Origin of the sequence: Parasphingomonas halimpatiens, from assembly GCF_036663795.1 — a bacterium.
Classification (GTDB): Bacteria; Pseudomonadota; Alphaproteobacteria; order Sphingomonadales; family Sphingomonadaceae; genus Sphingomonas.
On sequence record NZ_JAXOJP010000003.1, the window covers coordinates 56809 to 282428 of the forward strand.

Annotated in this window: 225 protein-coding genes, 2 tRNA genes and 1 pseudogene (2 of these 228 only partly in view); 118 read left to right on the forward strand and 110 right to left on the reverse strand. The window is 65.9% G+C overall.

The window, feature by feature from the left end; all coding sequences use genetic code 11:
• Positions 1-10, reverse strand: the 5' portion of a protein-coding gene (locus U1839_RS04150; RefSeq protein WP_332802410.1) for an NAD kinase. 767 nt of this gene lie to the left of the window's left edge; 10 of the gene's 777 nt are visible here — the first part of the coding sequence; the start codon lies at positions 8-10; the stop codon falls past the left edge of the window.
• On the reverse strand, positions 7-1017 hold the full coding sequence (moaA, locus tag U1839_RS04155; protein ID WP_332802411.1) for a GTP 3',8-cyclase MoaA: 1011 nt from the start codon (positions 1015-1017) through the stop codon (positions 7-9). The genes U1839_RS04150 and moaA overlap by 4 nt, the downstream gene beginning before the upstream one ends.
• Before the next feature lie 94 nt (positions 1018-1111).
• Between moaA and U1839_RS04160 the strand changes: the two genes are divergently transcribed.
• Positions 1112-3097 carry a putative bifunctional diguanylate cyclase/phosphodiesterase gene (locus U1839_RS04160; protein ID WP_332802412.1) on the forward strand — a complete coding sequence of 662 codons (1986 nt, stop codon included), beginning with the start codon at positions 1112-1114 and terminating at the stop codon, positions 3095-3097.
• Between the two features lie 88 nt (positions 3098-3185).
• Here the strand turns inward: U1839_RS04160 and U1839_RS04165 are convergent, their stop codons facing one another.
• Positions 3186-4196, reverse strand: coding sequence for an acyltransferase family protein (locus U1839_RS04165; protein WP_332802413.1), 1011 nt, complete (start codon positions 4194-4196; stop codon positions 3186-3188).
• 149 nt (positions 4197-4345) lie between these two features.
• Here U1839_RS04165 and U1839_RS04170 point away from each other — a divergent pair, with 149 nt between their 5' ends.
• On the forward strand, positions 4346-4720 hold the full coding sequence (locus U1839_RS04170) for a YybH family protein (protein WP_332802414.1): 375 nt from the start codon (positions 4346-4348) through the stop codon (positions 4718-4720).
• A gap of 3 nt (positions 4721-4723) precedes the next feature.
• Here the strand turns inward: U1839_RS04170 and mfd are convergent, their stop codons facing one another.
• Positions 4724-8179 carry a transcription-repair coupling factor gene (mfd, locus tag U1839_RS04175; protein WP_332802415.1) on the reverse strand — a complete coding sequence of 1152 codons (3456 nt, stop codon included), beginning with the start codon at positions 8177-8179 and terminating at the stop codon, positions 4724-4726.
• Between the two features lie 83 nt (positions 8180-8262).
• Positions 8263-8529, reverse strand: coding sequence for an FAD assembly factor SdhE (locus U1839_RS04180; RefSeq protein WP_332802416.1), 267 nt, complete (start codon positions 8527-8529; stop codon positions 8263-8265).
• Positions 8530-8599: 70 nt separating this feature from the next.
• On the opposite strand from U1839_RS04180, the gene recG reads away from it, so the two are divergent.
• Entirely contained in the window at positions 8600-10660 is a 2061-nt protein-coding gene (gene recG, locus U1839_RS04185) for an ATP-dependent DNA helicase RecG (protein WP_332802417.1), read from the forward strand.
• 23 nt (positions 10661-10683) lie between these two features.
• Positions 10684-11070, forward strand: coding sequence for a hypothetical protein (locus U1839_RS04190; RefSeq protein ID WP_332802418.1), 387 nt, complete (start codon positions 10684-10686; stop codon positions 11068-11070).
• Between the two features lie 53 nt (positions 11071-11123).
• Here the strand turns inward: U1839_RS04190 and U1839_RS04195 are convergent, their stop codons facing one another.
• The 5 genes from U1839_RS04195 to serS all read right to left on the reverse strand — a co-directional run bounded on the left by U1839_RS04195 (position 11124) and on the right by serS (position 15971).
• Positions 11124-11441, reverse strand: coding sequence for a PilZ domain-containing protein (locus U1839_RS04195; protein ID WP_332802419.1), 318 nt, complete (start codon positions 11439-11441; stop codon positions 11124-11126).
• Between the two features lie 115 nt (positions 11442-11556).
• Complete coding sequence (gene tyrS, locus U1839_RS04200) at positions 11557-12783, reverse strand: tyrosine--tRNA ligase (protein WP_332802420.1); 1227 nt, start codon at positions 12781-12783, stop codon at positions 11557-11559.
• Between the two features lie 42 nt (positions 12784-12825).
• Positions 12826-13914 (reverse strand): peptidoglycan DD-metalloendopeptidase family protein, encoded by a 1089-nt coding sequence (locus U1839_RS04205; protein WP_332802421.1) that lies wholly within the window; start codon positions 13912-13914, stop codon positions 12826-12828.
• 12 nt (positions 13915-13926) lie between these two features.
• Entirely contained in the window at positions 13927-14691 is a 765-nt protein-coding gene (gene surE, locus U1839_RS04210) for a 5'/3'-nucleotidase SurE (RefSeq protein WP_332802422.1), read from the reverse strand.
• A complete protein-coding gene (serS, locus tag U1839_RS04215; protein WP_332802423.1) occupies positions 14691-15971 on the reverse strand; it encodes a serine--tRNA ligase in 1281 nt (426 codons plus the stop codon). The genes surE and serS overlap by 1 nt, the downstream gene beginning before the upstream one ends.
• 88 nt (positions 15972-16059) lie before the next feature.
• Between serS and U1839_RS04220 the strand changes: the two genes are divergently transcribed.
• From U1839_RS04220 to U1839_RS04230, 3 genes are read left to right on the forward strand one after another with little or no spacing between them, the layout of a single operon-like run.
• Positions 16060-16500, forward strand: coding sequence for a host attachment family protein (locus U1839_RS04220; RefSeq protein WP_332802424.1), 441 nt, complete (start codon positions 16060-16062; stop codon positions 16498-16500).
• A 26-nt stretch (positions 16501-16526) separates the two neighbouring features.
• Positions 16527-16718 (forward strand): hypothetical protein, encoded by a 192-nt coding sequence (locus U1839_RS04225; RefSeq protein WP_332802425.1) that lies wholly within the window; start codon positions 16527-16529, stop codon positions 16716-16718.
• A gap of 12 nt (positions 16719-16730) precedes the next feature.
• Positions 16731-17396, forward strand: coding sequence for a hypothetical protein (locus tag U1839_RS04230; RefSeq protein WP_332802426.1), 666 nt, complete (start codon positions 16731-16733; stop codon positions 17394-17396).
• 237 nt (positions 17397-17633) lie between these two features.
• Here the strand turns inward: U1839_RS04230 and U1839_RS04235 are convergent, their stop codons facing one another.
• A complete protein-coding gene (locus tag U1839_RS04235; protein ID WP_332802427.1) occupies positions 17634-17882 on the reverse strand; it encodes a hypothetical protein in 249 nt (82 codons plus the stop codon).
• Positions 17883-18074: 192 nt separating this feature from the next.
• Between U1839_RS04235 and dksA the strand changes: the two genes are divergently transcribed.
• Positions 18075-18536: an RNA polymerase-binding protein DksA gene (dksA, locus tag U1839_RS04240; RefSeq protein WP_281124550.1), complete on the forward strand. Its 462-nt coding sequence runs from the start codon at positions 18075-18077 to the stop codon at positions 18534-18536.
• Positions 18537-18636: 100 nt separating this feature from the next.
• The gene (locus U1839_RS04245) at positions 18637-19014 is read left to right on the forward strand and encodes a PilZ domain-containing protein (protein ID WP_332802428.1); all 378 of its coding nucleotides are present in this window, start codon (positions 18637-18639) and stop codon (positions 19012-19014) included.
• Positions 19015-19058: 44 nt separating this feature from the next.
• Here the strand turns inward: U1839_RS04245 and U1839_RS04250 are convergent, their stop codons facing one another.
• Positions 19059-19214, reverse strand: a complete 156-nt coding sequence (locus U1839_RS04250) for a YdcH family protein (RefSeq protein WP_281124530.1) — start codon at positions 19212-19214, stop codon at positions 19059-19061.
• A gap of 176 nt (positions 19215-19390) precedes the next feature.
• On the opposite strand from U1839_RS04250, the gene U1839_RS04255 reads away from it, so the two are divergent.
• Complete coding sequence (locus U1839_RS04255) at positions 19391-19588, forward strand: YdcH family protein (RefSeq protein ID WP_281124529.1); 198 nt, start codon at positions 19391-19393, stop codon at positions 19586-19588.
• Between the two features lie 82 nt (positions 19589-19670).
• Positions 19671-20132, forward strand: coding sequence for a DUF1465 family protein (locus tag U1839_RS04260; RefSeq protein ID WP_443030572.1), 462 nt, complete (start codon positions 19671-19673; stop codon positions 20130-20132).
• Positions 20133-20217: 85 nt separating this feature from the next.
• Here the strand turns inward: U1839_RS04260 and U1839_RS04265 are convergent, their stop codons facing one another.
• Positions 20218-21177 (reverse strand): NAD(P)H-dependent flavin oxidoreductase, encoded by a 960-nt coding sequence (locus U1839_RS04265; RefSeq protein WP_332802429.1) that lies wholly within the window; start codon positions 21175-21177, stop codon positions 20218-20220.
• A gap of 115 nt (positions 21178-21292) precedes the next feature.
• Between U1839_RS04265 and U1839_RS04270 the strand changes: the two genes are divergently transcribed.
• Complete coding sequence (locus tag U1839_RS04270; RefSeq protein ID WP_332802430.1) at positions 21293-23890, forward strand: M1 family metallopeptidase; 2598 nt, start codon at positions 21293-21295, stop codon at positions 23888-23890.
• Between the two features lie 305 nt (positions 23891-24195).
• Here the strand turns inward: U1839_RS04270 and U1839_RS04275 are convergent, their stop codons facing one another.
• Both U1839_RS04275 and U1839_RS04280 read right to left on the reverse strand, forming a co-directional pair.
• On the reverse strand, positions 24196-24720 hold the full coding sequence (locus U1839_RS04275) for a gamma carbonic anhydrase family protein (RefSeq protein WP_332802431.1): 525 nt from the start codon (positions 24718-24720) through the stop codon (positions 24196-24198).
• A 131-nt stretch (positions 24721-24851) separates the two neighbouring features.
• Complete coding sequence (locus U1839_RS04280) at positions 24852-25676, reverse strand: PP2C family serine/threonine-protein phosphatase (protein ID WP_332802432.1); 825 nt, start codon at positions 25674-25676, stop codon at positions 24852-24854.
• A 131-nt stretch (positions 25677-25807) separates the two neighbouring features.
• On the opposite strand from U1839_RS04280, the gene U1839_RS04285 reads away from it, so the two are divergent.
• The 26 genes from U1839_RS04285 (at position 25808) to U1839_RS04410 (ending at position 49513) form a co-directional block, all read left to right on the forward strand.
• Complete coding sequence (locus U1839_RS04285; RefSeq protein ID WP_332802433.1) at positions 25808-26506, forward strand: DUF4129 domain-containing protein; 699 nt, start codon at positions 25808-25810, stop codon at positions 26504-26506.
• Positions 26503-27711: a DUF4350 domain-containing protein gene (locus U1839_RS04290; RefSeq protein WP_332802434.1), complete on the forward strand. Its 1209-nt coding sequence runs from the start codon at positions 26503-26505 to the stop codon at positions 27709-27711. Before U1839_RS04285 ends, U1839_RS04290 begins: the two co-directional genes overlap by 4 nt.
• On the forward strand, positions 27708-28664 hold the full coding sequence (locus U1839_RS04295) for an AAA family ATPase (protein WP_332802435.1): 957 nt from the start codon (positions 27708-27710) through the stop codon (positions 28662-28664). Before U1839_RS04290 ends, U1839_RS04295 begins: the two co-directional genes overlap by 4 nt.
• On the forward strand, positions 28661-29971 hold the full coding sequence (locus tag U1839_RS04300) for a DUF58 domain-containing protein (RefSeq protein ID WP_332802436.1): 1311 nt from the start codon (positions 28661-28663) through the stop codon (positions 29969-29971). The genes U1839_RS04295 and U1839_RS04300 overlap by 4 nt, the downstream gene beginning before the upstream one ends.
• The gene (locus U1839_RS04305; RefSeq protein WP_332802437.1) at positions 29968-30999 is read left to right on the forward strand and encodes a stage II sporulation protein M; all 1032 of its coding nucleotides are present in this window, start codon (positions 29968-29970) and stop codon (positions 30997-30999) included. The genes U1839_RS04300 and U1839_RS04305 overlap by 4 nt, the downstream gene beginning before the upstream one ends.
• Positions 30986-31861 carry an RDD family protein gene (locus U1839_RS04310; protein WP_281124516.1) on the forward strand — a complete coding sequence of 292 codons (876 nt, stop codon included), beginning with the start codon at positions 30986-30988 and terminating at the stop codon, positions 31859-31861. Before U1839_RS04305 ends, U1839_RS04310 begins: the two co-directional genes overlap by 14 nt.
• 30 nt (positions 31862-31891) lie before the next feature.
• Positions 31892-32803 (forward strand): formylglycine-generating enzyme family protein, encoded by a 912-nt coding sequence (locus U1839_RS04315; protein ID WP_332802438.1) that lies wholly within the window; start codon positions 31892-31894, stop codon positions 32801-32803.
• A gap of 57 nt (positions 32804-32860) precedes the next feature.
• Complete coding sequence (locus tag U1839_RS04320; protein WP_332802439.1) at positions 32861-33778, forward strand: haloalkane dehalogenase; 918 nt, start codon at positions 32861-32863, stop codon at positions 33776-33778.
• Positions 33775-34188 carry a DUF1330 domain-containing protein gene (locus U1839_RS04325; RefSeq protein WP_332802440.1) on the forward strand — a complete coding sequence of 138 codons (414 nt, stop codon included), beginning with the start codon at positions 33775-33777 and terminating at the stop codon, positions 34186-34188. The genes U1839_RS04320 and U1839_RS04325 overlap by 4 nt, the downstream gene beginning before the upstream one ends.
• Entirely contained in the window at positions 34185-34853 is a 669-nt protein-coding gene (locus U1839_RS04330; RefSeq protein WP_332802441.1) for a 2-hydroxychromene-2-carboxylate isomerase, read from the forward strand. The genes U1839_RS04325 and U1839_RS04330 overlap by 4 nt, the downstream gene beginning before the upstream one ends.
• 258 nt (positions 34854-35111) lie before the next feature.
• Entirely contained in the window at positions 35112-35498 is a 387-nt protein-coding gene (locus U1839_RS04335) for a hypothetical protein (RefSeq protein WP_332802442.1), read from the forward strand.
• Positions 35495-37189 (forward strand): sulfatase-like hydrolase/transferase, encoded by a 1695-nt coding sequence (locus U1839_RS04340; protein WP_332802443.1) that lies wholly within the window; start codon positions 35495-35497, stop codon positions 37187-37189. Before U1839_RS04335 ends, U1839_RS04340 begins: the two co-directional genes overlap by 4 nt.
• Before the next feature lie 12 nt (positions 37190-37201).
• Positions 37202-37780, forward strand: coding sequence for a TetR/AcrR family transcriptional regulator (locus U1839_RS04345; RefSeq protein WP_332802444.1), 579 nt, complete (start codon positions 37202-37204; stop codon positions 37778-37780).
• A 111-nt stretch (positions 37781-37891) separates the two neighbouring features.
• A complete protein-coding gene (gene ccoN / locus U1839_RS04350) occupies positions 37892-39556 on the forward strand; it encodes a cytochrome-c oxidase, cbb3-type subunit I (protein ID WP_443030565.1) in 1665 nt (554 codons plus the stop codon).
• Positions 39557-39566: 10 nt separating this feature from the next.
• Positions 39567-40301, forward strand: coding sequence for a cytochrome-c oxidase, cbb3-type subunit II (ccoO, locus tag U1839_RS04355; RefSeq protein WP_332802445.1), 735 nt, complete (start codon positions 39567-39569; stop codon positions 40299-40301).
• A complete protein-coding gene (locus tag U1839_RS04360; RefSeq protein WP_332802446.1) occupies positions 40298-40459 on the forward strand; it encodes a cbb3-type cytochrome c oxidase subunit 3 in 162 nt (53 codons plus the stop codon). The genes ccoO and U1839_RS04360 overlap by 4 nt, the downstream gene beginning before the upstream one ends.
• Positions 40452-41378 (forward strand): cytochrome-c oxidase, cbb3-type subunit III, encoded by a 927-nt coding sequence (gene ccoP, locus U1839_RS04365; RefSeq protein ID WP_332802447.1) that lies wholly within the window; start codon positions 40452-40454, stop codon positions 41376-41378. The genes U1839_RS04360 and ccoP overlap by 8 nt, the downstream gene beginning before the upstream one ends.
• A gap of 6 nt (positions 41379-41384) precedes the next feature.
• Complete coding sequence (gene ccoG / locus U1839_RS04370; protein WP_332802448.1) at positions 41385-42887, forward strand: cytochrome c oxidase accessory protein CcoG; 1503 nt, start codon at positions 41385-41387, stop codon at positions 42885-42887.
• A gap of 1 nt (position 42888) precedes the next feature.
• A complete protein-coding gene (locus tag U1839_RS04375) occupies positions 42889-43347 on the forward strand; it encodes a FixH family protein (protein ID WP_332802449.1) in 459 nt (152 codons plus the stop codon).
• A complete protein-coding gene (locus tag U1839_RS04380; protein ID WP_332802450.1) occupies positions 43344-45488 on the forward strand; it encodes a heavy metal translocating P-type ATPase in 2145 nt (714 codons plus the stop codon). The genes U1839_RS04375 and U1839_RS04380 overlap by 4 nt, the downstream gene beginning before the upstream one ends.
• Positions 45485-45640, forward strand: coding sequence for a cbb3-type cytochrome oxidase assembly protein CcoS (gene ccoS, locus U1839_RS04385; protein WP_332802451.1), 156 nt, complete (start codon positions 45485-45487; stop codon positions 45638-45640). Before U1839_RS04380 ends, ccoS begins: the two co-directional genes overlap by 4 nt.
• A gap of 7 nt (positions 45641-45647) precedes the next feature.
• Entirely contained in the window at positions 45648-45878 is a 231-nt protein-coding gene (locus U1839_RS04390; protein WP_332802452.1) for a hypothetical protein, read from the forward strand.
• A gap of 336 nt (positions 45879-46214) precedes the next feature.
• Positions 46215-46373, forward strand: a complete 159-nt coding sequence (locus U1839_RS04395) for a hypothetical protein (protein ID WP_332802453.1) — start codon at positions 46215-46217, stop codon at positions 46371-46373.
• Between the two features lie 52 nt (positions 46374-46425).
• Complete coding sequence (locus tag U1839_RS04400) at positions 46426-47331, forward strand: metal-dependent hydrolase (RefSeq protein ID WP_332802454.1); 906 nt, start codon at positions 46426-46428, stop codon at positions 47329-47331.
• A 310-nt stretch (positions 47332-47641) separates the two neighbouring features.
• Entirely contained in the window at positions 47642-48310 is a 669-nt protein-coding gene (locus U1839_RS04405; protein ID WP_332802455.1) for a hypothetical protein, read from the forward strand.
• A gap of 279 nt (positions 48311-48589) precedes the next feature.
• Positions 48590-49513 (forward strand): hypothetical protein, encoded by a 924-nt coding sequence (locus U1839_RS04410; RefSeq protein WP_332802456.1) that lies wholly within the window; start codon positions 48590-48592, stop codon positions 49511-49513.
• On the opposite strand, the gene U1839_RS04415 is transcribed toward U1839_RS04410, so the two are convergent.
• Both U1839_RS04415 and U1839_RS04420 read right to left on the reverse strand, forming a co-directional pair.
• Positions 49441-49788, reverse strand: coding sequence for a type 2 periplasmic-binding domain-containing protein (locus U1839_RS04415; RefSeq protein ID WP_332802457.1), 348 nt, complete (start codon positions 49786-49788; stop codon positions 49441-49443). The two genes, U1839_RS04410 and U1839_RS04415, sit on opposite strands and share 73 nt — an antisense overlap.
• Positions 49789-50460 carry a LysR family transcriptional regulator gene (locus tag U1839_RS04420; protein WP_332802458.1) on the reverse strand — a complete coding sequence of 224 codons (672 nt, stop codon included), beginning with the start codon at positions 50458-50460 and terminating at the stop codon, positions 49789-49791.
• A gap of 140 nt (positions 50461-50600) precedes the next feature.
• On the opposite strand from U1839_RS04420, the gene U1839_RS04425 reads away from it, so the two are divergent.
• From U1839_RS04425 to U1839_RS04460, 8 genes are all read left to right on the forward strand, one after another.
• Positions 50601-51317: a 2OG-Fe(II) oxygenase gene (locus U1839_RS04425; protein ID WP_332802459.1), complete on the forward strand. Its 717-nt coding sequence runs from the start codon at positions 50601-50603 to the stop codon at positions 51315-51317.
• A gap of 130 nt (positions 51318-51447) precedes the next feature.
• A complete protein-coding gene (locus tag U1839_RS04430) occupies positions 51448-53907 on the forward strand; it encodes a TonB-dependent receptor (RefSeq protein WP_332802460.1) in 2460 nt (819 codons plus the stop codon).
• A gap of 19 nt (positions 53908-53926) precedes the next feature.
• Entirely contained in the window at positions 53927-55174 is a 1248-nt protein-coding gene (locus tag U1839_RS04435) for a parallel beta-helix domain-containing protein (RefSeq protein ID WP_332802461.1), read from the forward strand.
• Between the two features lie 10 nt (positions 55175-55184).
• Positions 55185-56354, forward strand: coding sequence for an SO2930 family diheme c-type cytochrome (locus U1839_RS04440; protein WP_332802462.1), 1170 nt, complete (start codon positions 55185-55187; stop codon positions 56352-56354).
• Positions 56351-57604, forward strand: coding sequence for a D-arabinono-1,4-lactone oxidase (locus U1839_RS04445; RefSeq protein ID WP_332802463.1), 1254 nt, complete (start codon positions 56351-56353; stop codon positions 57602-57604). The genes U1839_RS04440 and U1839_RS04445 overlap by 4 nt, the downstream gene beginning before the upstream one ends.
• Positions 57604-58746, forward strand: coding sequence for a DSD1 family PLP-dependent enzyme (locus U1839_RS04450; protein ID WP_332802464.1), 1143 nt, complete (start codon positions 57604-57606; stop codon positions 58744-58746). The genes U1839_RS04445 and U1839_RS04450 overlap by 1 nt, the downstream gene beginning before the upstream one ends.
• Positions 58743-59870 carry an MFS transporter gene (locus U1839_RS04455; RefSeq protein WP_332802465.1) on the forward strand — a complete coding sequence of 376 codons (1128 nt, stop codon included), beginning with the start codon at positions 58743-58745 and terminating at the stop codon, positions 59868-59870. Before U1839_RS04450 ends, U1839_RS04455 begins: the two co-directional genes overlap by 4 nt.
• Before the next feature lie 2 nt (positions 59871-59872).
• Positions 59873-60502, forward strand: coding sequence for a TetR/AcrR family transcriptional regulator (locus U1839_RS04460; protein WP_332802466.1), 630 nt, complete (start codon positions 59873-59875; stop codon positions 60500-60502).
• Positions 60503-60531: 29 nt separating this feature from the next.
• Here U1839_RS04460 and rsgA read toward each other — a convergent pair whose 3' ends face one another.
• From rsgA to U1839_RS04495, 7 genes are all read right to left on the reverse strand, one after another.
• Positions 60532-61446 (reverse strand): ribosome small subunit-dependent GTPase A, encoded by a 915-nt coding sequence (gene rsgA / locus U1839_RS04465; RefSeq protein WP_443030566.1) that lies wholly within the window; start codon positions 61444-61446, stop codon positions 60532-60534.
• 170 nt (positions 61447-61616) lie between these two features.
• Positions 61617-61692, reverse strand: a tRNA-Lys gene (locus U1839_RS04470).
• 102 nt (positions 61693-61794) lie between these two features.
• A complete protein-coding gene (rodA, locus tag U1839_RS04475; RefSeq protein WP_332802468.1) occupies positions 61795-62907 on the reverse strand; it encodes a rod shape-determining protein RodA in 1113 nt (370 codons plus the stop codon).
• Positions 62904-64997 (reverse strand): penicillin-binding protein 2, encoded by a 2094-nt coding sequence (gene mrdA, locus U1839_RS04480; RefSeq protein WP_332802469.1) that lies wholly within the window; start codon positions 64995-64997, stop codon positions 62904-62906. The genes rodA and mrdA overlap by 4 nt, the downstream gene beginning before the upstream one ends.
• Positions 64994-65506, reverse strand: coding sequence for a rod shape-determining protein MreD (locus tag U1839_RS04485; protein ID WP_332802470.1), 513 nt, complete (start codon positions 65504-65506; stop codon positions 64994-64996). The genes mrdA and U1839_RS04485 overlap by 4 nt, the downstream gene beginning before the upstream one ends.
• Positions 65503-66381, reverse strand: coding sequence for a rod shape-determining protein MreC (mreC, locus tag U1839_RS04490; protein WP_332802471.1), 879 nt, complete (start codon positions 66379-66381; stop codon positions 65503-65505). The genes U1839_RS04485 and mreC overlap by 4 nt, the downstream gene beginning before the upstream one ends.
• Before the next feature lie 54 nt (positions 66382-66435).
• Positions 66436-67482 (reverse strand): rod shape-determining protein, encoded by a 1047-nt coding sequence (locus tag U1839_RS04495; protein WP_281124465.1) that lies wholly within the window; start codon positions 67480-67482, stop codon positions 66436-66438.
• A gap of 140 nt (positions 67483-67622) precedes the next feature.
• On the opposite strand from U1839_RS04495, the gene mutL reads away from it, so the two are divergent.
• From mutL to U1839_RS04510, 3 genes are read left to right on the forward strand one after another with little or no spacing between them, the layout of a single operon-like run.
• Positions 67623-69494: a DNA mismatch repair endonuclease MutL gene (gene mutL / locus U1839_RS04500; RefSeq protein WP_332802472.1), complete on the forward strand. Its 1872-nt coding sequence runs from the start codon at positions 67623-67625 to the stop codon at positions 69492-69494.
• Positions 69495-69517: 23 nt separating this feature from the next.
• Positions 69518-69826 (forward strand): hypothetical protein, encoded by a 309-nt coding sequence (locus U1839_RS04505; RefSeq protein ID WP_332802473.1) that lies wholly within the window; start codon positions 69518-69520, stop codon positions 69824-69826.
• Between the two features lie 13 nt (positions 69827-69839).
• Positions 69840-70049, forward strand: a complete 210-nt coding sequence (locus U1839_RS04510; protein ID WP_332802474.1) for a hypothetical protein — start codon at positions 69840-69842, stop codon at positions 70047-70049.
• Positions 70050-70321: 272 nt separating this feature from the next.
• Here the strand turns inward: U1839_RS04510 and rplI are convergent, their stop codons facing one another.
• The 5 genes from rplI to U1839_RS04535 all read right to left on the reverse strand — a co-directional run bounded on the left by rplI (position 70322) and on the right by U1839_RS04535 (position 72997).
• Positions 70322-70921 carry a 50S ribosomal protein L9 gene (gene rplI, locus U1839_RS04515; protein WP_332802475.1) on the reverse strand — a complete coding sequence of 200 codons (600 nt, stop codon included), beginning with the start codon at positions 70919-70921 and terminating at the stop codon, positions 70322-70324.
• Between the two features lie 12 nt (positions 70922-70933).
• Positions 70934-71158, reverse strand: a complete 225-nt coding sequence (rpsR, locus tag U1839_RS04520) for a 30S ribosomal protein S18 (RefSeq protein WP_010543816.1) — start codon at positions 71156-71158, stop codon at positions 70934-70936.
• Positions 71159-71171: 13 nt separating this feature from the next.
• Positions 71172-71576 carry a 30S ribosomal protein S6 gene (gene rpsF / locus U1839_RS04525; protein ID WP_281124462.1) on the reverse strand — a complete coding sequence of 135 codons (405 nt, stop codon included), beginning with the start codon at positions 71574-71576 and terminating at the stop codon, positions 71172-71174.
• Positions 71577-71722: 146 nt separating this feature from the next.
• A complete protein-coding gene (locus U1839_RS04530) occupies positions 71723-72502 on the reverse strand; it encodes an acid phosphatase (RefSeq protein ID WP_332802476.1) in 780 nt (259 codons plus the stop codon).
• Between the two features lie 111 nt (positions 72503-72613).
• Positions 72614-72997 (reverse strand): RcnB family protein, encoded by a 384-nt coding sequence (locus U1839_RS04535; protein ID WP_332802477.1) that lies wholly within the window; start codon positions 72995-72997, stop codon positions 72614-72616.
• A 219-nt stretch (positions 72998-73216) separates the two neighbouring features.
• Between U1839_RS04535 and fabD the strand changes: the two genes are divergently transcribed.
• The 7 genes from fabD (at position 73217) to mltG (ending at position 78698) form a co-directional block, all read left to right on the forward strand.
• On the forward strand, positions 73217-74152 hold the full coding sequence (fabD, locus tag U1839_RS04540; RefSeq protein ID WP_332802478.1) for an ACP S-malonyltransferase: 936 nt from the start codon (positions 73217-73219) through the stop codon (positions 74150-74152).
• A 44-nt stretch (positions 74153-74196) separates the two neighbouring features.
• On the forward strand, positions 74197-74616 hold the full coding sequence (locus U1839_RS04545; RefSeq protein WP_332802479.1) for a GxxExxY protein: 420 nt from the start codon (positions 74197-74199) through the stop codon (positions 74614-74616).
• 11 nt (positions 74617-74627) lie between these two features.
• Positions 74628-75368 (forward strand): 3-oxoacyl-[acyl-carrier-protein] reductase, encoded by a 741-nt coding sequence (fabG, locus tag U1839_RS04550; protein WP_332802480.1) that lies wholly within the window; start codon positions 74628-74630, stop codon positions 75366-75368.
• Positions 75369-75413: 45 nt separating this feature from the next.
• The gene (locus U1839_RS04555) at positions 75414-75974 is read left to right on the forward strand and encodes a hypothetical protein (RefSeq protein ID WP_332802481.1); all 561 of its coding nucleotides are present in this window, start codon (positions 75414-75416) and stop codon (positions 75972-75974) included.
• A 120-nt stretch (positions 75975-76094) separates the two neighbouring features.
• Positions 76095-76331: an acyl carrier protein gene (locus U1839_RS04560; RefSeq protein ID WP_281124455.1), complete on the forward strand. Its 237-nt coding sequence runs from the start codon at positions 76095-76097 to the stop codon at positions 76329-76331.
• A gap of 129 nt (positions 76332-76460) precedes the next feature.
• Positions 76461-77720 carry a beta-ketoacyl-ACP synthase II gene (fabF, locus tag U1839_RS04565; protein ID WP_332802482.1) on the forward strand — a complete coding sequence of 420 codons (1260 nt, stop codon included), beginning with the start codon at positions 76461-76463 and terminating at the stop codon, positions 77718-77720.
• 6 nt (positions 77721-77726) lie between these two features.
• Positions 77727-78698 carry an endolytic transglycosylase MltG gene (mltG, locus tag U1839_RS04570; RefSeq protein WP_332802483.1) on the forward strand — a complete coding sequence of 324 codons (972 nt, stop codon included), beginning with the start codon at positions 77727-77729 and terminating at the stop codon, positions 78696-78698.
• Here mltG and U1839_RS04575 read toward each other — a convergent pair.
• On the reverse strand, positions 78670-79593 hold the full coding sequence (locus U1839_RS04575) for an acyl-CoA desaturase (RefSeq protein ID WP_332802484.1): 924 nt from the start codon (positions 79591-79593) through the stop codon (positions 78670-78672). The two genes, mltG and U1839_RS04575, sit on opposite strands and share 29 nt — an antisense overlap.
• Positions 79594-79684: 91 nt before the next feature.
• On the opposite strand from U1839_RS04575, the gene U1839_RS04580 reads away from it, so the two are divergent.
• A complete protein-coding gene (locus tag U1839_RS04580; protein WP_332802485.1) occupies positions 79685-80002 on the forward strand; it encodes a metalloregulator ArsR/SmtB family transcription factor in 318 nt (105 codons plus the stop codon).
• Here U1839_RS04580 and U1839_RS04585 read toward each other — a convergent pair.
• The 9 genes from U1839_RS04585 to U1839_RS04625 form a co-directional block, all read right to left on the reverse strand.
• A complete protein-coding gene (locus U1839_RS04585) occupies positions 79986-80471 on the reverse strand; it encodes a DUF5946 family protein (protein WP_332802486.1) in 486 nt (161 codons plus the stop codon). The genes U1839_RS04580 and U1839_RS04585 overlap by 17 nt on opposite strands.
• Before the next feature lie 4 nt (positions 80472-80475).
• Positions 80476-81081 (reverse strand): bifunctional 4-hydroxy-2-oxoglutarate aldolase/2-dehydro-3-deoxy-phosphogluconate aldolase, encoded by a 606-nt coding sequence (gene eda / locus U1839_RS04590; RefSeq protein ID WP_332802487.1) that lies wholly within the window; start codon positions 81079-81081, stop codon positions 80476-80478.
• Positions 81078-82046 carry a glucokinase gene (gene glk / locus U1839_RS04595; RefSeq protein ID WP_332802619.1) on the reverse strand — a complete coding sequence of 323 codons (969 nt, stop codon included), beginning with the start codon at positions 82044-82046 and terminating at the stop codon, positions 81078-81080. The genes eda and glk overlap by 4 nt, the downstream gene beginning before the upstream one ends.
• A 2-nt stretch (positions 82047-82048) precedes the next feature.
• Entirely contained in the window at positions 82049-83866 is a 1818-nt protein-coding gene (gene edd / locus U1839_RS04600; protein WP_332802488.1) for a phosphogluconate dehydratase, read from the reverse strand.
• 124 nt (positions 83867-83990) lie between these two features.
• On the reverse strand, positions 83991-84698 hold the full coding sequence (gene pgl, locus U1839_RS04605) for a 6-phosphogluconolactonase (protein ID WP_332802489.1): 708 nt from the start codon (positions 84696-84698) through the stop codon (positions 83991-83993).
• Between the two features lie 39 nt (positions 84699-84737).
• Positions 84738-86198, reverse strand: a complete 1461-nt coding sequence (gene zwf / locus U1839_RS04610) for a glucose-6-phosphate dehydrogenase (protein WP_332802490.1) — start codon at positions 86196-86198, stop codon at positions 84738-84740.
• A gap of 87 nt (positions 86199-86285) precedes the next feature.
• Positions 86286-87215 carry an N-acetyl-gamma-glutamyl-phosphate reductase gene (argC, locus tag U1839_RS04615; protein ID WP_332802491.1) on the reverse strand — a complete coding sequence of 310 codons (930 nt, stop codon included), beginning with the start codon at positions 87213-87215 and terminating at the stop codon, positions 86286-86288.
• Entirely contained in the window at positions 87212-87583 is a 372-nt protein-coding gene (locus U1839_RS04620; protein WP_332802492.1) for an SH3 domain-containing protein, read from the reverse strand. The genes argC and U1839_RS04620 overlap by 4 nt, the downstream gene beginning before the upstream one ends.
• On the reverse strand, positions 87519-87839 hold the full coding sequence (locus U1839_RS04625) for a MarR family transcriptional regulator (protein ID WP_281124669.1): 321 nt from the start codon (positions 87837-87839) through the stop codon (positions 87519-87521). The genes U1839_RS04620 and U1839_RS04625 overlap by 65 nt, the downstream gene beginning before the upstream one ends.
• A 28-nt stretch (positions 87840-87867) precedes the next feature.
• On the opposite strand from U1839_RS04625, the gene secG reads away from it, so the two are divergent.
• On the forward strand, positions 87868-88443 hold the full coding sequence (gene secG / locus U1839_RS04630; protein WP_443030567.1) for a preprotein translocase subunit SecG: 576 nt from the start codon (positions 87868-87870) through the stop codon (positions 88441-88443).
• Between the two features lie 102 nt (positions 88444-88545).
• Entirely contained in the window at positions 88546-90183 is a 1638-nt protein-coding gene (gene pyrG / locus U1839_RS04635; protein ID WP_332802493.1) for a CTP synthase, read from the forward strand.
• 470 nt (positions 90184-90653) lie between these two features.
• Here the strand turns inward: pyrG and U1839_RS04640 are convergent, their stop codons facing one another.
• Positions 90654-91124 (reverse strand): Hsp20 family protein, encoded by a 471-nt coding sequence (locus tag U1839_RS04640; protein ID WP_332802494.1) that lies wholly within the window; start codon positions 91122-91124, stop codon positions 90654-90656.
• Between the two features lie 247 nt (positions 91125-91371).
• Here U1839_RS04640 and U1839_RS04645 point away from each other — a divergent pair, with 247 nt between their 5' ends.
• The 12 genes from U1839_RS04645 to rutA all read left to right on the forward strand — a co-directional run bounded on the left by U1839_RS04645 (position 91372) and on the right by rutA (position 106257).
• Positions 91372-93852 (forward strand): TonB-dependent receptor, encoded by a 2481-nt coding sequence (locus U1839_RS04645; protein ID WP_332802495.1) that lies wholly within the window; start codon positions 91372-91374, stop codon positions 93850-93852.
• A gap of 467 nt (positions 93853-94319) precedes the next feature.
• On the forward strand, positions 94320-95570 hold the full coding sequence (locus tag U1839_RS04650; RefSeq protein WP_332802496.1) for a lipoprotein-releasing ABC transporter permease subunit: 1251 nt from the start codon (positions 94320-94322) through the stop codon (positions 95568-95570).
• The gene (locus tag U1839_RS04655) at positions 95563-96237 is read left to right on the forward strand and encodes an ABC transporter ATP-binding protein (protein WP_281124440.1); all 675 of its coding nucleotides are present in this window, start codon (positions 95563-95565) and stop codon (positions 96235-96237) included. The genes U1839_RS04650 and U1839_RS04655 overlap by 8 nt, the downstream gene beginning before the upstream one ends.
• A complete protein-coding gene (locus U1839_RS04660; RefSeq protein ID WP_332802497.1) occupies positions 96234-96839 on the forward strand; it encodes a GNAT family N-acetyltransferase in 606 nt (201 codons plus the stop codon). Before U1839_RS04655 ends, U1839_RS04660 begins: the two co-directional genes overlap by 4 nt.
• Positions 96836-97315, forward strand: a complete 480-nt coding sequence (locus U1839_RS04665) for a glutathione peroxidase (protein ID WP_332802498.1) — start codon at positions 96836-96838, stop codon at positions 97313-97315. The genes U1839_RS04660 and U1839_RS04665 overlap by 4 nt, the downstream gene beginning before the upstream one ends.
• Before the next feature lies 1 nt (position 97316).
• Positions 97317-97964 (forward strand): TMEM175 family protein, encoded by a 648-nt coding sequence (locus tag U1839_RS04670; protein ID WP_332802499.1) that lies wholly within the window; start codon positions 97317-97319, stop codon positions 97962-97964.
• Between the two features lie 53 nt (positions 97965-98017).
• Positions 98018-101500, forward strand: a complete 3483-nt coding sequence (gene dnaE, locus U1839_RS04675; protein WP_332802500.1) for a DNA polymerase III subunit alpha — start codon at positions 98018-98020, stop codon at positions 101498-101500.
• 119 nt (positions 101501-101619) lie between these two features.
• Complete coding sequence (locus U1839_RS04680; protein ID WP_332802501.1) at positions 101620-103215, forward strand: long-chain fatty acid--CoA ligase; 1596 nt, start codon at positions 101620-101622, stop codon at positions 103213-103215.
• Positions 103216-103278: 63 nt separating this feature from the next.
• Positions 103279-104007: a pyrimidine utilization protein B gene (rutB, locus tag U1839_RS04685; protein WP_332802502.1), complete on the forward strand. Its 729-nt coding sequence runs from the start codon at positions 103279-103281 to the stop codon at positions 104005-104007.
• A 4-nt stretch (positions 104008-104011) separates the two neighbouring features.
• On the forward strand, positions 104012-104395 hold the full coding sequence (gene rutC, locus U1839_RS04690) for a pyrimidine utilization protein C (RefSeq protein WP_332802503.1): 384 nt from the start codon (positions 104012-104014) through the stop codon (positions 104393-104395).
• Positions 104395-105180, forward strand: coding sequence for a pyrimidine utilization protein D (gene rutD, locus U1839_RS04695; RefSeq protein ID WP_332802504.1), 786 nt, complete (start codon positions 104395-104397; stop codon positions 105178-105180). The genes rutC and rutD overlap by 1 nt, the downstream gene beginning before the upstream one ends.
• Positions 105181-105183: 3 nt before the next feature.
• The gene (gene rutA, locus U1839_RS04700) at positions 105184-106257 is read left to right on the forward strand and encodes a pyrimidine utilization protein A (RefSeq protein WP_332802505.1); all 1074 of its coding nucleotides are present in this window, start codon (positions 105184-105186) and stop codon (positions 106255-106257) included.
• A 115-nt stretch (positions 106258-106372) separates the two neighbouring features.
• Here rutA and U1839_RS04705 read toward each other — a convergent pair whose 3' ends face one another.
• Positions 106373-107446 (reverse strand): PA0069 family radical SAM protein, encoded by a 1074-nt coding sequence (locus U1839_RS04705; RefSeq protein ID WP_332802506.1) that lies wholly within the window; start codon positions 107444-107446, stop codon positions 106373-106375.
• Between the two features lie 52 nt (positions 107447-107498).
• Between U1839_RS04705 and U1839_RS04710 the strand changes: the two genes are divergently transcribed.
• Positions 107499-107846, forward strand: a complete 348-nt coding sequence (locus tag U1839_RS04710; protein ID WP_332802507.1) for a VOC family protein — start codon at positions 107499-107501, stop codon at positions 107844-107846.
• 333 nt (positions 107847-108179) lie between these two features.
• Here the strand turns inward: U1839_RS04710 and moaB are convergent, their stop codons facing one another.
• The 3 genes from moaB to U1839_RS04725 are packed head-to-tail and all read right to left on the reverse strand — an operon-like array spanning position 108180 to position 111224.
• Positions 108180-108707, reverse strand: a complete 528-nt coding sequence (gene moaB, locus U1839_RS04715; RefSeq protein WP_332802508.1) for a molybdenum cofactor biosynthesis protein B — start codon at positions 108705-108707, stop codon at positions 108180-108182.
• Complete coding sequence (locus tag U1839_RS04720) at positions 108697-110460, reverse strand: lytic transglycosylase domain-containing protein (protein WP_332802509.1); 1764 nt, start codon at positions 110458-110460, stop codon at positions 108697-108699. Before U1839_RS04720 ends, moaB begins: the two co-directional genes overlap by 11 nt.
• Positions 110457-111224 (reverse strand): uracil-DNA glycosylase family protein, encoded by a 768-nt coding sequence (locus tag U1839_RS04725; protein WP_332802510.1) that lies wholly within the window; start codon positions 111222-111224, stop codon positions 110457-110459. The genes U1839_RS04720 and U1839_RS04725 overlap by 4 nt, the downstream gene beginning before the upstream one ends.
• 95 nt (positions 111225-111319) lie before the next feature.
• On the opposite strand from U1839_RS04725, the gene U1839_RS04730 reads away from it, so the two are divergent.
• From U1839_RS04730 to U1839_RS04760, 7 genes are all read left to right on the forward strand, one after another.
• A complete protein-coding gene (locus tag U1839_RS04730) occupies positions 111320-112978 on the forward strand; it encodes an electron transfer flavoprotein-ubiquinone oxidoreductase (protein WP_332802511.1) in 1659 nt (552 codons plus the stop codon).
• A gap of 13 nt (positions 112979-112991) precedes the next feature.
• Positions 112992-113819 (forward strand): 4-(cytidine 5'-diphospho)-2-C-methyl-D-erythritol kinase, encoded by an 828-nt coding sequence (locus tag U1839_RS04735; RefSeq protein WP_332802512.1) that lies wholly within the window; start codon positions 112992-112994, stop codon positions 113817-113819.
• Positions 113820-114024: 205 nt separating this feature from the next.
• Positions 114025-114756: an N-formylglutamate amidohydrolase gene (locus U1839_RS04740; protein ID WP_332802513.1), complete on the forward strand. Its 732-nt coding sequence runs from the start codon at positions 114025-114027 to the stop codon at positions 114754-114756.
• Positions 114757-114764: 8 nt separating this feature from the next.
• Positions 114765-116486, forward strand: coding sequence for a dihydroxy-acid dehydratase (gene ilvD / locus U1839_RS04745; RefSeq protein ID WP_332802514.1), 1722 nt, complete (start codon positions 114765-114767; stop codon positions 116484-116486).
• A gap of 7 nt (positions 116487-116493) precedes the next feature.
• The gene (locus U1839_RS04750; RefSeq protein ID WP_332802515.1) at positions 116494-116874 is read left to right on the forward strand and encodes a hypothetical protein; all 381 of its coding nucleotides are present in this window, start codon (positions 116494-116496) and stop codon (positions 116872-116874) included.
• Positions 116871-118262, forward strand: a complete 1392-nt coding sequence (locus tag U1839_RS04755) for an NAD(P)H-hydrate dehydratase (RefSeq protein WP_332802516.1) — start codon at positions 116871-116873, stop codon at positions 118260-118262. Before U1839_RS04750 ends, U1839_RS04755 begins: the two co-directional genes overlap by 4 nt.
• Positions 118259-119443 (forward strand): class I SAM-dependent RNA methyltransferase, encoded by a 1185-nt coding sequence (locus U1839_RS04760; protein ID WP_332802517.1) that lies wholly within the window; start codon positions 118259-118261, stop codon positions 119441-119443. Before U1839_RS04755 ends, U1839_RS04760 begins: the two co-directional genes overlap by 4 nt.
• Here U1839_RS04760 and truA read toward each other — a convergent pair.
• The gene (gene truA, locus U1839_RS04765) at positions 119433-120182 is read right to left on the reverse strand and encodes a tRNA pseudouridine(38-40) synthase TruA (RefSeq protein ID WP_332802518.1); all 750 of its coding nucleotides are present in this window, start codon (positions 120180-120182) and stop codon (positions 119433-119435) included. The genes U1839_RS04760 and truA overlap by 11 nt on opposite strands.
• Positions 120179-121084, reverse strand: coding sequence for a methionyl-tRNA formyltransferase (fmt, locus tag U1839_RS04770; RefSeq protein WP_332802519.1), 906 nt, complete (start codon positions 121082-121084; stop codon positions 120179-120181). The genes truA and fmt overlap by 4 nt, the downstream gene beginning before the upstream one ends.
• Positions 121085-121137: 53 nt before the next feature.
• Between fmt and recR the strand changes: the two genes are divergently transcribed.
• Complete coding sequence (gene recR, locus U1839_RS04775) at positions 121138-121734, forward strand: recombination mediator RecR (protein ID WP_332802520.1); 597 nt, start codon at positions 121138-121140, stop codon at positions 121732-121734.
• A gap of 31 nt (positions 121735-121765) precedes the next feature.
• Positions 121766-122296, forward strand: coding sequence for a peptide deformylase (def, locus tag U1839_RS04780; protein WP_332802521.1), 531 nt, complete (start codon positions 121766-121768; stop codon positions 122294-122296).
• A 323-nt stretch (positions 122297-122619) separates the two neighbouring features.
• Here def and U1839_RS04785 read toward each other — a convergent pair whose 3' ends face one another.
• Positions 122620-124281 (reverse strand): formate--tetrahydrofolate ligase, encoded by a 1662-nt coding sequence (locus U1839_RS04785; protein WP_332802522.1) that lies wholly within the window; start codon positions 124279-124281, stop codon positions 122620-122622.
• A gap of 96 nt (positions 124282-124377) precedes the next feature.
• Here U1839_RS04785 and U1839_RS04790 point away from each other — a divergent pair, with 96 nt between their 5' ends.
• Entirely contained in the window at positions 124378-125772 is a 1395-nt protein-coding gene (locus tag U1839_RS04790) for a DNA recombination protein RmuC (RefSeq protein ID WP_332802523.1), read from the forward strand.
• A 69-nt stretch (positions 125773-125841) separates the two neighbouring features.
• Positions 125842-126525: a tetratricopeptide repeat protein gene (locus U1839_RS04795; RefSeq protein WP_332802524.1), complete on the forward strand. Its 684-nt coding sequence runs from the start codon at positions 125842-125844 to the stop codon at positions 126523-126525.
• 21 nt (positions 126526-126546) lie between these two features.
• On the opposite strand, the gene U1839_RS04800 is transcribed toward U1839_RS04795, so the two are convergent.
• The 8 genes from U1839_RS04800 to U1839_RS04835 are packed head-to-tail and all read right to left on the reverse strand — an operon-like array spanning position 126547 to position 132387.
• Positions 126547-127230 carry an META domain-containing protein gene (locus U1839_RS04800; protein WP_332802525.1) on the reverse strand — a complete coding sequence of 228 codons (684 nt, stop codon included), beginning with the start codon at positions 127228-127230 and terminating at the stop codon, positions 126547-126549.
• A 60-nt stretch (positions 127231-127290) separates the two neighbouring features.
• A complete protein-coding gene (locus tag U1839_RS04805; protein ID WP_332802526.1) occupies positions 127291-128094 on the reverse strand; it encodes a TrmH family RNA methyltransferase in 804 nt (267 codons plus the stop codon).
• Between the two features lie 3 nt (positions 128095-128097).
• On the reverse strand, positions 128098-128370 hold the full coding sequence (locus U1839_RS04810) for an HPr family phosphocarrier protein (RefSeq protein ID WP_281124410.1): 273 nt from the start codon (positions 128368-128370) through the stop codon (positions 128098-128100).
• Positions 128370-128777 carry a PTS sugar transporter subunit IIA gene (locus U1839_RS04815; RefSeq protein ID WP_281124409.1) on the reverse strand — a complete coding sequence of 136 codons (408 nt, stop codon included), beginning with the start codon at positions 128775-128777 and terminating at the stop codon, positions 128370-128372. The genes U1839_RS04810 and U1839_RS04815 overlap by 1 nt, the downstream gene beginning before the upstream one ends.
• Positions 128774-129727, reverse strand: a complete 954-nt coding sequence (rapZ, locus tag U1839_RS04820; protein WP_332802527.1) for an RNase adapter RapZ — start codon at positions 129725-129727, stop codon at positions 128774-128776. Before rapZ ends, U1839_RS04815 begins: the two co-directional genes overlap by 4 nt.
• Positions 129724-130149, reverse strand: coding sequence for an HPr kinase/phosphorylase (locus tag U1839_RS04825; RefSeq protein WP_332802528.1), 426 nt, complete (start codon positions 130147-130149; stop codon positions 129724-129726). Before U1839_RS04825 ends, rapZ begins: the two co-directional genes overlap by 4 nt.
• Positions 130146-131711 (reverse strand): sensor histidine kinase, encoded by a 1566-nt coding sequence (locus tag U1839_RS04830; RefSeq protein ID WP_332802529.1) that lies wholly within the window; start codon positions 131709-131711, stop codon positions 130146-130148. Before U1839_RS04830 ends, U1839_RS04825 begins: the two co-directional genes overlap by 4 nt.
• Positions 131680-132387: a response regulator transcription factor gene (locus U1839_RS04835; protein ID WP_281124405.1), complete on the reverse strand. Its 708-nt coding sequence runs from the start codon at positions 132385-132387 to the stop codon at positions 131680-131682. The genes U1839_RS04830 and U1839_RS04835 overlap by 32 nt, the downstream gene beginning before the upstream one ends.
• Positions 132388-132543: 156 nt before the next feature.
• Here U1839_RS04835 and U1839_RS04840 point away from each other — a divergent pair, with 156 nt between their 5' ends.
• Genes U1839_RS04840 through U1839_RS04850 form a run of 3 tightly spaced genes read left to right on the forward strand, consistent with a single transcriptional unit; the run spans position 132544 to position 135094 of the window.
• Entirely contained in the window at positions 132544-134181 is a 1638-nt protein-coding gene (locus U1839_RS04840) for a phosphoenolpyruvate carboxykinase (RefSeq protein ID WP_443030568.1), read from the forward strand.
• A gap of 44 nt (positions 134182-134225) precedes the next feature.
• Complete coding sequence (locus tag U1839_RS04845) at positions 134226-134681, forward strand: hypothetical protein (RefSeq protein WP_332802531.1); 456 nt, start codon at positions 134226-134228, stop codon at positions 134679-134681.
• A 38-nt stretch (positions 134682-134719) separates the two neighbouring features.
• Positions 134720-135094 (forward strand): hypothetical protein, encoded by a 375-nt coding sequence (locus U1839_RS04850; protein WP_332802532.1) that lies wholly within the window; start codon positions 134720-134722, stop codon positions 135092-135094.
• A 50-nt stretch (positions 135095-135144) separates the two neighbouring features.
• On the opposite strand, the gene U1839_RS04855 is transcribed toward U1839_RS04850, so the two are convergent.
• A complete protein-coding gene (locus tag U1839_RS04855) occupies positions 135145-135594 on the reverse strand; it encodes an NfeD family protein (protein ID WP_332802533.1) in 450 nt (149 codons plus the stop codon).
• On the reverse strand, positions 135591-136577 hold the full coding sequence (locus U1839_RS04860; protein WP_332802534.1) for an SPFH domain-containing protein: 987 nt from the start codon (positions 136575-136577) through the stop codon (positions 135591-135593). Before U1839_RS04860 ends, U1839_RS04855 begins: the two co-directional genes overlap by 4 nt.
• 170 nt (positions 136578-136747) lie before the next feature.
• Here U1839_RS04860 and guaB point away from each other — a divergent pair, with 170 nt between their 5' ends.
• From guaB to U1839_RS04875, 3 genes are read left to right on the forward strand one after another with little or no spacing between them, the layout of a single operon-like run.
• Positions 136748-138205, forward strand: a complete 1458-nt coding sequence (gene guaB / locus U1839_RS04865; RefSeq protein WP_332802535.1) for an IMP dehydrogenase — start codon at positions 136748-136750, stop codon at positions 138203-138205.
• Positions 138202-139368, forward strand: a complete 1167-nt coding sequence (locus U1839_RS04870) for an RsmB/NOP family class I SAM-dependent RNA methyltransferase (RefSeq protein WP_332802536.1) — start codon at positions 138202-138204, stop codon at positions 139366-139368. Before guaB ends, U1839_RS04870 begins: the two co-directional genes overlap by 4 nt.
• 32 nt (positions 139369-139400) lie before the next feature.
• Entirely contained in the window at positions 139401-139904 is a 504-nt protein-coding gene (locus U1839_RS04875) for a tetratricopeptide repeat protein (protein WP_332802537.1), read from the forward strand.
• Here the strand turns inward: U1839_RS04875 and rsmA are convergent, their stop codons facing one another.
• The 4 genes from rsmA to U1839_RS04895 form a co-directional block, all read right to left on the reverse strand.
• Positions 139905-140723: a 16S rRNA (adenine(1518)-N(6)/adenine(1519)-N(6))-dimethyltransferase RsmA gene (rsmA, locus tag U1839_RS04880; protein ID WP_332802538.1), complete on the reverse strand. Its 819-nt coding sequence runs from the start codon at positions 140721-140723 to the stop codon at positions 139905-139907. It lies immediately after the preceding gene.
• The gene (gene pdxA / locus U1839_RS04885) at positions 140720-141712 is read right to left on the reverse strand and encodes a 4-hydroxythreonine-4-phosphate dehydrogenase PdxA (RefSeq protein WP_332802620.1); all 993 of its coding nucleotides are present in this window, start codon (positions 141710-141712) and stop codon (positions 140720-140722) included. Before pdxA ends, rsmA begins: the two co-directional genes overlap by 4 nt.
• A gap of 12 nt (positions 141713-141724) precedes the next feature.
• Positions 141725-143089, reverse strand: coding sequence for a SurA N-terminal domain-containing protein (locus tag U1839_RS04890; RefSeq protein WP_332802539.1), 1365 nt, complete (start codon positions 143087-143089; stop codon positions 141725-141727).
• 75 nt (positions 143090-143164) lie between these two features.
• Positions 143165-145402 carry an LPS-assembly protein LptD gene (locus tag U1839_RS04895; RefSeq protein WP_332802540.1) on the reverse strand — a complete coding sequence of 746 codons (2238 nt, stop codon included), beginning with the start codon at positions 145400-145402 and terminating at the stop codon, positions 143165-143167.
• Positions 145403-145575: 173 nt separating this feature from the next.
• On the opposite strand from U1839_RS04895, the gene U1839_RS04900 reads away from it, so the two are divergent.
• The 3 genes from U1839_RS04900 (at position 145576) to ndk (ending at position 147989) form a co-directional block, all read left to right on the forward strand.
• On the forward strand, positions 145576-147048 hold the full coding sequence (locus U1839_RS04900) for a leucyl aminopeptidase (RefSeq protein ID WP_332802541.1): 1473 nt from the start codon (positions 145576-145578) through the stop codon (positions 147046-147048).
• Positions 147048-147488 (forward strand): DNA polymerase III subunit chi, encoded by a 441-nt coding sequence (locus tag U1839_RS04905; RefSeq protein ID WP_332802542.1) that lies wholly within the window; start codon positions 147048-147050, stop codon positions 147486-147488. The genes U1839_RS04900 and U1839_RS04905 overlap by 1 nt, the downstream gene beginning before the upstream one ends.
• Positions 147489-147566: 78 nt before the next feature.
• The gene (gene ndk / locus U1839_RS04910; protein ID WP_332802543.1) at positions 147567-147989 is read left to right on the forward strand and encodes a nucleoside-diphosphate kinase; all 423 of its coding nucleotides are present in this window, start codon (positions 147567-147569) and stop codon (positions 147987-147989) included.
• Positions 147990-147996: 7 nt separating this feature from the next.
• On the opposite strand, the gene U1839_RS04915 is transcribed toward ndk, so the two are convergent.
• Genes U1839_RS04915 through purM form a run of 4 tightly spaced genes read right to left on the reverse strand, consistent with a single transcriptional unit; the run spans position 147997 to position 150707 of the window.
• Complete coding sequence (locus tag U1839_RS04915) at positions 147997-148668, reverse strand: hypothetical protein (RefSeq protein ID WP_332802544.1); 672 nt, start codon at positions 148666-148668, stop codon at positions 147997-147999.
• On the reverse strand, positions 148665-149042 hold the full coding sequence (locus tag U1839_RS04920) for an MmcQ/YjbR family DNA-binding protein (RefSeq protein WP_332802545.1): 378 nt from the start codon (positions 149040-149042) through the stop codon (positions 148665-148667). Before U1839_RS04920 ends, U1839_RS04915 begins: the two co-directional genes overlap by 4 nt.
• On the reverse strand, positions 149039-149608 hold the full coding sequence (gene purN / locus U1839_RS04925; protein ID WP_332802546.1) for a phosphoribosylglycinamide formyltransferase: 570 nt from the start codon (positions 149606-149608) through the stop codon (positions 149039-149041). The genes U1839_RS04920 and purN overlap by 4 nt, the downstream gene beginning before the upstream one ends.
• Positions 149601-150707: a phosphoribosylformylglycinamidine cyclo-ligase gene (gene purM, locus U1839_RS04930; RefSeq protein ID WP_332802547.1), complete on the reverse strand. Its 1107-nt coding sequence runs from the start codon at positions 150705-150707 to the stop codon at positions 149601-149603. The genes purN and purM overlap by 8 nt, the downstream gene beginning before the upstream one ends.
• Before the next feature lie 61 nt (positions 150708-150768).
• Here purM and U1839_RS04935 point away from each other — a divergent pair, with 61 nt between their 5' ends.
• The 4 genes from U1839_RS04935 to U1839_RS04950 are packed head-to-tail and all read left to right on the forward strand — an operon-like array spanning position 150769 to position 156325.
• Entirely contained in the window at positions 150769-152019 is a 1251-nt protein-coding gene (locus tag U1839_RS04935; RefSeq protein ID WP_332802548.1) for a heavy-metal-associated domain-containing protein, read from the forward strand.
• Positions 152016-152651, forward strand: coding sequence for an HdaA/DnaA family protein (locus U1839_RS04940; RefSeq protein WP_332802549.1), 636 nt, complete (start codon positions 152016-152018; stop codon positions 152649-152651). Before U1839_RS04935 ends, U1839_RS04940 begins: the two co-directional genes overlap by 4 nt.
• Positions 152648-154825 (forward strand): RNA degradosome polyphosphate kinase, encoded by a 2178-nt coding sequence (locus U1839_RS04945; protein ID WP_332802550.1) that lies wholly within the window; start codon positions 152648-152650, stop codon positions 154823-154825. Before U1839_RS04940 ends, U1839_RS04945 begins: the two co-directional genes overlap by 4 nt.
• A 6-nt stretch (positions 154826-154831) precedes the next feature.
• On the forward strand, positions 154832-156325 hold the full coding sequence (locus tag U1839_RS04950; protein WP_332802551.1) for a Ppx/GppA phosphatase family protein: 1494 nt from the start codon (positions 154832-154834) through the stop codon (positions 156323-156325).
• Between the two features lies 1 nt (position 156326).
• Here U1839_RS04950 and rnd read toward each other — a convergent pair whose 3' ends face one another.
• Positions 156327-157505 carry a ribonuclease D gene (gene rnd, locus U1839_RS04955; RefSeq protein ID WP_332802552.1) on the reverse strand — a complete coding sequence of 393 codons (1179 nt, stop codon included), beginning with the start codon at positions 157503-157505 and terminating at the stop codon, positions 156327-156329.
• A 183-nt stretch (positions 157506-157688) separates the two neighbouring features.
• On the opposite strand from rnd, the gene aspS reads away from it, so the two are divergent.
• Both aspS and U1839_RS04965 read left to right on the forward strand, forming a co-directional pair.
• On the forward strand, positions 157689-159506 hold the full coding sequence (gene aspS, locus U1839_RS04960) for an aspartate--tRNA ligase (protein ID WP_332802553.1): 1818 nt from the start codon (positions 157689-157691) through the stop codon (positions 159504-159506).
• A gap of 117 nt (positions 159507-159623) precedes the next feature.
• Complete coding sequence (locus tag U1839_RS04965) at positions 159624-160403, forward strand: polyphosphate kinase 2 family protein (protein WP_332802554.1); 780 nt, start codon at positions 159624-159626, stop codon at positions 160401-160403.
• A gap of 360 nt (positions 160404-160763) precedes the next feature.
• Here the strand turns inward: U1839_RS04965 and U1839_RS04970 are convergent, their stop codons facing one another.
• Entirely contained in the window at positions 160764-161240 is a 477-nt protein-coding gene (locus U1839_RS04970; protein WP_332802555.1) for a hypothetical protein, read from the reverse strand.
• 48 nt (positions 161241-161288) lie between these two features.
• Positions 161289-161924: a carbonic anhydrase gene (locus tag U1839_RS04975; protein WP_332802556.1), complete on the reverse strand. Its 636-nt coding sequence runs from the start codon at positions 161922-161924 to the stop codon at positions 161289-161291.
• A gap of 68 nt (positions 161925-161992) precedes the next feature.
• Here U1839_RS04975 and lipA point away from each other — a divergent pair, with 68 nt between their 5' ends.
• Both lipA and U1839_RS04985 read left to right on the forward strand, forming a co-directional pair.
• Complete coding sequence (lipA, locus tag U1839_RS04980) at positions 161993-162916, forward strand: lipoyl synthase (RefSeq protein WP_332802621.1); 924 nt, start codon at positions 161993-161995, stop codon at positions 162914-162916.
• Position 162917: 1 nt separating this feature from the next.
• Entirely contained in the window at positions 162918-163391 is a 474-nt protein-coding gene (locus tag U1839_RS04985; protein ID WP_332802557.1) for a type II toxin-antitoxin system RatA family toxin, read from the forward strand.
• On the opposite strand, the gene U1839_RS04990 is transcribed toward U1839_RS04985, so the two are convergent.
• Both U1839_RS04990 and U1839_RS04995 read right to left on the reverse strand, forming a co-directional pair.
• Positions 163337-163873: a CinA family protein gene (locus tag U1839_RS04990; protein ID WP_281124374.1), complete on the reverse strand. Its 537-nt coding sequence runs from the start codon at positions 163871-163873 to the stop codon at positions 163337-163339. The genes U1839_RS04985 and U1839_RS04990 overlap by 55 nt on opposite strands.
• Before the next feature lie 13 nt (positions 163874-163886).
• Positions 163887-165035, reverse strand: coding sequence for a bifunctional 2-C-methyl-D-erythritol 4-phosphate cytidylyltransferase/2-C-methyl-D-erythritol 2,4-cyclodiphosphate synthase (locus tag U1839_RS04995; RefSeq protein ID WP_332802558.1), 1149 nt, complete (start codon positions 165033-165035; stop codon positions 163887-163889).
• An 89-nt stretch (positions 165036-165124) separates the two neighbouring features.
• Here U1839_RS04995 and dusB point away from each other — a divergent pair, with 89 nt between their 5' ends.
• The 7 genes and pseudogenes from dusB (at position 165125) to hflX (ending at position 174197) form a co-directional block, all read left to right on the forward strand.
• Positions 165125-166123 (forward strand): tRNA dihydrouridine synthase DusB, encoded by a 999-nt coding sequence (gene dusB / locus U1839_RS05000; protein ID WP_332802559.1) that lies wholly within the window; start codon positions 165125-165127, stop codon positions 166121-166123.
• Between the two features lie 4 nt (positions 166124-166127).
• On the forward strand, positions 166128-167192 hold the full coding sequence (locus U1839_RS05005) for a two-component system sensor histidine kinase NtrB (protein WP_332802560.1): 1065 nt from the start codon (positions 166128-166130) through the stop codon (positions 167190-167192).
• A complete protein-coding gene (ntrC, locus tag U1839_RS05010; protein ID WP_332802561.1) occupies positions 167189-168613 on the forward strand; it encodes a nitrogen regulation protein NR(I) in 1425 nt (474 codons plus the stop codon). The genes U1839_RS05005 and ntrC overlap by 4 nt, the downstream gene beginning before the upstream one ends.
• Positions 168614-168749: 136 nt before the next feature.
• The gene (locus tag U1839_RS05015) at positions 168750-170897 is read left to right on the forward strand and encodes a sensor histidine kinase NtrY-like (protein ID WP_332802562.1); all 2148 of its coding nucleotides are present in this window, start codon (positions 168750-168752) and stop codon (positions 170895-170897) included.
• Positions 170898-170900: 3 nt separating this feature from the next.
• Positions 170901-172274: a nitrogen assimilation response regulator NtrX gene (ntrX, locus tag U1839_RS05020; protein WP_281124368.1), complete on the forward strand. Its 1374-nt coding sequence runs from the start codon at positions 170901-170903 to the stop codon at positions 172272-172274.
• A 70-nt stretch (positions 172275-172344) separates the two neighbouring features.
• A pseudogene (gene hfq, locus U1839_RS05025) lies at positions 172345-172908 on the forward strand (RNA chaperone Hfq); the annotation flags it as partial.
• A complete protein-coding gene (gene hflX / locus U1839_RS05030; protein ID WP_332802564.1) occupies positions 172905-174197 on the forward strand; it encodes a GTPase HflX in 1293 nt (430 codons plus the stop codon). The pseudogene hfq and the gene hflX, both read left to right, overlap by 4 nt.
• A 24-nt stretch (positions 174198-174221) precedes the next feature.
• Here the strand turns inward: hflX and U1839_RS05035 are convergent, their stop codons facing one another.
• The 11 genes from U1839_RS05035 to U1839_RS05085 form a co-directional block, all read right to left on the reverse strand.
• A complete protein-coding gene (locus U1839_RS05035) occupies positions 174222-175355 on the reverse strand; it encodes an aminotransferase class I/II-fold pyridoxal phosphate-dependent enzyme (RefSeq protein WP_332802565.1) in 1134 nt (377 codons plus the stop codon).
• The gene (gene mazG, locus U1839_RS05040; protein WP_332802566.1) at positions 175352-176101 is read right to left on the reverse strand and encodes a nucleoside triphosphate pyrophosphohydrolase; all 750 of its coding nucleotides are present in this window, start codon (positions 176099-176101) and stop codon (positions 175352-175354) included. The genes U1839_RS05035 and mazG overlap by 4 nt, the downstream gene beginning before the upstream one ends.
• A gap of 67 nt (positions 176102-176168) precedes the next feature.
• Positions 176169-176765 carry a retropepsin-like aspartic protease family protein gene (locus tag U1839_RS05045; protein WP_332802567.1) on the reverse strand — a complete coding sequence of 199 codons (597 nt, stop codon included), beginning with the start codon at positions 176763-176765 and terminating at the stop codon, positions 176169-176171.
• Entirely contained in the window at positions 176762-177526 is a 765-nt protein-coding gene (locus tag U1839_RS05050; RefSeq protein WP_332802568.1) for an MBL fold metallo-hydrolase, read from the reverse strand. The genes U1839_RS05045 and U1839_RS05050 overlap by 4 nt, the downstream gene beginning before the upstream one ends.
• Positions 177523-178299, reverse strand: coding sequence for a TatD family hydrolase (locus tag U1839_RS05055; RefSeq protein ID WP_332802569.1), 777 nt, complete (start codon positions 178297-178299; stop codon positions 177523-177525). Before U1839_RS05055 ends, U1839_RS05050 begins: the two co-directional genes overlap by 4 nt.
• Positions 178299-179843, reverse strand: a complete 1545-nt coding sequence (metG, locus tag U1839_RS05060) for a methionine--tRNA ligase (protein ID WP_332802570.1) — start codon at positions 179841-179843, stop codon at positions 178299-178301. Before metG ends, U1839_RS05055 begins: the two co-directional genes overlap by 1 nt.
• Before the next feature lie 69 nt (positions 179844-179912).
• The gene (locus U1839_RS05065) at positions 179913-180899 is read right to left on the reverse strand and encodes a DNA polymerase III delta subunit-related protein (RefSeq protein ID WP_332802571.1); all 987 of its coding nucleotides are present in this window, start codon (positions 180897-180899) and stop codon (positions 179913-179915) included.
• Positions 180896-181525: a dTMP kinase gene (gene tmk / locus U1839_RS05070; protein WP_332802572.1), complete on the reverse strand. Its 630-nt coding sequence runs from the start codon at positions 181523-181525 to the stop codon at positions 180896-180898. The genes U1839_RS05065 and tmk overlap by 4 nt, the downstream gene beginning before the upstream one ends.
• On the reverse strand, positions 181522-182685 hold the full coding sequence (locus tag U1839_RS05075) for a D-alanyl-D-alanine carboxypeptidase family protein (protein ID WP_332802573.1): 1164 nt from the start codon (positions 182683-182685) through the stop codon (positions 181522-181524). Before U1839_RS05075 ends, tmk begins: the two co-directional genes overlap by 4 nt.
• A 54-nt stretch (positions 182686-182739) precedes the next feature.
• Complete coding sequence (locus U1839_RS05080) at positions 182740-183648, reverse strand: SPOR domain-containing protein (RefSeq protein ID WP_332802574.1); 909 nt, start codon at positions 183646-183648, stop codon at positions 182740-182742.
• 2 nt (positions 183649-183650) lie between these two features.
• On the reverse strand, positions 183651-184676 hold the full coding sequence (locus tag U1839_RS05085; RefSeq protein WP_443030569.1) for a lytic murein transglycosylase: 1026 nt from the start codon (positions 184674-184676) through the stop codon (positions 183651-183653).
• A gap of 115 nt (positions 184677-184791) precedes the next feature.
• On the opposite strand from U1839_RS05085, the gene U1839_RS05090 reads away from it, so the two are divergent.
• Positions 184792-184881, forward strand: a tRNA-Ser gene (locus U1839_RS05090).
• Positions 184882-184899: 18 nt separating this feature from the next.
• Here the strand turns inward: U1839_RS05090 and U1839_RS05095 are convergent.
• A complete protein-coding gene (locus U1839_RS05095; RefSeq protein WP_332802575.1) occupies positions 184900-185235 on the reverse strand; it encodes a PilZ domain-containing protein in 336 nt (111 codons plus the stop codon).
• A 59-nt stretch (positions 185236-185294) separates the two neighbouring features.
• Positions 185295-185522, reverse strand: coding sequence for a 50S ribosomal protein L31 (rpmE, locus tag U1839_RS05100; RefSeq protein ID WP_281124354.1), 228 nt, complete (start codon positions 185520-185522; stop codon positions 185295-185297).
• 153 nt (positions 185523-185675) lie between these two features.
• Here rpmE and U1839_RS05105 point away from each other — a divergent pair, with 153 nt between their 5' ends.
• Positions 185676-186128, forward strand: a complete 453-nt coding sequence (locus tag U1839_RS05105) for a hypothetical protein (RefSeq protein ID WP_332802576.1) — start codon at positions 185676-185678, stop codon at positions 186126-186128.
• A gap of 17 nt (positions 186129-186145) precedes the next feature.
• Here the strand turns inward: U1839_RS05105 and U1839_RS05110 are convergent, their stop codons facing one another.
• From U1839_RS05110 to U1839_RS05175, 14 genes are all read right to left on the reverse strand, one after another.
• Complete coding sequence (locus U1839_RS05110; RefSeq protein ID WP_332802577.1) at positions 186146-187597, reverse strand: transglutaminase-like domain-containing protein; 1452 nt, start codon at positions 187595-187597, stop codon at positions 186146-186148.
• 4 nt (positions 187598-187601) lie between these two features.
• Entirely contained in the window at positions 187602-188078 is a 477-nt protein-coding gene (gene fabZ / locus U1839_RS05115; protein WP_332802578.1) for a 3-hydroxyacyl-ACP dehydratase FabZ, read from the reverse strand.
• Entirely contained in the window at positions 188075-188746 is a 672-nt protein-coding gene (locus tag U1839_RS05120; RefSeq protein WP_332802579.1) for an OmpH family outer membrane protein, read from the reverse strand. The genes fabZ and U1839_RS05120 overlap by 4 nt, the downstream gene beginning before the upstream one ends.
• Entirely contained in the window at positions 188746-191427 is a 2682-nt protein-coding gene (gene bamA / locus U1839_RS05125) for an outer membrane protein assembly factor BamA (protein ID WP_332802623.1), read from the reverse strand. The genes U1839_RS05120 and bamA overlap by 1 nt, the downstream gene beginning before the upstream one ends.
• A 115-nt stretch (positions 191428-191542) precedes the next feature.
• On the reverse strand, positions 191543-192673 hold the full coding sequence (locus U1839_RS05130; protein WP_332802580.1) for a M50 family metallopeptidase: 1131 nt from the start codon (positions 192671-192673) through the stop codon (positions 191543-191545).
• Positions 192670-193827 (reverse strand): 1-deoxy-D-xylulose-5-phosphate reductoisomerase, encoded by a 1158-nt coding sequence (locus U1839_RS05135; RefSeq protein ID WP_332802624.1) that lies wholly within the window; start codon positions 193825-193827, stop codon positions 192670-192672. The genes U1839_RS05130 and U1839_RS05135 overlap by 4 nt, the downstream gene beginning before the upstream one ends.
• Positions 193827-194636, reverse strand: a complete 810-nt coding sequence (locus U1839_RS05140; RefSeq protein ID WP_332802581.1) for a phosphatidate cytidylyltransferase — start codon at positions 194634-194636, stop codon at positions 193827-193829. The genes U1839_RS05135 and U1839_RS05140 overlap by 1 nt, the downstream gene beginning before the upstream one ends.
• Positions 194633-195376 carry an isoprenyl transferase gene (locus U1839_RS05145; RefSeq protein WP_443030570.1) on the reverse strand — a complete coding sequence of 248 codons (744 nt, stop codon included), beginning with the start codon at positions 195374-195376 and terminating at the stop codon, positions 194633-194635. Before U1839_RS05145 ends, U1839_RS05140 begins: the two co-directional genes overlap by 4 nt.
• Complete coding sequence (gene frr / locus U1839_RS05150) at positions 195373-195930, reverse strand: ribosome recycling factor (protein ID WP_332802582.1); 558 nt, start codon at positions 195928-195930, stop codon at positions 195373-195375. Before frr ends, U1839_RS05145 begins: the two co-directional genes overlap by 4 nt.
• A 3-nt stretch (positions 195931-195933) precedes the next feature.
• A complete protein-coding gene (pyrH, locus tag U1839_RS05155) occupies positions 195934-196656 on the reverse strand; it encodes a UMP kinase (protein WP_332802583.1) in 723 nt (240 codons plus the stop codon).
• 123 nt (positions 196657-196779) lie between these two features.
• On the reverse strand, positions 196780-197715 hold the full coding sequence (tsf, locus tag U1839_RS05160) for a translation elongation factor Ts (protein WP_281124345.1): 936 nt from the start codon (positions 197713-197715) through the stop codon (positions 196780-196782).
• An 86-nt stretch (positions 197716-197801) separates the two neighbouring features.
• Entirely contained in the window at positions 197802-198668 is an 867-nt protein-coding gene (gene rpsB, locus U1839_RS05165) for a 30S ribosomal protein S2 (protein WP_332802584.1), read from the reverse strand.
• 409 nt (positions 198669-199077) lie between these two features.
• On the reverse strand, positions 199078-199896 hold the full coding sequence (locus U1839_RS05170; protein WP_443030571.1) for a CDP-alcohol phosphatidyltransferase family protein: 819 nt from the start codon (positions 199894-199896) through the stop codon (positions 199078-199080).
• 10 nt (positions 199897-199906) lie between these two features.
• Positions 199907-200635, reverse strand: coding sequence for a phosphatidylserine decarboxylase (locus U1839_RS05175; protein ID WP_332802586.1), 729 nt, complete (start codon positions 200633-200635; stop codon positions 199907-199909).
• Between the two features lie 145 nt (positions 200636-200780).
• Here U1839_RS05175 and U1839_RS05180 point away from each other — a divergent pair, with 145 nt between their 5' ends.
• The gene (locus U1839_RS05180) at positions 200781-202010 is read left to right on the forward strand and encodes an NADP-dependent isocitrate dehydrogenase (RefSeq protein ID WP_332802587.1); all 1230 of its coding nucleotides are present in this window, start codon (positions 200781-200783) and stop codon (positions 202008-202010) included.
• A gap of 425 nt (positions 202011-202435) precedes the next feature.
• Here U1839_RS05180 and U1839_RS05185 read toward each other — a convergent pair whose 3' ends face one another.
• Positions 202436-203650: an FAD-dependent oxidoreductase gene (locus U1839_RS05185; RefSeq protein ID WP_332802588.1), complete on the reverse strand. Its 1215-nt coding sequence runs from the start codon at positions 203648-203650 to the stop codon at positions 202436-202438.
• A 38-nt stretch (positions 203651-203688) separates the two neighbouring features.
• On the opposite strand from U1839_RS05185, the gene U1839_RS05190 reads away from it, so the two are divergent.
• Together U1839_RS05190 and U1839_RS05195 are read left to right on the forward strand one after the other, a co-directional pair.
• Complete coding sequence (locus tag U1839_RS05190) at positions 203689-205449, forward strand: cation:proton antiporter domain-containing protein (RefSeq protein WP_332802589.1); 1761 nt, start codon at positions 203689-203691, stop codon at positions 205447-205449.
• Positions 205446-206129, forward strand: a complete 684-nt coding sequence (locus U1839_RS05195) for a GNAT family N-acetyltransferase (protein ID WP_332802590.1) — start codon at positions 205446-205448, stop codon at positions 206127-206129. Before U1839_RS05190 ends, U1839_RS05195 begins: the two co-directional genes overlap by 4 nt.
• A 1-nt stretch (position 206130) precedes the next feature.
• Here U1839_RS05195 and alaS read toward each other — a convergent pair whose 3' ends face one another.
• The 4 genes from alaS to U1839_RS05215 all read right to left on the reverse strand — a co-directional run bounded on the left by alaS (position 206131) and on the right by U1839_RS05215 (position 211622).
• Complete coding sequence (alaS, locus tag U1839_RS05200) at positions 206131-208770, reverse strand: alanine--tRNA ligase (RefSeq protein ID WP_332802591.1); 2640 nt, start codon at positions 208768-208770, stop codon at positions 206131-206133.
• A gap of 31 nt (positions 208771-208801) precedes the next feature.
• A complete protein-coding gene (locus tag U1839_RS05205; RefSeq protein ID WP_332802592.1) occupies positions 208802-209398 on the reverse strand; it encodes a TetR/AcrR family transcriptional regulator in 597 nt (198 codons plus the stop codon).
• Between the two features lie 68 nt (positions 209399-209466).
• Positions 209467-210372: a diacylglycerol/lipid kinase family protein gene (locus U1839_RS05210; protein ID WP_332802593.1), complete on the reverse strand. Its 906-nt coding sequence runs from the start codon at positions 210370-210372 to the stop codon at positions 209467-209469.
• Positions 210369-211622, reverse strand: coding sequence for a M24 family metallopeptidase (locus U1839_RS05215; protein WP_332802594.1), 1254 nt, complete (start codon positions 211620-211622; stop codon positions 210369-210371). Before U1839_RS05215 ends, U1839_RS05210 begins: the two co-directional genes overlap by 4 nt.
• Before the next feature lie 100 nt (positions 211623-211722).
• Between U1839_RS05215 and U1839_RS05220 the strand changes: the two genes are divergently transcribed.
• Positions 211723-213024, forward strand: coding sequence for a dicarboxylate/amino acid:cation symporter (locus U1839_RS05220; RefSeq protein WP_332802595.1), 1302 nt, complete (start codon positions 211723-211725; stop codon positions 213022-213024).
• Here U1839_RS05220 and U1839_RS05225 read toward each other — a convergent pair.
• The 4 genes from U1839_RS05225 to recA all read right to left on the reverse strand — a co-directional run bounded on the left by U1839_RS05225 (position 213015) and on the right by recA (position 216245).
• Positions 213015-213650: a glutathione S-transferase family protein gene (locus U1839_RS05225; protein WP_332802596.1), complete on the reverse strand. Its 636-nt coding sequence runs from the start codon at positions 213648-213650 to the stop codon at positions 213015-213017. The genes U1839_RS05220 and U1839_RS05225 overlap by 10 nt on opposite strands.
• Positions 213651-213660: 10 nt before the next feature.
• Entirely contained in the window at positions 213661-214491 is an 831-nt protein-coding gene (locus U1839_RS05230; protein WP_332802597.1) for a class I SAM-dependent methyltransferase, read from the reverse strand.
• The gene (locus U1839_RS05235) at positions 214488-214955 is read right to left on the reverse strand and encodes a hypothetical protein (protein ID WP_332802598.1); all 468 of its coding nucleotides are present in this window, start codon (positions 214953-214955) and stop codon (positions 214488-214490) included. Before U1839_RS05235 ends, U1839_RS05230 begins: the two co-directional genes overlap by 4 nt.
• 204 nt (positions 214956-215159) lie before the next feature.
• Positions 215160-216245: a recombinase RecA gene (gene recA, locus U1839_RS05240; RefSeq protein ID WP_332802599.1), complete on the reverse strand. Its 1086-nt coding sequence runs from the start codon at positions 216243-216245 to the stop codon at positions 215160-215162.
• Between the two features lie 161 nt (positions 216246-216406).
• Here recA and U1839_RS05245 point away from each other — a divergent pair, with 161 nt between their 5' ends.
• The 5 genes from U1839_RS05245 (at position 216407) to U1839_RS05265 (ending at position 220474) form a co-directional block, all read left to right on the forward strand.
• Positions 216407-217420 carry an adenosine deaminase gene (locus tag U1839_RS05245; protein WP_332802600.1) on the forward strand — a complete coding sequence of 338 codons (1014 nt, stop codon included), beginning with the start codon at positions 216407-216409 and terminating at the stop codon, positions 217418-217420.
• A 1-nt stretch (position 217421) separates the two neighbouring features.
• Positions 217422-217940: a phosphoribosyltransferase gene (locus tag U1839_RS05250; protein WP_332802601.1), complete on the forward strand. Its 519-nt coding sequence runs from the start codon at positions 217422-217424 to the stop codon at positions 217938-217940.
• A gap of 53 nt (positions 217941-217993) precedes the next feature.
• Entirely contained in the window at positions 217994-218842 is an 849-nt protein-coding gene (locus U1839_RS05255) for a dienelactone hydrolase family protein (RefSeq protein ID WP_332802602.1), read from the forward strand.
• Positions 218843-218849: 7 nt separating this feature from the next.
• The gene (locus U1839_RS05260) at positions 218850-220103 is read left to right on the forward strand and encodes a cysteine desulfurase-like protein (RefSeq protein ID WP_332802603.1); all 1254 of its coding nucleotides are present in this window, start codon (positions 218850-218852) and stop codon (positions 220101-220103) included.
• Positions 220104-220228: 125 nt separating this feature from the next.
• Positions 220229-220474: a hypothetical protein gene (locus U1839_RS05265; protein WP_332802604.1), complete on the forward strand. Its 246-nt coding sequence runs from the start codon at positions 220229-220231 to the stop codon at positions 220472-220474.
• A gap of 98 nt (positions 220475-220572) precedes the next feature.
• Here the strand turns inward: U1839_RS05265 and U1839_RS05270 are convergent, their stop codons facing one another.
• The 4 genes from U1839_RS05270 to U1839_RS05285 form a co-directional block, all read right to left on the reverse strand.
• Positions 220573-220926 (reverse strand): response regulator, encoded by a 354-nt coding sequence (locus U1839_RS05270; RefSeq protein ID WP_332802605.1) that lies wholly within the window; start codon positions 220924-220926, stop codon positions 220573-220575.
• 37 nt (positions 220927-220963) lie between these two features.
• Complete coding sequence (locus tag U1839_RS05275; RefSeq protein WP_332802606.1) at positions 220964-223363, reverse strand: hybrid sensor histidine kinase/response regulator; 2400 nt, start codon at positions 223361-223363, stop codon at positions 220964-220966.
• A 90-nt stretch (positions 223364-223453) separates the two neighbouring features.
• Positions 223454-225517 carry a M13 family metallopeptidase gene (locus tag U1839_RS05280; protein WP_332802607.1) on the reverse strand — a complete coding sequence of 688 codons (2064 nt, stop codon included), beginning with the start codon at positions 225515-225517 and terminating at the stop codon, positions 223454-223456.
• Positions 225518-225542: 25 nt separating this feature from the next.
• Positions 225543-225620, reverse strand: the final stretch of a protein-coding gene (locus tag U1839_RS05285; protein ID WP_332802608.1) for a M13 family metallopeptidase. Its footprint extends 1947 nt past the window's final position; the window shows 78 of its 2025 coding nt (coding positions 1948-2025); the start codon falls outside the window, past its right edge; the stop codon is at positions 225543-225545.

Here is a 225620-nt window from a genome sequence, read left to right on the forward strand (position 1 = left end):
CGTAGCTCATCCGCCGGTGACGCTCATGTGGCGCGCGACCGCCGGAGCAGCGGCGGCGATGTCGAATTCGTGTCGCGCCGGCTTGGTTAGCATCGCCGCGTCGAGCGCCGCATCGAGCGCCGCCACGCCGCCGTCCCGCAGTGCCGCCTTGAGATCGACCTTGTCGTCATGACCGAGGCAGGTGAACAGGATTCCCTCGGTCGTCAGCCGGACCCGGTTGCAGGTGTCGCAAAAATTGGCGGTCAGCGGCGAGATCAGGCCGAGCTTGGTCGTCGTACCCTCGACGCGCCAATAGCGTGCCGGACCACCCGAGCGGTGACTGTCCCGGGTCAGCGTGAAGCGTTGCTGCAAATCGTCCATCACGGCGGTCAGCGGCAGGAAGCGATCGACGCGATCCTCGTCGATCACGCCCAGCGGCATCGTCTCGATCAGCGTCAGGTCGAAGCCGCGCTCGACGCACCAGGCGAGCATCGGCGCGATCTCGTCCTCGTTGAGCCCCTTGAGCGCGACCATGTTGATCTTGATCGCGAGCCCGGCGCGCGCGCCAGCGTCGATCCCGGCCAGCACCTGCGTCACGTCGCCGTGCCGGGTGATATGGCGGAAACGGTCGGGGTCGCGACTGTCGAGGCTGACGTTGATGCGGCCCATCCCGGCATCGACCAAAGCCTCGGCGTGCTGGGCCAGGCGCGTCGCGTTGGTCGTCATGGTCAGTTCGTCGAGCCCGCTTCCGACGTGGCGGCCGAGCCGGTGTGCCAGTTCCGCGACGTCGCGGCGCACCAGCGGCTCGCCGCCGGTCAGCCGGATCTTGCGGATGCCGCGCGCGATGAAGCGCTCGGCGATGATCGCGATCTCCTCGAGGCTGAGCAGCTTGTCGCGCGGCAGGAAGGTCATGGTCTCGGCCATGCAATAGCGGCAACGCAGGTCGCAGCGGTCGGTCACCGAGATCCGCAGATAGCTGATCGTGCGCCCATGGCGATCGATCAGGGCAGGGGCAATCGGGGCAGGGGTGCTGGCCATGCTGTGGAGCTAGGGCTTTGCGCGGGCGCTAACAAGGGGATTGCGGAGAAACGCCGGCATGGCTTGGTAACCGTAACGGTGTAAGAACAGCCGCGTGACCGCGCCGGCTTCGCTCTTCATCCTGTCCTTTCGCCAGCGCGACGAGCTGGCCGCGCTGGCCGGCGGGGCCGGCTGGCACGTCGTCGCGGCGCGGCGCGCGGAAGGTGCGGAACGGCGTTTTCTGTCGAGCGGCGCGGCGGTCGCGGTCATCGATGCGCGCGGCGCACTCGCCGAGGGGCTCGCCGCGACACGCCTGCTCGCCGATACGATCGAGGCCAATGGCGGTGCCTTGCTGGTGCTGGTGTCGCGCGGTGACGTCGCCGCGCTCGCGGAGTTTCACGAGGCCGGCGCGACGCATTTCCTCGCCAGCCCGTCGAGCGAGACCGAGTTCGTCCAGATGCTGCGTTTCGCCGCACGCCACGCCGAGCGGCTGGCCGGCGAATGGCGCCCCGCCGCTCCGGCGCGCGAGCTCGGCTGGCGCTTCGAGCAGGCCGCCGGCAAGGTCAGCCTGACACCCGCGCTGGCCGAAATGCTCGACCTCGACGAGCTCGTCGGTGCGGCGCCGTTGGTACGGCGCATCGAGAAAACCGAGCGCAGCGCTGTTCTGACGGCACTGCGCCGCCTGTCGAAGCACAAGCCGGCCACGGCATTCGCGCATGACAGCGCCGCGCATGGGCGGGTCGTCCAGCACCTGCAGATCGACCCCGAGACGGGGCGAATCGACGCGCTGATCGAACTGCTCGGCGAGGTGCCGCTGCCGCGTCACCAGCTCAACGACGTGCTCGGCGACGGTCGCGATGCGGCCGCGGCGCGGCGCTGGATCAGCCGGCAGATCGCAGCGCCCGGGGATGTACCGCTGTTCGCGATGATGATCGCGCTCAACCGCTTCGATGTCGTCAACACCGCCTATGGCCGCTCCGCCGGCGACCGGTTGCTGCGCGCCGCGATCGGCCGCATCGGCGAGGTGACGGCCGATCTGCTCGGCAAGCAGACGCGTGTCGCGCGTTTCGGTGGCTCGTCCTTCCTCGTCACCGCGGTGGCCGAGCGGGCGCGGGTCGACTTGCTGGCCGAGCGGGTGGCGGGCGAGTTGGCGCGGCCGTTCGTCATCGGCGAATCTATCGCCGTGCTCGGCTGCCGCATCGGCCTTGCCGAGGCGATGCCGGGTGACGATACCGCCGGGCTGCTGCGCCGCGCGAGCGAAGCGCTGGCCGATGCGCGGGATTCGGACAGTGCAACGATGCGCGTCGCCGAACAGGGCGACGGCGAGGCGGCGATCGACCGGCTGTCGGTCGAGCTGCACCGCGCGATCGACCGCGGCGAGATCGACATCCTGTTCCAGCCGCAGGTCTCGGTCCCGACCGGCGCGATCCTTGGCGTCGAGGCGCTGGCGCGGTGGGAGCATGGCGAGCACGGCACGATCGGCGCCGACATGCTGTTCGCCGCCGCCGCGCGCGCCGACCTCGACATTGGGCTGTCCGACCATATACAGCGGATCACGCTGGAGCGCGCCGCCTTGTGGCCGGCGGCGTTGTCGCGACTGCGGCTCTCGCTCAACCTGACCGCCGCCGACATTGCGCGGCCCGGTTTCGCCGACCTGTTCCTCGACCGGGTCGATGCCAGCGGTTTCCCGCGCAATCGGCTGACGCTGGAAATCACCGAGAGCGGGTTGATCGACGACCTCGGCAACGCCGCTGCCTTGCTCGCGACGCTGCGCGGTGCGGGGTGCCGGGTCGCGATCGACGATTTCGGCACGGGTTATTCGAGCCTCGCCTATCTCAAGGCGCTGCCGCTCGATTATCTCAAGATCGACAAGAAGCTCGCCCAGGACATTACCGGGACGGCGCGCGACCGGGTCGTGGTGCGCGGCGTGATCGAGATGGCGCGCTCGCTCGGCCTGACGGTGATTGCCGAAGGCGTCGAGACCGCCGAGCAGCTCGACCTGCTCGCCAAGGAAGGCTGCCAGATCTACCAGGGCTATCTCTGCTCGGGCGCGATCGCTGCCGGCGCGCTGGAAACGCTGCTGGCGATGTGGCAGCGCTGAGCGAGGATAGCTGACATAATTCTCCAGCACGGATCGGCATTTTGCCGAGGCGCAGGCGGACGAACGTTGCGCGCATTTTGTCAGTTGCTCAGGGTGCCGTTTCGGCCGGCCGTTCGGGGCCGCCCATCAGGGGTTCCTCGACGAAGCGGTACATCAGCGCGGCGAGGCCGATCGTCGTCACGACGACGAGCAATTTGAGCCACGCGCTGCCGGCGACGCTGCCGAGCGTGTGGCCGACCAGTGTCAGGATCGGCACGTGCAGCAGGTAGATCGAATAGGACCAGCGGCCGATCGCCTGGAAAGGTCGAGTCGACAGGAAGGTCCGCGTCCGCGCCCCGAAATACACGCAGCCGATCGACGCCAGCGGGAAGAGCGCGGCCAGCGCGGGAATGCGGCCGGCCAGCGCCATGATCGCGAAGACCAACACGAACAAGGAAAGGAACAGCGTGGTCCGGGCCTCGTCGGCAGGGCGAAGCTGCCAGAAGCGCGCGAGCGCGGCGCCGAGTCCCAGACCGAACGCCGCGCGCGCCAGTGCGACATCGTGACGCAGCGCCAGGGCAAAGGTGAAGATGGCGGCAAGGCCGAGAAGGACGACGACGAGGGCCGTCGCGGTACGACGATTGGTTCGGGCCATGGTCGGGAGCAAGGGCAAGGCCAGCGCGGGGAGGAACAACTCGAACGGGACGCTCCAACCGGGGTGATCGAGTGACGTGAAGCTGAGTCGGGGGACGAGACCCTTGAAAATCGACTGCACGATCAGCGCGTTGGCGATGATGACCCTGAGCGGCGCGTTGACAGCGAGCAGCAGCAGCATTGCCAGCGTGCCGATCCAGAACATCGGCGCGAGGCGGCGCAGCCGCTTGATGAAATAGCGCTTCAGGTCCGGGCGACGGCGTTGCAGCGACAGATAGAGCACGAAGCCGCTGAGAATGAAAAAGAAGTCGACGCACAGCGTCCACAGCCCGATCGGCACGAAGCCATGGGTCAGCCGCGCGACCAGCGCGTTGAGGCCGAGATGAAACAACATCACCGTGACCGCGAGCACGCCGCGCATGCCGTCGAGATCGGTGAAATGTCCCGCTGCCCGCGTCCGTGCCATGATCCGCTTGATGCCTCCGCCCGACCGCGTGCTACGTAGCGTCCCTCGGCTTGTCCAATGACAAAGGGGGAATGACAATGCGACCGATCATCCTGGCGATATTGCTTGTCCTAATCGGCGCACCGGCGATGGCGAGGCGCGATATACCCGTGAGCGCGCAACACGCCGTCGAGCAGGCGATGGCCGATAGCGCCGCCGGCTGGAACGCCGGCAATGTCGAGCGCTTCATGGCGATCTATTCCGCCGCGCCCGAGACGAGTTTCGTCGTCAAGGACGGGCTGATCCGCGGCAAGCCGGCGATGATCGCGCGCTACCGCGAGCGCTACGATTTTTCCGACCCGGCCAAGCGCGGCACGCTGACCTTCACGACGCTGGACTTCCGGCAACTCGGCCCGGCCCATGCGCTGTATATCGCGCGGTATCTCCTGACCTACCCGGACGGCAAGACCGCGAGCGGACCGACGACCCTGGTGTTCGCGCGCGAACGTCGGGGCTGGCACATCATCGCCGACCATAGCAGCTGAGGCTCATCCCGCCGCGCGCGCCAGCCCTTTCGCCAGCTGCAACGCGCCGTTGAGCCGTGCCTTGGGGTCGCCCCAGGCGCGCGATACGACGAGCTTGTTGTCGGGACGCAGCCTGGCGACGCCGCCGAGCCGTTCGATCCAGGCCAGCAAACCGGCGATGTTGGGCGGATTGTCGTCGTGGAACGAGACAACCGCGCCGCGCGGGCCGACATCGATCTTCGACACGCACGCCTTCTTGGCGTCGAGCTTGATCTCGATGAGGCGGATGAGATTGTCGGTCGGGTCGGGCAGCGGGCCGAAGCGGTCGATCATCTCGGCGGCGAAGCTTTCCAGACCGTCCTTGTCGTCGATATCGTTGAGGCGACGATACAGGCCCATGCGCAGGTCGAGGTCGGGGACATATTCCTCCGGGATGAGGATCGGCGCGTCGACGGTGATCTGCGGCGAGAAGTCGCGTGGCCGGATTGCCGCGCCGCTGGCGCGCGCGTCGAGGATCGCCTCTTCGAGCATCGACTGGTAGAGTTCGTAGCCGACCTCCTTGATATGGCCCGACTGCTCGTCGCCGAGCAGATTGCCGGCGCCGCGCTGGTCGAGGTCGTGGCTGGCGAGCTGAAAGCCCGCGCCGAGCGTGTCGAGGTCGCTCAACACCTTGAGGCGCTTCTCGGCGGTCTCGGTCAGGATGCGGTCGGCGGCGGTGGTGAGATAGGCATAGGCGCGCGTCTTCGAGCGCCCGACACGCCCGCGCAGCTGATAGAGCTGGGCGAGGCCGAAACGGTCGGCGCGGTGGATGATCATCGTGTTGGCGCTGGGGATGTCGAGCCCGCTCTCGACAATGGTGGTCGAGACCAGCACCTCGAACTTCTTGTCGTAAAAGGCCGACATGCGTTCCTCAACCTGGCTCGCCGCCATCTGGCCGTGCGCGACGACGTAACGAACCTCCGGCACATGCTCGCGGAGGAATTCCTCAATGTCGGGCAGGTCCTTGACGCGTGGCGTGACGAAGAAGCTCTGCCCGCCGCGATAATGTTCGCGCAGCAGCGCCTCGCGCAGCACGACCGGATCCCATGGCATGATGTAGGTGCGCACCGCGAGACGATCGACCGGCGGGGTCTGGATCACCGACAGTTCGCGCAGCCCCGACATCGCCATCTGCAGCGTGCGCGGAATCGGCGTGGCGGTGAGGGTTAGGACATGGACGTCCAGCTTGAGCGCCTTGAGCAGCTCCTTGTGGGTGACGCCGAAACGCTGTTCCTCATCGACCACGACCAGGCCGAGCCGTTTGAACGCGATTCCCTTGGACAGGATCGCATGCGTGCCGATGACGACATCGATCGTCCCCGCCGCAAGGCCCTCCTTGGTCGCCTTGGCCTCCGAGGCCGTGACCAGACGGGACAGCCGGCCGATATTGATCGGGAAACCTTCGAAGCGCGCGACGAAATTCTGGAAATGCTGACGTGCGAGCAGGGTGGTGGGACACACCACGGCGACCTGATGCCCGGCCATTGCCGCGACGAAGGCGGCGCGGAGCGCGATCTCGGTCTTGCCGAAGCCGACATCGCCGACGATCAGCCGGTCCATCGGCTTGCCGGCCGAGAGATCGTCGAGCGTCTCGTTGATCGCGCGATCCTGGTCGTCGGTTTCCTCATAGGGGAAGCGATCGACGAAGCTGGGATAGCCGCTGCTGTCGCGCTCCATCACATCGGCCGGGCGCAACGCGCGTTCGGCCGCGGTGGCGATGAGCTCACCGGCGATCTCGCGGATGCGTTCCTTCATCCGCGACTTGCGGCGCTGCCACGCCTCGCCGCCGAGCTTGTCGAGGCTCGCGCCTTCTGAATCGGAGCCGTAGCGCGACAGGACTTCGAGATTCTCGACCGGTACGTAGAGTTTGTCGCCGCCGGCATAGCTCAGCGCGACGCAGTCATGCGGCGCCTTCTGCACCGGGATCTGCGTCAGCCCCTCATAGCGCCCGATGCCGTGGTCGACATGGACGACGAGGTCGCCCGGGGTCAGCGCGGCGAGTTCGGCGAGGAAGGCGTCGGCGGACTTGCGGCGCTTCTGCCGGCGCACGAGCCGGTCGCCGAGCATATCCTGCTCGGTCAGCAACGCGACGTCGGGCGTGGTGAAGCCATGGTCGAGCGGCAGCACGATCAGCGCGACCGAGCTGGCCGCAGCGCCAAGCGCCTCCTGCCAGCTGTCGGCATGGCGCGCGCCGGTCAGGCCGTGATCCTTGAGCAGCCCGGTCAGGCGTTCGCGCGCACCGGTCGAATAGCTCGCCAGCACCGGCTTGCGGCCGTCGCGGCGCAGCTTGTCGAGATGCTCGACCACCGCCTCGTAGATGTTGACCCCGCCGGCGCGCTCGGGCGCGAAATCGCGCGGGCCGTCGACCGCGAAGTCGAGCACCACGGCGCTTTCGGGTTCGTGGAACGGCGTGGTGCGATGCGCCGGTGCGGATTCGAGCCGCGCGTTGAAATCGTCGGGCTTGAGGTAGAGCGAATCCGCCGGGAGCGGACGATAGCTGCCCGGGTCGCTCGACTGGGCGCGGACGCGGTTGGCGTGATAGTCGGTGATTGCCTCGAAGCGCTGCTCCGCCGCCGCGACGACGCCCGCATCGCGCACCACGACCGCACCGTCGCCGAGATGCTCGAACAGCGTCGAGAGTTTGTCCTCGAGCAGCGGGAGCCAATGCTCCATGCCGGCGAGGCGACGACCGTCGGAGATCGCCTGGTAGAGTGGATCGCCGGTCGCGGTGGCACCGAAGCGTTCGCGGTAGCGGCTGCGGAAGCGCTTGATGCTCTCCTCGTCGAGCAGCATTTCCGAGGCCGGGAGCAGCGTGAAGCCGTCGACCCGGCCGGTGGTGCGTTGGTCGGCGGGGTCGAAGGTGCGGACGCTCTCGATCTCGTCGCCGAAGAAGTCGAGCCGCAGCGCCTGGCTCTCCCCGCTCGGGAACAGATCGACAAGGCCGCCGCGCACGGCGAACTCGCCGGCATCGGCGACCGTCTCGCTGCGCACATAGCCATTGGCCTGGAGTTGTTCGGCGAGCCGGTCCCGCCCGATGCGCTCGCCCGGTGCAAGGCGCGCGACGAGCTGGCGGATGCGGAACGGCGTAAGCGTCCGCTGCATCGCCGCATTGGCGGTGGTGACGAGCAGCTGCGGGCCCTTGACCGGCTGCTGGAGCCGGTGGAGCGTCGCCATGCGTTCGGCCATGACCTGCAACGTCGGCGAGGCGCGGTCATAGGGCAGGCAGTCCCAGGCGGGGAAGGTGAGCACCTCGAGTTCGGGCGCGAACATCGGCGCGGTCGCCGCGATGGCGCGCATCGCGGCTTCGTCAGGCGCGATGAACACCGCGCGGGTCGGTGCGGCGCGCGACAGGTCGGCGAGCAGCCATGGCTCGAACCCCGTCGGCACGCCGGCGAGGGTGAGGGGCGTCTTGGCCGAGAGGATACGTTTCAGGTCGGGCATGGTGTTCCAAGGTTTTGGGGGAAAGCGCGGCGTTCGTGGCCACCCCTCTCCCCGACCCTCTCCCCCTTAAGGGAGAGGGAGAATTATCGGGCGATCGGGACGTAGTTCAGCGTGTGCAGGGCGGCCATGATGGTGCCTTGCCAACGCGCAGGGACAGGCTCGGTGCCGATCGCCCAGGCCATGATGTCGACATCCTGTTCCTCGAGCAGACCCTCGAACAGCGTGATCTCGTCGTCGTTCCAGCCGGCGGCGTGCGCGTCGTAGAAGCCGCCGATCAGCAGATCGGCTTCCTTGGTGCCGCGATGCCAGGCGCGGAAGCGAAGGCGCTTCAATCGGGTCTCGCGATCCATATTATTTCCAAACGCAATTGGCCGGCGGTGCTTGGAGCAGCCGCCAGCTACAGGTAGGAGGCACATAGTCATGCGGCCCGATATCCTCAATCCATTGTTCGCCGAGGTCACCGCCCTGAAGGGAATCGGCCCGGCGCTCGCCAAGCCGCTCGACAAGCTCGGGCTGCACCGCGTGGTCGATATCGCCTTTCACCTGCCGACCGGGTGGATCGACCGCGTGCCGCGCGAGGAGCTCGACATGGCCGATGCCGGGCGGACGATCGCGATCACGCTCACCGCGGTCGAGCATCGATCGGGCAATGGACGCGGGCCGAGCCGCGTCAAGGCGGTCGACGCGGCGGGCAATTATGTCAGCCTGGTCTATTTCGGCGGGCATCCCGGCTGGGCGATGAAGCTGCTGCCGCTGGGCGAGCCGCGCCGCGTGTCGGGCAAGCTCGAACTGTACGGCCAGGAATTGCAGATCGTGCATCCCGACCATGTGCTGCCGCTCGACGAGGTCGACACCTCGCCCGAGCGCGAGGCGATCTATCCGCTGTCGGACGGGATCACGTCGCGGCGCATGGGGCAGCTGGTGGCGCAGGCGGTGGAGCGCGCGCCCGACCTCGCCGAATGGATCGAGCCGGGACTGCTCGCCAAGGACGCCTGGCCGGCGTGGCGCGCGGCACTGGCGCGGGTCCACGCCGACCCTTCCGACATGATCGCGCGGCAGCGGCTGGCCTATGACGAGATCTTCGCCAACCAGCTCGCGCTGATGCTGGTGCGGCAGGACAATCGCCGGCGACGGGGCAGGGCGCTGGTCGGCACCGGACGGCTGCGCGACCAGTGGCAACTGCCCTATCAGCTGACCGGTGCGCAGGCGCGGACGGTGCGCGAGATCGAGGGCGACCTCGCGCAATCGCAGCCAATGCTGCGGCTGCTGCAGGGCGATGTCGGTTCGGGCAAGACGATGGTCGCGGCGATGGCCCTGCTGATCGCGGTCGAGGCCGGCGCGCAGGGCGCGTTGCTGGCACCGACCGAGATCCTCGCTCGGCAGCATTACGACACGCTACGCCGCCAGCTCTCGGGCCTGCCGATCGAGATCGCCGTGCTGACCGGGCGCGACAAGGGCAAGGTACGCGAGGCGACGCTGATGGGGCTGGCGTCGGGTGCGATCGACATCTTGATCGGCACGCATGCGATCTTCCAGGATGCGGTGTCGTACAAGGATCTCGCGTTGGTGGTCGTCGACGAGCAGCATCGCTTCGGCGTGGCGCAGCGCATGATGCTGCAGGCCAAGGCCGAGCGTCCGCCGCACCTGCTGGCGATGACCGCCACGCCGATCCCGCGCACGCTGACGCTGGCGCATTATGGCGAGATGGACGTCAGCCGGCTCGACGAGATGCCGCCGGGGCGCCAGCCGATCGAGACGCGGGTGATCTCCGAGGACCGGCTCGACGCGGTGGTCGATGCGCTGGCGCGGCACATGTCGGATGGCGGGCAGGCCTATTGGGTGTGCCCGCTGGTCGAGGAGAGCGAGAAGAGCGACCTCGCCGCGGCCGAGGCCCGCGCGGCGACGCTGCAGGCGCGGTTCGGCGCGCGGATCGCACTGATCCATGGCCGGATGAAGGGACCCGAAAAGGACGCGGTGATGACGGCGTTCGCGGCCGGGCAGACCAGCGTGTTGGTCGCGACGACGGTGATCGAGGTCGGGGTCGACGTGCCCAACGCGACGCTGATCGTGATCGAACATGCCGACCGCTTCGGCCTCGCCCAGCTGCACCAGTTGCGCGGGCGGGTCGGGCGCGGCAGCGGCAAGTCGAACTGCCTGTTGATCCGCGGCGGCGCGCTGGGCGAGACGTCGCGCGCGCGACTGGCGCTGATGCGCGAGACCAATGATGGCTTCCGTATCGCCGAGGAAGATCTGCGGCTGCGCGGGGCGGGCGAACTGCTCGGCACGCGGCAATCGGGCGAAGCGGGATTCCGGCTCGCTACGCCTGAGATGCTGGTCGAATTGCTGCCGGTCGTGACCGACGATGCGCGGTTGCTGATCGACCGCGATGGCGGATTGCAGGGATCTCGGGGGCAGGCGGCGCGAATCGCGCTGTATCTGTTCGAGCGCGATGCGGGGGTGGCGTTGCTGCGGTCCGGTTAGCAAGAAGAAGGAAATCGACCGGCATGCATCGCCTCGTCGCGCCAAGAGCCAATCTTGCTTCGATAAGAACGGTTGTTGACCAACGTATCGCGAACTGCGATCTACAATCCTGCTTGTTCCAGGAGATTTCGATGCGCTCTCTGATATTTACACTCAGTTTGCTCTTGCTTCCTCCGGAAGCATTTGCGCAAACGTCGGCACCTGCCAATTCTGCGGGCTCGCGCGACCCGAAGGATATCGTCTGCAAGAAGGAGGCCGTTACTGGGAGCTACGCGCGATACATCAAGATCTGCAAGACACGCGCCCAGTGGGAAGGCCGGCATTCCCCAAGCGAAGATGAAGCTGTCCAAGCCGATGCGTACCAATTGATGGACAGAGGCAGGATCAATTCCTGCAACCCGGCCTGCTAATGGTACGAAGGTGACGCAGCCGGGTCGTCGAGTCTCCCGAAGACCCCGGCTGCTCAGCGCACCTTGAGCAGCGCAGCGAGCAGTTCGTAATAGGCGGCGAGCGGGATCGGGCGCTCCAGCTCGCAGCCCATGCGGCCGCCGAGCCACCAACGCACCTCGGCGACGACCGTGCCGACCACCGGCAACGACACGCGCAGGCGCTCGCCGACCGCGAACTCCACCTCGCAGCGCGCCATCAAACCGAGCGCCGACATGTTGACGACGAGCAACGTCACGGGCCGCATGTCAGGCCCGGCGGCGCGGGCGCGGTAGTGGACTTCGTCGCGCGGAATCGCGCGGTTTTCGGTAATCGCCGCCTGTGCCAAACCCATGGTGTCGCCCCTTCACTGGCGTACTCCAAGCTACGCGGCGGATGTAAAGCGGATCGCAACAAAGCTCGTTAAGAAGTGCTTGCCGCGCTGGGTTTTCCCAAGGGAGTCAGATAATTCAGCCGCGTACCAGCAGGCCGTGATGCTTCTTGCCGGCGGCAACGCTGATCGGGTGGTCGCCGACCGTGATGACCAGCGCCTCGTCGGTGACCTTCTCCGCGCCGATGCGCGCGCCGCCGCCCTTGATCAGCCGGCGCGCCTCGCCCTTCGAGGCGACCAGCCCGAGCCCGACCAGCGCATCGACGATGGCGATACTGCCGTCGACCGCCAATGTCGGCAGGCTGCCGCCGGCAGCGCCTTCCTCAAAGGTGCGGCGCGCGGTCTCCGCTGCCTCGCTTGCCGCTGCGTCGCCACGGCACATCGCGGTCGCGGCATTGGCGAGGACCTTCTTGGCCTCGTTGATTTCCGCGCCTTCGAGCGCCTCGAGCCGGGCGATCTCGTCGAGCGGCAAATCGGTGAACAGGCGCAGGAAACGGCCGACGTCGCGATCGTCGGTGTTGCGCCAGAATTGCCAGTAATCGAAATGCGGCAGCTGGTCCTCGTGGAGCCACACCGCGCCGGCCATGGTCTTGCCCATCTTGCCGCCGTCGGCCGTGGTGATCAGCGGCGTGGTGATCCCGTAGACCTCGGTCGAATCCATCCGCCGCGCCAGCTCGATGCCGTTGACGATATTGCCCCATTGGTCCGACCCGCCCATCTGCAACCGACAGCCGGCGCGGCGCGACAGCTCCAGGAAATCATAGGCCTGGAGGATCATGTAGTTGAATTCGAGGAAGCTGAGCGACTGCTCACGATCGAGCCGCAGTTTGACCGAGTCGAAGCTGAGCATGCGGTTGACCGAGAAATGCTGGCCGACCTCGCGCAGGAAGGGGATATATTCGAGCGCGTCGAGCCACTCGGCATTGTCGACCATCATCGCGTCGCTCGGGCCATCGCCGAAGGTGAGGAAGCGTTCGAAGATGCGGCGGATCGAGGCGACGTTGGTGGCGAGCCCATCATGGTCGAGCAGCTTACGCGCCTCGTCCTTGAAGCTCGGATCGCCGATCTTGCCGGTCCCGCCGCCCATCAGCACGATCGGCTTGTGGCCGGCCTGTTGCAGCCGACGCAGCAGCATGATCTGCACGAGGCTGCCGACATGCAGCGACGGCGCGGTCGGGTCGAAACCGATATAGGCTGGGATGACCTGCTTGCCGGCGAGCGCGTCGAGGCCGGCCGCGTCGGTCAGCTGGTGGATGTAGCCGCGGCTGTTGAGCAGGCGGAGCAGGTCGGATTTATGTTCGGTCATAGCGCGCGGGCGCTTAGCACGGAGATGCGCGACGGCGCTACCTCAGCGCGGCAGCTCTACCAGCGGATCGACCGGCAGTCGTCCCTTGCGCAGTTCGAAATGCACCTCGGGGCGGTCGGCGAAACCCGAATCGCCCGACAGCGCGATCTTCTGACCGCGCTTGACCGCCTGGCCGCGCTGGACGAGCAGCTGGCTGGCATGGCCGTAGACGCTGGTCCAGCCATCGCCATGCTTGATGATGACGAGCCCGCCGAGATTGGAGATTTCGCTGCCGGCATAGGCGACGACGCCGTCAGCGGCGGCGGTGATCGGGGTGCCGGTGGGGACCGCGATCTTGATGCCGTTGTAGCGTTCGCCGCTCGCACCGGGGCCGAAACGCGCTACGATGCGGCCGCGCACCGGCCAGGCGAAACCGCCGCGCAGGCTCGATGGCTCCTGGACCGGGGTGAAGGCCGAGACGGGCTGGCTGGCGGTCTGGGCGGGGCGGGCGGGGCGCTGGTGCTCGGCGATCGCGGGCTGGCTGCCGGTGACGATGTCGTCGATGTCGAGGCGGAAGGCGGCGGCGCGCTCGGCGGCGGTGGCGGTGCCGCTGGCAGCAGCGCCGCCGGGGATCAGCACGCGCATGCCGACGCGCAGCACATAGGGCGCGCTTAGCTCGTTGGCGGCGATGATCCTGCCCCAGTCGACGCCATAGGCGCGCGCGATGGCGATGCCCGTCTCGCCGGCGCGAACGAGGTGATAGCGCCCGCCGGGAATCGCGAGGCGTTCGCCGGCGCGGATCGTGAACGGCTGCATGAGGTTATTGGCGCGGGCGATCGCCTCCGAGCCCGAGCCGGTGATGTCGGCGACATGGCGCAGCGTGTCGCCGGGGCGCACGACATAGGTCGAGTCGGCGATGACGCGCGCATCGGGGGTTACGGCACGCGATTGCCACGCCGGCGGCGGCGCGGCGGGCACGGTGCGGACATCCTCGTCGATGCGGCGGGGCTCGTAACGGTCCTGCGACGAGTCATCGCGCGCCGGGTTGTCTTGCGGATAATAGGGCTCGGGACGCGAATTCTGCGGAATGCAGCCTCCGGCGAGCAGTGCGACGATCAGCGCGGCGCTTGGCCGCAGGCACAGGCGTCGCATCTTCCCCTCCCGTCAGCGATACGCGGCGTCGAGCATAGCGAGCGAGTCGCGATGTGTCAGGTCGAGATGCAGCGGCGTCACCGCGACGTAACCGTCGGCGACGGCTTCGAGGTCGGTGGCGTGGGCCGGGGTATGCACCAGCGGACCCAGCGCGAACCAGTGATATTCGTAACCGCGCGGATCGCGATTGGTGACGATCTGCAGCCGGCCATAGTCGCGCATGCCCTGGCCGACGACGCGGATGCCCTTGACGGCGTCATCGGGCACGGCAGGGAAATTGACGTTGATCAGCGTGCCGCGCTCATAGGGCGTGGCGAGGATCGGGCGCAGCACGCGCTCGCCCCAGGCGCGCGCGGCGGCGAAGGGGACGGCATCGCCCATGCCTTCACGGGCATAGACCTGACTCAGCGCGATCGAGCGCACGCCGGCGAGCGCGCCCTCCATCGCTGCCGAGACGGTGCCCGAATAGGTCACGTCCTCGGCAAGGTTGGCGCCGCGATTGACGCCCGACAGGATCAGGTCGGGCGGCGTGTCCTTCATCAGCCGTGCCAGCGCCATCATCACGGCATCGGTCGGCGTGCCGGAAACGGCGTAGCGCTTGTCGCCGTGCCGGCGCACGCGCACCGGGCGGCTGAGCGTCAGCGAGTGGCCGGCGCCGGACTGTTCTTCCGACGGGGCGACGACCCAGACATCGTCGGACAAAGTGGCCGCGATCTCCTCGAGCACTTTCAGCCCGGGGGCGTGATAGCCATCGTCATTGGTCAGCAGGATGCGCATCAGCGAGTCGGTTCGAGGCGCGTCACGCCGTGCATGAAGGGCACGAAGGCCTCGGGCACGGTGATCGAACCGTCCTCATTCTGGTAATTCTCGATCACCGCGACGAGCGTGCGACCGACCGCCAGCCCCGAGCCGTTGAGCGTGTGGACGAAGCGCGTATTCTTTTCGCCTTCAGGGCGATAGCGCGCATTCATGCGACGCGCCTGGAAGTCGGTGCAGGTCGAACAGCTGGAGATTTCGCGATAGCGGCCCTGGCCGGGCAGCCACACCTCGAGATCATAGGTGCGCGCAGCCGAGAAACCCATGTCGCCGCTGCACAGCTTCATGCGGCGGAAGGGCAGGCCGAGTTGGGTGAGCAGTGCTTCGGCCGCGCCGGTCATGCGCTCATGCTCGGCCTCGGACTGGTCGGGCGTGACGATCGAGACCATCTCGCATTTGTCGAACTGGTGCTGGCGGATGAAACCGCGCGTGTCGCGACCGGCCGAACCCGCCTCGGAGCGGAAGCACGGCGTCAGCGCGGCGAAGCGCATGGGGAGTTCGCCTTCAGGCAGGATCTGCTCGCGCACGATGTTGGTCAGACTGACCTCGGCGGTCGGGATCAGCCAGCGACCGTCGGTGGTGCGGAACGAATCCTCGGCGAATTTGGGCAGCTGGCCGGTGCCGAACATGATCTCGTCGCGGACCATCAGCGGCGGGACGACCTGTTCATAGCCATAATCGCGCGCGAGCACGGTCAGCATATACTGGCCGAGCGCGCGATAGAGCCGCGCCAGCGGGCCGCGCAGCAGCGTGAAGCGCGTGCCGGCGAGCATTGCGCCGGTCTCGAAATCGAGGCCCAGCGCGGGGCCGATCGCGTCATGCTCGCGCGGCGCGAAGGCGAATTCGGGGAGTGTGCCGCGTGTATGGACGAGGACATTGCCGTCTTCGTCGAGGCCCTCGGGGACATCGGCGAGCGGCAGGTTGGGGATCGCGGCGAGCAGGCCGTTGAGTTCCTCGCCCAGCGCGGCTTCCTCGGCCTCGATCGCCGGCATGGTGAGTTTGAGTTCGGCGACCTCGGCCATCAGCGCGGCGGCGGTTGCCTCGTCCTTCGCCGCCTTGGCCGCGCCGATCGCCTTCGACGCTTCGTTGCGGCGCGCCTGTCCGGTCTGTGCCCGGGTGATCAGCGCGCGGCGCTTCTCATCGAGCGCCAGCAGGGTCGCGGCCGAGGGCGCGAGGCCGCGACGAGCAAGCCCGGCGTCGAAGGCCTCGGGATTTTCGCGGATCAGGCGTATGTCGTGCATGTGCGGCGCTATGGCGGCCGGTCTGGCGCTACGCAACCCGTGGCTGCCACCATGCGTTGAGTGCAGGGTTTTCGAGAGGACCGTCCCAATGCAACTAAGCCATAATGTATGCGTGCTCGTCGCCGATGGTCGCAAGATGTTGTTTCTGCGTAACGAAGGCGATTCGACCCATCCGCATCTCGTCGTCGAACATGCCGAGGAACAGCGCAATCCCGACGATCGCGACCAGAAGAGCGATGCCGCGGGCCGTGCCGGCGCGCGGGGCAGCGCGGGGCAGAATTCGTTTTCCGAGGCCGATTTTCACCAATTGGCGGAGGATCGCTTTGCCGCCGCCGCCGCCGACCTGCTCAAGCGACGCGCGCTTGCGGGCTCGTTCGAGTCGCTGATCGTCATCGCGCCGCCGCACACGCTGGGCGAACTCCGCAAGCATTACCACGCGTCGGTAAGCGACAAATTGACCGGCGAGCTCCACAAGGATCTCACCGGCCATACGATTGCGGATATCGAGGCGGCGCTGCTCGCCGCCTGACGCGTCAGGCGGTAATGCGAGTCGGCTTGGCGAAGCGCTTGCGCGCGACGAGTGCCGCTGCAGCCGCGCCGAACAGCAGGACCATCGGCGGTGCCGGGACGGGGGCGGGCGGGCCGCCGGTCGACCCGGTGCTGCCGCTCGATCCGTGCCCGCCGTTCGAGCCGCCATTGGAACTCCAGCCGCCATTGCTGCTCCAGCCATGGCTGCTCGACCCGTAGCTGCTCGAACCGTTGGACGAGCTTGCCGACGAATTGCTGCTCGACGAGCCGTTCGAAGAACTCGACGTGGACGAGGCGACATTGCCGCTCGACGATGAGGAGGACGAGGTCGACGAGGAGGTGGAAACGTTGCCGCTCGATGAGGAAGACGACGAGACGTTGCCGCTCGACGACGACGACGAGGCCGAGGAGACGTTACCGCTCGACGCCGAGGAGACATTGCCCGAACTTCCGCCGCTCGCGGAGGAGACGTTGCCGCTGGAGGTCGAGGAAGTGCTGCCGGACGAGAAACCGCCGGTGCTCGACGAGGTCGACGAGCCGCCGGTGGATGAGCCGCCGGTGCTGGTCGATGTGGAGGAGCCACCCGTACTCGTCGACGACCCGCCGGTGCTGGTCGAACTGGACGAGCCGCCCGAACCGCCGCTGCTCGACGTCGACGAAATGTTGATCACGGTGCCGCTCGATCCGCTCGACGTACCGCTGGACGTCCCGCTGGAACCGGTGCTGCTTGAGGTCGAGGAGATGACAATGCCACCGCTCCCGCCGCTCGACCCGCCGCCGAAGAAGCCACCGGCGAAAAATCCGCCGCCGCTGAACCCGCCGCTGCCGCCAACCACTGCGGCGGCGCCACCACCGCCACCGCCGCCGGAAACGAACGGTGCGCCGGATTGGGCATAGGACGGGGGCAGGGGAATCGGTGCGCCCTGGCTGGTTACCGTCACGACGGCCGGCGGGCAGACCGCGCGGGTCTGCGTCACGACTCGGCGGACGCGGGAGCCGCCGGTGCTCGCCACCGACGTGGTGTGCCGAACGACCCGCTTGACGACCCGGTTATAATGGCGGGTTTGTGCGCCCTCTGCGACATGAACCGCCCCGCCGCCGACGAGCGCGCCCCCGCATGCGCAAGCGCATAGTTTAGCAATGGCCATCCGCACTGACATGACGTCGCTCTTTCGCTACCGGCTCTATTACTGTGGCCGGAGGTAAACCCGTAGCCGCCGTTAAGCCGCTATCACGCCAAACTGCAAAATAAAGCGTTAAGCGCAACATCATTAACCAAATGAAAGTGATGCTTACGGCGTATTTGTCGCGTGCCGCCGTGCTTTTCATGGTTAATGTTTCGTGATGGTACGGTATATTGGTTAACAGGCGGCGCGTGATCATGGCTTGGCGAACATCATCGATCGCGAGATTGGGTGTGGAGCAACGCCGGATGGCACGCCTTTGAACAAATTAAGTGACAGCAAATGCTTGCTCTCTTGCTTGTGGTGCGCGGACGGCATGGCTATAGGGCCGGCGCATGGGGTCGGTGGCAAGATATCTACATGGTGCTGCCGCGACCGAGGGAGAGTGGGGATGGCGACGGCTTTGAATCACTTCGACGAATCCGCAAATTTCATTCCGCCCGCCGGGGGCGGTGACGGCTATCGACCCGGTGTCGACGAGCCTTTCATGAACGCGCGTCAGCTGGCATATTTTCGCGACAAGCTGTTGGCGTGGAAAGACGCGATCCTGCGCGAGGCGCAGGGCACGCTGTCGCAACTGCAGGTCGATTCCTTGCGCGAGGCGGATCTGACCGATCGCGCATCGAGCGAGACCGACTGGTCGATCGAACTGCGCACGCGTGATCGCCAGCGCAAGCTGATCTCCAAGATCGACGCGGCGCTTCGCCGCATCGAGGAGGGCGAGTATGGCTATTGCGAGGTGACCGGCGAGCCGATCTCGCTGGCGCGGCTCGAGGCACGGCCGATCGCGACGATGACGGTCGAGGCGCAGGAGCGGCACGAGCGCAACGAAAAGGTCTCGCGCGAGGACTGATTTTTGTCGTGCCGCGATGGGTCGTCGGCATGGTCCTTAAGCAGTTCGATACGATTTCCCGGCTAATCATCATGCCACGGAGGTCGATGCAGATCGGACCATGGACCAATATTCGAATGACCCTTTCAGCGGCGTCGCCAACGACGATCCCGCCAGCAATCGTCAGGAATCGCGCGACAGCCTTTTCCTGATGGCCGACATGCGCGTGCCCGGCTCACGGGACGTGCAGCAGATCCGCGTGCGCAACCTGTCGCCTGGCGGGCTGATGGCGGATTATTCGGAAATCCTGCAGCAGGGTATGGCGATCGAGTTCGAGGTTCGCGGCATCGGCTGGATCACCGGCCAAGTCGCATGGTCGGCGGCCGGGCGGATCGGCGTTGCCTTCGACCGTCAGATCGACCCGATGCTGGCACGCAAACCGGTCGGCATGGGCGCGAAGACCCCCGTCTACGTCAAGCCGATCATGCCGCGTCGCTGATCCCGGCGCCCGGTCGAGCCGGCGCCGAGACCGCGTCGGGCGGCTTACAGGCCGGCCATCTCTTCCTTGATTCGCAATTTCTGCTTCTTCAGCGCCGCGAGTGTCGCGGGGTCCGGCATCGGCCGATGCGTTTCGTCGGCGATCTGTCGGTCCAGGACGGCGTGCTTGGCTTCGAGAGCCGAGTAGTGCGCGGTCTGCATGGATGCATTCTCCTGCATTGCTGGTCGGGGGGAGCAAAGTAGAACATGATGACAGTTAAATGTCTCCCCGAATCGACGAGGTTCGCGACGTAACGAGGCAATTTTCGCGACGGCTTGTTTTTGCAGGGCGAGGCGGCCAAGCACGATCGAAGCAAGTCGCATCGCACGGGGATTCGATGGACGAGACACTGATCGCCAAGCGTCTGGAAATGTTACGGATCGAGCATCGCGACCTCGATTCCGCGATCGGCGCCCTGTTCGAGACGGGATCGACCGACCAGTTGCAGCTGGCCCGCCTGAAGAAGCGCAAGCTGAGGCTGCGCGACGAGATTGCGCTGCTGGAAGATCAACTGATCCCGGACATCATCGCCTGATCCGCTTTGGGACGGCCGGCCGGTTTCGATGCCGCGCAAGCGCTATGTCGTTAACGTCCTGTTTATGTCAGACCTTTCCGGGATGGACGGCCCCCTTTCCGAATCGCGACTTCATCGTCGCCTGATCGACACCTTGTATATCGACGCCATGGTGCTGGCCGACGAGGCGCGCGCCTATTTCGACGAGGGTGGCCGGGCCGATCGCGAGGCGCTCGATCCAATGGCGCGGGTGTCCTTCTCGTGCGAATCGCTCAAGGTCACGACTCGGCTGATGCACATCATCGCGTGGCTGTTGACGCAGCGCGCGGTCGATGCCGGCGAAATGACCCCGCGCGATGCGCTCGATCCTTCGCGACGTCTGGGACCGGCGCCGATCAGCGATGAGGACGCGACGCGGGCGATGCCCGCGGTGGCGCGCAGCCTGATCGCGGCGAGCGCCGAGCTTTATCGTCGCGTCGCGCGGCTGGACGACGCGCAGGCGAGCGAGATGGCCGCGCCGAGCCCGGCGCGCTCGATGTTCGACCGGCTGGCCATGGCTTTCTAGGTTTTTCGCGCTTGGGGGAGCCGCTGCGGGGGGCTGTAGCGGCAAGGGAGCGGCGAGCGGGCATGTCCCGCTCGCCGTTTTCGTGTCAGAGCTTCAGGCGCGCGCGCGCGGCGAGATATTCGCCCTCGAGCCGATCGACGCGGTCCGCGACCGACTCGACCTTGTCGACCACGCCGATACCCTGGCCCGAGCCCCAGATATCGCGCCACGCCTTGGGCTTCGCGCTGTTGCCGCCGCCGAAATCCATCGTCTTGAGATCGCCCTCGGGGAGATTGTCGGGGTCGAGGCCGGAGTCGACGATCGACTGGCGCAGATAATTGCCGTGTACGCCGGTGAAGAGATTGGAATAGACGATGTCGGCCGCTTTGCCGGCGACGATCCCGTCCTTGTACGCCTCGGGCGCATTGGCTTCCTTGGTGGCGATGAAGGGCGAGCCGATATAACCGAGATCGGCGCCCATCGCCTGGGCGGCAAGCACGGCGCCACCCGTCGCGATCGAACCCGACAGGGCGAGCGGCCCGTCGAACCACTGGCGGATTTCCTGGACGATGGCGAAGGGTGAGAGCCGCCCGGCATGGCCGCCGGCACCGGCAGCAACCGCGATCAGGCCGTCGGCGCCCTTTTCGATTGCCTTGCGCGCGAAGCGGTCGTCGATGATGTCGTGAAGCGTGATGCCGCCCCAGGCGTGAACTGCCGTATTGAGGTCTTCGCGCGCGCCGAGCGAGGTGATGACGATCGGCACCTGCCATTTGGCGCAGGTGGCGAGATCGGCCTCGAGCCGGTCGTTCGACTTGTGGACGATCTGGTTGACCGCGAAGGGCGCAGCCGGGCGGTCGGGATTGTCGCGATTATGTGCCGCCAGCTCTTCGGTGATCCGGTGCAGCCACTCGTCGAGCAGCGCCTGGGGCCGGGCGTTGAGCGCCGGGAACGACCCGACGATTCCGGCCTTGCACTGGGCGATGACCAGTTCGGGGCCGGAGATGATGAACAGCGGCGACCCGATGATGGGCAGGCGCAGGCGATCGAACAGGGCGGGAAGCGTCATGCGAGTTTCATAGCGCAACCGAAATGGCTGTCCAGCGTGCGGATCGGGGTCCGGTTTGCCTTGCCGCGCGGATGCCTTATGGCGCTAACACACTCACCCCCCGGAGTAGCTCCCCATGAAGTTCGCGTACGCCTCGTTGCTGCTGATGACCGTTTCCGCGCCCGCACTCGCCGCACAAGGCCGGCTGCCGACCGATGTCGCACCGCTCAGCTACGACATCACCGTCACACCCGACGCCAAGGCGATGACCTTCAGCGGCCATGAAACGGTGACGATCGCTGTGAAGAAGCCGACCGCGACGATCCAGCTCAACGCGGCCGAGCTCAGGATCTCGCGGGTCACGTTCGACGGCGCAGTCGTGCCCTTCGCGGTGAACGGGGCCGACCAGCTGCTGACTGTGACTTTGCCCAAGGCAGCGGCAGCCGGGACGCACAAGCTGGCGCTGGCGTGGGACGGCAAGATCAACAAGTCGGCCGCGGGCTTCTTCGCCATCGATTACACCAATGTCGACGGATCGGCGGCGCGGATGCTCGCGACGCAGTTCGAGGCGCCCGATGCGCGGCGCTTCGCGCCGATGTGGGACGAGCCGGCGTTCAAGGCGAAGTTCACGCTCAGCGCGGTCGCGCCGGGCAATCAGACGGCGTTTTCCAACATGCCCGCCACGATGGTGACCAGGCAGAAGGACGGCAGTAAGCTCTATCGCTTCGCGCAGTCGCCAGTGATGTCGAGCTATCTGCTGTTTCTCGGCATGGGCGATGTCGAGCGCAAGACGGTGATGGCCGGCAAGACCGAGATCGGCATCATCACCCGGCGCGGCGTGGTCGACCAGGGCGATTATGCGCTGGGCCAGGCGAAGAAGCTGCTCGCTTATTACAACGACTATTTCGGCCAGCCCTATCCGCTGCCCAAGCTCGATATGATCGCGGCGCCGGGGTCGAGCCAGTTTTTCGGCGCGATGGAGAATTGGGGCGCGATCTTCTATTTCGAGCCCGAGGTGCTGTTCGACCCCAAGCGCGCGACGCAGAGCGGCCGGGAGCGCATCTTCATCGTCGTCGCGCACGAGATGGCGCACCAATGGTTTGGCGACCTCGTGACGATGCGCTGGTGGGACGATCTGTGGCTCAACGAGGGTTTTGCCTCGTGGATGGAGAACAAGACCAGCAGCGACCTCAACCCGAGCTGGAACGCGCGCGCGACCGCCGTATCGCAGGACCGCGAGGGCGCGCTCGGCTTTGACGCGACGGCAGCGACACATCCGATCATCCGCCATGTCGAAACCGTCGACCAGCTGGGCGAAGCGTTCGACGGCATCACCTACCAGAAGGGCCAGGCGGTGATCGGCATGATGGAAGCGACGCTCGGCCCCGACGTGTTCCGCACCGGCATCCGCAGCTACATGGCGAAATATAATCACGGCAACACCGACACCGACCAACTGTGGGACGAGCTGGCGGCCGCTGCCGGTAAGCCGGTGGCGCAGGTCGCACACGACTTCACCTTGCAGGGTGGCGTGCCGCTGGTGACCTTGACCGGCGCGCGCTGCGAAAATGGCGTGACCAATGCGGTGCTGACGCAGGGGCGCTTCGGTCTCGACGCGGTGTCGAAGAAGCCACAGACCTGGCACGTGCCGATGACGCTCGGCGTCGTCGGTGGTCCGGTGACCAGCGCGATCGTCTCGGGTGCGGCACCCGCCACGGTGGCGGTCAAGGGTTGCGGCACGCTGGTCCTGAACCAGGGCAAGCAAAGCTATGTCCGCGTGATGTATGACGATGCCAGCCATACCGCGCTGGTGCGGGATTTCGCGAAACTCGACCTGACCGATCAGCTCGGCACGTTGGGCGACGATTTCGCGCTGGCGATGAGTGGCGATCAGAGCCTCGATCGCTATTTCGCGCTGCAGGCCGCGGTGCCGGTCGACGGCAATGCCTTGCTCTGGTCTTCGACCGCGGGCGACCTGAACGGCATGATCGGCCTCTACAGCGGCACGCCGCTCGAGCAGCCGCTACGCGCCAGGGTGCGTGCCACGCTCGCACCGGTGATGGCGCGCGTCGGGTTCACCGCGCAGCCGGGCGAGTCGCCACTGGTCACCAATTTGCGCGAAACGCTGATCGCCTCGCTCGGTGCGACGGGTGACACTGACGTGATGGCCAAGGCGCGCGACTATGTTTCCCGGTTGCAGCAGGATCCGAACGCGATCCCGCCAGCGATCCGCAGCCCGATCCTCGGTACCTTCGCGCGCAACGCCACGCCGGCGGAATGGGAAACCCTGCTGGCGATCACCCGGGCCGAGAAGAACCCGGTGGCGCGCAACGGCTATGTCCGGCTCCTCGGATCGGCCAAGGATGACGCGCTGGCCACGCGCGCACTCGGTCTGTTGCATGGCGATGAGCTGACCACGCCGCAAAAGGCCAGCCTGCTTGCCACCATCGCGTCGCGGCATCCCGACATGGCGTTCGACTTCGCGGTTGCCAATCTGGATCTCGTCAACGGCTTCCTCGAGACGAGCACCCGCGCCGGGTTCGTCGTTGGGCTGGCAGCCGGGTCGAACGATCCGGCGATGCCGGCCAAGGTGACGGCGTTCGCCGAAAAGAACCTGCCCGAGGCATCGCGTGGCGGGGCGAAGCGGACGCTGGCGCTGATTGAGACGCGGCGTCAGGCGGCAGAGCGACTGAAGCCGGCGGTTTCGAGCTGGCTGGGCGGCGGCGCGGGCTGATTGCCCTGATTCAATCGTAGCGCCGTGTGGCGCAGGATCGAGCTCGCGGGCGCGCATCGGCGTGCCCGCGATCGCTCTTTCGCATCGTCGATTGTAGGAAAATCCCGCGCCTGCTCGCTGACCTGCTCGCTCCTGCTCGGCAGGTGCCGGCCGACCTGCTCCGCACCTGTTATGTTGGATTGGGGTAACTGTACCAAATCACTGATATCGCACGGGCAAGGACGAAATCTGATCGCTTCTCGACCGGGCAAAAAAAGTCGCACCTGTTTTTGCAGGCGGAGCAGGTGAAAATGTTGGACGGGCGGTCAGCCGACCCGCGTCAGCCCCGTCGCGCAAGCGTGCGCCTTTTCGACATAATGCGCCGCCGACATCAGCAGCATCGCGGCGGCGTTGTCGTCGAGCGTCCGCACCGCGCGCGCCGGGCTCCCGACGATCAGGCTGCCCGGCGGGAAGGTCTTGCCCTCGGTCACCAGCGCGCCGGCGCCGACGATCGATCCTGCACCGATCACCGCGCGGTTGAGGACGATCGCGCCCATGCCGATCAGCACACGGTCCTCGATCGTGCAGCCGTGCAGGACGGCGTGATGGCCGATCGTGCAGTCCGCGCCGATCGTCAGCGGTGTGCCGGCGTCGCTGTGCCCCATCGCCCCTTCCTGGATGTTGCTGCGCGGCCCGACGATGATCGGCGTGTTGTCGCCGCGAATCACCGCGCCGAACCAGACGCTGGCGTCTTCGCCAAGCTGGACGTCACCGATCAGGTCGGCGCTGGGCGCGACCCATGCGCCGGCGGCGAGGGTGGGTTGCTTTCCGTCGAGGGCATAGAGCGGCATCAGGCAGGGACCTTCGTCAGGGCGGCGGGAAGGGCGCCTTTCTCGACAGCGCCGGCCGCGATGTAAAGGCCGGCTGATCGCCCGGCATCGTCAGCGAAGGGCGCAGGCCATTCGATGATCCTGTGCCGGGATTACGCCGCGACGCGCAGCCACAATGCCGTCGCGTCGTCGCAGGTCTTGAAACGCGGAAAGCGGGTGCAGGTCGAATCCGCGGCCTCGATCGCGCGAAGCTTTTGACCGAGACCGGCCAGCCCCTCGACCTCGAGCGTGTCGAACAATGTGGTCGCGTCATAGGCTCCATAGGCATCGATCAGCGCCGAGAATCCGTCGCTCATCAGCAATAGCTCGTCGCCGGGCGCGCATGGCTGGCGACACGTCTTCAGCTGTTGCATTGCCTCCGGCTCGACGCCCAGCACCGCGAGCCCCGGCCGGCTGCGTGAGGCGCGCAGACTTTCGATGATGGGCGCGCTCCGTTTGACATCGCCCAGTCCGTGCTCCGCCAGGCCAGCGGCACGCTCGGCCTCGGCGTCGCGTGTCTCGACCACCGGGCCGAGCCGCGTGACCGTGGCGCCATGGCGAAGCAGCCCGATACAGTCCCCGAGCCATGCGCATTCGAGCGCGCTATCGGCGAGCCGCGCGGCGAGAAAGGCGGCGATCGGCAGCTCCCAGCGGCCGAGCGGGTCGCGGGTCCGGGCGCTGGCATAGGCGCGGGCGAGGTGATCCGCGACGCCCACGCAGATCGATTCGATCGGCGCGTCGGGTGCCGCCGTGAACGCCGCGTGCGCTTCGCGCGCGAGCCATGCGGCCCCGCCGCGCCCGCCCATCAGCCCGGCTGGCCCGAGGTCGGTGGCACCGTCGATTACCCAGCCCAGCCGGTTGTTTTCTCCTGCTCGGTCATCGTTGGGTTTGGCGGTGGAGCCGGCGAGGCTGAGCGATTGGATGAGGTCGAAATGCATGCCTGACTGCCTAGCATCGGTTGACGACGTTTATCAGCATGTCGAGGCGTGCGGCGCAAATTGCCGTTGCGCGTTTCACGACATGCTCTAAACCCTTGCGATCGGGACAGCTTGCGTCACCGGGGGCATGAGTGAGCGGGGAAACTGAGCATCAGGCGGCCATCGCCGCCGATCGTTTCGCTGCGGCGCATCGTGCGCTTCGGGCGGACCCGTCGATTCAGTTCACCATGCAACCGGTAAAGCCGCCCGCGCCGCCGCCGGCCTGGCTCGAAAGCTTCTTCCATTGGCTCGCTTATGGGCCGATCGGTCGGTTTTTCAGCTGGATCGCCAGCTTCATGCCTGACGCACCCGTCGCGCGGGCGTTGCTATGGGCTTTGCTCGCGATCCTCGCGGCGACCCTGTTGTGGGTCATCGTCGTGCGCCTGCGCGAAGGACAATGGCGCCTGCCGCGGCGGCGCCGTGTCGTGGCGGCGTCGGCCGAGCCGGAAGAAGAAGCCTGGGCGCCCGATGCGGCACCGGTGCGCGCCTGGCTCGAGGAAGCCGATCTGCTCGCCGCCGACGGGCGCTACGCCGAAGCGGTACATCATCTGCTGTTCCGTTCGATCGAGGATATCGCACGCCGTCGTCCGCGCCTCGTTCGGCCGGCTCTGACGAGCCGCGAACTGGCCGCCGCGGATGCCGTGCCGGCACCGGCGCGCGATCTGTTCGCGCGGATCGCGCGGCTGGTCGAGCGCAGCCTGTTCGGTGGCCGGCCGGTCAGTGTCGAGGACTGGACCGGCGCGCGCGCCGCCTATGCCGATTTCGCGCTGCCGCGGACGTGGCGCGCATGAGCGACCTCGTCGTCAGCGGCACGTCCAGCGGCGCGGGCGCGTTCCGGGCGCGTACGGTCGCGATCATGCTGGCGATCGGCATTCTCGGTTTCGCCGCGACGCTCCTGCTGGGCGCCTATGCGCCCGATTTCCGCTCGGGCAACGATGCTCGCGGCCATGCGCTGTCCAACGCGGCGATCGGGTTTAGCGGGATCGTTCGGCTGGCACAGGATACCGGGCGCAACCCGACCGTCATTCGCGACGACAAGCGCCTGAGTGGCGACGCGCTCGTCGTGCTGACACCCGAATTTGCCTCGACGCCGATGGGCGACGTGCTGGCCACGCGCAAGGGCAAGCCGACGCTCATCGTCTTTCCCAAATGGTTGACGATACAGGACCCGGCGCACCCCGGCTGGGTACGCTATATCGGGCTGGATCCGCCGTCCGAACCCGAGGGTGTGCTGGCGCCAGACACCAAACTCACCTTCACGCAGCGCCGCAGCGGTGGCGTGGCGCTCCATGTGACCACAGAGGGCGGACCCGACCTGGCTTTCAAGGCGCCGCAACCGCTGCAAACGCTGACCGGCGCCGGGGTGATTCCGATCATCACCGATGAACAGGGCGGCGTGGTGTTCGGACGGATCGGTCAACTTTATTTTCTCGCTGATCCCGATCTGCTCAACAATCGCGGATTGGCCGACGCCGGTCAGGCAAGAGCGGCATTGGCCTTGCTCGACTATATGAGCCCTGCCGATGCGACCGAGATCGACTTCGACGTGACGCTGAACGGACTCGGTCGTGCACCGAACCCGCTCAAGCTGATGTTCCAGCCGCCCTTCCTGCCAATGACGCTGGCGATCGTCGCGGCGCTGCTGCTCGCCGGTTGGCAGGCGTTCGGCCAGTTCGGCGCGCCGCGTCGCCGCCCGCGCGCCATCGCCTTCGGCAAGGCCGCGCTGATCGACAATGCGGCGGCGTTGGTGCGGCGCGCGCGGCGCGAGAAGACGCTGGGTGGTCGCTATGCCGATGTCGTGCGGGAGCGCGCGGCGATCGTGTTCGGTGTCCCGGCGCGTCTGCGCGACAGCGCGATCGACGCCTATCTCGACCGGCTTGGACGGGGCGCGAAGTTCACGGATCTGGCCGGGGCCGCGCGAGATGCGCGCGATCGGCGCGAGGTACTCGACGCGGCGCAGGCGCTGCATCGCTGGCAATGGGAGAAGAATGCGTGACGGTCGAAGAGGTCAAGGCGCTGGCGGATGCGATCCGCGATGAGGTCGGCAAGGCGGTCGTCGGGCAGGAAGCAACCGTCGAGATGATGCTGGTCGCGCTGTTCGCGGGTGGCCATATCCTGCTCGAAGGCCCGCCGGGCACGGCCAAGACGCTGATCGCCCATAGCTTCGCCCACGCCGTGGGGCTGAAGTTCGGGCGCATCCAGTTCACGCCGGACCTGATGCCGGGCGACATCATCGGTGCCAATCTGTTCAACTTCCAGACCTCGACCTTCTCGCTGACGCGCGGCCCGATCTTCACCGATTTGCTGCTGGCCGACGAGATCAATCGCACGCCGCCCAAAACGCAGGCGGCGTTGCTCGAGGCGATGCAGGAACGGACCGTGACGATCGACGGCGAGAGCCTGCCGCTCGGCGACCGTTTCATGGTGGTGGCGACGCAGAACCCGATCGAGCAGCAGGGTGTCTATCCGCTGCCAGAGGCGCAGCTCGACCGCTTCCTTTTCAAGCACAATGTCGATTATCCGTCGGCCGAGGAGGAGCGCAAGATCATCGCCACACACGGCGCGCGCCAGGCGGCGATGTCGCCGGAGGAGTGGGGCGTCGGCAAACGCGCCGATGCCGTGTCGATCGGCGAGGCGGTCGACGCCGTTGCCTCGGTCGCGCTGGTTGACGAGGTGATCGACTATATTGCGGCGCTGATCCGCGGCACGCGCAACGTCGCCGACCTCGAAAGCGGCGCTTCCCCGCGTGCCGGCGCGATGCTCGCCGGCGCGGCGCGCGCACGCGCGGCGATCGACGGCCGCAACTTCGTCATCCCCGACGACGTCAAGGCGCTGGCGCCGGCGTTGCTACGGCACCGGCTGATCCTGTCGCCGGCGGCCGAAATCGACGGGCGCGTGATCGAGGATGTCGTCGCGTCGATCATCGAGACGATCGAGGCGCCGCGTTGATCTATCCGACGCGCTCGGCAGTGCTGGCGGCGGCGGCGGGGGCACCCGTCGCCTTGCTGATCGGCGTGTTGCTGCCGGCGCGCTGGTATGCCGGTCTCGCCTGGCCCGTCGCGGTGCTGCTGCTGACGATCGTCGATGCGCTGAGCGGCGCGCGCAAGGGTGAGGCTGTGCTGTCGCCGATCCCCAGCGCCAGCGTCGGCGCGACGGTCGATGCCAGGATCACCGTCCGCGTGCGCGGCGCGGGCCCACCGCAGGCGGCGCAAGTTGCGCTCGCCGGCAATGCGCTGCTCGGGATCGAGGATGACGGCCGGTTGTGGATCCCGCTGCAAGGCGGGGAGGGCGCTGCGTTGATGCCGCTCGTCGCGCTGCGGCGCGGCCTGGCGCGGTTCGAGGCGGTGTGGCTGCGCTGGCGCGGGCCGCTCGGGCTGGTGTGGAAGCAGCAACGCATGCAGATCGACAGCAGCTTTGCGATCGTGCCCGATGTTCGCCCGGTGCGCGAGCGCGGTGCCCAGATTTTCCAGCGCTTCGCCGTCAACGGGTTGATCGCGCAGGCTGACCGCGGCGATGGCGCCGATTTCGAGGCGCTGGTCGAATTTCGCTCGGGCATGGACCGGCGTGCGATCGACTGGAAGCAGTCGGCCCGCCATTTCAAGCTCCACGCCAAGGAGTATCGCACCGAGCGCAACAACCAGATCGTCTTCGCCGTCGATGCCGGGCGGCAGATGTCCGAGCCCGTCGGCGGCTTGCCGCGGGTCGATCGTGCTGTCTCGGCGGTGCTGCTGACGGCCTGGGTGGCGCTCAAACTGGGTGATCGCGTCGCGCTCAACGTGTTCGATTCGCGGCCGCGCATTGCCTCGGGGCTGGTTTCCGGCGTGCCCGCCTTTGCCGAGTTGCAGCGGCTGGCGGCGGCGATCGATTATTCGACCGAGGAGACCAATTATACCTTCGCGCTGACGACGCTCGCCACCAAGCTGACCCGGCGTTCGATGATCGTGCTGTTCACCGAATTTACCGACCTGACCTCGGCCGATTTCATGGTCCGTGCGGCGGCGCGGATCGTCGAGAAGCATCTGCTGCTCGTCGTCGTGCTGCGCGACGAGGAGGTCGAGGCAATCGCCGACCGCATGCCCGAGACGCCCGACGACGTGACCCGCGCCGTCACCGCCGCCGCGCTGCTCAGGGACCGGCGGCTCGCTTTGGCGCGGTTGCAGCACCTCGGCGTGCATGTCATCGAAAGCGCCTATGACAAGGTCGGCGAGACCCTGGTTGCCGGTTATGTCGACCTCAAGCGGAGGAACCTGTTGTGAACGCCGCCACGCCGTTCGTCGACGCGCAGCCGGTGCTGGTCAATGCCAGCCGCTTCCGCGCCGCGCATGAAGATGAGTGGCGACGCCTCGACAGGCTGATCACGCGGATGGAGAAGCGATCGATCGGCGCGCTCAGCGACGACGATCTGCTGGCGCTGCCCTTGCTCTATCGCACGACCCTGTCGTCGCTGTCGGTCGCGCGACAGACGTCGCTCGATCGTGCGCTGGTCGGCTATCTCGAACAGCTCTGCACGCGGGCTTATTTCCAGATTTACGGTGTACAGAATTCGGCGCTGCGGCAGATCGGCGGCTTCTTTGCGCGCGGCTGGCCGGTCGCGGTTCAGTCGTTATGGAAGGAGACGCTCGTTGCCTTCCTGCTGACCTTCGCGGGTGCGCTGGCGGCCTATCTCATGGTGCGGCACGATCCGAGCAGCTATTATACGCTCATCCCCGGAAGCATGTCGCAGGGGCGCGACCCATCGGCATCGGTCGAGGCGCTGCGCGCGACGATGCATGGCCACCCCCAGGGCAAGGAAGACGGGCTGGCGGTGTTTGCCGCCTTTCTCTTCACCCACAATGCGCAGATCGCGATCTTCGCCTTTGCGCTCGGTTTCGCCTTCGCCGTGCCGACGGTATTGCTGATCCTGTACAATGGTCTGATGATGGGCGCGATGATCGCTGTGTTCGATGCCAAGGGGCTGGGCGGGGAATTCATCGGCTGGCTGACGATCCACGGCACGACCGAGATCTTCTCGATCATCCTGTCGGGGGCCGCAGGGATGCGCATCGGCACTGCGATCGCCTTTCCCGGGCGCGAGACGCGCGGCGATTCGGCTACCCGCGCGGGGCGTCAGGCAGCGACCGTCATGGCGGGCGCGGTTGTGATGCTGATGGTCGCCGGCATGCTGGAAGGGATCGGACGTCAGGTGGTCGACGACACCGCGACGCGCTACGCGATCGGCCTGACCATGCTGGCCGGCTGGTTGGTCTATTTCTATCTGCCACGGAAATCCGATGGCCTGGTTTAGGCGCAACCGCGACAAGCCGAAGGGCCCGGCGTCGTTGCGGCGCAGCTTCGTCACGCCGGAGGGCGTCGATCTCCAACTCGAATTGGGCAGTGCCGGTACACGCGCGGCGGCGTTCATGATCGACGCGATGATCATCATCGCGGTTCTCGTCGTCGCGACGATTATCATCATCATGTTGTTCGCTGCGTCGCAATCGGGCCTGCTGGCGATCGTCTGGCTGCTCGGCTTTTTCGTGCTGCGCAACGGCTGGTTCACGCTGTTCGAAATGGGCGGCCGCGGCGCCACACCGGGCAAGCGGGCCATGGGGCTTCGCGTCGTTGCGCGCGACGGCGCACGCCTTACCGGTGGCGCGGTGATCGCACGCAATGCGATGCGCGAGATCGAGATATTCCTCCCGCTGTCGTTCCTGTTCGCGCAAGCGGTCGAAGGCGTCGCCGATGCGTTTCTGGTGATCTTCGCGCTGTCGTGGAGCGGAATCTTCCTGTTCTTTCCGCTGTTCAATCGCGACCGGCTGCGCATCGGCGACATGATCGCCGGTACCTGGGTGGTGCGCAGCGGCGTCACCAAGCTTGGCGCGGATCTGGTCGCGCCGGTCGAGCGCCAGCGCCGGATATTTCCCGATGCCGCGCTCGACCTTTACGGCGTCTACGAATTGCAGACGCTCGAAGATGTGCTGCGTGGCGGCCGCGAGGATGCCATCGCCACGGTCGCCTGGTCGATCCGCAACAAGGCCGGCCTGCCTGACGATGGTCGCGATTTCGAGTTCCTTTCGGACTATTATGCGGCCCTATGTGTCCGACTGGAGCGCGGCCTGATGGTCGGTCGCCGACGCGAGAACAAACATGCTGGCGCTGCTCGCTGACGGGCCTGATCGGCGGAAAGGCGCGGCATCATGATCATCCGTGGGCTGGGATCGTTGATGCTCGCTGCCGTCCTGTCGGCCTGTTCCGCACAGGCTCCTCAGCCGGCCGGTCCGCGCTGCGCCGCGTTGCATGACGCGCCGATGGTGCATCTTCCCGGCGGCAGCTTCACGATGGGCGACGATCCGCATTATCCCGAGGAAGGCCCGCCGCGGCTGGTGACCGTCAAGCCGTTCTGGATCGACACGCACGAACTGACCAACGACGAGTTTGCGCGGTTCGTAGCGGCGACGGGCTACAGGACAATGGCCGAGCGTGCGCCCCCGGTAACGCCGGAGATGCCGGAGGAAATGCGCGTGCCTGGTTCGGCGGTGTTCGCGGTGCCGAGCCGGGATGATCCGCGTTGGTGGCGCTGGAAGATCGGGGCGCAGTGGCGACATCCCTCGGGACCGCGCGAGACGATCGCGGGTCACGGCCAGGAACCCGTCGTCCAGCTCGCTTATGAGGATGCGGAGGCCTATGCCCGCTGGGCGGGAAAGCGGCTGCCGAGCGAGGCCGAGTGGGAATATGCCGCGCTTGCCGGGCAAAAGGCGTTGCCCGAGCCGGTCGACGAACATGGCGTGCCGCAGGCCAATTATTATCAGGGCGTGTTTCCCGTGCGCGACCTGGGGTTGGACGGTTATCGCGGTCGCGCGCCCGTGGGCTGCTTCAAGCCCAACGCTTTCGGGTTGTACGACATGATCGGCAATGTCTGGGAATGGACCAGCGAGCGGGCGCGCCCCGGTAGCGAGGACCGCGTGATCAAGGGCGGTTCCTATCTCTGTGCCGGCAATTATTGCGCGCGCTATCGTCCGGCCGCGCGGCAGTTCGAGGAGCGCGGGCTTGGCACCGATCATATCGGGGTGCGGCTGGTCAGTGACCAGGCGGCAGCGACGCGACATTGACGCCATCGTGATATTATGGCACTATGCGTGCCAATAAATGTCGCGGGAAGGAGTCGAATGGAGGTCTTGCGCACGCCCGAGCAGCGCTTTGCCGGCCTGGATGATTATCCCTTCACGCCGCATTACCTCACCGTCACCGACGCCGACGGCACCGATCTGCGGATCCACTATATCGATGAGGGGCTGCGCGACGCGCCGCCGGTGCTGCTGTTGCACGGCGAGCCGAGCTGGTCCTACCTCTATCGCAGGTTCATCCCCGCGCTCGTCGCCAAGGGCCACCGCGTCGTTGCGCCCGATCTCGTCGGTTTCGGGAAATCGGACAAGCCGGCGGCGCGAACCGATTACAGCTATGAGCGGCACGTCGCCTGGATGAGCGCATGGCTCGCGGCGCTCAACCTGCGCCATATCACGCTGTTCTGCCAGGATTGGGGCGGGTTGATCGGCCTGCGTCTCGTCGCGGCCTATCCCGACCGCTTCGCGCGGCTGGTGATTGCCAACACGGGATTGCCGGTCGGCACCGGCTTTTCGGAAGGGTTCAACGCCTGGCTGAACTTCAGCCAGAATGTGCCACAATTTCCCGCCGGCGCGATCGTCAATGGCGGCACATCGCGCGAGCTCACCCCGGCCGAAATCGCTGCCTATGACGCGCCCTTTCCCGACGAAAGCTACAAGGAGGGCGCACGGCAGTTCCCGACGCTCGTGCCGATCACGCCCGACCATGCCTCGGTAGCCGAGAATCGCGCGGCCTGGGCGGTGCTGGAAGGTTTCGACAAGCCCGTTCTGACCGCCTTCAGCGATCAGGACCCCATCACGCGCGGTGGGGAAAAGCCCTTTATCGATCGCGTGCCGGGCGCGCGGGGGCAGCCGCACCGCATCATCGCGGGCGCAGGGCATTTCTTGCAAGAAGATGCGCCGGACGAGCTCTGCGCGCTGATCGACGAATTCATCCGCGCTGACACCGGAGCCAGACCATGAACATTACCAACGCCGTTTTCCCCAAGCCGGAGCAGATCGCCGCTTTTTTCAGCGGTGCCGAGGATGGCCCGTTCGTCATGGTCAACCTGCTCAAGTTCAAGGACAAGGCCGAATATCCCGATGGCAGCGAGCCCGAACTTTCCGGGCGCGAGGCCTATGCGCGCTATGGTGCTGCGGTGCGGGCGTGTCTCGAATCCGTCGGCGGCGCCGCGGTCTTTGCGGGCGCGGTGACGGAATTGATGCTGGGCGAGAGTGACGAACTCTGGGACATGGTGGCGCTGGCGCAATATCCATCGCGCGCGGCGATGATGGCGATGGTCCAGTCGCCGGCCTATCAGGCGATCGAAAAGCACCGCATTGCCGGACTGGCCGGTCAGCTCAACATCCGGACCAAGGTGCCCGCGGCATGACGTTGACCTATGACCTCTATTGGTCGTTTCGCTCGCCATATTCCTATCTCGTGACGCCGCGGCTGGTGGCGCTCGAGCGGATCTACGATGTGCGGGTCAATGTCTGCCCGGTCTATCCGATCGCGGTGCGGCAGCCCGATTTCTTCACCAGCAACGATCCGCTGTGGCTGAGCTATTTCATGCGCGATATCGGGCGCAGCGCCGAATTTGTCGGCCTGCCGTTCCGCTGGGCATCGCCCGATCCGGTGGTAATGGATTATGCGACGCGCACCTATCCCAAGGAACAGCCCTATATCCACCGCCTGACGCATCTCGGCGTCGCGGCGACGGAGCGGGGGCGGGGACTGGCGTTTCTAGACGAAGTGAGCCGGATCATCTGGGGCGGTTCGGTGACCGACTGGCATCTCGGCGACCATCTCGATCGCGCAGCGGCGCGTGCCGGTCTCGATCTGGCGGAACTCGATGCGGCGATCGCCGCCGACGAGGCGGGCTATGTTGCGAAGATCGAGGCCAACCAGGCGGCGCAGCGGCTCGGCGGGCATTATGGCGTGCCGCTGATGGTGTTCGAGGGCGAGCCGTTTTTCGGGCAGGATCGCTTCGACCAGTTGGTCTGGCGACTGGAGCAGCGCGGGCTGCAACGGCGCGTGACCGAAGCGGCGGCGTGACGCAGGGGGGTGCCGAGGGCGCTCGTGGTCGGGCCGCTGCACGAAGCGAAGGTCCGATCGAGCTGCGCGGCACCATTCCCCCCCGAGAGCGGCGCCACGCCGATGATGAATGCGGCCGCTACGGGAATGGCCCCGCGTCCGCATGCGTCATCTCCCTCGCCCGCAGGATGCCGTTATAATATGGCATTGGCAATGCCGAAATAATTGCGCCCGGCCGCGTTGGTGCTAGGCTTTGGCGAAACAGAGGAGCGGGAAGTCATGACACAGGTGATGCGCGGCGTGGTCGCGCTGGTCGGATTGTTCAATTTCGCCCTTGGGATGAGCTTCCTGCTCGACCCGGCGGCCGGTGCGCAGCGCTTCTTCCTTACCCCGATCGGGTCGCAGGGCATGGCGACGATCCGCGCCGACTTCACCGCCTTCTTCGTCACCGGCGCGGTCTTTGCGCTGATCGGCGCGTGGCGGACATGGCGCGCGCCCTTGCTCGTCCCGATGATCCTGCTCGGCGTTGCGATCAGCGGACGCGCGCTTTCGCTGCTACTCGATGGTGCGGCGAGCACCGCCTATCCGCCGATGCTGGCCGAGGCCGGCATGATCGCGATCCTTGCCCTGGGCTGGCGCAGCTTTGCCGCGGTGCCGCGGTCATGAAGCGCTGGATCAAGGTCACGCTCGGCACGGTCGCGCTGCTCGCGGGCGGAATCTATCTCTCGAAGGACTATGTGCTGCTGCACATGCCGGGCTGGCTCGGGCCGCACATCTATCCCAACCACCCGGTTACCTGGCAGCAGGGGCCGGCAACCGCGGCGCTTTCGGTGGCGCAGCGACCGCCCAACATCATCCTGATCGTTGGCGACGATCTCGGCTACAACGATATCAGCTTCAACGGCGGCGGCGTCGCCGGCGGTTTGCTCAAAACGCCCAATATCGATGCGATCGGGCATGAGGGCGTGAGCTTCGCTGACGGCTATGCCGGCAACGCTACCTGCGCACCGAGCCGCGCGGCGCTGATGACCGGTCGTTATCCGACGCGGTTCGGTTACGAATACACCCCGGCCGAAACGCATCCACCGGCATGGTTCCCGACCAGCCTGATCCGCCCCGAGGTTCGCTTCGCGCGCAACATCGCCAATTTCCCCACCGAGTGGGAGCACAAGACAATCTTCGACGAGGACGCGGCGCGCCAGCCCGCGACGACGATCGAGAAGGGCGTTCCCGCCAACGAGGTCACGATCGCCCAGTTGCTGCAGGGCAAGGGCTATCACACGGTGCATCTCGGCAAATGGCATCTCGGCGAAGGTCGCGGGATGCGGCCCGAGCAGCATGGCTTCGACGAGAGCCTGGGGTTCATGATCGGCGGGCAGATGTACTTGCCGGAGGACAGCCCCGACGTCGAAAATTCCAAACAGGATTTCGACCCGATCGACCGCTTCCTGTGGGCAAACCTGCCGTTCAGCGTGCAGTATAACGGCAGCGACCGCTTCCATCCCGATCGCTACATGACCGATTACCTGACCGATCAGGCGACCACCGCGATCCATGCCAATCGCAACCGTCCGTTCTTCATGTACCTCGCCTATAACGCACCGCACACGCCGCTCCAGGCATCAAAGGCGGATTACGACGCGCTGCCGCAGATCAAGGACCACCGCACCCGCGTCTATGCGGCGATGATCCGTGCGCTCGATCGCGGTGTGGGCAAGGTCATGGCCTCGCTCAAGGCCGAGGGGCTCGACCAGAACACGCTGGTGATCTTTACCAGCGACAATGGCGGCGCGCATTATGTCGGCCTGCCCGACATCAACAAACCGTATCGCGGCTGGAAGGCGACCTTCTTCGAAGGCGGCGTCAAGGTGCCGTTGTTCATGCGCTGGCCGGCGCAGATCAAGCCCGGCATGGCGATTGCGGGGCCGGTGAGCCATTTCGACATCTTCGCGACCGCCGGCCGCGCGGCGGGGGTGACATTGCCGCGCGACCGGACGATCGACGGCGTCGACCTGATGCCATGGGTCGAGGGGCATGCGACGGGCACGCCGCACCAGACGCTGTTCTGGCGCGATGGTGCCTATCGCGTGGTGCGCGACGGCGACTGGAAGCTGCAGGCGCTCGATCTTCCACACACCTCGCTGCTCTACGACATGAAATCCGACCCTACAGAACATCGGGACGTCGCATCACAGCACCCGGATGTCGTTGCGCGCTTGACGGGGCTGCTCGCGCAACATGACAAAGACAGCGTTAAGCCCGCCTGGCCATCGCTAATCCGGTCACCGATCGCTATCGACCGGCCGCTCGGCACCAAACCACATGCCGGCGAGACTTATATTTACTGGGCGAATTAGGGTCAGGACTTGATGCAGGAAGACATGGCGCCGGAAGACGGACGGCGCAAACGATCACGGACCAGTCGCGACAAGATCGTCGCGGCGATGCTGGCGCTGGTCGAAGAAGGCGCGATCACACCGAGCGCCGAGCAGGTTGCGACGCGAGCGGAAGTGGGTCTGCGCACGGTGTTCCGCCAGTTCAAGGACATGGAAACGCTGTATGCGGCCATGCTCGAAGGCCTGACGAAATATTATGGCGGCTGGGCCGCGCCCTTCACCGCGCCCGATTGGCAGGGCCGCTTGCGCGAGGCGGTCGAGCGGCGCGTCGCGACCTATGAGCGCCTGTTGCCGTTCAAGCGCGCCGGCGACGCACATCGCCATATGTCGCCCGCGATCGAGGCGGAGAACACGCGGATGCTGGCGCTGATGCGGGCGCGGTTGCATTCGCTGATCCCGGAAACGGTCGCCGCCGACACGATTGCCTTCGAGACGCTCGACCTCGTCGCAAGCTTCGCCGCATGGCAGCGCCTGCGGGTCGAGCAGGCCCTGTCGGTCGATGACGCACGTGCGGTAGTCCTCGGCCAGGTGGAGCGTTTCACGGCCCGGTAAGAGGCGCCCGACAGCGTGACGCGGCCCGAGTTACGGGTATCTACGCATATGTTATAACGGCCGCCGACACGATAGCTCCCGCCGACGCTACGGGATTGGCGGGAGGGCTAGTTGGAAGACGATATTGCATTGCGCGGCGGACTTTGGTTCGTCGTTTTTCTCGCTTGCACGGTCGCGGCCGCCATGGCGGTGGATCATGCTTTTGCCGTGCACATGGCGATCGGTGCCGCAGCCGCGCTGCTGACCGTTTTCGTGACGGCACGGCAATTCGGCAAGGCGAAGGCCGGGCCAGCGGCAAAGGCGGTGGTACAGAGCCGCTATTATGACGACGTCATTCGCTGGGGCGTGATCGCCACCGTATTCTGGGGGGTCGTCGGCTTCCTGGTCGGCATCGTCATCGCCTCGCAGCTCGCCTTCCCGCTGCTCAATCTCCACTACGACTTTTCGACCTTCGGGCGCTTGCGGCCGCTGCACACCTCGGCGGTGATCTTTGCCTTTGGCGGCAACGCGCTGATCTGCACGAGCTTCTATGTCGTGCAGCGCACCTGCCGCGCCCGACTGTTCGCGCCGGCGCTCGCCCGCTTCGTCTTCTGGGGCTATCAGCTGTTCATCGTGCTCGCCGCGACTGGCTATCTGATGGGTGTGACCGAAGGCCGCGAATATGCCGAGCCCGAATGGTATGTCGACATCTGGCTGACGATCGTCTGGGTCAGTTATCTCGCCGTTTTCGTCGGCACGCTCGTGAAGCGCTCCGAGCCGCACATCTATGTCGCCAACTGGTTCTATCTCGGTTTCATCATCACGGTGGCGATGCTGCACCTGGTCAACAACCTGTCGCTGCCGGTGTCATGGGAGGGCTCGAAATCCTATTCCGCCTTTGCCGGCGTGCAGGATGCGCTCACCCAATGGTGGTATGGCCATAACGCGGTCGGTTTCTTCCTGACCGCCGGCTTCCTCGGCATGATGTATTATTTCGTGCCGAAACAGGCCGAGCGTCCGATCTACAGCTACCGGCTGTCGATCGTGCACTTCTGGTCGCTGATCTTCCTCTACATCTGGGCCGGGCCGCACCATCTCCACTATACCGCGCTGCCCGACTGGGCGCAGACGCTCGGCGAAGTGTTCTCGGTGATGCTGTGGATGCCGAGCTGGGGCGGCATGATCAACGGCCTGATGACGCTCAACGGCGCGTGGGACAAGATCCGCACCGACCCGATCATCCGCATGATGGTCTTCGCGCTCGCCTTTTACGGCATGTCGACCTTCGAAGGCCCGGTGATGTCGATCAAGAGCGTCAATTCGCTCAGCCACTATACCAACTGGACGATTGGCCATGTCCATTCGGGCGCGCTCGGCTGGAACGGCATGATCACCTTCGGGGCGATCTACTTCATGACGCCGCGGCTGTGGGGTCGTGAGCGGATCTACTCGCTGCGCATGATCAACTGGCACTTCTGGTGCGCCACGCTCGGCATCGTGCTCTACGCCTCCTCGATGTGGGTGGCGGGGATCACCCAGGGCCTGATGTGGCGCGAATATGGGTCGGACGGTTATCTGGTTTATTCGTTCGCCGAGGTCGTGGCCGCGCTGCATCCCTACTACGTGATGCGCATCGGCGGGGGGCTGCTCTACTTCGTCGGCGCCCTCTTCATGGTCTGGAACGTCGCCATGACCATTGCCGGCAAGCTGCGCGCCGAAGCGCCGCTCGCCACGACCACCTACGACCCCGAGCGCGACCGGCCCGTGATGCCGCTCGCCGTCGCGACCGCCAACTGAGGAGCGCGCAATGGCTTCCTTCCTGCATCGCCACAAGACGATCGAACGCAACGTCACGTTGCTGGCGGTCCTGGCTTTCCTCGTCGTCGCCGTCGGCGGCATCGTCGAGATCGCGCCACTGTTCTGGATCGACTCGACGGTCATCAAGGTCGATGGCATCCGGCCCTACACGCCGCTCGAGCTGGCCGGTCGCAACATCTACATCCGCGAGGGATGCTATGGCTGCCATAGCCAGATGATCCGTCCGTTCCGCGACGAGGTCGAACGCTACGGCCATTACAGCCTCGCCGCGGAGAGCATGTACGACCATCCGTTCCAATGGGGATCCGAGCGCACCGGACCCGACCTAGCGCGCGTCGGTGGCCGCTATTCGGACGAATGGCATGTCCAGCATCTGAAAGACCCGCGCGCCGTGGTGCCGGAGTCGATCATGCCGCCCTACGCTTTCCTGGCCGAGCGCGACCTCGAGGTTGCCAATATCGGCGACCATCTGAAGGCGCTGCGTCATGTCGGTGTGCCCTATACCGCCGAGGACATCACCAAGGCCGCGAAGGACCTTGCCGGGCAGGCCGGCAGCGACGGCGATGCCGCCGATCTGTCACGACGTTACCCCAAGGCCGCGTCGCGCGACTATGACGGCGACCCGTCACGCGTCACCGAGATGGACGCGCTGATCGCCTATCTCCAGGTGCTCGGCACCCAGGTCGACTTCAAGGCGGCGGCGCCGCGGGAGCGGACCAAGTGATCTACGAGACCTTGCGCACCTTTGCCGACAGCTGGGGCCTGATCCTGATGGGGGTCGCCTTCCTCGCATTCGTCGGCTGGACCTTCCGACCCCAGGCGTCGCGCGACCATTATCGCGCCGCGACCAGCATCTTCGAAGAGGAGCAGATCGATGGCTAAAGGCGAGCGCCTGGACCATCCGACCGGCACGATGACCGTCGGACACGAATGGGATGGTATCGAGGAACTCGATACCCCGATGCCGCGCTGGTGGCTGTATATCCTCTACGCGACGATCGTCTTCGCGATCGTCTATTGCGTGCTCTATCCGGCGATCCCCGGTCTGCGCGCCGCGACGCCGGGCACGCTCGGCTGGTCGAGCCACGGCCAGCTCGAACAGGAACTGGCCGCCGACCGCCAGCGCAAGGCGCCGATAATGGCGGCGCTGGCGCAAACGCCGATCGAGGCGATCGAGCGCAATCCGGCCTTGCAACGCGCCGCGTCCGAAGGCGGGCGCTCCGCGTTCAAGGTCTATTGCGTGCAGTGCCATGGTTCGGGCGCGGCGGGCGGCAAGGGCTATCCCAATCTCAATGATGACGACTGGCTGTGGGGTGGCGATATCGCGACGATCCAGCAGACGTTGCTCCACGGCGTGCGTCAGCCAGGTGACGACGCCACGCGCATGTCGCAGATGCCGGCCTTCGGGCGCGACGGCATCCTGAAGCCGGCCGAGATCGGAGATCTGGTCTCCTATGTGCGATACGTCTCGCACCAGGATCCGGCCGACGCGTCTGCGAAACGCGGCGCTGCACTGTTCGCTGCCAATTGCGCGGTGTGTCACGGCGACAACGCCAAGGGCAACCGCTCGCTCGGCGCGCCCAACCTGACCGATCACATCTGGCTCTACGGCGGCAGCAGCGAGACGCTGACGCAGACCATCACCAATGCGCGCTATGGTATCATGCCGGCATGGGGCCAGCGGCTCGACCCGATCACGATCAAGATGCTGGCGAGCTATGTCCATTCGCTCGGTGGCGGTGAAGCGTCGCCGCCCAAGGTTGCCGAAGCGGCGCCGGCTGCGCCGGTCGCGAAGCCGTAACGACCAATGACCCACCCCAAGGACCTGATCGAGCCGGAGCAGTTCTTCGAAGCGCGACGCAAGATATTCCCCAAAAGCGTGGATGGGCTGTTCCGGCGGCTGAAATGGGCGATCATGGCCGTCACGTTGGTGATCTATTACCTCACCCCGTGGCTGCGCTGGGATCGTGGGCCCTATGCGCCCAACCAGGCGGTATTGGTCGACCTCGCCCATCGCCGCTTCTACATGTTCGCGATCGAGATCTGGCCGCACGAATTCTATTATGTCGCCGGCCTGCTGATCATGGCGGCGATCGGACTGTTCCTCGTCACCTCGGCGGTCGGGCGGGCATGGTGCGGTTATGCCTGCCCACAGACGGTGTGGACCGACCTCTTCGTGCATGTCGAACGCCTGATCGACGGTGATCGCAACGCCCAGTTGCGGCTTCAGGCGGCACCATGGAGCGTCAACAAGGTGCTGCGCCGCGGCACCAAGTTCGCCATCTGGCTGATGATCGCGGCGCTGACCGGCGGCGCGTGGATCTTCTATTTCGCCGACGCGCCGACGCTCGCCCGCGCCTTTGCCGGCGGGACCGCGCCGTTCGTCGCCTATGCCACGGTCGGGGTACTGACCTTCACCACCTTCACGCTCGGCGGGCTGATGCGCGAGCAGGTGTGCATCTATATGTGCCCCTGGCCACGCATCCAGAGCGCGATGCTCGACGAGCAGTCGCTGACCGTGACGTACAAGTACTGGCGCGGCGAACCGCGCAGCCATGGTCTCAAGCGCGCCGAAGCCGGGGCGAAGAGTGGCGGCGTCGATCTGGCGGCGATGGCAGCGGGAACGGCGACCGTCGGCGGCGTTGGCGATTGCATCGACTGCAACGCCTGCGTCGCGGTGTGCCCTACCGGGATCGATATCCGCGAGGGCCCACAAATCGGCTGCATCACCTGTGCATTGTGCATCGACGCGTGCGACGACATCATGGCAAAGGTCGGCCGCGAGCCGCGTCTGATCGGCTACACCACCGACCTCGACGCGCGCCGCGCCAGCCGTGGCGAGAAGCCGCTATCGGCGCTGCGCCGGCTGTTGCGCCCGCGCACGATCATCTATTTCACCGTCTGGGCGAGCATCGGCGTGGCGATGCTGTTCGCGCTCGGCAATCGGACGCGGATCGACCTGAGCGTGACCCAGGCCCGCAACCCGCAATGGGTGCGGCTGTCCGACGGCAGCATCCGTAATGGTTATATCGTCAAGATCCGCAACATGGAGGAGCGCCCGCGTCAGTTCGAGATCGCGCTTTCGGGTATCGACGGGGTGATGTGGCAGGAGGGCGGCGCGCGCGACCATGCAGGGCGCACCGTGCGCATCGCCGTCGATGCCGACCAGGTCGCGCCGGTCCAGATCTTCGTGGTGGCGAGCGGCCATGGCGAGGAGCGTGTGCCGATGCGCTTCACTGCGCGTGCGCTCGATGCGGAGGGCGGGTCATCCAGCGACGCGAGCTATTTCGAACGACCGGAGGACGATTGAGATGACACGACGCTTCACCGGTTGGCACATGACCGCGATCATGTGCGCCTTCTTCGCCGTCGTGATCGGGGTGAATGTGCTGATGGCGAGCGATGCGATCCGTACCTTTGGCGGGACCGTCGTCGACAACAGTTATGTCGCCAGCCAGCAATATAATGGGTGGCTGGCCGAAGCGCGCGCACAGCGCCTGCAAGGGTGGAGCGCCGCACCGGGCAGGGGCGATGGCGGTGCCGTCACGCTCGCTTTGGCGCGCGCGGGCCGACCGATCGAAGGCGCCCGCGTGTCGATCGAGGCGAGCCATCCGCTTGGTCGCGTGCCGGCGCGGACGCTCGTGATGCACGACCGTGGCGAAGGGCATTATGCCAGCGAACAGGCCTTGCCCGCCGGGCGCTGGCTGCTCAGCATCGACGTGCGCTCGGGCGGCGACCATGCGCGCTTTGCGGACGAAGTGCATTCATGACGGCACTCGCGCCGATCGGCCCGGGTGAGGCGGCGGTGCGCTCGACCTTCGCGGTCGAGGGGCTGCGCTGCGCCGGGTGCATCGCAAAGCTCGAGGGCGCGCTCAGCGCGATGCCGGGCGTGATTGCCGCACGGGTCAATTTCGGCGCGGGGCGGGTAACGGTCGAGCATCTCGACGCGCCCGATGAGGATGCGCTGTGCGCCGCGATCGACGCGCTGGGCTTCCGCGCGCATGTCTTTGCCGGTGAGGTCGAGACGGCGGGGGATGCCGAGAGCCGTTCGCTGTTGCTCGCGCTGGCAGTGGCGGGCTTCGCGGCGATGAACATCATGCTGCTGTCCGTCGCGATCTGGTCGGGCGCCGAGGGCAGCACGCGCATCCTGTTTCACTGGCTGTCGGCGCTGATCGCGCTGCCGACGATCGCCTATGCCGGGCGACCGTTCTTCCGCAGCGCGTGGCGCGCGCTCAGCCATGGCACGACCAACATGGACGTGCCGATCTCGATCGGCGTGGTGCTGACCGCGGCGATGAGCCTGTACGAAACCGCGACTGGCGGCGCGCATGCCTATTTCGATGGCGCGGTGATGCTGCTGTTTTTCCTGCTCGCCGGCCGCGCGCTCGACAGCGTGATGCGCGCACGCGCACGCGACGGCGTCGCCGCCTTGCTGCGCCGCGTGCCGCGCGACTCGCTGGTGCTGCTCCCCGACGGCACGACGCAGCGCCGCCAGGCCGAAGAGCTGGCACCGGGGATGCGCGTGCTGGTCGCCGCCGGCGAACGCATCGGCGTCGACGGCAAGGTCGAGCAGGGCGACAGCAGCGTCGACCGCGCGCTGGTGACGGGTGAGAGCCTGCCCGAGCGCGTGACGATCGGATCCGCCGTGCTCGCCGGCACGATCAACCTCTCGGCGCCCCTCGTGGTGCGTGCGACCGCGACCGGCGCCTCGACCGCGATCGCCGACATCGCGCGGCTCATGGACAGCGCGGGGCAGGGCAAGTCGCGCTATGTCCGCATCGCCGACCGCGCCTCGCGGCTCTATGCGCCCGCCGTCCACACGCTGGCCGCCCTGACGCTGGTCGGCTGGCTGCTCGCCGGGGCGGGGCTCCATGCGTCGCTGATGACGGCGGTGGCGGTGCTGATCATCACCTGCCCCTGCGCACTCGGCCTCGCCGTGCCGATCGCGCAGGTCGTTGCGGCGGGTTCGCTGCTGCGCGCCGGCGTCTTGATCAAGGATGGCTCGGCGCTGGAGCGTCTGGCGACGGTCGATCGCGTGTTGCTCGACAAGACCGGGACGGTGACGCTGGGCCGGTTGCAACCAGACAGCGGGCTGCCGGAAGATGCCACCGAGCGTGGCATTATACTAACGCTTGCGCGGGCGAGCCGCCATCCGCTGAGCCGCGCGATTGCCGCCGCACTGGACGGCACGGTCGCAAGCGAAGCGCTTGCCGACATAGTCGAGCATCCCGGTTTAGGAGTCGAAGCAATGCTCGGCGACGAGCGCCTGCGGCTCGGGCGGGCCGACTGGGTGCTCGGCGAAACCGGCGTCGGCGGCGCCAGCGCGACCGAGGCGGTGTTCCGCGTCGGCTCGGCGCCGGCACATCATATCATCTTCAGCGACACGCCGCGTCCCGATGCGCGCAACGCGATCGACCGTCTCACCGCGCTGGGCCTGGCGCCGAGCTTTGTGTCGGGCGACAGCGCCGTGGTTGTCGACCGCCTCGCCGCGACGCTCGGCATGCCCGGGCGCGCTCGACTATCACCGGCGGACAAGCATGACGCGGTTGCTGCGCTGGATAAGGACGGGCATCATGTGCTTATGGTCGGTGATGGATTGAATGACGGACCGGCGTTGCGCCGTGCGTATGTCGCGATGGCGCCGGCCTCGGCCAGCGATGTCGGTCAGATGGCGGCCGATGCGGTGTTCCTCGGTGAGGCGCTGATGCCGGTGCCGCTGGCGATCGTCGCCGCGCGCCGCACGATGGCCGTGGTGCGGCAGAATTTCGCGCTGGCGATCGGTTACAATCTGCTCGCCGTGCCGATCGCAATGGCCGGAATGGTCACGCCGTTGATCGCCGCACTGGCCATGTCCGGCTCGTCGCTGCTTGTCGTCGCCAATGCGCTGCGGCTGCGCGGTGCGGCACGATGACCGGGGTAGCCTTCCTCATCCCGATCGCGCTGGCGCTTGGCCTTGGCGGGCTCGCGGGGTTCTTCTGGGCGATGCGTTCGGCGCAGTTCGAGGATCTCGATGGCGCAGCGCTGCGCATCCTGATCGACGATGACGACGAACATGTCCGTTAGATCGCCCATGCGGGTCGTGGCGGCGCTGCTCGGTGGCGCCGGCTTCGCCTTTGCCGGCGGCCTGCAAGCGCTGCCGATGACGAGCGACTGGCTGGTCGTGGGTACCTGCTTCGGCCACCGTTTGTTGGTTGAACTGCCAGGTCGCCCTGACCGCGACAACCGCCATGATTGCCAGGGCGGGTGCCACGCAACCTGTCGCCGACACGGCGACCTGCTCAGCGAAGACGAGACCGACTGAAGTCGCGGTTGATTGGCCCAGCGCCAGCGCGTGTCGGCCAAGTTTTTTGTCGTGCGTCCCAGATCGACCGCACCCACGGGCCCGACCGCGCGGCGCAATCGTTTCGTAACAGTCACGACGCTCAACCGTAACGCGATGCTGGCATTACCGCTGCGTCGGGTTTCGCGCACTGGGGGCAGTTTGCGCGCTCGCGGCGATAGGCTGTGGGTTGGGGTTGGAGATCAACGGCACCGATTCACCGTTCGAGGGCGTCGCCACCGGCCAGTGTGGCGACGCTCTCTCGTCCGCAGGCGTTTACGGCTTTCGGCCGCCCGGCGTGGCGAAGGAGGCGATCGCGTGCGAACATTGCCGAGCAAGGATCAATATATCGCCTGGGCGGCGCGCGCGCGGCGGCAGGCGCGCGACGCTTCGACGGAGATTGCGCGCGCAATCCATATCCAGGTGGCGCGCGAGTTCGAGGCGAAGGTGGCGAGGGCGACGCGCGTCGAGGTCTGAGCGCCACGAATGGCGGTTTCCTATTGACACTAGTGTCAGTAAACCTATCTTCATGGCCGTTGGCGGTAGTTGCCGTATCACCCCTCTGGAGGTTCTCGTGGCGAAAGCAGCGACGCCGGACGATCTGACCATCACCCCACGCGACCTTCGTTTCGGGCGCGGCGTGCCGATGCGGCGCTGGTGGCTCAATAACGATCCTTTCGCGACCGCCTTTTACAACGCGTTGTCGGTCACGTTCCCCAAGGGCGAGGGGTTCTTCATCGACAGTGTTCGCCAGTTTCGTGAGGGTACCTCGCCACGGCTGCGCGACGAGATCCAGGCGTTTATCAAGCAGGAAGTCGTCCACACGCGCGAGCATGTCGCGTTCAATCGCCATGTCACCGATCAGGGCTATGACGTTTCCCTGCTCGAACGGCATATCGACGAGGCGCTGGCGCTGACCAAGGGCAAGCCGCCGATCGGTAGCCTTGCCGCGACGATGGCGCTCGAGCATTTCACCGCGATGCTGGCGCATGAGTTGATCGCCAACCCGCGCCACCTTGCCGGCGGCGACCCCCAGGCCGTCGCACTGTGGCGCTGGCACGCCGCCGAGGAAATCGAGCACAAGGGTGTTGCCTATGACACCTGGCTGCACGCGACGCGCGACTGGACGCGGCGCAGGCGCTGGTCGGTCAAGGCGGTGGTGATGCTGGCGACGACGCAGAAGTTCTTCGCCGGGCGCTACAAGGGCATGCTCGAACTGCTGCGGCAGGACGGCATCACCGGCTGGCGCGCGCATCGCGGCATCCTGTGGTATACGCTCGGCCGCCCCGGCATGGCGCGCAAGATTCTCGGCGCTTGGCTCGCTTTTTTCCTGCCCGGCTTCCATCCGTGGAACCATGACGACCGCAAGCTGATCGCGCTGGCCGAGAGCGATTATGCGGCGGCAGTGCTGCCGCGCGAGGCGCTCGCCGCCTGAACCTGCGTTGCCGGTGACGATCGGCCGGGACCTATCCTCATAGGCCGAATTTGCGGGCCCGCCGGATCGGTCGGGCCATCTGTCGCTGTGCCCGCTTTTGCCCGCCATCAATCAATCGTTCCACAACGCGGTGAAGTCCGCGGTCGAAAACAATGGCTGGAATGACTTTCTGGTAATACTGTAAATATCCATATAAATATCACATATTCACAAAATAAATACCAGTTGAACTGCTTATCCGCGGCGTTGACGAACGCTTTTCACTGTTGGATTGATTGTCTTTTGTCATGGGCAGCAGGGGATAAGCGGCGTGTCATCGGATAATGAGGGGGATGCCCCAGGCAATGACGAGATATTTGTTACTTGCTGGGGGACGGAGAATTTTCACGACAAGCAGGTTTTGATCACCAGCTCTGTCAAGGATCTTGCGCAAACGCCTGTGACCGGATCGGGAAAAACCAACATCGACAATTGGATCCAGTCGCTCTCGACGGGTGCTGGCACCTGGGCGATCGGTTATTTCGACACCGCCTATGCGAAACCGGCCATCTATGTCGGGCCGAACAGCTGCATACCAAACACGCAAAAGCTCTACATCGGGAAGGGTGAAACGTGCGGGCGCGCGCTGTCGAGCATCGCGATTTCCGCCTCGCAACCCAAGGATTGGCCGGTCGATGGCGACACGCTGGCACGGCAGAACAATTATGTCGGTGGCGCGCCCAAACCCACGCCCGTGTTGACCGATCTCAAATGGGGCTCGACGAACCGAAAGGTCAAACGAGCCTGCAAGACGCTGGTCCGCGCCGTTCCTGTGGTGGGCAACGCCGTGTCGGCGGTCATTTCGATCTTCTGGCCGAATACAAGTCCGAGCAAGGATGAAGTTTGGTCTGCGATGCGCGTATGGACCGTGGACTTGCTCTACAACTTCGACCTTGCGTGGAAAGAGAGTGAAAGCAAAGAAATAATCGACGATACTTAAGATTATTTGCAAATTGCTTTAAAATCATACGCATTAAAATATGGGCTATTTCATTAAAAATTCGACAATGCCGTTAATTATGTATCGATAGAAACTATAAATAAGCTGAAGGACGTGCAGAAGCCGAACGCGGCGGCGCTTCTCGATACGGTAACATTGGTCGGCACCGTGGCGCTTGCATTGTTGAGAATGAGATTCATTTACTATCGTGAGATATATAAAAAGACAGGGGCGGAGGCTGACAGGGGCATTGCGAGCGCCATTGCCGATACGACGAATATGATCCGCACGCTGCGCGGCCTCGTCGATTCAGGCGTTGATCAAGCCGCGGCGCTGCGCGACCTGCAAATCAAGGTTGATGGCAGCTTTTCTGCCGCAAAGGCCATGGACGGTTATATGCGCTGGACCGGCTGCGCCTATGACAATTATGGCCGACCGCATGGCGGCGGTGTGCTGGCCTGGGCGCAGGCTGATGCGGCTTATTATCGAGAGCGTTTTGGCGATCCGACCTTCGCCGCGCTCAGCGAGCCTTACCGCGAAATCGCCGATCTGTGGACCTACTTCGATCAGCCGTTACCGATCGCCGCGCCAGGCGCTGCTGCCCGGACCGATCCGGTCGAGATGGCGATCAACAGCGAAACGCGCACCGCGATGATGGGGCCATGGGGTGGCAACGGTGCGCGGCTCGTCACGGGCGACCAGGGCGATTATACGCGTGACGAGGACGCGCAGGCCATCTTCTTCGATCATCCCGCACCGCCGGGCGAGCATGTGACTCATCTGACGATGTCAGGCACGTCGGGAATCACGCTGACATTTTCGAACGGTGACAAACGCGAGGCCGGACTGGTCGGCGCTACGCCGAAAGTCGAAATCGTGCTCGGTGCGGGGCAGGCGGTCGTCGGAATGTTCGGCGCGTGGGACAAGGCCTTCAAGAGCTTGCAATTTCGTACCAATTTCCCACTCGACGGCGCCTATGACCATGGCAACCATCTTGGCGGCGACGCCGGGGAGGGGGATTTCCCGTTCGCGACCAATGGTCCTGACGGCAGCGATGCGGTATTGAGCGGTGTCTTCGGCTTTCTGCTCGATCGCGACCCCGGCATTTCGGCACTGGGCTGTTACTGGACCTATTCGCGGGCATTGCCGCGTAACGGCTGGACCGACGTTCCTTCCGCCGTTGTGCCGACAACGGACCCCTGAACCGGCTGCGATGGTCCCGGCAGACCCGCCCGCAGGTGCGCGTGAAACGCCTCGATCAACGTCGTGCGCAGCCAGTGATGGCCAGGGTCGTCGGCATGGCGCGCCAGCCATGTCAGATAGAGATTCTGCTGCGGTATCGGAACGGGCAGCTTGTAGCTCGCCAGATCGAAATTACCGGCGATTTCGCGAATGAACCAGTCGGGCAGGATCGCGATGAGATCGCTGCGTTCGACGATCGCCGGCATCGACCAGACGCGATTGACGACGCATTGCATCTAGCGCGCAATGCCTTCGGAAAACAGATTCTGTTCGATCGCCAGACGGTCGCGCAATTCCGCTTCGAGCACGACATGTCCGAGTCTGGCGAAGGTTTCCGCATCGAGCGTTTCGCCAATCTCAGGGTGACCGCGGCGCGCCACGACGAGATGCTCGATCCTGCATAGTGGCTCGACATGCATGTCGGGCGCATCGATCGGGTAGAGGAACGCGGCGAGATCGGTACTGCCGCTGCGCAGCGCCTTGACGACGTCCAGGCGCAGGTGTGACGCCGACTCGACCGTGACATGCGGCGCCGCCGTGGCGATCTTGCGCAGCAGCGGCGGCAGCATGATCGGCTCGAACAGGTCGCCGATCATGATACGGAAATGCCGTCGATAGTGCTGGAGATCGAACGGCGCATCGGCGAGTTGCCGATCGATCGTGGCGAGTGCTTCGCGGATCGGACCGACCATCTGTGCGGCTTTGAGCGTCGGTGAAACGCCGTGCTGGGAGCGCGCGAACAACGGGTCACCGACCCGGTCGCGGAGCCGGCCGAGCGCATTGGATACCGCGCCCTGCGTCATGCCGAGCCGGTCCGCCGCCCGGCTGATGCTGCGTGCGGTGTAGACCGCGTCGAAGACGATGAGCAGGTTGAGATCGAGTGACTTCAGATTCGGTAGGTCACTCATACCCGGCCGATACCAACGCCGCGCGCCATCGCCAAGCTGGCAACGGCGATGAGATCGAGCGAGTTCGACAGCAAGGAGCGGGGCGCGGCGCTCCTGCTTCCGTACCATGTGTCGTGTCTGGCAACGCAGGTGGACGAAATATGACCGATGATGGAGCCGCAGCACGCATTGCCGCGCTCGGCTGGATGGCGCTGGGCGTACAGCTCGAGGAGCGTAGCGTTGCAATCGCGCCCGCTTTGCTCACCCCGGCTGAATGTCATGCCGTGCGGGAACTCTACCCGAAGGCCGACCTCTTTCGTTCGACCGTGACAATGGCGCGCCATGGTTTCGGGCGGGGTGAGTATCGCTATTTTGCCTACGACCTGCCGTTGCTGGTCGCGGAACTGCGTACGCCGCTCTATCCGCCGCTCGCGGCGATTGCGGCGGACTGGAGCAAGCGACTGGGTCTCGCAGTGACATGGCCCGCAACGCACGCCGCGTTGCTGGATCGCTGCCGAGCGGCGGGGCAGACGCGGCCGACTCCGTTGCTGCTGCGCTATGGCGCGGGTGATTTCAACTGCCTCCATCAGGATTTGTACGGCGAGATCCATTTTCCGCTCCAGGCCGCGATCCTGCTCGACGAACCGGGCGTCGACTTCCAGGGCGGCGCGTTCGTGCTCGTCGAAACGCGGCCGCGCCAGCAGTCGCGTTGTGAGGTCGCGGCACTGCGTCAAGGCGATCTTGTGATCTTCCCGGTGCGGGATCGGCCGCGTCAGGGCGCGAAGGGCGTTTATCGCACCCAGCTTCGCCACGGCGTTTCCACCATCACGCAGGGGCAGCGGCACACGCTCGGCATCATCTTTCACGACGCGCGGTAACACTATCACGGGCTGGCAAACGTTTGTTCCGGAGCGATTTTGTTGCGCTGCATCGCAGCATAAAAAAACGATAGCGTTCGCTACACATTGCCGATAGCCTCCCATTAGTTATCGCGTTCTTGGGGGGCAGATGATGACGATATGGGGCGGGACGAAGCTGTTGGCCGGGGTGGCGGCAATCTGGGCGGTGCCCGCGATGGGGCAGGTGGCGTCGCCGCCAACCGATCCGGCACGGCCCGATCCTCGCACAGCGGCACCACAGGCTGACGAGCGCGGGCAGGTCACCGATATCGTCGTCACGGCACAGCGGCGCGAACAGTCGCTGCAGAAGGTGCCGATCAGCATCACCACCTTCAACGCCGCGAACATCGCTGCGCTCAGTGCCGAGTCGATCGGCGATCTCGACAATTTTACGCCTGGCCTCTCGATCAACGATACCTCGGTGACGCAGCCGTCGTTCGCGATCCGCGGTGTGCAGACCGACGATTTCGGCATCGGTACCGAGCCGTCGGTCGGCATCTTCGTCGACGGCATCTATTCGGGCCGATCGGGATCGGCGCTGATCTTCTTCAACGACATTCAGCGCGTCGAGGTGCTCAAGGGACCGCAGGGCACGCTGTTCGGGCGCAACACCTCGGGCGGCGCGATCTCGATCATCACGGCAAAGCCCAGCAGCAAGCGCGAGGCGTTCGGCACGCTGCAGGTCGGCAATTACGGCAAGGTCCGCGCCGACGCGACGATCAACATTCCGCTCGGCGACACGCTGTCGCTGCGGCTCAACGGCGTCAGCAACTACCGCAACGGCTATCTCACCGACGCGCTGACCGGGCGCAAGCGCGAGGGTGAGAAGAGCAAGTCAGGTCGGGCAGCGTTGCGCTGGGCGCCGACCAGCGACACCGATTTCGTGCTTGCCTATGATCATGACGATACGCGCAAGGATGGTCCGTTCTCGATCGGCATCAGCAAGGCGGCGCTGAGCACCGACCCGGCTGGCCCGTATGCCAATGATGTTATCGGTGACAAGGAAACGCGCGTGCTCAACGCGGTGTCGTTCACCGCGACGCACCGCGCGGGGCCGATCACGCTGACCAGCATCAGCTCGTATCGGCAATTCGAGACGCACAATCGCGAGGACGAGGACGGCACCGCCGATCCGACGCGCTATTTCGACACCGAGAATATCGAGAAGAACAGCAGCCTCTACCAGGAATTGCGGCTCGGATTCGACAATGACCGGCTCAGCGCGATCGTCGGCGCGAGCTATTTCCACGAGCGCGGGCGGCAGACCAGCGCGGCGACCCTTCTCACCGACTCGCTCGATCGCCTGCTCGGCGGCGCACCGGGTGGTGCTCCGGTATTCAGCTTGCTGAACTTCTATGGCGGACTGCCGGTGTTCGGGCTGCAATATCGCGAGGACATGAACAACCGCGCGGCGAACGAAGCCTATGCCGCGTTCGGCGACGCGATCTACAAGGTCACCGACAAGCTGAGTCTGACCGCAGGCATCCGCTACACGCATGATCTCAAGAAATTCACCTGGACCAATGGCGGCTTCGTTGCGCCCGGGCTCGACGCGATCAAGGCACCGGGGTCGCTCTACAATGCGATCCTCGGCGCGCCGCTCTTCCCCGATGTGCCGATCAGCGTCACCGATTTCTACAACGCGATCATCGGCCCCAATGGCGTGATCTTCGATGTCGGCCCGCTGGAGGGCGTGCCGTTCACGCGCCGCGCCGCCTTCAACGACATCAGCCCGCGCTTCGTCGTGCAATATGACGCCAGCCCCGACGTCCACCTCTACGCCTCGGCGTCGCGCGGCTACAAGGCGGGCGGGTTCAACTCGACCGAGATCAACTCCTTCTTCCAGCCCGAAAAGGTGTGGAATTTCGAAGCCGGCATCAAGTCGTCGCTGTTCGACCGCCACGTGCGCTTCAACCTCTCGGGCTATTATTTCAAATACAAGAACCGCCAGTCGATCAGCCTCGAGGCGAACACCAACCCGGCCTGTCTCGTCTCGCCGATCCCGGCCGGCACGATCTGCCTGCCGCAATATGTCACGCGATCGGGCGATTCCGAGGCCTATGGTCTCGATCTCGACACCCAGTTCGTGCTGTCGCGCGACCTGCGCATCGGCGTGACGGCGGGCCTGATCAACTCAAAATGGGTAACGCGGATCGAGCAGGGCGTCGATATTTCGGGTCAGCCGACAGGCGAACCGACGTTCCGCGGCATTCTCAGCGCGCATTACGACCATGATACCGGCGGCGGATCGATCTTCGCCGATGCCAGCTACAGCTACACTTCGGCGTCGCGCGCCAACGACGCACAGCGCGCGATCGATGCCTCGATCGCACCGTTCGTCGACTGGTCGAAGCTCGGCGCGCTGCGCTCGGCGCGCAATATCGTCAACGCGAAGCTCGGCTGGCGCTTTGCGGGCGACCATGTCTCGATCGCGGTCTATGCCGAGAACCTGCTCGACAAGCGCTATTACCGCACGCTCAACACCATTTCGGCCGACATCTTCAACACCCCCTATGTCCGCGCCGACCGGCCCGGCTTCTACGGCGTCGAACTGGGCCTGAAATTCTAGCATCACGAAGGGAAAGAGGATGAACGCGAACAGAATCGCACTGCTCGGCTGCGTCGCCGTGCTGGCGCTGGCGCTGGCCGGCGGGTGCAGCAACAAACCGAAGACCGACGCGCAAGGCTTCGTGATCGACCCCGATTTCGAGAAGAACCTGCAGGCCAAGCTGCTCGACGCCAAGCCGGGCGACGTGATCGACATCCCGGCCGGCAAATATGCGCTGAGCCGCAGCCTGAGCCTGACCGGCAATGGCGTCACGATCCGCGGTGCGGGTATGGACAAGACGATCCTGTCCTTCGCGCGCCAGACCTCGGGCGCCGAAGGCATGCTCGTCACCGGCGACGATTTCACCCTGCAGGATCTGGCGTTCGAGGACAGCAAGGGCGATGCGCTCAAGGTCAATGGCGTCAAGAACGTGGTCATCCGCCGCGTCCGCGCCGAATGGACCGGCGGCGGCAAGACCTCCAACGGGGCTTACGGCCTGTACCCCGTGCAGGTCACCAACGTGCTGATCGAAGGATCGGTGGTGAAGGGCGCCTCGGATGCCGGCATCTATGTCGGCCAGTCGAACAACATCATCGTCCGCGACAACCGCGCCGAGGGCAATGTCGCCGGCATCGAGATCGAGAATTCGAGCCATGCCGACGTCTATGGCAACACCGCGACGGGCAATACCGGCGGCATCCTGGTGTTCAACATGCCCAATTTGCCGGTGCCGGGCAGCAAGACCCGCGTTTACCGCAACAATGTCTTCGCCAACAACCACGCCAATTTCGGTGCCAAGGGCAGCGCGGTCAGTTCGGTGCCGCCGGGCTCGGGCGTGATCGTCAATTCCAACGACGAGGTCGAGATTTTCGACAACGACGTGAAGGACAACAAGACCGCCAACGTCATCATCTCGAGCTATTATTCGACCGGCTTCGACACAAAGAACGGGATCGCCGCGGCTTATGATCCCTTCCCCGAGAATATCTACGTCACCGGAAACCGCTTTTCGGGTGGCGGCGACGATCCCGGCGGTCGCTTCGTACCGCTCAAGGCGCTGGGCGGTGGCCGGTTGCCCGACGTGATGTGGGACGGCTTCACCAATCCTAAACTCAAGACGCCGGGGATCTGCGTCCAGAACGGCGCCGCGAAGCTGCTCAACGTCGACGGCCCCGGCAAGTTCGCGCATCCCCGGATCGAGACCGGCATGAACTGCGCGCCCGCCACCCGTCTGCCGGAAATTTCGCTACCCGCCGCCATGACGAAGGACAGCAGCAAGCCATCGTGATCGGTTGCCCATGAACCTGCGTATCCTGGTCGCGCTCGGCGCGGCGATTCTGTTGGTCGCCTGTGGCGCAAAGCCCCAGGCGGTCGCCTTCCACGCCGAGGGCAACCCGGAAAAACTCTCCGACTGGGGATTGTTCGGCGTGGCCGACGGGCGGATCACCGCGCGACCCGGCATGGTGACCTATGAGCTGCAGACGCCGCTGTTCAGCGACTATGCGCAGAAATGGCGTACGATCTGGATGCCCAAGGGCACCCATGCGAGCTACAATGCCGATCGCTGGTTCGATTTTCCGGTCGGCACGATCGTCACCAAGACCTTTTACTACACCACGCCCGCTGCGGCCGCGCAGCCGCAGACCAGCAGCGAGGTGGTGAAGATGACCCCCGCCACCTATCAATCGGGCGTCGCGGGCATAGATCTGCGCCACGTCCGGCTGATCGAGACACGGCTACTGGTGCGGCGCGCGAACGGCTGGGTGGCGCTGCCCTATGTGTGGGACGCCGACGGCAAGGACGCCACGCTCGCTCGTACCGGTGCCGACGTGCCGCTGACGCTGATCGACGGGACAAGCCGCACGGCGTTCGACTATAGCGTCCCCAACCAGAACCAGTGCGGCGGGTGCCACGCGCAGGATTTCACCACACGCGCGATCAACCCGATCGGGCTCAAGGCGCGTCACCTCAACCGCGATTTCCCGGGCGAGGGCGGCACGATCAACCAGCTCCGGCGGCTCGAGGCAGTCGGCTTTTTGTCAGGGGTCCCGGCCAGCGGCGCACCGCAGAACGCCAACTGGCAGGATGCGTCTGCAACCCTTGAGGCGCGCTCTCACAGTTACCTCGATATCAATTGCAGCCATTGCCATAATCGCGTCGGCGCTGCGCGCACATCGGGGCTGTGGCTCGATGCGGCGACAATCGACCCGCGCCTCCGCGGCCTGTGCAAGCCGCCGGTCGCGGCCGGCCGCGGAACGGGCGATCGTCCGTTCGATGTCGTGCCGGGCCATCCCGAGCGCTCGATCCTGCCTTATCGGCTTGCCAGCATCGACCCCGGCGTGATGATGCCCGAGCTTGGCCGCGATCTGGCACACAAGGAAGGAACCGCCCTGATCACCGACTATATCCTGTCGCTCAAGGGCGCCTGCACGATCGATAACGGACCGATCGAGGCAACCGTCCGATGAGCTGGTCGAACTGGTCCGGCAGCGTCGCGTCGACGGCCGTGGTCGTTCGTCCGAAGGACGAGGCCGAACTCGCCGCGCTTGTCCGGGACGCGACGACGGTGCGCGCGGTCGGCGCAGGGCATTCGTTCATGCCGCTTTGCGCATCCGAGGGGCAGATCGTCAGCCTAGAAGACATGGCGGGTACCATGGTCGTCGCCTCCGACCGCAAGACCGCGCGCATCCCGGCAGGGTGGAGCATCAAGCGGCTGACCGCAGCTCTGTGGGCCGAGGGGCTGGCGCTGGCCAACCAGGGCGACGTCAACCCGCAGAGCCTGGCCGGCGCGATGGCGACCGGCACGCACGGCACCGGGCGCGACCTCGGCAATCTCGCCACCTTCGCGCGCGGATTTCGCCTGGTCGGTGCGGACGGCGAGCCGCGCTGGTGCGACGCGACGACCGAGCCCGACCTGTTTCAGGCGCAACGCCTGTCGCTCGGCCTGTTCGGCATCGCGACCGAGATCGACTGCGCCGTGGTTCCCGCCTACCATTTGGCTGAGCGGATCGAAAAACGACCATGGGGCGAAGTGCGCGAACGCTTCGACGAACTCGTCGAGCAGCAACGCCATGTCGAATTCTGGCTTTTTCCGCACGCCGACTTCGCGATCCTCAAGACGCTTGAGCCATGCGCGCCATGCGAGCCGCCAGCATCGACCAGCGACATCGAGGAAACGACCTTTCGCCGCCTGCTCGATGTCGGCGCCTTCGTCCCGGCGCTGATCCCGACATTGCAGCGGATCATGATGAAGACCAACATGAATGGCGGCCGTCAGGGCCCGGCGCATGCCATCTACCCCTCGGATCGCACGATCCGCTTCGAGGAGATGGAATATGAGCTGCCGCGCGCCAACGGGCTCACCGCGCTCGACGAGGTGGTCGGCTGGATCCGCCGCAAGCGGCTCCCCGTCGCCTTTCCCTTCGAATTTCGCGTCGTTGCCGGCGACGACATCTGGCTGAGCCCGATGAACGCCGGGCCGGTCGCGGCGATCTCGATGCACCAATATGCCCGGATGCCGTGGCAGGGGCTGTTCGCCGAGGCCGATGCGATCTTCCGCGCGCATGGCGGCCGGCCACACTGGGCCAAACGCCACACGCTCTCGCGTGACGATGTCGATCTGCTTTATCCAATGGCGGAGCGTTATCGTGCGGTACGGCGCACGGTCGACCCGACCGGCAAGTTTCTCAACCAGCATATGCGGGAGTTGTTTTCCTGATGGACGATCTGTCGTTGCACGCCCATCTGATCGGACAACAGGGTTCGCGCAGCGCGCTCAATACCCCGGTGCTGGTACTCGATATCGACAAGCTCGATCGCAACATCGCGACGATGCAGGCGCTCGCCACCGCGCGCGGCGTCGGCCTTCGCCCGCACGCCAAGACCCACAAGAGCGTCGATATCGCCAAGCGCCAGATCGCTGCCGGCGCGGTCGGCCTGTGTTGCGCCAAGATCGGCGAGGCCGAGGCGCTGGCCGATGGCGGGATCACCGGCCTGCTCATCACCTCGCCGGTCAGCGCACCGGCGGCGATCGATCGGCTGGCGGCGCTGGCGAAACGCGGTATCGGGTTGATGGCCGCGATCGACAACCCCGACATGGTCGCGCGCTGGCAGGACGCGCTGGCGTCCGCAGGTGCGATGCTCGACGTGGTGATCGATATCGATCCGGGTATCCGCCGCACCGGCGTCGCCTCGCCCGAGGCCGCGGTTGCCGTCGCCGAGGCGATAGCGCGGTCGTCGAGCCTGACCTATCGCGGCGTGCAATATTATTGCGGCAGCCAGCAGCATATCGAGGATTATGCCGCGCGACACGGCGCGATCGTCGAGCGCACCGACTATCTGCGCACCGTGATCGCCGCACTGGCCGAGGCTGGCTACCCGCCCGAGATCGTCACCGGTTCGGGCACCGGCACGCACCATATCGATCTCGAACTCGGCGTGTTCACCGAACTCCAGGCCGGCTCCTATGTCTTCATGGACAAGCAATATCTCGACTGCGACCTCGCCGGCGGCGCCGTGCCGCCGTTCGAGACCTCGCTGTCGGTCGATGCCCGTGTGGTCAGCGCCAACCATGCGGCGCTGGTTACGATCGACGCCGGCTACAAGTCGCTGTCGACCGATGGCGGCGCGGCGCAGGTGCAACGCGGCGCGCCCACCGACAGCATGTTCGCCTTCATGGGCGACGAACATGCCGCGCTCGTGTCGCCGGACATCGGCGTCCGACTGCGACCCGGCGACGCGGTGAGCCTGACCGTCCCGCACTGCGACCCGACGGTGAACCTGTACGATTATTACCATGTCGTCCGTGACGATACCCTGACGACGATCTGGCCGGTCAGCGCGCGCGGCCGGGCACGGTGAACCTCTCCGCCGATCGTGCGCTGGCGGTACTGGTCGTCGGCGTGATCGGCGTGATGATCCCCGGCCTGCAACCGCAACTGCTCGGCGCGCTGGTCGTGGAAGGGCGCTTGTCGGTCGGCGCACTCGGTATCGTTGCCACGCTTGAGCTGCTGGTGATGGGCGTTGCCGCAGGAGCCGCCGGCGTCTTCCTGACGATAAGCCGACTGCGCATGATCGCGGGCGGCGCATTGCTCCTCACCGCCGCCGCCGATTTGCTGACGCCGTGGCTCGACGACGGCGCGTTGTTCGCCGCACGGGTGGCTGCCGGGCTGGGGGAGGGGGTGCTGATCTGGATCGCGATCGGCTTCATCATCCGCACCAGCCGGCCCGAGCGCTGGTCGGGGATCTATCTGGCAGTCCAGACGCTGTCGCAGCTCTTCCTTGCCAGCGCGATCGGTTACTTCGCTGCCGGCAGTGCGGTCGGTTTCACGTCGCTCGGCGCCCTGACACTGGCCGGTCTGCTCGCTCTCCCCTGGCTGCCGCGCGCCTATGACCCGCTGGCGGACGACAATGCCGGCCATGGCGCCCTGCCACATGGCGCGGGGCTGATCGCGCTGGCAGGCGTGGCGCTCTATCTGGCCTATGTCGTCGCGGTCTGGGTCTATATCGAGCCGCTCGCGCTCGCCCACGGCATTGCCGCCGCGACGATCCGCTTCGTCGCACCGCTCTCGCTTGCCATGCAGGTGGTCGGGGCGGGAACGGCCGCCATTCTTGCCGGGCGGATGAATGCACGCGTGACGATTGTCGTGGTCGGTTTCATCAATCTCGGCCTGTTGGCGGTTCTCGCCGCGCCGCCCGATGCGACCGCCTTCGTCGTGGCGGCGGCGCTGTTCGGCTTCCTGTGGCTGTTCGCTCTGCCATTCCAGATCCCGCTCGTCATCGCCGCCGATCCGAGCCGGCGCGCGGCGGTGTTGATCGGCAGCGCGCAGCTCACCGGCTCGAGCCTCGGTCCGTTCGTGGCGAGTATCCTGATCGGCGATAAAGCGGTTGCGCGCGTGCTGGGGTTCGGGGCATTTTGCGCGATCGTCGGCATTGTCGCGCTGATCGGCGCTGCCACGCTGCCGAGACGATCTGGAAAGGTGTAACAGTGTCCGGGCTCGCCCCAACCAAGCGCCCGCGCCCCAAGCAGGAGCGCGCGCAACTGACCTACGAGCTGTTGCTCGATGTCGCCGGTAATCTCCTGGCGGAAGTCGGTATCGACCGCATCTCGACCAACATGATCTGCGCGCGCGCCGGGGTCACCCCGCCGGCGCTCTATCGCTATTTCAAGGACAAATATGATGTGCTCGAGGCGCTTGGCCTGCGGCTGATGGCGCGCCAGAACGTCGTGCTCGAGCAATGGATCGCGCGCCATGTCGACAACGGCATCGATGCCTTGCGTGGCGGCATCGAGGAACTGTTGCTCGAAACCGCCGCGGTGACGCGCAGCGAGCCCGGCGCGGTGTGGATCCTGCGTGCGCTGCATGCGACGCCGCAGCTGGTGCATATTCGCCTCGAATCGCATCGCTACGTTACGGACCAACTCGTCGCGGCTTATATGCACCACCTTCCCGACGTCGATCGCGCGGCATTGTGGCAGCAGTTGCGGTTATCCGTCGAACTCGGCTTTGCCGCCGACGAAATGCTTCAGGAGGAGACACGCGTCTCGCCGGAGTTCGTCTTCAGCCAGGTCGCGCGCGTGCTGCGGGATGAGGTCGACCTCGGCGGCGCCGCATAGTCATCGCTGCCGCGCCTTTGGAAGCCTTGCTATCGGCGCCGCTTCGAAAAGCGGCTGGCCTTGGCATTGTCCTCGCTGGTCAATTTGCGCCAGCGATCGAAACGCTCCGAGGTCAACGTCCCCTCGGCAATCGCCGCCGCGATGGCGCAGCCGGGCTCGCCGGCATGCGCACAATCCGCAAAGCGGCAACGCTCCGCCACCAGGTTGAAATCGTCGAAGACCTCCGAAATCCCGGCCGTCGCGTCGGAAAGCTGCAGCTCGCGCATGCCGGGTGTGTCGAGCAACCATCCGCCGCCGGCGAGCCTGTGCATTTCGCGCGCGGTCGTGGTGTGTCGTCCGGTGTCATCGCCCGGGCGAGTCGCTTGCGTGGCGATGCTGTCCGACCCGCGCAGCGTGTTGACGAGTGTCGACTTGCCCACGCCCGAGGATCCGAGAAGCGCCACCGTCTGTCCCGTGCCACACCACCCAGCAAGGCGGGCGACGCTCGCCGGATCGCGGCCGTTGACGGTCTCGACGCGCAAGCCCGGCTCGATCGCACGCGCTGCCGCCTCATACGTCTTCGGCACATCCGTCAGGTCGGTCTTGGTGAGGATGACAACCGGATCGACGCCCACCTCGCGCGCCAGCACCAGATAGCGCTCCAGCCGCGCGACGCTGAAATCCTGGTTGCACGAAGCGACGATGAAAAGCGTATCGACATTGGCGGCGATCATCTGTTCCTTGCGCGGATCAGCCGGCGCGCGGCGCTTGAACAGGTTCATCCGGCGCAGGACGCGTGTCGGCAGCTGCGTGCGGTTGTCGATCAGCAGCCAGTCGCCGACCGTGGGGTGATCGTCCGACGGCTGGGCGCCGGGAATATAGGGTGAGATGAGCTGCTGCGACGCCCCGTCGCTGACGGCAATCTGGCCGCGGTGGACCGTCATGACCCGGACGGGATGGCACATTAGCCGCTCCTCGTCGGATAGCTGCTCAGCGAAAAAGGACTTCCAGCCGAGTTCTTCCAAAATCTCGTTGTGCGATCTCATCCGATTCCAGCAGCAACTTTCTTTGGGCGCCGAAGGAGTGGCGCCGGCGAGGCCTCAACGCGGAAAATATTTGATCTACCGAGAAATTATGGTGGACGCACTTGGGCTCGAACCAAGGACCCGCTGATTAAGAGTCAGCTGCTCTACCAACTGAGCTATGCGTCCATGACCGGCATGTCGAAGGCGCCTTGGAAGAGCGCGACCGCGTCGGGAGGGCGCGCGTTAGCAAACCGTGCGCCGCATGCAAACCCTTTTTTGCGGTTGGCGCTACCAGCGCACCACATTGCGGTTCTGTCGGTCGATCGACATCAGGATGCCGATGCAGATCATCACGGTCATCTGCGCCGAACCGCCGAAGCTGATCAGCGGCAGGGGCACGCCGACGACCGGCGCCAGACCCATCACCATCGCCATGTTGATCGCCACATAATAGAAGATCGTCGCGCTGAGGCCGGCCGCCGTCAGTTTGGCGAAGCGCGACTGGGCGCGCAGCGCGACGCCGATACCCCATTGAACGACGATCCCGAACAGGATGATCAGCCCGACGCCGCCGATCAGCCCCCATTCTTCCATCATCGTGGCCAGCGCGAAATCGGTCTGCCCCTCGGGGAGATAGTCGAGATGGCTTTGCGTGCCTTTTAAGAAACCCTTGCCGAGGATTCCGCCCGACCCGATCGCGATCTTCGACTGGCTGATATGATAGCCGATGCCGAGCGGGTCACTTTCGGGATTGAGGAACACGAGAATACGGTTCTTCTGATAACCGTGCAGCACGAAGTTGATTGCCAGCGGGATTGCCGCCCCCAAGGCCAGGCCACCGCCGATGAACAACCGTAGCGGCACGCCGGCCAGGAACATCACCGTGATCCCGCCGATCACTACCATCAGCGCGGTACCGAGATCGGGCTGTTTCATGATGATCGCGGCCGGCACCAGAATCAGCGCGGCCGCCGGCCACACACCGCCGAACTTGCGCGTCTCGCTGGCCGGCAACATGTCGTAGAATTTGGCGCAGGCCAGCACGATGCACGGCTTCATCAGTTCGGACGGCTGCAGCCGGATCAGGCCGAGATCGAGCCAGCGCTGGCCGCCGCCGCGCACCGCGCCGAGCAGCTCGACGAGGAGCAACAGAACGATCAGCACGGCATAGGCGGGCAGTGCGCCGCCATTCCAGACACCCTCCTTGACCCGCGACAGGATGATCGCTCCGGCCAGGAAGATGAAGAAGCGCACGCCCTGCGACAGCGCCCAGGGATGGATGCTGCCGCCGGCGGCCGAATAAAGCACCAGCAGGTCGAAGCAGCCGATGATCAGCACCACGGTGATGATCTTCCACGGCAGCTGCGCCAGCGGCGCGGGGACGAAGTCGAGCCCGCTCATGGTGTCGTCGGGTCCGGAGAGCCCTGCGTCGCGACGCCGCCGCCGGTCGCGGTGGCATTGGCCTGCGCCTCGGCGCTGGCATCGGCGGCGTTGGTCGCCGCGGCGACCGCCGGGGCGTCGGTTGCCGCGTCGGCATCAGCCTCGGTCTGCGCCGCGGCGATCGGCGACGGGGCGCCGGCGGCGGTACGATAGGCGGCGGATTGCGCCGCCATCCGGGTTCTGATGTCGCCGCCCCAGCTTGGTTCGAGTTCGGCGAGGCTGGCGAGCGCGCGGTCGCGATCGAACAGATAGGTCATGATGTCGCGCCCGATCCCCGGCGTGTCGAGGTTGCGCACGGTGTGCCCGCCATGTTCGAGGACGATCGCCGCAGCGTAGCGTGGATTGTCGGCCGGGGCGAAGCAGACGAACAAGGCGTGGTCGCGCAGCTTGAACGGCAGCGCGGCGTTTTTGAGCACGCCGCCCGCGCGCTCGTTCATCGTGATGCGCCGGACCTGCGCCGTGCCGGTCTTGGCGGCGAGGCTGACCCCCGGGACCGCCATCCGCGCCGCGCCGCCCGTGCCGCCACCGTTGACCACGCCGAACATCGCCTCGCGAATCATCGTGAGATGCTCGGGCGTAAGCGGCAGGGCAGGGGCCGGCTTGTTCTGGCCCATCAGCAAGGTCGGCTGGATCAGCCGCCCCGAGGCGATGCGCGATGCCATCACCGCGAGCTGCAGCGGATTGGCGAGCACATAGCCCTGGCCGATCGACGCGTTGAGCGAATCCGCCACCGTCCAGGGCTGGTGATAGCGCTTCAGCTTCCACGCCGGGTCGGGCACCGTGCCGTAACGCTGGGTCGAGAAGGGCAGCTCGAACTTTTGCCCCAGCCCGAGCAATCGCGCGACCGGGGCGATCGCGTCGTAACCGACTTCGCGCACCATCTGATAGAAGAAGATGTCGCAGCTCTGCATGATCGCGTTCTTGAGGTCGAGCGCACCGTGCCCGCTCTTCTTGTGGCAGTGGAAGATGCCGTTGCCGACGCGCAGCGCCCCGGTGCAATTGACCCGCGTGCCCGGATCGACCCCGGCCTCGAGCAGCGCCAGCCCGTTCATCGGCTTCACCGTCGAGCCCGGCGGATACAGCCCCTGCAGCACCTTGTTCATCAACGGCACATGGTCGTCGTCGCTGAGCATCTTCCATTCGAGATGGCTGATGCCGTCGGAAAACTGGTTGGGGTCGTAGGCCGGCATCGACACCATCGCCAGCATCTCGCCCGTCAGGCAATCGAACACCACCGCCGAGCCCGAATTGGTGCCGAGCCGCCGCGCGGCATATTCCTGAAGGCCGGCATCGATCGTCAGCCTTGTGTTGGTACCGGGTGTGTCGGGCCGCGTGTCGAGTTCGCGTACCAGCTTGCCGCGCGCCGTCACCTCGACGCGCTTGGCGCCGGGCTTGCCGCGCAACTGATCTTCGAGTGACTTTTCCAGGCCGTCCTTGCCAAGCTTGAAACCCGGCGTGACGAGCAACTGGTCGCGAGTCTTCTGGAACTGCTCGGCATTGGCGGCGCCGACATAGCCGGTGAGATGCGCGACCGCCGCACCGGCGGGATAGCTGCGCGAAAAGCCGCGCGTCGGCGCCACCCCCGGCAAATCGGGCATGCGTACGCTGACCGCAGCGAAGCGCTCCCAGTCGAGATTCTCCGCGACCTGCACCGGCTGGAAGCCTGCGGCATGCTTCAGATCGGTGCGGATGCGGTCGACCTGTTCGACCGGCAGCGAGAGAATCTGCTGGAGCAGCGCCAGGACGCGCTCATGCGCCTCCTTGTCGAGCCGGTCGGGGATGATGTCGACGCGGAAATCGGTGCGGTTGTTGGCGATTGCCACACCCTTGCGATCAACGATCCAGCCCCGCCGCGGCGGCACCAGTGTCATGTTGACGCGGTTGCTCTCGCTCAACAGGCTGTAGCGCTGGTTCTCCGCCACCGCGATCCACGCCATGCGCCCCGCAAGGACGACGCCGACCGCCGCCTGACCCGCGCCGAGCAGGATAGCGCGGCGCGAAAAGCTGTAATTCTGGGCGGACTCGGTGACCATCGGCCGCAAGCCGTTCATGCGACAGCGCGCCTCCGGTCGAGCCAGACGGCGAAGCGCGCCGCAATCGGAAAGAGCATCACCGAGACCATCACCTGCAGCAATAGCACGGTATCGACATGCGCGCCGATCGGCGTTGCGACGAGCCGCCCGGCGATCAGGCAGAAGGCGATCGAGCCTGCCGCGATCAGCCAATCCTGCCAGAAATCGCGAAAAACGAGTCGCTGGTCGATCAGGTCGATGCAGATGAAGCAGAGCTGCCACAACAGGATCGCGCTGCCCATCGGCTGTCCGCTGAGCAGGTCGTCGAAAAAGCCGAGCGGCAGCGGTGCCCAGATCGGCAGCACGGCCGGCCGCGCCATCCGCCAGCCGAGCAGCATCAACAGCCCCAATGGCGGCAGGAACGGGAAGGAGCCGATGAACGGCCAGATCGTTGCCAGCGATCCGAGCATGATCGATCCGGCCGGGAGCGCCCTGCGCCAGCCGCTATGCGGCTGGTCGTCATAGGCGCCCTTGAGCGGGCTGCTCACGGCGTCGGCCCCGTCGGCAGCGTCGGCGCCACCGGCATGAACGCCTGCTGGACCAGCGCGAAATCGAGCGTGTCGGGCTGGGCGAAACTCCGCGCCAGCCCGGCATCGCCATGCGCGCGCCTGAGAATCTGTGCGACAGGGATATTCGGGGCATAAACCCCGCCGGTACCGGTCGTGACGAAGACATCGCCCGGCAGGAAGTCGGCGGTCGCCGAGGCGGCGGACTTGATGTCGAGCAATCCGTCGCCGCGTCCGACGGCCAGCGCCGGCATGCTGTCGCGCGTTCGCCGCACGGGAATCTGGCTCTCCGGATCGGTCAGCAGAAGGACGCGCGCGCTGTTCGGCCCGGTTTCGAGGATCTGCCCGATCAGGCCTTCGGGGCCGCGCACCGGCTGGCCCTTTTTGACACCCTGCCAGCTACCGGCGTTGAGCACCGCGAAGCGCCGCGTGCTCGACGCGCTGCTGCTGACGAGGCGCGCGGTGGCGACCGGGTCGCTCACGCGCTCGCGCACCGCGAGCAGGGTCTTGAGGCGGCGGTTGTCGTACGAGATTGCGCGCGCGCGCATCAGCAGCGCCTTGGCGTCGTCAAGCTCCTTGCGCAGCCGCTGATTCTCGTCATGCACCGCGACATAGTCGGAAATGCCCTGCGGGATTGCCGCGATCCCGCGGCCTGCGCCGGCAATGCTTGTCGAAATCGGCGTCGTCACTTCCGCCACCGTCGCCCGCAGCGCGCCGAAGGCGGGCGGATCGAGCGTGGCAAGCGCCAGCAGCACCGCGCCGACCAGCGAGCCGGCCACCGCGATCACATAACCGATAAACAGCGTATATTGCGCCCGACGCGAAAAACCCGGGCGCCGGTTACGAGGCGGCGCCATCTCATCCCCTCAAGCCCGACGCCTCGCCCCCACGGCAGAGGCGCAAAAAAACGTTTACGCGCTGTGCAGCACGCCGCGGAACACCGGATCCTCGAGCGCACGCCCGGTACCGAGCGCGACGCAGATCAGCGGGTCCTCCGCCACCGTCACCGGCAGGCCGGTTTCGTCGCGCAGCACCTCGTCGATGCCCTGCAACAAGGCGCCACCACCCGTCAGCACGATACCCTGATCGACGATGTCGGCGGCCAGCTCCGGCGCGGTGTTTTCCAGCGCGATGCGCACGCCCTCGACGATCGTCCCGACCGGCTCGCTGAGCGCCTCGGCGATCTGGCCCTGATTGATCTGGATTTCCTTGGGCACGCCATTGACGAGGTCGCGACCCTTGATGTGGATCGTGAGACCAATGCCGTCAGCCGGCGGCTTGGCCACGCCGACTTCCTGCTTGATCCGCTCGGCGGTGGCGTCGCCGATCAGCAGGTTATGGTTGCGGCGGACGTACGAGACTATCGCCTCGTCCATCTTGTCGCCACCGACGCGCACCGAGGTGGTGTAGGCGAGACCGCGCAGCGACAGCACCGCGACCTCAGTCGTGCCGCCGCCGATATCGACGACCATCGAACCGATCGGCTCGGTGACGGGCATGTCGGCGCCGATCGCGGCCGCCATCGGCTCCTCGATCAGCCACACCTGGCTGGCACCGGCGTTCGACGCGGCGTCGCGGATCGCGCGGCGCTCGACCGAGGTCGAGCCCGACGGCACGCAGATCACGATCTGCGGCCAGCGCATGAAGCGCCGCTGCCCGCCATGAACCTTGTGGATGAAATGCTTGATCATCTGCTCGGCGACGTCGATGTCGGCGATCACGCCGTCGCGCAACGGGCGGATCGCCTGGATGCTATCGGGGGTCTTGCCCATCATCAGCTTGGCGTCGTCGCCGACAGCCTTCACGCGCTTCACGCCGTTGATGGTTTCCACCGCGACGACCGACGGCTCGTTGAGCACGATGCCGCGTCCGCGCAGATAAACCACCGTGTTCGCCGTGCCGAGATCGATCGCCATGTCATGGGACATGAATTTGAAGAACCGCGAGAAGAAGGCCATCTATTCGTTTCCGTTCCTGGCCGGAGGTCCGGCCCGTCGCACATCGCCATATCCCCAACCCCAGCAGCCTGGAATGCCACGCTCTGGTTACCTGTTTATGCGGGTCGCGGGATGCCGTCGCTTGGGCTAGAGCAACATTCATGTCAATACGGCGCCTGCCCGAACATCTGGTCAATCGCATCGCCGCCGGCGAGGTGGTGGAACGCCCCGCCAGCGCGTTGAAGGAACTGGTCGAAAACGCCGTCGATGCCGGCGCGCTGCGCATCGACATTCGCCTTGCCGGTGGGGGTGTCGACCTGATCGAGGTCGCCGATGATGGATGCGGCATGGCGCCGCCCGAAATGGCGCTCGCGCTGGAGCGTCACGCCACCTCCAAGCTCCCCGACGAGGCGATCGAAAACGTCGTAACGCTCGGATTTCGCGGCGAGGCGCTGCCCTCGATCGCCAGCGTTGCGCGGCTCACGCTCGAAAGTCGCGTGCGCGGCGCCGAGGGTTGGAGCCGGATCGTCGACAATGGTGTGCTCGTCGCCGAGGGGCCGGCGGCTATTCCCCCGGGGACGCGCGTCCGCGTCGAGCAACTGTTCGGCCGGGTCCCCGCACGCCGCAAGTTCCTGCGCTCGCCGCGCGCCGAATATGCCGCCAGCCTCGACGTGGTGAAGCGTCTCGCCATGGCACGGCCCGACATCGCCTTTTCGCTCGAGCATGACGGGCGTCGGACATTGTCGGTGCCGGCCGGCGAGACGCTGCCCGACCGCGTCGCCGCGCTCACCGATCGCGGGCTGGTCGACAATGGCATCGCCGTCGATCTCGAACGCGAGGGGCTGCGGCTCGGCGGCGTCGCCGGGCTCCCGACCTTCAACCGCGGCATCGCCGACCACCAATTTCTTTTCGTCAACGGCCGACCGGTGAAGGATCGTCTGCTGATCGGCGCGGTGCGCGGTGCCTATGCCGAACTGCTCGCGCGCGATCGCCACGCGGTTGTCGCGCTGTTCCTCGACGTGCCCACGGATATGGTCGACGTCAACGTCCACCCCGCCAAGACTGAAGTGCGCTTCCGCGAACCGAGCCTGGTGCGCGGCATGATCGTCAGCGGCCTGCGCCGCGCGCTCGACGAAGCCGGCCACCGCAGCGCCCAACGTCCAGCCGCCGATGCGATGACCCAGTGGCAAACCGAACCGCTAGAGGCCGCGCCTTCTCCCTCTCCCCATTTATGGGGAGTTCCGGGCGCATTCGGGGCCGATCATGCCCCCGGCATGATCTCTGGAATGCCGAGGGCATTCCAGACCTCGAATGCGCCCGGAACTGGCCGGGGAGAGGGGCAGTCCGACCTCCTCACCAGCTACGTTAGAGAATCCCGCCCCACCTACTTCGCCGCTCCGCCACCCCAGGCCCGCGCCGAACCCGCCTACGCGCCGATCCCCAACACCACCCAGCACCCGCTCGGCGTCGCGCGCGGCCAGGTCGCGCGGACCTATATCGTCGCCGAAGCGGAAGATGGGCTGGTCATCGTCGACCAGCATGCCGCGCACGAACGGCTCGTGCTCGAACGGATGCGCAAGGCGATGGCGCAGGGCGGGGTCGCGGCACAGGCGCTGCTGCTCCCCGAAGTGGTCGAACTCGACGAGCCCGCCTGCGACCGCCTCGAAACTCGCGCCGCCGAACTGACCGAGTTCGGCCTCGAGCTCGAACGCTTCGGCCCGCACGCGATGCTGGTGCGCAGCGTGCCGGCGATGCTCGGCCAGAGCGACGTGCGCGGCCTGATCGCCGATCTTGCCGACGAACTCGCCGCCTATGACGAGGCGCTGAGCCTGCGTGAACGCCTCGACCATGTCGCCGCGACGATGGCCTGCCACGGCTCGGTCCGCGCCGGCCGCGTGCTGTCGGTCGCCGAGATGAACGCGCTGCTCCGCGAGATGGAGGTCACCCCGCATAGCGGCCAGTGCAACCACGGTCGCCCGACCTGGATCAAGCTCGCGCATGGCGATATCGAGAAGCTGTTCGGGCGAAGGTGATACCGGAACCAGGAGAAGTGCCCATGCCGATCATCCTCCTCCCGTTCGCCATCTTTTTAACGTGCGGCATTGCCCAATTCTGGTTCTATCGACGCATTCGCCAGACGCTCGTGGAGCGTCACCCCAATGTCTGGCTGGCGCTATCCCGCAAGGCATGGTTCATCGACAGCGCAGTCGTTAGCTTCGCCTTCGGCCGAAAAGCTCGGTTGCTCGGTGATCCTGTCCTGATGGTACGGGTGAGAGATGCGAGGGTTCTCATGGCAGTCGCTTTCGCCGCCTGGCTTGTTGCCGCCGGATTGCTCATAACTGGCCTTGGCGGCCTGACCAGCTGAAGATCAGCGCAGCGTGTCGCCGGACACTGAACTTCATTTCATCTCGCGGACGTTCCAGCCGCAAAATGAGCCCGCTCATTCATCTGAAACCTTTCGCGACGGGCGCGCGTATTTCCGTCGTCCGATCGAAGGAGGCGAACGAACGATGAAAAATGCAGCGTCCCTGATCTTCGCCCTGATCCCGTTGATCGCGGTCGTAGGTGCCTGCGTCGCGGTACCGTGACAGAAGGAATCATCGACTCATCGATGGAAAAGCACGGCTCACCGTTGAAAGACGGTTACCAGCTTCTTAAATCACCGCCAAGAGACGTCCCGTCTCGGTGGACTCGACCATAGCATGACCAAGGTGATCCCCGTTTTGTTTGCCCTCATCCCGCTTGCCGCCGTGGTGAGTACCTATGTGATGACGGCCTGACGCCACCCCGGTGCCGTAAAGCAAAAGGGCCGCCCGGATCGCTCCGGACGGCCCTTTTTTATTGTGTGGCGTGCAGCCGATCAGCCTTCGCTGGTTTCGGTCGCTTCCTCGGCCTGAACCTCGGCGGTGGCGCCCGGTTCGGCATTGGGGTCGTACGCCTCGACGAAGCCGGCCTCGTCCTTTTCGAACATGGCGGCCATGACGTCGACGCCCTTGGCCTGCATCTCGGCCTCTTCGGGCGAGCGCGCGACATTGACCTTGATCGTCACCGACACCTCAGGGTGCAGCGCGGCCTTGACGTCATACACGCCGATCGACTTGATCGGCTTGTTGAGCACGATCGCCGACTTGCCGACCTTGTGGCCGGCGGCCTCAAGTGCCTCGACCAGATCGCGCACCGCGACCGAGCCGTAAAGCTGGCCAGTGTTCGATGCCTGGCGGATCAGCGTCACCGAGGTGCCGTCGATCGCCTTGGCTTCGGTCTCGGCTTCGCCGCGACGCGAGGCGTTGTCGGCGACGATGCGCTCACGATTGGCCTCGAACACCTTGCGGTTGGCCTCGTTGGCGCGCAGCGCCTTCTTGTTCGGCAACAGGAAGTTGCGCGCAAAGCCGTCCTTGACGGTGACGACATCGCCGATGACGCCGAGCTTCTCGACGCGCTCGAGCAGAATGATCTTCATCGCTGCTACTCCTTACTTAACGATGTAGGGCAGCAGGCCCAGATGGCGGGCGCGCTTGATCGCCTGGGCGAGCTCGCGCTGCTTCTTCGCGCTCACCGAGGTGATGCGCGACGGGACGATCTTGCCACGCTCGGAGACGAAGCCCTGCAGCAACCGGACGTCCTTATAGTCGATCCGGGGGGCGTCCTTCGCGGAGAACGGGCAGCTCTTGCGGCGGCGGAAAAATGGGCGTGCCATGGTCTATCGCTCCTTATTCGCCGTCGAAATCGCGACGCGGGCGGTCGCCACGATCGCCACGACCTTCGCGGTCACCGCGACGCTCGCGGTCGCGCTCCTGCTTGCGCATCATCACCGAAGGGCCCTCTTCATGGCCGTCAACCTTGACGGTCATGTAGCGGATCACGTCTTCATTGATCTGCGTCTGGCGCTCCAGCTCGGCGACCACGCCGGCCGGCGCGTCGATTTCGAGCATGACGTAATGCGCCTTGCGATTCTTGGCGATCTTGTAGGCCAGGCTGCGCAGGCCCCAGCTCTCGGTCTTGATGACCGTGCCTTCGTGATCCTTGACGATCTGTGCAGCAGCTTCCGCCAGCGTGTCTACCTGCGCCTGTGCCAGATCCTGGCGCGCAAGGAACACGTGCTCGTAAAGAGCCATGTTGTCTTACCTTCTCTTGGCCGATCGCTGACGCCGCCCAATGCGGTCGCCCCTCCGGCTGTCGTCTCAACAAATCAGGAGCAGACAGCCATAGGCCGTCCACCCCGGAGCGCGGTGCCTTAGCGAAATCCCCGCGAAAGGCAAGGCTAGAGTATCGGCTGGCTGACCAAGGCGGCCTCGGCCGCGCAATTCTGCGGCTTCGGTGTCGCGGCGTCGGCGCGAAGCGCAGCCAGTTCGGCGCGCGCTGCGGCGAGATCGGCCTGGAAGGCCACTTGCGCGTGGACCGCCGTCAGCGTCGCGGCGGAGGTAATCCGTCCGGCCTCGACCGCAGTCATGTTGTGGACGCCGCACACCACGCGGCTCTCACCATAAGCGCGCCCACGCGCCATGATCGCCGTCGCGCGATCGGGGACGAGTTCGGCGAGCAGGCTCGCCCAGGTCCAGGCCCAGGTCGCGTGGCCGGAAGGGTAGTCGAAGCTGCCCTTGAGTTCCGCCGGCGGCTGGCACACCGCACCCTTGTCGATGAGGAAAGGGCGGTCGCGCTTGAAGAAATCCTTGGCGGTGCCCGACTGGGTCTGGGTGTCGATCCCCGCCTTGCCGATCACCTTCATCGTCGCCGGTGCGTTCTGCGGGGTCAGCGCGATCCCGACCGAGCAGCTGAACGCGCTCATCATGTAGGGGATGCCGGTCGCGACATCCCTGGTCGCGAGATCGCCGCGCGGCGTGCCCAGCCAGTGCCGCGTCGCCTTGAAGATCGCGCGGTCGGCGGCATAGCGTGCGTCGCCCTGGTGCGGTGCCGCGGGCAGCACCTGCGTGATGTCGATCGTCCCCGACGGCAGATACCCGGCGCGTTGCTGCTGGCCGAGCAGCAGCGCCGGCACCGCAACGACGAGCGCCGTCGCCAGAATCCAACTCCGCTTGATCATACCTACCTCCGCCCGCGATTTCCCACGGTGCCGACATGGCAGGGCGCGGCGCAAAACGAAAGCGGCGGCGCGTCGCTGCAACGCCGCTCCTCGTTCTGACGGGCGCGCGCCTTAGTTGAAGGCACCCGCGAGCACGGCGCCGATCAGACCGCCGCTGATCGCGACGAGCACTGCGTCATTGTCCGACCGTACCCAACGATAGCCACGCGGCGGCGCGTAGAGGTGACGGCCGCGATAGCCGCGCCAGTTGTTGATCACCTGATAATGGCGCGCCTGGCGCCGGTCGAAGCGCTGGCCCTTGCGCCAGTTGCGATGCTGCGGCGCGCGCACGACGGTGCGCTTGACGATCACGGTACGGCCGGGTTGCTGGCGCACCGTCGTGCTGTGCCGCTCCTCGATCCCGCGACGGTCCTGCGGCGCGGCAACCGCCGGTGCGGCGATCATCGGCCCGGCGGCGATCGACGCGGCAAGCGCGGCCAGAATCAGCTTCTTCATGTTCTTACTCCTCGGTTCGGCGCCGATGCGATCGGCGTCCAACACCATCTGGGGAGCGATTGTCGCACACCCGTCGCGCCCAACGCGCGAAGTGATCGCAAAGTGTCGCGGATCGAGCGTGAAACTGAATGGTAGTTCAGAATCGCCGCCTTCGCGGCGCGCCTTGCCTAAAGGACGCGGGCTTTCTAGTCCGGCGACCCGTTTCGAGTGGAGACCATCATGCGCGCGTTCATCTTTCCCGGGCAGGGTAGCCAGGCCGTCGGCATGGGCAAGGCGCTTGCCGACTCCAGCGCGGTTGCGCGCGCGGTATTCCAGGAGGTCGACGATGCGCTCGGCCAGCATCTCTCGCGCCTGATGTTCGACGGCCCGGCCGCGGAACTCGTCCTGACCGAAAACGCCCAGCCGGCGATCATGGCCAACGCCATCGCGACGCTGCGGGTGCTCGAAAAGGAAGGCGGTATCCGTCTCGCCGACAAGGCGGATTATGTCGCGGGCCATTCGCTCGGCGAATATAGCGCGCTGTGCGCGGCCGGCGCGCTCGACCTTGCGACCACCGCGCTGCTGCTCAAGCATCGCGGTCTCGCGATGCAGGCGGCGGTGCCGGTCGGGCAGGGCGGCATGGCCGCGTTGCTCGGCGCCGATGTCGACAAGGCGCTGATCATCGCCAACGCCGCGGCGGAGGGGGAGGTCTGCACCGTCGCCAACGATAACGACCCGTCGCAGGTCGTGATCTCGGGCGCGCTCGCCGCAATCGAGCGTGCCGTCGCCATCGCCAAGGAATTTGGTGCCAAGCGGGCGATCCTGCTGCCGGTATCCGCGCCCTTCCACTGCCCGCTGATGCAGCCGGCTGCCGATGCGATGGCCAAGACCCTGGCGCAGGCGCGGATCGACACGCCCTTGGTCCCCGTTTTCGCCAACGTTACCGCGCAGCCAGTTAGCGACGTCGACACGATCCGCCGTCTGCTCGTCGAGCAGGTCACCGGCATGGTGCGCTGGCGCGAATCGGTGCTGGCGATGGTCGACACCGGCGTCGAGCGCTTCATCGAATTCGGCGGCAAGGTTCTCGCGCCGATGGTCAAACGCACTGCTCCCGACGTCGACGCGACCAGCATCGTGACGATGGACGACATCGAAGCTTTGGCGAAGGCGCTTTAAGACAGGGCTTTGTTCACGCGGAGGCGCGGAGACGCGGAGAAGAAGTGCGCGATATCGAGCAAGTTAGCGGCGATGTGGTCGATCTGGCCTTTCGGCTGCATCGCGATCTCGGGCCCGGCTTGCTCGAGAGCGTCTACGAAGCCGTCATGGCGGCTAAGCTCGAGCAAATGGGTTATCTGGTTAGCCGACAACAGCCCATCGACATTGAATATGACGACCTTCGCTTCGATGCAGCATTCAAGATCGACCTTCTCGTCGATCGACGGCTGCTAATCGAAATCAAATCGGTTGAACGGTTAAGCGCAGCTCATGGAAAGCAGCTGCTGACATATCTGCGGCTGACCAAGCAACCGGTCGGCCTGCTTATCAATTTTGGTGGCGCGACGCTCAAGGAGGGGCTCCGACGGATCGTCAACGACTACACCCCCTCCGCGTCTCCGCGTCTCCGCGTGAACAAAGTATAAGGAGAAAGTACATGTTCGACCTCACAGGCATGACCGCCCTCGTCACCGGCGCCTCGGGCGGGATCGGTTCAGCGATCGCGCAGGCACTGGCCGCGCAGGGGGCGCGGCTTGCCGTTTCCGGTTCAAACGCCGAGAAGCTCGAGGCATTCCGCGCGTCGCTCGGCGGCGATCATATCGCGTTGCCGTGCGATCTGTCCGACAGCGCGGCGGTCGATGCGCTGGTGCCGCGCGCGGTCGAGGCGCTGGGGGGCAAGCTCGACATTCTCGTCAACAATGCCGGCATCACGCGCGACAATCTCGCGATGCGCATGAAGGACGAGGAATGGGACACGGTCATCCGCGTCAATCTCGAAGCCGCCTTCCGCCTGATCCGTGCCGCCGCGCGGCCGATGATGAAGGCACGCTACGGCCGCGTCATCTCGATCACCTCGGTGGTCGGCACGACCGGCAACCCCGGCCAGGCCAATTATGCCGCGTCCAAGGCCGGCCTTGTCGGCATGTCCAAGGCGCTTGCGCAGGAACTCGCCAGCCGCAACATCACGGTTAACTGTGTCGCCCCCGGCTTCATCCGCTCGGCGATGACCGATGTCCTGCCCGAGGCGCAAAAGGCGGCGCTGTTGACCAAGATTCCGGCCGGTGATCTCGGTACCGGCGAGGATATCGGTGCGGCGGTCGTGTACCTCGCCAGCAAGGAAGCCGGCTATGTCACGGGGCAGACCTTGCACGTCAACGGCGGCATGGCGATGATCTGAAGAATCGGCCCGACGCGAGTCGGGCCAAACCGGGGGGAATTTGAAATGCGTATCCTGATCGCGCTGCCGCTGGCGGCAGCCATCTTCGTGGCATCGCCGGCCGTTGCCCGTGACGATCGTCCGGTGGCATGCATCTACGCCAAATCGCACCGTATCCCGCGTCCGGATCTCGTTGCGCTGGTGCGCAGCGGTTTCAACCCGACGTCGGGCCCCGAGAAGAATGCGATGATGACATTGGCTGATGCCGTGCGCGCCTGTCGCGCGCAATTCGGCTGGGCGGACAAGCGCCAGGGCGTCGCGCTGCGCTATTTGAGCGGACGGGTGCTGCACGAGGACGCGGTGTACCGCGGCCAGAAATCCGGGCTTACCGATGAGATACTTGGCGGCATCGTCGGCGCGCTCGATCCCGCCGGCCGTGCTGCCTATGTCGCCGGCCATCCGACCCCCGAGCTCAATCGTGCCGCGATGGCAGCGTTGAAAGGCGCGGGCGTGGCCGTCGACTCGCTGACTGGAGAAGATCTGACCGCGCTCGGGTCGATCATCGGGGAAGGCGTGACCGGGCTAGTGGTACAGCAGGACGCCGAAGCCGGCTTCGCGGCGAGTTAGCGCCGCGTCCTTCCGTTTGCGCATATCGCACCAAAGGCGACGCACCCCTTGCGCCAGTCCCACGCGCGCTCTACGTGCGTTGAGCAACACACAGACCCCCAAAGCAGAGAGGGAATTCACATGAGCGAGACTGCCGATCGCGTAAAGAAGATCGTCGTCGAGCATCTCGGTGTCGATGCCGACAAGGTGACCGAAGATGCGAGCTTCATCGATGATCTGGGCGCCGACAGCCTCGACATCGTTGAGCTGGTGATGGCGTTCGAAGAAGAATTCGGGGTCGAGATCCCTGACGATGCCGCCGAGAAGATCGGTACCGTCAAGGATGCGATCACGTTCATCGACGAACACAAGGCCTGAGCGCCTGCGGGAACGCGGCGACGCGCGCCCGTGCCCTGAACAGGGCAGAATGATCAGGATCGGCTCCCCGTCCCAGGGCTAAGCACGGGGCGGGGAGCCGATTTCCGTTTGAGTGAAGTGGAGAATGCCATGCGTCGTGTCGTGGTGACCGGATTGGGTTTGGTGACGCCGCTGGGTGCGGATGTCGAAACCGCCTGGGCCAATATCCTCGCCGCCAAATCGGGTGCGGCAACGATCACGCGTTTCGACGCGACCGATTATGCCTGCACCATCGCGTGTGAGGTCAAGCCGGCGGATCATCCTTACGGTTTCGACCCCGGCAAGCGTGTCGACCACAAGGTCCAGCGCCAGGTCGACCCGTTCATCATCTTCGGCATCGATGCCGCCGGCCAGGCGCTCGAAGATGCCGGCCTCACCGACATGACCGAAGCCCAGCGCTACCGCGCCGGCTGCTCGATCGGCTCGGGCATCGGCGGCCTGCCGGGCATCGCCAGCGAATCCATCGTGCTCCACGAAAAGGGCCCGCGCCGCGTTTCCCCACATTTCGTCCATGGCCGTCTGATCAACCTGATCACCGGGCAGGTGCAGATCAAATATGGCCTGATGGGCCCCAACCATGCCGTCGTCACCGCCTGTTCGACCGGCGCACATTCGATCGGCGACGCCGCCCGGATGATCGCGATGGACGATGCCGATGTGATGCTCGCGGGCGGCGCCGAAGGCGCGATCTGCCCGCTCGGCATCGCCGGCTTCTCGCAGGCCCGCGCACTGTCGACCAACTTCAACGCGACGCCCGAACGCGCCAGCCGGCCCTATGACGTCGACCGCGACGGCTTCGTCATGGGCGAGGGCGCCGGTGTCGTGTGCCTCGAGGAATATGAGCACGCCAAGGCGCGCGGCGCGAAAATCTATGCCGAGGTGATCGGCTATGGCCTGTCGGGCGACGCCTATCACGTGACGGCGCCGCACCCGGAAGGCTCGGGCGCGTTCCGCTCGATGGAAATGGCGATGAAGAAGTCGGGTCTGGCACTATCCGACATCGATTATATCAACGCCCATGGCACCTCGACGCCGCTCGGCGACGAGCTCGAACTGAACGCCGTGCGCCGCCTGTTCGGAAACAATATCGACACGCTGTCGATGAGCTCGACCAAGTCGGCGATCGGCCATCTGCTCGGCGGCGCCGGTGCGGTCGAAAGCATCTTCTGCATCCTCGCGCTGCGCGACCAGATCGTGCCGCCGACACTCAACCTCGACAATCCCAGCGAGAATTGCGCCGGGGTCGATCTCGTGCCGCACGTCGCCAAGAAGCGCTCGGTCAAGGCCGTGCTCAACAACAGCTTCGGCTTTGGCGGTACCAACGCCAGCCTCGTGATGAAGGCGGTCTAGCAGCTCATGCGCCGCCTTGGTTGCTTCGGCCTGCTCGCAATCCTGCTCGTCGTCGCCGCCGGCTTCGTCGTGTTGCAGATGTGGGGCGGCCGCGGCCCGCTGGCGCGCAACATCACGATCACCGTGGCACCGGGCAGCAGCCTCGCCACGGTGTCGGAGCAATTGGAGAAGGCCGGCGCGATCCCGTCCGCCGACCGCTTCCGGCTGTTCGCCAGGTTCCTCGGCAGCACCGCGGCGATCAAGGCCGGCGAATATCGCATCCCCGCGCATCTCAGCCAGGCCGATATCCTCAAAAGGCTGCAGGGCAGCAGGACCGTGCAGCGCTTGGTCAACATCCCCGAAGGCTGGCCCGCGGTGATGGTCAAGGACGCGCTGATGAAGGAGCCCGGCCTCAGCGGCAGCGTCGCGGTGCCGATCGAGGGCACCGTGCTGCCCGACAGCTATGCCTTTCAGCGCGGTGACACGCGCGACTTCATCCTCAAGCGCATGCAGCATGCGATGGTCGCTTATCTCGCCTCGGCCTGGGACAAGCGCCAGCCCGGCATCGCCGTGTCGACGCCGCGCGAGGCGCTGATCCTCGCCTCGATCGTCGAGAAGGAGACGGGCAAGTCGGAGGAACGTCGGCTCGTCGCCGCGGTCTATTCGAACCGCCTCAAGCGCGGCATGATGTTGCAGGCCGATCCGACGATCATCTACCCGATCACCCAGGGCCGCCCGCTCGGCCGCCGCATCCTGCGCTCCGAGATCGACGCGAAGAACGACTATAACACCTATGCCATGACGGGCCTGCCGGCGGGGCCGATCTGCAACCCCGGTCGCGCGTCGATCGACGCGGTGCTCAACCCGGCACAGTCGAACGCACTCTACTTCGTCGCCGACGGCACTGGTGGCCATGTCTTCGCCGACACGCTCGAGCAGCACAACGCCAACGTCGAAAAGTGGCGCGCGATCAGGCGCGCACGCGGCGAGATGCAGTAGGAGCGATCCGGCGCAACCCGGCGCGCGCCACCAGATGCCTGGGTTCGCGCAGATCCCACACCAGGCCCAACCGCCGCAGCGTCACCAGCACCCACCAACCCGGATCATGCTGACCCGGTTCGATTCCCAGCCGCGCCGAATCGGGCCAGGCATGGTGGTTGCCGTGCCACGCCTCGCCAAAGGTGATCAGCGCGGCAATCGGCAGGTCGTGACCCTGGACTGCGGTACCATCGACGACCCAGCCGGCCGGCCCGCGCCGATGCGTGATGTGGCCGACCAGCCAATGCCCCGTCACTGACACCGCGATGCGGAGCGGCACGCCCCAGATCAGCCACGGCATCCCGCCGATCGACCAGAACAGCAGCGCCACCGGTAGCTGCTGCGCCATCCATGTCGCTTCGAGAAAGCGCAGGAACGGCGCGTCAAGATGTGGTTCGGGTACGAAGCGCGGCGGATGGTCGAACGCAACCCGGCAATGCATCTGCCACCATGCATCGTGCAGCATCGTCGTGCGGTGTGCATGGAGATCATGGCATGCCGCCTGTTGCTGCGCCCAGTCGCGGGTATCGTGCAGCCGTACCATACCGAGCGGCCCCGCCATCCCGACCAGCGTGCCGAGATAGACCAACAGATATTCCATCGCGCGCGACGTCTGGAAATTGCGATGGATCAACAGTCGGTGCAGCCCGATCGAATGGCCGAGGCACAGGGTGACCGCGCTCGTTATCAGATACAGCGCCACCGCACCTGGCGTGACGAAAAAGGGTGCCAGCCCGACCCCGACCAGCGTCATCGAACCGATCCAGATCGATCGCGCGGGCGCCCATTGCACGATCCCCGCGGTTGCGCTCGTCTCGGGATCGACGTGCATGCGATCGGTTGCGATGCAGGGCATGGCATACTCCCAGGTAATTAGGGAATAGCCTAAATACACCGCACCATTTGTCAATGCTTAGCTTATTTCCTAAATGCCTGCGTCTGGAGGCATGATGCAGCGAATCTTCGAAGCCCTGGCGTCACCGGTCCGACGCAAGATCCTGGCCTATCTCTCGCACACCGAGTTGAGCGCGGGGGATATCGCCGCGCGCTTCGCCATGTCGAAGCCGTCGATCTCGCAGCATCTCTCGATCCTCGAAGCTGCGGGGCTCGTCGCCAGCGAGAAACGCGGCCAGTTCGTCTTCTACCGCCAGGTTCCCGAGAATCTCGTCAACACGCTCAACGGCTTCGTCCAGGAAGCCTGCCCGTATAGCCGCCCGTTGAAGCGCGAGAGTGCTGCGCTGGCCAAGGTCAGGCAGGAAGATTGAGCGCAGCCACGGTCGCGCCGAGCAGCCCGCGCCAACCGGCATAAGCCTCGCGGGCCCAGGCTTCCACATCGGCGATATGGCCTGACACGGTGATGTCGGCGGCCGTCAGTCGCCACGCGCCTGCGCGAGCCGGTAGCGCCGGGAAATCCGTTCCTGCCAGCTGTTGCAGCAACGCTGTCGCCTGCGCATGCGTGCGGCCCCTTCCCAAAATCGCGTCGAGCGCGGCGAAGTGCAGCCACACGGATCGTACGGCCCGTCCATCGGTCGGATCGCCGGGTTGCTGCAATGCATAGGCATCGACGGTCAGGCGGTGGCTGGCGCGAAACAGCGCCGGATCCTGATACTCCCGTGCGAGAACCGCGCCAAAGGCGGCCCAGCACCCCGCGCTGCCGATCATATAGGGGTGGGTTGCCCCGTCGACCGGCGGGAAATACCCGCCGCAGCCACCGCAGGAGATTGCGGCGATCATACCGTCAGCCGCGCAGACCCGCTGCCGCACGCGCCTTGGTCTCGACCTCGGCCATCGAACCGCCGGTTACCCAGCTGCCGCCGACGCACAGTACCGGCGCGAAGGCGAGCCATTCGGGCGCGCTTGCTTCGGTGATGCCGCCGGTCGGGCAGAAGCGGCACTGGTAGAAGGGCGCGGCGAGCGCCTTCAATGCCTTGAGGCCACCATTGGCCTCGGCCGGGAAGAATTTGAAGTGCGTCAGGCCGAGTTCGAGCCCGAGCATGATGTCGGCGGCATTGGCGATGCCGGGCAGAAAGGGCACGCCGCTGGCGATGATCGGCGTGGCGAGCCGCTCGGTGAGGCCCGGCGAGACGATGAACTCGGCACCGGCGTCCATTACCTGCTCGAACTGCTCGGCATTGACCACGGTGCCGGCACCCACGATCGCCCCGGGGACCTGCTTCATCGCGCGGATCGCGTCGAGCGCTGCGTCGGTGCGCATCGTCACCTCGAGCACGCGCAGGCCGCCAGCGACGAGTGCTTCCGCAAGCGGGCGCGCGGTCGCGGCATCGTCGATTACCAACACCGGGATGACCGCGCTGGTGCGCATGATGTCGGCGATATCGGTCATCTAGCTTGATCCTGGGCAAAGGCAGCCGCGGCGCCGAACAGGCCGGGCTGGGGGTGGGTAATGAGCTTGACCGGCACCGCCGCCATCATCGACTGGAAGCGGCCCTTGGCGGTGAAACGCTCGCCAAAGCCCGATCGGGCGAGATGGTCCTTGAGCCGTAGCCCGAGACCGCCGGCAATCACAACACCGCTGGCGCCATGCGACAGTGCGAGGTCACCCGCCACCGCGCCGAGGCACAGGCAGAAACGGTCGAGCGCGGCGAGCGCCAGGCTGTCCTGACCGTCGAGCGCCTGCGTCCAGATCGCCTTGTCGTCGAGCCGCTGTACCGCGCGCCCCTCGATCTCGGCCAGCGTCTCGTAGATCGTGACGATCCCCGGCCCGGCGACGATCCGTTCGGTCGACACACGGTTGAAGGTCTTGCGCAGCCGCTTGAGCATCGCGTCTTCCAGCGCGTCGAGCGGCGCGAAATCGGTGTGGCCGCCCTCGGTTTCGAGGACGTGATAGCCGTGCGGTGTGCGCAGGATCTGCGCCACCCCGAGACCTGTGCCCGGACCACAAACGGTCAGCACGCCATTGGCCGGGAAGGGCGTATCGGGACCCGAGAGGTGCACGAAGGCCTCGTCCGGAACCTGCGCCACGGCATGGCCGATCGCGCCGAAATCGTTGATCAGGACATAATCGTCGACCGCCAGCCGCTCTTTGACCAGCGCGGGCCGAATGATCCACGGATTGTTGGTCAGCTTGATGATCTCACCGCCGATCGGCGAGGCGACCGCAATCGCTGCGGCACGCGGCATCGGCCGGCCAAGCTGCTCGCCGAACGCCTGCCAGGCGGTTTGCAGCGAGGCATATTCTGCGGTCTTGAGCGTCACCGCCTCGCCGAGCGAGACGACCTTGCCGCCGGCCACCTCGGCAATGGCGAAGCGGGCGTGCGTCCCGCCGATATCGACCGCGACCAGGTCCATGCTCACCAGCCCATCGCCGCGAGCAAGGGCGATGCGCCCTTTTCGGCCTCACTCGCCGCGCCGCGGAACAGCGCGAACAACTCGCGGCCCATGCCGACCGCCGGCGCCGGCGCCTCGACGAACGACCGCGCCGCCCATTCCACCGGGTCGACCAGCGCTTCGAGCGTACCGGCCACGGCGTCGAGCCGGATCATATCGCCGTCGCGCACCTTGCCGAGCGGGCCACCGCCGAGAGCCTCGGGACTGGCATGGATCGCGCACGGCACCTTGCCACTCGCGCCCGACATGCGCCCGTCGGTGACCAGCGCGACACGGAAGCCGCGATTCTGCAGCACGCCGAGCGGCGGTGTGAGTTTGTGCAGTTCGGGCATGCCGTTGGCGCGCGGCCCCTGGAAACGCACCACAACGACGACGTCGCGGTCGAGTTCGCCGGCCCTGAACGCCGCCTGCACGTCGAGCTGGTCGTGGAACACGCGTGCCGGCGCCTCGATCACCCAGCGATCGCGCTCGACCGCGCTGACCTTGATGCACGCGCGGCCGAGATTGCCGGCGAGGATGCGGAAGCCGCCTTCGGGGGCGAACGGCGTGGCGGCGGGGCGCAGGATCGTGTCGTCGCCGCTGGCGCCCGGATCTTCCCAGGCTACCGCGTCGGCATCGACGACCGGCCGCTTGCCATAGTCGGTCATGTCATCGCCACCGACCGTCAGCAGGTCGCGATGCAAGAGGCCGGCATCGAGTAGTTCGCGGATGACATAGGGCATGCCGCCGGCATCCTCGAAGCCGTTCACGTCAGCGGCGCCATTGGGATAGACCCGTGCGATCAGCGGCACGGCGCGCGACAACCGGTCGACATCGTCCCAGTCGATCAGGATGCCTGCCGTCGCCGCGATGGCGGGCAGGTGGATCAGATGGTTGGTCGAGCCGCCCGTCGCGAGCAGGCCGATCGCCGCGTTGACGATGGCCTTTTCGTCGACGCACAGCCCGATCGGGCGATAGTCGTCGCCGTCCCAGCCGATCTTCGCGAGGCGATGCACGGCGGCGCGGCTGAGTTCCTGGCGCAGTTTGGTATCCGGATTGGCGAAGGCGGCGCCGGGGATGTGAAGGCCCATCACCTCCATCATCATCTGGTTCGAATTGGCCGTGCCGTAAAAGGTGCAGGTGCCCTTGGAGTGATAGGCGCCGATCTCGGCCTCGAGCAGCGCGTCGCGCCCGACCTTACCCTCGGCAAAGGCCTCACGGACGGCGGCCTTCTCCTTGTTGGGCGTGCCGGTGCGCATCGGTCCACCCGGCACAAGGATCATCGGCAGATGGCCGAAGCGCAGCGCGCCCATCAGCAGCCCCGGCACGATCTTGTCGCAGATGCCGAGCAGCGCGGCGCCTTCGAACATGCCGTGGCTCAGCGCCACCGCAGTCGACAGCGCGATGGTGTCGCGGCTGAACAGCGACAGCTCCATCCCGGCATAGCCCTGCGTCACGCCGTCGCACATCGCCGGCACACCGCCAGCGACCTGCGCCGTGGCACCGGCCTCGCGTGCCCAGATCTTCATCTGTTCGGGGTAGCGGTAATAGACGGCATGCGCCGAGAGCATGTCGTTATAGGCGCTGACGATGCCGATGTTCATCGCCTTGCCGGTCTTCATCGTATCGCGGTCTTCCTCGGTCCCGGCATAACCGTGCGCGAGGTTGGCGCAGCCCAGCGTGGGTCGCGCGACATGCTGGTCGCGCTCGCGCCGGATCAGCGCGAGATACGCCTCGCGCGTCGGCCGCGAGCGCTCGATCACCCGATCGGTGACCGCTGAGATGTCGGGGTGCAAGGTCATGCGCTTTGCCCTGCAACCGTTCGCCCTGAGCTTGTCGAAGGGCTGCTCTCCTTCTCGCGGGAACGAAGAAAGGACAGTGCTTCGACAGGCTCAGCACGAACGGAGGAGGGGTTGTGCAACACTTTTACGGCGCCCAGTGGATGTCGACCGGCAGTTCGGCATCGGCAAGCACGCGGCCGATCGGATAGGCCGAGGACGGGCCCTGCTTGATCGCTGCCTCGATGACCTTCTTCTTGGCATCGCCGGTCACAGCGATCAGCAGTGCGCGTGCCGAGACGATCGCGGCGCGCGACAGCGACACGCGCGCCACGGGTGCCTCGGAGGGCAGCGGATCGGGCATCACGCCGAGCGCGCGGCGTTCGTTCGGGCCGCTCAGCGCCTCGTCGAAATCGGGGCCGGGGAAGATCGACGCGGTATGGCCATCGGCACCGACACCGAGCAGGCACAGGTCGAGCGGCCAGTGCAGGTCCTGCATCAGCGCATCGGCCGAGCGGCCTGCCGCCTTGTAGTCAGCGGTGGCGGTCGGGACGATCGGCATGACGCGTGCGCCCTTGGGCAGGAAGGTCTTGGCGATCATCGTCACGTTGCTCAGCGGATCGCCGAGCGGCACGATGCGCTCGTCGGTCGGCACGATCGTCACGCGCTTCCAGTCGAGCTTGGCCTGGGCCAGCTTGGCGTAGATCGGCACCGGGGTCTTGCCGCCCGAAAGCGCGACGACACAGCCGCCGCGCGCATCGATCGCGCTTTCGATGATGAAGGCGATATCGCCGGCGACGGCCGCGGCCATCTCCTCGGCGTCGTCATAGTCCCACCATTCGATTTCGTCGCTCATAGTCACTCCTTTGCCCCTCTCAACACGTGAGCGGGGTGATCAATCGTCCTGCCAGGTCACACCGTCGCGCTCGGTCAGCGCAATCGCGGCCGATGGGCCCCAGGTGCCCGAGGCATAGCTTTTCGGCTTCATGTCGTTGGCGGTCCAGCCGGCACGGATCGCGTCGACCCATTCCCATTGCGCCTCGACCTCGTCGCGGCGCACGAACAGCGTCTGGTCACCCTCGATCAGGTCGAGCAATAGCCGCTCATAGGCGATGCGGCGGCGCGTGCCCGCGAATTCCGAATCAAGGCTGAGGTTGAGCGGCACCTCGCGCAGGCGGATGCCCTCGCGGTCGAGGCCCGGTTCCTTGGCCATCACCAGCAGCTGGATATATTCCTCGGGCTGCAGGCGGATGATCAGCATGTTGGGCTGGAGCAGGCCGCCGCGGCTGGCGAACATCGAGTGCGGCACGGCCTTGAACTGGATCGCGATCTCGCTGCGGCGCGTCGTCATGCGCTTGCCGGTGCGGAGGTAGAAGGGCACGCCCTGCCAGCGCCAGTTGTCGACATGCGCCTTGACCGCGACGAAGGTCTCGGTGGTCGACGGCTTGCCGAGTTTGTCGACATAGGATTTGACGATCTCGCCGCCCGAGGCGCCCGCGCCATATTGCCCGGTGACGGTGACCTGCGGCGCTTCGGCCGGCGAGATGCGGCGCAGCGAGCGGAACACCTTGGCCTTTTCGTCGCGGATCGCTGTGCCGTCGAAGCGGGCAGGGGGCTCCATCGCGATCAGCGCGAGCAGCTGGAGCATGTGGTTGGCGACCATGTCGCGCAAAGCACCCGCGGTGTCGTAATAGCCCGCGCGCTCTTCCAGCCCGACCGTCTCGGCGATGGTGATCTGGATGTTGTCGATGCCCTGCGCATTCCACACCGGCTCGAAGAAGGAGTTGCCGAAGCGCAGCGCGAGGATGTTCTGCACCGTCTCTTTGCCGAGATAATGGTCGATGCGGAAGGTGCGGTCCTCGGGGAAGGCGCTTGCGACCGTGTCGTTGATCTCGCGGCTAGAGGCGAGGTCGTAGCCGAGCGGCTTCTCGAGGCCGATGCGGACGGTCGGGCCGGTCAAACCGGCGGATTCGAGCCCGCGGATAACCGGCTCGAACAGCGACGGCGCTGTCGACAGGAAGATGGCGAGCCCGCCCGCCACATCGCCGACCTTCTTCGCCAGGTCCTTGTAGTGCGCCAGATCGGTGGCATCGAGCGGCTGGTATTGCAGGCGCGGCAGGAAAGATTTGATCGCCGCATCGTCCTTGCGATCCTCGGGCAGGTACTCGTCGAGCGCTTTTTTTGCAAAGGCACGATAGGCAGCGTCGCTGTTCGCCGAACGCGCGGTGCCAGTGATCGTCAGGCCTTCGGGCAGCAGGCCGTCGGCATGCAGGCCGTAGAGTGACGGCAGCAGCATGCGCTGCGCCAGGTCGCCAGTCGCGCCGAACAGCAGCAGCTTGCCCACCGGATTGCGCATCGTTCCTACCACCTCTTCGTGATCGCCGCCGGGCGCCTAACAGAGCCGTTCGGGAACGGCCATGTGAATACGTAATCAGGCCGGTCGCTAAAGCGTCAGCCCCGCGATCGGATCAAGCCCGGCCATGATGTTGAGATTCTGCACCGCAGCACCCGACGCACCCTTGCCGAGATTGTCGAGCGTGGCGATCAGGCGTGCCTGGCCGGCGTCGCTATTGCCGCACACCCTGAGCGTGAGCCGGTCGGTCTCGGCGTCGGCCTCGATCGCGATCGTGTCGCCCTCGGGCTCGACGACGCGGACGATCTGCGAATCCTTATAGGCATCGCGCAGCGCCGTCTCGCACGCCGCCAGCGTCGGGCGCCGGACGAACTGGTGCAACGGCAGCGCGACCTCGACGATCATGCCGCGATAGGTGTTGGCGACCGACGGCATGAAGATCGGCGGATGCTCGACCCGGGCATGCTTCTGCATCTCGGGTACATGCTTGTGGAGCAGGCCGAGCGCGTAGAGCCGCGCCGCCGGCGGCGGATTGGGGCCCTGAAACTCGGCGATCATCGCCTTGCCGCCGCCCGAATATCCCGAGATCGCGTTGACCGCGAAAGTCCAGTCGACGGGCACGAGGCCGGCGCGGATCAACGGCCGGACCAGCGCCAGAAAGCCGGTCGGATAGCAGCCGGGATTGGACACACGCATCGCCTCGGCGATCGCTGCCTGCTGTCCCGGTTCGAGCTCGGGAAAGCCATAGGTCCAGCCATCGGCGACGCGGTGCGCCGTCGATGCGTCGATCACGCGCGTCGTGCCGTTGTCGATCAGCGCGACGGCCTCGCGCGCCGCATCGTCGGGCAGGCAGAGGATGACGATGTCGGCTGCGTTCAGCGCCTCCGCTCGCGCCTTGACGCTCTTGCGCTTGGTCTCGGGCAGTTCGAACGTCGTGATCTCGCCGCGCCCGGCGAGCCGTTCGCGGATCTCCAGGCCGGTCGTGCCGGCGGCGCCGTCAATGAAGACCGAGAGCGTCATGCCATCCCCAATGCATCGGCGTCGACATAGCCGACCAGGTCGATCCGCGGCGCCTTGCCCCAGGCGTTGCCGCCGGCAAGTTCGAGCGTCTCGAACAGGTCGCCTTCACCGAGCGAGCCGATGACCTCCGAGTCGTGCTGCGGGCCGGCGCGCATCAGCACCTCGCGCAACGCGACCATCGCGCGCGGTGCGGCATAATGCGGCGCGAAGACGCTTTCGGCGAGACGGATATCGGCCAGGTCACGGCGCACGGCATGCGTGCGGGGGTCGAGCGCCAGCGAGCGCCCGAGCAGCGCAAAGCTGCTACGCGGTCGCGCGCCGAGCGACGGACTGTACGGTACCGCCGATGAATTGTCCGAATTCCGCAAGAAAATCTGCCCCTTCCGCCGTGCGCGCCACGAAGATGTTGCGCTTGTCCGTTTCGTCGCGCTGGCGGCGCAGATAGCCCAGCGCACCGAGCCTGTTCAAGGCGCGTGTCACGACGGGCTTCGAGACGTTGAGAACATTGGCTAATCCCCGGACGGTGTGCGGTCCTGGCGCCAGATAAACGAACAGGAGCAGCGCCATCTGACGATTGGTCAGATCGGGTTGCCCCGAACGGACATAGTCGACCAGCGACTGCATCCAGTTGGTGAGAGATCGATCGAAAAGATTGGCCACCGACATTGTCCAACTCTGTACACGGCCCGGCGAACATACGCCGTGGCTGCAGGGAAGAACGCGCTCGCACCCGCCTGGTTTCAGGACGGATGCGAAATGTTGCAGCTTTAAGGCGACGCGCGCGGTTGATCGCGGGCGGCGCGTCGCCTATGTGCCCGCCTTCGCCGCTCGGGATGATCGATTTTTCATGTTCACGTTTTTGCTCATCGTTCACGGTTTCGTTGCCCTTGCGCTGGTCATCGTGATTCTGGTCCAGCGCTCCGAGGGCGGCGGACTCGGCATGGGCGGCAGCCCGTCGGGCCTGATGTCGGCGCGCGGCGCGGCCGATCTCTTGACCCGTCTGACGACCGTGTTCGGCTCGCTGTTCGTGGTGCTGAGCATCGGCCTGGCGATCTACGCCGCCGGTGGCCACAGCACCAAGATCGACCCGACGCTGGCGGTCAAGCCGGCGGGTAACGCGGCGCCGCAGCCCGGTGCGCAGCTTCCGCAGGACGCCGGCGCCTATTCGTCCGGCGCGGCCAACGTGACCCTGCCGACGAACAACGGCACGCTCCCGGTCCAGCACTAGGTCGTGACGCACGGCGCGCGGCGCCGCTTTCGTCGTTCCCATAAAATAATTGGAGTCGCGCGCTTGCCGCGTGGCGCCAAGACACGTTAGGCGTTTCCTCCCATGGCGCGGTTTATTTTCATTACCGGCGGCGTGGTTTCCTCGCTGGGTAAAGGTCTCATGGCGGCGAGCCTCGCGGCTCTCCTGCAGGCACGCGGCTATCGCGTGCGCATCCGCAAGTTCGATCCCTATCTCAACGTCGATCCCGGCACGATGTCGCCTTACCAGCATGGCGAAGTCTATGTGACCGATGACGGCGCCGAGACCGACCTCGATCTCGGCCATTACGAACGCTTTACCGGCGTGGCGTCGCGCCAGTCGGACAACATCACCTCGGGCCGGATCTATCAGCAGATCATCCAGCGCGAGCGGCGCGGCGACTATCTCGGCGCGACGGTGCAGGTCATTCCGCACGTCACCGACGCGATCAAGGAGTTCGCCACGGCCGAGATCGACGATCTCGATTTCGTGCTGTGCGAGATCGGCGGGACGGTCGGCGACATCGAGTCGCTGCCGTTCATCGAGGCGATCCGCCAGCTGCGGAACGATCTCGGCCGCGGCAATTCGGTGAGCATTCACGTGACGCTGGTGCCGTACATCTCGGCGGCGGGCGAGTTGAAGACCAAGCCGACGCAGCATTCGGTGCGCGAGCTTGCCGCGCTCGGCGTGCAGCCCGACGTGCTGGTGTGCCGCTGCGAGCAGCCTCTGCCGGCGAGCGAGCGCGCCAAGATCGCGCTGTTCTGTAACGTGCCGAAGGAAGCGGTGATCCCGGCGCTCGACGCCAAGAGCATCTATGCCGTACCGCTGCAATATCATGGCGAGGGCCTCGACGCGGAAGTGCTCAAGGCGTTCGGCATTCTTCCGGGCCTGGCGCCCGACCTGTCGCGCTGGGTCGAGATCGTCGACCGGCTGACCAATCCCGAAGGCGAGGTCACCGTCGGCGTCGTCGGCAAATATGTCGGGCTGCAGGACGCCTACAAGTCGCTCAACGAAGCGCTGGTGCATGGCGGCATCGCCAACCGCGTGAAGGTCAATATCGACTGGATCGACGCCGAGCTGTTCGAAAGCGACGATGATGCACAGATCGCGGCGCGGCTCGAGCCGTGCCATGCGATCCTCGTGCCCGGCGCCTTTGGCGAGCGCGGTGCCGAGGGCAAGATCGCCAGCGTGCGCTTCGCGCGCGAACGCGAGATCCCCTATTTCGGTATCTGTTTCGGCATGCAGATGGCGTGCGTCGAGGGCGCGCGCGATCTCGCCGGGATCGCCAAGGCCAGCTCGACCGAATTCGGTCCGACCGAGGAACCCGTGGTCGGCATGATCACCGAATGGATGAGCGCCGACGGCATCCAGACGCGCGAGGCCGGGGGCGACATGGGCGGGACGATGCGGCTCGGCGCCTATGACGCGACGCTCGACGGCAACAGCGTCGTCTCGTCGATCTATGGCGGCACGCACATCTCCGAGCGGCATCGCCATCGCTACGAGGTCAATACCGCCTATCAGGCTGCGTTGGAGAAGGGCGGACTGGTCTTCTCGGGCATGTCGCCCGACGGCATGCTGCCCGAGATCGTCGAGCGTCCCGATCATCCGTGGTTCGTCGGCGTGCAGTTCCACCCGGAGCTCAAGTCGAAGCCGTTCGAGCCGCACCCGCTGTTCGCGAGCTTCATTGCCGCGGCGGTGCGGCAGAGCCGGCTGGTCTGAGGCGACGCGCACACCTGTGAGATTTCCCTGCCGGCGGTGTGTGGCAGGGAATTTGGCAGGGAATTTCGAATATTTTTTGCGCGGTCGGCAGGGATATTGCCGCCGGCTCGATCCATGATCGCGGACAGGGTGAGTGGTCATGTGCATGCGGCGGACCATGCTCAGATTTGCGATTGGTTGAATCGCGACAAACAAAAGCGCTTAAAATTCCTCCCCGGAACGAGGAGGGGGACCGCGCGTCGCGCGGTGGAGGGGCTGGTCGAACGGTTGCGTGCCGCGAAAGGCGACATTCCGTTTGCCGCCCAGCACCAGTGTGGATCGAGGCGCGGTTTCGCTCGGCCAGCCCCTCCACCATTTGCTGAAGAAGCAAATGGTCCCCCTCCCCGTTCCGGGGAGGATTTAAAGAAGAAGAAAAAAGGGCGCCCGGATTGCTCCGGACACCCCATCTCACTCAGCGTTGATTTCGCGGCTCAGGCAGCTTCGGCCGTGTCGCTGTCATCGACAGCGATCAGCGGCGCGCCGGTCTTGATCGCGATGGTCTTGGGCTTCATCGCCTCGGGCACCTCGCGGACCAGCTCGACGGTCAGCAGACCGTCATTGAGCCGCGCATCGTCGACGCGCACGAAATCGGCCAGCTCGAAGCGGCGTTCGAAGCTGCGCGTGGCGATGCCGAGGTGCAGGAAGGCGGCGTTGTCCGCGGCCTGCTCCGCCTTCTTGCCGCGCACCTGCAACAGGTTCTGCTGCGCGGTGATCTCGATCTCGTCACGGCTGAACCCGGCGACTGCAATGGTGATGCGGTAGCGGTCCTCGGCGAGACGCTCGAGATTGAAGGGCGGATAATTGTCCACCGCCGACTGGCGCGCGCTGGTCTCCAGCATGTCGAACAGCCGGTCGAAGCCGATCGCGGAGCGGCGGAAGGGGGTCAAATCAAACTGACGCATGTCAAATCCTCCATAGAAGCGAGTTGGTCGTCAAATTCGGCATCCACCAGGGGTGCGACACCGTTGTCTGTCAGGCCCGTCAGGCGCCGAACACCGCAAATCTGGTGCGTTCCGTCGCCGGTTCAAGAGGGAAAATGGCGGAAAAGCGTGGGGCTAAAGCTGCGCTTGTGGTCAGCCAAGAAGCGCTAGGATTATAATCCTAGTAAATTAGGGGAGATTAAGGGCGAATCGCTAAGGGGACGTCGTCATGCTTTCATCCATCGCCATGCTGCTGGCATCGGCTGCACCTGTGGCCGCGCCTGCGGAACCCGCGCCGGTTGCCGATACGAGTGCTGCGCAGGAGGCCCAGGCGCCGGGCGATATCGTCGTCACGGCGCAACGTCGCCAGGAGCGAGCGCAGGACGTGCCGATCGCGCTCTCGGTGGTCAGCGCGAACGACCTGAGCAGGACGGGCGCTTTCAACGTCAACCGCCTGCAGCAGTTACAGCCATCGCTGCAATTCTATTCGAGCAACCCGCGCAATTCCTCGATCAACATTCGCGGGCTCGGTACGCCGTTCGGGCTCACCAATGACGGCATCGAGCAAGGGGTCGGCTTCTATCTCGATGGTGTCTATGTCGGGCGTGTCGGCGCCTCGACCTTCGATTTCGTCGATGTCGACCGGATCGAAGTGCTGCGTGGGCCGCAGGGCACGCTTTACGGCAAGAACACCACCGCCGGCGCCGTGAATATCACGACGCGTGCGCCGAGCTTCAGCCCCGAGGCGCAGTTCGAAGCCAGCGCCGGCAATGATGACTATTATCAGGTCAAGGGCTCGGTATCCGGGCCACTCGTTTCCGATACGCTTGCGGCAAGACTGTCGACATCCTTCACGCGCCGCGGCGGCACGATCTATGACGTCACGGGTGGGCGCAATCTCCACAAGCTCGACAATTTCAGCGTGCGCGGCCAGTTGTTGTGGAAGCCGCGCGCCGACCTGGATTTCCGCCTCACCGGCGATTTCAACGCCCAGAACCCGCTATGCTGCGTCCAATATTATGCGCGCGTCGGCAGCACGCAGCGGCCGGCCAATCGCCAATATGCGGCGCTCGCCGCCGCGCTGGGCTACACCGTGCCCAGCACCAACCCGTTCGATCGCGTGACTGACCTCGATGCGACGATCAATTCGCGTCAGGAAATGGGTGGCGCGTCGCTTGTCGGCAACTGGGACATCGGCCCTGCTACCGTCACGTCGGTGTCGGCATGGCGCTATTGGGATTGGAAGCCGGCCAACGATCGCGATTTTGTCGGCTTGCCGATCACGACCGTGTCGCAGAACCCGTCGCAGCAACATCAATATTCGCAGGAGTTCCGGATCGCCTCGAACGGCAAGAACAAGCTCAACTACACCTTTGGCGCATTCTTTTTTACGCAGAAGATCAATACGCAAGGATCGCAGGTACAGGGCGCCGCGGCCAGCCGGTGGCTGCTCAACCCGGGCAATGTGGCCGTCGGTTCGAGCGGTTGCGCCTCACCCACGGCCGATGCCTGCAACCCGTTGGTCTTGAACGGGCTGACCAGCACGAACACGATCAACTTCAGCAATCAGAGCGCGGCCCTGTATGGCAAGTTGAGCTGGTCCGTCACCGACCGGCTCCGCATCTCGCCGGGTCTGCGCGTGAACTACGACAAGAAATCCGGCTATTACGACTCTGTCGTCAGCATCCACAACGCACAGTTCGATTTCGTGGCGACGGCGGACAATGTGGCTGCCCTGCTGGCGGCGCAACCCACAGCTGCGGCAAAGGCGACCTTCCAGAACCAGATCAATACGCTGGCACCGCAGCATTATACACCCGCGTTCAGTGCCTGGAACGTTTCCGGCGACATCACGATCGCCTATGATTTTACGCCCGATATCCACGGTTATGCGACCTATGCACGCAGCTTCAAGTCCGGCGGCATCAACCTGTCGGGCCTCCCACTGAACTCGACCAGTACGGCGGTCGACCTGACGACCCAGACGGTGCGGCCGGAAAAGGTCAACCATTTCGAGCTGGGTCTCAAGACGCAGTTTCTGGATCGTCGCCTGACCGTCAACGTGGCGGGCTATTGGGATGTCATCAACGACTACCAGGCAACCGTGAACAACAATGCGATCAACGTGATCCGCGGTTATCTCGCCAATGCCGGCCAGGTACGGGCGCGCGGCGTGGAGTTCGACAGCTCGTTCCGGCCGAGCGAGCGGCTCAGCCTGTATTTCAATGGCGCGTATACCGACGCGACCTATACAAGATTCACCAACGCACCGTGCCCGCCCGAGCTTTCCGGTGGCGGCACCGGCACCCCGGCAAGTGCAGCCGGTACGGCAGGTGGGAACAGCCCTGCCTCGTGCGACATCTCCGGACAGGTGCTCCCCGGCGTGTCGAAATGGGCGCTGTCGTTCGGCGGCGAGGTCAACAAGCCGGTCGGTGCGGGCGAGATCTATCTGGGTTATGACGGCAGCTATCGCACGCGCTTCTCGTCGAACCCGAGCCCATCGGCCTATACCTGGATCGATGGCTTTTCCCTGTCGAACTTTCGACTGGGCTATCGCCAGGGCAGCTTCAACATCTTCGCCTGGGTGCGTAACGCCTTCGACCATCATTATTTCGAGTTGCTGTCGGTGCAGTCGGGCAGCACCGGTCTGATCGTCGGACAGCCCGGCGATCCGAGGACTTTCGGCGCGACGATCTCGAAGAAGTTCTGACCATCGGGACGATTGCTGGTGCCACCACCCTGGGCGCGATCCGGGGTGGCAAGGCAGTTAGCCTCGAGCCCGCCGCCGTGGATATCTGCTCGCGTGACGTGTTTGATGTCTACCAGAGGCTTCGCGGTTTAGCGTGAGTAGCCGGCGAGGGCGCCCCTGAAACGGCAAACGCCCGGACCGTTGCCAGCCCGGGCGCCTGCGTGACGATCGCTCGTCAGCCCCCTTAAGATCTCGCCCGCGCGCCTCTTGCGAAGCGGGGCTGCGACCCTTCCCCGAACCACGGCCGTTGCCTGTGTCTCAGCGGGTCGATTGCTAGGCAGGGACGTTGGATTTGTCACCGGGATTATGACCGGAGTGAACCGATTACGGCGGCGCTGTGGCGATTGCGCAACAGCCCGGTCCGGTTGCCAGCAACGCACGCAGAGCCTAGAGCGCGGACATCCTCAAGCCATGGTGCCGGCGCCCGCATGATCCTGTCCCGCTACGAAGCCATGATTGCGCGGCGTTACCTGCTGCCGGGCAAGGGCGAGGCGTTCATCTTCCTGGTCGGCGTGATCAGCTGGCTGGCGGTGACGCTCGGCGTCGCGGCGCTGGTCGTCGTGATGAGCGTGATGACCGGCTTTCGCGCCGAGCTGTTCGACAAGATCGTCGGGCTCAACGGCCATGCCGTGGTGCAGGGCGTCGGTGGGACCTTACCCAATTGGCGCCGCGTGATCGAGATTGCCGATGCCACACCCGGCGTGACGAGCGCGACGCCGATGATCGAACAGCCGCTGATGACGAGCTATAACGGCCGGGTCGAGGCGGTGCTGCTGCGCGGCATGCGCGTGCAGGATCTGCGCAGCAACGCGACGCTGGGCAAGAAGATCGTGCTCGGCTCGTTGTCGAACGTGACGGCAGGAAGCAACCAGATCGCGATCGGCTCGCACCTTGCCGAGGAACTCGGCGCGACGGTCGGCAGCGAGATCTCGCTGATCAGCCCGCAGGGCCAGACGACGCCGTTCGGCACCGTGCCGCGGATCGTGTCGTTCAAGGTCGGCGCGATTTTCGAGATCGGCCTCTACGATTATGACAAATCCTATATCTTCATGCCGCTGGAGGACGCCCAGACGCTGTTGCTGATGGGCGATTCGGTCGGGATGATCGAGATCAACACCGTCGACCCCGACCGGGTGCAGGCGATCCTGCAGCCGCTGAGCGACAAGGTAGCCGGCCAGGCCGTGACGACCGACTGGCGGCAGATGAACGCGCAATTGTTCGAGGCGCTGGGCGTCGAGCGCGTGGTGATGTTCACCGTGCTGTCGTTCATCATCCTCGTCGCGGTCTTCAACATCCTGTCGTCGCTGATCATGCTGGTGCGCGCCAAGACGCGCGACATCGCGATCCTGCGCACGATGGGCGCGTCGCGCGGCGGGCTGATGCGGATCTTCATCACGGTCGGTACGACGATCGGCGCGCTGGGCACGCTCGCCGGGCTGTTGCTCGCGTACGTGCTGCTGACCTTTCGCCAGCCGATCGTCGATGGCGTGCAACGCCTGACGGGGCAGAATCTGTGGGATCCGACGATCCGCTTTCTCAGCGCACTGCCGTCGCGCAGCAACCCCATCGAGGTGACGACGATCGCCGTGATGGCCCTGCTGTTCAGCTTCCTCGCCACGCTCTATCCCGCCTACCGCGCGGCGAGTACCGATCCGGTGCAGGTGCTACGTTATGAATAGTCCGATCCTCGAAGTGACCGGCCTCACGCGCAGTTTCCAGCAGGGCGACGTAACGATCGAAGTGCTGCGCGGTGTCGACCTGACGGTAGGGCAGGGCGAGATCGTCGCGCTGCTCGGGCCCTCCGGTTCGGGCAAGTCGACGATGTTGCAGGCGGTCGGGCTGCTCGAGGGCGGTTTCCAGGGCTCGATCCGCATTGCGGGGCAGGAGGCATCGCGCGCCGACGCGCATGCGCGGACCGTGTTGCGGCGCGATTATCTCGGCTTCGTCTATCAGTTCCATCACCTGCTGCCCGATTTCAACGCGACCGAAAATGTCGTGCTGCCGCAACTGATCCGCGACCGCACGCGCGCCGAGGCCGATGAGCGGGCGACCGCGCTGCTTACCGCGCTGGGGCTCGGCCACCGCCTGACGCATCGGCCGAGCCAGCTGTCGGGCGGCGAGCAGCAGCGTGTCGCGGTGGCGCGGGCGCTGGCCAACAAGCCGGCGCTGGTGCTGGCCGACGAACCGACCGGCAATCTCGACGAATCGACCGCCGATGTCGTGCTCGCTGAGTTCCTGCGGCTGGTGCGCGGCGAGGGTTCGGCCGCGCTGATTGCGACGCATAACGAGCGCATGGCGAGCAAGATGGACCGCGTCGTGAGGTTGGCCGAAGGACGGCTGGTGTGACCGCCTGGTCCGATGCGCCGACGCTGCGCGGCGACCATGTCACGTTGCGGCCGCTGCGCGCCGAGGATCGCGACGCGATTGTGGCGGCGGCGGGCGATGGCGACCTGACGGCGCTGTTCTTCACCAATGTTTCCAGCTTCGTCGATCCCGACGCGGCGATGGCAACGATCTTCAGGGAGCGCGATTTCGGGCGCGCCATGCCCTTCGCGGTCGAAACGCCCGATGGCCGGGTCGTCGGGCTGACGCGCTTCATGCGGATGAACGAGGCCAGCAAGCGGCTGGAAATCGGCGGCACCTTCTATGCGAAGTCGGTTCAGCGCACCGGCGTCAACACCGAGGCGAAGCTGCTTCTGCTCGGCCATGCCTTCGAGGCGATGGGCTGCAATGTGGTGCAGATCCGCACCGACTGGTTCAACAAGCGCTCGCAGGCGGCGATCGAACGGCTCGGTGCCAAGCGCGACGGGGTGCTGCGCAAGCATGGCATAATGCCGGATGGTCGCGTGCGCGATCTTGTCGTTTACTCGATCATCGCCGATGAATGGCCGGGCGTGCGGCAAAATCTGCGCTTCCTGCTGTCACGTCACGAGGAGAGCAAAGCATGACCGCGGTCACCGAGATGAGCGTCAAGGCAACCGATGGCTCGACCGTCGACCTGTCGGCCTATGCCGGCAAGGTGCTGTTGATCGTCAACACCGCCTCGAAATGCGGCTTCACCCCGCAATATGCCGGGCTCGAGGCGCTGCACCGCGAGCTGGCCGGGCGCGATTTCGAGGTGCTGGGCTTTCCGTGCAACCAGTTCGGCGGGCAGGAGCCGGGCGATGCGGCCGAGATCGCCAATTTCTGCTCGCTGACCTATGATGTGACCTTCCCGATGTTCGCCAAGATCGACGTCAACGGTACCGATGCCGACCCGCTGTTCGAACAGCTCAAGAGCGAGGCACCGGGGCTGATGGGCTCCAAGTCGATCAAGTGGAACTTCACCAAATTCCTGGTCGATCGCAGCGGCAAGACGGTCAAGCGCTACGCGCCGACGACCAAGCCGGAAGAGATCAAGGCGGATATCGAGGCGCTGCTGTAGCATGGCCGAGCCGGAGTCGTTGTCGAGCGAGGAGCCGCTCGAAGCGCATCTGCAGCGGCACCATTATGATCGCCTGATCATGCTGTCCGACGGCATCTTCGCGATCGCGACGACGCTGGCGGCGCTTGAGATCCGCTTGCCCGAGCACGCGACCTCGGTGGGCGATATGCTGGCCGCTGGCGGGCGGATGATGATCGCCTATGTCGTCAGTTTCCTGATCATCGCGGTGTTCTGGATCAGCAACCGCGATCTGTTCGCGCGCGTCGTGCGCGTCGATCGCTGGCTGACCGGGCTGACGCTGGCGATGTTGTGCCTCGTCGCCGTCATCCCGGCCTGTGCCCATGTCGTCTATCTCAAGGGCAACAGCGATGCGGCGTTCTCCTTCTATGCCCTGACGATGGCGCTATGCGGCGCGCTGAACGTCGCGATGTGGGCCTATGCGAGCTTCACGCCCGGAATCATGCGCGACGAGGTGCCGCGTGCCTATCGGCGGCAACGTGTGGTCGCGAGCCTGATCATGCCGTTGCTCTTCGGCATCCTGTTCGCACTGCCGGCCACTCAAGCGGTCAATGCGCTCGTGCCGCTGGCGATCGGCGCCGGGGTGATCCGTCGCATCCTCCTGCCGCGATGGTTCGGGAAAATTCGTTAGCCCGACGGACCTTCGGCATTTCCCGAATCGGCTGGGCAGGGCATAACCGGCCGATGCCCCATTCCGGCTTCGTGCCCCTCCGCGTCTTTTCCTCCTACACCATGCTCGATGGCGCGATCGAGCCCAAGGCGATCGCCAAGCGAGCGCAGGAACTTGGCTTCCCCGCGGTCGCGCTGACCGATCGCAACGGGCTCTATGCCGCGATGGCCTTTTCCGATGCGTGCAAGGGCGCCGGCGTGCAGCCGGTGATCGGCGCAATGCTCGGGCTGGCGCGGCCCGACATGCCTGACAGCGTCGAACCGATCGTCGACTGGATCGCGCTCTATGCGCAGGATGAGACGGGCTATCAAAATTTGTGCGGGCTGGTGTCGCAGGCGCATCTCGACCGGCCGCTCGAACTGGCACCGCATGTCGATTTCGCGGCGCTGGAAGGGCGGACCGACGGGCTGATTGCGCTGACCGCGGGCCGCGAGGGTGGGCTTGCGCGGTTGTTCGCCGAAGACCAGCCCGACCGTGCGCTGGCCTATGCCGACCGGTTGCAGGCGCTGTTTCCCGAGCGGCTCTATGTCGAGCTGACGCGGCGGCTCGACGAGATCGAGGGCCGGGCGGAGGCGCCCCTACTCGATCTGGCCTATGATCGCGACCTACCGCTGGTCGCGACCAACCCGTGCTGCTTCGCCGACGAGGCGTTCGGCGAGGCGCATGACGCGTTGCTGTGCATCGCCCACTCCTCCTATCTCGAAAGCGAGGATCGGCCGCGCAGTTCGCCGGACGCGTGGATGAAGCCGGCCAAGGACATGCGGCTGCTGTTCGCCGACCTGCCCGAGGCGATCGCCAACACGATGGTGGTGGCGCAGCGCTGCGCGGTGTCGGCGCCGTACCGCAAGCCGATCCTGCCGAGCCTTGCCGGCGACCGCGATGCCGAGGCAATCGCGTTGCGCGTGGATGCGCATGCCGGGCTGGAGGCGCGGCTAGAAAAGGCCGGTATCGCGGACGACGATGCGCGTCGGCTCTATACCGAGCGGCTCGATTTCGAGCTCGACGTGATCATCTCGATGGGTTTTCCCGGCTACTTCCTGATCGTTGCCGACTTTATCAAATGGGCCAAAGACCATGACATTCCGGTCGGGCCGGGCCGTGGTTCGGGTGCCGGCTCGGTCGTCGCCTGGGCGCTGACGATTACCGATCTCGACCCGATGAAACTCGGGCTGCTGTTCGAGCGCTTCCTCAACCCCGAGCGCGTGTCGATGCCCGACTTCGACATCGATTTCTGCGAAACGCGGCGCGGCGAGGTGATCCGCTACGTTCAGGAGAAATATGGCCGCGACCAGGTCGCGCAGATCATCACCTTCGGAAAACTCAAGGCGCGCGCGGTGCTCAAGGACACCGGCCGCGTGCTGCAGATGAGCTATGGCCAGGTCGACCGCATCGCCAAGCTGGTGCCCAACCACCCGACCGACCCGTGGACGCTGGAGCGTGCGCTCAACGGCGTCAGCGAACTCGCGCAGGAATATCGCAACGACGACGGCATCAAGCGCCTGCTCGACCTGGCGATGAAGCTGGAGGGGCTGCCGCGCCACAGCTCGACGCATGCCGCGGGCGTGGTGATCGGTGATCGACCGCTGGCGCAGCTCGTGCCGTTGTACCGCGATCCGCGCTCCGACATGCCGGTGACGCAGTTCGACATGAAATATGTCGAAAGCGCCGGACTGGTGAAATTCGACTTTCTTGGCCTGAAAACCTTGTCGGTGCTCAAAAAGGCGCTGGAGATGCTCGCCGATCGCGGCGTGATCGTCGATCTCGAGACGCTCGAATGGGACGACGAGGCGGTCTACAAGCTGCTGCAGAAGGGCGACACGGTCGGCGTGTTCCAGCTCGAATCCGAAGGCATGCGGCGTACACTGGCGGCGGTGCGACCAAGCAATTTCGGCGACATCATCGCGCTCGTCTCGCTCTACCGCCCGGGCCCGATGGACAATATCCCGATGTTCGGCGCGCGCAAGAACGGGCGCGAGCCGATCGAATATCCCCACCCGCTGCTCGAAGGGATATTGTCGGAAACCTACGGCATCTTCGTCTACCAGGAACAGGTGATGCAGGCGGCGCAGGTGCTTGCCGGATACAGCCTGGGCCAAGCGGATCTGTTGCGGCGCGCGATGGGCAAGAAGATCAAGGCCGAGATGGACGCACAGCGCGCCGGCTTCGTCGAAGGCTGCAAGGCGGTCAACGGCATCGAGGCGGGCAAGGCCAACGAGCTGTTCGACTTGATCGACAAGTTCGCTGGCTATGGTTTCAACAAGAGCCACGCAGCGGCCTATGCGCTGCTCGCCTATCATACCGCCTGGCTCAAGGCGCATTATCCGCACGAATTCTACGCCGCCTCGATGTGTTACGACATGGGGTTGACCGACAAGCTCGGCATCTTCACCGACGACATGCGGCGCATGGGCGTGACGTGCCTCGCGCCCGACATCAACGCCAGCATCGCGGAGTTCTCGGTCGAGGAGACCAAGGACGGTTTCGGGGTGCGCTATGCGCTCGCCGCGCTGAAGAGCGTCGGCGAGGGGGCGATGGAGCGGCTGGTGGCCGAGCGCGATGCGCAGGGGCCGTTCGCCGGGATCGACGACCTCGCCCACCGCGTCGACCCGCGCATGCTCAACAAGCGCCAGATCGAGACGCTGGCCGGGGCAGGGGCGTTCGACAGCTTCGACCTCAACCGCGCGGGCATCTTCGCCTGTGCCGAGACGATTCTCGCCACTGCGGCACGCGTCCATGACCAGAAGGTCAGCGGCCAGCACGGCCTGTTCGGCGGCGAGGATGCGGCCGAACCGGCGATCCGCCTGCCGCAATCGGCGCGCTGGACGCTGGCGCAGCGCATGGAGCAGGAGAAGGAGGCGTTCGGCTTCTATTTCTCGGCGCACCCGGTCGATCGCCACGGCCATCTCGCCAAGAGCCACGGCGCGCGCAGCTATGCCGCGCTGGGCGAGCTCGACATTCCCGATGACGGTACCCGCGCCGGCGCGACGATGGCGGCGCTGATCGAGGATGCGCGCTGGCGCACCTCGGCGCGTGGGCGGCGTTACCTGATGGCGACGCTGTCGGACCCGTCGGGGCAGTTCGTCGCCACCTGTTTCGACGACATGGTCGCGGCCGACCTCGAAGAGGCGGCACGGGGCGGCGCGTGCGGGATCGTCACGGTCGAGCTTGATCGCCGGCCGGGCGAGGAGAGCCCGCGTGTCTCGATCAAGCGTTTCCAGCCGTTCGATACACTGGCGAGCAATGCCCGCTTCGTGCTGGAGGCCGACATCGTTTCGCCCGAAGGCATGGCGGCGCTCGCCGCACTGGTTGCCGAGGCACGCGGGGCGCGCGGGCAGATCTGGGCCAATGCGGCGCTGCCCGACGGCGGCACGGCGCGCGTGCTGCTCGGCCGCGACTTCCTGATCGACGGAGAGCTTGCCGCGCGGATCGAAGCCTTGCAGGATGTTCGTAACGTCGCGCTGAAAACCTCGGAGACGAGGCTGGCGCTGGTCGGCTGATGGCTGTTGCCCTATGCGGCGCAGCTTCGGGGTGAGCATTGCGCTCACCCATGACAATGGTTTGCGGAAGTCGGGAGCCCACCCCTTGGTCCCCTGCCGCAAGCGGGAGGGGAGATAGAATGCTCGGTGCCATGCAGGATTTCGCGCTTCGTGTGCCGAGGTTGATCGACCATGCGGCGCGCGAGCATGGTCGTCGCGAGATCGTCACCAGCTGGGCCGATGGCAGCGAGACCCGCACCGACTGGGCCGGTGTCGCGCGCGACGCGCGCAAGCTTGCCCAGGCGCTGGAGCGGCTCGGCTGCAAACCGGGTGATCGCATCGCGACGCTGGGGATGAACCATGCGCGGCATCTCATCTCCTGGTATGGCGCGATCGGCATGGGCGGGGTGATCCACACGATCAATCCGCGGCTGTTCGACGAGCAACTCGTCTATATCGCCAACCATGCCGAGGACCGGGTGCTGTTCTATGACAGGCAGTTCCAGCCAATCGTCGACCGGCTCAAGCCGCAATGGACGACGATCGAGCATTATGTCGTGTTCGACAGCGACGGGCCGGACGGGTTCGAAGCGCTGATCGCGCCCGAGAGCGGCGATTATGCCTGGGTCGAGGGCGACGAGCGCGCGCCGTGCATGCTGTGTTATACCAGCGGGACGACCGGCAACCCCAAGGGGGTGCTGTACGAGCATCGCTCGACGATGATCCATGCGATGGCCGAGGTCGCGCCGGCGGTGTTCAACATCTCGTCGCAATCGGCGATCCTGCCGATCGTGCCGATGTTCCATGCCGCGGCCTGGGGGTTGCCCTTTGCCGGCGCGCTGGCGGGTGCCAAATTCGTCTATGCCGCGGTCAACGATGCTGCGGTGCTGTGCCGCCTGATGAACCAGGAGAAGGTGACGCATTCGGCCGGCGTGCCGACGGTGTGGCTTTCAATGTTCCAGCATATCGACGCGACCGGCGAGGTGCCGCGCCATCTGCAACAGGTGACGATCGGCGGCTCGGCCGCGCCGCGCGCGATGATCGAGCGGATCATGGAGATGGGTGTGACGGTCAAGCATCTGTGGGGCATGACCGAGACCTCGCCGATCGGCACGGCGGGCATGTACCCGTCGCACTGGGACGAGATGAGCAAGGACGAGCGGCTCGACTTGATCGCGAAACAGGGCGCCATTCCGTTCGGCGTCGAGCTGCGCATCATCGACGACGAGGGCGTCGAGCAGCCGCGCGACGGAGTCAGTTCGGGCCGACTGCAAATCCGCGGCCCCTGGGTGATCAAGCGCTATTTCAAGGCCGAGGCCGACGCAGTCGATGCCGACCAGTGGTTCGACACCGGCGATGTATCGGTGCTGCACCCCGATGGCACAATGCAGATCACCGACCGTGCCAAGGATGTGATCAAGTCGGGCGGCGAGTGGATCAGCTCGGTCGAGCTGGAAAACGCCGCGATCGGCTGTCCCGGTGTCGGCGAGGCGGCGGCGATCGGCATCTATCACCCCAAATGGGACGAGCGGCCGATCCTGCTGGTGGTGCGCAAGCCGGGCAGCGACGTCACTGCCGAACAGGTTACCGCGCATCTTGCCGGCCATGTCGCGAAATGGTGGCTGCCCGACGAGATCGTCTTCGTCGATTCGCTGCCGCATACCGCGACCGGCAAGCTGCTCAAGACGGCACTGCGCGAGCAGTATAAGGATCACCGGCTGGTCGGCGCGGCCTGAGCTTTCGCTTGCGCGAGGCCTTCGATCTGCGCCACATTTGACGATTGTTCGTTGCGAGGGCGCATGGCCGAGGCCGATCCGATCATCACCACTGCAGACAGCGTCAAAGCTGTTACCTTGCCGGCGCGGCCCGAGGCGTTGCGGCTCGATCCCGCACAGACCGCCGTCGTCGTGATCGACATGCAGAACGCCTATGCCTCCGAGGGCGGTTATGTCGATCTGGCGGGGTTCGACATTGCCGGGGCGGCCGGGGTAATCGGGAAGATCGCCACCGTGCTGGCGACGGCGCGCAGTGCCGGCGTGCAGGTGATCTACCTGCAAAATGGCTGGGACCCCGATTATGTCGAGGCCGGCGGGCCGGGCTCGCCCAACTGGCACAAGTCGAACGCGCTCAAGACGATGCGCGCGCGGCCCGAACTATCGGGCCAGCTACTGGCGCGTGGCGGGTGGGATTATGAACTGGTCGACGCGCTGAAGCCGCAGCCCGGCGACATCAGCCTGCACAAGACGCGTTATTCGGCCTTCTTCAACTCGCAGCTCGACTCGACGCTGCGCGCGCGCGGCATCCGCAATATCGTGTTCGTCGGGATCGCGACCAATGTCTGCGTCGAGAGCACGCTGCGCGACGGCTTCCACCTCGAATATTTCGGGGTGATGCTCGAAGACGCCACGCATCATCTGGGGCCCGAACTGATGCAACAGGCAACGATCTACAATGTCGAGAAATTCTTCGGCTGGGTGTCGACCGTCGCGGATTTCTGCGGCAGCTTCGGCCAGTCTCCCAAGGAGTAAGCAGATGCCGTTCGAAGCGATCAATCCGCCGCAATTCCCGACCCCGATCGCGCCCTATTCGGCCGCTGCCAAGGCCGGCAACACCGTCTATGTCTCGGGCATGCTCGCGCTTGGCGAGGGCGGCACGGTGCTCCATGTCGGCAACGCCGCAGCCCAGACGCGCCACGTGCTCGAGGTGATCAAGACCACGCTCGAAGCCGCCGGCGCGACGATGGCGGACGTGGCGATGAACCACATCTTCCTCAAGGATCTCGCCGACTATGCCGCGTTCAACGGCGTCTATGCCGAGTATTTCCCGGGCGCCAAGCCGGCGCGCTATTGCATCCGCTGCGACCTGGTGAAGCCCGACTGCCTGGTCGAGATCGCATCCGTGGCGCATCTCGCCTGATGCCCGAGGCGGCCGGACTCTATTATGAAGAACATGGCCGCGCCGACGGCACCCCGCTGATCCTGTCGGCGGGCCTGGGCGGCTCGGGCAATTACTGGTCGCCCAATCTCGATGCACTCGCACGCTATCACCGCGTGATACTGTACGATCATCGCGGCACGGGGCGCAGCGACCGGGCGCTGCCCGATCATGTCACCGTCGCGCAGATGGGCGAGGACCTGCTCGCGCTGATCGATGCGCTCGCGGTCGAACGCGCGCATATCGTCGGCCATGCGGCGGGCGGGGTGGCGGCGCTGGCGCTGGCGCTCAAGGCGCCCGAGCGGATTGCACGTATGGTGCTCGTCAACGCCTGGTCGCGGGGCGACCCGCATTTCGCGCGCTGTTTCGACACGCGGCTGGCGCTGCTGCGCGACAGTGGGCCGCGCGCCTATCTCCATGCCCAGCCGATCTTCCTTTATCCCGCGACCTGGATCTCGGCCAATGCCGACCGGCTCGACGAGGAGGAAGAGGTCCATCTCGCCCATTTCGCCGGCGCCGATGCCTATGAAAAGCGCATTGCCGCGCTGCGCGCCTTCGACGTCGATGCGCGGCTGGCGAGCGTCGCCGTGCCGACGCTGGTGATCGGCGCGGCCGACGACATGCTGGTGCCGATAACCTGCTCGCAGCGGCTCGCCGAGGGCATTCCCGGCGCCGCGTTGGCGACGATGGCGTGGGGTGGCCATGCCTGCAACGTCACCGATCCGGCGCCATTCAACAGACTCGTCCTCGATTTCCTCAGGAGCTAGGCCATGCAAGTCGGCGTTTTCGTGCCCATCAACAATAACGGCTGGCTGATTTCGGAGAATGCGCCGCAGTACAAGCCGTCGTTCGATATGAACAAGCAGATCGCGTTGAGCGCCGAGAAGCACGGGCTCGATTTCCTGCTGTCGATGATCAAGCTGCGCGGTTTCGGCGGCAAGACCGAGTTTTGGGAATATGGCCTGGAGAGCTTCACGCTGATGGCCGGCCTTGCCGCGGTGACCGAGAAGATCAAGATCTATGCGACCTGCCCGACGCTGGTCATCCCGCCCGCCTTCGCCGCGCGGATGTGCAACACGATCGATTCGATCAGCCATGGCCGCTTTGGGCTCAACCTGATCACCGGCTGGCAGCGCCCCGAATACAGCCAGATGGGGATGTGGCCGGGCGACGAGCACTTTCGCAATCGCTATCAGATGCTCGACGAATATGCCCATATCCTGCGCGAATTGTGGGAGAAGGGCGACAGCGACTTCAAGGGCACCTATTATCAGATGGACGATTGCCGCGTCCGCCCGACCCCGACCGGCGACATGAAGATCATCTGCGCCGGCTCGTCGGATGACGGCCTCGCCTTCTCGGCGAAATGGGCGGACTATGCCTTCTGCCTCGGCAAGGGCGTCAACACGCCGAAAGCTTTTGCCTTCAACAACGAGCGCCTTGCCGCCGCCACCGCCAAGACCGGGCGCGACGTGTCGGTGTTCGTGCTGGTGATGATCATCGCCGACGAGACCGACGAGGCGGCGATGGCCAAGTGGAAGTCCTACAACGACGGCGTCGATATCGACGCGATCGCCTGGCTCGCCGACCAGGGCGCGGCGGACAAGCACAACGCCACCACCAATGTCCGCCAGCTCGCGGCGCCCGAGGGTGCGGTGAACATCAACATGGGCACGCTGGTTGGCAGCTATGAGAGCGTCGCACGGATGCTCGACGAGATGGCCGAGGTGCCGAACACTGGCGGCGTGCTGCTGACCTTCGATGACTTCATCGAGGGCGTGGAGAATTTCGGGACGCGGATCCAGCCGCTGATGAAGTGTCGAGCCGGGGTGATGTCGGCTTAATCAACTCCCACCCCCGTTCGCCCTGAGCCTGTCGAAGGGCTGGTCTTCTCTACAGCGCACAAGAAGGACGGTGCTTCGACAAGCTCAGCACGAACGGATTTCTGTTCTGATCAGGCTAATCGAACAGCTCTCCCTGCGCCCCGCGCGGCGCGCGAAACAGGTCGGTGCGCAGTTCGATCCGTTCGGTGTTGAGCCCGTGCTTGCGGCAGGCGATGCGGAAGCGCGTGCGTAGCAGATCGGCCCAGGGGCCGCTGCCACGCATGCGCGAAAAGAATTCGGGGTCGTTGTCGCGCCCGCCGCGCAGTGAATTGATCGTTGCCATCACCTTGCTCGCGCGGTCTGGGAAGTGCGTGTCGAGCCAAGCGCGGAACAGTGGCGCCACTTCCCATGGCAAACGCACCGGCAGGAAGAAGGCGGACCGCGCGCCGGCATCGGCAGCGGCTGCGAGCAATTGCTCGATTTCCATATCGGTGATCGCCGGGATGACCGGCGAGATGGAGACACAGGTCGGGATGCCGGCATCGGCCAGTTTGCGCACCGCGGCGAGGCGACGCTGTGGCGTCGGCGCGCGCGGCTCGACCGTCATCGCGACCTTGGGCTGTAGCGAGGTGATCGACAGAATGACGAGCACCAGCCCCTTGGCCGCCATCGGCCCGAGCAGGTCGATGTCGCGCGTCACGCGATCGGACTTGGTGGTGATGGTCAGCGGATGATCGCACGCCGCGAGCACCTCGATACAGCCTCGCGTGATCCGCCACTGCTCCTCGATTGGCTGATAGGGATCGGTGTTGGTGCCGAACGCGATCGGTGCCGGCGCGTAACCCTTCTTGCCGAGTTCGGCGCGCAACAGGGCAGGGGCATCGGGCTTGGCGAACAGCTTGCTCTCGAAATCCAGACCGGGCGAGAGATCGAGATAGGCGTGCGACGGGCGCGCGAAGCAATAGATGCAACCATGTTCGCAGCCGCGATAGGGGTTGATCGAGCGATCGAACGGGATGTCGGGCGAGGCATTGCGCGTGATGATCGTGCGGGGATGTTCGACAGTGACCGTGGTGCGCAAGGGCGAGGGCGTTTCGTCGAGCGTTTCGCGGACATCCAGCCAATCGCCGTCGGCTTCACGCGCTGGCAGATTGAACCTGCTGCTTTCAAAATTGATCGTGGCGCCGCGGACGGCGCGAGTCTTGGCCATTGCCTCGTCCTAGAAGATTCTATAGAACATAGCAAGAACAGGAGAGCGAACAATGGCCAGAATCAGTTATCTCGAATTGCCCGTCTGCGACGTCGCCGGCGCCAAGGCGTTTTATAGCGCCGCCTTCGATTGGGCCTTCACCGACTTCGGGCCGGATTATGCATCGACCATGAGCGGCGACAGCGATCTCGGACTGAACGGTGACACGACGCAATCGACGGCGCAACTGTTGCCGGTGATCGACGTCGTGGATCTGGAGGCGACGCTGGCGCGAGTGACCGCGGCGGGCGGCACCGTCACTCACCCGATCTTCGCGTTTCCCGGTGGTCGCCGCTTCCATTTTCGCGATCCGGCGGGGCACGAACTGGCGGCGATGCAGACGGACGCGCCAGCCAGCTAACGGGAGGCACCTGTCGGCATCATTCGCGACCCGCGCTACAGCGGGATGTGAAATCTGAACCGGCAAGCGCGTAGCAGCGCTATCTTTCTTGCTTCCCCGGCGAAGGCCGGGGCCCAGCTGGGATAGCGGATATGATGGGCGGCAACGCCCGTCGCCGCGTCCCCCAACTAGGCCCCGGCCTCCGCCGGGGAAGTGTAGGGATATGCGTCAACGGGCAGATTTTTAGCAAGCTGCTCTAAGCGTGAGCAGGCTCCGCCGTGGATCCGCGCTTTCGCGCCAGCCCGGGAAGCTAGCCGGTAAATCAGCCGCCCCCGCGAGCGAGCGACGAAGTAGTCAGCGTTCGCGCAGGCGCGGCATCAGTTCGACGAAATTGCAGGGGCGGTGGCGGCTGTCGAGTTGGTCGCGCAGGATGCCGTCCCAGCCGTCCTTCACAGCGCCGGTCGAACCCGGCAGCGCGAAGATATAGGTGCCGCGCGTAACGCACGCGCAGGCGCGCGACTGGACCGTGGACGTGCCGATGCCGCTGTAGCTCAGCCAGCGGAACAGCTCACCAAAGCCGGGAATGGCCTTTTCCTGCACCCGCTCGATCGCCTCGGGGGTGACGTCACGCCCGGTAAGGCCGGTGCCCCCGGTCGTGATGATGCAATCGATCTGCGCATCGTCAATCCATGCGTGCAGAGCTGATACGATCGTATCGGCATTGTCCGTAACCAGTTTGCGATCGGCGAGGATGTGCCCGGCCTCCTCGATCCGCGCGACCAGCGTGTCACCCGAACGATCGTCGGCAAGCGTCCGCGTGTCGGAAACGGTCAAGACAGCGATGCGTACCGGGAGGAACGCCGCGCTCTGGTCAATTGGCACTGGCAACCGCGGCGGAAGGCCGGTTCGCGCTCAAGCGGACCGAGGTCGCGCCCGGCAAGCCGGGGAAGCGCGGCCACAAGCCTTGCGACAGGGCAACGCGGCTCGGCGAGGCGGTGCGACCGCTTTGCCCCTCATACATCCAATAGTTGCGCAGCACGGTGGTGACGTAGCCGCGGGTTTCCCAATAGGGGATCGATTCGATGTAGAGCAGCGGGTCGCCGCCATCGCGCGCCTGGGTGTTCCACTGCTCTACCGGCACCGGGCCGGCATTGTACGCCGCGATCACCTTGGGCAGCAGCCCGCCGGTGCAGGGCTGGTCGCGCAACTGCTCGAGATAGCTCTGCCCGACCTCGAAGTTGGTGCCGGGACGGCTGAGCGCCGAGCGGTCGAACGCGCGCCCCTGTTTGCGGGCGATATCCGACGCGGCGCCGGGCCGGACCTGCATCAACCCATAGGCACCGGCCGAACTGACGACATCGGTGCGAAAGCGAGATTCCTGCAGCGTATGCGCGAACACGAGCGCGCGATCGACGCGCCATCCGCCATCAGGCGTCCAGTTGGGCGCGGGGAAGCGCGCCTCGACCGGCGGCGTCGCACCGACCGGGCCGTTGTGCGACAGCCAGACCTGCGTGCTCGGCAGACTCAGTGCCGCGGCAAATCGCACCAGCGAGGGGTATTCGGACGGGTCGCCGATCCTCGCCTGCTGACGGATCACCTGATCGGCCAGGGTGGTCTCGCCGATTTCGACCAGCGCCGCGGCAACGCGGATGTTGGGGCGGCGGGCAAGCGACTGCCAGTCGCTGGCGATGAAGGTGTCGGTAGCGCGGAGCGGTTGATCCTTGATACCCAGCGCCTGGCGGGCGAGCAGGCCGTAAAAGGTCTCGCGATACTGCGCGGCGCTCTTCATCCGTGGCTCGACCCGGTCGGGCCGGCCGCACGCCATGTCGGCGCGCGCCGCCCAGTAGAGCCCCGCAGCGCGAAGTTCGACGTCGCTGGCGCGCGCCGTCACGGTCTCGAAGCTCGTGCCGGCTGCGGCGCAGTCATGCTGGCGCCATGCCGCAAGTGCCGCGACCCAATTTCCCTGTACCGCCCAGTCGCCGACGCCCTGCGCCGCCTTGGTCGCCATCGCCCGGGCGTTGTTGTCATCGCCCGACAGGAAATACATCCAGGCGACTTTCTGCTGCCACTCGGTCAGCGCTTCGGGCGACAGGTTGGGCGTGCTTTCCAGCACTGCCTGTGCCGACGCGCCGTCGTCAGACTTGACGAAAGGCTGCATGCGCAGAGCGAGTTCGGCACCGACCAGATCGCTCTTGATCGTGCGTGCCCGTCCGCGCGTCGGCGCGCCATTGATCCACGTGAGGGCATGCGCCTCGGGGAGGGGCGGCAAACCGACCGCGCCGCGCGAGGCAGCCAGCGTCGCGACCTGCTGCGCCTGCGGCAGCTCGGGCGCTTCGGTCAGCAGCTTCAGCAGCGGGTCGAGATCGGCCTTGGGCGAACCCTTGGCGGTGAGCATTTCGGCGCGCGCCATTGCATGGAGCGGTCCCGGCTTCATCGCTTCCAACTGAAGGCGGGCATCCTGCCAGCGCTGGTCGCGGATGCTCTGGAACACCGCGCGGTAGCCGGAGCGCTGTTCGGCATCGAGCTGGGTCGGGACCGAAGGCGACATTGCCGCCGTCGCATAATCGGCCGGTGCCGCATGTGCGGCGAGCGGCATCAGCGCGACCGAGGCAGCGAGCAGGAATTTCGCGGTCATCTATCAAGGCCCCCGATCAATAATTGCAGGTCACGCCAGGCTTCGGCCTTCTGGGCCGGGCGCTCGAGCAGGAAGCGAGGATGAAAACTCGCAATCGCCTCGACCGTCACATCCGATTTTCCGCCCGTAAGGTTAACCGCGCGTAAACTTCCTCGGGCTCGCGCGACGTCTGCCGCGAGCAGCGCACGGCTTGGCGCATTGCCCAGCAGCAGCACGCGTTTCGGCGCGGCGAGCGTGATATGGTGGCGCGCGATTTCGATCAGCCGCTCCTCGATCTCCGGCGCGATCCGCCCGGCGATCGGACGCTTGGCGCACACCGCGACGAGATGGATCGACGTACGGCTCTGGCCGATCGCTGCAAGCATACGGTCGAACAGCCGCCCGGCGGCGCCACTGAGTAGCTGGCCGCTTTCTGTATCTTCACGTTCGGGCACGTCGACCAGGACGAGCAGCGACGCATCGGCCGGCCCCTGTGACGTCAGGAAGGCGCCGGGCCACTCTCCCTCGGGCGCGGCATCGCTTTGACGCCACGCGAGAAACGCATCAAGGCTGGCCGGCAGGACGGGCTCCGGCGCTGCTTCGGCTAGTGCGGCCGATCGCCGCGTGGCGGGTGGCGGCGCGACGATCGCGGCGAGCCAGTCGCGCGGTGCTTCATCGACCGACGCATCGACGCCGGCGTCGATCCACCAGTCGATCGCGCTCGCGGCGGCAGCATGCCAGTCAAGATTTTGCTCGGCCCCCATATGGTTTGCATAGACTAGCATGTTGACGCGGCCGTCAATTCGCTGGCACGCGCAGATGGACAAGCCGTGGCTGGGACGCGACGACAGGATCGCAAATGTCCCGTTGGGAGACGAACATGAGCGAACGCGAGTCCATGCCCTATGACGTCGTCGTGGTCGGCGGCGGGCCAGCCGGACTGTCGGCGGCGATCCGATTGAAACAGCTGGCGAATGAAGCCGGTGCCGAACTGTCGGTGTGTCTGCTGGAAAAGGGCTCCGAGATCGGGGCGCACATCCTGTCGGGGGCGGTGATCGACCCCAAGGCGCTCGACGAGCTGATTCCCGACTGGAAGGACAAGGGCTGCCCGCTCGCCGAGGTGCCGGTGAACGACAACCAGCATTGGGTGTTGACGAAGCACAAGCGCTTCGGCCTGCCGCATTTCATCACGCCGCCGTTCATGCACAACAAGGGCACCTTTACCGGCAGCCTTGGCAATCTGTGCCGCTGGCTGGCGAGTCAGGCGGAAGAGCTGGGTGTCGAGATTTTCCCCGGTTTTGCCGCAGCCGAAATCCTGTTCAATGAGGATGGCTCAGTGAAGGGCGTCGCGACCGGCGACATGGGCGTGGCGCGCGATGGCACGCACAAGCCCGATTACCAGCCGGGGCTGGAACTGCACGCGAAATACACCTTCTTTGCCGAGGGTTGCCGCGGGCATTTGACGAAGGAAATGATCCGCATCTTCGATCTGGCGAAGGACAGCCAGCCGCAGGTCTACGGCCTCGGCATCAAGGAATTGTGGGATATCGACCCCGCGCTGCACGCACCGGGCCGGGTGATCCACACCCAGGGCTGGCCGCTGTCCGAGACCGGTACCAATGGCGGCGGGTTCCTCTATCATCAGGCCAATGGCCAGGTCGCGCTCGGCTTCGTCACCTGGCTCAATTACTCCAACCCCTATCTCTCGCCGTTCCAGGAAATGCAGCGCTGGAAGACGCACCCGGCGATCGCCGAGATCCTGAAGGGGGCCAAGCGCGTTTCCTACGGCGCCCGTGCGATCAGCGACGGCGGGTTGCAGTCGATCCCCAGGCTCGTCTTCCCCGGCGGCGCGCTGGTCGGCGACAGCGCCGGCTTCCTCAACGTCCCGCGCATCAAGGGCACGCATACCGCGATGAAGTCGGCGATGATGGCGGCCGAAGCAGCATTTGCGGCGGTACAGGCCGGCCGCAGCGGCGACGAACTGACCGCCTATCCGCAGGCGTTCGAGCAGAGCTGGGTCCGTAAGGAATTGTCGATCGTCCGCAACGTGTTGCCGCTGGTCGAGAAGTTCGGCGATTCGCTCGGCACGATCCTGTCGGGCGCGACGATGTGGCTCGAATATTTCGGGATCAAGATGCCCTTCACCATGAAGCAGCATCCCGACCACAAGAGCCTGTGGCGCAAGGACCAGGTCAAGCCGATCGTCTATCCCAAGCCCGATGGCGTGCTGACCTTCGATCGCCTCTCCTCAGTGTTCGTGTCGAACACCAACCATGAGGAGGATCAGCCGGTCCATCTGACGCTCAAGGACCCCGACATTCCGGTCAAATACGACCTGCCGATGTATGACGAGCCGGCGCAGCGTTATTGCCCGGCCGGGGTGTACGAGATCGTCGGACAGGAAGAGGGCGATCCGAAGTTCGTGATCAACGCGCAGAACTGCGTCCACTGCAAGACCTGCGACATCAAGGACCCGACCCAGAACATCAACTGGGTGGTGCCGGAGGGCGGCGGGGGCCCCAATTACCCGAACATGTGACGGTGCGGACCCGATGAAGATCGTCGAGACGGCGCCGGCAAAGATCAACCTCGCGCTGCATGTTCGTGCGCGGCGCGCGGATGGCTATCACGAGTTGGAGACGCTGTTCGCCTTCCTGCGCGACGGCGATGTGCTGGCGCTGGAGCCGGGTGACCTGGCTCTGGCGATCACCGGGCCTTTCGGAGCCGATCTGGCGGTCGACGACGACAATCTCGTGCTGCGCGCGGCGCGTGCCTATGCCGCCGCGTTAGGGGTGGCCGAGGCGGGCAGGTTCATGCTCGACAAGCGCCTGCCGGTCGCTTCCGGGATCGGCGGCGGCTCGGCCGACGCGGCGGCGGCGTTGCGCGCGCTGGCGCGGCGCGACGGTGTCGCTCTCGATGATCGACGATTGTTCGAATGCGCGGCGGCGCTGGGATCCGACGTCCCGGCATGCCTGCTTGGCGTCACCGCGCTCGGCGGGGGCAGGGGCGAGGTCCTCGAACCGATCGACGGCGTCGCCGGGGTGGCGGTGTTGCTGGTCAACCCGGGGGGCGCGGTGTCGACCGCCCGTGTATTTGCCGGATGGGACCGGGTCGATCGCGGCCCGATCGCGGCGGGCGCGACGCTCGACCGTGCGATTGCCGGTCGCAACGACCTCGAGGCGCCGGCACGGGCGCTGGCGCCGGTGATCGATGAGGTTCTGGCCATGCTCTCCACCACCGATGCGCTGCTCGTGCGCATGTCGGGATCGGGCGCGACCTGCTTCGCGCTATTCGCCAGCGAAGCGCGCCGCGCGGCGGCCGCGATGACGATCCGCGCCGCGCAACCGCACTGGTGGTGTCTCGAATCGGTGCTCGCGTGACAGTCGTCCGCCCCGTTTCGGCACAGCAAGCACCGCATCGCATCGGAACAAGGCGGGCGACCGCTTATGGCACCCTTCTTGCTGGGCACCGTGCGAACAGGTCCGCCGTGCCGCACGGCGCGCCTGTCGGTGGTCCTCGGCCCCGCCGCGCGCCATCCCCCCAGGAGGGCGGCAGGTTTGCGCCTGTCGCCCTTTTGCGTGTCGCATGAGCGCGCCGCGCCATATCGCGGGCAAGCCCGGCGGCACGTTGCTGATCTGCGACCATGCCTCGAATGCCGTTCCCGACGGAATCGATCTCGGCGTCGAACCACATCTGCTCGACAAGCATATCGCGATCGATATCGGCGCCGCGCCGCTGACCGAGGCACTGGCCGTTAGGCTGGGGGCTCCGGCGGTGCTGGCGACGGTTTCGCGCCTCGTGATCGACCTGCATCGCCAGCCCGACCATCCCGGGCTCGTGCCGGAGATCAGCGACGGCCATGTCATTTCCGGCAACCAGCCCCAGGTGCGCGACGCGCGCATTGTGCGGTTCCACGCGCCTTATCACCGCGCCCTCGCCGAGGTGATCCGCGAGACCCGGCCGACCCTGCTCGCCTCGATCCACAGCTTCACGCCCCGGCTCGAGCAGGATGGCGCGCATCGCCCGTGGGAAATCGGCATCCTGTCCAATCGCGATCGCCGCGCCGCCGATCTTGCGGTTGCCCTGCTGCGCGCGGCTGGCCTGCCGACCGGCGACAACGAGCCCTATTCGGGCCGGGTGCTCAACGCGACGCTCAACCGGCACGGGGAGGCAACGGGCATCCCCAGCCTCGCCATCGAGGTGCGCAACGACCTGATCGGAGACGACGTCGGTGTGGCGCGCTGGACGGACATTCTTGCACCGATTCTGGAAACGATACGCAATAGTCTTGCGCGAGATACCCCTCTCGCGACATAGGCGCGCGCATGACACGCTCCTTCGACAAGTCTCGCCTGCCCAGCCGCCACGTCTCGGTGGGTCCCGAACGCGCCCCGCATCGCAGCTATTATTACGCGATGGGGATTTCCGAAGAGGATATCGCCAAGCCGTTCGTCGCGCTCGCCAGCGCCGGCAACGACAGCGCGCCGTGCAACACCACGCTCGACGCGCAGGCCGATGCCGCGCGCGGCGGGGTGATCCAGGCCGGCGGCATGCCGCGGCGCTTCAACACGATCACCGTCACCGACGGCATCGCGATGGGCCATCAGGGCATGAAATCTTCGCTGGTCAGCCGCGAGGTCATCGCCGACTCGGTCGAGCTCAGCGTGCGCGGGCATTGCTATGACGCGCTGGTCGGCTTTGCCGGCTGCGACAAGTCGTTGCCCGGCATGATGATGGCGATGCTGCGGCTCAATATCCCGTCGATCTTCGTCTATGGCGGCTCGATCCTGCCGGGTCGCTTCCATGGTCGTGACGTCACCGTGGTCGATGTGTTCGAGATGGTCGGCCAGTATGCGGCCGGGGCCTGCCCGTTGTCGGAAGTGCATGAACTCGAAAAGGTCGCCTGCCCAGGGCACGGCGCGTGCGGCGGGCAATATACCGCCAACACCATGGCGTGCGTCGGCGAGGCGATCGGGCTGTCGCTGCCCAATTCGAACATGGTGCCGGCGCCCTATTCGACGCGCGAGCAGATTGCCGTCGCGGCCGGCGCGCAGGTGATGGAGCTGCTCGCCGACAATATCCGCCCGCGCGACATCTGCACCCGCGCCGCCTTCGTCAACGCGGCTCGTGTCGTCGCGGCGACGGGCGGGTCGACCAATGGCGCGCTGCATCTGCCGGCGATGGCGCATGAGGCGGGCATCTCCTTCGACCTGTTCGACGTCGCCGAGGTCTTCAAGACAACACCTTACATCGCGGACCTCAAACCCGGTGGGAAATATGTCGCCAAGGACATGTACGAGGCCGGCGGCGTCTATATGTTGATGAAGACGCTGCTCGCCAACGACCTGCTCGACGGCAATTGCCTGACCGTGACGGGCAAGACGCTGGGCGAGAATATCGACCAGGTGACGTGGAACCCCGACCAGAAGGTGATCTACGACGTCAAGGCACCGCTCTCGCCGACCGGCGGCGTGGTGGGCTTGCGCGGCAGCCTCGCGCCCGATGGTGCGATCGTCAAGGTTGCGGGCATGCATCGGCTGCAATTCGAAGGACCTGCGCGGGTTTTTGAATGCGAGGAGGACACCTTCGCCGCGGTCGAGAATCGCGAGATCAACGAGGGCGAAGTGATCGTCATCCGCTATGAGGGACCCAAGGGTGGCCCCGGCATGCGCGAGATGCTGTCGACCACCGCCGCGCTTTACGGCCTCGGCCTGGGCGAAAAGGTCGCGCTGATCACTGACGGGCGCTTCTCCGGCGCGACGCGCGGTTTCTGCATCGGCCATGTCGGCCCCGAGGCGGCCGAAGGCGGGCCGATCGCGCTGGTCGAGAATGGCGACATTATCCGCATCGACGCCGAGGCGGGGACGATCGACCTCGACGTTGCCCCGGAAATCATGGCCGAGCGACGCGCCAAATGGCAGCCGCGACGCCATGACTATCAGTCGGGCGCATTGTGGCGCTATGCGGTCAATGTCGGCCCGGCCTATAGGGGGGCGGTCACCCACCCCGGAGCCAGCGCCGAAACCCATGTCTACGCGGATATCTAGCGGCCCGTTGCTGGCCTTGATGCTGGGCGGCTGTGGCGAGCAGACCGCCGACCGCAACGTCCTAGCACAGGTCGAGGGGCGGCAACGCAACGATGCCGAGGAACGCGGGCTGATCGTCTGCGCGCAGCATGGCTCGAACGATTTCGCGCGCGTCTGCACCGTGGACCGCGTCGCAGCGGCCGACGGGCTGGTGCTGACTGTGAGCCATCCCGATGGGTCGTTCCATCGCCTGCTCGTGACCAAGGACGGTCGCGGGGTCGTTGCCGCCGACGGGGCCGAGAAGGCCTTTGTCACGGTGATCGGCCAGGATAGCATCGAGGTCGCGCTGGGCGGTGATCGCTACCGGCTCCCCGCCACCGTCAAGGGCGCGACGGCGCGCGGCTCATGACGCCGCTTGCCGGCCTGCCGGTGGTCACCGCCGCGGCGATGCGCGCGGCGGAAGATGCCGTTGTCGCGGGCGGCACCTCGGTGATCGAGCTGATGGATCGCGCGGGCACAGCGGTTGCCGAGGCGGTGTGGCGGCTCGGTGGCGGCTCCCCGGTGCTGGTGCTGTGCGGCCCCGGCAATAATGGCGGCGACGGTTATGTCGCGGCAGCGGCGTTGGCGGCGCGCGGCGTCGCGGTGCGCGTTGCGGCCAGCGCTCCGCCGGGCACCGAGGCGGCGCGCCATGCCCGCCTCGGCTGGCAAGGTCCGGTCGAAGCGCTGGCCGATGCCGTGCCAGCCCCGGTGCTCGTCGATGCGCTGTTCGGCACGGGTCTGTCGCGCCCGCTCGACGCGGCGATCAGCGGTCCGCTGGTCACGCTCGCCCGCGCCGCGCGCCTGTCGATCACGGTCGACGTGCCGAGCGGGGTCGGGACCGACGATGGCAAGCTGCTCGGCGAGGTTCCCGTTTTCGACGTCACGCTGGCGCTGGGGGCCGCCAAGCCGGCACATCTGCTGCAACCCGCGGCGCGACATTGCGGATTGGTCAGGCTGCTCGATATCGGCATCCCCGTGACGAGCGACCTTAGCGTGCTGGGCAGGCCGGCGTTGGCGTCGCCGGACGCCGATGCGCACAAATACAGTCGCGGTATGGTCGCGGTCATCGCGGGAGCAATGCCGGGCGCCGCCGAGCTCGCGGCCGAGGCGGCGATGCGGGCCGGGGCGGGTTATGTCCTGCTGCTGGGACCGGGCGGACCGATCGCGCCGCATGCGATCGTGCGCCGACCATGGGACGCCGATGCGCTGACCGACAAAAGGATCGGTGCGGTGCTGGTGGGTCCGGGCCTCGGACGGGATAGCGACGCGGTCGCGCGCCTCGACGCGGCAATCGCCTGTCCGCATACGCTGGTGATCGACGGCGATGCCTTGCACATGCTCGACGAGCATCGACTCGATAAGCTGGCAGCGCGCGGAGCGCCAACGGCACTGACGCCGCACGCCGGCGAGTTCGCGGCGCTGTTTGGCACGCCGAACGGCAGTAAGATCGATGCCGCAGGCGCAGCGGCGCGGCGCACCGGGGCGTTCGTCGTCTTCAAGGGCGCCGACACCGTCATCGCCGCGCCCGACGGCCAGGTCCGCCTTGCCGAGCCCACCAGCGCCTGGCTTTCTACGGCCGGTACGGGCGATGTATTGGCGGGCACCATCGCGGCGATGCTGTCGGCCGGGACGAGTCCGGCGCTCGACCGGATCGGCGCGGGCGTATGGCTGCACGCCGAGGCGGCGCGGCGTCTGGGCGGCGCGTTCATCGCCGACGATCTCGCGGCGGCACTGACAATGACAAGGGATTCACTGTGAGTGACACGATCATCCGCATCGCCGGACGCGGCGACGGCGTGACCGCCGACGGGCGCCATGCCCCGCTGGCGGCGCCGGGCGATACCTTGATGGCGGACGGCACCGTCGTCCCCGGCCTGCACCATGCGACGCCGCCATGCCGGCACTTCCCGACCTGCGGCGGTTGCCAGCTCCAGCATCTCGACGATGCCTGTTATGCCGACTTCGTTTCCGATCGGATCGAGGGTGCGCTGGCGGCGCATGGGCTGGCGACCGAGATCCGGACGCCGCTGCTGTCGCCGCCACTCACCCGTCGCCGCGCAGCGTTGCAGGCCGAAATGAGCGGCGGGCGCGTGCGGATCGGGTTCAGCGAGAATGCCAGCCACGCGCTGATCGATCTGGAGGAATGCTGGATCCTCACCCCGGCGCTGTTCGCGCTGATCGCACCGCTGCGTGCGCTGCTGAGCAAGATGATGAAGCCCAAGCGCCGCGTGCGCCTTCATCTCGTCGAGGCCGACCAGGGGCCCGACCTACTGATCGAGGGCATTGCCGCCGAGGGGCTGGCGGCGGCCGAGGCGATCACCGCCTTTGCCCAGCGCCACGGCGTTGCGCGCATCGCGATCGACAATGGCGACGGCCCGGAAAATCGCTGGGAGCCTGAGCCTCTCACCATCACGCTCGGCGGGGTTGCCGTGCCTTTACCCTATGCCGCCTTCCTCCAGGCGACGCGCGAGGGCGAGGCGGCGCTGGTCGATGCCGTGCGGCTGGCGATTGGCGATGCCGCGACGGTCGCCGATCTGTTCGCCGGGCTCGGCACCTTCGCACTGGCGCTGCCGGGGCGGGTCTATGCCGCCGAGGGCGCGCGCGATCCGATCGGAGCGCTCAAGGCAGCGGCTACGCTCGCCGGGCGGCGCGTCTTCGCCGACCATCGCGACCTGTTCCGCCGCCCGCTCACCAGCGAGGAGAGCAATCGCTTCGCGGCGATCGTGCTCGATCCGCCACGTGCCGGCGCTCGCGAACAGGTCCTGCAACTGGCGGCGGCGACCACCCCGGTAATCGCTTATGTTTCGTGCAATCCCGGTACCTTCGCCCGCGATGCCGAGATCCTGGTTCAGGGTGGCTACACGCTCGACTGGATTCAGCCGGTCGGCCAGTTTCGCTGGTCGACGCATGTAGAACTGGCGGCGCGCTTCAGTCGCTGAGCGGATATTCCGCACCGACGAAATAAAGGCCATCGGGCGGGGCGTTGAGCCCAAGCGCGGCACGGTCGCGCGCCGCGAGCGCGGTCGCCACGTCGTTGGGCGTCCATTTGCCCTGACCGACCAGCGCAAGACAGCCGACCATCGAGCGCACCTGATGGTGCAGGAACGAGCGCGCCTCGGCGAACACGGTGATGCGGTCGCCATGCTGCGTCACCTCGAGCCGGTCGAGTGTGCGTAGCGGGCTGTCGGCCTGGCAATGCGCCGAGCGGAAGGTGGTGAAGTCATGGCGCCCGAGCAAGTGCCGCGCCCCTGCCGCCATCGCCGCCGCGTCGAGCGGCGTCGGCACGCGCCAGGCAAGTCCCGCCTCGAAGGTCAGCGGCGCACGCCTTGTCACGATGCGATATTCGTAGCGCCGGCCGATACAGGAGAAGCGCGCATGCCAGTCGTCGGGGACGATGGCGCAGGCGAGGATCGCGACCGGAGCAGGGCGGACCAGCGCGTTGAGCGCCTCGCCGAGGCGGAAGGCGGTGATCGGCCGGGCGATCTCAAGATGCGCGCGCATCGCGGTGGCATGGACGCCGGCGTCGGTGCGGCCGGCGGCGTACACCGCCACGGTTTCGCCGGTAATCGCGTGAGCGGCGGTTTCGATCGCTTCCTGCACGCTCGGTCCATGCGGCTGGCGCTGCCAGCCCATGAAGGGCCGGCCGTCATATTCGATCGTCAGCGCAAAGCGGGTCACGCGATACGCGTACCGGCCGAAATCGCGAAGCCGCGCAGCAATTCGGCTGACGTCATGACGCCACGACCGGCGCGTTGCAGCGCGGTCGGGCGGATGATGCCGGCGCTGGTGGCGATGCCGAGATCGTCGTCGATCACCGTACCGGCGCTGCCGGTCCCCGGCTCGACGACGGCGGCGAGGATGCGAATGCGCTCGCCATTCAGCTCGAAAAAGGCGCCCGGCGCGGGATTGAAGGCGCGCACCTGGCGCTCGATGGCGATCGCGGGTTGCGCGAAATCGATCCGCGCCTCGGCCTTGTCGATCTTGGCGGCGTAGGTGACGCCCTCTTCCGACTGCGCGATCGGCGGATAGGTAGCGAGGTCGGCAAGCACCGTGACCATCAGCCGCGCGCCCATCGCGCTCAGTTCGGCGGTAAGGTCGCCTGCCGTCTTGCCCACGACCGGCGTGCTTTCCTCAAGCCGGATCGGACCAGTATCGAGCCCGGCCTCCATCTGCATGATGTCGATACCGGTCTCGCCGTCGCCGGCGAGAATCGCGCGCTGGATTGGCGCCGCGCCGCGCCAGCGTGGCAGCAACGACCCGTGCACGTTGAGGCAGCCATGGCGCGGCGCGTCGAGCACGGCGCGCGGCAGGATCAGGCCATAGGCCGCGACGACGCCGACATCGGCGCGGAGCGCGGCGAAGCGCTGCTGTTCCGCCGTGTCGCGCAACGTGACGGGCGCGCGGACTTCGAGTCCCAGCGCCTCGGCACGCTGCTGCACCGGCGACGGCGACAGTGCCTTGCCGCGCCCGGCGCGACGCGGCGGCTGACTGTAGACCGCGACCACATCGTGACCATGATCGACCAGCGCCTGGAGCACCGGCACGGCGAAATCGGGGGTTCCCATGAAGACGATGCGCATGGCACCTCTCTCGCCGCTTGGCAGAGGGGTGCGCAACCCCCTATCTGTTCCGCATGGCATCTCCCGAGATCGAAGCGCTGACCCAGGCGCTGGCCCGGCTACCCGGCCTTGGCCCGCGTTCGGCGCGGCGCGCCGTGCTGCACCTGCTCAAGAAGCGCGAGGCCGCGCTGGGGCCGCTGCTCTCGGCGCTGACCGCAGTCGAGCAGCGCCTCGCCACCTGCTCGATCTGCGGCAATGTCGACACGACCGACCCGTGCGGCGTCTGCGCCGACCCGCGCCGCGACTCGCGCGCGCTGTGCGTGGTCGAGGAGGTCGCCGACCTGTGGGCGCTCGATCGCTCGCGCCTGTTCCCGGGGCGCTTCCACGTGCTCGGCGGGCGGCTGTCGGCGCTCGAAGGCGTGCGGCCCGAGGACCTGACGATCGATTCGCTCGTCCGGCGGATCGAGGCCGGGGGGATCGACGAGGTCGTGCTGGCGATGAACGCCACGCTCGAAGGGCAGACCACGGCGCATTATATCGCCGACCGGATCGAGCGCTTTCCGGTGCGCGTCACGCAACTGGCGCACGGCCTGCCGGTCGGCGGCGAACTCGACTATCTCGACGAGGGAACGCTGGCCCAGGCACTGCGCGCGCGGCGTCCTGTCGCTTGACGAGTCGCCCCACCTTTCCTAGCTCGCGGATATGAGCCTGCTGGAAATCCTCGAAGTGCCGCATCCCGGCCTGCGCGCCGTCGCCAAACCCGTCGAAACCATCGACGACGGCGTGCGCGACACCATCAACGACATGTTCGACACGATGTACGACGCGCACGGCATCGGCCTCGCAGCGACCCAGGTCGGGATCGAGCGTCGTATCGTCGTCATCGACCTTCAGGAACCCGAAGGCGAGGGCGAGGATGCCAAGCGCGCGCGCAAGCCGATGGCGTTCGTCAATCCCGAGCTGCTGTGGCTGAGCGACGAGCTGGCGAGCTACAGCGAGGGCTGCCTGTCGATCCCCGAGCAATATGCCGAGGTAGAGCGCCCGGCGCGCTGCCGCGTCAAATGGCTCGACGGCGACGGCAAGGAGCATGAGCAGGAAATGGACGGCCTGCTGTCGACCTGCATCCAGCACGAGATCGACCACCTCAACGGCGTGCTGTTCATCGACCACATTTCGCGGTTGAAGCGCGAACTGGTGCTCAAGAAGCTCGCCAAGATGCGTAAGGCCGCCTGAGGCTCGCAACGCGGGGTTTCGCACCCGCGTCGATTCAACATCACCGATAGATGCCCGAGGGTGAGGGCGGACGGCGCGCCATGCGTGTCGCACCGCTCTTTCTCATCGTGGTTGATACTAACGGTCACCTGCTAGCAGGACGGTGCCGCCTGCTCGCAGACCTGCTCGCCACCTGTTAAGTTGGACTTCGCGCCTTCGCTCCGGCGCGAGGATATGCTGGCAAAGTACGACTATTGCTTCTTATTTACGACATGGCGCCAAATACGCCCGCGCAACGAAAAATCATACCCTGCTAAAGCAGGTGTAAGCAGGTGATGGGTCGGTCAGAACAGCCCCTCGATAACCCCGTCGACCAGGCGAATATTCTCCGCCGCGGGGACGCGGGGCAGGCCGGGCATGGTCATGATCTCGCCGCAGATCGCCACCACGAAACCCGCGCCCGCCGAGAGCCGCACCTCGCGTACGTCGACGACGTGACCGGTCGGCGCCCCCAGCTTCGTCGGATCGGACGAGAAGCTGTACTGCGTCTTGGCCATGCAGACCGGCAGATGGCCGAAGCCGGCAGCCTCCCAGCGTGCGAGCTGGCGGTGGATCGAGGGCTCGGCGATCGCCGCGTCGGCGCGGTGGATGCGGGTGGCGACGCTGTTGATCTTCTCGAAGAGCGGCATGTCGTCACCGTAGAGCGGTGCAAACCGGGGGGCGCCATGGTCGCACAGGTCGGCGACATGCCGCGCCAGCGCCTCGGCCCCCGCGCCGCCATCGGCCCAGTGCGTGCAAAGCACCGCCTCGGTGGCTTGCGCGGCGGCAATTTCCCGGACGACCTGGAACTCCTCTTCGGTGTCGCCGTCGAAGCGGTTGATCGCGACGACCACCGGCAGACCGAACTGGCGGATATTCTCGATATGGCGGGACAGGTTGACGCCACCGCGGTGCACCGCCTCATAATCCGGCCGGGCAAGGTCCGCCTTGGCGACGCCGCCATTCATCTTGAGCGCGCGGACCGTCGCGACCAGTACGACTGCGGCGGGCTTGAGCCCCGCCTGGCGGCATTTGATGTCGAAAAACTTCTCCGCGCCGAGATCCGCCCCGAACCCGGCTTCGGTGACGACATAATCGGCGAGGCCGAGCGCCGTCCGTGTCGCGATCACCGAATTGCAGCCATGTGCGATATTGGCGAACGGTCCGCCATGGATCAGCGCCGGATTGCCTTCGAGCGTCTGGACGAGATTGGGTTTGATCGCCTGGGCCAGCAGCACCGCCATGGCGCCATCCGCCTTGAGATCGCGCGCCGTCACCGGCCGACGGTCGCGGCTATAGCCGATAACGATGCGTCCGAGCCGCGCTTCCAGATCGGCGATCTCGCTGGCGAGGCAGAGGATCGCCATCACTTCCGACGCGACGGTGATGTCGAAGCCGGACTCGCGCGGAAAGCCATTGGCCGGGCCGCCGAGCGACTGGACGATCTCGCGCAACGCCCGGTCGTTCATGTCGAGCACGCGGCGCCAGACGATGCGCCGCGTGTCGATGTCGAGCGCATTGCCCCAATGAATATGATTGTCGATCATCGCGGCGAGCAGATTGTGTGCCGCGGTGATGGCGTGGAAATCGCCGGTGAAGTGGAGGTTGATGTCCTCCATCGGCACGACCTGGGCATAGCCGCCGCCGGTCGCGCCGCCCTTGGTGCCGAAGCACGGTCCGAGCGACGGCTCGCGCAGGGCGAGCACGGTCTTGCGGCCGATCCGGTTGAGCGCGTCGGCAAGGCCGACCGAGGTGGTCGATTTGCCCTCGCCGGCCGGAGTCGGGTTGATTGCCGTCACCAGGATCAGCTTGCCCCGGCTGGTCGCTGGCGGCACCAGCGCGAGGTCGATCTTGGCCTTGTGGCGACCATAGGGTTCGATCGCCTCGGCCGGGAGCCCGGCACGCTCGGCGATCACGCCGATCGGCTGAAGCGTGGCGGCGCGCGAGATCTCGATGTCGCTCAACATGCCGCGAAGGGTAACGTCGGCACGGTCCACCGCAAGGCACTTTGCCAATCGTCGCGTACGGTTTAGAAAGTTCGCCGAATGTTCTGTGAGGCGTGAATGGACGGAATGATGACGGCGCTGGTGGTTGTGGCGGTGCTCGTCGGGGGGGCGCTGATCGGGTGGCTGCTCGGCAGCCGGGGTACGGCGCAACTCCGTGCCGAGCGCGACGCGCGTACCGAGGAATTCAAGCGCGCCATCGTCGATCTAGCTGCGGCCGAGGAACGCGCACGAAGTGCGGAGCTGATGCGCGAGGAAGCCGCGTTGCTGCGCGACGAGCGCGACATCGCGCGGCTGGAGAATATCGAGTTGAAGACGCTCGCCTCGGCGTTCGAGTCGCGACAGAAGGAATTGCTCGAGGCCAAGGAGGCGATGGCCGGGCAGTTCGCCGAACTGTCGGCCAAGGCGCTGGGGCAGGCGCAGGAGGTGTTCCTCAAGCGCGCCGACGAGCGTTTTCGCCAGTCGGAAGAAACGGCGGGGCAGAATCTCAAATCGATGCTGCAACCGGTCAGCGATCGACTGCTGCGCTACGAAGAGGCGGTCGGCAAGGTCGAGGCCGAGCGCAAGGGCGCGTTCAGCGAGCTTAAGGGCCAGATCGAGGCGATGCGCGTCGGCCAGGAAAAGGTCAGCAGCGAGGCGGCCAAGCTGGTCAACTCGCTGCGCAACGCGCCCAAGTCGCGCGGGCGGTGGGGCGAACAGCAGTTGAAGAACGTGCTCGAAACCTGCGGCCTGTCCGAGCATGCCGATTTCCAGACCGAGGTCAGCGTCAGCGACGATGAAGGCGGGCGGCTTCGCCCCGACGCGATCATTCGCGTCCCCGGCGGTCGTGCGCTGGTGATTGACGCCAAGGTCTCGCTCAACGCCTATCAGGATGCCTTTGGCGCGGTCGACGAGGCGGAGCGGGTGATCGGGCTGGCGGCGCATGCGACGGCGATGCGCGCGCATGTCAACGCGCTGGGCAACAAGGCCTATTGGAGCCAGTTCGCCGACGCACCCGATTATGTCATCATGTTCGTGCCGGGCGAGCATTTCCTGTCCGCGGCACTCGAGCACGATCCGACCTTGTGGGATTTCGCGTTCGAAAAGCGCGTGCTGCTGGCGACCCCGACCAATCTCATCGCGATCGCACGGACGGTGTCGGCGGTGTGGCGACAGGAGAAGCTGGCCAAGGAAGCGCGCAAGATCGGCGAACTGGGCAAGGAGCTGTACGACCGCCTCGCCATTTCGGCGCAGCATTTGCGTGTCATGGGGAGCGGGCTGTCGAGCGCGGTCAACAACTACAACAAGTTCGTTGGAAGCTTCGAGCGTAACGTTCTAAGCAGTGGCCGGAAATTTCTCGGCCTAAACATCGAGCCCGGCGCCCGCGAGATCGAGGAGGTGCCCCCCGTCGAGGCACTGGCGCGCTATGGCGAGGTTCCCAAGTTGATCGAAGACATCGGCGAAGCGGCGGAATGACGGTGGAAGACAATCATTGAAGGAGCCGTCGCCGTACGCTTATGACGTTGCTGCTTTCGGGAGAAGCGCATGACATTGCTTGTGATCGCAGCCGCCATGGTTCTTGCCGCTGTTCCTGCGACGCCGGGGAAGCAAGCCGATTCCGACCCGCAAGCCGCAGCCGTCGATCGTGCCGACCAACTTGTGTCCGACGGCAAGCTGGGTGAGGCCACGCCCATTCTCGATACGACGCTCGACGCCTATCAGCGCCGGTTCGCCAGCGAGAAGCGCGCCATCTACTGCAGCTCGAGTTACGCGGAGACGCTACTGTACCTGATGGAGGCCGCAACCGCCAAGAAGTCCGCCATCGCGATCGGACCAGGCTGGTGCAGGGCATTGTTCCTGAAGGGTTATATCCTGGACGACGGCCATCATTTCAGCGAGGCTGCGGCGTTGTTGGAGCGCGCCACGGCGATGGCACCACATCACGCCCATTATCTCAACGAACTGGGCTTCGCCTATCAGCAGCAACATAACTGGTCGGCCTCCGACGCCACCTATCGTCGTGCGGATGAAAGTGCCGAATTTGATTCGGCATCGTTGAAGGTTGAGCGCGGGCGCGCATGGCGTGGCCTCGGTTACAATCTCGTCGAGGAGGGCAAGCTCGACGAGGCTGAAGCGATGTATCGCAAGTGCCTCGAACTCGATCCCGGCGACACCAAGTCGCAGGGCGAACTGCGGTGGATTGCCGAGCAGCGAAAGCGCCACACCTGAGACCCGAGCACTGCTGTAAGATCAGCGTGCAGCGCGCAACTCTATCGTGCCGCTTTCGCCGGACAGCGTGATCGTATCGGCGCCGCTACGCACGACACGCGCGCTGGCAATCGCCGCAAGGAAGCGACCCTCGACGTCAGCGCCCGGCCCCACGCAGGCCATTTTTGTCGTCATGACCTGGCCTGTGCTCAGGCGGTCGCCCGCAAAACGATAGGCACCGCCAAAGCTGTTGCACCCGGCATTGCCGGCGATGCGCGTATCGGTGAAGCGGATGTCGGTGGTGCGCGCGGTACGGACGGGGCGACCGTCGACCGCGGCGATCATCCAGCGCGTGCCGGCGAGCGCGAGCGTCGGGGTCAGCTTCTCGCCGCCGCATCCGCTGAAGCTGCGCCGGCCGACCATGACGGTCACGCGGTCATGATAGGCCTCGCGCGTGCGCAGGTCGATGCAGCGGACGTAGGTCACGTCGACGGTGATCCGCGGGGTGACGTAGCGCAGGCCGTTGAAGCTGGGGCGCGCGACCGGGGCGGGGGCGACGACGCGCAAACGTTCGCGCGGTGCAGCGAAGGCTATGAGGCCGCGATCGATGCGCAGCGTCCAGGTCGGTTCGCTGCCCGACGCGCGGTACGGCGGCGATGCGGGTTGGGCGGTGGCGGCGGTCGCGATCAACAGGGCAGGGGCGGCAAGCGCGATAATCGGTTTCATAGCGTTTCTCCCAGCACCCGGGCTAACCGGCAAACGCTGAACCGTGCGTGACTTGCCCGTTCAGCTACCTGCGGTCTGAGCGAGTACCTCATAGGCCATCACTGCGGTCGCCACGGCCGCGTTGAGGCTGTCGGCCTTGCCGCGCATCGGGATCTTGACCAGCAGGTCGCACGCCGCCGCATAGCCATCGGGCATGCCCTGCGACTCGTTGCCGGTGAGCAGGAAGGTCGGCACAAGGTATCGCGCGGCGCGATAGTCATGCTCGGTGTCGAGGCTGAGGCCGACCAGCTGCCCGGGACCCTTGCGCAGCCAGACGAGGAACTCACCCCACCCCGACTGGACGACGGGCACGGTGAACAGCGCGCCCATGCTGGCGCGGACCGCCTCGACCGAGAAGGGATCGACGCACTCGCCGATCAGGATCAGGCCACCGGCCCCGACCGCATCGCCGGTGCGCAGTATCGTGCCGAGATTGCCGGGATCACGCAGCCGCTCGGCGACCAGCCAGATCGGCGAACGCGTGCGATCGATCTGGTCGAGCGTGACGGCGAATTCCTCGAACACGCCGACGACCGCCTGCGGGTTATCCTTGCCGGACAGTTTGGAGAGGATGTCCGGGACCGTCTCGATCGCCTCGCCACCGGCGGCTTCGACATCGGCGACCAGCGCGCGGACGAGCGGATGGTTGGCGCTGTCACGCGCGAAGAACAGATAGACCGGCAGCCGGCCCGCCTCGCGCGCTTCGGTCAGGATGCGCAGCCCCTCGGCGAGGAACAGCCCTTCCTCGCGCCGGTGGCGCTTTTCGCGCAACGACCGGACGCGCTTGATCAGCGGGTTGGAATAGGCGGTAATTTCGCGCGGCAAGCGTCAGTCCTCGCCGAACTTGGCCTCGACCAGTTCGCACAACGTGGCGACCGAGGTCTCGGCGCCGTCACCCTCGGCGGAAATGACGATGCTGTCGCCCATCGCCGCGCCGAGCATCATCAGCCCCATGATCGAGGTGCCCGTCACCGAGCCGGCACCGTCCTTCTCGACGGCGACCTCGCACGGCAGGGTGGCGGCTAGCGTGACGAACTTGGCACTGGCGCGCGCGTGGAGACCGCGCTTGTTGGCGATCATGACCCGGCGGCTCACCGACATCAGGCGGCTGCCTCGCCCAGGACCTCGGAGGCGACCGAAATATATTTGCGGCCCGCCTCGCGCGCGGCGGCGACGGCATCGACGACCTTCATCGACTTGCGCGCCGATTCGAGCCGGATCAGCATCGGCAGGTTGATCCCCGCGATGACCTCGACGCGACCGCGCTCCATCAGCGAGATGGCGAGATTGGAGGGCGTGCCGCCGAACAGATCGGTCAGCACGATCACGCCGCGCCCGGCGTCGACCGCGGCGATCGCGTCGGCGATATCCTTGCGGCGCGCCTCCATATCGTCATCGGCGCCGATCGCGATCGTCGCGATGCGCTCCTGCTTGCCGACTACATGCTCCATCGCCGTGACGAATTCTTCCGCGAGGCGGCCGTGCGTCACCAGGACAAGGCCGATCATTGCCCGGATTCCTTCATTACCAATGTCGTCCCGTCCCCAGACTGGCCGCGCGGCGCCCCCTCCAATGAATCCTGGGGAGCTGCCGCGAGATCGCGGTGCGCGACCGTGGGCGAAAATCCGGCGTCGCGCAACCGTGCCGCCACCCGCTCGGTGACATGGACCGAGCGATGTCTCCCGCCGGTACAGCCGAAGGCGATAGTGACATAGGATTTTCCTTCCGCCCGGTAGCGCGGGAGCAGCAACAGCAGCAGTGATTCGATCTTCGCCAGTGCTTCATCATAGGCGGGATCGTCGGCGATATAGGCGCTGACGTCGGAATCGAGTCCGGTGCCGGGGCGCAGCGACTCGACCCAGTGCGGATTGCGCAGGAAGCGCATGTCGAACACCAGATCGGCGCCGCGCGGCAGGCCGCGCGCAAAACCGAACGAGGTTACCAGCAAAGTCGGTTCACCCGACCGCTCGCGGGCGAAATTGGCGCGGATCTGCTGGGCAAGTTCGTTGGCGCCGAGATCGGTCGTGTCGATCAGCCGGTTCGCCCAGGTGCGCAGCGGGGCGAGCAACTCGCGCTCGCGCGCGATGCCGTCCGATGCGGGCCGGTCCAGCGCGAGCGGATGACGGCGACGCGTCTCGGAATAACGCCGTTCGAGCTCACCCCCGGCACAGTCGAGGAACAGCGTGCCGATATCGAATCGCTCGCGCAGCGCGTTGACGCGGTGGATGATGCGCCCGGCATCGAAATCGCGCGTACCGGCACCGATGCCCAGCGCGAGCGGGCGGTCGGGCCCATCGGCGCCTTCGGCCGGCGGCGCGCTCAACAGCCGTTCGAGCAACAGAAGCGGCAAATTGTCGACGACCTCCCAGCCAAGGTCCTCGAGCGTCCGCAGCACGGTCGACTTGCCGGCACCCGACATGCCGGTGACGAGGAGGATATCCTTGGGAGCGCTGGTCATCTCGGCTCCTCTACCAGTCGCGACAGGGCAATTTCCACCTTGATCGGCGCCGATGCTTCGAATGCGTCGATCGCGATCAGACAACGCTCGACGCCGGCGATGCGGGTGGTCCCGCGCTCGGGCATGCGTTCGACCGTGTCAGCGAGCGTCACGACCATCGCCACGGCGGTCGGTCCCGCTTGCGGCATGTCGACGATGCCGAGACCGCGCACCTCGATCTTGCCCGCGATCGTCGGCGGCGCGGACGCCATCAGGACCCCCTCACGCGCCGCGCACTCGGTGTAATCGTCGCTGACCAGCACGGCGCCGCGATCGATCAGCCGCAGGGCGAGATCCGATTTGCCCGCGCCGGATGGCCCGACGATCATCACCCCGCGCCCGTCGATCGCGACGGTGGTCGCGTGGATCCGGGTCGCGCTCATGGACGCGACAGGGGCAAGCGCACGACGAAACGTGCCCCGCGCATCCGGTCGTGCCGCGCCTCGACCACGATACTGCCCTGATGGCCCTCGACGATGGTCTTGGCGATGGCGAGTCCGAGGCCGCTGTGCTGGCCAAAGGCCTCGCCCTCGGGGCGCAGCGACTGGAAGCGGGTGAAGACCTGGGTACGCGCTTCTTCCGGCACGCCGGGGCCTTCGTCCTCGACGCGGATTTCTAGCATGTCGCCGCTCCGCACCGCCGAGATCGTGATCAGGCCGTTATCGGGAGAGAAGGACAGGGCGTTCTCGATAAGGTTCTCGAACACGCGCACCAGCCGAGCACCTTCGCCGAGCACGACCATGCGCTGCGCGTCGGCGCGATCGAAGCGCAGGCGTACGCCACGCTCGACGCCGCGCTCCTCGCGCGACGAGATAAGCCCGGCGAGCATCGCGCCGACATCGACCGGCTCGAATTTGGCGCGGCTGAGCTGCGCGTCGAGGCGTGACGCCTCGGCGATGTCGGTGATCAGGCGATCGAGCCGATGAACGTCGTCGCGCACGATCGCCAGCAGTTTTTCCTGCAAATCTGGTTGCTTGACCGTCGCCAGCCCCTCGACCGCCGAGCGCAGCGACGCGAGCGGGTTCTTCATCTCATGCGTTACGTCGGCGGCAAAGGCTTCGATCGCGTCGATCCGTGCGCGCAATGCGAGGCTCATGTCGGACAGCGCGCGCGCGAGCAGGCCGATCTCGTCGCGGCGATCGGGCAGGCGTGGCACCACCACTTCGCGCGCGCGACCGAGTCGGACGCGGACCGCGGCGCGGGCGAGCTGGCGCATCGGGCGAACGATCGTGCGGGCGAGAAACAGCGACAGCAGGACCGACAGCAGCGCGGTGACCGCCAACACCACGCCGAGGCGATAACGTTCGACGCGAACCGTCTTGGTGATGTCGCGCGCATTGACCGTGGTCATGACGACGCCGCCATCGGGCAGGGCGGCAGCCGCGGTGATGACCGGCGTGCGATCCGGCGCGCGCCACACCGTGGCGGGCGCGGTGTGGGTGTCGCGCGCGGTGCGTACGTCGGGCCAGTCGAGACCGCCCTTGCGCTCGCGATAGAGCGGCGCGCGCGCGGCGTTGACGACGGTGTCGATCATCGCGTCGAGGAAGCGGGCGATGCGCTGCCCGAGGTCCTCCTTGTCGGGATCGACCAGCACGAAGTTGCGCAGCCCCAGCGCCCTCGTATCGCCGAGCAGCGTGCCCGCCGCGTCATAGAGCCGCAGGCGTGTTCCGGTATCGTGGGCGAGGCGCAGGGCGAGCGCGTCGCGCTGATCCTTCGGTACCGCGGCGATCGCCTCGGCGATCAGCCGGACCTCGCGACCCGCCTGGGCGACACGGCTGTCGACAATGCGGCTGCGGTATGAATCGAGGTAGAAGAAGCCAAAGGCGAGCAGCGCCAGCGCGAAGATGTTGACGAACAGGATGCGCGGCGTGAGCGAGACGCGGGTCGAAAAGCCGAAGCGCAGTTCGCGCTCGTCACTCCTCGGAGAATCGGTATCCGGCGCCATATAAGGTTTCTATGGCATCGAACTCGGGATCGATCTGCCGGAATTTGCGCCGCACGCGCTTGATGTGGCTGTCGATCGTGCGATCATCGACATAGATATCGTCGTGATAGGCGGCATCCATCAGCTGGTTGCGCGTCTTGACGATGCCGGGGCGCTGGGCGAGCGTCTCGAGGATCAGGAATTCTGTCACCGTCAAGGTCACGGGGGTGCCGCCCCATGTGACGCGGTGCCGCGCGGTATCCATCGTCAGCCGACCCCGCACCAGTTCGGCCTCGCTGGCTTCCTCGCTCCCCGCGGTCCCGGCCTGCGCCAGCTCGGTACGGCGCAGGATCGCGCGGATCCGGGCAATCAGCAGGCGTTGCGAGAAGGGCTTGGCGATATAATCGTCGGCACCCATTGCCAGGCCCAGCGCCTCGTCGAGTTCGTCGTCCTTGCTGGTCAGGAAAATAACCGGAATGGCGCTCTTCTCGCGCAGCCGGCGCAACAGTTCGAGTCCGTCCATGCGCGGCATTTTGATGTCGAAGATGGCGAGGTCGGGCGGGTTGTCGATCAACGCCTTGAGCGCGGTCTCGCCGTCGGAATAGACCCGGGTAATAAAGCCCTCGGCCTGAAGTGCGATCGACACCGAGGTGAGGATGTTGCGGTCGTCATCGACGAGCGCGATGGAAGCGGTCATGCGAAGTGCGCCTTGTCCATTGGCGTCACCGGTTAGTCGAAAGCATCGCGGGGCTCAACCACGTCGTCCTTGTACGAGTTTTGCGACCCATTTGACCGACTGGCATCCCAACGATATGCGCATGCCGATTCGAGCCGCATACGTATGCGGCCGCGCATGGGCGCTGGTTTCAGGAGAGTGGTAAAAGTGAGCGATCGGATTCCGGACGCCGGGCTCGAAGCCCAGGGCATCGAAACGAGGGCAACCCTGTACTGGAACCTCGTGACGGCGCGGCTGGTCGAGGCCGCGGTGGCGCGCAACGAGGGCAAGCTGTCGGCGGACGGCCCGCTGGTCGTCGAAACGGGCAAGCACACCGGCCGTTCGGCGCAGGACAAGTTTATCGTGCGCGATGCCGAAACCGAGTCGGTCGTATGGTGGGGCAAATCCAACCGAGCAATGTCGCCCGAGCACTTCGCCGCGCTCAAGGCCGATTTCATGGCAGCGCTGAAGGACAAGGAAAACCTGTTCATCCAGGATCTGTTCGGCGGCTCGCAGCCCGAGAACCGCGTTCGCGTCCGCGTGATCAACGAACTGGCGTGGCACAATCTGTTCATCCGCACGATGCTGGTTCGTCCCGACGAGTCGGAACTGCGCAGTTTCGTCGCTGACTATACGATCATCGACCTGCCGAGCTTCCAGGCCGATCCGGCGCGGCACGGTTGCCGCAGCGAGACCGTGATCGCGGTCAACTTCACCGAAAAGCTGATCCTGATCGGCGGCACCAAATATGCCGGCGAGATGAAGAAGTCGGTGTTCGGCCTGCTCAACTATCTGTTACCTGTCGATGGCGTGATGCCGATGCACTGCTCGGCCAATATCGGCCCCAAGGGCGATACCGCAGTGTTCTTCGGCCTGTCGGGCACGGGCAAGACGACGCTCAGTGCGGACGCCAGCCGCACGCTGATCGGCGATGACGAGCATGGCTGGTCGGACACCGCGGTGTTCAACTTCGAGGGTGGTTGCTACGCCAAGATGATCCGGCTGTCGGCCGACGCCGAGCCCGAGATCTTCGCGACGACCAAGCGTTTCGGCACGGTGCTCGAAAATGTCGTGATGGATCAGGTTACGCGCCAGCTAGATCTGCACGATGCCAGCCTCGCGGAGAACAGCCGCGGCGCCTATCCGATCGATTTCATTCCCAATGCATCGAGCGACAATATGGGGCCGGTGCCGCGCAACATCGTGATGCTGACGGCGGACGCCTATGGCGTGCTGCCGCCGATCTCGAAGCTGACGCCCGACCAGGCGATGTATCACTTCCTGTCGGGCTACACTGCACGCGTCGCCGGCACCGAAATCGGCGTGACCGAGCCCGACGCCACTTTCTCGACCTGCTTCGGCGCACCGTTCATGCCGCGCCATCCGTCGGTCTACGGCAATCTGCTCAAGGAGCGGATCGCCAAGGGCGGGGTGGATTGCTGGCTGGTCAATACCGGCTGGACCGGGGGAAAATACGGCATCGGCAGCCGCATGCCGATCAAGGCGACCCGCGCGCTGCTCAACGCCGCGCTCGACGGCAGCCTCAACCATGCCGAATTCCGCACCGATCCCAATTTCGGCTTCAAGGTGCCGGTGTCGGTGCCGGGCGTCGACAGCGCCATCCTCGATCCACGCGAGACGTGGCCGAACAAGGCGGACTATGACGCGACGGCGGCCAGGCTGGTCGATCTGTTCGTCGAGAATTTCGCCCAATTCGCCGAGCATGTCGACGAGGGGGTGCGACAAGCCGCACCACGAACCCCCGCCACCGCCTGAACGGCCCGGTCTCGGATCGGGCGCCTGAAAGAGAGCCCGATCCGATGACCGAACCGACCTACCGCCCCTTCGCCGACGATGCCGCGATACGCCATCTCGGCGAGGGCTTGCTCGACTGTACGCTGCCGAAAGCCGAATGGACTCACGAAGCCCATCTCGGCGCGACCTTGTGGCTGCTGCGCGATCGGCCCGACATCGATGTCGACGCCGAGATCGCGACGATCATCCGCCGCTACAATGAAAGCGTCGGCGGGGTGAACGACGCCACGCAGGGCTACCACGAGAGCATCACCCGCGCGTTCGTCGCGGGGGTGCGGGCGCACCTCGCAACCCGCTCCACGGCCGAGCCCCTGGTGGACGCCGTCAACGCGTTGCTTGCTTCACCCGCGGGCCGGCGCGACTGGCCGCTGCGCTTCTACAGCCCGGCGCTACTCAAATCGGCTTCTGCCCGGCTCACCTTGGTGACACCCGATCTCGCACCCTTTCCGACGTCATGTTAGGGAGGTCGTACCGGGACCGATATGAAGGGGTAAATGCCATGGGAATGCTTGACGGACTGCTGGGTCAGATTGCTTCGAACGTCGATGTCGCCGGGCTGGCCGCCAAGGTCGGCATTTCACCCGAGCAGGCAGCCAGCGCCATAACCGCGCTCGGTCAGGCGCATACCGCGCCAGGCAATACCGTCGACACCGCGGCTGCCGCGACCGGCCTGCCGACCGACATATTGCAGCAAATCGTCGGGCACATTGGCGGCGAAGGCGCGCTGGGGCAGTTCGCCAGCATGCTCGTCGCGCAGGGCGGTGGCGCGGGCGGGATCATGGGCACGCTGGGCGGCATGCTCGACCAGAATGGCAACGGCAGCGCGACCGACGAGATTGCCGGCTTCGCCAAGGGCCTGTTCGGCAAGAGCTGACGACCCATTGCGACGGATCGCCGGGTTAACCGGCGATCTGTATCGCACCCTCAGGCCGGTTCGACCTGCAACAAGGTGCCCTCGACTCCGATGATGCGGACAAGCGTTCCGACGGGGGCATCTGCGCCCTGCGCGGTCCACGCGCCATCGCCGACCCGCACGCGGCCCTCGCCGTCGACGATCGCCTCGCAGACATGGACGGTCTTGCCGACCAGCTTGCCCGCGCGATCATTGAGATCGGGGCGCGTGGTGACGCCGCGGATGCGCTGATACCAGTCGCGCCCCAGCGCGACGGCAGCGGCGCCAAACAGGGCAAACAGCACAACCTGGGTGATGACGTGCATGCCGGGAAAGGCGAGCAGGACGAATCCCGTGACCGCCGCGGCGGCAGCGACGAAGATCAGGAAGAAGCCGGGCGCAATCAGTTCGGCGATTGCCAGCAGCAGTGCGCCGACAAGCCACGAAGCGCCGGCGCTTGCGGTCAACAACGACCAGGTCATGCAGCGCCTCCCTCGAAGGGGCCGGGCCGGCTCGGCGCGCGGGGCGCTGCCGCCGCAGCTGCGGCCGACGCCTGATTGGCACCGACCGCATCACGGACCAGTTCGCCGATACCGCCAAGCGTGCCGATCAACTGCGTTGCCTCGACCGGGAACAGGATCGTCTTGGCATTGGGCGAGGTGGCGAACTGGCTGATCGCCTCGACATATTTCTGCGCGACGAAATAGTTGATCGCCTGGGTGCTGCCGCCTTCGATCGCGTCGGACACCATCTTGGTGGCGGTCGCTTCGGCCTGGGCCGAGCGCTCGCGCGCCTCGGCATCGCGAAAGGCGGCTTCCTTGCGACCCTCGGCTTCGAGAATTTGCGCCTGCTTCAAACCTTCGGCGCGGTTGATCTCGTTCTGCCGCGCGGCCTCGGATTCGAGGATCGTTGCGCGCTTTTCGCGCTCGGCCTTCATCTGGCGCGTCATCGCATTGACGATGTCCGCCGGCGGGCGAATGTCCTTGAGCTCGACGCGCGTGATCTTCACGCCCCATGCCTCGGTCGCGTGATCGACCACGGCAAGCAGCCGGCCGTTGATCTCGTCACGCTTGGACAGCAGTTCGTCGAGATCCATCGAGCCCATCACGGTGCGCAAATTGGTCGTCGCCAGCTGCATGATCGCGACATAGAGGTCGCTGACCTCATAGGCGGCCTTGGCGGCGTCGAGCACCTGGAAGAACACCACGCCATCGACCGCGACCATCGCATTGTCCTTGGTGATGATTTCCTGGCCCGGAATGTCGAGCACCTGCTCCATCATGTTCACCCGGCGGCCGACACGATCGAAGAAGGGCAGAATCATCGTCAGGCCGGGGTGCGCGACGGCGGTGAACTTGCCGAACCGCTCGATGGTATATTGATAGCCCTGACGGACGACCTTGATGCTCATCATGATGTAGATCAGGACGATGAACAGCAGCAGGGCGGCGATTGTGAAACCCATGATTGCTTCCCCATGACGCTGTCGGCGAGCACGCCGACGCGATGCTTGATTAGCATATCGCGGGCGGCGTTATAGCGAAATGCGTTGCCGGCGCGCGTCAGCCTAGCAAGCCGCGGGGTGTTTGGTTACATGGACCGCCACGACTCGCCCCTCGCAGGAACTGGCATCCCATGGACATTCGCCTCGGCCTCACCTTTGACGACGTCCTGCTGGTTCCAGCTGAATCGTCGCTGGTGCCCAGTGAAGCCGATACGTCGACCCAGCTGACGCGCGGCATCAGCCTTTCGATCCCGGTGCTTTCCGCGGCGATGGACACGGTGACCGAGGCCGACATGGCGATCGTCATGGCGCAGCTTGGCGGTATCGGCGTGCTGCACCGCAATCTCGACATCGAAACCCAGGTCGCCGCCGTGCGCGCGGTGAAGCGCTTCGAATCGGGCATGGTGGTCAATCCGATCACGATCGGCCCCGACGCCACGCTGTCCGATGCGCAGGCGTTGATGACGCGTCACAAGATCAGCGGCATCCCGGTGGTCGAGGTCGGCGGCAAGCTGGTCGGCATCCTGACCAACCGCGACGTGCGCTTTGCCGGTAACCCGCGCCAGCCCGTTTCGGAGCTGATGACGCATGAGAACCTCGCCACCGTTTCGCCCGGCGTCGGGCAGGAGGAAGCGCGCCGCCTGCTCCACCAGCGTCGCATCGAGAAGCTGCTCGTCGTCGACGATGCCTATCGCTGCATCGGCCTGATCACGGTCAAGGATATCGAAAAGGCGGTGACCTATCCGCACGCCACCAAGGATGGCGCCGGCCGGTTGCGTGTCGCCGCCGCCACGACGGTGGGCGACAAGGGGTTTGAGCGCACCGCGGCGCTGGTCGATGCCGAGCTCGATCTCGTCGTGATCGATACCGCGCATGGCCATAATCGCGACGTCGCGCGCGCGGTCGAGCGGGTCAAGAAGCTGTCCAATGCGGTTCAGGTGATCGCCGGCAACGTCGCCACGGCAGAGGCGACACGCGCGCTGATCGACGCCGGCGCCGACGGTATCAAGGTCGGGATCGGTCCGGGTTCGATCTGCACGACGCGCGTCGTGGCGGGCGTTGGTGTGCCGCAGCTTACCGCAGTGATGGATTGCGCCGAGGCAGGCGCCAGGGCCGGGGTGCCCGTGATCGCCGATGGCGGCATCCGCACCTCGGGCGACATTGCCAAGGCACTCGCCGCCGGCGCGTCGTCGGTGATGATCGGGTCGCTGCTCGCCGGCACCGAAGAAGCGCCTGGCGACACCTTTCTCTATCAGGGTCGCGCCTATAAATCCTATCGCGGCATGGGTTCGGTCGGGGCGATGGGGCGCGGATCGGCCGACCGCTATTTCCAGGGCGATATCAAGGACCAGATGAAGCTGGTGCCGGAGGGGATCGAGGGGCAGGTCGCGTTCAAGGGGCCGGCGCGCGACGTTATCCACCAGCTGGTCGGCGGGGTGCGCGCGGCGATGGGTTATACCGGTTCGGCGACGATCAAGGATCTCCAGGAGCGTGCCCGCTTCATCCAGATCACCGGCGCGGGCCTGTCCGAGAGCCACGTCCATGACGTGACGATCACCCGCGAAGCCCCGAATTACCCCACACGGTGACCCCCCAGGCAAGAGTCCAGGCCGCCATCGAGCTGCTCGACACCATCATCGCCGCTGCGCGCGACCAGGGCGCCGCCGCCGATACGCTGATCACGCGTTATTTCACGACGCGCCGCTACGCCGGCAGCAAGGATCGCCGCGCCGTGCGCGAGCTTGTGTACGAAGCGATTCGGCTGGCGGGACCGCGCCCGGCGTCGGGACGCGCCGCGATGATCGCGGTTGCAAGGAAGGATGCGGAGCTCGCGACCCGCTTCGACGGCGGTGTCCACGCACCCGAACCGATCGCTGCCGACGAGCCCGGGGCGCAAGTCGGCGTCGCGCCGACCTGGATCGTCAAGCGCCTTGCTGATTCGGGGCTCGGGAAAAGGGAGCAGGCCGCATTGATCCAGCGCGCACCGCTCGACATTCGCCTCAACGTGGCTGCCACCGATATCGATATCGGCGAGCCGATTGCGGGCCTCCCGGCCGGCAGGCGCTTGTCCGCAGGCACCAATCTCGACGACATTCCTGCCTATAATGAGGGCAAGATCGAGGTCCAGGACGCGGGCAGCCAGTTCGTGACGCTGGCCGCCAATGCGAAGCCGGGCGAGCGGGTTGTCGATCTTTGCGCCGGCGCCGGGGGCAAGACGCTGGCGCTCGCCGCGCTGATGGAAAATAGCGGTACGATCCTGGCGACCGATACCGACCGCGCGCGTTTGTCGCGCCTCGCGCCGCGCGCGACGCGCGCCGGCGTGTCGATCGTCGAGACGCGGCTGCTCGATCCCGACCGCGAAGCCGAGGCGCTGGCGGACTGGCAGGGCAAAGCGGATACCGTGCTGATCGATGCGCCCTGTTCCGGAACCGGTACGTGGCGCCGCAACCCGGAAGCACGATGGCGGCTGACCCCCGACCGGCTGACCCGGCTGGCGGCGACCCAGCGTCACGTCCTTTCGCTCGGCGCCAAACTGGTGAAGCCGGGCGGCGCGCTGGTCTATATCGTCTGCTCGCTGCTCGACGAGGAAGGGGCAGGGCAGGCGGCAGCGTTTCTCGACTCGCATCCGGATTGGCGCGCGGACACGCTCGATCTACCTGCCGGGCGTGCCCATGGCCCCGGCATCCGGTTGACCCCAGCCCACGACGCCACCGACGGCTTTTTTGTCGCGCGCCTCCGGCGGTCATGCTAGCTCGAACTACCGTGCCGAGACTGGAGTTGATCATGCGTTACTCGACCGTCGCCGCTGCCGCAGCGTTGACGCTGCTGACCGTGTCGGCCTCGCTGCATGGGCAGAAGGCCATGGCTCCGGTCGATGCGCGCTCGATGGCGCTGCTCGCCAAGGGGCGCGCGGCGCAGGCCGCTGGCAATCTCGATGCGGCGACCGACGCGCTGGAAACCGCACTGGCGGTCGATCCGCACAATCGCGAGGCCTTTGTCGCCCTGGGCGCTGTGGCGCAGGCGCGCGGATTGCCGGGCAAGGCGATTCGGCTTTACCGCGAGGCGTTGCTGCTCGACCCCAACGACATTGCGGCGCTCAAAGGGCAGGGCGAAGCCTATGTCGCCAAAGGCGCGGTACAGCGCGCACGCGACAATCTCGCCAAGGTCAAGGTTGCTTGCGGCAAGGGCTCGTGCGCCGAGGCAAGCGCCCTGGCAGCCGTGATCGCCAAGGGCCCGCCGATCGCGACCGCCTCGGTCGAGACGACGCCCAAGCCGGCGAGCAATTGATCAACCGAGCACGCGGGCGATCGCGATAAATTCCTCAATCGACAGCGTCTCGGCACGGCGCGCTGAATCGATGCCCAACCTATCGAGCGCGTCGAGCGCGCCAGGCACCGACTTGACGCTCTTACGCAGCATCTTGCGCCGCTGGCCAAAGGCGGCGGCGGTCAACCGCTCGAGCGTCGCAAAGACCGCGCCGTCGGGTGCCGCATCGGGCGTGATGTGCACCACCGCCGACATCACCTTGGGCGGTGGCGTGAAGGCCGAGCGATGCACCGGCATCGCCAGCCTGGCGGTCGCGCGCCACTGGGCGAGCACGGCAAGACGTCCAAACGCATCATCGCCGGGGTGTGCCACGATGCGGTCAGCGACCTCGCGCTGGAACATCAGCGTCAGGCTCTGCCACCAGGGCTGCCACTCCGCCGAAAGCCAACGCACCAGAAGCGCGGTGCCGATATTATAGGGCAGGTTGGAAGCGATATGCGGCCGCCCCACGAACAACGGTCGCGCGTCGACGGTCAAAGCGTCGTCCTCAATCACGCGCAACCGGCCGGGATAGGCCTCACCAAGCTCGGCCAGTGCCGGGATGCAACGACGGTCGCGCTCGATCGCGGTGACCTTGGCGCCCGCTGCGAGCAGTGCGCGCGTCAGGCCACCGGGGCCGGGGCCGATTTCCAGTACCTCGGCATCGGTCAGGTCACCGGGAATACGGGCGATCCGCGCCAGCAATTGCGCGTCGAGCAGAAAATTCTGGCCCAGCGCTTTGCTGGCGGCGAGGCCATGCCGCGCGATGACCTCGCGCAGCGGTGGCAGGTCGACGGTCATCCGCCCCTGGCGCTGCGCAATGCCGCCGCCTGCGCCGCCATGCGGATGGCGGCGATCATCGCACCCGGCTCGGCGCGGTCCTGCCCGGCAATGCCAAAGGCAGTGCCATGGTCGGGCGAGGTGCGCACGATCGGCAATCCCAGCGTGATATTGACGCCCTGATCGAAATACAGCGTCTTGATCGGGATCAGCGCCTGGTCGTGATAACAGCAGATCGCGGCGTCGTAGGTGGCGCGCGCGCGCTCATGGAACATCGTGTCGGCAGCAAAAGGCCCGGTGGCCTCCACACCTTCATCGCGCAGCACCGCGACCGCCGGCTGAATGAAATCGATTTCCTCGCGCCCGATCGCGCCACTCTCGCCGGCGTGCGGATTGAAGCCGGCAAAGGCGATGCGCGGATTGAGGATGCCGAAATTGCGTGTCAGGCCGCGCGCGGTGGCACGCCCCTTGGCGACGAGCAACTCGACCGACAACATCGATGCAACCTGCGCCAGCGGGACATGCGTCGTCGCCGGGACGACACGCAGCGTCGGGCCGGCCAGCATCATCACCGCATTCTCGACCGCGATCCCACAGCGCTCTGCGACGAATTCGGTTTGGCCAGGATGCGTGAAACCGATGGCATAGAGCTGCGCCTTCGACACCGGCCCGGTCACCAGCGCGCCGACGGTGCTCGATCGCGCCAGCCCGACCGCCATTTCCAGCGCATGGAGCGCGCAGCGCGCGCCATCCACATCGGGTGTCCCAGGGGTGATCGTTCCACCATCGATGACACCGAAGATCGGCAGCGCTTGGTTGAAAACCGTGGCAGCCTCGTCGGGCGCAGTGATTTCGGCGATCGGGCCATCCCATACCGCAGCGACCGCGCGCACGTCACCAACGGCGAAGAACGGCGACAGTCCCTCGCGCTCGCGCATCGACCATGCCTTGGCGATGATCTCCGGCCCGATTCCGGCCGGGTCGCCCATCGACACGGCGAGGGGGGCGATCACCGTACGACCCTAGCGATATTCGATGATCGCGTCGCGCCGCAGATCGCGCAGCATCTGGTCGGCGCGCCGGTTGACGCGCTGTTCTTCCATCTTGCCCTGAATCTGTTGAGATGTCGGCGCGGTCCCCTCGCGTGCGTCATCTCGACCACAGAGAACCAGCGAGCGAATACCCTCCTGGACTGACCCAAAGGGTGGTGTCGATTGGCCGACCTGCATTTCAAGCATGATCTTCTGTAGTGGCACAGGCAGGTCGCGTACCCGCACTGAAGCGTTATCGACCACTTCCGCGCCGATGGCTGACGCGACTTTGGAAACATCGCCGCAGCCGCGGATCGCCTCGGTCGCCTTCGCAAAAGCCTGCAGGCGCGCCTTGGCATCCGCCTCGCTCAGGCCGGGCGCGAACTTGACGCTCAATTGCTTAAGCGTGAGCTGCGAATCGCGCGGGTCGGCTTCCAGCACGCGTCGCTTGTCGACCAGATAGAGAATCGAAAAACCGCCCGGCACCTCGATCGGGCCGGCGATCTCGCCGACCTTCATGAGCCGTGCCTGGCTGGCAAGGCTGTCCGGCAACTGGGAAAGCTGCTCATTGCTCAGCCAGTCAAGATCTCCGAGCTTGGCGCGAGCGCTCGATTCGGTGAATTGCGCGTAATATTCGAACGGCTTTTCACCCTTCTGGATGTCCTGGATCATCTGGCGTTCCTGCGCGAACACCTGCTGTGCACGATCCGGACCAGCCGAGAGATAGATTTCCTTGAGGTGGAATTCCTCGCTGCCCTTCGACGCCTCCATGCGCTTCAGGATCGCATCGACTTCCTCGCTGCCGACATTGATCAGGGGTTCGACGCGGCGCTGGAGGAAGCGACGCCAGGCGAGTTCGCCCTCGATCTGCCGACGGAGCGAACGCTCCGACGAGCCGACCGAGCGGAGATAGGCGTTGAACTCGGCCGGTGTCTTCCCGAAATTCGCCGCGACACGGACCACACTCTGGTTGATCTCGTCGGCGGTAATCGTGATTTCGTTCGCCTTGGCGTGCTGGATCTCCAAGGTTTCATCCATCAAGCCGCGCAGCACCTGGAGTTTCAGGCGATTGGTGTCATCCGCGCTGAGATTGGTCAGCTGATTGGCCACAACGATCAGCGCGACGCGCTGATCGACGTCGGTGCCGGTAATGACCACGCCGTTGACGATCGCCGTCGGCTTGCGGACATTGGGGTCCACCTTGCCGAAAATCTGGACATTGCTCGGGATATTAAGCCCGACTTGCGGGGCGGATTGATCCGCGACCGTATGTGCCGAGGTAAGCGCGCCCGTCGAAATCGCGGCGATCATCGCGCCGCCAACCAGACCGGCTCTGGCTTTGGTCAACCAATTCATCACTTTATCGTCATCCCATCCCGCGCGGAGGCGCGCTCGTACTCGTCTACTCGCCGGTCGCGCCTGAATGATGGCTTAGCGACCCAGATTCTTGAAAGCCAGCGTCAACAGGAAACTGTTGCCCGCCTTTGCGTCGCCGGTGTCCTGATAGGTCCGCTTCCATGTCAGACCAAGCCTGAGGCAATCGTCTTCATAGGCCACGCCGAGACGATGCCGCACGGGATCGAAGCCGCTTGCCATCGAGGTCGGATCTTCGTTGCGATCGGTCAGATCGATGACGGTCGAGCCGAATACCGACCAGAAGCGCGCGAACTGGACCCGCGCCCCGACGCGCGCCTCCTCGCGATCGCGCAGATCCTCGAGCGTCGGCGCGATGTTGCGGTTGAGTCGCAGATAGCCAAGCAAAATGTAGGTATTACGCGATCCGATCGTGGCGTCGACCTCGTTTCGCCGGACCGAAAGGTTGTCCTTGTCGAGCCGGTAACGATGGGTGATCGATACGAAATCCTTGTAGCGCAGTTCGGTGCGACCGACGATGTCGGACACGCGACCGCCGAGCCCCGTTCCCTCGGGGAACAGCACCGGACGCGAATCGAGCCGGTAGCTCTGTCCGACATTGGCGTTGATCGTCAGGTTCGGCAGATCGACCTTCCAGTCGAGGCCGACGGTGATGCGCGACGAATCCTCGAAGCGATCGTAACCGGGGAAGCGATTGAGCGCGAAGAGGTTCGAATCTTCCAGATCGACCGCGCGGGCATCCTCGTTGGGGACGAGGAGATTTGCCGTGTGTGGCGATGCCACGACCTGGAAGCGCGGCGTCAGCCGCTGCGTACCGCCGAGAAACGGGCCGACGAACGGCCATTGCACATCGAACGCGAGCGCACCCATGACGCGGCCATGAAAGCCGGGATCGCCGCGATAGCTTGCCACCGTCGTGGCGAGCGTGTCGTTGGCATTGTAAACGTCGCCGCGGGCAAAGGCCGTCAGGGTGATCTGCTGGCCAAGCGGGGTCAGCTTGCGCAGGTCCCATTGCGCGCTGGCAAAGGCGCGCTGCGTATCCTGTCCGCCGGTGCGGGTCAGGGCGAGCGAGTTCACCTGGAGTTGCAAGATGCCGCCGACCAGGCCGTCGGTAAGGCGGCGACGATAGTCGATTTCCGGCAGCGCGACGGGCTGCAGGCCCTGGCGATCACCAAGGCGCAATGTCTGCACCGCCCAGCCGGTCACCGCAAAATAACTGTCACGGTCGATCCGTTCGAGGCTGACCGTGCTGCGCAGACGATCGTCCTGCGAGATGTCGTAACGCCGCAGGAAGGTGCGGTCGGTCGCGACGCGCAGCGAACCGCTCAGGCTCCATTCCGGGCTGAGCTGAAAGCGACCAACGCCATCGAGATAGCCGCGAAACGCCTCCGGTGAAGTCGTGGTCGCCGAGGTCAGCAGGTCGTCGCTGCGCCGGCTGACGGTCGCATAGGCGCCGATCTTGTAGGCACCCGTTGCGGTCAGTGCCTGGTAATTGCCCTGCAGCATCGGCAGCACGGCGGAATAGAGGCGCGGCGTGAGGACCAGGCCGCGATTCGGGCCGAGCGCGAAATAATAGGGTTGGGCAAATTCGAAGCCGTTGACGCGATCGTAGCGCAGGTCCGGCGCGAGCAGTCCGCTCTGATTGGCCTGGCTCGCCGGGTGCGAGAAGGCGGGCAACGGCAAGGACGGCAGGCCGAAAAGATTGATCCGCGCACCCTTGTAATAGATGCGGTTGCGGTCGGGTCGATAGACGACGCGCACCGCGGTAATCTTCCACGCCGGCTCCTTCGGGCATCCGCTCGACGATGTGACGGCGCAGGGGGTGTAGGCAGCATCGTCGAGCGTAACCGTTTCGTCGAGCGCGCGCGTACCGCGCCGTGCCGCGAGTCGCCCGCCCTTGCCGAGCACGATCAGCATGTTGTCGACCACGCCATCCTTGAGCGCATCGGTCAGTTCGATCGAATCGCCATAGGCGGTGTCGCCACCGGGGTTGACCACGGCGATGTTGCCCGTCGCGATGACCTTGCCGGTCTTGCGGTTCCATTCCACCCGATCGGCGCGCAGGCGATCGCCCTCGCGGTACATGCGCACGTCACCCGTCGCGGTGACGACCTCGGTGTTGATATCATATTCCAGCGCGGCGGCGCTGAACCGCACCTGGTCGTCCCTGGCGGCCTGATCCGACGGCGGCGGCGGTGGCGTGGTCGGCTGGTTGAGATCCTGCGCATGCGCCCCGCTACTGAGCGCGAGGGCAAGGGGCAGGGCGCAACTCGCAAGAAGATTGGCACGCTTCACGGCGAAAAACACATCCCAACAAGCCCGCAGAACAATCCCGCAGTGCGGCCAACGGTCGCCGCCCTATCGCATCGCCGGGGCCGCGCTGCAATCGCAGCCGTGTTTTGCCACTCGCGCCACATTGTCCTAGAGCCATCCGAGTCCCCCATATCATCATACCGAGACCCGCTTTCATGAAGATCAGCTTTTCCGCGACAGCCCCCGCCCATGCCGACACGATCGCGCTGCCGGTCGAAAAGGACGGCCTCGACCGCCTTTCCAGCAAGCTGATCGACGCGGCCGGTCTGACGACGATCGTCGCAGCGGCGCGCGCGAGCCGATTCGAGGGTGAGGCGGGGGGCGTCGTGGAGACCTTCCTGCCGGTCGCCGGCGGCGTACAGCGTGTGCTGCTGCTCGGCGTCGGCGCCGGCGGCGAGCCGGATTACGAGCGCGCCGGTGGCGCGTTGACCGCACGCCTGCTCACCTCGGGCGTCGAATCGGTGACCGTCGATCTGGCCAGCGCAGGCGCGGCGCCCAAGGCGGTCGCACGGTTCGCCGCCGCGGCAGCGCAACGCGGCTGGCGGATCGATACCTATCGCACCAAGCTGGCCGAGAAGGCCAAGCCGACGCTGACCAGCATCGTGCTGATCGGCGCTCCCGATGGGGCCGAGGCGGCATGGGTATCGCACAAGGCGGTCACCGATGGTCTCGACCTGACGCGCACGCTCGTGTCCGAGCCGCCCAACCTGCTCTATCCCGAATCGTTCGTCGAAAAGGTCATGGCGGAAATCGACGGGCTCGGGATCGAGGTTACCGTGCTCGGCGAAGCGGAGATGACGGCGCTCGGCATGGGCGCGCTGCTCGGCGTCAGCCAGGGTTCGCGGCGCGAGGCCAAGCTGCTCGCGCTCAAGTGGAACGGCGCGGGCGCCGGCGATCCGGCGCTGGCGCTGGTCGGCAAGGGCGTGACCTTCGATACCGGCGGCATTTCGCTCAAGCCTGGTCCCGGCATGGAAGACATGAAATGGGACATGGGCGGCGCGGGTGCCGTCGCCGGCGCGATGAAGGCGATTGCGCTGCGCAAGGCCAAGGCCAATGTCATCGGCGTGTGCGGCCTGGTCGAGAACATGCCTGACGGCAATGCACAACGACCCGGCGACATCGTCACCTCGATGTCGGGCCAGACGATCGAGATCCTCAACACCGATGCAGAAGGGCGGCTGGTGCTGTGCGATGCGATTACCTGGGTTCAGCAGGCGCATCGCCCCAAGACCATCGTCGATCTCGCCACGCTCACCGGCGCAATGATCATCGCGCTCGGCAACGAGCATGGCGGATTGTTCGCCAATGACGATTCGCTCGCCGATCAGCTGCTTGCCGCCGGCAAGGCGACTGGCGACCAGCTGTGGCGCTTCCCGCTTTCGGATGCCTACAACAAGCTGATCGACTCGCCGATCGCCGACATGAAGAATGTCGGTCCGCGCGGCGCCGGCTCGATCACCGCGGCGCAGTTCATCAAGCGCTTCGTCGACGAAGGCGTGCGCTGGGCGCATCTCGACATTGCCGGGATGGTGTGGGCCGACAAGCCGGGCGCGACCTTCGACAAGGGCGCGACCGGCTACGGCGTGCGCCTGCTCGACCGCTTCGTCGCGGACAATTTCGAGAGCTGATGCAGGTCGATTTCTACCATCTGACCGTCACGCCGCTCGACCGGGCCTTGCCGCAAATCGCGGAGAAGGTGTTGGCGAATGGCGGGCGGTTGCTGCTCGTCGCCGAAAGCGAGGCGCAGCGTAGCGCGCTCGACAAGCTGTTGTGGAGCTACAATCCGGAAAGCTTCCTGCCGCATGCTTGTGCCGGTGGGGAAGGCGACGCGAACCAGCCTATCCTGCTTGCCGAAACACCTGTGGCGACCAATGCGGCGCGCAATATCGCGCTGGCCGATGGCATCTGGCGCGACGAGGCACTCGGCTTCGAGCGCGCCTTTCATTTCTTCGATGGCGAGCGCATCGCCGAAGCACGACTGGCATGGAAAGCGCTCGCCGAACGCGACGGCGTCGAACGGCGCTACTGGAAGCAGAACGACGCCGGGCGCTGGGAGCAAGCGGCTTGACCTTGCATCACGGGTGCCGCGCGACTAGGTAGCCGGCGCATTTCCGCCATTTCTCATCACAAGGAGCGAGCGACCGCCATGGCCGTCAATCGTACGTTTTCGATCATCAAGCCCGATGCCACCCGCCGCAACCTGACCGGCGCGGTCACCAAGATGCTCGAGGAAGCCGGCCTGCGCGTCGTCGCTTCCAAACGCATCCAGATGACCGAAGAGCAGGCCGGCGGCTTCTATGCCGTCCACCGCGAGCGCCCGTTCTTCAACGACCTCGTCCAGTTCATGATCTCCGGCCCGGTCGTGGTGCAGGTGCTCGAAGGCGAGAATGCCGTGCAGCGCAACCGCGACATCATGGGCGCGACCAACCCGGCCAATGCCGAACCCGGCACGATCCGCAAGGAACTCGCCGAGTCGATCGAAGCCAATAGCGTCCATGGTTCGGACTCGGACGATAATGCCGCGATCGAGATCGCCTATTTCTTCAAGCCGGAAGAAATCGTCGGCTGAAGCCCCGTTAGCCGGCCGGCTTGAGGCGTGCCCATGCCGCCTCGAGCCGCGCCGGCGTGGCATTGCGGTCGCTCAGCATCAGGCCGCGCATGTGAAGTTCGCGGCCACCCAGGATGCCCAGCGAACGCGTGCCGGCGACCCAGCCGATCTCGTAGATTGCGCGATCGGTGCGTTTGACGTCGCCGTCCCACCACGTCGCGGTCAGTATCACGGGCAAGCGCCCCTGATGAACCTTGTCGCTGAGCTTGAGTAGCGCGCTACCAAACCACGAACTCTCGATTTTTGGGCCAAGCAGGCCGCTTTGCGGTGTGATCCCGAGCGCCTGCGGGAACGTCACCTCGACGTCTTTCAGAGGATGTGCCGGGTCGGCCAGCGTCATCGAAGCGCCGTCCTGCGACAGGGTAGCGGTAATCGTCACCAGCGTGTGCGCCTTGCTCGCGCTCACTTGCTCGGCCTGTTTCTCGGCGACATCGGCGCGCCGGTCCGCCCAGCTCATCCACAGGCTGATCGCGGCGATGATCAGGCCGGCAACGCCGACCAGTTCGGCGAGCGAGACCCAGCGGCGCCGGGTTTCCGCCGCCGCCGCACGCTCGATGGCCTGCTCGACCGATGTCATTGCCGGCTCCGGCAACGGTGCAGGGGGCAGTTCGGGTGTTTCGGTCGGGGTCTCGGCGTTCATCGTCCACCCATTTCGAGCAATCGTCGCGGGGCGACCATTTCCCAGCTTGTCGCGATACGGTCTCCAACACGGTCCCAGTCGGTGTCGTCGCGATCGAGCCGCATCGCCACCCAGCCCGAGGGGCCGAGATAGGGCGGACTGAAGTAGCAATCGGGATCCAGCTCGATCAGCATCGCCTGTTCCTCGCGACCGCTGGTCTTGACGATCACGACGGTCTCGCCGTCGTCATGATGATTGTGCCAGAAATAGGTGAAGAACTTGCGCTTCTCGATCAGGAAGCCGGGCGAGCCGTGCGACAATTTCTCGATCGTGCCGGGCAGCGCGAGCGCCAGCGCGCGGACCTTTTCGAGTGGCAGGCTGGGATCGGGGCTCATCGCGTGACGAAGTCTGCCAGAATCTGCGGGTAAAGGCGATGCTCCGCGGCAAGGACGCGGTCCGCCAGCGTGTCGGCGGTATCGTCGGGCAGCAACGGGACTTCGCCCTGGCCAAGCACCTCGCCGCCATCGAGCTCCTCGGTCACGACATGCACCGAGCATCCCGCCACCGCGTCGCCCGCCGCGATGGCGCGGGCGTGCGTGTCGAGGCCCTTGTATTTGGGCAGCAACGACGGATGGATGTTGACGATGCGGCCGCGCCAGCGCGCGACGAAATCGTCCGACAGCAAGCGCATATAGCCGGCCAGCGCGATCGTCTCGACCTGCGCGTCGTGCAGCGCGCGGTCGATCGCCGCCTCATAGTCAGCCTTGGTCATTCCCTTTGGCGATAGCGCGAAGGTCGCGATGCCATGCTCGCGCGCCCAGACGAGCCCGGGGGCATCGGGCTTGTCCGACGCGACGATGGCGATGCGGAATGGGGCGGTCGCGTGCGTGGCGGCATGGGCGAGCGCCATCATGTTGGAGCCGCGCCCCGAAATCAGGACCCCGATATTCGCCTTAGCCATGGTGGGTGGCGGACCAGGCGCCGCGACCGCTCCAGACTTCGTCGCCGCCGCTGACCGTGCAACCGCGCTCGCCGTCGGTCACCGTACCGATCGCAAACACCGTCTCGCCCGCGGCTTCCAGCGCAGCGGTAACGTCGGCGACCTCGTCGCGCGCCACGATTGCGACCATGCCGATCCCGCAATTGAAAGTACGCGCCATTTCGTCCGGCTCGATCTTGCCCTGCGCCTGGAGGAAGGCCATCAGCCGCGGCTGCGGCCATGCGCCGGCGTCGATCATCGCGTGCGTACCCTTGGGCAGGACGCGCGGGATATTTTCGAGCAGCCCGCCGCCGGTGATGTGCGCCAACCCCTTGAGCCGCTTGTCGCGCACCAGCGGCAACAGGCTGCGCACGTAAATGCGCGTCGGGGCCATCAAGGCGTCGATCAGCAAGACATCCTGGTCGAACAGCGCCGGGCGATCGAGCTTCCAGCCTTTGTCCGCCGCGAGACGGCGCACGAGCGAAAAGCCGTTCGAATGCACACCGCTCGACGCCAGCCCGAGGACCACGTCACCCGGCGCGATATGCTGCCCGGTCAGGACGCGATCGCGCTCGACCGCACCGACACAGAAACCGGCGAGATCATAATCGTCGGCGGCGTACATGCCGGGCATTTCCGCCGTCTCGCCGCCGATCAGCGCGCAGCCGGCCTGTTTGCAGCCCTCGGCAATCGAGGCGACGACGCGCTCCGCCACCGCCGCGTCGAGCTGGCCCGTGGCATAATAGTCGAGAAAGAACAGCGGCTCGGCGCCCTGGACGATCAGGTCGTTGGCGCACATCGCGACGAGATCGATGCCGACGCCATCGTGACGCCCGCTGTCGATCGCCAGCTTGAGCTTGGTGCCGACGCCGTCATTGGCGGCAACCAGCAACGGATCGACGAAGCCGGCCGCCTTGAGATCGAAGAAGCCGCCGAACCCGCCAAGCTCGGCATCGGCGCCAGGCCGGCGCGTTGCCTTGGCGAGCGGCGCAATCGCGCGCACCAGCGCGTTGCCGGCCGCGATGGAAACGCCCGCCTGGGCATAGGTGTAGGGCGCGTCGTCCCGATTGATATCGCTCATTCCGTCCGCCTAGCCACATCGCGCTTGGATTTCCACGTCTGCTTCGCCAAAAGGGCCGCGCATGCCTACCCGTCGCTTTTCCGGACCCCTCGGCCTCGTCGTCGCCCTGCTGCTCGCCACGAGCGGTGGGATAGTGCTCGCGCAGGCGGATGACGGCGTCGAGAAGAACTCGCCCTTCGACAGCTCGGGCAGCTACGAGGTCGATGGCGTGCAGGTGGATGTCACCGGCAAGGACGCCAATGCGGCACGCTATGCCGGCTGGCGGCTCGCACAGCGCAAGGGCTGGCAATTGCTGTCGCAGCGGCTCGGTGCGGGCGGCGGCTCGCTGTCTGACAGCACGCTCGATTCGATCGTGTTGGGGATTGTCGTCGAGGACGAGCAGATCGGCCCCAACCGCTATATCGCCCGGCTCGGCGTGCTGTTCAGCCGCGCGCGCGCCGGCTCGATCCTCGGCGTCTCGTCGGAGACGTCGCGCTCGGCGCCGATGCTGTTGCTGCCGATCGAATGGTCGGGCGGCGCACGGATCAGCTTCGAGCAGAAGACCGAGTGGCAGGACGCATGGACCCGCTATCGGACCTCGAACAGCGCGGTCGATTATGTTCGTCCCGCCGGCACGGGTCCCGATGCCCTGTTGCTCAATGCCGGCCAACAGACCCGCCCGGGACGCGGCTGGTGGCGTACGATTCTTGATCAATATGGCGCATCCGACGTTCTGATTCCCGTGGTCAAGCTCTATCGCCAGTGGCCGGGCGGCCCCGTCGTCGGCGTGTTTCAGGCGCGACACGGCCCCGACAACCGGCTGATTGCACAGTTCAGCCTGCGCGTCGGCAATGGCGATTCGCTGCCGGTGTTGCTCGATGAGGGCGTGAAGCGGCTCGACGAGATTTTTCAGGCTGCATTGCAGAACGGCCAGCTCTCCCCCGATCGCGGTCTCGCCGCCGGGCGTCCGATGGTTCCGACGCCAACCCCCAGCGCGACAGCCACCGAAGACGCCGCCACAACGGGTGCCGACCAAACGACGGTGGCAGGCGCGACCGTGACGATCCAGTATGATTCGCCCAGCGTCAATTCGGTCAACGCGACCGAGGCGGCGCTGCGCGGTACGCCCGGCGTCAGGTCCGCGGTAACGACCAGCCTGGCGTTGGGGGGTATTTCGGTGATGCGCGTCGGGTTCGACGCCGACCTGGCCGTACTGCGCGCCGAACTCGAATCGCGCGGCTGGATCGTTGTTGGGAGCGGCACGACCTTGCGGATTCGTCGCCCGCTGCCGCCGCCCAATCTACCCGCCACGGACAATGTGACCGGGGGATGAGCCAGTATGCCCTGCCGCTCGATTGGCCGGCGGACCCTCGGGACGACGAATTTCTGATCAGCCCGTCCAATGCCCGTGTCGTCCACCAGCTCGAGCACTGGAGCACCTGGCCGGTCATGGCGGTGCTGCTCGTCGGGCCGCGCAAGTCGGGCCGCAGCCTGCTGGCGCGTATCTTCGCGGCGAAAAGCGGCGGACAGCTGATCGACGATGCCGAACGCCAGTCCGAAACGACGATCTTCCATGCCTGGAACCATGCGCAGGAACTTCGACGCCCGCTGATCGTCGTGGCCGACGCACCGCCGCCGGAATGGAAGATCAAGCTGCCCGACCTGCGCTCGCGCCTCGCCGCGACGCCCGTTGCGCGGATCGAACCGCCCGATGAGGAATTGATGCACGCGCTGTTCGAGCGACTGTTCCTGCGTCGCGGGCTCGACGCGCGGCCCGAACTGATCCAATGGCTGATCCTGCGTATCGAGCGCAGTCATGTCGCGCTGCTCCGAACGGTCGATTTGCTCGATCAGGCGGTGCTCCAGCGACACAAGCGCTTGTCGATTCCGCTCGCACGCGTCACATTGAGCGAGGCCGGATTGATCGCCCCGCGATCGACCGACCCCGAAGCCGAGGCCCCATGACCCGCCCCGCCCGACTTTCGCGACTCGACCAGGATGATGATCCGTTCGCCAATGGCGAATCGGGCGAGCGCTATTTCAACCGCGAGCTGTCCTGGCTCGCCTTCAACCGCCGCGTGCTCGAGGAAGCGTGCAATCCCGCGCATCCGCTGCTCGAACGGGTACGCTTTCTGTCGATCTCGGGCTCGAACCTCGACGAGTTCTTCATGGTGCGGGTCGCCGGGCTCAAGGGCCAGTTGTCGCAGGATGTTGACCGGCGCTCGGTCGACGGCCTGACCTCGTCGCAACAGCTCACCGCGATCGTCGCCGAGGCCGACGCGTTGGTGCAAAGCCAGCGTGGCGTGTGGCGCGATCTGCGGCGCGAGCTGGTCGATGCCGACATCCATGTACTCGGCTCGCGGACCATCGACCAGTCGCTGCACGGTGACGAGCCGGCCTGGCTCGAAAAGCATTTTCGCGAGCAGATCTTTCCGATCCTGACCCCGCAGGCGCTCGACCCGGCGCATCCGTTTCCGTTCATGCCCAACAAGGGGCTGGCGGTGATGTTCGACCTCGTCCGGCTGTCGGACGACGAGCCGATTCGCGAACTGGTCATGCTGCCCGCCGCGATGCCGCGCTTCGTCCGCCTGCCCAATGCGCCGGCGCGTTACGTCGCGGTCGAATCGCTGGTGAAGCGTTTCTCGTCACTGATTTTCCCGGGCTACGTCGTAGATGGCGGCGCCGAATTCCGCGTGCTGCGCGACAGCGATATCGAGATCGAGGAAGAAGCCGAGGATCTCGTCCGCTACTTCGCCAATGCGATCAAGCGGCGGCGGCGGGGCAGGGTGATCCGCCTCGAACTCGAAGCCGGCATGCCCGAGACGCTCGGCAAGGCGCTGCGCGACGAACTGGGTGGCGCCAACGCCTTCGTGACCGAAAGCGGCGCCTTTCTCGGTGTCGGTGATCTCGAAGCGATCGTCGAGGAGGATCGCCCCGACCTCAAATTCGTTCCCTTCACGCCGCGCTTTCCCGAGCGGATCCGCGAATTCGGCGGCGATTGCTTCGCGGCGATCAAGGCCAAGGACATCGTCGTCCACCACCCCTACGAAACCTTCGAGGTGGTGCTGGCCTTTCTGCGCCAGGCCGCAGCCGACCCCGATGTCGTCGCGATCAAGCAAACGCTCTACCGCGCCGGCAAGCAACCGGCGGTGATCAACGCGCTGATCGCCGCCGCCGAGGCAGGCAAGTCGGTGACCGCCGTGGTCGAGCTGAAGGCGCGTTTCGACGAGGAGCAGAACCTGCTCTGGGCGTCCGCGCTGGAACGTGCCGGCGTGCAGGTCGTCTATGGCTTCATCGACTGGAAGACCCACGCCAAGGTCTCGATGGTCGTGCGCCGCGAGAACGGCCAGTATCGCACCTACTGCCATTTCGGGACCGGCAACTATCATCCGATCACGGCGAAGATCTATACCGACCTCAGTTTCTTCACCGCCGATCCTCGCATCGGTCGCGATGCCGCGCAAATGTTCAACTACATCACCGGTTATGTCGAACCCGAGGACATGACGCTGATGAGCCTCAGCCCGCGCGACATGCGCACGCGGCTGATGGGGCTGATCGATGCCGAGATCGCCTTTGCGCGCGCCGGCAAGCAGGGCGCGATCTGGGCCAAGATGAATTCGGTGGTTGACCCCGCCGTGATCGAGAAGCTCTACGAGGCGAGCAATGCCGGGGTCGAAATCGACCTGGTCATCCGCGGCATATGCTGCCTCAGGCCCGGTGTTCCCGGCATGTCGGAAAACATCCGCGTGAAGTCGGTGATCGGACGTTTTCTCGAACACAGCCGGATCTGGGCGTTCGGCAACGGCAAGGCGCTGCCCAATGACGGCGCGAAGCTGTTCATTTCCTCGGCCGACTGGATGCCGCGCAATTTCGATCGACGGATCGAATATATGCTACCGATCGAGAACCGCACCGTGCACGATCAGGTGCTCGACCAGGTGATGGTCGCCAACCTGATCGACAATGAGCAAAGCTGGGAACTGCACGCCGATGGCAGTTACGTTCGCGTCGAGCCGGGCGACACGCCGTTCAACCTGCACCGCTACTTCATGACCAACCCGTCGCTCTCCGGTCGCGGCGCCGCGCTGGCCACCAGCGGCACGGTCCCGGAACTATCGCTGCGGCGAAAGCGCTAAGGCGACATGGCAACATTATTGTTCCGCAAGCCGCGTGGCGACGCCACCGTCGAGCCACGCACCGGGATTATCGATATCGGGTCGAATTCGATCCGCCTCGTCGTCTACCAGGGCCCCGCGCGTCTGCCGTCGGTGCTGTTCAACGAAAAGGTCATGGCCGGCTTGGGCCGAGAGCTCGCTGTCACCGGCGCGATCGGCACCGATGCCCTTGCCCATGCCGATGCCGCCCTCGGGCGCTTCGCGGCGGTCGCGCGCGAAATGGAATTGACGCGTTTGCGCACCGTCGCGACCGCCGCCGTGCGCGACGCGTCGAACGGGCAGACGCTGCTCGACATTGCCACGCGGCACGGACTGGACGTCGAACTATTGTCGGGCGAGCAGGAAGCGCTCGCTGCCGGCCAGGGGGTGCTCTCGGCGATCCCCGACGCCGATGGCATCGTCGGTGATCTCGGCGGCGGCAGTCTCGAACTGATCCGCGTGTGGGAAGGCCACATCCAGGACCGCATTTCCTTCCCGTTCGGCGTGTTGCGCATCGGCACGCTGCGCAAGGGGCAGGGCGCGCTCGATCGTCAGGTCGCCAAGTCGCTCAAGGCGGCGGGATGGGAAGGGCGCGGCGAAGGGCTGCCGCTCTATCTCGTCGGCGGATCGTGGCGTGCGCTAGCGCGGCTCGACATGCATCTCAACGACTATCCACTACCCGTCATCCATCAATATAGCCTGACGCAGCACGAGATTGCGCGGCTCGGCCGCACGATCAGTCACGTTCCGAAAAGCGCCCTGCGCGAAGTGCCGGGGCTGTCGTCGGGCCGCGCCAGCACCCTGGGCGATGCCGCCGCGCTGCTCGCCGCATTGGTCAAGCATCTGCACAGCGAAACGACGATCGTCTCCGCCTTCGGTCTGCGCGAGGGGCTGTTATACGGTGCGCTCGACTCAGCCACGCAGGCACTGGATCCGCTGATCGTCGCGACGCGCGACGAGGGGCGCCGCGCCGGGCGCTTTGCCGAGCATGGCGACCTGCTGGAGCAGTGGATCGCACCGCTGTTCGCCGAGGATGACGCGGAAGCGGCGCGGTTGCGCCACGCCGCCTGCCTGCTGGCGGATGTCGGCTGGCGCGCCAACCCCGAATTCCGCGCCGAGCGCGGCATGGAAATCGCGCTGCACGGCAACTGGGTGGCGATCGATGCCCGCGGCCGCGCGCTCGTCGCGCAGGCGCTGTTCACCAGCCTGGGCGGCGGCGCCGAGAGCCCGGCGCCGCTCGGCGCGCTGGCGCCGCATGACGAACTGGCGCGCGCGGTCGATTGGGGGCTCGCGATGCGGCTGGGCCAGCGGATGAGCGGCGGGCTCGCCGGCCCGCTGCAACGCTCGCGGCTCAGTGACGACGGCAAGTTCCTGTCTCTGCACCTCCAGGGGATGGACAGCACGCTGTACGGCGAAGCGGTCGAACGACGCCACAACGCGCTCGCCACGCGCCTCGACCGCAAGGCCCTGCTGGTCGCGTAGATCAGACCGCCGCGTCGGCGGTCCGCGTCATCTTGAGTTTGCCGCCAATCACCGTGAAGGCGAGTCGCCCCTCGACCAGATCGAGCGCGTCGCGGCCGAACTGGTCGAACCGCCAACCGCTGAGGATTGCGAGGCCGTCGCGCTGACCGGCGGCGAGCGCTTCCAGTTCCTCGGTCCTTGCGAGCAGCCGCGCCGCGACATCGATGTCGCGCGAGCGGATCTTGAGCAGCAGCTTGAGCAGGTCGGCGACAAGCGCGCCATCCTTGCCGAGCCCGGGCTTGCGGTCGTCGCGTGCCGGCATTTCCTCGGCGCTCATCGGCTTGGCATCCTCGAGCGCCGCCATCAGCCGCGCACCGATATCGTTCTGCGCCCAGGTCGCCGAAAGGCCGCGCACGCGCGCGAGATCGGCCTGTCGCTTGGGTGGATGACCGGCGAGATCGGCCAGCGTCTCGTCCTTGACGATGCGACCGCGCGGCAGATCCTTGCCCCGCGCCTCGAGCTCGCGCCACCGCGCCAGTGCCTTGAGTCGCCCGAGCACCTCGGGCTTGCGCCCGGCAATGCGCACGCGCTTCCAGGCGACATCGGGGTCGTTGGCATAGTTGGACGGATCGCCGAGTCGTTCCATTTCGATGTCGAGCCACGCGCCGCGTCCGGTCGAGCGCAACCGGTCGAGCATCTTGGGGAAGATCTTGGCCAGATGGGTGACGTCGCCGATGGCATATTCGATCTGCCGCGCGTCGAGCGGGCGGCGGCTCCAGTCGGTGAAGCGTGCGCCCTTGTCGACCTGGATGCCAAGAAACGAATCGACCAGGTTCGAGTAGCCGACCTGCTCGCCTTGCCCCAGCGCCATGGCGGCGACCTGGGTGTCGAACAGCGGATAGGGCGTCTTGCCGGTCAGGTTATAGATGATTTCGAGGTCCTGCCCGCCGGCATGGAAGACCTTGAGGACATTGTCATTGGCGACGAGCAATTCGAGCAGTGGTGCCAGATCGAGCCCGGGCGCCATCGGATCGATCGCCGCCGCCTCCTGGGTATCGGCGATCTGGATGAGGCAAAGCTCGGGAAAGAACGTGCTCTCACGCATGAACTCGGTATCGACGCAGACAAAGTCGGCATCGGCAAGCCGGGTGCAGAGATTGGCGAGGGTGGCAGTGTCGCTGATCAGCGGATGGATATGCATCACGGCCCCATAGCGATAGTAGCGCGCCTTGACAAAGGCGTGTCTGACGGGAAAGCGCAGGCGCCATTCACCTACCTCGTCATGCCGGCGAAAACTGGCATTTCATGGGGAGGTCGCGCGCCTTGAGGCACGATATCCCGGCGTTCGCTGGGGTGACGTTATTGAGAGATTAGAGACCACGCCATGCATCCGTATCGTACCCACACTTGCGCCGCCTTGACCGCCGCCGACGTCGGGCAGGAGGTCCGCCTGTCGGGTTGGATCAATCGCACACGCGAACATGCCAATGTGCTGTTCGTCGATTTGCGCGACCATTATGGCATCACCCAGATCGTCGTCGAAACCGGCTCCGCGCTGTTTCCTGTTGTGGACGCCGCGGGCCCCGAGTCGGTGCTGACCGTCACCGGCAAGGTTTCCGCGCGTTCCCCCGAGACCCAGAACCCCAAATTGCCGACCGGCGAGATCGAAATCTTTCCGAGCGCGATCGTCGTGCAGTCCTCGGCGGAGCGGCTGCCGCTGCCGGTGTTCGGCGACGCGGAATATCCGGAAGACGTTCGTCTGAAGTATCGCTTCCTCGATCTGCGGCGCGAGCGGCTCCACGCCAACATCATGCTGCGCAGCCAGGTGATCAGCTCGATCCGCCAGCGCATGATCGGCCAGGGCTTCACCGAGTTCCAGACCCCGATCCTGACCGCCTCCTCGCCGGAAGGCGCGCGCGACTATCTCGTGCCGAGCCGGGTGCATCCGGGCAAGTTCTATGCGCTCCCGCAGGCGCCTCAGATGTTCAAGCAGCTGCTGATGGTCGCCGGCTTCGACCGCTATTTCCAGATCGCGCCTTGCTTCCGCGACGAAGACGCCCGCGCGGACCGCAGCCCCGGCGAATTCTACCAGCTCGATTTCGAGATGAGCTATGTCACGCAGGACGACGTGTTTGCGGCGATCGAACCGGTGCTGCACGGCGTGTTCGAGGAATTCGCCAACTGGCAGGGCAAGGGGCGCACCGTCTCGGCGCTGCCGTTCCAGCGTATCCCGTACCGCGAATCGATGCTCAAATATGGCTCCGACAAGCCCGATCTGCGCAACCCGCTGCTGATCACCGACGTGTCCGAGCTTTTCAAAGGCTCGGGCTTCGGCCGTTTCGCATCGATCGTCGAGGGCGGCGACGTGGTCCGCGCGATTCCCGCACCCGGCACGGCCGAGAAGAGCCGCAAGTTCTTCGACGAGATGAACAGCTGGGCGCAGAGCGAGGGCTTTGCCGGCCTCGGTTACGCCACGCGCAAGGCCGGCGTGTTCGGCGGGCCGATCGCCAACAACCATGGCGAAGAAGGCATGGCGAAGATCGCCGAGGCGCTTGGTCTCGGCCCCGATGACGGTGTGTTCTTCGCCGCGGGCAAGGAAGCGCAGGCCGCCAAGCTGGCCGGTCTGGCGCGCACGCGCGTCGCCGAGCAGCTTTCGCTGATCGACCAGAGCCGCTTCGAATTCTGCTGGATCGTCGACTTCCCGATGTTCGAATATGACGAGGAAACCAAGAAGGTCGACTTCAGCCACAACCCCTTCTCGATGCCGCAGGGCGAGATGGCAGCGCTGGAGACGATGGACCCGCTCGATATCCTCGCTTACCAGTATGACATCGTCTGCAACGGCGTGGAGCTGTCGTCGGGCGCGATCCGCAACCATCGCCCCGAGATCATGTACAAGGCGTTCGAGATTGCCGGCTATACCCAGCAGGATGTCGACACCAATTTCGCCGGCATGATCAACGCCTTCAAGTTCGGGGCGCCGCCGCATGGCGGCTCGGCGCCAGGCATCGACCGCATCGTCATGCTGCTCGCCGACGAGCCCAATATCCGCGAGGTGATCGTCTTCCCGATGACGCAGAAGGCCGAGGATCTGATGATGGGCGCGCCCAACTTCGCGACCGCCAAGCAGCTGCGCGAGCTCAACATCCGCGTTGTTGACCAGCCGGGTGCGGCCAAGGCCGCGGCGCCCAACGCGGGCTGAACCATTCTTCGTCACCCTGAACTTGTTTCAGGGTCCATGCGCGATCATTAGCGACAAGCGCGCGGCATGTGATCGCGCATGGATGCCGAAACAAGTTCGGCATGACGAGGTGCGTTTATGACGATCGACCTGAAGAACCACGAAGCCGGCACGCCCTATACCGGCGACTACGCCGCCGACCTCGCCAAGCTGCAGAAACGTCTCGCGCATATTCAGGTCGCGCATATCGTCCACCAGCGCCGCGCCGTGGTGATGTTCGAGGGCTGGGACGCGGCGGGGAAGGGTGGTGCGATCCAGCGCCTGACCTCGGAATGGGACCCACGTTATTACGAAGTGTGGCCGATCGGCGCGCCGACCGCGGAGGAGAAGGGTCGCCATTTCCTGTGGCGGTTCTGGACTCGGCTGCCGATGAACGGCGACATCAGCGTGTTCGATCGCAGCTGGTATGGCCGCGTGCTGGTCGAGCGCGTCGAGGGCTTCGCCAGCGAGGCCGAGTGGAAGCGCGGCTATGACGAGATCAACGAGTTCGAGGCGCAGCAGGCGGATTCGGGCACGACGATCGTCAAACTGTTCATGCACATCACGCAGGCCGAACAGGACCAGCGTCTCAAGGATCGGCTCGACCATCCGTGGAAGCGCTGGAAGACCGGTGCGGAGGATTATCGCAACCGCGCGCGGCGCGCAGACTATCTCGCCGCCATGGCCGAAATGTTCAAACGCACCGACACACGTTGGGCGCCGTGGACGGTGATCGACGGCAACAACAAGGAGGCGGGGCGCATCGCCGCGCTGACCGCGATCGCCGACCGGCTCGAAGCCAATGTGTCGATGGAACCGCCGCCGATCGACCCGGCGGTCGAGAAGATCGCGCGCAAGGCGCTCGGTCTGGGCGATTAGAGCAACGGGTCCGCGACGCCGATTCAAACTTGGCTGATTGTGCGTGAGTGTGTCGCCGACGCAGTTGCGTCTTAGCCACCATGCTCTTTGACATCGTTATTATGAGTGAGCGCAGTCATCTACTGACGCGAATCTTCACCCGGCAGCGGCGTTGCGCTCCCCTGCTACGAAGGCCATTCTACCCTGCTTATTTTAGCAGGGCAGACGGCCCTTAAACGCTTGAAAAATAGCAGAGAAAAGTTGCGAAAATTAGCGCGAAAATCGGCAGCCCCGCGATGAACCGAAATTCGGCGCGACGTGAGCCGCTTTCGCGGGGGTGGCTAGAGTCCCCGACCGTCGGTTACGTCGTCCTCGTGCAGTTCACACCCACAGCAGAACGCAGGGCAACACCGCGCCCGCGATCAGCATGAGGATCGACACCCGCCGCGTCGCGCGGTTGTTGAGCGCGATCGTTACGCCGAGCAGCGTCGATACGATCAGCCCGATCGCCATCAGCACGACGAAAATCTTGAGCGGCAAGGGCGAAGGGCGCTTGGCCGGAGCCGGGGCCTTGACCGCAGGAGCCGCATCGTGATCGTGATCGTCGGCGCCTGCCGCGGCGGGCACCGGCGCTGCTGGCTTGGGCGCAGCATGCTTCTCGCGCGGCGGCGCCTGGTCCTTGTGGACGGCGGCGACCCACACCATCCAGGTCGGCGGTGTCCCGCCCCAGCCTTTTTCCTCGTTCAGCCGAAAGGTCTGCAACGCGCCGCTGATCGAAAAGAGCAGGATCGCAGGCGCGAGAAACACCCCGATATAATGATGATATTTGCGGAGCGCGCGCTGGGTCTGGGCTTTCATGCCGACCTGCCTAAGAGTGGCATGGTCGAGGGGCAAGCCCGGATCGGCTCAGAGCGGGGCGGGCGCGAACCTTCCCTCGTCGTCCATCAGGTGCAACACGCCGTCGCTGATCGCGAAATAGGCGCCGCGCAGCTTCAGCGTCCCGGCCGCTTCGCGTTCCGGGATGCAAGGAAAGGTGCGCAGATTGGCCAGCGAGACGCGCACGGTCTCGTGTTCCAGCTCGCGCAAGCCCCCAGGCCCCTCACCGAATTCGTCGATGATCCGATCGCGCGCCGCATCGAGCAGATCCATCCAGTGATCGATGAAACCGCCCGCGCCGGGCGCGGCCCCGCGAAAGCGCTGGGTCATCGCCGCCGCGACGCCGCCGCACGAGCCATGCCCCATCACGACCACCTCACCGACCTCGAGCTGCGTCACCGCAAACTCCAGCGCCGCCGACACGCCGTGGCGCCCGCCGCCGAGTTCGAACGGTGGCACGAGATTGGCGACGTTGCGCACGACGAAAATCTCGCCCGGCGATGTGTCGAAGATCTGCGCGGGATCGACCCTGCTGTCGGAACAGGCGATGACCATCACCTTCGGGCTCTGCCCTTCGCTCAATTCTGTCCAGCGACCGCGCTGCCGCGGCCAGTCATCGCGCCGGAAGCGCTGATACCCGGTGAGGAGTTCGTTGAAGTCGGCCATGGCCGCTCCTTTGCCAATCCGTGCGGGGGCTGGCAAGCGGCCACGCCAGTCGCTATCTGGCGCGGATCATGACCGAGATCGCCCCGCTCGCCCCGACCGCGCCACGCCAGCGCAAGCCCGACTGGATCCGCGTCAAGGCGCCGACCTCGGTCGGCTTCGCCGAGACCAAGGCGCTGATGCGTCGCCTCAATCTCGCGACGGTGTGCGAGGAAGCGGCATGTCCGAACATCGGCGAGTGCTGGACCAAAAAGCACGCCACGGTGATGATCCTCGGCGACACCTGCACGCGGGCCTGCGCCTTCTGCAACGTCAAGACCGGCATGCCGCGCGCGGTCGACGCGCTCGAGCCGCAGCACACTGCCGATGCCGCCGCCGAGCTTGGCCTCGAACATATCGTCATCACCTCGGTCGATCGTGACGATCTCCCCGACGGCGGCGCATCGCAATTCGTCAAGGTGATCCAGGCGCTGCGCCGCACGACGCCCAAGACGACGATCGAGATCCTCACGCCCGATTTCCGCAACAAGGCGCAGGCCGCGGTCGAGGCGATCGTCGAGGCCGGGCCCGACGTCTACAACCACAATCTCGAAACCGTGCCGCGGCTCTATCCGACGATTCGCCCCGGCGCGCGCTACTACGCCTCGCTGCGGCTGCTCGAATCGGTCAAGCGGCACGACCCGTCGCTGTTCACCAAGTCGGGCATGATGATGGGGCTGGGCGAGGCACGCATGGAAGTCCACCAGGTGATGGACGACATGCGCTCGGCCGATGTCGATTTCCTGACGCTCGGCCAATATCTACAGCCGACACCGCGCCACGCCAAGGTGATCGACTTCGTCACCCCGCAGGCGTTTGACGCCTATGCCGCGATCGCCCGCGCCAAGGGCTTCCTGCTCGTCGCCAGCTCGCCGCTCACCCGGTCGAGCTATCATGCCGGGGACGATTTCGCGAAGCTGCGAGCGGCGCGCGAGGTCAAGCTCGGAAAGGCCTGACATGCCGCGCCACAGCGAGACGCGCCGGCTGCCCTACACGCCCGAGCAGATGTTCGACATGGTCGCCGACGTCGCGCGTTATGCCGAGTTCCTGCCCTGGGTGACGGCGGTGCGCGTGCGCAACGACAGCCCGACCGAGATGGTCGCCGACCTGATCGTCGGCTTCAAGGGGCTGCGCGAAACCTTCACCTCGAAGGTCGGCAAGACGCGGCCGAACGCCATCCACGTCGACTATCTCGACGGCCCGCTCAAATATCTGCGCAACGACTGGCAGTTCCGGCCCGACCCGGCCGGCTGCCAGGTCGATTTCAGCGTCGATTTCGAGTTCAAGAACCGCATGTTCGAAATGCTCGCCGGCCAGGTATTCGGCTCGGCACTGCGCAAGATGATCGGCGCCTTCGAGGAACGCGCCGCGGTGCTCTACGGCGCCGGCGAATCAGGCATCAGCAGTTCGAGCGCGCACAGCGCCGCCTGAAGCCGCACGCCGCCGCGACCGAGATCGCCGAAATGCCGCCGGTCGGCCACGACCTGCCCTGGATCGGCATTCTTCTCGGCGCGGGCGAACACCACTGTGCCCACCGGCTTCTTCTCGCTGCCACCATCCGGGCCGGCAATGCCGGTGATCGCCACCGCGACATCGGCGCCGCTGACCTCGAGCGCACCCTGCGCCATCGCCCAGGCGGTCGCTACCGAGACCGAGCCGAAGGTTTCGAGCACGTCGTTGCTGACCTTGAGCAGGTCCATCTTGGCGCCATTTGAATAGGTGACGAACCCGGCATCGAGAATTTCCGACGAGCCGGGAATCTCCGTGATCGCCGCCGCGACGAGCCCGCCGGTGCAGCTCTCCGCCAGCGCGATCGTGCGGCCGATCGCGCGGTTCGCCTCGACGACGCGCCGCGCGGCATCCACCAGCGCGGTGGGCAGGATCGTGTCGGCCTTGACCGGGTCGCTCGTCATGATGCGGTTCTTCCTAAACGGCCGGAACCCGGACGGTTGCCACCGCCTGGGCCGCGATTCCTTCGCTCCTCCCGGTAAAGCCGAGCTTCTCGGTCGTCGTTGCCTTGACGCTAATCCGAGCGATTGGCAGCTGCAACAGGTCCGCGATCCGCGCGCGCATTGCGTCGCGGTGCGGTCCGATCTTCGGCGCTTCGCAGATCAGCGTGAGGTCGATGAAATCGATGGTGCCGCCCTGCGTCGCGACCAGCCCGGCGGCGTGCTGAAGAAACTTGGCCGAGTCGGCACCACGCCATTGCGGGTCGCTCGGCGGGAAATGCATGCCGATGTCGCCGGCGGCGATCGTGCCGAGCAACGCGTCGGTGATGGCATGGAGCGCAACATCGGCGTCGCTATGCCCCGACAACCCCTTGTCGTGCGGGATCAATATCCCGCCGAGCCACAATTCCTCGCCCAGCTCGAGCCGGTGGACATCGTAGCCGCTCGCGCTGCGCGAGACGAGCGTGCCGCCATGGCGCGCCTCGGCGGCGGCGAAATCGGCGGGATGGGTGATCTTTTCGAGCATCATATCTCCCTCGACCAGGGCGACCGTGCCGCCGGCCGCGCGCAGCATCTGCGCGTCGTCGGTCGGTTCGTCACCCTGCCAGTTGCGATGGGCAGCGAGAATATCGGCGAAACGGAACGCCTGCGGCGTCTGGACGCGGTGCAAGCCATCGCGCGGCACCACCGCGCCGAGCGCTCCATCGCCGCGCACCAAGGTATCGGCAACGGGCAAAGCGGGCACGGCACCCGGATCCCGCGTCAGCGCCGCGATCAGCCGATCGATGACAGCGCCGGGGACGAACGGGCGTGCAGCATCATGGATCAGGACATAGTCGGGCGCGTCGGCAGCGAGCGCCTCGAGGCCGTTACGCACCGACATGCGCCGGCTCGCACCGCCCGGCACTTGGCGCACGTCGCCAACCGCATCGTGCAACAGGCTTTCCTGCCCCGCGCCGATCGCAACCAGCACCTCGTCGATGGCGGGATGGGCGGTCAGCGCGGCATGGCTGTGCGCGATCATCGGCTTGCCCGCCAAGGCGGCGAACTGCTTGGGAAGGGCGGCGCCGCTTCTGACGCCCTGTCCGGCGGCAACGATCAGCGCGGCAATGCGGGGCGGCGTCATGCCGCTCGCCTAGCCCAAGGCCGCGTCGCCCGCCAGCCTTGCCGCGTTGGCGTTGCTCGCCTATAGGCTGCCCGTTTTTCAGGCAGACCATGCGCACGCTCGCCCCCATCCAGATCGGACCCGTCCGGATCGAACGCCCGGTTATCCTGGCACCGATGACCGGCGTCACGGACATGCCGTTCCGTACGCTGGTGCGACGCTATGGCTCGGGCCTCAACGTCACCGAGATGATCGCCAGCCAGGCGATGATCCGCGAGACGCGGCAATCGCTGCAAAAGGCGGCGTGGCACGCGGTCGAAGAGCCGGTGTCGATGCAACTGGCGGGCTGTTCACCGCGCGAGATGGGTGAGGCGGCGAAGCTCAATGAGGAGCGCGGCGCGGCGATCATCGACATCAACATGGGTTGCCCGGTCAAGAAGATCGTCAACGGCGATGCGGGGTCGGCACTAATGCGCGACCTCCCGCTCGCCGCGGCGATCATCGAGGCGACCGTCAAGGCAGTGTCAGTGCCGGTGACGCTCAAGATGCGCATGGGCTGGGATCACACCAGCCTCAACGCACCCGAACTCGCGCGCATCGCCGAGGATCTCGGCGTCAAGCTGATCACCGTCCATGGCCGGACGCGCAACCAGATGTACAAAGGCGAAGCCGACTGGGCGTTCATTCGCAACGTCAAGAACGCCGTATCTTTGCCGGTCATCGCCAATGGCGACATCTGCTCGATCGAGGATGCCGACGCCGCGCTCGACCAGTCGGGCGCCGATGGCGTGATGATCGGTCGCGGTGCCTATGGCCGGCCATGGCTGCTCGGCCAGGTCATGGAGTGGTTCGCCACCGGCCGACGCGTGCCCGACCCGGGCCTCGATGAACAATATGCCCTGATCGCAGAACATTACGACGCGATGCTGACGCATTACGGGATTGAGACCGGCGTCAACATGGCGCGCAAGCATATCGGTTGGTACACCCGCGGGCTGCATGGTTCGGCCGAGTTCCGCAACCGCTGCAATCAGGAACCCGATCCCCGTGTCGTCAAGGCGATGCTCGCCGAATTCTACACGCCGTGGCTGAGCCGCGCTGCGGCATGACGTCATGACGGCGGGGGTGGGTCCGAGTTTCGCCGAACTGTTCGCCGCGGTTCCGGTCGCGTTGCTCGTCACCGATCCCGACCGGCGCATCGTCCATGCCAATGCCGATTGCGAGAATCTGCTCAACCTGTCGGAGCGGGCGATGCTCGGCCAGCCGCTGGACAGCGTGTTGCAGGCGCCCGGCGAGCCCGGCCGCCGCGCCGAGCATGGCTTCGCCGCGTTCGACGTCGAGATCGACCTGGCGCGTGGCGGGAGCCTGCGCGTCGACTATCTCGAATCTCAGGTCGCCGATCATCCGGGCTGGCGCGTGATCGTGCTGCACAACGACGCGGCCTCGCGCCGCCTCGGCCACAGCGCCGACCGCGCCTCGGCGGCGCGCGCTGCGGTCGGTGCGGCGGCGATGCTGGCGCATGAAATCAAAAATCCGCTGTCGGGGATTCGCGGCGCGGCGCAGTTGCTCGCCGGCGGCGGCGAGGGAAGCGATGAGCTGACCACGCTGATCACCACCGAGGTCGATCGCATCGCGGCATTGATCGACAGCATGCAGGGTTTCACCGACACGCGGCCACCGGCACTGGCCTCCACCAATATCTACCCGCTGCTCGACCATGCCCGGCGCGTCGCGCTGGCGGGGTTCGCGCGCGACGTGAGGATCGACGAGCGTTTCGACCCATCGCTCCCGCCGGTGCTGGTCGACCGCGACGCCTTGCTCCAGGTGATGATCAACCTGATCAAGAACGCCTACGAGGCGATCGCCGGCCAGCCCGACGCGCGAATCACCATCTCGACCGCCTTCCGCCACGGCATGGCGGTCAGTCCCGCGCCCGGTCGTCCGCGCCAGGCACTGCCGATCGAGTTGTGCGTGATCGACAACGGGCCGGGCGCGCCCGACGAGATTGCCGAGCATCTGTTCGACCCGTTCGTCAGCACCAAGCGCGAGGGGCAGGGGCTGGGGCTGTCGCTGGTCGACAAGCTCGTCCGCGACATGGGGGGTATCGTGCAATATGCGCGCGAGGGATCGCCGCCCTCGACCGTATTCCGCATCCTGCTACCGCGAGGAACGTCATGAAGCTCCACGGCCAGATCCTCGTGGTCGATGACGATGCGGCGATCCGTACCGTCGTCGCACAGGCCTTGCGGCGTCAGGGACATCACGTGACGACGGCGGCAACGCTGGCCGAGATGGAAGTGCACCTCGCCGCCGCCTTGCCCGACGTCCTGATCACCGATGTGATGCTGCCCGACGGCAATGGCCTCGACAGGCTGGCAACACTGACGCTGGAACATCCCGGCCTGCCGGTCATCGTGCTGTCCGCCCAGAACACCCTCACGACCGCGGTGCGATCGACCGAGGCTGGCGCCTATGACTATCTCCCCAAGCCGTTCGACCTCGACGTGCTGGCGCGCGCGGTCAGCGGCGCGCTGGTGCGCGGCGATGGCGGCGGCGGCGGCGAACCGCTCGGCGAGGAAGATCGCGCGCTGCCGCTGATCGGCCGCTCGCCGGCGATGCAGGATGTCTACCGCATCATCGCCCGCGTCGTATCGAACGACCTGACGGTGCTGATCTCGGGTGAGTCCGGCACCGGCAAGGAACTGGTGGCGCGCGCCGTCCATGATCTCGGTCCGCGACGGAAAGCACCCTTTGTCGCGATCAACATGGCAGCGATCCCGCGCGAGTTGATCGAGGCCGAACTGTTCGGCCATGAGCGCGGCGCCTTCACCGGTGCCCAGGCGCGCAGCGCGGGCCGGTTCGAGCAGGCGGCGGGCGGTACCTTGTTCCTCGATGAGATCGGCGACATGCCGATGGAGGCACAGACCCGGTTGCTGCGTGTCCTGCAATCGGGCGAATTCACCACCGTCGGCGGTGCGCGGACGATCCGGGCGGACGTGCGCATCGTCGCCGCGACCAACAAGGACCTTGCCCAGCTCGTCGCGGGCGGCCAGTTCCGCGAGGATCTGTTCTACCGCCTCAACGTCGTGCCCGTGACGCTGCCGGCGTTGCGCGCCCGGCGCCAGGACATCGCGTTGCTGGCGCGTCACTTCCTTGACCTGGCGGCGGAAAGCGGCCTGCCGCGCAAGTCGCTCGATCCCGGCGCCATCGCGATGCTCGAGCGGCACGACTGGCCCGGCAATGTCCGCGAGCTCGAAAATATGATGCGGCGCGTCGCGGTGCTCAGCCGTGACGATCGGATCGGCGAGAGCGATATCCTCACGATGCTGGGCGAGCGATCCAGCGGGCCGTCGCAAGGTGGCGATGGCGGCATCGAGGCAGCGGTCCTCGCCATGCTCGATCGCCTGGCGATCGAGGAGCCCGGCGCGCTCGCCGATGGTACGCTCTATGATCGCGTCATCGGCGAGGTCGAGAAACCGCTGATCCTGGCGCTGCTCGCCCGGCACGGCCAAAATCAGCTGCGCGCGGCGAAAGCGCTCGGCATCAACCGCAACACCTTACGCAAACGGCTCGACTCACTGGGGATCGATCCCGGCTAGGAACGGTCGAACGGTTCGACGTCGCGACCAACGGTGCGATTGTGTGTTTTCCTTGCAACGGTTGCGTTGTATGAAAAGCACGATGCAAGCCGACACGGCAGTTCCAGCGACCCTGATCGGCCTTCGGCGCCGGTTGATGATCGCGCCTGCCGTCGAGATTCTGGTGATTGCTGCAGCGGTGGCAATCGCTTTGGCGAGCTATTTCACCATCACCGGCAACGCCGGTTCGCAATCGTTGTTAAGTCCTCCGGTCGTAGCGCTGCTGCTCGTCGCCAACCTGGTGCCCGGCGTTGCCTTGCTAGTGCTGGGCGGACGCCGGATCGCGATGCGCCGTGCCGCTCGCTTGCCGATGGGCGGACGCGGACAATTGCATGTCCGCCTCGTCGCGCTCTTTTCGGTGATCGCGGCCGTGCCGACGTTGTTCGTAGTGGTGTTTGCTTCGCTGCTTTTTCAATACGGCGTCCAGTTCTGGTATTCGGACCAGGCACGCAGCATGATCGAGAATGCCACCGGGGTGGCAAAGACGTCCTACGATCAGATGCTGCACCGTTGGCGCGACCAGACCGTCACGATGGCAACCGACATTTCCGAAAACCTGCAGGTCAAACTGCAGTCGCGCGAGTTTCCCAATTATTTCGGCAGGCAGTTGTACTGGCGCAGCCTGTCGGACGGTTTCCTGTTCATTTCGCCGGACAAGAACAATGTCCAGGAAATCATCCAGGTCAACCCGGACAAGCTCGACGTCGCGCGTGAGGTATCGACGGCCGACCTGGACGCGCTGCGGGGCGGGATCGGGAGCATCACAAGGGTTTCGGGTGACCGGATCAAGACGCTCACCATGGTACCCGGTACCACCAACGTCTTCCTGCTGGCCGTGGCGATTTCCGACGTGCAGGTCATGGAGACCCAATCGAAACGCAGTATCGCGGTGCTCTCCAGCTATCACGACCTGCTGGCGCGCTCGCGCTCGCTGCAGCTCAAGTTCAACGCCGCGCTCCTGGCGATCTCGCTGCTCATCATCCTTGTCGCGGTATGGATCGCGCTCGAAGTTGCCGACCGACTCGTTCGGCCTGTCGGCGAACTGGTCGTCGCGGCGCACCGCGTTGCCACCGGTGATTTGACGGCACGCGTGCCGGACCCGACCAGTGACGACGAGATCGGCGCGCTCGGGGTCGCGTTCAACACGATGACGGTCCGCCTACAAGCGCAGACCGGTGCGCTGGAAAGCCGCCGCGCGCTGATCGAAGCGGTGATGTCGGGGGTTACCGCAGGTGTGATCTCGATTTCAGGTGACGGCAGTATCAGGTTGATCAATCGTTCCGCCGAGACCCTCCTCGAAACCGGCCCCGACAGCCCGGTCGGCCGGCCGCTTGCCAGCATCTCACCCGAACTGGCGGCCTTTATCGACAGCGGCGAGCGCGAGGCGATCGTCGAGATCGACGAGGGTCCTGAAGCACGGACGCTAGCGGTCAAGATCACACGGGCCGAGGAAGGCCCGATCCTGACCTTCGACGACATTACCGGCCAGCTGCTCGACCAACGCCGCGCCGCCTGGTCGGACGTTGCACGGCGCATTGCGCATGAGATCAAGAACCCGCTCACGCCGATCCAGCTTGCCGCCGAACGGCTGCAGCGCCGTTATGGCCGGCAGATCGAGAACGACGACGGTACCTTTGCCAAGCTCACCGATACGATCGTGCGGCAGGTCGGCGACCTGCGCCGCATGGTCGACGAATTTTCTTCGTTCGCGCGCATGCCCAAGCCGATTTTCCGGCCCGACAATATCGTCGATATCGCACGGCAGACCCTGTTCCTCCATGAGGTCGCCCACCCGGCGATCACCTTCTCGCTCGACAACCGGCTCGAAGACTGGACGATGGTGTGCGACCGCCGCCAGCTCGGCCAGGCACTGACCAATATCGTCAAGAACGCCGTCGAGGCCGTGGAGGCGCGTGGCGAGGGGGACCCGGGCCGGATCGCGATGATCCTGCGCGAAAAGCATGGCTGCATGACGATCGAGGTCGAGGACAATGGCATCGGGTTGCCGGCGGCGCGCGACCGCATCGTAGAGCCCTATGTCACCACGCGCGCGCGCGGTACCGGGCTCGGCCTGGCGATCGTCAAGAAGATCGTCGAGGAGCATTTCGGCACGATCGCCTTCACCGACCGTATCGGCGGTGGCACCTGCGTGACGATCACCTTCGATACGGCTGCGCTGGGCGCGGTCGAAACCACCGATGGCGCGGATGACAATGCGCGCGAATTCGCTTCCAACCGGACCTGACCCATGGCGCTCGATATCCTCATCGTCGACGACGAACGTGACATTCGCGAACTGGTCGCGGGTGTGCTGGAGGATGAGGGCTATGGCACACGCGCCGCTGGCGACAGCGACGCCGCGCTCGAGGCGATCGCCGAGCGCCGCCCATCGCTGGTTCTGCTCGACGTGTGGCTACAGGGCTCGCGGCTCGACGGGCTCGAACTGCTCGACGAGATCAAGCGCCGCGACCCGTCGATCCCCGTGCTGATGATCTCGGGCCATGGCAATCTCGACACGGCGGTCGCTGCAATCCGCCGGGGTGCCGCCGATTTCATCGAAAAGCCGTTCCAGGCCGAACGCCTGTTACTGATGGTCGGCCGCGCGACGGAGACCGAGCGGCTCAAGCGCGAGGTCGCCAGCCTGCGGCTTTCGGTCGGCCGCGACACCGATCTCACCGGCAGCTCGACGGCGATCAATGCGGTGCGCGCAACGCTGAAACGCGTCGCCTCAACCGGCAGCCGCGTGCTGATCATGGGATCCGCCGGCGTCGGCAAGGAAGTTGCTGCACGGCTGCTCCACGGCTGGAGTCAGCGTGTCGATGCACCGTTCGTCATCGTCAGCGCGGCGCGCATGACGCCCGAGCGCGTCGAGGAGGAATTGTTCGGTGTGGAAGAGGGCGGGGACCTCGTTCGCCCGGGCCTGCTCGAACAAGCGCATGGCGGAACCTTGTTCCTCGACGAGATCGCCGACATGCCGATCGCAACACAGGCACGCATCCTGCGCGTGCTGACCGACCAGAGCTTCACGCGCATCGGTGGGCAGCGCGTGGTCAAGGTCGATGTTCGCGTCGTCTCGGCAACGGCACGCGATCTCACGCATGAAATCGCCGAAGGCCGCTTCCGCGAAGATCTCTATTACCGCCTCAATGTCGTCCCCGTGACGATCCCGAGCCTGACCGACCGCCGCGAAGACATTCCGGCGCTCGTCACGCACTTCATGGCGCATTACGCCAATGATCGTCGCGTCCCGACCCCGGAGATCGCGCCCGATGCGATGGTCGCGCTGCAAAGCTACGAATGGCCGGGCAATGTCCGCCAGTTGCGCAACGTCGTCGAGCGGACGATCATTCTCGCGCCGGGTGACCGGATCGGCCGGATCGATCTCGACATGCTGCCCGCCGAAGTTCTTGGTGATCCGGGCGAGATTGGTGGCGGAAGCAACGCGATCATGGGGTCGCCGCTGCGCGAGGCACGCGAATCCTTCGAGCGCGAATATCTCCGCGTCCAGATCCGCCGCTTTTCGGGCAACATCTCGCGGACGGCGACCTTTATCGGGATGGAGCGCTCAGCCCTGCACCGCAAGTTGAAGCTGCTCGGTATCACCGAAACGCGCGAGGATTGAGCGCAGGCGGCATTATTGATCGCTCCCCAGTGGACGTATCGCCGCGGCGTACCTAGATTGATCCTGTGCACCACCCGGTGCGCCCCGACGCCGGGAAACGGCGCACAGCGGCTATATGCCGCCAAGAACAAAGGATCGACCGATGGCCGACAAGCAGACCTCGCTGCAAGACCTCTTCCTCAACGCCCTGCGCCGCTCGAAGACCCCCGTGACGATGTTCCTCGTCAAGGGCGTGAAGCTGCAGGGGATTGTCACCTGGTTCGACAATTTCTCGGTGCTGTTGCGCCGCGATGGCCAGTCGCAGCTGATCTACAAACACGCCATCTCGACCATCATGCCATCGAGCGCGGTCGATGTCGCGGCGATCATCGACATGGTCGGCGAGGCTCAGAAGAAGCAACCCTTGCTGCAGGAGATTTTCCTCAACGCGGTGCGCAAGTCGAACGACAATGTCACCATGTTCCTGGTCAACGGCGTGATGCTGCAGGGCCATATTGCGGCGTTCGACCTGTTTTGCATGCTGCTGCAGCGCGAAGGCATGTCGCAGCTCGTCTACAAGCATGCCGTGTCGACGATCCAGCCGGCGCACCCCCTCAATCTTGCTGAAGAATCAGCTGGTTCGGATGACGATTGACCACAGGATTTGAACGCGATCGTGGTGAATTCGCGCGCGGTGCGCGCGCCGTCATCGTCCTGCCCGACCAGGGCGATGCGGCGCGCGACGCCGATGCGCGTCTTGCCGAAACCGCCGGGCTAGCCGAGGCGATTGGCATTACTGTGGCCGACAAAGTCGCCATCCGTGTCCGTGCGCCCAAGCCGGCAACGCTGATCGGCAGCGGCCAGGCCGAGGCGCTGGCCGCGACCGTCCGGATGGAAGAAGCGGATCTGGTGGTGTTCGACGCGTCGCTGACCCCGGTGCAGCAGCGTAATCTCGAAACCGCGCTCGGTGCCAAGGTGATCGACCGTACCGGGCTGATCCTCGAAATCTTCGGCGAACGCGCTGCGACCGCCGAGGGCCGCCTCCAAGTCGAACTCGCGCATCTCGATTATCAGGCTGGCCGGCTGGTGCGCAGCTGGACCCATCTCGAACGCCAGCGCGGTGGCTTTGGCTTCCTCGGCGGCCCGGGTGAGACGCAGATCGAGGCCGACCGTCGCCTGATCCGCGACCGCATGGCGCGGCTGCGCAAGGAACTCGACCAAGTCAGCCGCACGCGCGGCCTGCACCGTGAGCGGCGCCAGCGCGCGCCCTGGCCGGTGATCGCGCTGGTCGGTTACACCAACGCCGGAAAATCAACGCTGTTCAATCGCTTGACCGGTGCTGACGTCATGGCGGAAAATCTGCTGTTCGCCACGCTCGACCCGACCTTGCGGCAGATTTCGCTGCCCGGGATCGACAAGGCGATCCTGTCCGACACGGTGGGTTTCGTCTCCGAACTGCCGACCCAACTCGTCGCGGCGTTCAAGGCGACGCTGGAGGAAGTAGTCTCGGCCGACCTGCTGATCCATGTCCGCGATATCGCGCATCCCGACAGCAAGGCGCAGCGCGACGATGTCGAGAAGGTGCTGCGCGAGATCGGGGTGGCCGACACGACGCCGCGGATCGAGGCGTGGAACAAGCTCGACCTGCTGCACGGCGAGGCGCGCGAGGACGCGCTGGCGCAAGCCGTCGGTCGCGACGATGTCGTGACGCTCTCGGCGATTACGGGGGAGGGGATCGACAAACTGATCGAAACCGTCGCCGCGCTGCTCACCGAGGCGCATCGTCGCTACCATATCGCGATCGACCAATCGGATGGCGCGGGTGCCGCCTGGCTCCACCAGCATGGCGAGGTCCTCAGCCATGAAACCGGCAACGATCAGGTCATCTACGAGGTACGCATGACCGAGCGCGACTACGAACGGTTCAAGCAACGTACTTTGTAGATTTTACATCGCATTATCAGATATTTAATAGTGTTTTGCGAGATGCGTTCGAAAGGCGGTCAGGCCCGCCTCGATCCCGGCGCGACCAAAGCCGACGCGAAAGCGGTCGTGCGGGGTAGGGCCCAAAGCTGAGCGGTAAATGTCCGACGGCAGCACCAATACGCCCGCTTCCTCGACCAGCCGTTCCGCGAAGGCACCGACACCGTCGGTCCCGAGATAGCGGGGATAGCCGACGCATCCCCCGTCGGGCCTTTGCCACGAGAAGAGGTCCGGCCGCTCGGCGAAAAAGGTGTCGAACAGCGCGAGATTGCGCGTCACCAGCGCGCAGTTGCGGGCGAGGATCGGCGCGCGCGCCTTGAGCGCGATAAGCGCAAGGCGCTCGGACGGCCCGGCATTGCAGATCGACAGATAGTGTTTGTAGCGTTCGAGCCGGCCGAGCAGTTCGCGGTCGGCGCAGGCGATCCAGCCAATCCTCAACCCCGGCAGGCCATAGGCTTTGGACATTACGCCGAGCGAGAGCCCGCGCTCGTAAACATCCGCGACCTGGGGCAGGTGGCTGACACCCTCGCGACCCAGCGGACGATAGACTTCGTCGCTGAACAACCACAGGCCGTGCTTGCGACAAAGGTCGATCAGGGCATCGAAGCGGTCACGCTCGAGGATCTTGCCGGTCGGGTTGTGCGGAAAGTTGATCGAAACCAGCCGGGTTTCCGGTTGGATTGCCGCCGCGACGCGGTCGATGTCCAAAGTCCAGCCCTGCTCGGGATCGAGCGGCACGCCGGTCACCGCACAGATCGCCAGCGGCACCGTCTCGGCCGCCTGATAATTGGGTGTCACGACAATCGCATGGTCGTCCGCGCTCAGCATGACCCGCATCGCGGCGTAGATGCCTTCCTCGGCGCCAGCGAAGCACAGGATGTCGGCCGCTGTTCGCTGATCATAAGTCGCGGCGATCGCGTCGCGCAGGTCGGGCGCGCCGAAGGTCTCGGTATAGCTCAGACGTAGGTTTTCGTAGGCCGCACGATCCTCAGGAGATGCGAGATCGAGCAATTCTGCGAGTGACAGCGTTTCGGCGTCGGACGCGGTAAGGTGATAGCGGGCCGCGAATTCCCAGCGCGAGAAGAAGGCCTCGAGCTGAAAATCGGGCATGGCGGTCATGATCCGTTCCGCTTGACCTGCTGCCACAGCGCTTCCTTGGCGTCGAGGTCGAGCGCCTCGAACACATTACCCGCTACGGCTTCCATCGCCTTGAAACGCTTCTCGAATTTACCGTTGGCGGCGCGCAACGCCGCTTCGGGATCGATACCCAGCTTGCGCGCCCAGTTGACCACCGCGAACAGCAGGTCGCCAATCTCTTCCTCGCGCTCGGCCGCATTGGTGGCCGCCTCGACCTCGGCGATTTCCTCATCGACCTTGGCCCGTGCGCCCTCAGCGTCGGGCCAGTCGAAACCGGTGCGCGCAGCACGCTTCTGGAGTTTCTCGGCACGCAACAAGGCGGGCAGGCCCAGCGCCACGCCGTCGAGCGCACCGGCGCCAGAAGTGGTTTTGGCGGCACGTTCCTCGGCCTTGATCTGCTCCCACAAATAATGACCGCCTTCGGGCCGGTCGCCAAAGATATGCGGGTGGCGGCGTTCCATCTTGTCGCTGATCGACGTCACGACGTCAGGCAGCGCGAACAAACCGGCTTCCTCGGCCATCCGCGCATGAAACACGACCTGGAGCAGCAGATCGCCGAGTTCATCCTTGAGGTCGGCCATGTCGCCACGCTGGATCGCGTCGGCGACCTCATAGGCTTCCTCGATGGTGTACGGCGCGATCGTCGCGAAATCCTGCGCGACGTCCCATTCGCAGCCGCTGACCGGATCGCGCAGCCGCGCCATGATCGCCACGAGCCGCGATATCATGACAGGGGGCTCCCCCGGCCTGCCCCATCCTTCAGTTCGATAATATACATTATGTAAAATGTACTCATCATTGCGGCTGGAGGAGCAAGGTGCGCCCTTCCACGTGCCAGCTCTTTAACCGGGACAGGAAATTCATGCCCACGACATCGGTGTCGCCGATCGTCGGCGTGACATAGGCCGTCAGATCGGTGACCTGAATCGGGCCGATCACCAGCTTGTGGATCGTCGAGACGCGCGCGGTGATCGGACCGCCGGCGGTATTGAGAATGATCGGAAACGGACTTTGCTCGATGTCGATCTTCGCCGCCCGCGCGGTTTCGGTGCTGATCGTCGTGCTCGATGCCCCGCTGTCGACCAGCATGCGCCGCTCGACGCCGTTGATCGTCGCGGTGACGAAGAAGCTCCCGCTGGCATCCATCGGCACGCGCAGTGCGCCACCGACGACGGTCTGGTCCGGGCCGTCGATCATCTGGCGCGCGCTCGACCACCAACCGGCATAGCGCTCACGACCGCTGGCGATCATCAGCACGACAGCGAAGATGCCGACCCAGGCCAGCGCCATCTTGAGGCCCGAGCGCAGCGGCACACGGCGCACCGCAAAGGCCGAGACGAGGATCGCCAGCCAGATGCCGTAATAGATGGTGCTGGGCAGTTGATCGTTCATGGCATCATCTCGAGGCCGTCATAACCCGGTTCGACGCCGACGGGCAGTTCGGCACATAATGTAGCGTAGTCCATCGACTGGTCCATATGGACGAGCGCGGCGCGTTGCGGCGCGAGGTCGGCGATCCACGTCAGTGCCGTCGGCAGATCGGGATGCGATGGATGCGGTCGCCGACGCAGTGCGTCGACGATCCAGATATCGAGACCGGCGTAAAGCGATCGCATCGCGTCGGTCATGTCGTGCAGGTCGGTCGCATAGCCGATCGTGCCGCGCTCCGACTCGAACCGCAATCCTGCGGAGGTGATATTGCCGTGCGGCTGGTCGGCGACGCGCACCGTGATGTCGCCGATCGTAAGCGCATCGGGCAGGTCCTCCATCGCGACCGTTGGCGGATAACCGTCGCGCCCGTGAAAGACGTAACCGAAGCGCGTTTCGAGCGATTCGCGCGTCGCCGGTCGCGCCAGGCCGCGCAGCGGTTTGCCGGTCGCGTGGAACACCTGTCGCAGATCGTCGATGCCGTGGCAGTGGTCGGCATGGTCGTGGGTCCAGATCACCGCATCAAACGCCGCGACATCGGCGTCGAGCAGCTGCGCGCGCAGATCGGGGCTGGTATCGACGAGGATCCGCGTCGTCGCGCTCTCGACCATGATCGAGGCGCGGGTGCGCCGGTTGCGCGGTTCGGTCGGGTCGCACTCGCCCCAATCGTTGCCGATGCGCGGCACGCCCGACGAGGTGCCCGAACCGAGGATGCGTACCTTCACGCCCGCGTCTTGGCGAACAGTGCGTGAAAATTCTCGGCCGTGCGGTTGCACAGTTCGTCGAGCGGTTCGCCGCGCAGATTGGCCAGGAACGCCGCGGTGTCGGCGACGAAGGCCGGCTCGCCCGGCTTCCCGCGATGCGGCACCGGCGCGAGGAAGGGCGCATCTGTCTCGATCAGCAGCCGTTCGATCGGCAGCCGCGCCACCGTGGCCTGCAGCTCGCGCGCATTCTTGAAGGTGACGATACCCGAGATCGAGATATAGAAACCCAGGTCGAGCGCGATATCGGCAAAGGCTTCGCTCGCGGTAAAGCAATGGATCACGCCGGGATAGGCCCCCTTCCCCATTTCCTCGCGCAGGATCGCAGCGGTGTCGTCTTCTGCGTCACGGGTGTGGACGACAATCGGCAGCCCGGTCTCGCGCGCTGCCGCGATATGCGAGCGAAAGCTCGCTTTCTGGCGGTCGCGGTCGCTATGATCGTAATAATAATCGAGGCCGCTCTCGCCGATCCCGACGACGCGCGGATGCGCCGCACGGCCGACCAGTTTCGCCGTATCGACATCGGGGTGCTTGTCGGCTTCGTGCGGATGGATGCCGACCGTCGCCCACACATCCGGTTCCTGTTCGGCCGTCGCGACGACATCGTCCCATTCGCTTTCGCGCGTCGCAATATTCAGCATCGCGGTGACGCCGCGCGCGCGCGCATGGGCGAGCACCTCGTCGCGGCGCTCGACCAATCCCTTGTAATTAAGATGGCAATGGCTGTCGGCGAGCATCAGGCCGCCACCTCGGCCGGGAGCTCGAGCCGGGGAAAGACGCCGCTCGGCGCCGGCAACGCCGTGCCCGAGACGATCGGGGTCGCCAGTGCGACGAAGTCGCGCGCATCGGCCGCCTGCCCGAGCAGATCCAGAAGCTGGTCCGCACTGGCCGGGATTGCCCAGCGCGCCATGATAGCGATCCGCCGGATCGCCTCGACCGCATAATACAGGATCGTGTCGGCGCGCACTGGATCGGTCTTGCGCACGCTCCACGGCGCCTGCTCGGCGAAATACTGGTTGGCCTCGCGCGCCGCCGCCCACACCGCCTCGAGCGCACTGTGGATTGCCAGTTCTGCCATTGCCGACCGCATGCCGGCCTCGGCTGCGTCGACGCTGGCGATAAGCGCATCCTCGGCCACGGTTCGTTCACCAGCGGCCGGCACGTGCCCGTCGCAATTCTTGGCGATGATCGACAGGCTGCGCTGCGCGAGATTGCCGAGATTGTTGGCAAGATCGGCGTTGCAGCGCGTGACGATTGCCTCGGCCGAATAGCTCCCGTCCTGCCCGAAGCTGACTTCGCGCAACAGGAAATAGCGCACCGCATCGACCCCGAAATGGTCGATCAGCGCGATCGGGTCGGTGACGTTGCCGAGCGACTTCGACATCTTCTCGCCGCGGTTGAGCAGGAAGCCGTGCCCGAACACCTGGCGCGGCAGCGGCAAGTTCGCGGACATCAGGAAGCAGGGCCAGTAAACGGCATGAAAACGCACGATATCCTTGCCGATGATATGCACATCCGCCGGCCAGTATCGCGCCATCATCGCCTGATCGTCGGGGTAACCGACGCCGGTAAGATAATTGGTCAGCGCATCGACCCAGACATACATCACATGGCCTGGGCTGCCCGGTACCTTCACCCCCCAGTCGAAGCTGGTGCGCGACACCGACAAGTCGGACAGGCCACCCTCGACGAAGCGCATCACCTCGTTGCGGCGTGCCTCGGGCCGGATGAAGTCGGGCTGCGCGGCATAGAGGTCGAGCAAAGGTTGCTGATATTTCGACAGGCGGAAGAACCACGTCTCTTCGGCGGTCCACTCCACCGGAGTGCCCTGCGGCGACAGCTTTGCCCCCCCTTCCCCGTCGACCAGTTCCTTCTCGTCGTAGAACGCCTCGTCGCGGACCGAATACCAGCCCTCATAGCGATCGAGATACAGATCGCCGGCCGCCGCCATCGCCTCCCAGATCGCCACGCTTGCGGCGTGATGATCAGGTTCGACGGTGCGGATGAAGCGATCATAGGAAATATTCAGGCGATCATCCATCACCTTGAAATAGCCTGACATCTCGTCAGCTAGTGCGCGCGTCTCGACGCCACGGTCGCGCGCCGTCTGCATCATCTTCAGGCCGTGCTCGTCGGTACCGGTCTGGAAGCGCACGTCGCGCCCGGCCTGGCGGTGGAAGCGCGCGATCGCATCGGCGGCGACCGCCTCATAGGCATGGCCGATATGCGGCCGGCCATTGGGATAGCTGATTGCGGTGGTGATGTAATAAGGTTCGGCCATGCGTGGCTGGTAAGATCGAAACGCGCCGACGGCAACGCTTGTCAGCGGCAATGCCGAACCGGCCAGCGATCAACCCCGCCCCGCCAGCCGGGCGACCAGCCCGGCCATCTCGAACACCGTGCCCTGCGGATCGAGCGACAAGCCGCGCGCGCTCGCCGCCAGGCTGCGCGCCGCGTCATAGCTGTCGAGCGCGGTGCGCAGCGCCGGCCCCTGCCGTGTCCGCGCCGCGCCGGCGATGAATGCCGGCACGCGATCGAGAAACGCCTCGTAGCGCGGCTGCGCCGCCTTGAGCGCCAGCGACCGCGCCAGCGCGCCACGCCGCTTGTTGCCTTCGTCGCCGTCGCGCGCGATCGCCGCCAGCGCATCGTCGAGCGCGCCGAGATCGAGACCGGCATAACCCAGCGCGCGCCCGGGCGAGCCCTCGCCCGCCCGAACCAGCGCGGCAATCTCGGCCGCATCCGCCTTTGGCAGGCGTTCGTGAAGGATTGACGTCATGGCATCGTCGCCGAGCGCCTCGAAGCGCAGCAGCCGGCAGCGCGAGCGGATCGTCGGCAACAAGCGCCCCGGCGCGTGGCTGATCAGCAGGAAGATCGTCCCCTGCGGCGGCTCTTCGAGATTCTTGAGCAACGCGTTCGCCCCGCCGCGCTCGAGATCGTCGATCGCATCGATCAGCACCACACGCCTTGACGACATCGACGGTGTCGTCGCGAACATCGGCTGGAGCGCACGCACCTGGGCGATCGAGATGCTGCGGGCGAGGTCCTGTCCGGGCTTGTCGGGGTCCTTGGGCAGGCGCGCCATTTCGCGATAGTCGGGATGCGACCCGGCATTGATCAGCGAGCGCGTCCGGTCCTGCTCGGGCACGTCGAACCCGGGCGGCAGCGTACCGGGCGAGGCACCCTCCACCAGCATGCGCAGCGCCGCCGCTCGCGCGAAACTCGCCTTGCCCACCCCCAGCGGCCCCGCGAACAGCCAGGCATGGTGCAGCACGCCGCTGGCCATCGCCGCGGCAAAGACGTCGTGCGCGGCCTCGTTACCGAGCGGCAGGACCGTCATGGCAGCAGGTCGCCGAGACCGACGAGCAGCTTCTCCGTGACGTCATCCGCCGATCCACCGGCATCGATCATCCGGAAGCGCTCCGGCTCCGCGGTGGCGAAACGCCGGAACGCCGCCGCAACATCGGCATGGAAGCGCTCCCCGCGCGCGGCGAAGCGGTCGGCACCGGCGCCGTCACGAACTGCGGCGCGCGCGCGCCCCTGTTCGGGCGAGAGCTCGAGCACGAAGGTGCGATCGGGCAGCAGCCCGCGCGAACCAAAGGCATGCAGCGCCAGCACGGCGGCATCGTCGATCCCACCCGCCACGCCCTGATAGGCGCGCGACGAATCGACGAAACGGTCGCAGATCACCCAGGTCCCGGCACCGATCGCCGGATTGATATGCTTCTCGACATGGTCGGCGCGCGCGGCGGCGAACAGCAATGCCTCGCTGTGCGGGCTCCAGCGCGTCACCGCACCCTGCATCAGCAGCCCGCGAATCGCCTCGGCGCCTTCGCTGCCGCCGGGCTCACGCGTGACGAGCGTCGCGATACCGCGCGCGCCCAGCGCGGCGGCCAGTCGCTTCGCCTGGGTAGACTTGCCCGCCCCCTCGCCGCCTTCCAGCGAGATGAAGCGCCCGCGTGTCACCCGCCAAACAGCCCCTTCAGGCCGGCCCAGGCGCGACCGAAGAATCCGGCCAGCGGCACGTCCTCGGCCGCGACCAGTGGCACGCGCTGAGGCTGCATGTCGGGCGTGGTGATGACGAGGTCGGCGATGTGTTGTCCGGCCTTGATCGGCGCCTTGATCGGCCCGTCATAGACGACCCTGCCCTGCAGGTCGGGGGTCGCGCCGCCCGGCAGGGTAACGTTGAGATTTTCCGGCGCGATCAGCCCGACATGGTTGGCGCTGCCGAGCTGCACCTCGGCGGTATCGACCAGCTTGCCCTTGGCGACGACCAGCTTGGCCTGCCACGCGCGGAAGCCCCAGTTCATGAACTTGACCGACTCGTCGATGCGCTGTCCGGCGCTGCCAAGCCCGGCAAGCACCAGTACCAGCCGCCGGTCGCCCTGTTTCGCCGAGCCGGTGAAACCATAGCCGGCCTCTTCGGTATGGCCGGTCTTGAGGCCGTCGGCGCCGGCGACCTTGCCGAGCAACGGGTCGCGATTGTCCTGGCTGATCGGGTTGCCGCCACCCAGCGTCTTGCCCCAGGTGAAATTGCGCAGCGAGTAGAACTGCCGGTACATATCGGGGAAGTCGTTGATCGTCGCGGTGGCGAGCTTGGCGAGGTCGCGCGCGGTGACATAGGTCACGCCATTGTCGGGCCAACCGTTCGACGTGCCGAAATGGCTGTTGGTCAGGCCCAGATCGGCGGCCTTCTGGTTCATCTGCGTGACGAACGCTTCCTCGGTCCCGGAAATCCCCTCGGCGAGCACGACGCACGCGTCATTGCCCGACAGCGTGACGATGCCCTTGAGCAGATCGGCAACCGTCGGCTTCTCGCCGACGCCGAGGAACATCGTCGAACCCTGCGAATGCCATTTGCGCCACGTCTCGGGCTGGACCTCGATCTCCTGGCTCAGCTTGAGCTTGCCCTGCTTGATCAGGTCGAAGGCGACATAGACGGTCATCATCTTGGCCATCGACGCGGGCGGCATGCGGCGGTCGGCATCCTTGGCGAAGAGCACAGCGCCCGAGGAGGTGTCGACCATGAAGGCGACCGGCGCGGGCGTATCGAAGGTCGGCGCGGCGGCCATGCCGGGGACCGCCAGGCCGAGCGACAGGGCGGTGGCGGCGAGCAATTTCTTCATCGGGGCGGGTCCGTCTTTACGCTTGGGGGGAGAGTGCAAGGTCGTCATGGCGCATCAGTCATGCACGACGCGGGCGCCGGCATAGCCGCGTCGCGCCGCATCGTCACGCGCCTGCGTGGCGGTCGCGGCATTGCCATAGGGTCCGATCTGGACGCGGTGGACGCCGCCGCTCGATACCACGCGTCCACCGCCAAGGCTGCCGACCAGCGCCTGGGCGCGCGCCAGCGACGACAGCGCGGCGACCTGAACGTACCAGCCCGAGGTGGCCGGTGCCATCTGGCCGCGCGGCGGCGCGTAGCTGGCCCCGGGGCGCCGTGGCGGGACCGGTGCCGGCTCGGGCTGAGCGGCGTCGGCAGGCAAGGGATAGGATGCGCCAGCCTGAGGCATCGGCCGCGTTGGCGGCAACGGGCGCCTGGTCGGACGCGATGGCGCAGCCGCTGGCAACCGCTTGCGCAGCGCAACGAGCAGCGTCTGCGGCGCGTCGATCCGCGGTGAGGCGGCGCGGCCACTGCGCAGCGCAACCTGATCCTGCGGTATCGGGGTCACGTTGCGGACGCGCACGGCGGCGGGCCCGCGATCGACGCCCAGCGATCGCGCCGCGGCCGGCGAAAGGTCGATAATCCCATCGCCGCTGCCATGGCCGCTGACCAGGGCGATGATCGTCTTGCCGCTGTCGAGCGCGGTGATCTCGACGAAGCTTCCCTGCGCCACGCCGTCGCCGGCTACGGTGATCGCCGTCGGATCGCCGTCGCGTTCGGCTACACTGGCATAACCTGTCGCATCATAGCGTTGCTCGCCTGAGGTCCCTCGCGGCCCCGCACCCTGCGGCAGGTCGGGCGGCGGCGCTCCGTCGAGCGACGATACCGGCATCCGCGCGACGGGCGATTCGGACACGCCCGGTGACGGGCGGGCGGGTGTCGCCTGTGCCGCCAGCGCGGCAAGCATGATGATTGTCGCTGTCATGGCTATTGCACGACCGCATCGGACAACAGGCCAACCGCCAAAGCGTAGAAATTCGAGCAGTTATAATCGAGGATCACGCGATAATTCCCGGTCAGCAGATAGGCCGTCTTGCCCGGTCCGTCGGGTTCGATCAACGTTGCCAGCACCGTGTCCCCGGGCCAGGCACGCGAAACCGGCGCCATGCCCAGCGCACGCCACTCGGCCATCGTCTTCCAGCCGCTGTGTCGCGCGAACACCTTGGCGCAACGCGGCGACAGCAGGCGGTTGGTGATCTGGCTGCGGTCGAAGCCCGGCGGCACACTCACGGCGAGGCCCCAGGGTTGGCCAGGCCGCCACCCGGCATTGGCGAAATAATTGGCGATCGAGGCGAGCGTGTCGGCATCGCTGGTCCAGATGTCGGCGCGGCCGTCGCCATCACCGTCGCGTGCGAGTCGCAGATAGATCGACGGCAAAAATTGCGGGCCGCCCATCGCGCCGGCCCAACTCCCTTTCAGCCGTTCCGCCGGCACCCCGCGATCGATCATCTTGAGCGAATCGACAAATTCGCTGGCGAACAGCTCGCGGCGGCGCCCGTCATAGGCGAGCGACGCGAGCGCGCGGGGAATGTCGAAATTTCCCATGAAGGTGCCGTAATTGGTCTCATTGCCCCAGATCGCGACCATGATCGATTCGGGCACGCCGGTCTGCTGTTCAATGCGCTGCAGGCGATAGCGTTGCGCCTGATAGGCCTGTCGGCCACGGCTGATCCGCGCAGCGTCGATGTGCGACACGCGATAGGGCTCGAAATTGGGCGGCGGCGCGTTGGGATCGCTGCCGGGCTGGGCACGATCGAGCTGCACGACGCGCGTATTGAGCGTCAATGTCGGAAACACGGTATCGATCGTCCCACGCGTGACCCCGGCCGCCTGTGACTGCGCCCGCAGCGTCGCGAGATAGGCCTGAAAATCGCTCTCGTCCTGCGCCGACGCCGAACCTCCGACGCAGCACAGTGCGACCATCGCCAGTGCGACGTTGCCAACCTGTCTCATTCTGCGCGAGAATCCCTGCATGTGACGACTGTGCCACAGCACCCCGGCGACATGAACCCCTTATGGTCGCGCCTCTTGCACGAAATGGCCCGTCGCCCCTATGCGCGTTTTGCGCGGAGAGGTGGCCGAGTGGTTTAAGGCAGCGGTCTTGAAAACCGCCGTGGGTGCAAGCTCACCGTGGGTTCGAATCCCACCCTCTCCGCCAATTGCTCCTGCAGTGCGGTCAGACGCCGCCCACGTCGACCAACGTCTCGAAGATGTGCTCGGCAAGCGGCTCGCGGAACAGGCAGCCGGCTTCGAAATCGTCGGCCCATTTAACCGTCGCGGCGACCTGTCCGACACCGGGGAGCGTGAGCCAGATCACCTGGTCCTTGCGCAGCGCGGAATAGCTGCGGATGCGCGCACCCTGCTGCGACAGGTCGACGATGCGGCACAAGGTGCGATCGAGCCCGCCGCGTCCGAGCTTGGCATCGAGCGACACCGGCGCACGCGGCGCACGCCGGCGGTTGACCACCGCCGGTTCATATTCGGATGAGATGTTGGTCTGCCTGGCTTGCATGCCGGCAGCTTAGATCGGGATGGCTAAGGCGCCGTTAACGACGGCGCCTTGCCCCGATCTCACTTCTTCAGCGTAAGGCCGCCAAAGCGCTTGTTGAAGCGTGCCACCTGGCCGCCCGCGTCAAGCATCGTGCCGCGCCCGCCGGTCCAGGCCGGATGCGCCAGCGGATCGATGTCGAGCGTCATCAGATCGCCTTCCTTGCCCCAGGTCGAGCGCGTCTCGAACACGGTGCCGTCGGTCATCTGGACCTTGATCATGTGATAATCGGGGTGAATATCTTTCTTCACGTCATATTCCTTCGATATGCCACTGGTTTCCGACCAGCGGCGAAGGCGCGGCCCCTAGCAGAGCACCGGGTCGTGCGCAACCGGCGGTGGGCGCGACCGACCTCGACAGGCGCCCAGGTTGACGATAGAATTGCGCGTATTGAGGAGCCCGCCATGGCCGTGTTTCCGCGCATCACCAGCCCCTGCCCCTATAAGGACCGGCTCGCCACCGTGATGGATGGTGGTTTTTGCCGTATGTGTCAGCGTACCGTCTTCGACCTTACCGATATGGACGACGCCGGGCGCAAGGCGTTGCTGGCAGGGTGCCGGGGTGACATCTGCGTTTCCTATCGTCTCCCGCTGCGACCCGCGCTCGCGGCGATCGCCCTGGCAAGCGTAGCGACGCCGGCTTTTGCCGCCTGCCCTGGCGACGAGATGGAGATCATCGTCGGCGGCGTCCGCCAACCCGACCAGGCCGAGATGATCGAGGTCGACGATCACAGCCGGCCCGAACTGCCGGTGGTCTATGAACGCGCGACGGCACCGGCGCTGTCGGCACGCGTGACGGCGGCCGTCGCGACTGCCGGGCCCAGGGAATCGCCGGAACCGCGTCAAAAGCGCGACTGAACCCGCTCCCGCTCCGCTTACGGCGCCGCCCGCACCTCGGCCATGTCCTGCCACACGAGCAGGCTGGCCAATGCACCAACCGCCAATACCGATCGCGCGTCCCCGTCGCCGACCGTCAGCGCGATATGCGTGGCATCGAACCCGTCGAGCGACATGTCGAAACTGCGCCACGCGCCGTCGACCCAGGCGATTGTCCAACTATGCGGCAAAAAGGCATTGCGTTCGCCGTGAAATTCACCGCGCACATAGGCCAGGCCATTGACCACCTTGGTCGGTATGCCGACAGCGCGCCCCAACGCGGCGAGCACGACGGCATCCTCGGTGCAGTCGCCGGCGCCGCGCTTCAACGCGTCGAGCGCCGAATAATGCCCCCATGGGTCTAGCTTCGACAAACGTCGTCGCGCCCTGGTCGCGAGAAGCGCCATCTTGCGTCCGTCCGATACGTTCATTCCGACAACGGGCGCCGCCAGGTCGCGCAGCACGGCGTTGTCGCTTTGCAGCCACGTTGTCGGCTGGCGCGCCGCGCTCAACGCCGCGGCGTCGCTTGCGAGCCCGGGGCCACAGTCGTTGCAGACATCCACGGTCGCCCCTTCTTCCGTCATCGTCACGCGCTGCTCGCCGGTCTGGGGCGGCAGGAACCGCATTCCGTCAGCGAAGCGAAAGCGATACCGAATATGCCCACGCATCGCGACGATGGAGATGTGAAACGGTGAGGCAACCGCCATCTCCAGATCGATCCGCAGGGGGGGATGCGGTTGCTGCGCGATGTTCCGATCGGTCGCATGCAGCGTGATCCGGGTACCGAACATCGGATGGGTCACGGCAATGATTTGGTGCCGTTCGTCGAGCAACAATCGCGCCACGGCACGGAGCTGGTCTCCGTCATAATGGCGACGCATGACCGCGATCGATCCGCCGGCTTCGTGCTGAACTCCCGACACCCGCTCGAGTACGACGTGCTCGATCGCCATCGAGCCGATGTCCAGTTGATCGAATGCCAAGACGCGGTCACGCGCCATGTCCCAATCGTTCAATAGCCCATCGCCATCATCGAGTCGGACGCCCGGCGGCAAAGGGATCGTTACGTGACGCTCTCCCGCACCGGTGCGGCGGGTGATGCGCGCGACGTCCCCGGCGATCTGCATCGACGTCTCGGTTGTCGCATCGCCGCTGCGACTCTTGTCGATGATCGAAAGCGTATGGCCGGTGGCGTCGCGCCGCTCGACGCGCTGCTGGTGCAACGCCATCGCACCATGATGCGACTCGATCAGGCTGATGTCCTGCACATCGGTGATCGTCGTGCCGGCCCCGTCACGCGAAATCTCGTGCGATGCGGCACCGATCACGCTGCCGTCGGCGACGGTAATGCGGTACCAGTCCTTGCTCGTGCCAGGCGCCGTGGCGCCGCCCAATAGCGCACCAACGCCCCCGAGCAGAAAAACCCGGGTGGCATGGCGCGCAATGTTCATCGCATCACGCCTTGGGCGGGTCGGCGATCATCGCGGTGAAATTGGCCTCAGCCGCGAGTTGCCCGTCGATCGTCGCGCGACCGGCGAACTTGCACACGCTCGACCGTTTCTGGACGAATTCGACTTCGAGCCGCAGCAACACGCCGGGTTCGACCGGCTTGCGAAACTTCGCCCCGTCGATCGCCATGAAATAAACGAGCTTGCCAGAACCGGCGAGCCCGAGCGATTCTACCGCGAGCACGCCGGCGGCCTGCGCGAGCGCCTCGACGATCAGCACGCCGGGCATGATCGGGCGTCCGGGGAAATGCCCCTGGAAGAAGCCCTCGTTGATCGTCACCGCCTTGATCGCGACGATCGAACGGTCGAGGATCAGCTCCTCGACGCGATCGACCAGCAACATCGGATAGCGATGTGGCAACGCCGCCATGACCCGCCCGATATCGAGCGGGCCAAGCGACGTTACCGCTTCGACTTCGCTCACCGGCCCTGGGGACGACGGCCAGTGGCGGGGGCGGCCGGCGCCGTCGGCGCCGCGCCCGGTGCCGCCTGCTGCTGACCCGGCTGCCAATTGGCGGGCGGCGTGATGCTGACGCTCGGCACCAGCGTGTCGAGTTCGGCGGTGATCGCCGGGGTCAGATCGCCCTGGCCCTGGGCGGTGAAAACGGCGGCCGGCTTCAGCAGCACATTGGTGCCGCGCTTCGCCATGGCCGACGTGATCGCCTGCTGAAGCTTGGCGGAAATCTGCTCGACGGCATATTGCTGCGCGCGCGTCGCCGGACCTTCGAGGCGGGCGAGTTCAGCCTGCGCCGCGGCCTGCTTGGCCTGGATCGAGGCCAGTTCCGGGCGCTTTGCCTGGTTGGCGGCATCGATTTCCGGCTGGCTCAGCTGACCGTCATGATTGGAGTCGAGTACCTCGTAGAGCGGCTTCAACTCGGCCTGAATAGCAGCACGACGCGCCTGCGCCTGATCGAGCGACGCCTTGAAGGTCGTCTGGATCTGCGCATTGGCGGCGGTAAACGCCTTGCTCGCGGCAATCGCGCCTTCCGGATCGGCGACGGCGACGGCCTGTGCGGTCGCGGGCATCGCCGCGAACAAGGCCACGGGCGCGATCACGGCACCGGCCAGCAACAGCTTGATAGTGGTCTTCATCAGAATTGTGTCCCTACGTTGAAAGTGATGAGCTTCGTATCGTCGCCCTTGTCGTGGAGCAGGGCATAAGCAAGATCGATACGCAGCGGCCCGAACGGTGAATTCCAGTTAACGCCCGCACCAACCGAGAGGCGCGGCCTCGCGGAATCGCCGATGAAGGTCTCCTTGAACGGCGCGATCGAATTGGGGTACGGAGTGTTAATAGAGGTACCGACGCATGTACCTCCGCTTACCGATGAATAGCCGATTTGACAGGTCGTTGCCTGTTCCGGAGTAGTCGCGTCGCTTCTCGGCACAACGAATAGTTGTCGACCAGAACCGTCGAATACTGGTCGATCAGTTATCGGCAGGATTGTCTGCTTTCCGGTGACCGGATCAATAAAGATCGGGAAGGTCGCGGTTGGCTGCGGCCTGGTGATTCCGAACAGCGCGCCGGCCTGGATGTAGATCGACGGACGCAGGCCGAGTTCATGAGCACCGGAGCCGAGCGGAATTTCCATCTCGATCCGGCCGAGATAATAGGCACGGCCACCCAGCGCATCGTCGGCGATCTGGGTTTTGTCGGTCACCGGCACCTGGTTGCCTGCCGTATCCGTCGTATAATTGGCGCGCGTCACGCGCGGGCCGACGCCGCGAATGTCGAAACCGCGGAAATCCGGCTCGCCGAGATAGAAGCGGTCGGTGATGCGGATACCGTCAACGCCCGGCGCCTTGCTGCCTTCGAGCGACTTGATGTAGCCGCCTTCGAGATTGGCCGAGAAGATGAAGCCATGGCCGGCGTTGAAGAATTTCGATCCCTCGAAGCGCGTCCGGACATATTTCACGTCGCCACCAAGCCCCGCGAGATCCTGACTGAACACGAAGCGTTGGCCCGCGGTCGGCCGCAGGCGGTTGTTGAGGCTGTCGAAGATCAGCGAATAGCCGATCGACGACGTCCAGCGATTGCCGATCGCCTCGCACAGATAACGTCCGGCCTTGAGCGGATCGCACACACCATTGGTGTAATAGCTGTTCTGATCGAGCGTGACCTGATCATAGGTAAGGCCGTAACGCGCCGCGAGCTGCCAATATTCGGTCAGCGGAATACCGGCGCGAACCTGGAAACCGGTCGAAACCTGCTGATAGGTCGTCTGGCGCTGATCGCCGACATAATTGAACGCGTTGTAGTCGCGCCGGAAAATGTCGCCGCCGATCGCGATGTTGCGGTCGAACAGATAAGGCTCGGTAAAGCCGAGCTCGATCGACTTGGAATAGGTCGAATAATTGACGCTGGCGCGCAACTCCTGGCCCTTGCCGCGGAAATTGTGCTGCGTGATCGAGGCCTGGATGATGAATTTCTCGAGGCTCGAGAAACCGGCCGACAGCGACAGTTCGCCGGTCGATTTCTCCTCGACATTCGCCTCGAGCACGACGCGGTCGGGCGAAGATCCCGGCACCTGCTTGATCTCGAACTTGTCCTGGAAGAAGCCGAGCGAGTTGATGCGGTCCTGTGAACGCTTGACCTGGAAGCTGTTGAACGCGTCACCCTCGGCAATGCGGATCTCGCGCCGGATTACCTTGTCCTGCGTCTGGGTGTTGCCGTTGATGTTGATGCGCTCGACATAGGTCCGCTGCGCCTGCGCGATGTGGAAGTTGATCGACATCGTCAGCGTGTCGGGGTCGCGCTGGAATTCGGGGCTCGTATCAGTGAAGGCATAACCGAACAGGCCGGCCGACTGGTTCAGCGCATCGACCGAATCCTCGACCTTCTTGGCGTTGTACCAGCTGCCCTTGATGATCCCGAGGCTCGCCGCGAGCCTCTTGTTGTCGAAATCTCGAATGTCGCTGTCGACCGTCACATCGCCGAATTTGTAGCGCTTACCCTCCTCCACCACATAGGTGATGATGAAGTCCTTCTTGTCCGGCGTAAGCTCGGCAACCGCCGAGGTGACGCGGAAATCGGCATAACCCTGCGTCAGGTAGAACTGGCGCAGCTTCTGCTGGTCATAGGCGAGGCGATCCTGATCGTAGCTCGTGCTCGAACTCAGGATGCGGCTGAGGCGCGCTTCCTTGGTCGCCATCTGCTCGCGGATCTTGCTGTCCGAAAACACCTCGTTGCCGAGGATGTTGATCTGGCGGACCTTCGACTTCGGCCCTTCATTGACCTCGAAGATGATGTCGACACGATTCTGGTCGAGTGCGACCATCTTGGGCTCGATCGACGCCGCGAAGCGACCCTGGCGGCGATACAGCTCGATGATCCGTGCGACGTCCTGGCGGACGGCGGTGCGCGTGAAGATCTGTCGCGGCGCGAGCTTGATCTCCTTGCGGATCTTGTCTTCCTTCAGGCGCTTGTTGCCCTCGAAGACGATGCGGTTGATGATCGGGTTCTCGCGGATGCGCAGCACGATCTCGCCCGACGAAGCGCCGTTGATCGACACGTCGGCGAACAGGTCGCTGGCATAGAGATCCTTGATCGCCTGATCGAGCGTCTCGTTCGAATAGGCCTGGCCGACACGCAGCTTGGTGTAGGACAGCACCGTTTCCGCCTCGATCCGCTGCGAGCCTTCGACGCGCAGCGACTTGATGACACGCGCCACCGGCGGCGTGGGCAGCGCGGCAGCGACCGGCGCGGGCGTCACCGCCGCAGGACTTGCCGGTGCCGTCTGCGCCCAGGCGGCAACCGGCACGCCGGCCAGCATCGTCCCCCCGAGCAACAGGGCGGTGGCGCGGGCGCCGAACGTGGAAACCTTGATCGTCACTATGCCACCCCAATCGGAGAAAATTCGCGGGCGCGCCAGCCCTGCCTCAACCACGTCAACCGATCAACCCGGTGAGCTTCCACAGACCGAATGAACCGAGATCGTTGAACGTCACCAACAGCATTAGCGCGAGGATCGCGGCGAGGCCGCCGCGAAACGCCCATTCCTGGACATTCGGCTCCACCGGACGCCGCCGCACCGCCTCGATCGCATAAAAGAGCAGGTGTCCACCATCAAGCATGGGGATTGGCAACAGGTTGATGAATCCCAGATTAATCGAAATCATCGCGATGAACCCGATCACCGCCTCAGGCCCCAAGCTGAACTGCTGGCCGGAATATTGTGCGATCTTGATCGGGCCGCCGAGTTCCTTGACCGAACGCTTGCCAACGATGATCTGGCCGATGGCGTCGATCTGCCCCGTAATGATTTCGCGCACGATACGCACAGCGACGATCGGCGCTGCGATAAGGCTGACCGGCCGCGCCACCGGCTGTACTGGCCCGATTCCCAGCTGACCGACCCTCGCGCTGTTGCCGAACTTGTCCTTCAGAATAACGGCGCCAAGCGTCGCCCTGACCTGTCTGGCAACGCCTGCGCGCACGAAATCGATCGTGATCGGCTCGCCTGGACGTAACTGAGTGAAATCAGCCATGTCGCCATATGTATCAACCGCCCTTCCGCCCAAGGCGAGGATGCGGTCGCCTGGCGCTAATCCAGCGGAAGCAGCGGCGCTGCCGGTGACGACTTTGCCGACCTGCGCCGGCGTAACGTCTTCGCCACGAACATAGACGAAACAGGAGACGATCAACACGGCGAGCAACAGGTTCACGACCGGCCCCGCCGCGACGATGATCGCGCGCTGCCACACCGGCTTGCCCGGCAGGGTCATCGCCCGTTCCTCGGCCGGCAGTTCGAGCCACGCCGGATCGGGTTCGCTCGCCGCATTCATGTCGCCGGCGAATTTCACATAGCCGCCGAGCGGGAAGGCGCTGAGCTTCCAGCGCGTGCCGCGTCGATCGGTCCAGCCCGCAACCTCCGGGCCAAAGCCGATCGAGAAGGCATCAATCTTGGTGCCGAACAGGCGCCCGGCAAGATAATGGCCCATTTCATGGACGAAAATCAGCGGCCCGATGACGAGCGCGAACGCCATGACGGTGAAGAGAAAGCCCGGATTATGGATCAAGCGACGCAATCCTCTACTCGTTCGCCCGCGATCCTTCGCGCTTCGCCGTCGACCGCCAGCACGGCATCGAGCGTCAAGGGCGCGGGCGGGTCGTAGCACGACAGCGTATCGGCGACGATTGCGGCAATTTCGAGGAAGCCGATGCGCCGCGCGAGAAACGCTGCGACCGCGATCTCGTTGGCGGCATTGAGAATCGCCGGCCGCGCCCCGCCCGCCTCGACCGCGTCGCGCGCCAGTTGCAGCGCCGGGAAGCGCACCGGATCGGGTGCCTCGAAATCGAGCCGTCCGATCGCCACCAGATCGAGCGGCGCCATCGGCGTCGCCATGCGATCGGGCCAGGCGAGGCAGTGCGCGATCGGCGTGCGCATGTCGGGCGGCCCGAGCTGCGCCAGCACCGACCCGTCGACATAATCGACCAGCGAGTGGATCACCGACTGGCGGTGGATGACGATCTCGATCCGGCTGGTCGGCACCGGGAACAACCGCGCCGCCTCGATCAGTTCGAGCCCCTTGTTCATCATCGTCGCCGAATCGACCGAAATCTTCGCGCCCATCGACCAATTGGGGTGCGCGACCGCCTGCTCGGGCGTCACGCCGCGCATCTCGGCGAGCGAACGGTCGCGAAACGGGCCACCGCTCGCCGTCAGGATGATCCGCCGCACCCGCTCCGGCCGCGCCGGATCGAAGCACTGGAAGATCGCATTATGCTCCGAATCGGCCGGCAGCAGTGTCGCGCCGCTCGCCCCGGCAGCCGCGAGGATAACCTCTCCGGCCGAAACGAGCGGCTCCTTGTTGGCGAGCACCACAGTGCCGCCGCGTGCGACCGCCGCCATCACCGGCTCGAGGCCGGCGCAGCCGACGATCGCCGCCATCGTCCAGTCGGCGCCCATCGCCGCCGCGTCGAGCAGCGCGGCATTGCCGCCGGCCGTGGCGATGCCGGTACCGGCGAGCCGTTCCCGCAGTGCCGGGAGGCAGCTTTCGTCCGCCACCACGGCGAGCCGCGCATTGGTGCGAATCGCGGCAGCCGCCAGCTTTTCGACATCGCAATTGGCGGTCAGGGCAAGCACCTGGAAGCGGTCGGGCTCGCGCTCGACCAGGTCGAGCGTGGAACTGCCGACCGAGCCGGTCGCACCGAGAATCGAGACGGTCTTCATCATGGCAGCAGGTGATAGAGCTTTGGCAGCGCCACGGCGAGCAATGCCGCAACCGGCGCGACCGGCACGAGCCCGTCGAGGCGATCGAGCACGCCGCCATGGCCGGGCAGGATGTTGCCGCTGTCCTTCACACCGGCTCGCCGCTTGAGCCAGCTTTCATACAAATCCCCGCCCTGCGCCAACGCGGCGAGCGCGGGCGTGGCGAGCGTCAACCGCCAGGGCAGCCCGAATTGCCAATGCATCGCCGCGCCGAACAGGCTCGCCGCGACGACACCGCCGGCAAGGCCGGCCCAGGTCTTGTTGGGGCTGATTGCCGGCGCGAGCTTGGGCCCGCCGATCGCGCGGCCGGCGAAATAGGCGCCGATGTCGCACATCCAGACCAGCGCGAGCGCCCAGAGCGTAAAGATCGCGCCCTCGCGCTGACCGCGTAGCAGCATCAGGCCCATCACCGGCAAGCCGGCATAGAGCAGACCGACGGCAAGGTGCGGACGACGCGTCACGATCACGACAAAAAATGCCGCGCCCGCGAGCAGGCCAAGTGCCAGAAAGCCCGGTCCCGCGCCAAAATGCGGCGCCATGATCGCCAGGGGTACCGAAAGCGCGAACTGCGCCAATCGCCCGGACTGGGGCGGCGCACCCGCAAGATTGGCCCATTCGCCCATCATCAGCAGCGCCAGCACGACGCACAGGACCCAGAAGGCGACTCCGCCGAGGACGAGCCCGGTGCTCGCGACACCGATCAGCGCGAGGCCGACAATGATGCGCAATTGCAGCTCGGAGAGCCGCGCGGGCGTCTGCGAATCGTTCACAGACCGCCAAACCGGCGCTGGCGCTGCGCGAACAAGCTTACCGCTTCGGCCAGGGTGTCGCCGTTGAAATCGGGCCACAGCGTGTCGACGAACAGCAATTCGGCATAAGCCGCCTGCCACAGCAGAAAATTGGACAGGCGCACCTCGCCCGACGTGCGGATCAGCAGGTCGAGCGGCGGCAGACCGGCGGTATCGAGTTCGCCGGCCATCATGTCGGCATCGATCTCGGCCGGGTCGATCTCCCCGGCGACGGCCTTCTCGGCCAGGCGCCGCGCGGCGGCGGCAATCTCGCTCTGCGACCCGTAATTGAGCGCAATCACCAGGATCGGCCCATCGTTGCTCGCGGTGCGCGCCAGCGCCTCGTCCACCTGCGCGACGAGGTCGGGCGAGAAACGGCGATAGTCGCCGATCACCCGCAGCCGGACATTTTCGCGCACCAGCTCGTCCAGATCAGTGCGGATGAACAGCCGCAGCAACCCCATCAGGTCGCCGACCTCTTCCTGCGGGCGCCGCCAATTCTCCGAAGAAAAGGCGTAGAGCGTCAGCGCCTCGAGCCCCATCGCTCGCGCCGCCCGACTCACGCGGCGCACCGCCTCGACCCCCTGACGGTGCCCGGCGAGACGCGGCAAATGACGCTTCTTGGCCCAGCGGCCATTGCCGTCCATGATGATCGCGACATGCCGGGGCAGGCTGGCCGAGCCCGTCGCCGCGTCGGGCGCAGGGGCGGCACGCAGGCTCACTTGCCCAGGATTTCCTTTTCCTTGGCGGTCGCCGCGGCATCGATGTCGGCAATCGTCGAATCGGTCAGCTTCTGTACCTCGACCTCATGGCGCTTGCGCTCGTCCTCGCCGAACACGCCCTTTTTCTCGTCGGTCTTGAGATTGTCCATGCCATCGCGTCGCACATTGCGCGCGGCGATGCGCGCCTTCTCGGCATATTGGCCGGCGAGCTTGGCGAGTTCCTTGCGGCGCTCCTCGGTGAGGTCGGGAATCGGCAGTCGGAGCGTCGTACCGTCGACGATCGGGTTGAGGCCCAGGCCGGCCGAGCGAATCGCCTTGTCGACCGGGCCGACATTGGTCTTGTCCCAGACCTGCACCGACAACAGGCGCGGCTCGGGTGCCGAGACGGTCGCCACCTGGTTGAGCGGCATTTGCGATCCATAGACGGTGACCGTGACGGGATCGAGCAGCGAGGTCGAGGCCCGGCCGGTGCGCAGCCCGACCAGATCGTGCTTCAGCGCTTCGACCGCACCGGCCATGCGGCGTTCGAGATCGGCCTTGTCATAGAGAGCCATCGCTCATCCTTCCTTTTGTACGACCGTCGAGACGCCCTCACCTCGCAGCACCGCGGCAAGATTGCCCGGCTCGCGGATGTTGAACACGACGATCGGGATATTGTTGTCCCGGCACAATGCGATCGCGCTGGCATCCATCACCTTGAGGTTGTCTGCAAGCACCGTGTCGTAACTGACGGTCGCATAACGCGTTGCGGTCGGAATGACCTTGGGATCTGCATCATAAACGCCGTCGACTGACGTGCCCTTGAACAGCGCGTCGCACTTCATCTCGGCGGCACGCAAGGCGGCACCGCTGTCGGTGGTGAAGAACGGGCTGCCGACGCCGGCGGCGAAGATCACCACGCGGCCCTTTTCGAGGTGGCGCATCGCGCGGCGCCGGATGAACGGCTCGCACACGCTGGCCATCGGGATCGCCGACTGGACGCGGGTCTCGACGTTGATCTGCTCGAGCGCGTTCTGCACCGCCAGCGCGTTCATTACCGTGGCGAGCATGCCCATATAGTCGCCGGTCGCGCGGTCCATGCCGCGCGCGGCGCCGGCCATGCCGCGAAAGATGTTACCGCCGCCGACGACGACGCAGAGCTCATAGCCGGCGGCCTTGGCATCGGCGATTTCGCCGGCAACACGCGCGGTCACGGTGGGGTCGATGGCGAGGCCACCCTCGCCCATCAGGACCTCGCCCGAAAGTTTCAGGAGGATGCGTTTGTAACGGGGGGCTGTCATCAGGCCTCGACGGTTGGGAAGCGCGGCGCGGACCTTAGGCGCGCGAAGATTGTCGCACAACCTCCGCATATGTCGTCCGCCGGCCGGGTCGAACAGGTCGACCCGGCCGGCGGCACGGCGATGTCAGGCGACGGCCTGCGGCACGCCGGAAGCGGCCGCAACTTCGGCGGCGAAGTCGCTGACGTCCTTCTCGATTCCCTCGCCGAGCTGGAAGCGGACATAGCCCGTCAGCGCGATCGGCTTGCCCGCCGCCTTGGCGGCATTGGCGACGACGTCGGAGATCTTGGTCTTGCCGTCCATCACCAGCAGCTGGCTGACCAGGGCGTTTTCCTTGCGGTACTTGGCGATCGCGCCATCGACCATCTTGGCGACGATGTCGGCGGGCTTGCCGCTCTCGGCGGCCTTTTCGGTGGCGATCGCGCGCTCGCGCTCAACGATCGCCGGGTCGAGATCGGCCTCGTTCAGCGCCAGCGGGAAGGCAGCAGCAATGTGCATCGCGAGCTGCTTGCCCAGCGCCTGCAGCGCGTCGTTGTCGGCTTCGCTCTCAAGCGCAACCAGCACACCGATCTTGCCGAGGCCGGGGCCGGCTTGGTTGTGGACGTACGGCACGACCGCACCCGACGAAACCGTCAGGCGCTTGGCCCTACGCAGCGACTGGTTCTCGCCGATCGTCGCGATGTTGTTGGTCAGCGTCTCCTCGACGGTCTTGCCGCCGAGCGCCGCAGCCTTGATCACGTCGAGATCGTCACCCAGTTCGAGCGCCACGAACGTCACGTCGCGCACGAAGCCCTGGAACTGATCATTCTTGGCAACGAAATCGGTCTCGGAATTGACCTCGATCGCGGCACCGACGGTGCCGTTGACAGCAACGCCGATCAGCCCTTCGGCTGCGGTGCGGCTCGACTTCTTGGCGGCGGCGGCAAGGCCCTTGGTGCGCAGCCAGTCGAGCGCGGCGGTCAGGTCGCCACCCGCTTCGGTCAATGCCTTCTTGCAATCCATCATGCCTGCGCCGCTCTTTTCGCGCAGGTCCTTAACCGCTGCTGCCGTGATCTCGGCCATGTCAGTCTTCCTTCTACTCAGAATATCGTTGCGGGCGAGGTAAGGCTTGTCGCCCTACCCCGCCCGCATGACGGTTCGGCGACGCTTCAGGCGTCGAGCTGACGCTCTTCCTCGGCGGCCATTTCCGGTGCCGCTACTTCGACCGGCGCGGCGACGGGCGCCTCGACCGGGGCAGCGGCTTCGACTTCGGCGGCCGGCTCGACGGTCAGCGCTTCCTCGACCGGGGGCGCGTCCATCGCACCGATGTCGGCACCGCGACGCGCCTGTTGCTCATGACCGCCACGCGTTGCGGCGATCGCGATCGCCTCGCAGTACAGGCGGATGGCGCGGCTGGCGTCATCGTTCGCCGGCACCGGGAACGCGATGCCGTCCGGGCTGACGTTCGAATCGAGGATCGCGACGACCGGAATGCCGAGCGTGTTGGCTTCCTTGATCGCCAGCTCTTCCTTGTTGGCGTCGATCACGAACATCACGTCCGGGATGCCGCCCATGTCGCGAATGCCGCCGAGCGACATTTCGAGCTTGTCCTTCTCGCGGGTGAGCTGCAGCACTTCCTTCTTGGTCAGGCCGTGCGTGTCGCCCGACAGCTGCTCTTCGAGCGTCTTGAGGCGCTTGATCGAGTTGGAGATGGTCTTCCAGTTGGTGAGCATGCCGCCCAGCCAGCGATGGTTGACGAAATGCTGGCCCGAGCGACGCGCGGCGTCGGCGACGGGCTCCTGCGCCTGGCGCTTGGTGCCGACGAACAGCACCTTGCCGCCCGAGGCGACGCGGTCGCTGACGAATTCGAGCGCGCGCGCGAACAGCGGCACGGTCTGCGACAGATCGAGGATATGGACGCCGTTGCGGTCGCCAAAGATGTAGGGCTTCATCTTCGGGTTCCAGCGATGCGTCTGGTGGCCGAAGTGCGCGCCCGTTTCGAGCAATTGCTGCATGGAGACGACAGGTGCCGCCATAGGATGGTTCCTTTCCGGTTATGCCTCTGGGAAGCGAGTAACCCGGATTGCTCCGGACACCGGCTATATGTGCTTCCCATGCGGGTTGAGGCGGGGCCGATAGCCGAACGCGAGCGCACTTGCAAGGTCGTATTAGCCGCTTGACATCGCGAACATTAGCGGAACATAAAGCGATCGAAACGGGGCAATGGAACCTTTGGCGGCGTCACCACGTCGTGAGGTGTCAACACTGCCCATATTGCAGGGAGTTGCGCAATGATCACGGTTGTCGGTTACCTGGTTTTCGCCGCCGCGTTCGCGGCATCCGCCTGGGTGCTGGCGTTCACGCTCGTGCCCGCCATGCCCCGTATCATTGGCCTGCTGCGCGACGGTGTGGATCCAACGCTTGTTGTTCGCCCGGCGCTGATCGTCAGTGAGAATCGGGTTCGCTCGCGGGTGCGGACGGCGCTGGCACAACCGACCCGGGCGACGTTGCGCGCAGCCGCGTGACCCGCGCATAGGCGCGGATGCTGAACGGGAACGTCGCGAGATAGGCGATCGTCAGCGCGGCGAGCGTTTCCCAGGTTGCCGAGATGAGCGCGGCTCCCAGCAAGACCACCACGACGATCGCCTCGAAGCGAATGCGCCGCCGGAGTTTGAGCGAACCCCAGCTGAAGGTGGCCATGCTCGACACCATCAAACTGGCCACCAGCGCGACCCACGGCGCGACGATATAGGGTGAGCGCAGGATCGGTTGCTCGGTGACGAACCACAAATAGAGCGGCAGCATTGCCAGCGCGGCACCGGCTGGTGCCGGAACGCCGGTCAGGAAGCCTGCCGACTTGTGCGGCTGGTCGGTGAGGTCGATATTGGCGTTGAAGCGCGCGAGACGCAGCGCGCAGAACACCGCCAACAGCAGCGCGCACAGCCAGCCGAATCGCGGGAGCTTTTCGAGCGACCACAGATAGAGGATCAGCGCAGGAGAGACGCCGAACGAGATCGCGTCACTCAGCGAATCGAGTTCCGCGCCGAACCGGCTCTCGCCGTGCAGCATCCGCGCGATCCGCCCGTCGAGGCCATCGAGCACCCCGGCGATCATCACCATCGCCACCGCCAGTTCCCAATGGCCGGCGATCGCGAAGCGGATACCCGTCAGCCCTGAACACAGAGCGAGCGCGGTCACGGCATTGGGTGCCACCGCACGAAGCGGCAGGCCCCGCCGGATATGACCCGGACGCGGTACTCTCACGTGGCGTGCCTCACTGGGTAATGCCGGTCGGCGTCGAGATTTCGGGGCGGCCGAGCACGGTCTCGCCGGCAACGCTGCGCTGCCCCAGCACCACTTGGCAATTGATTCCCTCGGGCAGATAGACATCGACGCGGCTACCGAAACGGATCAAGCCGATGCGCTGACCGCTCGCCACCATGTCGCCGGGCTTGACGAAGGGCACGATGCGCCGCGCCACCAGGCCGGCAATCTGGGTGAAGCCGACGCGTCGACCGTCGCGCCCCTCGACGACGATATGCTGGCGTTCATTCTCCTCGCTCGCCTTGTCGAGATCGGCGTTGAGAAACTTGCCGGAAATATAAACGACCTGCCGGATCGTGCCCGCAATCGGCGTGCGGTTGATATGGACGTCGAACACCGACATGAAGATCGATACGCGCACCATCGGCGCGTCGCCCAAGCCGTCGGGCCCGGCCATCTCGCGCGGGACCGGCACGCGCTCGATCAGCGTGATCAACCCATCGGCGGGCGCGATGATCAGCCCCTCGCCCTGCGGCGTGACGCGGATCGGATCGCGGAAGAACAGCGCAACCCACAAGGTCAGGCCGATGAACGGCCAGGTCAGGATCGGGACGAACACCCAGGCAAGCAGGGCGACGACCGCTGCGATCAGGACATATTTGCGGCCTTCGGGATGCAGCTCGGGGATGCGCCACTTGACCGTGCTGGTCGCGGAATCCGGATTTTCGGGTGATGCCATCCCCTCTCTCTACCCCGCGATGCCGCGACGCACAATCGCAACGTGTATTGCCTATGCGATACACACGCGTCGCGGCGGTTGATCAAGGCGCACCTTGTCCCTAGACGCGTCGCCAACCTCCCTCCTCCGGAAACAGAAGGCATCGATGGCGAAGATCAAGGTAAAGACGCCCGTCGTGGAAATCGACGGCGACGAAATGACGCGGATCATCTGGCAGTGGATCCGGGAACGCCTGATTCTCCCCTATCTCGATATCGACCTCGATTATTACGACCTCGCGGTCGAGCATCGCGACGCGACCGACGACAAGGTCACCGTCGATAGCGCCCGCGCGATCCAGAAATATGGCGTCGGCGTGAAGTGCGCCACGATCACCCCGGACGAGGCGCGGGTCGAGGAATTCAAGCTCAAGAAGATGTGGAAGTCGCCCAACGGCACGATCCGCAACATCCTTGGCGGCGTGGTGTTTCGCGAACCGATCGTGATCAAGAACGTCCCGCGCCTCATCCCGGGCTGGACCCATCCGATCGTCGTCGGCCGCCACGCCTTTGGCGATCAGTATCGCGCGACCGATTTCCGCGTTCCCGGCCCGGGCAAGCTGCGCCTCGTGTTCGAGGGCGACGACGGCACGGTGATCGACGAGGAAGTTTTCCAATACCCCTCCTCGGGCGTCGCCATGGCGATGTACAATCTCGACGATTCGATCCGCGATTTCGCCCGCGCCTCGATGCACTACGGCCTCAACCTCGGCTGGCCGGTCTATCTGTCGACCAAGAACACGATCCTCAAGGCCTATGATGGCCGCTTCAAGGACCTCTTTGCCGAGGTTTTCGACGCCGAATTCAAGGACAAGTTCAAGGAAGCTGGCATCGTCTACGAGCATCGCCTGATCGACGACATGGTCGCCAGCGCGCTCAAATGGCATGGCGAGTTCGTCTGGGCCTGCAAGAATTACGACGGCGACGTACAGTCGGACCAGGTCGCGCAGGGCTTCGGCTCGCTCGGCCTGATGACCTCGGTGCTGCTCACGCCCGACGGCAAGACCGTCGAGGCCGAGGCCGCGCACGGCACCGTCACGCGCCACTTCCGCATGCACGAGCAGGGCAAGGCGACCTCGACCAACCCGATCGCGTCGATCTTCGCCTGGACCGGTGGCCTTAAGTATCGCGGCAAGTTCGACGGCACGCCCGAAGTGACGGCCTTTGCCGAGACGCTTGAGCGCTGCTGCATCGAGACGGTCGAAAATGGCGCGATGACCAAGGATCTCGCGATCCTGATCGGCCCCGACCAGCCGTGGATGACCACCGAACAGTTCTTCGAGGCGGTCCGCGCCAATCTCGAGGGCAAGATGACCGCAGGCGGCCTGATCGCCTGACCGCCGCGCCTATCGCTTCCCGTCCGCGCGACGGGAAGCAAAGGCCGCGACGCTAGATCGATGGGAATGTGTGCGACGCACGCGGCGTGATTCAATCCGTCGCGGCTTTACCCGAAAGTGGACCCGGGACCGCGTTTTGTATGGCGCGGCCGGCTCTTTCCCATCGTTGGTAACATAAGCAGCTGCCTGCCCGGTGCTGCTGCGGCGCCGCCTTCGGCACGCCCCCTCCGGCTATCATCACCAACCGCTGTCACTCCCTGATAACGCACTGGTGGTGCCCGGATATCGCTCTGGCCGCTCCCTGTTCGAAGGTCGCAACAGGGAACGCCGCTCCCTGATATCTGCCACTTGCTCCCTGTTACTCGCTGTTTCTCCCTGTTCCGGAACGAAATTGCGCGGCTTTCGGGGAGAACACCGCCTGCGACTCAGCCCTGTCGGCGCCGTCCGGCATCGAGCGATCGGATGTGCTCGGGGCGGACGCCGAGCCCGACGAAAAACGCCGGGATGCGCCGCAGCAGCGCGAACCGGTTGAAAGCCCGCGCCACCAGCGGCGGCTTCGTCATCGGTGTTCCGCCCACCAGCAACGGCGCGACGATCCGATCCTGTACCAGGCGCTGCGCCGCCTGGGTCGCCCTGACCGCGAAAAGACGCCGCGCCGCGACCCGCGGCAACAACGGATCGGGATCGGCGCCACGCGATAGCGGTTCGGCGAGGATGTTGGCGGTAGCGACTGCATCCTGGATCGCGAGGTTGATCCCGACTCCGCCGAGCGGCGACATGGCGTGCGCGGCATCGCCGATCAGCAACAGCCCCGGCCGATGCCAACGCTCGAGGCGATCGACCGATACGGTGAGCAACTTGATCTGGTCCCAGTCGGTAATCGCCTGGTCGACTCCCGCCGTTTCGGGACCGACCGCCCGCACACGGTCACGAAACGCCGGCAGGCCTTCGCCGCGTACCGTGTCGGCCATCCCCTTGGGGAAAACGAAGGCGCACTGCCAATAATCGCCGCGATCGATCAGCACGAAGATGCGGCCCGTATCGAACACGCCCATGCTGTCGTTGCTCGGCGCGGCGCGCTTGGGCAGGCGGAACCAGAACACGTCCATCGGCGCGCCCACCGCGGTTTGCGGGAAGCCGGCGCGAAAGCGCGAATCGCGTCCGTCCGCTGCAATCAATAGCCGCGCGCGGATCATCTCGCCTTCGCTGGTCCTTACCCCAGCGACACGCCCGCCCTCCTCGATCAGCGCTTCGCCCGCGCAGCTTTGACGTAGTGTGAAGTCGGGATAGCGCCGCGCCTCGCCGGCGACGAAGTCGAGAAACTCCCATTGCGGCATCAGCGCGATATAGGGTGCCGGCACGTGCAGATGGCGAAAGTCGACCAGTTTGAGATTGCGGCCGGCAATCCGCCCGCCCAGCTCGCTGACCTTCTGGTGCGGCCGCGCCAGCAGTGCGGTCAGCAAGTCGAGTTCGTCGAACAAGCGCAGCGTCGAGGGGTGGACGGTGTCGCCGCGAAAATCGCGCAGGAAATCGGCATGCTTTTCGAGCACCACCGTCCTTACGCCGGCCCTGGCGAGCAACAGGCCGGCAACCATGCCCGCCGGCCCGCCGCCGATGATGACGACATCGGTATCAGACATCGGCTGACAAAGCCGCGCCCAGCGCCCAAGGTGCGGACATGGCAATCGGATTGGACAACCAGGGCTTCAGCGACACGCTGGTGATTCTCGGCGCGGCGGGGCTCGTCATCCCGGCCTTTGCGCGTTTCAAAATCAGCCCGGTGATCGGCTTCATCCTGGTCGGTCTCCTCGTCGGCCCGTCGATGCTCGGAGGATTGGTGCCACGTTATCCGTGGCTCTACTACATCACCATCTCCGATCCGCATGCGATCGAGCCTTTTGCCGAATTCGGCATCATCCTGCTGCTGTTCTCTATCGGGCTCGAATTGTCGTTCAAGCGCATCTGGTCGATGCGCGGCGCCGTGTTCGGCACCGGTGCTGCGCAGTTGATCGGTGCCGGCGTCGTGCTCGGCTTTGCGCTTCACCTGACCGGCCTGGGCTGGGTCGGGTCGATCGGGCTCGGACTTGCCCTGGCGCTGTCGTCGACCGCGCTGGTGCTGCCGATCGCCGGCACCACCGGTCCGGTGGGACGCTCGGCTTTCGCGATGCTGTTGTTCGAGGATCTGGCGTTGGTCCCGATCATCTTCGGCCTGGCCGCGCTCGCTCCCGGCGCTGAAGGCGGGCTCGGGGCGATCACCGGCGTGCTGGTGCGGGGGGCGCTGACCGTCGCCGCGCTGTTCGTCGGCGGTCGCTTCGTCCTGCCACGCCTGTTCGCCCAGGCGGCGCGCACCAAGAGCCCGGAACTGTTCCTCGCCGCCTCGCTGCTGGTCGTAATCGTTGCCAGCCTCGCCACCGCGGCGGCCGGTCTGTCGCCGATCATGGGCGCGCTGCTCGCCGGCCTGTTGATTGCCGAAACCGATTACCACAGCGAGGTCGAGGTGATCACCGCGCCGTTCAAGGGCCTCGCGCTCGGCGTGTTCCTGATCACGATCGGTCTTCGTCTCGACCTGCAGATGATCCTCGCCAACTGGCCGAGCCTGCTCCTCGCCATCTTCGGCGTGGTCGCAGTGAAGACGATGGTCACCTTCGGCCTGCTCAAGCTTGGCGGCGTACGCTCGGGGCCGGCGGCGGAAACCGGGGTGTTGATGGGCAGCCCCTCCGAAACCACGTTGATCGTGCTCGGTACCGCCGCGCAGATCCAGCTGATCGGCCCCGAAACGGCGAACTTCTGGCAAACGGTCACCGCGATCGGCCTGACCATCACGCCCTTGCTTGCCATGCTCGGCCAGTTCGCCGCGCGTCGCATCGAACGCCGCTCCGATACGGTGGCCGAGGAAGAGATACCCGCCGAGGGGCCGGGCACCGTGGTGATCGGCTTCGGCCGCGTCGGGCGGATGGTGGCGGACATGCTCGCGGTCCATGGCCGGCGCTACATCGCGGTCGAGGCTGATATCGATGCGGTCAAGGCGGCGCGTGCCGAGGGTTATCCGATCCTGTTCGGCGACGTCTCGCGGCCCGAACTGATCGATCGCCTGCGGCTCGGTCATGCCGATGCACTGGTGCTGACGATGGACGATCCCGTGCTCGGCATCCGGTTGACGCGCCGCGTGCGCGGCTGGGTGCCCGGGCTGACGATCATCGCCCGCGCGCGCGATACCGCGCATGCGGCGCAGCTCTACCGCGCCGGCGCGACCGACGCCGTGCCCGAGACGCTGGAGAGTTCGCTTCAACTGTCCGAGGCGGTGCTGGTCGATCTCGGCGTGGCGATGGGGCCGGTGATCGCCTCGATCCATGAGAAGCGCGACGAACTGCGCAAGGAAATCATGCAGGACGCAGCACTCGACCGCGAGCCGCGCATCCGGCGCGTCCGCAAGACATGACAGGGCATCTGCTCGACCGACCTGTCTGGCACGCGCTGACCGGCAGCCAACGGGCATGCGCCACCGGCACAGCGCCGGCGCTGCGCTTCGCGCCCGATCTCGGCCTGTTCGCCGCTGCGGCCGACGATGGCCCGGCGGCGCTGACCGCGCTCGCCGCGCTGTGCCCGGCCGGCGAGATGATCGGACTGGTCGAGACCGCCGACTGGCCGGTGCCGCCCGGCATGACCCTGCACCGCCGCGCACTCTGCCACCAGATGGTCGCCGAACGCCCGCGTGCGCCGGGAACGACGGGGTTCGAGATCCTCGACCTCGGTGACGACGATGCGACGGAGATGCTCGCGCTGGCAACGCTGACCCAGCCCGGCCCTTTCTTCGCCAGGACGCACCGCCTCGGCAACTTCATCGGCGTGCGGATCGATGGTCGGCTTGCCGCGATGGCGGGCGAGCGCATGCATGTCGGGCAGTATCGCGAGGTCAGCGGCGTCTGCACCCACCCCGATTTTCGCGGTCGCGGGCTGGCTGGCGCGCTGATGCCGATCGTCGCGGCGCGGATCGTCGCGCACGGCAAGACGCCGTTCCTGCACAGCTATGCCGACATTCACGCGGCGATCGCGCTCTACGAGCGGCTCGGCTTCCGGCTGCGATCGCCGATCACCTTCACCGTGCTCGAGCGCCCCTGACCTAGGCCGCCAGCGCTGCCTTGACCGCCGCCACCGCGTCGGCCGCCTTCGCGCCATCCGGCCCGCCACCCTGCGCCAAGTCGGGCCGGCCACCACCACCCTGCCCGCCCAGCGCCGCCACCGCGACGCGCAGCAGATCGACCGCGTTGCGTGTGCCGGTCAGGTCGTCGGTCACGCCGACCGCCACCGAGGCGCGGCCCTCATTGGTCGCGACGACCATCGCCACGCCCGAGCCGAGCCGCTGCTTCATCTCGTCGACCGTGCCGCGCAACGCCTTGGGGTCGAGCCCGTCAACGACCTGGCCCAGAAACGCGACGTCGCCGACCTGCTCCGGCCCGACCGCCTCGGCCGACCCGTCCAGCGCCAGCGCCTTCTTGGCATCCGCCAGTTCGCGCTCCAGCCGGCGCCGATCCTCGACCAAAGCGGCAACGCGCGCCGGCACCTCGTCGGGTGACGACTTCAGCACCGCCGCCGCCTCGCGCAGCTTCTCGTCACGCGCCGACAGCCAGGCGCGCGCCGCCTCGCCGGTCAGCGCCTCGACGCGCCGCACACCCGACGACACCGCGGATTCGCCGACGAACTTGAACAGGCCGATATCGCCCGTCGCCTTGACGTGCGTGCCGCCGCACAGTTCGAGTGAATAGACCTCTTCACCGGCACGGCCCATCGAGACGACGCAGACCTCGTCGCCATATTTCTCGCCGAACAGCGCCATCGCGCCTTCCTTGATCGCCTCGTCGGGCGTCATCAGCCGCGTCTGCACCGCATCGTTCTGCCGGATATAGGCGTTCACATCAGCCTCGACCGCCGCCAGCGCGGCCGCGTCGACCGCGGTCGGCTGCGAGAAATCGAAGCGCAGACGGTCGGCCGCGACCAGGCTGCCCTTCTGCGCGACATGCGTGCCGAGCCGCTCGCGCAGTGCGGCGTGGAGCAGGTGGGTGGCGGAATGGTTGGCGCGGATCGCGTCGCGGCGACCATGATCGACCGTGAGGTGCACCGCATCGCCGATCGCGATCTCGCCCGCCTCGATCCGCGTACGGTGCGCCCAGATCCGCCCGAGATGCTTGTGCGTATCCTCAACCGCGCCGCGCAAACCCTTATCGTTGCTTAGAATGCCGGCGTCACCGACCTGCCCGCCGCTCTCGGCATAGAAGGGCGTCTGGTTGACGACGAGGTCGACCGTCTCGCCCGCCACGGCGCGCTCGACGCGCTGGCCTTCGCGGATCAGCGCGATCACCTCGCCCTCGCCTTCCTCCGACGCATAGCCGATGAACTCGGTCGCGCCCGATTCCTCGGCGATGTCGAACCACAGATCGTCAGAAACCTGCTGGCCCGACCCCTTCCACGCGGCGCGAGCGGCGCGCTTCTGTTCGCCCATCGCACTGTCGAAACCGGCACGGTCGACCGCCAGACCCTGCGCACGCAACGCATCCTCGGTCAGATCATAGGGGAAGCCGAAGGTGTCGTAGAGCTTGAACGCGGTCGCGCCGGCCAGCGTGTCACCGGCCACCATCCCCAACGTCGCTTCGTCGAGCAGCTTGAGGCCCTTGTCGAGCGTCTGGCGGAAACGCGTCTCCTCCTGCTGCAGCGTCGCCTCGATCAGCGGCTGCGCGCGCAGCAACTCAGGATAGGCCGCGCCCATCTCGGTCACCAGCGCCGGCACGAGCCGGTGCATCAACGGCTCCTTGGCGCCGAGAATATGCGCATGCCGCATGGCGCGACGCATGATCCGGCGCAGCACATAACCGCGCCCTTCGTTCGCCGGCAGGACACCATCGGCGACAAGGAAGCCAGAGGTGCGCAGATGGTCGGCAATCACGCGGTGGCTGGCCGTGTTGGCGCCATCGGTCGCGGTGTGCGTCAACGCGCCCGAGGCGGCGATCAGCGCCTTGAAGGTATCGGTGTCATAATTGTCGTGCACGCCCTGCATCACCGCGGCGATACGTTCGAGCCCCATGCCGGTGTCGATCGACTTTTTGGGCAGTTCGCCGACGATCTCATTGGCCTGCTGTTCATATTGCATGAACACCAGGTTCCAGATCTCGACGAAGCGATCGCCATCCTCATCGGGCGAGCCCGGCGGCCCACCCGCGATATGATCGCCATGGTCGTAGAAGATCTCGGAGCATGGCCCGCACGGGCCGTTGTCGCCCATCGCCCAGAAATTGTCCTTGGTGGCGATACGGATGATACGGTGCTCGGGCAGGCCCGCGATCTTGCGCCACAGATCGAACGCCTCGTCGTCGGTGTGATAGACGGTGGCCGTCAGGCGGTTCGGGTCGATGCCGAAATCGCGCGTCAGCAACGTCCACGCATGGATAATCGCCTGTTCCTTGAAATAATCGCCGAACGAGAAATTGCCGAGCATTTCGAAGAAGGTGTGGTGGCGCGCGGTGTAGCCGACATTGTCGAGATCATTGTGCTTGCCGCCGGCACGAACGCATTTCTGGCTCGACGTCGCGGTGACATAGGGCCGCGTCTCAAGCCCGGTGAAGACGTTCTTGAACGGCACCATGCCGGCGTTGACGAACATCAGCGTCGGGTCGTTCTGCGGTACCAAAGGTGCCGAGGCGATGCGCGCATGCCCCTCGCTGGCGAAATAGTCGAGGAACGCGCGGCGAATGTCATTGGTCGAGGTCATTTGTGTCGCTTAGGCGACAGTGTCCTCTCGCTCAAGCCGTCTGGGCGCGATCGAGATAGCCGAAGGCGGCGGCGCGTACCCGGCGCGCCAGCGCCGCCGCGTCGCGTTCGCCGCGCATCGCGGCGGCATCGATCATTCCGGTGACGATCGCGATCAGGTCATCGACCGCCAGTGCGGTGTCGACGAGCCGTCGCATACCCGGGCGGCGCAAGGCGCCCTCGACCGCGTCACGCAGCGCACGCGCCACGGTATCGTCGCCGTCGCGCGCCAGGCGCTCTTCCTCCAGGTCGATCACCCGCGCCAGCGCCGGCCGACGCAGTTGGTAGCGTACCGCCGCATCGATCAGGCGAATCAACGCCTCGCGGCTGCCCGGGTCGAGCCGCGCATCATGGATATCGCCGCGCAACCCGGCGGTTTCGCGCCGCGCTAGCGCGATCATGATCGCGTCCTTGTCCGGGAAATACTGGTAGAGCGATCCGATACTGATGCCGGCGCGCGCCGCGACGGCATTGGTGTTGTACCCCACCAGACCGCGTTCCTCGATCAGGCATGCCGCCGCCTCGACGATCCGCTCGATCGTCAGGTGCGCGCGCGGCTGGACCGCCTGCTTTCGGAGCAGTGACTGCATGACGTCAGATTGATCCGATTCGGTGCCAAGAGCAACGAGCGATTACTCACTTTGAGTAGCATCGCGTTTCAGCCTTTCGGCGGAGCAATAACTTCGAGCGCGCCGGGTTCGATGCTGAATTCCAGCGGCATTTCGAGTTCGATGACCTCGCCATCGAGCGCGATCTCACGGTCGCTCGATCGATCGTCGACGGTGAAGCGGCGTACCTCGCCGATCGCGGCGAAATCGCGCGAACGGTCCGCGCGTCCGACCAGCGTGCGCAACGCGACCCCGATCAACGCACCCGACGACGTCGCGGTCACCGCAAACACCGACAACATGCCGCCATCGAGCGATTCGCGTCGTCCGACCTTGCCGGCATCGAGCGTGTAGCGATTGTTGCCGACGAACAGCATCGGCGTCGTCACGTCGCGGACGCCGTCCGGGAACTCCAGGTGCAGGCGATGTTGTGGCAGACGGCGCAGCGCCTCGCGCGCTGCGGGCAGGGTCGCAAGCCATTTGGGGATGCCGTGCTTTTCCTGATGCGTATCGCGTTCGCGGACCATCAGCGGATAGAAGCCGACCGAGGCATTGTTGACGAACACGCGGCCATTGACCCGCGCGAGGTCGATCCGCCGGGTTGGGCGCGCGACGATCAGCTTCGCCGCCTCCTTGAGGTCGAGCGGAACGCCCAGTTCTTTGGCGAGATGGTTGTGGGTGCCAAGCGCGAGGATACCGAGCGTGGCGCCGCCATGGTCGACCAGCGCCTGTGCCGCGCAGCCGAGCGTACCGTCGCCGCCACCGACCACGACCAGCGCCTCCTTCGCACGCGCGGCGACCGCCTCGCTCAGTTCGCCGCCATTAAGAAGCGCAAGGTCGATGTTCGCGCCGGCCTCGCCAAAGGCGGTTTCGAGTTCGTCGCGCAGCTTGTCGCCCTTGGCCGCCGCGGTCCCACCGCCGGCGTTGACGAAAACCGGTATCTTGTCGCCGCTCATCCGAACGGCGCGTCGAGCGAGGCAGGCGGTTCGGAGAACCAGCGCGGTCCGCTGTCGGTCATATGAAAGCAATCCTCCAGGCGTACGCCGAATTTGCCCGGCAGATACAGGCCGGGCTCGTTGGAAAAACACATGCCCGGCGCGAGCGGTGTCGTCTCGCCATGGACCAGATTGACCGGTTCATGTCCGTCGAGTCCGATGCCATGGCCGGTGCGGTGCGACAGGCCGGGCAGCTTGTAGCCCGGCCCATAGCCTTGCGAGACATAGTAACGCCGCACCGCATCATCGACGCTGCCCGCCGCCGCGCCGACCTTGGCGGCGGCAAGGGCGACCTGCTGCCCGCGCGCGACCTGATCCCACACCTTGCGCTGTTCTGCATTGGCCGTGCCGTGGACGAAGGTGCGCGAGACGTCCGACTGATAACCCTGCACCGTGCAGCCGCAATCCATCAGCACGATCTGCCCCTCGGCGACGCGCTGCGGCTCGCGACTGCCATGCGGCAGAGCGGCGGCGGGGCCGACCAGCACGAGCGAGAATTCCGGGGTGCCGCCGAGCCTGTCGGTCGCCGCATCCATCAGCGCGCCGATATCGTGCGGCGACATGCCTTTCTCGACGCGCGGCCAGGTCCAGCGATAGGCGGCGATGGTGACATCGGTCGCGGCCTGCATCAGCGCGATCTCGGGCGCGGTCTTGATCATCCGGCAACCACGCACGACGGGATTTGCCGAAACGATCCGCGCGCCGGGCAGCGCCCGTGCCAGACCGTTGACCGCGAAATAGCGCACCGTTTCCTCGATCCCGACGGGGCGCGCAGCGAGTTTGCGCTCCCTGAGGAAGCCGGCGACCAGCGCGAGCGGATCCTCGTCCTCCTGCCACACGCGCACCTCGGCCGGCACGCCGAGCGTCTGGCGTACCGAGGGTTCCTCGAAAAACGGTGTGACGATCAGCGGCGTGCCCTCGACCGGCAGCACGGCAGCGGTAAGCCGCTCGCTGCGATGCCACGTCACGCCGGTAAAGTAGATCAGCGAGGAGCCCGGCTCGATCAGCACCGCGCCGATGCCCTGTGCCTTCATCAGCGACTGCGCGCGCGCGATCCGCGCGGTGCGCTCGGCAGCGCCGATCGGCGCAACGCCGCGCGTGATGTCGGACAAGGCGGAGAGATCGGTTTCGGCGGCACGCACAACCGCCGATCGCGCGAGCAGGGGAATGGCGGCAAGGCCGGCCAGCGCGGCACGCCGCGTCATCGACATGAAGGATGCTCCGATAGCGGCATGCGCGCGACATAAGGCGCTTGACCGGCCAGCCGCAATCCCCTTGGCTGCGCGCCGTCGATTCCCCGGGGGTATTTTCATGGCCAAGCGGCTGACGCTTTTCATTCTGATCGCCCTGGCGCTGGGCATCGTGGTCGGCTGGGGAATCAATCTGCGGATCGACGACGGCACCCCCGCCGCCGCCGCGACGCTCAAGACGATCGGCGGTTACTTCTCGCTCGTCACGACGATCTTCCTTCAGCTGATCAAGATGATCATCGCGCCTTTGGTGTTCGGTACGCTGGTCAGCGGCATCGCGCATATGGGCGACACCGGCGCGCTGGGCCGGGTCGGGCTCAAGGCGCTGCTGTGGTTCATCGGCGCCAGCCTCGTCTCGCTGACGCTCGGCCTGATCATGGTCCACCTGCTCCACCCGGGCATTGGCCTCAACCTGCCGATCCCGCCGGCCACCGCTGCCACCGGCCTTGCCAAGGCGAGCTTCGACCCGGTCGATTTCGTCAAGCACATCTTCCCGACCTCGATCGTCGGCGTCATGGCGACCAACGACATCCTGCCGATCGTCGTCTTCTCGCTGTTCTTCGGCGTCGCAATGACGGCGATCGGCGAGCGCGCCCGGCCGATCGTCCGCGCCACCGACGCGCTGGTCGCGGTGATGCTGCAGGTGACCGATTATGTCATGCGCTTCGCACCGTTCGCCGTTTTCGGCGCGGTTGCCGCCGCACTGACGCAGAATGGGCCGCGCGTCATCGGCCAGCTCGCCTATTTCATGGGCAGCTTCTATATCGGGCTGGCGCTGCTCTGGGTGCTGCTGATCGGCATCGCCTTCCTCGTCATCGGTCGTCGCACCGGGTTGCTGCTGCGCTATATTCGCGAGCCGGCGCTGCTCGCCTTTTCCACCGCTTCGTCCGAGGCCGCCCTGCCCCGCACGCTCGAAGCGCTGGAGCGCTTTGGCGTGCCGCCGCGCATCGCCAGCTTCGTGCTGCCTTTGGGCTATTCGTTCAATCTCGACGGATCGATGATGTACATGACCTTCGCGTCGCTGTTCATCGCCCAGGCCTATGGCATCGAGCTGTCGCTGGCGACGCAGGTCGGCATGCTGCTGATGCTGATGGTCACGTCGAAGGGCATCGCCGGCGTACCGCGCGCCAGCCTCGTGGTGATCGCGGCAACGCTGCCGCACTTCAACATTCCCGATGCCGGCCTGCTGCTGATCCTCGCGATCGACAATTTTCTCGACATGGGCCGCTCGGCGACCAACGTGCTGGGCAATGCGATTGCGGCGAGCGTGGTGTCGAAATGGGAGGGCGGCTTCAAACCGCCCGCACCATCCGAAATCGAACCGCCGCACGCACCCGGCCATGGCCTCAGCGGTCACGCGTAAGCGTAGGGCCCGCCCTTGCTCAGCGCGGTGCAATAAGCGGGCCGCGCATGCACCTTGGCGAGCCAGGCGGTCGTCGCCGGGCGGGACGCGTCTAGCCCAGCACGACTGCGCGCCGCCTCGAGCGGGAAGCTCATCATCACGTCCGCCGCGGTCATCTCATCGCCGGCGAACCAGGGGCGCTGCGCCAGTTCGCTTTCGACATAGTCGAGATGCACGTCGATCATCGGCTGGATCCGCTTCTGCGCCAGCTTGCCCATCAGCGGGATCCGGCTCAGCACCAGCTTGATCAGCAACGGCGGCATCAGCGAGCCTTCGGCATAATGCAGCCAGAAGCGGTAGCGCAACGCATCGTCGCGGTGCGCCGGTGCGCCGAGCCGGCCATCGGCCTTTTCGACGATATATTCGACGATCGCCCCGGTCTCGGCGACGATCCTGCCGCCATCATCGCGGTCCTCGATCACCGGCGACTTGCCGAGCGGATGGACGCGCTTGAGTTCGGGCGGGGCAAGCATGGTCTTCTTCTCGCGCTCGTAGCGCTTGATCTCATAGGGCAGGCCGAGTTCCTCGAGCAGCCACAGGATGCGCTGCGAACGGCTGTTCTCGAGATGATGTACGATGATCGTCATGGCCGGTTCCTTAGGCTGCCCGCGCCGACCATAGCCATGCCGCCGCGGGAAAATCCACCACGCCGTCGTGCAGGTGCCGTGTCACCAACTCGGTCAACCGGGCGATCATCGCGGTACGCGCATCGGGTGCAGCGGCGCGCAACAGGGGTGCCGCCGGCCCGATCCGGGTGAAGAAATTAACCGCATCGCCGACCGGATCGGGGGCGCCCCCGACCCGATAGGCGAACGCAACAGACTGGTGATGCAGATCGGTCCAGCCTGCCGCCGCGAGCGTCTCCGCGACGAAATCGGGGTCGGCAAAAGCGAACGGGCCGGGCGCGTAGCCCGTGGCGGACACGGGTTCCTGACCGGTTGCTGTTGCGAGCGGATCGGCGGCGAAGCGGTTGCGTGTCACGCTGTCGAAACACGAGAATACTAACGCTGCGCCGGGCCGGGCGACGCGCCGCACTGCCGCCAGCCCGGCGACGGGATCGTCGAAGAACATCACGCCGTGGCGCGACACCAGCAGGTCGGCGGAGTCGTCCAGCGCGTTACCCAGCGTGATATCGGCCACGCGGAATGACAGGTTGGGCAAATCGGCGCCCCTCGTTCGCGCAATGTCGATCAACGAGGGCGAGAGATCGACGCCCGTAACCGTCAGTTCGGGGCGGGCCCTGGCCAGCGCGAGGCTGGTCCCGCCGGCACCGCAGCCGATATCGATCGCATTGCCCTGCAAGGGCGCGACGGCAAGAATGGCGGCGTCGAGAAAGGGTGTCATGGCGGCGAAGCCGCGATCGGTGCGTTGCCATTCGGCTGCCCAGACGTCGCCGACCGCGCCGCTCCAGTCGTGTGCGCCAGTCATGCGCCTGCCGGGCGGCGAGGCCGCTGGTTGGGCGATACCGACTTGATGATGCTCATGCCTGCGCCGTGATCGGGCATCGGACGTTCTCCTTGCAAAAGGGCTGCGGCAATCAAGGCTTCGACGGCCGGATCGGCCAATGTTTCCGGGCCGTCGAGCAGCAGGCTACGGACCTGATTGCCCGTGCCAGGCAATCGCCCCTCAGGGTCGGGCAGCGTGACGCCATAATAGAAGAACAAACGAACGACCTTGGCATAGACCGCGATCGACAGGACGCAATCCTTCTGCCGCTCGCTCGACGCAAAGGCGAGCGCCAGGGCCTGGTAGTTGTCATAGACCAGTTCGAGGGCGGTCGGCAGCCGGGCGCGGATCGCGGCGCGACAGGCATGAGCGCGCGTCGCGATATCGGGCGTGAAGCGATCGATGAAGCCGCGGATACGGCGGTCGGTGTCGTCGGTCCCGGTCATCGCGCCCTCCCCGTCGGAAGGCATAGCCGGTCGGCCAAGTCCGTAAAAGCGCGCGATCCGACATAAAATGAAAGGCCCGCCGACGCGGGCGGGCCTTTCCGGGCTTTGCGACGGATACGACACCGCCAGTTGAAATCGATGTATCGAAAATGCGCGATCGGGATTTTGGTTCCGACCCCGTCACGACGGGGCCGGATCCGCCGATCAGATATCGTCGTCGGGCTCCGGACCCGCCATCATCTCCTCGGCGACGCGGTCGGTGTGGCGACGGATCGACGCCTCCAGCCGGTCGGCCATCTCGGCATTTTCCTTGAGGAAGGTCTTGGCGTTCTCGCGGCCCTGGCCGATCCGCACGCTGTCGTACGAGAACCAGGCGCCCGACTTCTCGACCAGCCCGGCCTTGACGCCGAGGTCGAGGATCTCGCCGATCTTCGACACGCCCTGGCCGTACATGATGTCGAACTCGACCTGCTTGAACGGCGGCGCGACCTTGTTCTTGACGACCTTCACCCGCGTGGTGTTGCCGACGATCTCGTCGCGGTCCTTGATCTGGCCGGTACGACGGATGTCGAGGCGGACGGAGGCGTAGAATTTCAGCGCGTTGCCGCCGGTCGTGGTCTCGGGGTTGCCGTACATCACGCCGATCTTCATCCGCAGCTGGTTGATGAAGATCACCATGCAGCGCGAGCGGCTGATCGAGCCGGTCAGCTTGCGCAGGCTCTGCGACATCAGCCGCGCCTGCAGGCCGACATGGCTGTCGCCCATCTCCCCCTCGATCTCGGCGCGCGGCACCAGCGCGGCGACCGAGTCGATCACCAGCACGTCGATCGCATTCGAGCGCACCAGCGTATCGACGATCTCGAGCGCCTGCTCGCCGGTGTCGGGCTGCGAGACGATCAGCTCGTCGATATTGACGCCGAGCTTCCTGGCATAGACCGGGTCGAGCGCATGCTCGGCATCGACGAATGCCGCGGTGCCGCCGCCTTTCTGCGCCTCGGCGATGACGTGCAGCGCCAGCGTCGTCTTGCCCGAGCTCTCCGGGCCGTAGATCTCGATCACCCGGCCGCGCGGCAGGCCGCCGACGCCGAGCGCGATGTCGAGCCCGAGCGAGCCGGTCGAGATCGTCTCGACCTGCATCGTCTCTTTCGAGCCGAGCCGCATCGCCGACCCCTTGCCGAATGCGCGATCGATCTGCGCCAGTGCCGCGTCGAGTGCCTTGGCGCGCTCGTTCGCCGCCTTATCGTTGGAAACTGCCATGTCGTTACCGATGACCTTCAGTGATGCCGCCATTACCGCCTCCGCCGCTAGCCCGAATGCCACCTGCATTCAATGCGTGTTGGAAGCTTCGTATCTGGTTTGTTCCGATAGAACAAGAGCGGAACAGAAAATTTTGTTGGAACGTCGCGCGACCGGCGCTTGCCCTCACGCGCATCGCGGGCGATGACCGCCGGATGACCGACCTCTCCGCCTTCATCACCGGCCTGCCCAAGGCCGAGCTCCATCTCCATATCGAGGGCAGCCTCGAGCCGGAACTGATGTTTGCGCTCGCCCAGCGCAACGGCGTGACGATTCCCTTTGCCAGCGTCGAGGAAGTGCGCGCTGCCTACAGCTTCTCCAACCTGCAGGATTTTCTCGACATCTATTATGCCGGCGCAAACGTGCTGCGCACGGCGGATGACTTCCGCGACCTCGCCACTGCCTATTTCGATCGCGCGGCGGCCGACGGCGTGATCCATGCCGAAATCTTCTTCGACCCGCAGACCCATACCGATCGCGGCATCCCCTTCGCCACGGTGATCGAGGGGCTGCTCGCCGGCATGGCCGCGGCCGAGGCGAAGCACGGCCTGACATCGCAGCTGATCCTGTGCTTCCTGCGTCATCTCGACGAGGACGCCGCCTTCGCCACACTCGCTGCCGCCGAGCCGTGGCTCGACCAGATCGCCGGCGTCGGGCTCGATTCGTCCGAGCTTGGTCATCCGCCCGAGAAATTCGCCCGCGTTTTCGCCGCGGCGCGCGCCAAGGGCCTCAAGCTCGTGGCGCATGCCGGTGAGGAGGGCCCGCCCGACTATGTCCATCAGGCGCTCGACATCCTCGCCATCGACCGGCTCGACCATGGCAATCGCAGCCTGGAGGATCCGGTGCTCACCGCCCGCCTCGCACGCGAGGCGATGACGCTGACGGTCTGCCCGCTCTCCAACCTCAAGCTCTGCGTGGTCGACGACATGGCGAATCACCCGATCGACCGCATGCTCAAGGCCGGCCTGCGCGCGACGATCAATTCCGACGACCCGGCCTATTTCGGCGGCTATATCGCCGACAATTACCGCGCCGCCGCGGCGGGTCGCGGGCTCGACCGCGACGACCTCGTCACGCTGGCGCGCAACAGTTTCCTCGGCTCGTTCCTGCCCGACGAAACGGTGGCGACGCATCTCGCGACGCTCGATGCCTATGTGGCGGCGCACTGAGATGCCGGTCTTCACCCCGATCTCGCACGACGATTTCGTCGCTGACGTCATGGCGCTCGCCGCCCAGCTCGATCCGCACGCCGACTGGGTGCCGTCGTTCATCATCGGGATCGGGCGCGGCGGGCTGGCACCGGCGGTGTATCTCAGCCACGCCACCGGCATGCCGATGCTGTCGGTCGACTATTCGAGCCAGGTCAGCGACTTCGCCGATGCCCCGCTTGCCCGCCTCGCCGCGCGCACCCGCGCCGGCGAGCGGTTGCTGTTCCTCGACGACATCAACGACAGCGGCGCGACGATCGGCAAGATGCGCGCGATTCTCGCCGCGGAGGGCGCGACGCCCGATGGCATGCGCTTCGCCACGCTGCTCGACAATATCCGTTCGAGCCAGCGCGTCGACTATGCCGCGCGGACGATCGATCGCGCGAACACCAAGGACTGGTTCATTTTCCCGTGGGAATCGGTCGCCCCGGCCGCGTCGCTCGAGCAAGATGCCGCCGCCATGCCGCAACGGATCGCCTGAACGCCACCACCTGCCCCTCGCAAAGCCCCCTGCCCCTCGCAAAGGATGCAACCATGACACTGCTGACCCGCCCCGAAGGTGCCCTTGCCGAGGACTTTCACATCTCGCGGCGTACCGCGGCGAGCATGTTCTTCGTCGGTTATGCGCTCGCCGCCGTCGCCGCCGATGCGGCGCCGATCCTCACCCCCGCAGACGATCTGGTGATCGAGGAGGCGCTGATCCCCAACGGCGCCGCCAAGCCGCTCCCCGCCTATGTCGCACGGCCCAAGGGCAAGGCGCGCCACGCGACGATCGTCGTGGTCAACGAGATTTTCGGCATCCACGACTATATCAAGGACATCTGCCGCCGGCTGGCGAAGCTCGGTTATGTCGCGGTTGCGCCCGATTTCTTCTATCGCTCGGGCGTCAGCCTGCCGGCGATGACCGATTTCAAGCAGATCATCCCGATCGTCCAGCAGGCCAGCGTCGAACAGGTCGATGGCGACGTTCGTGCGACCACCGACTGGATCAAGAGCCGCCCGTTCGGCGATGCCAAGCGGATCGGCATTACCGGCTTCTGCTGGGGCGGCGCGGTGGTGTGGCGCAGCGCGATGGTCGACCCGGATATCCGCGCCGGCGTTGCCTGGTACGGCCAGCTCAAGCCGCTGATCGCGCGCGCCGCCGAACTCAAGGCGCCGGTGCTCGGTCTTTATGGCGGGCTCGACCAGGGAATCCCGGCAGCGGATCGCGACGCGATGATCGCGGCGCTGACCGCCGCCGGCAAGACCAGCTCGTGCATCCATGTCTACCCGGATGCGCAGCACGGCTTTCACGCCGATTATCGCGCCAGCTACAACGAGGCCGACGCGCGAGATGGCTGGACGAAAATGCTGGCACATTTCGCCACCAATGGCGTGGTGTAGGCGCGACGTGACGTCACAAGCCTTCCCGATCGACGCGGTCCGCGCGCGCTTCCCCGCCCTCACAATGTGCGACGCGGGCGGGCAGCGCGTCTATTTCGACGCGCCGGGCGGCACGCAGATCTGCACCGACGCGATCGAGCGGATGGTCGACCACCTGCGCAGCGGCACCGCCAATGCCGGGGGCAGCTTCGCCAGCTCGGTCGATAGCGATGCGGTGAGCGCGGCGGCGCATGCGGCGATGGCCGATCTGCTCGGCGGCCAGCCGGGCGAGATCGCCTTTGGGCCGAATATGACGTCGCTCACCTTCGCGCTGTCGCGTGCGCTGGCGCAGCAGTGGCAGGCGGGCGACGAGATCGTGCTGAGCCGGCTCGACCATGATGCCAATGTCTCGCCCTGGCTGCTCGCGGCGCGCGATCGCGATGTCGTCGTGCGCTGGATCGACCTCGATCCCGACAGCGGCACGTTGCGGCTCGACGACCTTCCCGGGCTGCTCGGCCCGCGCACCCGGCTGGTCGCGGTCGGCGGGGCGAGCAATGCGCTCGGCACGATCAACGATCTGCGCGCGATCATCGACATCGTCCGCGCCCACAGCGCCGCACTGATCTTCGTCGATGCGGTGCAATCGGTGCCGCATCTGCCGACCGATGTCGTGGCACTGGGTTGCGATTTCCTCACCTGCTCGCCCTATAAATTCTTCGGGCCGCATCAGGGCGTGCTGTGGGGCCGCGCCGAACTGCTCGACACGCTCAGCGCCTATAAGGTCCGTCCCGCCGCCAGCCACCCGCCGGCGGTGCGCTTCGAAACCGGCACGCCCTCGTTCGAGGGCCAGGCCGGCGTGCTCGGCACGATCGACTATCTCGAATGGCTCGGCCGCACCGTGGCACCCGGCGTGAACGATCGCCGCAGCGCGCTGCTCGCAGCGATGCAGGCGTGCATCGCCTATGAAAGGACGCTGGGCGAGCGGCTGCTCGCCGGCCTCGCCACCGTCCCGGGCTTGCAGCTCTACGGCCCGCCGACGATGGACGGTCGCGTCCCGACCTTCGCCTTCACGCTGGCGGGACATGATCCGGCGGCGATCGCCGCGCACCTCGCGAAGCATGCGATCAACGCCTGGGCAGGGCATTTTTATGCGGTCGAGCCGATCGCACGGCTCGGTCTCGCGGATACGGGCGGGCTGCTGCGCGTCGGGTTATGCCATTACAACGAAGCGGGCGAGGTCGACCGGCTGGTCGCCGCGCTACAGGAATTGGCTTCCGGATAGCCGGTAGGAACGAGGTCGAGCGGATCACACACGGTCGCATGAATCGCGAGCCAGGAATATTGGAGGGAGACCGGTCACTGCCGGCAGTCCCACATCACGCCACGATCTATTCGCAGGAATTTCGAATGTCCGGAAAATTTCTCAAGCGCAATGCGATCATCGATACGATCAAGAGCGAAGAGAAGATGAACAGCATGCAGGCTCGCAGTGGCGGTACACGCTACCACGTCGATACTGTTCCATGTGGTTGCCCGGATGACAACTGTGGCGCATTCCACGTAATGAGGGCTGATCGCCCACTGCCGTCGCCGAGCGCGGCGGATGCAACACTTCTGGCGCGGCGCCGCGTGAAGCGCATGCCGAGCGTCTGAAAGCCGCCTTTCAGCCGTCAATATCAGCTTCACTCATATCTGCAGTGAGGCGTCTTCTGCCGATTTCAGCTAAGACACCATCAGGTGACCCCACCCGGTTACCCCAGCGCGGCAAGCGCCTTGGCGACACCGTCCATGGTAAAGGGTTTGGCCAGCGTCGGGCGCTCGCGATGCGCCTCGATCAGACCATCCTGCGTCCCGCCCGTTGCAAAGACGAAGGGTATGCCCTGTGCCGCCAGCGCGTCGGCGATCGGCCAGCTCTGTTCGCCGCCGCGCAAATTGACGTCGAGGATCGCGGCATCGATCCCGCCGGCCGCGACCAGCGCGAGCGCTGCGGCGACGGTATCGGCGGTCCCGGCCGGCGTCTTTTCGAGAACTTCGAGGAAGTCCTCGAGCATCATCGCGATCAGGGGTTCGTCCTCGACCAGGAGGATGCGTTGCGGGCCACTCATGCAACGTCACTAGCGGCGGCTTTACCGCGCCGCCAGTTCATTTCGCGGCCAGCACCCGTTGCGTCGCCTCGGCAAGTTCCTGGACCGAAAAGGGCTTGGCGAGGAAGGCGACATTATCGAGGTCGATCGACTTGCGCAGCTGCTCCTCGGCATAGCCCGACATGAACAGGATCGGCAGGTCAGGATAGCGCGACCGGACGTGTCGCACCATCGTCGGCCCGTCCATCAGCGGCATCACCACGTCGGAGATCAGCAGGTCCGGCTTTTCGCAGCGTGCGAGCAGTTCGAGCGCCGCTTCGCCATGCTCTGCCGTCAGCACGGTATAGCCTTGCCGGCTCAGCGCCCGCTCGGCGACGGCACGGACCATGTCCTCGTCCTCGACCAGCAGGATCGTGCCCGAGCCCCACAGGTCGGGCGGCTTGTCGTCGCGCCTGATCGGCGTGACGACCTTGGTCGGCGACGGTGCCGGCGCGCTATGGACCGGCAGATAGATGGTGAAGGTCGTCCCCTGCCCCAGTTTCGAATCGGCGAAGATGTAGCCGCCCGATTGCTTGACGATGCCGTAAACCGTCGACAGCCCGAGCCCGGTACCTTTGCCGACTTCCTTGGTGGTGAAGAAGGGCTCGAAGATCTTGGGCAGGATGTCGGGCGGAATGCCTCCGCCGGTATCCGCCACCTCGAGCGCGATATAGTCGGCGATCGGCATGATGTCCGACCCCATCCGGCGCACCTCGTCGGCGGCGACCGCAAAGGTATTGATCGACAGCTTGCCGCCGCCGCGCGGGTCACTGGCGAGAATCGCGTCGCGCGCATTGACCGCAAGGTTGACGACGACCTGTTCGAGCTGCCCGGGATCGGCGCGGACCGGTCCGAGATTGCGGCCATGCTTGACGGTCAACGCCACCGTCTCGCCGAGCAGCCGCTTGAGCAGGTTCGACACTTCGGAAATGACGTCGGGCAGTTGCAGCACCTGCGGCCGCAGCGTCTGCTGGCGCGAAAAGGCGAGCAGCTGGCGCGTCAGGCTCGCCGCGCGGTTCGAATTGGCGCGGATCTGCTGGATGTCGTCATAGTCGCTATCGCCGGGCGAGTGCCGCATCAGCATCAGGTCGCAATGCCCGATGATCGCGGTGAGGATATTGTTGAAATCGTGCGCCACGCCGCCGGCGAGCTGGCCGACCGCCTGCATCTTGGTCGCCTGCGCCACCTCGCGCTTGAGCCGGCTCTCCTCGCTATTGTCCTTGAGGCTGAGCAGCACCGAGGCTTCGCCCAGCCCGCGAGCGCCGGCGATCGACATCGCGACGGGTTCGTCGGGATGGTCCTTCAGCCGCACCGCGAGATCGGTCGAATGCGTCGCGCCGCCGGCAAAGCGGCGGATCGCATCGGCCACCACCGCCTTGTCCTCGCGCACCACCAGGTCGCCGGGATAGAGCGGCGGCGATGCCGGATCGACCTGGGCGGCGCGCACGAACGCGTCGTTCATCTGCAGGAAGCGCCCATCGTCGCCGACCAGCGCCATGCCGAACGGCATCAGCGAGACGAGGCTGCGGACATGCGCGGTGATGCTCGCACCGATCGCCGGGGTCTCATTCTCCTCCTCGTCGAGCAGCGCGATCAGCATCGGGACGCCGTCGCCCTCGAGAAACGGGATCTGCAGCACGCGCAACGTCGTGCCGCCGAGCCCCTCGCGCTCGAAGCGCACCTGGCCATGGCTGTCGGTGATCAGGAAACGGGCGAAATCGCGCCCGGTGATCGCGCCTTCCTCATGGCCCATCGCGCGCGCGCGCAGCACGCGGTTCGCGGCACAGACCCGGCCGTCGGAATCGATCAGCGCGGTCATGATGCCCGCCGACGCCAACCGGTCGCCGATCGCGCCGGCGATCAAGCCCTCGACATCGCTGGCAAGGTCGAGCCCCTGCGCGCCGCCGAAGCGCCACACCAGCATGTCCTCGGCGTCGCCGGCGCGCGTCACCTCGACCGACAACGGCGTGCCACGCGAGACCAGCCGGGCGACGCGCGCCATGCCGTCACGCCACGCCGCGCGCCCCGCCGCACCGAGCAGAGAGGCGTCGGCGTCGCCGATCGGCAGCGCCGGCGGGGTGGGAAAGCCGCCGAACAGCGCCTCATAGCGGTCGTTGGCGCAGACCAGGCGGCCGGCGCGGTCGGTCACCGCCAGCGCATCGCCGGAGCCCGCCGCCAGCGCGCGCGCCACGCTCCAGTCGGGCTCGGCTGCAGCGCGCGCGGCTGGCGGAAACAGCCGCCGCGCGACGATCAAAGCGCCGCCAACCACCAGCCCGGTCGCGAGGAACGCGGCGGCCACCGGCAGACTACGCAGCACGCCGAGGACGATCAGCGCGGCAGCGATTCCGCAGCCGCCGGCGATCAGCGCGGCGCCGCGCGCCGGCGACGGGGAAGGAGAAGAGGCGGGAACACTGGCCATCGCCTTGTCATGGCCGCCTTGGCGATGGGGTCAAGCGGGAAAGGGGCAGAATGCGCCGATGGCGCGCCCTGCCCCTTCCGCCTCGTGCGCCTACCAGATGCGCACGCGGTCCGCCGGGGCGAGATACAGTTTCTGCCCCGGCCTGGCGCCGAACGCGGTATACCATGGCGCCATGTTACGCACGATCCAGGTGCGCTGCTCGCTCGGCGAATGCGGATCGGTGAGCAGGCGATTGCGCAGGTTCGCCTCGCGATAGTTACGTCGCCAGACCTGCGCCCAGCCGAGATAGAAGCGCTGGTCGCCGGTCATGCCGCCGATCACCGGCGCCGGGCGACCGCCGAGCGAACGGTGATAGGCATCATAGGCCGCGCTGAGACCGGCAAGGTCCGCGCTGTTCTCGCCCAAAGTCAGCGCACCCTTGACGTGCATCCCCGGCAGCGGCTCGTATTTATCATATTCGGCAACGAGATCGCCGCTCAGCTTTTTGAATTTCGCCACATCCGCGTCGGTCCACCACTGCGTCAGCTTGCCGTGAAGGTCGAACTTGCTGCCCTGGTCGTCGAAATGATGGCTCATCTCATGGCCGATCACCGCGCCGATCCCGCCATAATTGACTGCGGGGTCGGCGTTGGGATCGAAAAAGGGCGGCTGCAGGATCGCGGCCGGGAAGGTGATCGCGACCAGCGTGGGATTGGCCTGGGCGTTAACCGTCATCGGGGTCATGCCCCATTCCCAGCGATAGACCGGCTTGCCGAGCTTGGCGCGGTTGTAATCATAGGCCCATTTGTTGGCGCGCAGCTCGTTGCCGAGCGCGTCGCCGGGCACGATCCTGAGTGTGGCATAGTCGCGCCACTGCGACGGATAGCCGATGCGCGGGGTGAAGGCGGCGAGCTTGGCATGCGCCTTGACCTTGGTCGCCGGTGCCATCCAGTCGAGCTTTTCGATCCGTACGTTCATCGCCGCGATGATGTTCTTGACCAGCAGGTCGGCCGCCGCCTTGGTCGCGGGCGGAAAATAATGCGCGACATAGACCTTTGACACGTCGTCGGTCAGCGCCCCGCTGGTGAACTGCACCGCGCGCTTCCAGCGCTCCTGCTGCTGTGGCGTACCCGACAGCACGGTACCGTAGAAGTGGAACTGTTCGGCATCGAACGCCTTGGGCAGCACGTCGGCATAGGCGTCGAGCGCGCGGACGATCAACTGGTCCTTGAGCACGCGCAGCGGTGTCGATCCGATCAGCGCGGCGATGCCGGTGATCGCGCTTGGCTGGCCGACGATCAGGCTCTCGCCGGGCAGGCCGTTGGCGCGGAAATAGGTCGCGAAATCGAAGCCAGGCGCCGCCTTTTGCAGGTCGGCGAGCGACATGCGGTTATAGGTCTTGTCGGCGTCGCGGCTCTCGATCCGCGTCCAGCTCGCCTTGGCGATCCCGGTCTCGAACGCGACCAGCGCCGCAGCACGCGCCTCGCTGTCGGCTTCGCCCGCCAGGCTCAGCATCTTGGCGACATGCGCCTGATACGCTTCCTTCGCCGCCGCAAGCTTGGGATCGGCGCTGAGATAATAATCGCGGTCGGGCATGCCGAGCCCCGATTGCCGCAGCCCGACGGTATAGGCATCGGGATTCTTGGCGTCGGAGGTTACCCCGGTGCCGAATGGCCCGCCGATTCCGGCGCGTGCCGTGAGCGCCAGCACCGCGGCATATTCGCCCGGCGTATTGCGCGATTCGATCCATGCCAGCATCGGCTTGATCGGGGCGAGGCCCTTGCTCTCGATCGTCGCGGTATCGAGATAGGTGGTATAGGCCTGGCCGATCTTCGACGCCGGATCCTTGCCCGCTGCCTCGAGCAGCCCGCGCGTGCGCTGGTCGGACAGGTCCTGCAGCACCTCGAACGCGCCGAAATTGGACTTGTCGGCCGGGATCGGCGTGTTCTTGCTCCACGTGCCATTGGCGAAGGCATAGAAGTCGTCGCCGGGCGCGACCGACCGGTCCATGCCCGCCTCGTCGAACCCGAAGGTGCCGAATTGCGGTTTTCCCTTCGCCGCTGGTGCCGCCGGCGCCGCCGCGTGCGCGGCGGGCTGGCGGGCGATCGCACCGCCGGCGATAACAGCGGCGAGCGCGCCGGCCGAGGCCAGCGCAAGAAGGTGCGACGTCTTCATGGTCATTCTCCTGAACGCGAAACGCTTACCAGACATGCACCCGATCGGCCGGGGCGAGATACATCTTGTTGCCCGGCTTGACCCCGAAGGCGTCGTACCATGC

Excerpts from the sequence above, each read along its gene's own strand:
- moaA (WP_332802411.1), bottom strand. The coding sequence starts at position 1,017 with ATGGCCAGCACCCCTGCCCCGATTGCCCCTGCCCTGATCGATCGCCAT.
- U1839_RS04165 (WP_332802413.1), bottom strand. The coding sequence starts at position 4,196 with ATGGCACGGACGCGGGCAGCGGGACATTTCACCGATCTCGACGGCATG.
- mfd (WP_332802415.1), bottom strand. The coding sequence starts at position 8,179 with ATGCCCGACCTGAAACGTATCCTCTCGGCCAAGACGCCCCTCACCCTC.
- U1839_RS04180 (WP_332802416.1), bottom strand. The coding sequence starts at position 8,529 with ATGGATCGCGAGACCCGATTGAAGCGCCTTCGCTTCCGCGCCTGGCAT.
- recG (WP_332802417.1), top strand. The coding sequence starts at position 8,600 with ATGCGGCCCGATATCCTCAATCCATTGTTCGCCGAGGTCACCGCCCTG.
- U1839_RS04190 (WP_332802418.1), top strand. The coding sequence starts at position 10,684 with ATGCATCGCCTCGTCGCGCCAAGAGCCAATCTTGCTTCGATAAGAACG.
- U1839_RS04195 (WP_332802419.1), bottom strand. The coding sequence starts at position 11,441 with ATGGGTTTGGCACAGGCGGCGATTACCGAAAACCGCGCGATTCCGCGC.
- tyrS (WP_332802420.1), bottom strand. The coding sequence starts at position 12,783 with ATGACCGAACATAAATCCGACCTGCTCCGCCTGCTCAACAGCCGCGGC.
- U1839_RS04205 (WP_332802421.1), bottom strand. The coding sequence starts at position 13,914 with ATGCGACGCCTGTGCCTGCGGCCAAGCGCCGCGCTGATCGTCGCACTG.
- surE (WP_332802422.1), bottom strand. The coding sequence starts at position 14,691 with ATGCGCATCCTGCTGACCAATGACGATGGCTATCACGCCCCCGGGCTG.
- serS (WP_332802423.1), bottom strand. The coding sequence starts at position 15,971 with ATGCACGACATACGCCTGATCCGCGAAAATCCCGAGGCCTTCGACGCC.
- U1839_RS04220 (WP_332802424.1), top strand. The coding sequence starts at position 16,060 with ATGCAACTAAGCCATAATGTATGCGTGCTCGTCGCCGATGGTCGCAAG.
- U1839_RS04235 (WP_332802427.1), bottom strand. The coding sequence starts at position 17,882 with ATGATCACGCGCCGCCTGTTAACCAATATACCGTACCATCACGAAACA.
- dksA (WP_281124550.1), top strand. The coding sequence starts at position 18,075 with ATGGCGACGGCTTTGAATCACTTCGACGAATCCGCAAATTTCATTCCG.
- U1839_RS04245 (WP_332802428.1), top strand. The coding sequence starts at position 18,637 with ATGGACCAATATTCGAATGACCCTTTCAGCGGCGTCGCCAACGACGAT.
- U1839_RS04250 (WP_281124530.1), bottom strand. The coding sequence starts at position 19,214 with ATGCAGACCGCGCACTACTCGGCTCTCGAAGCCAAGCACGCCGTCCTG.
- U1839_RS04255 (WP_281124529.1), top strand. The coding sequence starts at position 19,391 with ATGGACGAGACACTGATCGCCAAGCGTCTGGAAATGTTACGGATCGAG.
- U1839_RS04260 (WP_443030572.1), top strand. The coding sequence starts at position 19,671 with ATGGACGGCCCCCTTTCCGAATCGCGACTTCATCGTCGCCTGATCGAC.
- U1839_RS04265 (WP_332802429.1), bottom strand. The coding sequence starts at position 21,177 with ATGACGCTTCCCGCCCTGTTCGATCGCCTGCGCCTGCCCATCATCGGG.
- U1839_RS04270 (WP_332802430.1), top strand. The coding sequence starts at position 21,293 with ATGAAGTTCGCGTACGCCTCGTTGCTGCTGATGACCGTTTCCGCGCCC.
- U1839_RS04275 (WP_332802431.1), bottom strand. The coding sequence starts at position 24,720 with ATGCCGCTCTATGCCCTCGACGGAAAGCAACCCACCCTCGCCGCCGGC.
- U1839_RS04280 (WP_332802432.1), bottom strand. The coding sequence starts at position 25,676 with ATGCATTTCGACCTCATCCAATCGCTCAGCCTCGCCGGCTCCACCGCC.
- U1839_RS04290 (WP_332802434.1), top strand. The coding sequence starts at position 26,503 with ATGAGCGACCTCGTCGTCAGCGGCACGTCCAGCGGCGCGGGCGCGTTC.
- U1839_RS04310 (WP_281124516.1), top strand. The coding sequence starts at position 30,986 with ATGGCCTGGTTTAGGCGCAACCGCGACAAGCCGAAGGGCCCGGCGTCG.
- U1839_RS04315 (WP_332802438.1), top strand. The coding sequence starts at position 31,892 with ATGATCATCCGTGGGCTGGGATCGTTGATGCTCGCTGCCGTCCTGTCG.
- U1839_RS04320 (WP_332802439.1), top strand. The coding sequence starts at position 32,861 with ATGGAGGTCTTGCGCACGCCCGAGCAGCGCTTTGCCGGCCTGGATGAT.
- U1839_RS04325 (WP_332802440.1), top strand. The coding sequence starts at position 33,775 with ATGAACATTACCAACGCCGTTTTCCCCAAGCCGGAGCAGATCGCCGCT.
- U1839_RS04330 (WP_332802441.1), top strand. The coding sequence starts at position 34,185 with ATGACGTTGACCTATGACCTCTATTGGTCGTTTCGCTCGCCATATTCC.
- U1839_RS04335 (WP_332802442.1), top strand. The coding sequence starts at position 35,112 with ATGACACAGGTGATGCGCGGCGTGGTCGCGCTGGTCGGATTGTTCAAT.
- U1839_RS04340 (WP_332802443.1), top strand. The coding sequence starts at position 35,495 with ATGAAGCGCTGGATCAAGGTCACGCTCGGCACGGTCGCGCTGCTCGCG.
- U1839_RS04345 (WP_332802444.1), top strand. The coding sequence starts at position 37,202 with ATGCAGGAAGACATGGCGCCGGAAGACGGACGGCGCAAACGATCACGG.
- ccoO (WP_332802445.1), top strand. The coding sequence starts at position 39,567 with ATGGCTTCCTTCCTGCATCGCCACAAGACGATCGAACGCAACGTCACG.
- ccoP (WP_332802447.1), top strand. The coding sequence starts at position 40,452 with ATGGCTAAAGGCGAGCGCCTGGACCATCCGACCGGCACGATGACCGTC.
- ccoG (WP_332802448.1), top strand. The coding sequence starts at position 41,385 with ATGACCCACCCCAAGGACCTGATCGAGCCGGAGCAGTTCTTCGAAGCG.
- U1839_RS04375 (WP_332802449.1), top strand. The coding sequence starts at position 42,889 with ATGACACGACGCTTCACCGGTTGGCACATGACCGCGATCATGTGCGCC.
- U1839_RS04380 (WP_332802450.1), top strand. The coding sequence starts at position 43,344 with ATGACGGCACTCGCGCCGATCGGCCCGGGTGAGGCGGCGGTGCGCTCG.
- ccoS (WP_332802451.1), top strand. The coding sequence starts at position 45,485 with ATGACCGGGGTAGCCTTCCTCATCCCGATCGCGCTGGCGCTTGGCCTT.
- U1839_RS04390 (WP_332802452.1), top strand. The coding sequence starts at position 45,648 with ATGCGGGTCGTGGCGGCGCTGCTCGGTGGCGCCGGCTTCGCCTTTGCC.
- U1839_RS04400 (WP_332802454.1), top strand. The coding sequence starts at position 46,426 with ATGGCCGTTGGCGGTAGTTGCCGTATCACCCCTCTGGAGGTTCTCGTG.
- U1839_RS04410 (WP_332802456.1), top strand. The coding sequence starts at position 48,590 with ATGATCCGCACGCTGCGCGGCCTCGTCGATTCAGGCGTTGATCAAGCC.
- U1839_RS04415 (WP_332802457.1), bottom strand. The coding sequence starts at position 49,788 with ATGCAATGCGTCGTCAATCGCGTCTGGTCGATGCCGGCGATCGTCGAA.
- U1839_RS04420 (WP_332802458.1), bottom strand. The coding sequence starts at position 50,460 with ATGAGTGACCTACCGAATCTGAAGTCACTCGATCTCAACCTGCTCATC.
- U1839_RS04425 (WP_332802459.1), top strand. The coding sequence starts at position 50,601 with ATGACCGATGATGGAGCCGCAGCACGCATTGCCGCGCTCGGCTGGATG.
- U1839_RS04430 (WP_332802460.1), top strand. The coding sequence starts at position 51,448 with ATGATGACGATATGGGGCGGGACGAAGCTGTTGGCCGGGGTGGCGGCA.
- U1839_RS04435 (WP_332802461.1), top strand. The coding sequence starts at position 53,927 with ATGAACGCGAACAGAATCGCACTGCTCGGCTGCGTCGCCGTGCTGGCG.
- U1839_RS04440 (WP_332802462.1), top strand. The coding sequence starts at position 55,185 with ATGAACCTGCGTATCCTGGTCGCGCTCGGCGCGGCGATTCTGTTGGTC.
- U1839_RS04445 (WP_332802463.1), top strand. The coding sequence starts at position 56,351 with ATGAGCTGGTCGAACTGGTCCGGCAGCGTCGCGTCGACGGCCGTGGTC.
- U1839_RS04450 (WP_332802464.1), top strand. The coding sequence starts at position 57,604 with ATGGACGATCTGTCGTTGCACGCCCATCTGATCGGACAACAGGGTTCG.
- rsgA (WP_443030566.1), bottom strand. The coding sequence starts at position 61,446 with ATGTGCCATCCCGTCCGGGTCATGACGGTCCACCGCGGCCAGATTGCC.
- rodA (WP_332802468.1), bottom strand. The coding sequence starts at position 62,907 with ATGAGCGGGCTCGACTTCGTCCCCGCGCCGCTGGCGCAGCTGCCGTGG.
- mrdA (WP_332802469.1), bottom strand. The coding sequence starts at position 64,997 with ATGAACGGCTTGCGGCCGATGGTCACCGAGTCCGCCCAGAATTACAGC.
- mreC (WP_332802471.1), bottom strand. The coding sequence starts at position 66,381 with ATGGCGCCGCCTCGTAACCGGCGCCCGGGTTTTTCGCGTCGGGCGCAA.
- U1839_RS04495 (WP_281124465.1), bottom strand. The coding sequence starts at position 67,482 with ATGGCCTTCTTCTCGCGGTTCTTCAAATTCATGTCCCATGACATGGCG.
- mutL (WP_332802472.1), top strand. The coding sequence starts at position 67,623 with ATGTCAATACGGCGCCTGCCCGAACATCTGGTCAATCGCATCGCCGCC.
- U1839_RS04505 (WP_332802473.1), top strand. The coding sequence starts at position 69,518 with ATGCCGATCATCCTCCTCCCGTTCGCCATCTTTTTAACGTGCGGCATT.
- rplI (WP_332802475.1), bottom strand. The coding sequence starts at position 70,921 with ATGAAGATCATTCTGCTCGAGCGCGTCGAGAAGCTCGGCGTCATCGGC.
- rpsR (WP_010543816.1), bottom strand. The coding sequence starts at position 71,158 with ATGGCACGCCCATTTTTCCGCCGCCGCAAGAGCTGCCCGTTCTCCGCG.
- rpsF (WP_281124462.1), bottom strand. The coding sequence starts at position 71,576 with ATGGCTCTTTACGAGCACGTGTTCCTTGCGCGCCAGGATCTGGCACAG.
- U1839_RS04530 (WP_332802476.1), bottom strand. The coding sequence starts at position 72,502 with ATGATCAAGCGGAGTTGGATTCTGGCGACGGCGCTCGTCGTTGCGGTG.
- U1839_RS04535 (WP_332802477.1), bottom strand. The coding sequence starts at position 72,997 with ATGAAGAAGCTGATTCTGGCCGCGCTTGCCGCGTCGATCGCCGCCGGG.
- fabD (WP_332802478.1), top strand. The coding sequence starts at position 73,217 with ATGCGCGCGTTCATCTTTCCCGGGCAGGGTAGCCAGGCCGTCGGCATG.
- fabG (WP_332802480.1), top strand. The coding sequence starts at position 74,628 with ATGTTCGACCTCACAGGCATGACCGCCCTCGTCACCGGCGCCTCGGGC.
- U1839_RS04555 (WP_332802481.1), top strand. The coding sequence starts at position 75,414 with ATGCGTATCCTGATCGCGCTGCCGCTGGCGGCAGCCATCTTCGTGGCA.
- U1839_RS04560 (WP_281124455.1), top strand. The coding sequence starts at position 76,095 with ATGAGCGAGACTGCCGATCGCGTAAAGAAGATCGTCGTCGAGCATCTC.
- fabF (WP_332802482.1), top strand. The coding sequence starts at position 76,461 with ATGCGTCGTGTCGTGGTGACCGGATTGGGTTTGGTGACGCCGCTGGGT.
- mltG (WP_332802483.1), top strand. The coding sequence starts at position 77,727 with ATGCGCCGCCTTGGTTGCTTCGGCCTGCTCGCAATCCTGCTCGTCGTC.
- U1839_RS04575 (WP_332802484.1), bottom strand. The coding sequence starts at position 79,593 with ATGCCCTGCATCGCAACCGATCGCATGCACGTCGATCCCGAGACGAGC.
- U1839_RS04580 (WP_332802485.1), top strand. The coding sequence starts at position 79,685 with ATGATGCAGCGAATCTTCGAAGCCCTGGCGTCACCGGTCCGACGCAAG.
- U1839_RS04585 (WP_332802486.1), bottom strand. The coding sequence starts at position 80,471 with ATGATCGCCGCAATCTCCTGCGGTGGCTGCGGCGGGTATTTCCCGCCG.
- eda (WP_332802487.1), bottom strand. The coding sequence starts at position 81,081 with ATGACCGATATCGCCGACATCATGCGCACCAGCGCGGTCATCCCGGTG.
- glk (WP_332802619.1), bottom strand. The coding sequence starts at position 82,046 with ATGGACCTGGTCGCGGTCGATATCGGCGGGACGCACGCCCGCTTCGCC.
- edd (WP_332802488.1), bottom strand. The coding sequence starts at position 83,866 with ATGACCTTGCACCCCGACATCTCAGCGGTCACCGATCGGGTGATCGAG.
- pgl (WP_332802489.1), bottom strand. The coding sequence starts at position 84,698 with ATGAGCGACGAAATCGAATGGTGGGACTATGACGACGCCGAGGAGATG.
- zwf (WP_332802490.1), bottom strand. The coding sequence starts at position 86,198 with ATGCGCAATCCGGTGGGCAAGCTGCTGCTGTTCGGCGCGACTGGCGAC.
- argC (WP_332802491.1), bottom strand. The coding sequence starts at position 87,215 with ATGACGCTCTCGGTCTTCATTGACGGCGCCGCCGGCACGACCGGCCTG.
- U1839_RS04625 (WP_281124669.1), bottom strand. The coding sequence starts at position 87,839 with ATGCAGTCGCTGGTCGACTATGTCCGTTCGGGGCAACCCGATCTGACC.
- pyrG (WP_332802493.1), top strand. The coding sequence starts at position 88,546 with ATGGCGCGGTTTATTTTCATTACCGGCGGCGTGGTTTCCTCGCTGGGT.
- U1839_RS04640 (WP_332802494.1), bottom strand. The coding sequence starts at position 91,124 with ATGCGTCAGTTTGATTTGACCCCCTTCCGCCGCTCCGCGATCGGCTTC.
- U1839_RS04645 (WP_332802495.1), top strand. The coding sequence starts at position 91,372 with ATGCTTTCATCCATCGCCATGCTGCTGGCATCGGCTGCACCTGTGGCC.
- U1839_RS04650 (WP_332802496.1), top strand. The coding sequence starts at position 94,320 with ATGATCCTGTCCCGCTACGAAGCCATGATTGCGCGGCGTTACCTGCTG.
- U1839_RS04655 (WP_281124440.1), top strand. The coding sequence starts at position 95,563 with ATGAATAGTCCGATCCTCGAAGTGACCGGCCTCACGCGCAGTTTCCAG.
- U1839_RS04665 (WP_332802498.1), top strand. The coding sequence starts at position 96,836 with ATGACCGCGGTCACCGAGATGAGCGTCAAGGCAACCGATGGCTCGACC.
- U1839_RS04670 (WP_332802499.1), top strand. The coding sequence starts at position 97,317 with ATGGCCGAGCCGGAGTCGTTGTCGAGCGAGGAGCCGCTCGAAGCGCAT.
- dnaE (WP_332802500.1), top strand. The coding sequence starts at position 98,018 with ATGCCCCATTCCGGCTTCGTGCCCCTCCGCGTCTTTTCCTCCTACACC.
- U1839_RS04680 (WP_332802501.1), top strand. The coding sequence starts at position 101,620 with ATGCTCGGTGCCATGCAGGATTTCGCGCTTCGTGTGCCGAGGTTGATC.
- rutB (WP_332802502.1), top strand. The coding sequence starts at position 103,279 with ATGGCCGAGGCCGATCCGATCATCACCACTGCAGACAGCGTCAAAGCT.
- rutC (WP_332802503.1), top strand. The coding sequence starts at position 104,012 with ATGCCGTTCGAAGCGATCAATCCGCCGCAATTCCCGACCCCGATCGCG.
- rutD (WP_332802504.1), top strand. The coding sequence starts at position 104,395 with ATGCCCGAGGCGGCCGGACTCTATTATGAAGAACATGGCCGCGCCGAC.
- rutA (WP_332802505.1), top strand. The coding sequence starts at position 105,184 with ATGCAAGTCGGCGTTTTCGTGCCCATCAACAATAACGGCTGGCTGATT.
- U1839_RS04705 (WP_332802506.1), bottom strand. The coding sequence starts at position 107,446 with ATGGCCAAGACTCGCGCCGTCCGCGGCGCCACGATCAATTTTGAAAGC.
- U1839_RS04710 (WP_332802507.1), top strand. The coding sequence starts at position 107,499 with ATGGCCAGAATCAGTTATCTCGAATTGCCCGTCTGCGACGTCGCCGGC.
- U1839_RS04720 (WP_332802509.1), bottom strand. The coding sequence starts at position 110,460 with ATGACCGCGAAATTCCTGCTCGCTGCCTCGGTCGCGCTGATGCCGCTC.
- U1839_RS04725 (WP_332802510.1), bottom strand. The coding sequence starts at position 111,224 with ATGCTAGTCTATGCAAACCATATGGGGGCCGAGCAAAATCTTGACTGG.
- U1839_RS04730 (WP_332802511.1), top strand. The coding sequence starts at position 111,320 with ATGAGCGAACGCGAGTCCATGCCCTATGACGTCGTCGTGGTCGGCGGC.
- U1839_RS04735 (WP_332802512.1), top strand. The coding sequence starts at position 112,992 with ATGAAGATCGTCGAGACGGCGCCGGCAAAGATCAACCTCGCGCTGCAT.
- U1839_RS04740 (WP_332802513.1), top strand. The coding sequence starts at position 114,025 with ATGAGCGCGCCGCGCCATATCGCGGGCAAGCCCGGCGGCACGTTGCTG.
- ilvD (WP_332802514.1), top strand. The coding sequence starts at position 114,765 with ATGACACGCTCCTTCGACAAGTCTCGCCTGCCCAGCCGCCACGTCTCG.
- U1839_RS04755 (WP_332802516.1), top strand. The coding sequence starts at position 116,871 with ATGACGCCGCTTGCCGGCCTGCCGGTGGTCACCGCCGCGGCGATGCGC.
- fmt (WP_332802519.1), bottom strand. The coding sequence starts at position 121,084 with ATGCGCATCGTCTTCATGGGAACCCCCGATTTCGCCGTGCCGGTGCTC.
- recR (WP_332802520.1), top strand. The coding sequence starts at position 121,138 with ATGGCATCTCCCGAGATCGAAGCGCTGACCCAGGCGCTGGCCCGGCTA.
- def (WP_332802521.1), top strand. The coding sequence starts at position 121,766 with ATGAGCCTGCTGGAAATCCTCGAAGTGCCGCATCCCGGCCTGCGCGCC.
- U1839_RS04785 (WP_332802522.1), bottom strand. The coding sequence starts at position 124,281 with ATGTTGAGCGACATCGAGATCTCGCGCGCCGCCACGCTTCAGCCGATC.
- U1839_RS04790 (WP_332802523.1), top strand. The coding sequence starts at position 124,378 with ATGGACGGAATGATGACGGCGCTGGTGGTTGTGGCGGTGCTCGTCGGG.
- U1839_RS04795 (WP_332802524.1), top strand. The coding sequence starts at position 125,842 with ATGACATTGCTTGTGATCGCAGCCGCCATGGTTCTTGCCGCTGTTCCT.
- U1839_RS04800 (WP_332802525.1), bottom strand. The coding sequence starts at position 127,230 with ATGAAACCGATTATCGCGCTTGCCGCCCCTGCCCTGTTGATCGCGACC.
- U1839_RS04810 (WP_281124410.1), bottom strand. The coding sequence starts at position 128,370 with ATGTCGGTGAGCCGCCGGGTCATGATCGCCAACAAGCGCGGTCTCCAC.
- U1839_RS04815 (WP_281124409.1), bottom strand. The coding sequence starts at position 128,777 with ATGATCGGCCTTGTCCTGGTGACGCACGGCCGCCTCGCGGAAGAATTC.
- rapZ (WP_332802527.1), bottom strand. The coding sequence starts at position 129,727 with ATGACCAGCGCTCCCAAGGATATCCTCCTCGTCACCGGCATGTCGGGT.
- U1839_RS04825 (WP_332802528.1), bottom strand. The coding sequence starts at position 130,149 with ATGAGCGCGACCCGGATCCACGCGACCACCGTCGCGATCGACGGGCGC.
- U1839_RS04830 (WP_332802529.1), bottom strand. The coding sequence starts at position 131,711 with ATGGCGCCGGATACCGATTCTCCGAGGAGTGACGAGCGCGAACTGCGC.
- U1839_RS04835 (WP_281124405.1), bottom strand. The coding sequence starts at position 132,387 with ATGACCGCTTCCATCGCGCTCGTCGATGACGACCGCAACATCCTCACC.
- U1839_RS04840 (WP_443030568.1), top strand. The coding sequence starts at position 132,544 with ATGGGCGCTGGTTTCAGGAGAGTGGTAAAAGTGAGCGATCGGATTCCG.
- U1839_RS04845 (WP_332802531.1), top strand. The coding sequence starts at position 134,226 with ATGACCGAACCGACCTACCGCCCCTTCGCCGACGATGCCGCGATACGC.
- U1839_RS04850 (WP_332802532.1), top strand. The coding sequence starts at position 134,720 with ATGGGAATGCTTGACGGACTGCTGGGTCAGATTGCTTCGAACGTCGAT.
- U1839_RS04855 (WP_332802533.1), bottom strand. The coding sequence starts at position 135,594 with ATGACCTGGTCGTTGTTGACCGCAAGCGCCGGCGCTTCGTGGCTTGTC.
- U1839_RS04860 (WP_332802534.1), bottom strand. The coding sequence starts at position 136,577 with ATGGGTTTCACAATCGCCGCCCTGCTGCTGTTCATCGTCCTGATCTAC.
- guaB (WP_332802535.1), top strand. The coding sequence starts at position 136,748 with ATGGACATTCGCCTCGGCCTCACCTTTGACGACGTCCTGCTGGTTCCA.
- U1839_RS04875 (WP_332802537.1), top strand. The coding sequence starts at position 139,401 with ATGCGTTACTCGACCGTCGCCGCTGCCGCAGCGTTGACGCTGCTGACC.
- rsmA (WP_332802538.1), bottom strand. The coding sequence starts at position 140,723 with ATGACCGTCGACCTGCCACCGCTGCGCGAGGTCATCGCGCGGCATGGC.
- U1839_RS04890 (WP_332802539.1), bottom strand. The coding sequence starts at position 143,089 with ATGAATTGGTTGACCAAAGCCAGAGCCGGTCTGGTTGGCGGCGCGATG.
- U1839_RS04900 (WP_332802541.1), top strand. The coding sequence starts at position 145,576 with ATGAAGATCAGCTTTTCCGCGACAGCCCCCGCCCATGCCGACACGATC.
- U1839_RS04905 (WP_332802542.1), top strand. The coding sequence starts at position 147,048 with ATGCAGGTCGATTTCTACCATCTGACCGTCACGCCGCTCGACCGGGCC.
- ndk (WP_332802543.1), top strand. The coding sequence starts at position 147,567 with ATGGCCGTCAATCGTACGTTTTCGATCATCAAGCCCGATGCCACCCGC.
- U1839_RS04915 (WP_332802544.1), bottom strand. The coding sequence starts at position 148,668 with ATGAACGCCGAGACCCCGACCGAAACACCCGAACTGCCCCCTGCACCG.
- U1839_RS04920 (WP_332802545.1), bottom strand. The coding sequence starts at position 149,042 with ATGAGCCCCGATCCCAGCCTGCCACTCGAAAAGGTCCGCGCGCTGGCG.
- purN (WP_332802546.1), bottom strand. The coding sequence starts at position 149,608 with ATGGCTAAGGCGAATATCGGGGTCCTGATTTCGGGGCGCGGCTCCAAC.
- purM (WP_332802547.1), bottom strand. The coding sequence starts at position 150,707 with ATGAGCGATATCAATCGGGACGACGCGCCCTACACCTATGCCCAGGCG.
- U1839_RS04935 (WP_332802548.1), top strand. The coding sequence starts at position 150,769 with ATGCCTACCCGTCGCTTTTCCGGACCCCTCGGCCTCGTCGTCGCCCTG.
- U1839_RS04940 (WP_332802549.1), top strand. The coding sequence starts at position 152,016 with ATGAGCCAGTATGCCCTGCCGCTCGATTGGCCGGCGGACCCTCGGGAC.
- U1839_RS04945 (WP_332802550.1), top strand. The coding sequence starts at position 152,648 with ATGACCCGCCCCGCCCGACTTTCGCGACTCGACCAGGATGATGATCCG.
- U1839_RS04950 (WP_332802551.1), top strand. The coding sequence starts at position 154,832 with ATGGCAACATTATTGTTCCGCAAGCCGCGTGGCGACGCCACCGTCGAG.
- rnd (WP_332802552.1), bottom strand. The coding sequence starts at position 157,505 with ATGCATATCCATCCGCTGATCAGCGACACTGCCACCCTCGCCAATCTC.
- aspS (WP_332802553.1), top strand. The coding sequence starts at position 157,689 with ATGCATCCGTATCGTACCCACACTTGCGCCGCCTTGACCGCCGCCGAC.
- U1839_RS04965 (WP_332802554.1), top strand. The coding sequence starts at position 159,624 with ATGACGATCGACCTGAAGAACCACGAAGCCGGCACGCCCTATACCGGC.
- U1839_RS04970 (WP_332802555.1), bottom strand. The coding sequence starts at position 161,240 with ATGAAAGCCCAGACCCAGCGCGCGCTCCGCAAATATCATCATTATATC.
- U1839_RS04975 (WP_332802556.1), bottom strand. The coding sequence starts at position 161,924 with ATGGCCGACTTCAACGAACTCCTCACCGGGTATCAGCGCTTCCGGCGC.
- lipA (WP_332802621.1), top strand. The coding sequence starts at position 161,993 with ATGACCGAGATCGCCCCGCTCGCCCCGACCGCGCCACGCCAGCGCAAG.
- U1839_RS04985 (WP_332802557.1), top strand. The coding sequence starts at position 162,918 with ATGCCGCGCCACAGCGAGACGCGCCGGCTGCCCTACACGCCCGAGCAG.
- U1839_RS04990 (WP_281124374.1), bottom strand. The coding sequence starts at position 163,873 with ATGACGAGCGACCCGGTCAAGGCCGACACGATCCTGCCCACCGCGCTG.
- U1839_RS04995 (WP_332802558.1), bottom strand. The coding sequence starts at position 165,035 with ATGACGCCGCCCCGCATTGCCGCGCTGATCGTTGCCGCCGGACAGGGC.
- dusB (WP_332802559.1), top strand. The coding sequence starts at position 165,125 with ATGCGCACGCTCGCCCCCATCCAGATCGGACCCGTCCGGATCGAACGC.
- U1839_RS05005 (WP_332802560.1), top strand. The coding sequence starts at position 166,128 with ATGACGGCGGGGGTGGGTCCGAGTTTCGCCGAACTGTTCGCCGCGGTT.
- ntrC (WP_332802561.1), top strand. The coding sequence starts at position 167,189 with ATGAAGCTCCACGGCCAGATCCTCGTGGTCGATGACGATGCGGCGATC.
- U1839_RS05015 (WP_332802562.1), top strand. The coding sequence starts at position 168,750 with ATGATCGCGCCTGCCGTCGAGATTCTGGTGATTGCTGCAGCGGTGGCA.
- ntrX (WP_281124368.1), top strand. The coding sequence starts at position 170,901 with ATGGCGCTCGATATCCTCATCGTCGACGACGAACGTGACATTCGCGAA.
- U1839_RS05035 (WP_332802565.1), bottom strand. The coding sequence starts at position 175,355 with ATGACCGCCATGCCCGATTTTCAGCTCGAGGCCTTCTTCTCGCGCTGG.
- mazG (WP_332802566.1), bottom strand. The coding sequence starts at position 176,101 with ATGATATCGCGGCTCGTGGCGATCATGGCGCGGCTGCGCGATCCGGTC.
- U1839_RS05045 (WP_332802567.1), bottom strand. The coding sequence starts at position 176,765 with ATGAACGATCAACTGCCCAGCACCATCTATTACGGCATCTGGCTGGCG.
- U1839_RS05055 (WP_332802569.1), bottom strand. The coding sequence starts at position 178,299 with ATGCTCGCCGACAGCCATTGCCATCTTAATTACAAGGGATTGGTCGAG.
- metG (WP_332802570.1), bottom strand. The coding sequence starts at position 179,843 with ATGGCCGAACCTTATTACATCACCACCGCAATCAGCTATCCCAATGGC.
- U1839_RS05065 (WP_332802571.1), bottom strand. The coding sequence starts at position 180,899 with ATGACGGTCCTGCCGCTCGGTAACGAGGCCGCGCACGACGTCTTTGCC.
- U1839_RS05075 (WP_332802573.1), bottom strand. The coding sequence starts at position 182,685 with ATGAAGAAATTGCTCGCCGCCACCGCCCTGTCGCTCGGCCTGGCGGTC.
- U1839_RS05080 (WP_332802574.1), bottom strand. The coding sequence starts at position 183,648 with ATGACAGCGACAATCATCATGCTTGCCGCGCTGGCGGCACAGGCGACA.
- U1839_RS05085 (WP_443030569.1), bottom strand. The coding sequence starts at position 184,676 with ATGAGACAGGTTGGCAACGTCGCACTGGCGATGGTCGCACTGTGCTGC.
- U1839_RS05095 (WP_332802575.1), bottom strand. The coding sequence starts at position 185,235 with ATGCAAGCCAGGCAGACCAACATCTCATCCGAATATGAACCGGCGGTG.
- U1839_RS05105 (WP_332802576.1), top strand. The coding sequence starts at position 185,676 with ATGGCCGTGTTTCCGCGCATCACCAGCCCCTGCCCCTATAAGGACCGG.
- U1839_RS05110 (WP_332802577.1), bottom strand. The coding sequence starts at position 187,597 with ATGAACATTGCGCGCCATGCCACCCGGGTTTTTCTGCTCGGGGGCGTT.
- U1839_RS05120 (WP_332802579.1), bottom strand. The coding sequence starts at position 188,746 with ATGAAGACCACTATCAAGCTGTTGCTGGCCGGTGCCGTGATCGCGCCC.
- bamA (WP_332802623.1), bottom strand. The coding sequence starts at position 191,427 with ATGCTGGCCGGCGTGCCGGTTGCCGCCTGGGCGCAGACGGCACCGGCA.
- U1839_RS05135 (WP_332802624.1), bottom strand. The coding sequence starts at position 193,827 with ATGAAGACCGTCTCGATTCTCGGTGCGACCGGCTCGGTCGGCAGTTCC.
- frr (WP_332802582.1), bottom strand. The coding sequence starts at position 195,930 with ATGGCTCTCTATGACAAGGCCGATCTCGAACGCCGCATGGCCGGTGCG.
- pyrH (WP_332802583.1), bottom strand. The coding sequence starts at position 196,656 with ATGACAGCCCCCCGTTACAAACGCATCCTCCTGAAACTTTCGGGCGAG.
- tsf (WP_281124345.1), bottom strand. The coding sequence starts at position 197,715 with ATGGCCGAGATCACGGCAGCAGCGGTTAAGGACCTGCGCGAAAAGAGC.
- rpsB (WP_332802584.1), bottom strand. The coding sequence starts at position 198,668 with ATGGCGGCACCTGTCGTCTCCATGCAGCAATTGCTCGAAACGGGCGCG.
- U1839_RS05175 (WP_332802586.1), bottom strand. The coding sequence starts at position 200,635 with ATGGCATCACCCGAAAATCCGGATTCCGCGACCAGCACGGTCAAGTGG.
- U1839_RS05180 (WP_332802587.1), top strand. The coding sequence starts at position 200,781 with ATGGCGAAGATCAAGGTAAAGACGCCCGTCGTGGAAATCGACGGCGAC.
- U1839_RS05185 (WP_332802588.1), bottom strand. The coding sequence starts at position 203,650 with ATGTCTGATACCGATGTCGTCATCATCGGCGGCGGGCCGGCGGGCATG.
- U1839_RS05190 (WP_332802589.1), top strand. The coding sequence starts at position 203,689 with ATGGCAATCGGATTGGACAACCAGGGCTTCAGCGACACGCTGGTGATT.
- U1839_RS05195 (WP_332802590.1), top strand. The coding sequence starts at position 205,446 with ATGACAGGGCATCTGCTCGACCGACCTGTCTGGCACGCGCTGACCGGC.
- alaS (WP_332802591.1), bottom strand. The coding sequence starts at position 208,770 with ATGACCTCGACCAATGACATTCGCCGCGCGTTCCTCGACTATTTCGCC.
- U1839_RS05205 (WP_332802592.1), bottom strand. The coding sequence starts at position 209,398 with ATGCAGTCACTGCTCCGAAAGCAGGCGGTCCAGCCGCGCGCGCACCTG.
- U1839_RS05210 (WP_332802593.1), bottom strand. The coding sequence starts at position 210,372 with ATGAGCGGCGACAAGATACCGGTTTTCGTCAACGCCGGCGGTGGGACC.
- U1839_RS05215 (WP_332802594.1), bottom strand. The coding sequence starts at position 211,622 with ATGTCGATGACGCGGCGTGCCGCGCTGGCCGGCCTTGCCGCCATTCCC.
- U1839_RS05220 (WP_332802595.1), top strand. The coding sequence starts at position 211,723 with ATGGCCAAGCGGCTGACGCTTTTCATTCTGATCGCCCTGGCGCTGGGC.
- U1839_RS05225 (WP_332802596.1), bottom strand. The coding sequence starts at position 213,650 with ATGACGATCATCGTACATCATCTCGAGAACAGCCGTTCGCAGCGCATC.
- U1839_RS05230 (WP_332802597.1), bottom strand. The coding sequence starts at position 214,491 with ATGACTGGCGCACACGACTGGAGCGGCGCGGTCGGCGACGTCTGGGCA.
- U1839_RS05235 (WP_332802598.1), bottom strand. The coding sequence starts at position 214,955 with ATGACCGGGACCGACGACACCGACCGCCGTATCCGCGGCTTCATCGAT.
- recA (WP_332802599.1), bottom strand. The coding sequence starts at position 216,245 with ATGGCGGCATCACTGAAGGTCATCGGTAACGACATGGCAGTTTCCAAC.
- U1839_RS05245 (WP_332802600.1), top strand. The coding sequence starts at position 216,407 with ATGACCGACCTCTCCGCCTTCATCACCGGCCTGCCCAAGGCCGAGCTC.
- U1839_RS05250 (WP_332802601.1), top strand. The coding sequence starts at position 217,422 with ATGCCGGTCTTCACCCCGATCTCGCACGACGATTTCGTCGCTGACGTC.
- U1839_RS05255 (WP_332802602.1), top strand. The coding sequence starts at position 217,994 with ATGACACTGCTGACCCGCCCCGAAGGTGCCCTTGCCGAGGACTTTCAC.
- U1839_RS05265 (WP_332802604.1), top strand. The coding sequence starts at position 220,229 with ATGTCCGGAAAATTTCTCAAGCGCAATGCGATCATCGATACGATCAAG.
- U1839_RS05270 (WP_332802605.1), bottom strand. The coding sequence starts at position 220,926 with ATGAGTGGCCCGCAACGCATCCTCCTGGTCGAGGACGAACCCCTGATC.
- U1839_RS05275 (WP_332802606.1), bottom strand. The coding sequence starts at position 223,363 with ATGGCCAGTGTTCCCGCCTCTTCTCCTTCCCCGTCGCCGGCGCGCGGC.
- U1839_RS05280 (WP_332802607.1), bottom strand. The coding sequence starts at position 225,517 with ATGAAGACGTCGCACCTTCTTGCGCTGGCCTCGGCCGGCGCGCTCGCC.